Source organism: Pseudomonas sp. S5F11 (assembly GCF_019641515.1).
Taxonomy (GTDB): Bacteria; Pseudomonadota; Gammaproteobacteria; order Pseudomonadales; family Pseudomonadaceae; genus Aquipseudomonas; species Aquipseudomonas rhodesiae.
In genome coordinates this window covers 917,599-1,148,284 of sequence record NZ_JAIFJZ010000001.1, presented here as the reverse complement: position 1 = coordinate 1,148,284, position 230,686 = coordinate 917,599, and the positions used below count along the sequence as shown (strand labels likewise).

Sequence of the window (230,686 nt, the reverse complement as noted above, 5' to 3'; positions counted from 1 at the left end):
GCAAGCCTTCAGCGACGCGGATATCCAGCGCCTGGCTACGCACTTCAGCCATTTGCTGCTGGCCTTGGCAAACCCGGTACATACACGTTTGGCCGACTTGCCGTCGGTGACTGCCGCTGAGCGTCACACTACGGTGTATGCCTGGAACCAGACCGCACGCGACTACCCGCAAGACCAATGGGTGCATCACCTGATCGAAGCCCAGGCCAAACGCCAGCCGCAGGCCACGGCCCTGGTGTTTGCCGAGCAACGTATCGACTACGCCGAGCTCAACCGCCGCGCCAACCGCCTGGCCCATCGCTTGATCGAGGCCGGTGTCGGCCCGGATGTGCGGGTGGGGCTGGCAGTCGAGCGCTCCTTCGACATGGTCATCGGCCTGCTTGCGGTGCTCAAAGCCGGCGGCGCCTATGTGCCGCTGGACCCCGACTACCCACGCGAACGCCTGGCCTACATGCTCGACGACAGCGGCGTGCAACTGCTGCTGACCCAAGCGCCTTTGCTCAGTCAGTTGCCGATTCCGCATGGCTTGGAAACCCTGGTGCTGGGCGAGTCGAGTTACGAGCAATACAGCGAGCAAAACCCAGCTGTCGCGCTGGACGGCGAAAACCTCGCGTACGTGATCTACACCTCGGGCTCCACCGGCCAACCCAAGGGCGCGGGCAACCGTCATTCGGCCTTGCTCAACCGCCTGCAATGGATGCAGGAAGCCTATGGGTTAAGCGCGGCCGACAGCGTATTGCAAAAGACCCCGTTCAGTTTCGACGTGTCGGTGTGGGAGTTTTTCTGGCCGCTGATGACCGGCTCGCGGCTGGTGATTGCCGCCCCTGGCGATCACCGCGATCCAGCCAGATTGATCCAGGTGATCAACGCCGAACAGGTCACCACGCTGCACTTTGTGCCGTCGATGTTGCAGGCGTTCTTGCAGGATGCGGCGGTGTCCAGTTGCCGGAGCCTGCAACGCATCGTGTGCAGCGGCGAGGCGTTGCCGGTGGATGCGCAGCAGCAGGTGTTCGCCAAGCTGCCGCACGCTGGGCTGTACAACCTGTATGGCCCGACCGAGGCCGCCATCGACGTGACCCACTGGACCTGCGTCGACGAAGGCCGCGACACGGTGCCGATTGGCCGTCCGATTGCCAATCTGGGCTGCTACCTGCTTGACGACAATTTCGAACCGGTACCGGTCGGCGTGCTGGGCGAGCTGTACCTGGGCGGCGCGGGCCTGGCCCGTGGTTATCACCGCCGTCCTGCATTGACCGCCGAACGCTTTATCGCCCACCCGTTCGTCCACGGCGAGCGCCTATACCGCACCGGCGACCTGGCGCGCTACCGCGAAGACGGAGTGATCGAATACGCCGGGCGTATCGACCATCAGGTCAAGCTGCGCGGCCTGCGCATCGAGCTGGGCGAGATCGAAGCGCGGTTGCTGGAACACGAGCAGGTCCGTGAAGCGGCGGTGCTGGCGGTGGACGGCAAGTACTTGGTGGGTTACCTGGTGCTGCACCATGCCGGAGACGACTGGCGCGAGGTGCTCGGTGCGCACCTGGCCGAACACCTGCCGGATTACATGGTGCCGGCGCAGTGGGTACTGCTGGAGCAGATGCCGTTGAGTCCCAACGGCAAGTTGGATCGCAAGGCGCTGCCCAAGGCCGATGCGGGCCAGCCGTCCAGTGTTTATGAAGCGCCGCAAAGCGAGCTGGAGCAGCAGATTGCGGCGATCTGGGCGCAGGTGCTGGAAGTCGAGCGCGTGGGCCTTAATGACAACTTCTTTGAACTGGGCGGGCATTCCTTGCTGGTGATCAACGTTATTTCGCGTATGCAGCTTGAACTGGGCCTGCGACCTTCACCGCAGGATATTTTCCAGCACCCGGATGTACGGCGCCTGGCGGCGCACCTTGAAGGGCAGGGCGGTGCGGTGACGCAAGACAAACTCAGCCGTCTCGATGCGCTGTTTGATGATATGGAGCCGTTTTGATGGACACTCAGGTTGCACAACGCATCGTCAAACGGTTTATCGGCTTGCCGCTGGAACAGCGTCGGGTCTACCTGCAAAAGATGCTCGCCGAGGATGTCTCGCCCGCCAACTTACCGATTCCAGTGACCCGCGATGAGGCGCCGCAGTTGCTGCTGTCCTACGCTCAGGAGCGGCAGTGGTTTATCTGGCAGTTGGAGCCCGACAGCGCCGCTTATCACCTGCCCACGGCGCTGCGCTTGCGTGGGCCATTGGACGTCGCGGCATTGCAGCGCAGCTTCGATAGCCTGGTTGCCCGCCACGAAACCCTGCGTACCTGCCTGCGTCAGGACGGCGAGCGTCGGGTGCAGGTGGTCGACCCACAGGCCACAGTGCGGATCCAATCCATGGAGATTGACCAGGCCCAGGTGACCGACCGGTTGGACGCGCTGATCGCCCAGCCCTTCGATTTGCAGAACGGCCCGTTGCTGCGCGTCGCCTTGATGCGTCTTGACGCGCAAGAGCATGTGCTGGTGTTGGTTCAGCACCATGTCGTGTCGGATGGGCACTCGATGCAGATCATGGTCGAAGAACTGGTGCAGTTATATGCCGCGTACGCCCAGGGGTATGAGGCGCAATTACCCGCCTTACCGATCCAGTATGCCGATTACGCCTTGTGGCAGCGGGCGTGGATGGAGGCTGGCGAACAGGATCGCCAACTGGATTATTGGCGCGGTCGCCTGGGGGGCGAGCAGCCGGTATTGGCGCTGCCGTTCGATCGTGCCCGCCCGCTGCTGCAAAGTCACCGTGGCGCGAGCCTGGACATTGCGTTACCGGCGGGCCTGGTGGCTGCGCTGCGCGACCTGGCGCAGCGCGAAGGCGTGACGATGTTCATGCTGTTGCTGGCCTCGTTCCAAGTGCTGATGTATCGCTACAGCGGCCAGCCGGATATCCGCATCGGGGTGCCGACGGCCAACCGCAATCGTGTCGAAACTGAACGCTTGATCGGCTTTTTTGTGAACACCCAAGTGATCAGGGCGGATATCGACGGGCAGATGTCAGTGTCCACGTTATTGCAGCAAGTGCGGGCCCGTGCGCTGGAGGCTCAGGCGCATCAGGACCTGCCTTTCGAACAATTGGTGCTGGCCTTGCAGCCGGAACGCAACCTCAGCCATAACCCCTTGTTCCAAGTGATGTTCAACCACCAGGCCGATACTCGCAAAGCCGGCAGCGCCCAGTCGCCGGGGCTGCTACAGGTCGAAAGCCTGGAGTGGCAGAGCCGCACCGCGCAGTTCGACCTGAGCCTGGACACCCGCGAGTCCGCCGACGGTATCTGGGCCGCGCTGACTTACGCCACGGACCTGTTCGACGGGCCAACCGTGCAGCGCATGGCCATGCACTGGCAGCATCTATTGCAGGGTATGGCCCAGGATGCACGGCAACCGATTGGGCAACTGGAGATGCTCGACCGCGATGAGCGACACCGCATCGTCCACGGGTGGAACGCCACCGCCCAGGCTTACCCTCTGCACCGCTGCGTGCATCACTTGATCGAGACGCAGGTCGAGCGCACCCCCGAAGCGCCGGCGCTGTATTTTGCCGAGCAATCCTTGAGCTACGTCGAGCTTAATCGGCGTGCCAACCGCCTGGCACATCGCTTGATAGCGTTGGGAGTTGGCCCGGATGTGCTGGTCGGGCTGGCGGTAGAGCGCTGCGTCGAAATGGTGGTGGGACTGCTGGCCGTGCTCAAGGCCGGGGGCGCCTATGTGCCGCTGGACCCGGAGTACCCGCGCGAACGCCTGGCCTACATGCTGCAAGACAGTGCGGTGAAGTTGCTGTTGACCCAGACTCAGGTGCTGCAAGCACTGCCGATACCCGCAGGTCTTGAGGTGCTGCTGCTGGATGAGGAAAGGCTCGATGGGCTCAGTGATGCCAATCCTAATGTCGCTTTGGACGGCGAGCACCTGGCCTATGTGATCTATACGTCCGGCTCTACCGGCAAACCCAAGGGGGCCGGCAACCGTCATGGCGCGCTGACCAACCGCTTGTGCTGGATGCAGGATGCCTACTGCCTGGACGCCCGCGATGCGGTGTTGCAGAAGACGCCGTTCAGCTTCGACGTATCGGTGTGGGAGTTCTTCTGGCCATTGATGACCGGCGCACAGCTGGTGGTTGCCGCGCCAGGCGATCACCGCGATCCCGAGCGCTTGATCGGCCTGATCGATCGCCATCAGGTCACCACATTGCATTTTGTGCCGTCGATGCTGCAGGCGTTTGTACAAGACCCAGGCGTCATCCGCTGCCAAAGTCTGCGCCGCATCGTGTGCAGTGGCGAGGCGTTACCGGTGGACGTGCAGCAGCAGGTCTTCGCCAAACTGCCCTGGGCCGGGCTGTATAACCTGTATGGCCCGACCGAAGCGGCCATCGACGTGACCCACTGGACCTGTGTCGCCGAAGACTGCGACAGCGTGCCCATCGGCCGGCCGATTGCCAACCTGGCCACGTATGTGCTCGATGCGCAATTGATGCCGGTGCCGGCGGGCGTGTCGGGCGAGTTGTACCTGGGCGGCGTCGGACTGGCGCGCAGCTACCATCAACGACCGGCACTGACTGCCGAACGGTTTGTGCCGTGCCCGTTTCATGCCGGTGCGCGGCTGTACCGCAGTGGTGATCGGGTACGCCAGCGCTCTGACGGGGTGATTGAGTACCTGGGGCGCCTGGATCACCAGGTCAAGCTGCGTGGCTTGCGCATCGAACTGGGCGAAATCGAGGCGCGTGTGCTGGAGCACGAATGGGTGCGTGCGGCGAGTGTGCAAGTCGTGGAAGGTAAGCACCTGGTGGCCTACGTGGTGGTGCACGACGCGGTCGAGGGCTGGCGCGATGCGCTCAGTGCGCATCTGGCGCAGCATCTTCCGGACTTCATGGTGCCTGGGCAATGGGTGGTGCTCGACCGCATGCCGTTAAGCCCCAATGGCAAGTTGGACCGCAAGGCCCTGCCCACGCCCGATGCCCCACAACAGGCCGCCTACTTGGCGCCGCAGAGCGTGCACGAGCAACAACTGGCGGCTATCTGGTCCGATCTCTTGGGCGTGCCACGGGTGGGCCTGCGCGATAACTTCTTCGAACTGGGCGGTCACTCCCTGCTGGTGTTGTTGCTCAAGGAGCGCATCCGTGCCGTAACCGGGGTCAGCGTATCGGTGGCCCAGTTGATGCTCAACCCCACGGTGCAGGGGCAAGTCGACAGCCTGCACGGCAGCACCCGCAGCGATTTGCTCGTGCCACTTAACAGCGGCGCGCCGGGCACGCCATTGTTTGTTTTCCACCCCAGTTACGGTTCGGTGCATTGCTACAAAGCGATTGCCCTGGCACTGCGTGAACAACGACCGGTGATCGGGGTGATCTGCCGCGCGCTGGCGCAAGAGGGCGGCGAAGTCCCGTCCTGGACAAGCATGGTTGAGGATTACACCGCTCAACTGTTGGGGGCACAACCTCAGGGCGCTTTCCGTCTGGCAGGTTGGTCGCTGGGGGGGAATCTGGCGATGGAGGTGGCTTATCGTCTGGAACAGGCCGGTCGTGAAGTGGCTTGCGTGGGTTGGATCGATGCGCCGCCGCCGTACCGCGTCGCCGGGTTCTGGGATGCACAAACCGCCGCCGAAGAGCGCGTGGTGTCCGTCAGCGAGCAACGCGCCGAGATGCTCGGTGTGCTATTTCCGCACCATGCCGAACAGCTCCACGCCGTGTGGCTGGGCAGCAGAGACGAGGGTGACGATACGCAGCGGTGGGCGAGGGTGGATAGCTGGGCGCAACGCACCTTGGGCACTGCCTACGAAAGCTTGCGGCATGAGTTGCTGGAGGGCAGTGAAGCGCAGGTGTCCTGGGAGGTGAAACGCTTGCTGGACCTCAGGTTGCAGGACGCCGACTATGCGCCGATCAAAGCCCCCATCGCTTGCTGGTGGGCATCGCGCAGCAAGGGCGGGCAGCATCGTGAGCTGATTGAGTCCAGTATGCGGGCCGTCATCGGCGCGGCGGGGATCACCCAGTCGACGCTGATCGACACGACTCACGACCGGATTGTCGATAACCCTCAGTTTGTCGGCAGTTTTGCATCAGTCATGGGCTAATGCCCCAGGCAAACAAAAGCCCCTGGCCACATAAATGGCCAGGGGCTTTTTTATTACGGCCGAGTTAGAAGCTCCAGCGCGTGGTCAGCATGACGTTGCGTGGGTCACCGTAGTACGAGGAGTTATAGAAGCCGATGTTGGTGTAGTACTTCTTATCGAACAGGTTGTTGACGTTGAGGGTGGCGGACACATTGTCGGTCACTTGGTAGCGTGCCATTACGTCCACCAGCCAGTACGGGTCCTGCGAGAATTTGTCGGTGGTCCTTTTCGGGCGGTTGTTCAGGTACTGCCAACCCTCACCCTGCCAGCGCGCGCCACCGCCCAGGGTGAGTTTGTCCCAGGGGCCGGTAAGCTTGTAGGTGGTGTAGAAGTTGACCTGATCTTCCGGTTCCCACGTGGACACCTTCGTACCGCTCTGGTCGCGAATGATCTTATGGGTGTATCCGGCCTGCAATTGCCAGCCAGGTGCAAGTTCGCCGGAGATTTCCGCTTCATAGCCTTTGGTCTTGGCGGTGATGCCCTTGTAGGGGTTGTCGACCAGGGACTTATCGGCGGTGCTGTCGAATTCCGCGCGGTTTTCCTCATGCACTTCGAAGTAAGCCAGGCTGGCGTTCAGGCGGCCCTCGTAGAACTCGCCCTTGAGACCGATCTCGTAGTTGGTGCCTTCATCCGGCTCCAGCATTTTGTTGCTCGCGTCCCGATACGCCGTTTGCGGCAGGTAGATCTCGGTGTAGCTGGCGTAGAGGGAGTAGTTGTCGTCCAGATCATAGGTCAGGCCGGCATAGGGAATGACTTTGCCGGTGTCCTTGGTATCGCTGGTACCCGTGACCTGATAGTTGGCGATACGCGTGCCGAGCAACAGGTGCAAGTCATCGGTCAGGCTGAAACGGCCGGTCATGTACACGCCGGATTGGCGGGTGGTTTCGTCGTTTTTGAAACCGACATCGCCCCAGTTCGGCTCAATGCTGTCGCCATTCCAGTTGTAGAAGTCAATGACGTTATTGGTGTATGTCGCACTGTAGTAGTCCTTGCCAACCCAATGGGACGACGAGATGGACGAGCCGATCACCAGCTCGTGTTCGCGCCCGAGCATGCTGAATGGGCCGGTCAGGTACATATCACCGCTGTCGCTGACGGTTTCACCGGTGTACTTTTGGCCATAGACCGAAGACAGCCCGGTGGTCGGATTCGGTGAGGCCAGGGAGCCCAGGGGAGCGTTGTAGCCGTTGATCTGGTGGTTGTACTGCCCTTTGGCGACCCAGCCGTTGCTGAAGGTGTGTTCCAGCGTGGCGAACGCGGTGCGCGAGTATTGCTCCCACTTGCTCCATTTCGCGCCATTGTTGAAGGAGCGCGGCAAGGTGATCGGGTTGCCTGCCGAGTCATACACAGGACTGCTGCCGGACCAGCTGGAGCCTTGGGGGTCGTTGTCCTGGTAATCGGCGCCTACCGTGAGCAGGGTGTCTTCATCCAGGTCGACTTCAAGAATGCCGTAGAACACGCTGGTTTTACGCTGATAGTGGTCCATGAACGAGTGCTCGTCCTGGTACGCAGCCACGGCGCGACCTCGCACGTTACCGGTCTCGGTCAAGGGGCCGCTGACGTCGATTTCCGAGCGGTATTTGTCCCACGATCCCGCGCCCAGCTCCACATGCCCCTGGAACTGCGCAGTAGGTTTTTTGCGCACCAGGTTGATGGTGCCGCCGGGGCCGCCAGCGCCGGTGAGCAGGCCGGTTGCGCCTTTGAGCACTTCGACCCGGTCGTAGATGGACATATCGGTCAGGGTCTGCCCGGCCGAGTAGGGCGCGTTACGGGTCATTGGAATGCCATCGTACTGGAAGTTCTGGATGGCAAAACCGCGCGAATAATAGTTGGTGCGTTCACTGTCGTAAGTCGAGACGGTGATGCCCGGTGTATGGCGCATCACGTTGTCGATGCCGGTCAGCCCGAAGTCATCCATGGCCTGGCGGGTAACCACCGAGATCGATTGCGGCGTTTGTCGGGGGGTGAGGACCATGCGCGTGGCGGTCGCAATGGTGCCTGGGGTGTAGGAACCGGTGCCTTCGGTGACCGTACCCAACTGGTTCGCGTTGACCTGGGTCGCACCCAGCTCCAGGGTACTGGAGCTGCTGTTGGCGCTGATGGTTATGGCGTTGCCCTGCAAGCTGTAGTTTATCCCCGAACCTTTGAGCAGCGCGGCGATGGCCTGTTCCGGTGCGAGCTTACCCTTGACTGTGGCGCTGCTTTTGTTCTGGACGTCCGTCGGGCTGTACAACACTTGCATATTGGTCTGGCGACCAAATTCCTGCAGCGCCGTCCCCAACGGTTGTGCAGGAATATTGATCTCAAGCGCCTGGGCTTGAACATAACCGGCAAGAGGCAGCGACACCGCAAGCGCGAGCGCGCTGGGCTTGAGGTTGACATGCAGGGCCCTTCGCATGGATAGCGCTTTACTCAAGGGGCTCAGACCGAGTCGTGCAGACATGGGGCGTTCTCTTCTATGTTTTAGGTGGGCAGTTTGATTTTATTGAGGTTAGTTCTCATTAACAGTAGTGAGACGTTCCTACCTGCAGAAACCGGAAAAAAAATTCACGCCAGCTCCCGTTCATGCACCACCTGGCCCGCGCGCAGTCGCACCAACTGGTCGGCGATGTCGAAATACCGGTCGTCATGGCTGATCACGACGATGGTTTTGCCCAGGCGTTTGAGGTCCGGCAGCAGCTCGGTATAGAAGATGCGACGGAAGGCCGGGTCCTGGTCGGCGGCCCATTCGTCGAACACCAGCACTGGGCGTTCTTCCAGCCATGCGTTGACCAGTGCCAGGCGCTTGCGTTGGCCGGTGGAGAGGTCGGTGGTACTGAACGCACCGTCTTTGATCGTGACCTTATGCGCGATTTCCAGGCGCTCCAGGTATTGGGCTGCGCTATCCAGCGAGGTTTTCCCTCCGCCCTGAACGAGATCATCGAACAGGTAATAGTCCGCGAACACCGTGGTGAACAGTTGGCGGTAATCATCACGGCTCGTGGCGCTAACGGGTTGGCCATTGAGGTGGATTTCGCCGGATTGCGGGGTGTAAAGCCCCAGCAGCAATTTGATCAGCGTGGTCTTGCCGCAGCCGTTTTCGCCGACAATAAATACGATATCGCCTTGCTTGATGCTCAGGTCGATCGGGCCCAGATGGAACGGTTCGCTGCCGTCCACCGGCGGCGGGCTGTAGCTCACCCCACGCAGTTCCAGGCTGTGCACCACCGGTTTTGGCGCCTCGCTGTCTTCGAGCAGCAGATGGGGCTCAGGGGATGAGAACCGCTCGGACAGTTCAGCGATACGCGAGAACGCGATCTGCGCACGGCTGACGATCGGTAGTGCGGTCACTACGTGTTCCAGCGGGCCTTTCATGTACAGCAAAACCAGGACGAAACCGGTGATCACGGCCGGGTCAGGGCTGGGGTAATAGGCTTGGAACGCCAGCGCCAGACCGATGACCACGAAGAACAGCATCGAGCCGAACGTTTTGGCGACGATGAAGATGTTCACCGAGCGGATCTGGATATCACCGATGCGGTCGGCGGTCGCCTGGATGCGATGGGTATTCATCCGGTAGCGACGGGGGCGGTGGATGCGCAACTCCTTGGCGCCCGAAGCGATGGCGGTGTAATAACGCTGCAACTCGTCTTCCTGGTCACGGGCCGCTTCAAAACCCTGGATGCCCGCAGAACGCGCCGCGTACTGCACGGCGGTGCCGATCACAATCGCCACGATCATGATCAGGAACATGGGCACCGACAGGTACGCCAGGTAGCCCAGGCATCCGAGGGTCACCGTAGTAGCGATGGCCAGGGGCGTGAAAGAAAAGGAAAAATCGCTGATGGTATCGACGTCGTGAGTCAGCACTGGGATCAGCTTATGGGTGCGGTAGCGCTCGATTTGTTCGATAGGCGCCGACAGCACTTTCTCGCCCAACTCCTTGCGCAGCGCCGCAATAATGCGTTGACCGACAAAGTTGGTGCCGATATCCGACACGATCGAACTGACCAACGCCAACACGCATAACGCAGCAAAAGTCAGGATCACCCCCTGGGTCATGCCTTGGGGCGAGTGCAGGGCGTTATTGATCGTCGCCAGCAGCAACGTGATGGCCAGGCCGCCGGCCATGCCCAGGGCCACGGAGACCGTGACGATGGTGCGAAAGGGCCTGAGCAATGCGAGCAGACCGTTGAAGGCGCCGCGCTTGGGGTCGGTCATAAGTACTTCCCGGAAAGTGAAAAGAGGGGGCTGGGCACACAGACCCTTACCCATGACAAACGAAGCATTGCCGTGACGATTTAGCCTGGTGCGCCTGGCGGTGAAGGCGGCGGATAAATTGCCCGGGAGCTGGTTCGTTCTTGTTGTGTAGGCGCACGCGTAGCCGCGCGGTGCGTGATCCCTTCAGCGAGAGCGAAACAATGACGAAGAAGAATCTGGTGTACGTGTGGTCCCTGAGAAACGCCGCCGCCGATAAGGCCGGGCAGCCGGTGGCCTACAAGGATCACCAGCGCTATATGAAGTCGGTGCTGGAGTTTCTGGTGGGGTCGCTCAACGACACGCCATTGGGCGAGGCTTATCACCTGGTAGGCGTGGTGTATGACGACGATGAGCAGAACCCTCGGGATCAGCAACTGGTGGCCGATTATGGCTTTGCCTACCAGCCGGGTCGCCAGTGGCTGTACCCGGCTGACCTGCGGGTGCAGGGCACGCTGGTCAACGATTTGCTGCTGAGCGTGCCGTCCACCTACCGCCGCCTGCCACGGGGCAGTGCCGAACACATCGCCGGCAAGCAGGACTTCGAGCGTCGTTTGCATGACACGCTGGTGGAATTGAAGGCGGATATCGTGGTGCTCGACGGCCTGCTGGTGATCCTCGATGAACTGGTACGGCCGGGTGCGCCGTTTGCCCGTCGGATCATGAACATTCACCCTGGGATCACTCGCATCGACTCGCCCTACGAGCGCCGTGGCGCCTACGCCACCTGGAACGCGCTGTACGGCGCCCGTGGCCAAGCGGTGGTGGATTGGACGACCAAGGCAACCCAGCCATGCGAGCCGCTGTACCGCACCGGCGCTTCGTTCCACTACGTGGACAATGGCATCGACTCCGGCGAAGTGTTCCATGACGTGCTCAACACCGACATCGCAGCGGACGACACCATCCTCGAACTGCGCTGGAACAACTTCAACAACAGCCTGTTCCCGGCCTTGCATGAAGGGCTGGAGCGCCTGGCCAAACAAAGCCAACCCTAAAATTTGAGGCTTCTGTAGTGAGCGGGCTTGCCCCGCGCCTGGGCGCGAAGCGTCCCCCTGCCGACACTGCGGTGGGTCAGGCAAAAACAGTCGCCTGGTTTTAGGGCCGCTTCGCAGCCCAGCGCAGGACAAGCCTGCTCACTACAACGGGTCGTGGGCATGTACTGTCGTGGCTAAGCTTGCGAGTGTGTGGTTGTGGTGAGCGGGCTTGCCCCGCGCCGGGGCGCAAAGCGGCCCCAAAACCAGGCGCCTCGGTTTACCAGATAAATCACATTGTCTGGAGCGGGGCCGCTTCGCAGCCCAGCGCAGGACAAGCCTGCTCACTACAACGGATCGGGGGCATGCGCCGTCGTGGCTAAGCTTGCGAGAGTGCGGTTGTGGTGAGCGGGCTTGTCCTGCGCTGGGGCGCGAAGCGGCCCCAAACCCAGGCACCTCGGTTTACCAGATAAACCATATTGTCTGGAGCGGGACCGCTTCGCAGCCCAGCGCAGGACAAGCCCGCTCACCACCGCAAGCCCTTTCACCACAACCCAATCAGAGGTCGCGCACGACCCTGAACCCAATCCAATCCCCGCGTGTCTGCGGGTAGATATTGTTGCGGTTGCCCGAGCGTGAGAACACCGGTGCTTCGCCCCAGTCATTGCCACGGATCTGGTAAGACTCGCAGTTCGGTTCAACCCAGGCGCTGCCGTCGGTAGGTGCGCCGATGTAGTTGGGGTGTTCGCAATCGGCCACGCGTTCGTAGACATTGCCGTGCATGTCGTACAGGCCAAACGCATTCGGTGGGTAGCTGCCCACAGGCGAGGAATAGCTGTAGCCGTCCGCCGGGCCGTAGGTATTGGCGTGTTCGGCGATGCTGTAGTCCTTGCCCGCATCGAACGGGAAGGGGAATGGCCCGGTGGAGCCGGCGCGGGCGGCGTACTCGCGCTGGGCCTCGCTGACCATGTGGTACTGCTGGCCGGTCTTCTTCGACAGCCAGGCCACGTAGTTTTTTATATCGTCCATGTCCATGCACACCGCCGGCTGGCGTGGGCCCTGGGGATAGCGCGGCTTGCTGGCGATACATTCGCGGCCGGGGCGAGTGTCGCCGTCGGCGATCTTTACGCCGGTCTGGCGCACGTAGCTGTCCCATTCGCCGGCAGTGATCTGGAAGCGGCTCATGGCGAACGGCTTGGCAAAGGTCACTTCGTGCATCGGGCCTTCGTCCGGCTCGCGGCCGACTTCATCTGCCGGCGTGCCCATGGTGAAGGTGCCGGCGGGCAGCACCACCATTTCCGGGCAGTCCTTGCAGTCCTTGAACACTTTGCCGGCGGCTGGCGCGGCGGCGTGGGCCAGGCTCGGCAGGCAGGCGCCGCACACGGCGGTCAGGGCCAGGGCGGTCAAAGGTTTGAATCGGGATGCGCGCATAGGGGGGCTCGGGTTCAAAAGGTGAAAATAGGCATCACGCCCGTGCGCTGAGCAGGGTCATGAAGCGTTGGATCTCTTCGCTGGAATTGAGCAGGCCAGGGGCGGTGCGGATCACTGGGCCGACGTCGCGGTCCACCGCATCGATCACCACGCGCTGGCGCACCATGTGCGCCGCCACGGCCTCGCAGTCCTGGCCCTTGACCCGGAAAAACGTAAAGCCGGCCGACAGCTCGCTACTGTGCGGCGTAACCAGTTCGATGCGCGGATGGGCTTGCAACTGTTCCTTGAATTCACGGTTGAGCGCGTGGATGCGCGCCTGCACCGGCGCCTTGCCCAGTTGCAAGTGCAGCTTGAATGCCTCGTCCGCCGCCCACCGATGTTCGAAGGCATGGAAGCCACCCGGGGTCATGATGGTGGCGAAGTCCTTGTCTTCGGAAAACGTCGGCACCATGGGCGTGACGTATCTGTTTTCGGGGTCGCGGGCGCAGACCAGTCCGGTGCCGCGCGGGCCGAACATCCACTTATGGGTGCCGGCGATGAAAAAGTCGCAATGCATGTCCGGGAAATCGAGGTTCTCTACGCCCAAGCCGTGCACGCCATCCACCACATACAGAATGCGATCACGTTCGTCGCGCTGGCGGTTGTGGTCGGCCACCAGCGTGCCGATTTCGCCAATGGGCAGCTTCACACCGCTGCCGGACTGCACCCAGGTCATGCCCAGCACCCGGGTGTTGGGGCGGATGGCGCGCTGGATATTGCCCAGCACTTCATCGACCGATACCCGGCTGGGGTTTTCGAACAGGCTGATCCGCCGCACTTGGGTGCCTTGTTGTCGCGCCCGAAAATCCAGCACGTTCTGGGTCGCGTAATGCTCGTGAACGGTGGTGAGAATCTCCTGGTCTGCGCGCACCTGGAGGCCGCCGTAAATCATGGCCAAGCCTTCGGAGGTGCTGCCGGTGAGGGCGATCTGCGGCGGCGTGGCCTTGAGGTAACGCCCGGCCCATTCGCGCACCTGGCCTTCGCGCTTCCAGGTTTCCTGCAAGTCCCAGTCCATGGCCAGGCCGGGGTTGCGATCGATCTGCACGCGGTAGCGTTCGATGGCCTCGCGCACGGGCCTGGGGTGCGACGCCACCAGGAAGTTGGAAAAGTGCAGGTAGTCCGGGTCTTGGTTGAATAATTGCTTGAAACCCGTCCATGGGTTGTCCGTTGGGGCGGCGGCTGCGACCTGGGGTAGAAGGGCGGCGCCCAGAGGCAGGCTGGCGGCCAACACCCCAGCGTGCTTAAGAAATGTACGACGGTCGGTCATGGACTTACTTCATGGTTGATTAGCGTTGCGCCACAGGCTTGGCGGCGTGTTGAACCTGCTCCCACACGCGCAGGAAATTGCCGCCCCACAGCTTGGCGATATCCGCCTCGGAGTAGCCGCGCTGGATCAGTTCGGCGGTGACGTTGCGAATCTCGCCAACGTTGTTCCAGCCGTCGATACCGCCGCCGTCGTTGAAGTCCGACGACAGGCCCACATGGTCGATGCCGATCTTGCGCACGGTGTAATCGATGGCATCCCCCAGGTCCTTGAGGCTGGCCTTGGGTTCTTCGTCGAGGATGGCGTACAGCGCGCTGGCGTACTCGCCGAACTTCTGCTCCGGCCAGGCGGCGATAATCGCGTCGCCCGGCATCAGCGCCATGGCCAGGTTGGGCAGCGGCGGCAGGTCGAAGCGCGCGCGCAGCTGGTTGAGCTTGTCCTGGGTCGGTTGGCTGAGTGGGCGCAGGTAGGCCGAGAAGCCGACAATCTGCACCACGCCGCCACTCTGCTTGATCAGTTGCAGCTCTTTGTCGCTGAGGTTGCGCGGAATATCCACCGCCGCCCGCGGCGCCGAGTGCGACGCCACCATCGGCGTACGGCTCAGTTGCGCCACTTGCTCCAAGGCCTTGGTCGACATCTGCGACACATCGATGATCACCCCCAGGTCATTGAGGCGCTGCACGGCTTGCTTGCCGATGTCCGAAAGCCCATCCAGCGCATCCACCGAATCATTGAAAAACGGCAGTGGGCGCGACGAGTCGGACCAGGCGTTATTGCCCACGTAGCTGAAACCGAACATGCGCATGCCGCGCGCGGCCCACAGGTCAAGCTGGTTCAGGTCGTTGCCCAAGGGGTAGGCGTTGAGCATGCTGATGAAAATCGCAAACTTGCCTTCCCCGTGCAGGCGCCGAAAGTCATCCGGGGTGTAGGCGATGGCGACCTGGTTGGGGAAGTCGCGCACCATGGCGCTGATGATCTTGTAGCGCACCTCCTGCTCGTGGCGCGCCGCTTCGATGAAGCCTTCGGTCGGCTTGTGCGGCGCATTGGGGCCGTTCCAGATTTCCGGCCAGCCGAAGATCGTCAGCGCCGCGCCGGACAAGCGTCCGCGCGCGGCCTTGACCAGGTCGAACTGGCCTCCACCGTCCTTGTCCGCCTCGTTGCCGGCGGTGCCGAAATCGATGGGCACGGTGATATGGCTGTCGAACGACAGCACGCGATCCTGCAGCTCATTGGCCTGCTTGATCACCGCCAGCGGGTAACCGGCATTGCCTTTGAACCAGTGATCCCAGACCAGCCAGCCAGCCCCGGCACCGATGGCCAGCGCCAGTGGCAAGCCGATAAACAGCGCCTTGTTCGAACGTGGTTTTGTCATTGCCATCTCAGTCAGTTGAGGCCATCGCTATCAGGGAAGAACGAGCCATGGGCGGCGAAATTTAGGCGCCGGCGGCGCGCGGTAAATTTCCCCGGGCTGCGTACGTTCTAGCTCTGATAAAGGCGTTTCCTAAGGTAGACAATGACCCTCTCTCGACGTGGCTTCATCGCCGGCCTGGCGCTCACAGGTGCCGCGGTGCCGGCGGCTTTCTATGCCCATCGCGAGTTGACGCGCGAAGAAGCGTTGCCCATCACTCCCGGCGAAGCCACGGTGGACCTGGCCGACAGCGCCGGGCAGCACCTGGCCAACACCTTGCGTGGGGTGTGGAGCCTGCGCCTGGAAGGTCGCGATGCCGGCCTCAAGGGCCTGCCGTTGGAGGGCCTGCAATTGCTGCTGGACATCGCCCCCCGTGGCCGTGGCCTGCGCGGCTACCTGGACACCGCCGCCAATCTGCGTGCCGAGGGCGAGCCGCGCTACCGCGTGCTCGGCGATCTGGTAACGGGCGAGGGCGCTTTGCTCTACTGGCGCCTGATCGACCGCAACGCCACCGACGGCGTGCCGGCCTACGAATTCACAATGACCCTCGACGAAGTCTGGGCCGATTTCGCCAACGCCGGCAGCAGCACCCTCAGCGGGCAGATCCTCGACCTCGATCGCCCCCTGGCCATGACCGAGCGCGATAACCGTTTTATTGCCCACAAGCACAATTTCCCCGAAGCCCGCCAACGCATTGGCCTGGACCCGACCCTGCTGGCCTGGTTGATCGCCCCCGAACATCGCCTGTTCCATCAGCTGTGGCACGCCACCCGCGATCAGTGGCACAAGCTCCCCGACGACAAGCGCGATGCCTTGCGCGGTATCGGTTGGCAGCCTGGTCCGCGCGGCCAGGAGCGCGACGCGCGCGGTGACCGCAAGGACCGCAACGGCTCGGGTATCGACTTCTTTTTTATGCACCGACATATGCTCGGCAAGGCCCGCGCTATGCAGGACTTGCCTTCCTGGCCGCAATTCCCCGCGCCGCAACCGCCCCTGGAACGCGATCGCCTGGGCTTTCTGCGCTATTTCGATAACCATGACGGCTTCGCGCTGCCGCCCACTTGGTCGGCCCCGGACGACAGCGATTACACCCAATGGGTCAGCGATATCAAGGCCGCCGAGACCTACCACAGCAACTTCCAAGTGTGGGAATCCCAGTACCGCGACCCGCGCTACCTGGCCAAACTGACCCTGGGGCAACTGGGTTCTGAAATGGAATTGGGCCTGCACGACTGGCTGCACATGCGCTGGGCCTCGGTGCCGCGCGACCCTTCCAACGGCGCCCCGGTGCCATTTGCCCGCGACCCGGCGGACTTCGCGCCACGCTGGTATACGGCCGAGAACGACTTCCTCGGCGACCCGTTTTCCTCCCACGTCAACCCGGTGTTCTGGCACTTCCACGGCTGGATCGACGACCGCGTCGAAGACTGGTTTCGCGCCCACGAGCGCTTCCACCCCGGCGAGGTCAGCCGCCTGGAGGTCAACGGCGTGCCTTGGTTCGCCCAGGGGCGCTGGGTCGAAGTGGGCGACCCGTGGCTCGGTCCGGACACCCATGGGTGCAGCACCACCCCAGGGCTGCAGATGGGCAAGTCGATGGAAATGGACCCGGAGACCATGAAACTCGCGCTGCGGATCACCTTTGGCGCCGATGAGCAGGCATTGCAGGGCTTGTTCAAACGCGTGCCGCAACGGCCCTGGTATGCGCGGCATTTGAAGGTCAGGACGCGGGAGCAGTAAGGGGATAACAGGGCAACATTGGTCACCCATTCTTCGCCGTAATTGGCTGTTTCTCCCGCACGGGCCGGTGGCTAACCTAGCCACCACTTCCCACCGTTCTGGAGTTCCCCATGCAAAGCCGTATCGATTTCTACAACGCTTCCCCGGACGCCATGAAAGCCATGCTCGCGCTGGAAGCCGCCGTGGGTAAATTGTCCATCGAACTGCCGCTGCTCGAACTGATCCGCCTGCGCGTGTCGCAGATCAACGGCTGTGCATTCTGCCTCGATATGCACACCGCCGACGCCCGCAAGGGCGGTGAGACCGAACGGCGGCTGTACACGCTGTCGGCGTGGCGCGAGACGCCGTTTTTCACCCCACGCGAACGTGCCGCGCTGGCCTGGGCCGAAAGCCTGACCCTGATCAGCCAGACCCACGCGCCGGACGCTGACTACACGGCATTGGCTGCCGAATTCAGCGCCCAGGAACAGGTCGATCTGAGCCTGGCCATCGCCACCATCAACAGCTGGAACCGCCTCGCCGTGGGCTTTCGCAAGATGCCCAAGTAACGCTTTAGAAGTTCACCGTTGCACTCAGGCGCGCCGTCAGCGGTGCGCCCTGGAACAGGTAGTCGTCGCCCAGGTATTCGCCCGCGTCGCGCCAATAGCGCTTGTCGAACAGGTTGTCGACGCTCAGGCGCAACACGGTTTCGTAACCGTCGACGTGGGTGGTGTAGCGGCTGCCGACGTTGACCACCGCGTAATCGCCCACCTCCACATTACCGCTGCGGTTGGCGTACTTCTTGGCGCTGTATTGCACGCCACCCAGCAGCGCCAGGCCATTGACCCACGGCAGCGCATAGTCGGCGTAGAGGCTGGCGCGCAGTTTGGGCACGTTGATCGCCTGGTGCCCTTCATAGGCTGCTGTACCGCTGCCGCTCACCCGTGCACGAATCGCCGCCACGCTGGTGGCGATCTGCAAACGCTCGGTGGCCCAGCCATTGGCCGACACTTCCAACCCGGTGTTTTTCTGCTCGCCCTGTTGCACATAGGTAAAGCTGCCGGCGCCGTCGGGCCTGGCGTACTGGTAGGCCTGGCGGGTCTGGAACAGCGCCGCCGCGAAGCTGATGCGGCGCCAATCGTATTTGACTCCGGCTTCGATCTGCCGCGAGGTGGTCGGTGCCAGGGTCTCACTGGCATTGGTCGCGAACCACGGCGCGGTGCCTCCCAGAGACAAGCCTTTACTGTAGCTGGTGTACAGCGACACGCTGTCCACCGGCTTATAGATCAACGCCGCCTGGGGCAGGAACACATACTGCTGCGTGTGGCGGGACGGGCTGCCGTTGCTGTCGAATGCCTGTTCATCGAGACGCACTTCACGCCCACCGAGCACCGTTTGCCACTGCTCGTTAAAACGGATGCGGTCGGTGACGAACAGGCCGTACTGGCGGCTGTCGAGGCTGCGGTGGCTGTCGTTGAGGGGCACGTCGGTGGGGGCGAAGGTCGCGGCGTCCTGGTGGATATTGCCGCTGCCGATCCGTTCGTTGACCGCTGTGCGCTGGTCGATTACCCGGCGGAACGCGCTGGTGCCGAAGGTCAATTCGTGGCCCAGGCCTGCGGTGTCGAACATGCCGGTCATGGCGGCCTGCATTTCGTCGTCGCGCCGGGTGTCGTCGGGGCTGCGATAGTCGTAGATGTCGTAGTCGCCTTCGGGGCTGAAGGTGTTGGCATTGCAGCTGCCGATGTAATAACAACCCCAGGCGAACGAGCTGTAGTCATCGATCACCACTTTGCTGCGCGCGGCGCTGAGCTGGCCGGTCCATTGATCGCTGAAGCGGTATTCGAACTTGCCGTTGAGGTTCAGCGAGTCGATGTCCACCGGTTTGGCGCCGCTCTGGTGCCCCAGCAGTTTTTTCGGTGAGGCGCCGTGGGGCACTTCGCTGCCGCCCAGCAGTTGGTAGCCCGGCACCGAGCGCTGTTGTTTGTTCTGGTATTCGGCGTCCAGTTGCAGCACGGCGTCGGGGCTGATGTTCCAGTCAAAAGCCAGGGACACAAAATCGCGCTGGCCATTGGCGTGTTCCACGTAGGAATGCAGGTCTTCGTGGGCGACGTTGGCGCGCAGGCCGAATTGCTGCTCGCTGCCGAACCAGCCGCCGACGTCGGTGGCCAGGTAACCGCTGCCGCGATCATCGGTGGAGACTGTCACCGAGCGCACGTCTTCCGGGCGCTTGGTCACATAGTTGATCACGCCGCTGGGCTCGGCAACGCCGCTCTGCACGCCCGACAGGCCCTTGAGCACTTCCACTTGCTGCTTGTTTTCCAGGGCGACGTTCTGTTCGCCGGTGATGGTGCGCCCGTTGATCTTGTAGCTGCTGGCCGCATTCAGCGAGAAACCGCGCACTACGAAGTTTTCGTAATAACCGATGGGCGCATAGCTCTCGCCCACCGACGCATCGTTGCGCAGCACTTCGCTGAGCAGGCGCGCCTGCTGGTCCTTGAGCAGCGCGGCGTTGAACACGCTGACCGACGCGGGAGTGTCCAGCAGCGGCGCTTCATTGAAGCCGCCGACCGAGGCCGTCTCGGCGCGATAGCCGGACGTGTCCTGGCCCTGGACCTGCACCGCCGGCAGTTCGAGCTCGGCCGCCAGGCTATGGCCGATGCCGCCGCTGAGCAGCAGACCGAGGGCGACACGAGAAGAGGCGACAGGGCGGAAACGCAAAACCATGGGCAGGGCCTTAGAGCGCGGGGCAGGGGGCGCATAAGCTAGGCATTACGGCTCGGTTTTACAAGTGAGACGTCCCGTCTCAGCTCACTCGCCGCAGCCTTATGGCCTCGACAGCCGCCTGGTGTAGCTGCGATAGGCAAGGCTTCTCTCATTCGTGCAGGAGATCGTCATGGGTATCGCTGGAAAAGTTGCGCTGGTCACCGGCGCCGGGCAGGGCATCGGCCGGGCCATTGCCTTGCGCTTGGCTCAGGAGGGCGCCGATATCGCCCTGGTGGACATCAATGGCGCCAAACTCGCCGCCGTGGCCACCGAAATCACGGCCATCGGGCGCAAGGCGTCGGTGTTTATCGCCGATGTGTCCAAGCGCGAACAGGTGGTGGCGGCGGTGGAGCATGCGCACCAGACCCTGGGCGGCTTCGACATCATCGTCAATAACGCTGGGGTGGCGCAGATCGATGCACTGCTGGAGGTGACCCCGGAACAGGTCGAACGCACCTTGGGCATCAACGTGCAGGGCGTGTTGTGGGGCATCCAGGCCGCCGGCAAGAAATTCAAGGCGCTGGGGTGCAAGGGCAAGATTATCAACGCCTGCTCCATCGCCGGCCATGAAGGGTTTGCGCTGCTGGGCGTGTACTCGGCCACCAAGTTCGCCGTGCGTGCGTTGACCCAGGCGGCGGCCAAGGAACTGGCCAGCGCGGGGATCACCGTCAATGCCTACTGCCCGGGCGTCGTGGGCACCGATATGTGGGTGGAGATCGACAAGCGTATGGCCGAGATCACCGGGGCCGAGGTGGGCGCGACCTACAAGCAATACGTGGACGGCATCGCCCTGGGCCGCGCAGAAACCCCGGAGGATGTGGCGGGGCTGGTGGCGTTCCTGGCGGGGCCGGATGCGGACTACATGACGGGGCAGTCGCCCTTGATCGACGGTGGGCTGGTCTACCGCTGATCTCGCAAAGCGTGCGTTGGTGGTGGTTCAATTAGTATTTTTTTCGCTGACCCACCGCCATCGGGGGCAAGCCCCCTCCCACATTGACCTGCGACAGCGAGATCCCACTGTGGGAGGGGGCTTGCCCCCGATAGCTTTCGCTCAGGCAACATGTGTGTCACTGACACGCCGCTATGAGCGTCCTCACTGTGTCAGGGAAGCCTTGCCGGGCATGTCGATCCCCAGTTGGTTGACTCGGCGGTACAGGGTGGCTCGGGAAATGCCCAGCGCCTGGGCGGTCGGTGTTGGTTTCCAGCGATGCCGGATCAGTGCATCCAGTACCACTTGCCGTTCCGGGCTGGCGCTTTGTTCTGCCGGCGCCGCGACCTGTTCGCCGCGCACTTCCACCGGCAGGTCCGCCAATTGCAGGGTATCGCCGTCGCACACCGCGCAGGCGTACGCCAATACATGCCGCAGCTGGCGCACATTGCCCGGCCAGCCATAGCTCAGCAGCACCTCAAGCGCCGCCTGGCTGATGCCCAGCGAGACCGCGCCGCCATGGGATTCCTGGGCCAGCAGACGGTGGATCAGGGCCAGTTTGTCGGTGCGATCGCGCAAGGGCGGCAGGCTCACACGGGCACAGCCGAGACGAAAGTACAGGTCTTCGCGAAAACGCCCCTCGCTCACCAGTGCCGCCAGGTCGCGGTGACTGGCGCAGATCACCTGGATATCCACCGTACGGGTTTTGGCCGCCCCCAGGGGCGCCACTTCCCCCTCGGCCATCACCCGCAGCAAGCGGGTCTGCAATGCCAGCGGCATATCGCCGATCTCATCGAGAAACAACGTGCCGCCATCGGCCTGCACCAAAAGGCCTGGCATGCCCTTGCTGGAGGCGCCGGTAAACGCCCCGGCCACATAGCCGAACAGCTCGCTTTCAATCAGGTTTTCCGGAATCGCCGCGCAGTTCACCGCCACGAACGGGCCTTGGCGTCGCGCGCTGCGCTCATGCAGCTGGCGGGCGAAGACTTCCTTGCCGGCGCCGGTCTCGCCTTGCACCAGCACCGGCAGGTTGCGGTCCTTGACCCGCACGGCCAGGCGCAGATGCTCCTCCACCCGAGGGTCGAGCTGGGTGCTGGGGGCCGTGCGCGGGCGAGGGCGCTGGGGGGTGTTGACCCGCACATGCAGCGCGCCGGGTTCGCCTAGCCAGTTCAACTGCTGGGTGCGCTGGTCGGTCACCGCCCGCAAGGCATCCAGGTCGAACACCTCGCCGATATGCGCCGGCACCTGGCCGAAGCGCCGCCGCAACGCTTGGCGTGCCTTGCTGTTGAGGGCCAGCAGGCGCCCGTCCTGGTCCCAGGCCAGCAACAGGTCGGGCTGGCTGTCCACATAACCGGGGGTGCTGTGGGCTTGCAGCACCCAGTGCTGACGGGCGCTGTGCATGAAGAATGCATTCTCGATGGCCTGGGCGCTCTGGGCCACCATCTGGCGCACCAGGTGCTGACTGCGGCGGTCGTCCGGCGACTGGAGCGCCGAAGCATCCATCACCCCCAGCAGGTTGCCCTGGGGGTCGAAGATCGGCGCGGCGGAGCAGGTCAGGTCGATAAAGGCCGCGCGGAAGTGATCGCGTTTGTGCACGGTCACCGCTGCCTTGCTGGTCAATACCGTGGCTACGCCGCAGGTGCCTTCTTCGGCTTCCGACCAGCAGGTGCCCAGATACAGGCCGGCTTTGCGGCAATCGTTGCGAATGCGGCTGTCGACGCGATGGTCGAGGGTCTGGCCTTGGGCGTCGGTGAGCATCACGCAGTAGTCGGCATGGCGCACGCGGTGGTGCAGTTGCCCGACCTCTTCACTGGCGATGCGCATAAACAGCTCGGCGCGCTCGCGACATTCCTTGAGCAAGGGTTCGCTGAGGATGCGTGGCCCTTGCAGCGAGCCGGGGTCGAGGTGGTGTTGTTCCATGGAGCGGCGCCAGGAATCGAAAATCAGCGACGGCACCGGTGCCTGGGGCAGGCGATCGGCATTGCGGACCACGCGACTGACGCAGTCGACGTGCTCTCTGGAGTTCGCGGCGAGCATAAGGCCTCCGGTTCTCACGCGTTGTTGTTATGCCTGCCATTAAGCGCCTGCGCGCGCGGGCGGACAAGGCCGACCTGACCGATTGCCGGCGCTGAGACGCAGCGTCTCATTTGCCCTGAGACAGCGGCGGCGGGCTGCGCTGCAGCGTCTCATTCTGGGTGGGCAGGCCACCCACGTTCAAGGTCGCCGCACTGCTCTGGATCAAGGCTTTGCCAGGTTTTTGCCGGTTCTGGCACAGGCTGTGCTGAGTGGCCTGTAGCTGGCCGACGCCAGCCTTTCGTGTGTCGAGACAACCTGGAGAACAACAAGATGTCCACCCACCTGTCCACCGATCAATTGCTGCATGCCTACACCGTGATGCGCACCATCCGTGATTTCGAAGAGCGCCTGCATGTGGAATTCGCCACCGGCGAGATCCCCGGCTTCGTGCATTTGTATGCCGGCCAGGAAGCCAGTGCCGCTGGGGTCATGGCCCATCTCAACGATGACGACTGCATTGCTTCCAACCACCGTGGCCACGGCCATTGCATCGCCAAGGGCGTGGATGTGTTCGGCATGATGGCCGAGATCTACGGCAAAAAAACCGGCGTGTGCGGCGGCAAGGGCGGCTCCATGCACATCGCCGATCAGGAGAAAGGCATGCTCGGCGCCAATGGCATCGTCGGCGCCGGCGCACCGTTGGCTGCGGGGGCGGCGCTGGCCTCCAAGCTCAAGGGCAGCCAGGGCGTGGCCGTGGCGTTTTTTGGTGATGGCGGCTCCAACGAGGGCGCGGTGTTCGAAGCGATGAACCTGGCCTCGATCATGAAACTGCCCTGCCTGTTCGTTGCTGAAAACAACGGCTACGCCGAAGCCACCGGTTCCGGCTGGTCGGTAGCGTGCAAAGACATCGCCGAGCGTGCTGTAGGGTTCGGCATGCCGGGGGTGATCGTCGATGGCAATGATTTCTTCGCCGTTCATGCCGCACTGGGTGTTGCCGTCGAGCGCGCGCGCCGGGGCGAGGGGCCGACCCTGGTGGAGGTCAAGTTGAGCCGTTTCTACGGCCATTTCGAAGGCGATGCCCAGACCTATCGCGGCCCGGATGAAGTGAAAAACCTGCGCGAGACCCAGGATTGCCTGGCGCTGTTCCGCCAGCGTTGCCAGGTCGAAGGCTGGCTGGACGCGGCGCAGTTCGAGCGCATCGATGGCGAAGTCGCGCAGTTGATCGAAGACGCCGTGCGCCTGGCCAAGTCCGATCCCAAGCCCCAGGCGGCCGATCTGCTCAGCGATGTCTACGTCGCCTACCGCTAATAACAACAAGACCCGGAGAGAATTTCATGGCTCGCAAAATCAGCTATCAGCAGGCAATCAACGAAGCCCTGGCCCAGGAAATGCGCCGCGACCAGAGCGTGTTTATCATCGGCCAGGACGTGTCCGGCGGCACCGGTTCGCCCGGCGAGCAGGACGCCTGGGGCGGCGTGCTCGGCGTCACGAAGGGCCTGTACCCAGAGTTTCCCGAGCGCGTGCTGGATGCGCCGCTGTCCGAGGTCGGCTATGTGGGCATGGCCGTAGGCGCCGCCACCCGCGGCATGCGCCCGGTGTGCGAATTGATGTTCGTCGACTTTATCGGCTGTTGCCTTGACCAGTTGCTCAACCAGGCGGCCAAGTTCCGCTACATGTTCGGCGGCAAAACCACCACGCCCCTGGTGATCCGCGCCATGTACGGCGCCGGCCTGCGCGCCGCCGCCCAGCATTCGCAGATGCTCACCTCGATGTGGACCCACATTCCCGGCCTGAAAGTGGTGTGCCCGGCCACCCCCTATGACGCCAAGGGCATGCTGATCCAGGCGATCCGCGATAACGACCCGGTGATCTTCCTCGAACACAAAATGCTCTACAGCCTGCAAGGCGAAGTGCCCGAAGAGCTGTACACCGTGCCGTTCGGCGAGGCCAACTTTGTGCGCGAAGGCCGCGACGTGACCCTGGTGACCTACGGGCGCATGGTGCATATCGCCCTGGAAGCCGCCGCCAACCTGGCGCGCCAAGGCATCGATTGCGAAGTGCTGGACCTGCGCACCACCAGCCCTCTGGACGAAGACAGCATTCTGGAAAGCGTGGAGAAAACCGGGCGCCTGGTGGTGATCGACGAGTCCAACCCGCGTTGCTCGATTGCCACCGACATCAGCGCCCTGGTGGCGCAGCGGGCCTTCGCTGCGCTGCGCGCGCCCATCGAAATGGTCACCGCGCCGCACACGCCTGTGCCGTTTTCCGATGCGCTGGAAGACCTGTACATCCCCGACGCCGCCAAGATCGAAGCCGCCGTGCTGAAAATCGCCGACAAGAGGAACGCCGCATGATCCATACCTTGACCATGCCCAAGTGGGGGCTGTCGATGACCGAAGGGCGTATCGATATCTGGCTCAAGCAACCCGGAGACCGGGTGGAGAAGGGCGAGGCCGTATTGGATGTGGAGACCGACAAGATTTCCAGCAGTGTGGAAGCGCCGTTCAGCGGTGTGTTGCGTCGGGTCTTGGCGCTGAGCGATGAGACCTTGCCGGTGGGCGCCTTGCTCGGTGTGGTGGTGGAAGGCGAGGCCAGCGACGCCGAGATCGACGCGGTGATCGAAGGCTTCCAGGCAGGGTTCGTGTCCAATGCCGCCGAGGCCGAAACGTCCGGGCCGAGTGCGCAAAAAGTCGAGGTGGGCGGGCGCTTGCTGCGTTACCTGGACCTCGGCGAAGGCGGCACGCCGCTGGTGCTGGTGCATGGCTTTGGCGGCGACCTGAACAACTGGCTGTTCAACCAACCGGCCCTGGCCGCCGAGCGCCGGGTGATCGCCCTGGACCTGCCGGGGCATGGCGAGTCGGGCAAGACCCTGCGCAGCGGCGAGGCGGCTGAATTAAGCGAGGCGGTGCTGGGCTTGCTCGATCATCTACAGTTGGACCGCGTGCATCTGGCCGGCCATTCCATGGGCGGGCTGGTGGCCCTGACCGTTGCCGAGCAGGCACCCGCGCGCGTGGTCTCGCTGACCCTGATCGCCAGCGCCGGCCTGGGTGCCGACATCAATGGCGATTATCTGCAGGGGTTCGCCGACGCTAACAATCGCAACGCCCTCAAGCCGCAACTGGTGCAACTCTTCAGCGACCCGGCGCTGGTGACGCGGCAGATGCTGGAGGACATGCTCAAGTTCAAACGGTTGGAGGGCGTGGATCAGGCGCTGCGCCAGCTCAATGGGGCGCTGTTCGACGGCGGGCGGCAGAAGGTGGATGTGCGCCATGTTGTCGGTCGACAGCCGAGCCTGGTGATCTGGGGCAGCGACGACGGCATTATCCCGGCCAACCATGCCCAAGGCTTGGAGGCCCAGGTGGAAATCCTGCCGGGGCAGGGGCATATGGTGCAGTTGGAGGCGGCGGAGCAGGTTAACCAGTTGATGCTGGCGTTCCTCAAGCGCCATTGAGCTGAAACCTGTGGGCCCTGACCCACTGCAATCGGGGGCAAGCCCCCTTCCACAGTGCTGACTGTGTGGGAGGGGGCTTGCCCCCGATTGCGATGCGTCAGCCACACCCTTATCCGAGCATTCAGAATGGATGCAATGACGCGCCAGGCGTGGCAGTCTGGGCGACGTTTTCCATGACTTCTGGAGATTGACCGTGCCAACCGCATCCGCAGTAATTGAAATCCCTGTATCGGCCGATCAGGTCTGGCAATTGGTGGGCGGCTTCAACAGCCTGCCGGATTGGTTGCCGCTGATCGCCAAGAGCGAACCTGGCGAAGGTGGCCGCTTGCGCCATCTGACAACTGCCGACGGTGGCGTCATCGTCGAGCGTTTGCAGACCTTCGACAATGTGGCGCGCACTTACAGCTACACCATCGAGCAGTCGCCGTTTCCGGTGAGTGCGTACCTGGCGACTTTGCAGATCGAAGCCTTGACTGACACGTCGTCGAAGGTGACCTGGTCAGGGGTGTTCACCCCGTCGGCGGGCACCACGGACGAGGCGGTGGAGGAGCTGTTCGCCGGTGTCTACAAGGGTGGCGTTGAAGCGCTGCGCGCCAACTTCAAGGCCTGATTCGACTGGCAGGGTGGGGGAGGACGGCTCGCCCCCACCTCGGAGCTTACTGACTTATTCGGGCATCAGTTGCTGGCGACATTCCAGGATCAGCCGCGCGCCGCCACGGGCGCTGCTGCCCACTTCCAGCTTGAAGCCATGCAGGTTGATGATCGCCGCGACAATCGACAACCCCAGCCCGAACCCACCGGGCTGGTCGCTTTCCTCCACGCGATAAAAGCGCTGGAACACCGCCGCGCGTTCCGCCGCCGGGATGCCCGGCCCCGAATCGTGCACTTCGATGCGGGTGCTGCCCGCGTCGTTGAGCCCGCGCAAAATCACTTCGCCGCCCGGGGGGGTGAACTTGATCGAATTGCTCAACAAGTTCGCCACGGCTTCAAACAGCAGCGCGCGGTCGCCGGTGATCCACGGCAGGGACGCTGGGGCGTCCAGCACCAGTTGCAGTTCGCCTTCTTCGGCCAGCGGTAGATAGAAATCGTGCAATTCCCGCAGCAGCGGCAGCGGGTCCAGCACCAGGAAGCCTGAGCGGCGCTGGTGGTCTTCCAGCTCTGAAATACGCAACAGCCCGCGAAAACGCGCCATCAGGGTGTCGGTTTCGGCAATCGCGTCATCCAGCTTGACCGCGTAGCCCGAGTCTTGCTCGGCCTCCTGCCGGATGCGATAAAGCTGCGCGCGCAGGCGCGTCAGCGGCGTACGCAGGTCGTGGGCAATGTTGTCGCACACGCCCTTGACCTCGTTCATCAACTTCTCGATACGGTCGAGCATTGCGTTGACGATGGCCGCGAGCATGTCCAATTCGTCGCGTCGATTGGACAGCGGCAGGCGGTGGGTGAGGTCACCGGCGACGATGGCTTCGGCGCTGGCCTGGATCCCGCGAATGCGTCGCAGCGGGCGGCGGCGCAGCAAGTGCCAGCCGGCGGCACCGGGGATGATGGTCAGCGACAGCGCCCACAGCAGTGCGTGCCAGATGATTCGCGTCACGCCGAACAGCGAACCGTTGGCGCGCACCAGCACCAGCCAGCGGCCGTCTGCGGTGTGAGTGGCCACGGCATCGCAGCTGTCCTTGGGCAATTTCGGGTCGTCGGAATCGACGCAATTGGCCAGGGCGTAGATCTTGCCGTCCAGGGGCAGGTCGGACGGAATCGCGCGGATCGGTCCATTCAGGGGGCGGAACTGCTCGTCGAACAGGCCATAGGCATCCACGCCTTTCATGTCGAAGGTCATGCTGGTGGTCAACGCCTCCACCAGTTCCTCGCCGTCGAAGCGCTGGAACAGGTGCTGGCGCTGCAGCAGGGAATGGCGCGACAGGTCGCTCAGGTAACCCGATACTTCGTAATACAGCACCCCCATCAGGATGCAGCTCCAGGCCACGAACAGCGAGCTGTACAGCGCCAGCAGGCGGCTGCTGGATGAGCGCCAGCCCTTAGAGGGGTTCAGCAATGACATAACCGGAACCTCGTACCGTGCGGATCAGCGGCGTGAGGCCCGGTGGGTCGATTTTCTTGCGCAGGCGTCCGATGTGCACATCGATCAGGTTGGTGCCGGGGTCGAAGTGATAGCCCCAGACTTCCTCGAAGATCATCATCCGCGACAGGATCTGCCCGGTGTTGCGCATCAGGAATTCCAGCAGTTTGTATTCGGTAGGCAGCAGGGTCAGCGGCTGATCGGCGCGACTGGCTTCGCGGCTGATCAGGTTCAACTCCAGGTCGGCCACGCGCAACGCGGTCTCGAATTCCTTGACCGTGCTTTTGCGGCGCAGCAGTACTTCGACGCGGGCGGCCATTTCATCGGAAGCGAACGGCTTGGTCAGGTAGTCATCGCCCCCGGCGCGCAGGCCGCGCACGCGTTCATCGACGTCGGAGAGGGCGCTGATCATCAGGATCGGCGTCGATACTCCAATGGTGCGCAGGGTGGTGACGATGGCCAGGCCATCCAGTTCCGGCAGCATACGGTCCAGGGTGATCAGGTCGTAATCACCACTCACGGCGCGGACCAGGCCTTCGCGGCCGTTGTCCACCCAATCAACCTCCAGTCCATGGCTACTCAGCTCGGCGACAATCTCGCGGGCCGTTACGGCGTCATCCTCGATGGTCAAAATGCGGGTCATAGGCATACCTGGCGAGCGATTCACACTAGAAGTGAGGCATTTTGCCAAGAATTGGCTGAATGCTTCCTAAATAAAACTTCATGTAGGCAAACCGAGCTCCCTTCGATGACGGAATGCAATACGCCCGCCCTGAATGAGCATTTCTTGCAAGTTGCATGGTCTTAGGAAGTTCAACTTATCTAACTTGTTGAAAATGCTAGGTTTTTATTTTTGATGCGACTGGCACGGGGCCTGCACTGTCCCTTTTGAGACTTGTAACACTATTTTTCCTGCCGGGAGCAAAACAACAATGATCACACCTTCAACCACGCTGCAAGAATCGAGCGCGCGCTCCGGGGTTTCCTGGGGGGCGATTTTTGCCGGCGCCGCTGCGGCGGCTGCACTCTCATTGATTCTGGTGTTGCTGGGCTTTGGCCTGGGCTTCTCGGCCGTTTCGCCGTGGGCCAATAGCGGCGTCAGCGCCAAGGGGCTGGGCATTTCCACAATTGTCTGGCTGGCGTTTACCCAGATCGTCGCGGCAGGGTTGGGCGGTTATATCGCCGGCCGTCTGCGGGTGAAGTGGGCCAATATGCATGGCGATGAGGTGTACTTTCGCGACACCGCCCATGGCTTCCTGGCCTGGGCCGTGGCCACGTTGATCACCGCGACCCTGGTGGTCAGTTCGGTCAGCAGTGTGGTCGGTGGCGGCGTGCAAGCCAGCGCCAGTGTGGCCTCGGGTGCGGTGCAAGCCGCCGGCAGCGCAGCGCAGGGCGTCAAGGGTGATGACTTCGGTTATTACGTCGACAGCCTGTTCCGCGATGACCGCCCAGCCGCCGTCAGTGATGACGCCGCCCATGCCGTTGTAGCGCGCATTTTTGCCCGCACCCTGAGCAATGACGGCCAACTCGCCGCCGAAGACCGTGCCTATCTGGCCCAGTTGATCAGCCAGCGCACCAACCTCAGCCAGGCCGACGCCGAAGCGCGTATCGACAAGGTTTACGGCGACGCCCGTAAAGCCGTCGAAGACGCCAAGCTCAAAGCCAAGCAAGCCGCTGACACCGCCGCCAAAGTCGCTGCCTGGACTGCACTGTGGATGTTCGTCGCGCTGCTGATCGGGGCCTTCTTCGCCAGCTTCGCCGCGACCTTCGGCGGCCGCCGCCGCGATGCCGTGGTGTATGTCGAAACCGAACATTACGTCCGTTAATTCAAGGAGAAAACAATGCGCTCATTACTGCTGTGGTTCCTCGGCGTGCCTATCCCGGTCATCATCCTGATCGCGATCTTCATGCACTAAACCCGAGTTCGGCTCGGAACCTCGTGGGAGGGCGCTTGCGCCCTCCCACTTTGTTTTGGGTGGAGCGTCATCCAGGTCGCCACCAGCAAAATACTGGCGACGCCTGTCATGATCAGCAAGGGCTGCGAGGTGCCGTCCGATAACCAACCGGTGATCCCACTGCTTATGGCGGTGAGGAACATCTGGATGAAGAAGAATAGTCCCGAGGCGGTGCCGGCAATCGCGCCATAGGGCTGCAACACCGACAGTTGGCACGCCGGAATCACCAATCCCACCGACACCATGATCACCACCATCGGCAGTACAATCGCCAGCCATTGCTGCGCCCATGCGCTTGTGGTGACGGCGAGCAGAACGCTGCCTGCCACGTTCAATGCGATGGCTGCGCTGATCAATCGGTCCGCTTCAAAGCGCAGCACCAGTCGACGAAACAGATTCGCCCCCAGCATATAGCCGCTGATCGTTGCCGCGAACACCAGCGCATAGGCCGTGGCGGATAAGCCAAAGCCCCGTTGCAGCAGCGCAGATGACTCACTGATAAAGGGAAAATACGTGCTGTACACGCAGCCGATGGCCAGCGCGTAACGCAGGAAATAGCGGTCGCGCAGCAACTGCCCATACAGACCCAGCAGATTGCCCGGTGGCGTAGCGGCTACGTGCGCCGGGCGGGTTTCCGGCAGGCGGCGATACACCGCCCCATACAACAGCGCACCGATCGCGCCCAACAGCAGAAACAAGCCACGCCACCCAAACCACGGCAGCAACAGGCTGCCCACTACCGGCGCGGCCATCGGCGACACCGCCATCGCCATGGAGATCAGCCCCAGCAGGCGTGCCTGTTCGCTGCGGTCGAAGTGATCGCGCACGATCACGCGGCCAATCACCGTGGTGCAGCAGCCGCCCAGCGCCTGAAACAACCGCGCGATTATCAGCACGACCAGACTGTCGGCCAAGGCGCAGGCCAAGGTGGCCAGCCCATACAGCGCCAGTCCCGCCAGTAACACCGGGCGACGGCCGAAGCGGTCAGTCAGCGGGCCGCTGACCAGCAGGGAAATGGCCGAACCGAGGGTGTACAGCGTGAGGGTCAATTGCAGCTGACTGTCGCTGGCCTGGAAGTAATCAGCCATGGCTGGCAGTGCTGGCAGGTGCATGTCCAGGGTGATGCGCGGCAGGCCGATCAATACGGTCAGCAGCACCAGCCAGGAACCCAGGGAAAGAGCACGTTGAGTCATGGGCAAGCTCGTGGGAGTAAGTGGAGCCAGAACTCTATCGGCTTTGTGGTTTAATCCTGTGGGCCACTTATGCCAAAAAAGAATGGACCACTATGAGCCGAGGTAAAGCTGCATCCGCCCTTGATCTGCCACGCCCCGACGCGCTGGACGCGGGCAAACAGCAGGGCGCGTACGAGGCATTGCGCGCAGCGATCCTTAACCGGCAATTGCCGGCGGGCAGTCGTTTGCCGTCCACGCGCAGCCTGGCCGAGCGGTGGCGGGTGTCCCGCGGCACGTTGGAAACTGCGTATGAACGTTTGCAGGAGGAAGGGTATGTGCAGCGCATCGCGGGGTCCGGCACGCGCGTGTGTGCGGTGATCCCCGAACACTTTATCGCGGCGCCGAGGCCACACCACATGCCGCGTCGCTCGGTACAGCCGGACCGCCCGTACGCGGGCGTGCAAAGTCATGTGCCTTTCGTCGCAAGGCGTCCGGATGCCGGCCTGTTCGACATGAAAGCCTGGGCCCGCTGCCTGTCTCGTGGGTTGTTGGCGGCGGGGCCAGGCGCGCTGGAGGCGTCCCATCCAGCGGGCGTGCCGGAGCTGCGTACCCAGATCGCCGACTACCTGCGCCGGCATCGCGGGCTGCACTGCGAGGCTGATGAAGTGATTGTCACCACCGGTATTCGACATGCCCTCGATTTGATTGCGCGCACACTGCTCAACCCCGGCGACACGGCGTGTGTCGAAGACCCTGGCTACCCACCGGCACGACGCTTGTTTGAGCTGGCCGGCGCTGGCGTACAGGCGGTGCCGGTCAGCGCTGATGGCCTCGACACCACCCAGCTGCCCGACGTTGCGCGCCTGGTCTACGTGACACCGGCCCACCAGGCGCCGCTGGGCATGACCCTGTCGGTATCACGCCGTCTGGCCTTGCTGGACTGGGCCGCACGTGCGCAGGCATGGGTGGTCGAGGACGATTACGACAGCGAATACAATTACCAGAGCGCGCCGCTGGCCGCACTTAAAGCCCTGGATTCCGGCGACCGGGTGATCTACTGCGGTAGCTTCAACAAAAATCTGTTCCCTGGCTTGCGGGTGGGCTTCATGGTAGTGCCCAAGGCGCTGCGCCGGCCGCTGCTACGCACCCTGCACCTCACCGGGCATTCGGTCGGCGCCAGTGATCAGTTGGGCTTGGTGGAGCTACTTGGCAGTGGGGCGTTTGTGCGTCATCTGCGCGCTTCACGCCAGGCTTATCTGGCCCGTCGCGATACGCTGCTCGAATGCCTCGGCGGCCACGGCAGCGTCACTGGCCAGCAGGCTGGGCTGCACTTTGTGTTGTGGCTGCCGACAGGAGCTGAAGAAGCGGACTTCTGTGCCCGGGCGGCATCTGTCGGACTCACGCTGCAACCGCTGGGCGCGTTCTGTCATGAGGCGAGGTTGCCGCCGGCGGTGATCATTGGCTACACCGCGCTGACCTTGGCGCAGATTCGCTATCACGGCCGAGCATTGGCGGCGTTGTGCCTATGAGCAGGGGCGGGCCGCGAGTTCAGTCTTCGAACCCGACCTGCTCGTGAATCTCGTCCACTTTCAATTCCAGGCGGTACGCCACCGCAATGAACAGCGCCTGGCACAGGCACAGCGTGGCGCTCAGTGAGCGGAATGCGAACGAAGAACCCTCGTTTACCAGCAGCACCGCGTTGGCCCGCTTGGCCAGGGGCGAGAGGTTGCTGTCGGTGATGATCAGGGTCTTGGCCTGGTGGTGCTGGGCGATACGCAGGCAGTGCTGGGTTTCTTTGCCGTAGGGCGTGAAGCTGATGGCGATCACCAGGTCATTGGCGCGCACACTGCGCATCTGCTCGCGGTAGCTGCCGCCCAGGCCGGAGATCAGGTGGATGCGCTTGTTGGTGTGCTGCAGGTTGTAGACCAGGTAGTCGGCCACCGCGAAGGAGCGGCGCACGCCAACCACGTAGATGTTGTCGGCATTGACCACCAGGTCCACGGCTTTTTCGAACATTGCGTCGTCCAGCTCCAGCCCCAGACGCTCGATGCCGGACAGGGTGGCATTCACGCACTCGCGCGCCAGGTCGCCGCCGCTGGCCTTCTGCGACTTGTTGGCGATCATGCTGCGGATGCGCTGCTGGTAATTCTGCACCGGGGTGGTCTTGTGGGTGTAAGCCTCGCGGAACAGCGCCTGCATCTCACTGAACCCGCTGAACCCGAAACGCTGGGAAAAACGCACGATGGCCGAGGGGTGCACTTCGCATTCGCGGGCAATGTCGCTGATACGGTCGACCATGATGCGGTCGCTTTGCTGGCTCATGTAGCTGGCGATGCGTTTGAGCTGGCGCGGCAGGCTTTCGTATTCGTCGGTAATCAGCTGCAACAGGCGTTCGGCATTGATCGGAGGGCTGGCGATGGTGTCTTCCAGGGTGGTCTCGGGATCGGTGCGGGACATGGGCAATCCTTCTGGCGTGTTCGTCTGTTGCGCTGATGGGTGGCGTCAGTCTACAGGGTAGGCGCAAAAAAATACCCCGACATCACGGCCGGTGTGGCGTGCTGAAACGATGCACGCCGGCTAGGGGGACCATTATGTCGGGTTATTGGAAAAAATATTCCACTAAAAATAAATATGGAATAAATATTGATTGGTGCCGCTGAACGTTCTAGTCTGCTCCACCAAGAGCGTTTGCCGTCGCCACGGCGGCACAACGCAGGCTGATAAAAATAACAGGAGCCAGCATGGGCCAGACTCGTTTTGCCAGTGGGCGTCAATTGGATCTGATTTGCCTCGGGCGCCTGGGCGTCGACCTCTATGCACAGCAAGTCGGTGCACGGCTTGAGGACGTGTCCAGTTTCGCCAAGTACCTCGGCGGTTCCTCCGCCAATATCGCTTTCGGCACCGCGCGGCTGGGGCTCAAGTCGGCGATGCTCAGCCGCGTGGGCGACGACCATATGGGGCGTTTCCTGGTGGAATCCCTGGCCCGCGAAGGGTGCGATGTCAGTGGCATCAAGGTCGACCCGGAACGCCTCACCGCCTTGGTGTTGCTGGGCCTCAAGGACCGCGAAACCTTCCCCCTGGTGTTCTACCGCGAAAACTGCGCCGACATGGCCCTGCGCGCTGAAGACATCAATGAAGCCTTTATCGCTTCCAGCAAGGCGCTGTTGATCACCGGCACGCATTTCTCCACCGACGGTGTGTACAAGGCCAGCATCCAGGCCCTGGATTACGCGGCCAAACATAACGTCAAACGTGTGCTCGATATCGACTACCGCCCGGTGCTGTGGGGGCTGGCGGGCAAGGCCGACGGCGAAACCCGCTTTGTTGCCGACCGCAATGTCAGCCAGCATGTGCAGAACATCCTGCCGCGCTTCGATCTGATCGTCGGCACCGAAGAAGAGTTTTTGATCGCGGGCGGTAGCGAGGATTTGCTCACTGCCTTGCGCACGGTGCGTGAGCTGACCCCGGCGACGCTGGTGGTCAAACTTGGCCCGCAAGGGTGCACGGTGATCCATGGCGCGATCCCGGCGCGCTTGGAAGACGGTGCGATCTACCCCGGCGTGCGGGTGGAAGTGCTTAATGTATTGGGGGCCGGCGATGCCTTTATGTCGGGCTTTCTCAGCGGGTGGCTGAATGACGCCAGCGACGAGCGTTGCAGCCAGTTGGCCAATGCCTGCGGCGGTCTGGTTGTATCGCGCCATGCCTGCGCGCCGGCCATGCCCACGCCGGCGGAGTTGGATTACTTGTTCAGCAGCCCCGTGCCGATCACCCGGCCCGATCAGGACCAGACCCTGCAACGCCTGCACCGGGTGACGGTGCCGCGCAAACAGTGGAAGCAGCTGTTTATCTTCGCCTTCGACCATCGCTGGCAATTGGTGGACTTGGCCCAACGCGGTGGCCAGGACCCAGCGCGCATCAGCGACATCAAGCAGTTGTTTATCCAGGCCGTCGAACGGGTGGAGCGCAAGCTCGCCGAGCAGGGCGTGGAGGCCGATGTGGGCCTGCTCGCCGACCAGCGCTTCGGCCAGGACGCACTCAATGCGGCCAGCGGGCGCGGCTGGTGGATCGCGCGGCCGGTGGAAGTGCAGAACTCGCGGCCGCTGGCCTTCGAGCATGGCCGGTCCATTGGCAGCAACCTGATCGCCTGGCCCCAGGAGCAGATCATCAAGTGCCTGGTGCAGTTTCATCCCGACGATGAGCCCTTGCTGCGCCTGGAGCAGGAAGCGCAACTTAAGGCGGTGTACGACGCCTCCCTGGTCAGCGGCCATGAGCTGTTGCTGGAAGTCATCCCACCCAAGGATCACCCATCCACCTACCCGGATGTGCTCTACCGCAGCCTCAAGCGCCTGTACAACCTGGGTATCTACCCGGCGTGGTGGAAGATCGAGGCGCAGTCGGCCGAAGACTGGAAAAAACTCGATGAGCTGATCCAGGAACGCGACCCGTACTGCCGTGGTGTGGTGCTGCTGGGCTTGAATGCCTCGGCGGACTGTTTGGCGACCGGGTTCCAGCAGGCCGGTCAGAGCACGACGTGCCGAGGGTTTGCGGTGGGCCGCACGATCTTTCAGGAACCCAGCCGTTTGTGGATGGCGGGGGAGATCGATGATGAGACATTGATCCAGCAGGTCCAGGCGACCTTCGAACAGCTGATCAACGCCTGGCGCAGCGCGCGAACCTGACCACAGCTTTGAATGTGCGCTGCAATTCCAATGTGGGAGGGGGCCAGCTCCCTCCCACAAAAAGCAGAACTCAGTGATACCTGAAAATAATAAAGGTGCAGCCATGCCCGCAATCCGAATTGGCATCAACCCGATCTCCTGGAGCAACGACGACCTCCCGGCCCTGGGCGGTGAAACGCCGCTAAGCACCGCGCTGAGCGAAGGCAAGGACATCGGCTACGAAGGTTTCGAACTCAACGGCAAGTTCCCCAAGGACGCCAAAGGCGTCGGCGATGTGCTGCGGCCCTATGACCTGGCGCTGGTGTCGGGGTGGTATTCCAGTCGCCTGGCCCGGCGTTCGGTGGCCGAGGAGATCGAAGCCATCGCCGGCCATGTCGAGCTGCTCAAGCAGAACGGCGCCCATGTGCTGGTGTACGGCGAGGTGGCGGATTCGATCCAGGGCTCGCGCATTCGCCTGATCGAACGCCCGCGTTTCCACAGCGAACAGGCTTGGCAGGACTACGCCGACAAACTCACCGAACTGGCGCGCTTCACCCTGTCCCAGGGCGTGCGCCTGGCGTACCACCACCATATGGGCGCTTACGTCGAATCTCCTGAAGACATCGATCAACTGATGCAGCGCACCGGGCCGGAGGTCGGCCTGCTGTTCGATTCCGGCCATTGCTACATGGGCGGCGGCGAACCTATCGAAGTGCTGCGCAAACACATCGGGCGCATTTGCCATGTGCATTTCAAGGACGTGCGCAAGCCGGTGGTGCAGTTGGCGCGCAACCAGATGTGGAGCTTCCCCGACTGCATTGTCAACGGCACGTTCACCGTGCCCGGCGATGGCGATATCGACTTTGCCGAGCTGCTGGATGTGCTGCTGGCCGCTAAGTATCAAGGCTGGCTGGTGGTGGAGGCCGAGCAGGACCCGGCCGTGGCGCCCAGCTATATCTATGCGAAAAAGGGCTACGACACCTTGCGTGCGCTTCTCAACGAGAGGACTTGAGTGATGAGCTTGTTGGTCAAAAGCAGCAAACGCGGGCAAACCATGGTTGCCCTGGAAGCAGGGCGGCTGGAGTACGTGGGCTTCTCGGCCTACCGCCTGAGCCTGGGCGAAACCCTGCCGGTCAGCGCCGGTGATAAAGAGCTGTGCCTGGTGCTGCTCAGTGGCCGGGTGAATATTGAAGGCGAAGGCTTCAACTGGCAGAACCTCGGTGATCGCCAGTCGGTGTTCGAGGACAAGTCGCCGTTCGCCGCGTACCTTCCGCCGGGCACCGACGCCCAGGTCACGGCCTTGAGCGATGTGCAGATTGCCGTGTGCGCCGCTCCCGGCGCGCCGGGTTACGAACCACGCCTGATCCGTCCCGAGGACTGCAAGCGCAGCGTGCGCGGCAAAGGCGCCAACACCCGCTATGTGTGCGACATCCTGCCCGACAGCGCGCCGGCCCATTCGCTGCTGGTGGTGGAAGTGCGCACGCCGTCGGGGCATTCGTCGAGCTACCCGCCGCACAAACACGACACCGACGACCTGCCGCACCAGAGCTTTCTCGAAGAGACCTACTACCACCAGATCAACCCGCCCCAAGGCTTTGTGTTCCAGCGGGTGTACACCGACGACCGCAGCATCGACCAGGCCATGGCCGTGGAAAACAGCGACCTGGTGGTGGTGCCCAAGGGCTATCACCCGGTCAGCGTGCCGTACGGCTACGAGTCCTATTACCTGAACGTGATGGCCGGCCCCAAGCGTGCCTGGCATTTCCATAACGACCCGCAGCACAGTTGGCTGCTGGACCTTTGATCGAGCGGTTTGGACGGAGAACAATAACAATGTATTCGCCTTTACGTTTTGCCCTTAACCGCATGGTCGCTCCGCACCTGTCACTGGACGCGTTCATCCAGCTGGCGGCTTCGCTCAAGTGCGATGCCATTGAGATCCGTAACGATCTCGAAGGTCGCCAGATCGAATACGGCACCCCGGCCAGCCATGTACGTGAAGCGTGCGCGGCCCAGGGCATCACGGTGCTGTCGATCAACGCGCTGTACCCGTTCGATGTATGGAACGACGAACGTCGCGCCCAGGCCATCGCCATGGCCGACTATGCTCGTGAATGCGGCGCCCAGGGCCTGGTGATGTGCCCGTTCAACGAGCCCGGTGATACGCGCAACGAGGCCCAGCGTGCCGCCGGTTTGCGCACGGCTTTGAGCGAGTTGGCGCCGATCCTGCGCGAGTACGGCATCCTCGGCTTTATCGAGCCTCTGGGTTTTGAAGCGTGTGCAATGCGCCGCAAGCGCGTGGCGGTGGATGCGATCCAGGCCATCGGCGGCCTGGATGTGTTCCGTCTGGTGCATGACACCTTCCACCACTATTTGGCCGGCGAGCAGGAATTCTTCCCGCAATTGACCGGGCTGGTGCATATCTCCGGCGTGGAAGAGACCGACGCGCCACTCAACTCGATCCGCGACCGCCACCGCGTGCTGGTGGGCGAGGGCGACATCCTCGGCAATACCGCACAAATCGACACCCTGCTCAGCAGCGGCTACGGCGGTTACCTGTCGTTCGAACCGTTCGCCGCCAGCGTGCATGAAATGACGGATATCCAGCAGGCGCTAGGGGCAAGCATCGCCCATCTGCAGAAACGATAAGGGGCGCAACATGACCACCACCCGACTGACCATGGCCCAGGCCCTGGTGAAGTTTTTGGACAACCAGTACATCGAAGTCGATGGCGTGCAGAGCAAGTTCGTCGCCGGCGTGTTCACGATTTTCGGCCACGGCAATGTGCTCGGCCTGGGCCAGGCCCTGGAGCAGGACAGCGGTGACCTGGTGGTGCACCAGGGCCGTAACGAGCAGGGCATGGCCCACGCGGCCATCGGTTTTGCCAAACAGCACCTGCGGCGCAAAGTGTATGCATGCACTGCTTCGGTCGGGCCGGGTGCGGCGAACATGCTCACTGCGGCGGCCACCGCCACGGCCAACCGCATTCCGTTGTTGCTGTTGCCCGGCGATGTGTACGCCAGCCGCCAGCCCGACCCGGTGTTGCAACAGATCGAGCAGTTCCACGACCTGAGCATCAGCACCAACGATGCGTTTCGGTCCGTGAGCAAGTACTGGGACCGCATCAACCGTCCCGAACAACTGATGAGCGCCGCGATCCACGCCATGCGCGTGCTCACCGACCCGGCGGAAACCGGCGCGGTGACCCTGGCCTTGCCCCAGGATGTGCAGGCCGAAGCCTGGGACTATCCGGATTACTTCTTGCAAAAACGCGTGCACCGTATCGAGCGTCGCCCAGCCACCGCCGCGATGCTTGGCGATGCGCTGGCGGCCATCCGAGGCAAACGTAAACCGCTGATCATCTGCGGTGGCGGGGTCAAGTACTCCGGTGCGAATGCGGCGTTGCAAGCGTTCGCAGAGCGCTTCGATATTCCCTTCGCCGAGACGCAAGCGGGCAAGAGCGCGGTGGTGTCCAGCCATCCGCTTAATGTCGGCGGCATCGGCGAAACCGGGTGCCTGGCGGCCAACCTGCTGGCGCCCGAGGCCGATCTGATCATTGGCGTCGGTACGCGCTACACCGACTTCACCACCTCGTCCAAATCGCTGTTCAAGCACCCGGATGTGACGTTTCTCAACCTCAATATCAGCCCCGCCGATGCGTTGAAACTCGATGGCGTGCAGGTGCTGGCCGATGCGCAGGTTGCCCTTCAAGCATTGACCGACGCCCTCGGTGACTACCGCGCAGGTTGGGGCGAGCAGATTGCCGACGCCAAGGCGCAACTGGACGCCGAAGTCGACCGCGTGCATCAGGTGGAGTACCACGGCGATGACTTCGTGCCGGAAGTGGATGACCACCTGGACCGCGCAGTACTGCGGGAATTTATCGAGCTGACCGGTTCGTGCCTGACCCAGAGCCGGGTCCTGGGTGTGCTCAATGAGACGGTGGCCGACGATGCAATTATCGTCGCCGCCGCCGGCAGCTTGCCTGGCGATTTGCAGCGCGCCTGGCGCAGCAAGGGCGTCAACACCTACCACGTCGAATACGGCTACTCGTGCATGGGCTACGAGATCAACGCCGCCCTCGGCGTGAAGCTCGCCGAGCCGAGCAAGGAGGTCTATGCCCTGGTCGGCGACGGCTCCTACATGATGCTGCATTCCGAGCTGGCTACCTCGATTCAGGAGCGGCGCAAAATCAACGTGGTGCTGCTGGACAACATGGCCTTCGGTTGCATCAACAACCTGCAGATCGGCAACGGCATGGACAGCTTCGGCACCGAATTCCGCTACCGCAACCCCGAAACCGGCCAGCTCGACGGCGGCCTGGTGCCGGTGGACTTCGCCATGAATGCGGCGGCCTATGGCTGCAAGACCTACAAAGTCAGCAGCGTGGAGCAATTACAGGCCGCGCTGGCCGATGCGCGCACGCAAACCGTCTCAACCCTGATCGACATTAAAGTGCTGCCCAAAACCATGGTTCACGGCTACCTGTCCTGGTGGCGGGTGGGGGTGGCGCAGGTCTCCACCAGCGAACGCACGAACGCGGCGGCGAAGAAACTCAACGAGCACCTGGCCAAGGCCCGGCAGTACTAATAACAAGAGGAGTGTGTGTATGTCTTTGAAGCTAGGTGTTATCGGGACCGGCGCCATCGGCCGCGACCATATCCGTCGTTGCAGCCAGACCTTGCTCAATAGCCAGGTGGTGGCGGTGACCGACATCAATCTGGACCAGGCCGCCAAGGTAGTTGCCGACTTGCAGCTGGCCGCCGAGGTGTACCCAGACGGCCATGCGCTGATCAACTCGGCCGAGGTTGAAGCGGTTCTGGTGACCTCCTGGGGGCCGAGTCACGAAGAATTCGTGCTCGCCGCGATTGCCGCCGGCAAGCCGGTGTTCTGCGAAAAGCCGCTGGCGGTGACCGCCGAAGGCTGCCGCAAGATCGTCGACGCCGAAGTGGCCCATGGTAAGCGCCTGGTGCAGGTGGGCTTTATGCGCCCGTACGACGAGGGCTATCGCGCCCTTAAAGCCGTGATCGACAGCGGCCAGATCGGCGAGCCCTTGATGCTGCACTGCGCACACCGCAACCCGAGGGTGGGCGAAAACTACAAGACCGACATGGCAATCACCGACACCCTGATCCACGAACTGGATGTGCTGCGCTGGCTGCTCGACGACGACTACGTGTCGGTGCAAGTGGTGTTCCCACGCAAGACCAGCAAGGCCTTGGCCCATTTGCGTGATCCGCAGATCGTGCTGCTGGAAACCGCCAAGGGCACGCGCATCGACGTGGAAGTGTTCGTGAACTGCCAATACGGCTACGACATCCAGTGCGAAGTGGTGGGAGAGAGCGGCATCGCCAAATTGCCGGAACCGTCACAGGTGCAACTGCGTAGCGAGGCGAAGCTGTCCAACGCGATCCTGATGGATTGGAAGGACCGCTTTATCGGTGCCTATGACGTGGAGTTGCAAGCCTTTATTGATAGCGTACGCGCCGGCAAGGTGGGCGGGCCGTCGGCGTGGGACGGCTATGCGGCGGCGGTGGCGGCGGATGCGTGTATCGAGGCGCAGGGCAGTGGGCAGATCGTCAAGGTCAGCTTGCCGGAGCGCCCACGCTTCTACGGCTGACACTCGGTCAAGGTGGGGAGGGCTGGTTCCTTCCCCCCTTGGATTGGGTTTGCACTTCAATCAAGGAGTCAATCATGCGAATTGGACTAGTTGGCTATGGCCATGGAGGGCGCTTCTTTCATGCGCCGCTGATTGCAACCTTGCCCGGTGCCACGTTTGTCGGCGTGGTCACCCGTTCCCCCGAGCGGCGCCAGCAATTGAATGCCGACCACCCGGGTGTCCAGGCATTCAACAGCATCGGCCAGATCGTCGAAGCCGGTGTGGATGCCTTGGTGATTTCCACCACGCTTAAAGGTCGCCCGGCACTGGTGCTCGAAGCTATCGAACACGGCGTGACGGTAGTCAGCGACAAACCCTTTGCCGCCAACGCCGAGCAAGCCCAGGCGCTGATTACCGCGGCTGAACGCCAGGGGACGCTGCTCAGTGTTTATCAGAACCGCCGCTGGGACTCGGATTACCTGACCCTGCGCAAGCTTATCGATGCCGGCGCCCTGGGCACCATCAGCCGCTTTGAATCGCGGGTGGAACGCTACAGCCCGCAGGCGGTGGGCAACGCCAGCGGTGGCGGTTGGCTGCGGGATTTAGGCAGCCACCTGGTGGACCAGGCGTTGCAACTGTTCGGCCCGGTGGACAGGGTATTCGCGCAATTGCACTACAGCGCCGAACATCCCCATGTCGACCACGGTTTTTTTGTGTCTCTGACCCATGCCAACGGGGTGATTTCCCACCTGTGGGGCAATGCCTTGCAAAACAGCCAGGCGCCGCGCTTTCGCGTCAGTGGCAGCGCCGGCTGTTACACCGTCGAGGGTCTGGACGGCCAGGAAGAGGCACTGATGGCCGGCAAATCGCCGAAAACCGAGGGCGAGCACTGGGGCGCCGAAGAACACCGACGCTGGGGCTGGTTCGAGCAGAGCCCGGAACGTGAACGCGTGCCGTCGGAGAAGGGCTGCTGGACCCAGTTCTATCGTCAGTTGCAAGCCGCCGTACAAGGCCAGGGACCGCTGCCGGTCAACGCCTATGACGCGCTGGAAACCACCCGTATATTGGACGCCGCACGCCTGAGCGCCGAGCGCCAGCAGGTGGTTTCAACAAAAATAGAATAAAATTCTAAAACAAGTTGATATGGAAATTATTTTCCAATAAAGTCTTTTCCAGGTTGCAAAAAGTACGTCGCGGGCTCGATCCGCACGGCTCAACAAAAACAAGATCAAAAACAACCAGGTACCGTCAGATGAAAATCTTCAACGCTGTACTGCGAGTTTTACGCCCCATCTCCGCGCCGCGCGGTCTGCCCAGCACCCGCCCGTTCTACTTCTCCTTCCTTAATGTGCTGTGTGTCGAAAATAACGACGCGCTGGTGTGCTGCATTCCCGGTGCGCCAGTCGTACGACTGCCCACCTCGCTCTGAACAACGCAACGTCCAACAAAACCAACAAGAAAGTGGAGACAGACCGTTCATGAAGACCCCGATCCGTTTTACCGCGCTGGCCTTGTCCATGCTGCTGGCCAGTGGGTTTGCCAGCGCCGCCGATATCAAAGTGGGCGTGAGCATGTCCGCATTCGATGACACCTTTCTGACCTACCTGCGTGAAGACATGGACAAGCAAGCCAAGTCGTACCCCAAGGGTGATGGCGTGCAGCTGCAGTTCGAAGACGCCCGCGCCGATGTGGTCAAGCAACTGAGCCAGGTCGAGAACTTTATCAGCCAGAAAGTCGACGCCATCATCGTTAACCCAGTGGACACCGCATCGACCGCCAACATCATCAAGGCCGCCACCGCCGCGAAAATCCCACTGGTGTTCGTCAACCGCCGGCCAGATCAGAAGGACCTGCCCAAGGATGTCGTGGCCGTGACCTCCGACGACGTCGAAGCCGGCAAGCTGCAAATGCAGTACATCGCCGAAAAACTCGGCGGTAAGGGCAAGATCGTGATCCTGCTGGGTGACCTGGCGAACAACTCCACCACCAACCGCACCAAGGGCGTGAAAGAGGTGCTGGCCAAGTATCCGGACATCAAGATCGAGCAGGAACAAACCGGGATCTGGCTACGCGACAAGGGCATGACGCTGGTCAACGACTGGTTGACCCAGGGCCGCGAATTCGACGCGGTGCTGGCCAACAACGATGAGATGGCTATCGGTGCGTCCATGGCCTTGAAATCAGCCGGCAAGGAAAAGGGCAGTGTGTTGATCGCCGGTGTCGACGGCACACCGGACGGTTTGAACGCGATCGCCAAGGGGGACATGGCTGCGTCGGCATTCCAGGACGCCAAGGGCCAGGCCGTCGGCTCGGTGGAAGCGGCGCGCAAGATGGCAAAAAACGAGGCGACGGAGCAGAACGTGGTGATCCCGTTCAAGCTGATCACTCCGGACAACGTCAAAGACTTCAAGTAGCCCCGACCTCACAATAATAAGCCGGCAGGGCGGTCGTGCCCGCCCTGTCGATGGAGTACCTGTCTATGCTCGCTCAAGCCACAGCCTCGCAGCCTGCGGGTATCCAGCCCCGTGCGCTGGACGAACCCTACCTGCTGGAAATCCTCAACATCAGCAAAGGCTTCCCCGGTGTCGTGGCCCTGGACGATGTGCAGCTGCGCGTGCGCCCCGGTTCCGTGCTGGCGCTGATGGGCGAGAACGGTGCGGGCAAATCGACGTTGATGAAGATCATCGCCGGCATCTACCAGCCCGACAGCGGCGAAATCCGCCTGCGAGGCGAGCCGATCGTATTTGACACCCCGCTGGCCGCGCAGAAGGCCGGGATTGCGATGATCCATCAGGAACTCAACCTGATGCCGCACATGAGCATCGCCGAGAACATCTGGATCGGCCGCGAGCAGCTCAATGGCCTGCGCATGGTCAACCACCGCGAAATGCACCGCTGCACCGCCGACTTGCTGGCGCGCTTGCGCATCAACCTGGACCCCGAGGAACAGGTGGGCAACTTGAGCATCGCCGAGCGGCAGATGGTCGAGATTGCCAAAGCGGTGTCCTACGACTCCGACATCCTGATCATGGACGAACCGACATCGGCCATCACCGAGAAGGAAGTGGCCCATCTGTTTTCGATCATTGCCGACCTCAAGTCCCAGGGCAAAGGCATCGTCTATATCACACACAAGATGGACGAAGTGTTCGCCATCGCCGATGAAGTGGCGGTGTTTCGCGACGGTCAGTACATCGGCCTGCAACGGGCCGACAGTATGGACAGCGACAGCCTGATTTCGATGATGGTGGGCCGCGAGCTGAGCCAGTTGTTCCCGGTGCGCGAAACGCCCATCGGCGAGCGCTTGCTGTCGGTGCGCAACCTGCGCCTGGACGGGGTGTTCAAGGATGTGTCGTTCGACCTGCACGCCGGGGAGATTCTCGGAATTGCCGGGCTGATGGGCTCGGGCCGCACCAACGTGGCCGAAACCTTGTTCGGTATCACCCCCGCCGACGGCGGCCAGATCACCCTCGACGGCGAGCCGGTGCGCATCACCGACCCACATATGGCCATCGACAAAGGCTTTGCACTGCTGACCGAGGACCGCAAGCTCAGTGGCCTGTTCCCCTGTCTGTCGGTGCTGGAAAACATGGAAATGGCTGTATTGCACCACTATTCGGGCAACGGCTTTATCCAACAGAAAGCCCTGCGCGCACTGTGCGAAGACATGTGCAAGAAGCTGCGGGTGAAAACGCCGTCGCTGGAGCAGTGCATCGACACCTTGTCCGGCGGCAATCAGCAGAAGGCGCTACTGGCCCGCTGGCTGATGACCAACCCACGCCTGCTGATCCTCGACGAGCCGACCCGCGGCATCGACGTCGGCGCCAAGGCTGAGATCTATCGACTGATCTCGTTCCTCGCCAGCGAGGGCATGGCGGTGATCATGATTTCTTCGGAGTTGCCCGAGGTGCTGGGCATGAGCGATCGGGTGATGGTAATGCACGAAGGCGAACTGATGGGCACCCTGGACCGCAGCGAAGCGACCCAGGAAAAAGTCATGCATCTGGCCTCGGGTATGACCGCAGTCCACTGACGCACCGCCGCGCGGGCCGGCGGTTGGCCTGCGCTTCAGAATAAAAAAGGTGAATGGTTATGAACGCAATAACGGATAACAAGCCAGCCTCGGCGCCGGTCAAACATCGGCGTCGAATGCCCACCGAGCTGAGCATCTTCCTGGTGCTGATCGGCATCGGCCTGGTGTTTGAGGTGTTTGGCTGGATTGTGCGCGATCAGAGTTTCCTGATGAACTCCCAGCGCCTGGTACTGATGATCCTGCAAGTGTCGATCATTGGCCTGCTGGCCATCGGCGTGACCCAGGTGATCATTACCACGGGGATCGACTTGTCTTCGGGTTCGGTGCTGGCGCTGTCGGCGATGATCGCCGCCAGCCTGGCGCAGACGTCGGACTTCTCGCGGGCGGTGTTTCCCAGCCTGACCGACTTGCCGGTGTGGATTCCGGTCGCCATGGGCCTGGGAGTTGGGCTGCTGGCGGGAGCGATCAACGGCAGCATCATCGCCGTTACCGGGATCCCACCGTTTATCGCCACCCTGGGCATGATGGTCTCGGCCCGTGGCCTGGCCCGCTATTACACCGAAGGCCAGCCGGTGAGCATGCTGTCTGACTCCTACACCGCGATCGGCCACGGCGCGATGCCGGTGATCATCTTCCTGGTGGTGGCGGTGATCTTTCATATCGCCCTGCGTTACACCAAGTACGGCAAGTACACCTATGCCATCGGCGGCAATATGCAGGCGGCGCGGACGTCGGGGATCAACGTCAAGCGTCACCTGATCATCGTCTACAGCATCGCCGGTCTGTTGGCGGGGCTGGCCGGGGTGGTTGCCTCGGCGCGGGCCGCCACGGGTCAGGCCGGCATGGGCATGTCGTATGAGCTGGATGCGATTGCCGCCGCAGTGATCGGCGGGACCAGCCTGGCGGGCGGGGTAGGGCGCATCACCGGCACCGTGATCGGCGCGCTGATTCTGGGCGTGATGGCCAGCGGGTTTACCTTTGTAGGGGTGGATGCGTATATCCAAGACATCATCAAGGGCTTGATTATCGTGGTGGCGGTGGTGATCGACCAATATCGCAATAAGCGCAAGCTTAAACGCTGAGCTGTAAGGCACAAGGCACAAGCTGTAAGCTGCAAGTTGGAAGTCCGACGAGCTCTACAGCTTGTCGCTTGCAGCTTGCGGCTTATAGCTGCTCTACGAACTTTCCTGCTATAAACGCACTCCGATGACCATTCGCCAAGCCCGTCCTGGTGTCTTTGGGGGTTATATCGGAAAAAATGCCTGTCTTTTCAGTTGCTGCGCCCTCAAGTCGGCCTTAGACTGCCGCCCCTCGTAAATTGAGTGCCGGGTGGCGCTTGGAATGGATGGCGCCCTTCCGAGACCTGCACAGGTCGGCCGGAACGCTCCCTTATTCGCCTTAATGCACGTATTTTTTATAGAGAAATCAATGACAAAGGAAAAGTTGCTGGCCATGCCGGCGGATGACTACATGAATGCCGAACAGCACGCTTTTTTCGAGAAGTTGCTGCAAGACATGAAAGTGGAACACCACGAGCGCATTGAACAGAACCGTATCGCCATTGAAAGCCTGGACACCCCGGCTGACCCGGCCGACGCTGCTTCCGTGGAAGAAGAGCGCACCTGGCTGGTCAACGCCATCGACCGCGACCAGCGCATGCTGCCGCAGCTTGAGCGTGCACTGGAACGCATCAAGGAAGATTCCTTTGGCTGGTGCGACGACAGCGGCGAGCCTATCGGCCTCAAGCGCCTGCTGATCAGCCCGACCACCAAGTACTGCATCGAAGCGCAAGAGCGTCACGAGCAGATCGACAAGCATCAGCGCCAAGCCTGATGCGGTGAAGCCGGGGAGCCGTCCGCATGGTTCCCCGCAGGAATACCCGCCACACCCCGTCTACTATTGATCTACTGCACGGCACCCCACTAAAGGCCCATGGATAATGGCCGGATAGTGGCGTTTAATGCCGTGACAATAAAGACAATCAGTGGGGGTGACGAAATGGCTGGGGACGGATCTCTGATGGGCGCAGCAGTGCCGCCACACGCGGTGGCGCGCCGGTTGCCCGGCTGGCTGACGCCGCTGTTGCAGAGCACTGCTCTGGTGCTGATATTGTTAGGCCTGGCATTCGCCCAGCTGCCGATCTACCTGTGTCTGCCCATCGCCCTGTTGGTGATCTGGCTGCCTCGCTTGCGCAGCCGCCCGGTCGGCCCTGCGCCGGTAGCCGTCGATACGATTGGCGAACTGACCCGGGATCTGTCCTACACCACCAGCCATAACGCACTGTCCGCTGCCGGCGTGGCCTATTCGGTCAAGCAACTGGCCGCGCGCCTGCAGTCGCAATTGACGGCGGCCAAACAGATTGTCAGCAGTGCCGAAGTCATGATCAGCACCGAACAGGTCACTTCCCAGCTCAGCCGCCAGGCCTTGGGGGCCGCCAGCCAGGCCCATCAGCGCAGTACCGAAGGCCGGGAAGTGCTGGTGCACTCCATCACGCGCATGCGTCAGCTCAGCCAGCGCGCCAATGCCAGCCGCGAGCTGATCGAAGCCTTGAGCCAGCGCAGCGAGGAAATCCAGCGGGTCACCCTGGTGATCCAGTCCATCGCCAGCCAGACCAACCTGTTGGCGCTCAATGCCGCCATCGAGGCGGCACGGGCCGGTGAGCATGGGCGCGGGTTTGCGGTGGTGGCCGACGAAGTGCGCGGGCTGGCCGGGCGTACCGCCACGGCCACCGATGAAGTCGGGGTGATGGTGGCGGATATCCAGCAGCGCACGGCTCAGGTCGTGGAGCAGATTCGCCAGTTATCGGCGGATTTGCACACCGGCGTCGAGCAGGTGGAGCACGCCGGCGAACAGTTGGAAAGCATTGCCAGCCTCGCCGCCGATGTGGAAGGCCAAGTCAATGAAATCGCCCAGGGCACCGACACCAACCAGGCGCAGCTCGACAGCCTGTTCCATGCGGTGGAACAGATGCGCAGCGATTTGAGCATCAGCGACGAGCAAACCCGGCAGTTGGCCGACGCCGCGATCCAGATGGAAGGGCAGGCCGAAACCATCAGCGAGCGTCTGGCGGCGGTGGGGCTGGACGACTATCACCAACGGATCTACGACCTGGCCCGCGAGGGCGCCAGCCGCATCGCTGCGCAATTCGAAGCGGATATACAGCAAAACCGCATCAGCCTGGATGACCTGTTCGACCGTACTTATACCCCGATTCCCAACACCAGCCCGAGCAAGTACCACACCCGCTTCGACAGTTACACCGACAAGGTGCTACCGGCGATCCAAGAGGCGCTATTGCCGCGTCACGAAGGCTTGGTATTTGCCATCGCCTGCACGCCACAGGGCTACGTGCCGACCCACAATAATGCGTTTTCCCAGCCGTTGACCGGCGATGCCAAAGTGGATGCGGTGCAGAACCGCACCAAACGTAAGTTCGACGACCGCACAGGCATTCGCTGCGGCAGTCATCAGCAGGCGGTGTTACTGCAGACCTACACCCGCGATACCGGCGAGCTGATGCATGATCTGTCGGTACCGATCATGGTCAACGGCCGGCATTGGGGCGGGTTGCGCCTGGGTTATAAACCGGAAAGCGCCAAACGCTGAGGTCGGGCGTGGCGCTCGCGTTACGCCTTGGCGGGCTCATGCAACAGCGCGTTCAGGTCGTCCACCGCCGGCGCCCATTCGGCGTCGACGTGCAGTTGCTCTTTGAGAAAACTGGCCTGTTGCGCGCTCCAGAACGGGGCGTCGACCAATTTGACGTCGTCCGGCAGGCGGTGCTCGGCGGTGAACCGCTCAATACCTTCTTGGGATGAATCCAGGCCAAGTTGATCGAACAGGGTTTCCAGGGTAGGGGGGGTGGTGTCCATTGGTATCTCCATGCAAAGTGAGCAGCGTTATGCATGGGAGGGCCCTGACACGGCAGAGTTCGAATTTGTTCGTCAGCAGGTCAGTGCGCCGGCATCCACGGCCGTCTTGAGGGCCTGGGCCGACTCTTTGGCGGCGCTGGCAGCGGCCTCCACGGTCTTGAACCAACGGTCTTTTTCCACTTGGTGGGTGGTAGTAGTGGTCAGGGGCGGTTTGGCACGCATTACGATGACCGCTTGAAATTCACCGTCAACTTCCCTGGCTTCGCCACGGATAAAAAATTCGCCAATATCAAATTCCGTCACGTATCGCCTTCCCTTCGAGGTATTCAACTGCACTGATGAAACCTGACCCGCCGGCGGGGCAAACTTCAATGGACGGGTCAGTATGGCAGTTGTTGGAGGGCTGTGGCGCGGTAAAGTCAACCAGGTGACGAAACGATCCCATCGTGCAGACTGGCTTCCAGTTGTTTGGCCAGTTCACACGCCTTGATATGGTTGCTGCGGAAACCCCTGATTCGGCCACTGGTCACTTCCAGGATATGAAAGAAGTTCCTCCCGGCAGGTACCACTTGGTAAAGAACAGAATTGGAGTACCCTTCCAGGCCTGGCAAGCAGTAATATTGGCGCTCGTCTGGACATGATGAACGAGTGCCGGAAGACGTAGCCTGATAGTGACGTCGTTGCATGGTCAGCTCCTATCGATCTTGTGACTTACCGCAAACGGTTCGGGTGGTTTGAACCCTATCGCTGTTCTACCATTGTCGTCGCGGGTCGACACTCGGTTCCACGCCAAGTAATTTTTGTGTGAACTGTCGGAAACTACGTTTTTGATTGGGGTTATTCTCTGAAGCGGTGCGACCCGTATTCTCGGGTCGTTGAACCTGTGATTTCCTGTCAGTCCCGGTGACCTTGCATAAGGTCCATCGTGTGCGCCCGTACGAGGCGTGCAATACGGCAGGAAGTTTCTTCAGTTTTTTCAATAAGTGCATCAGGTGATCGTGCCGTATTGGCCGTTTTAGTGTGCTGCCTGTTTCTGCAGGCCGTACTTTTTTCGATGTGGGGGCTTTTCCTTGGCAGTCAGTAATCTGGATATGCACGCATTGTTCGTGCTGGGTGATTTGCGCGCAAAGTTGGTCAAACAGTTCCAATCCCGTTTTGTTTACATCACTGAGCAGACGCCGGAAGGCATCTACGTCGCCGAAATCGACACCGAAACGGCATTGGTGGTGGATGACAAACAGCGTCTTGAACTCAAAGTGGGCGACCATTTTCGCGCGGCGGTATTGCCCAGCCGCGAAGGCGGTAAGTTCGAATTGAAGTTCCGCGACATCAAGTTGACGGTATATGGCCTGGGTGATTACGCCTTTGTTTCTTCGGCCGAAGGCGAGGGCATCGTGTTCAAGGAAGGCCACAGTGTGATGCTGGTGTTCGCCGCCCATGAACAATTGCAGGAGGGTCTGACCAAAACCCTTAAAACCGTGACCGGCAAGGCCGCCAAGTGGCGCAAGGGCGAACTGGTCACCTTCAAGGCCAGCGAGTAAAGCGTCCACAGCACACGCGTGTGTCGTCTTCCGGAACCTCTACTACAGTTGAGTTGACTTAACTATTCAGAGGCTTCGCGCGTTCGCGGCAAAGCCATCCGCTATGGCTGCAGTACGCGAGGTAAGGCATGAAAGGTTTGAGAACCCTGTTGGTGGCGTCCCTGACGAGCCTGAGTCTATCGATGGCTTCGTTGCCCGCGGCGGCGCAAACGCCGGTGCATTTTGCCGACCTGAATTGGGAAAGCGGCAGCCTGATCACCGAAGTGCTGCGGTTTATCGTCGAGAAGGGCTATGACTTGCCCACCGACACGTTGCCCGGTACCACCATCACCCTGGAGACCGCCCTGGCCAAGAATGACATCCAGGTGATCGGCGAGGAGTGGGCTGGCCGTAGTCCCGTGTGGGTCAAGGCTGAGGCCGAAGGCAAAGTGGCCGGTCTGGGCGATACGGTCAAAGGCGCAACCGAGGGCTGGTGGGTGCCTGAATATGTGGTCAAGGGGGACCCCGCAAAGGGCATCAAACCGATGGCGCCGGACCTCAAGAGTGTAAAAGACCTGGCGCGCTACAAGGATGTATTCAAAGACCCGGAATCTCCCGACAAGGGGCGCTTTCTCAACAGCCCCATCGGCTGGACCTCGGAAGTGGTCAATCAGCAGAAGCTCAAAGCCTATGGCCTGGACGACAGCTACGTGAACTTCCGCAGCGGCTCGGGTGCGGCGCTGGATGCCGAAATCGCCTCCTCGATCCGGCGTGGCAAACCGGTGCTGTTCTACTACTGGTCGCCGACTCCTTTGATGGGGCGCTACAAACTGATCCAGCTCGAAGAGCCGCCATTCGATGCCGAGGCCTGGAAAACCCTGACCGACGCCGACAACCCCAATCCAAAGCCGACTCGTTCGCTGGCGTCCAAGTTGAGCATCGGTGTGTCTACGCCGTTTCAGAAGGCGTACCCACAGATCGCCGGGTTTTTCGAAAAAGTCGAGTTTCCCATTGAGCCGCTGAACAAGGCCTTGGCCACCATGAGTGAAAACCATACTCCGCCAAGGGAGGTGGCTCAGGCGTTTCTCAAGGCCCATCCCGAGGTCTGGAAGGCCTGGCTGACCGACGAGGTGGCGCAGAAGGTTGAGGCGAGCCTGAAGTAGCAGGCCGTTCGCTCCCCGACGAAATACCTGCAAAAAAACCTCGGACGACTATCCTTTCCCGGACCTTTTCAGGGAGAGCCCGTCATGAGTTTTGTGATCGCACGCTGGATCGTCGGCATATTCACCGGAATCAGTGTGATCCACCTGTACTGGGCCGCCGGCGGCAAGCTCGGCAGCCTGGCGGCCATCCCGCAGTTGCCCGGCGAATTTGCCAGCGGCCCGCGCCCAGCGTTCAAACCGTCGGCCCTGGGCACCTTTTTGGTGGCGATGGGGCTGGTGGGGATTGCGCTATTGGTCTGCCTGCGCGCCGGCCTGTATTTCCCTGCGGTATCCCACCATGCGTTGCAATGGGGTATCAGCGCCATCGCCGTGCTGATGTTCGCCAGGGCCATCGGCGACTCAGAACTGGTGGGTTTTTTCAAAAAAGTCGGAGGGTCGCGGTTTGCGCGTTGGGATACGTATTGCTATTCACCGTTGTGCCTGGCTCTGGGGGTAGGGTTGTTGGTAGTGGCTTGGGCCTGAGCCGCGCCTGGAAAGACCCGTGTGCTTGTTGGCAAGCAACTGTCAGCCAGCGCTGATTGATTCTCAAATAAAAACCCCTCGCATCCTTACCCGATTTTCCAAGCTGGCCGTCATGGTAGATAGAACCTCAATTACGCAGGATTTATCATGTCGCGTCTTGCTCGTCCCTTGCATCCGCTGGCTTTGTCGGTGGCGATGGCTTTTGCCGCTGTGCCGTTGTTGACCGTCCAGTCCTCCTTCGCCGAAGAAAGCAGCGCCCAGCGCGGCTTCCAGGTGCCGGCCGGTGATTTGAGCCAGGCGCTCAATAACCTGGCCGAGCAGGCGGGGCTGGTGCTGGCGTTCGATGCAGAGCTGACCCGAGGCAAGCGCAGCCCGGGCGTGAGCGGGCAGTACGATATCGATGGGGCGTTGAACCAATTGCTGGCCGGCACCGGTTTGCAGGCGCTGAAACTTTCCGGCGACCGTTATCGCTTGGAGGCGATCCCGGACAGCGGCGGGGCCATGCAACTGCAGGCCACCACCATCAACGCGGCTTACCAGGCCGAAAGCCCCACCGGTCCGGTGCCCGGTTATGTGGCCACGCGCAGCCTGTCGGCGACCAAGACCGATACCGCGCTGATCGAAACCCCGCAGTCGATCTCGGTGGTCACTAAAGACCAGATGCGTGCCCAGAACGCCGAAAGCCTCAATCAGATCCTGCGCTACAGCGCCGCCGTGGTGCCGGAAACCCGTGGCGCCACCGCCTCGCGCCTCGACCAGTTGACCATTCGTGGCTTCTTGCCCACCACTTACCTCGACGGCCTGCGCATGCCGTCCAGCCGCGATGCCTTGCCGCAGAAAGATGCGTTCGATTTGGAACGGGTCGAAGTGCTGCGTGGCCCCGCCTCGGTGCTATACGGCCAGGGTTCGCCCAGCGGTGTGATCAATATGGTTACCAAGCGGCCGCTGGATGTGCCGTTCCATGAAGTGGGCGTCGAATACGGCACCTTTGATAAAAAGCGCACCACCTTCGACCTCAGCGGCCCGCTTGACGATCAAGGGGTGTATTCCTACCGTGTCGCCGGTCTTTTCGACGATGCCGATGGCCAGGTCGAACACACCGAGACCCGTCGTCAGTCGTTGTCCAGCGCCTTTACCTGGCGCCCGGACGAGGACACATCGCTGACCTTGCTGGGGCACTTTCAGAAAGACCCCAAGGGCGCATCCTACGGCTCGGTACCGGCTTGGGGCTCGGTGCTGCACAGCCCCACCGGGCGCAAGATCGACGTGGACTACTACGACGGTGAAAAGAACTTCGAGAAAAGCGATCGTGAGTATTACTCCGTCGGCTACGCGTTCGAACACCATTTCAACGACGTGTGGACGCTGCGCCAGAATGCACGCTATCTGCGTGCCGAGGGCATCTATCGCAGCATCTACAACAGCTATCTGCAGGCCGATTACCGCACGTCTACTCGCTCGACCATTGCCACCGATGTGGACATGGATGCCTACAACCTCGACAACCAGGTGCAGGCCAAATTCGACACCGGGCCGTTGCAGCATACGCTGTTGATGGGCGCCGATTACCAGAACACCAGCACCGATACCAAGGCGGGTTATGGCTCGGGGCCTTCACTGGATATCTTCGATCCCGTATACGGCGCCCCGGTGACCACGCCGGCCTTCGCCACGGACGCCACTTCACGCAGCGAGCAAACCGGGGTTTACCTGCAAGAGCAGATGAAGTGGGACAACTGGGTGCTGCTGCTGGGCGGCCGGTATGACTGGGCCAGCACCGATGGCACTACCAAGACGCTGCGCACCGGTGCCAAGAGCAAGTCCTCCTTGGACAGTGAGGCGTTCACCGGGCGTGTAGGGCTGGTGTATCTGTTCGATAACGGCCTGGCGCCGTATGTGAGTTACGCGGAGTCGTTCAACCCGCAATCGGGGACCGGCTACGGCGGTTCGGTGTTCAAGCCGACCGAGGGCAAGCAATATGAACTGGGCATCAAGTATCAGCCGCCGGGCAGCAACAGTTTTATCACCGCGGCGATTTTCGACCTGCGCCAGAGCAACGTGCCGACCATGGACCCGGATCCGACCCACCTGTGTGGTAACGGTCGCTGCCAGATTCAGGATGGCGAACAGCAATCCCGCGGCTTTGAACTGGAGGGCAAGGCCAGCCTGAGCGATAACCTCGATATCACCGCTGCTTACGCTTACCTGGACAACCGCGCCTCCAAGTCAAACAGCACCGTGCGTTATGCGCCAATCAGCGATATTGGCGTCGGCCCGGCGGTCCCGGTGGAAGGCACCACCACCTACGGCGTGCCACGGCATACCGCTTCGGCATGGGCCGATTACACCTTCCGCGACGGCCACCTCAAAGGCTTCGGCGCGGGGGCGGGTGCTCGCTATGTCGGCTCTTCCTGGGGCGATACCGCCAACACGTTGAAAGTGCCCGGCTACACCTTGTTTGACGCTGCGGTGCATTACGACATCCCAAATATCGTCAACCTCAACGACAAGCTGCGCCTGGCATTGAACGCCACCAACCTGGCCAATAAAGAGTACGTCGCGTCGTGCTACTCGTATTCATGGTGCTGGTATGGCTCGCAGCGCACGGTACAGGCGAATGCCACGTACCAGTGGTAAAGACGTGACGTGTGCCAAGCTCGCGCCCCACAGGGAAGTGGGCGGGCCGAGGAGCCTGCGATAAGGCATTTTAATGGCCCCTTTGTAACAAAATCCTCGCCAAAATCGCTTTTATTTTCAGGTGGTTAGGTGGGGATGCAAATGCGCAATGTTGGAATCATGCTGATCGCCTGCTCCCTGGCAGGCGGCGCGACGGCCGTGCAGGCAAGGGAGTTGCGTGAGGGTGACAAGTACATGTGCAGTTGGGGCGCCGGCACCGCCGCCAGGGCCCAAGAGCTGAAACTGTCGGGTGTGTCGCTGTATGCCGCCCGTCAGAAAATCCAAACCCTTAAATTCAGCAAATCGTGGATGCGCATGATGGCCATGGGCATTACCGAGCAAACCTACGACAGCCGTTCGCGGCTCAAGCCTGAAGCCATTCGCCAGAGCTTTTATCAGGACTGCGTGCGTTACAAAGTGGCGCGTAAGTAAATACGCGCACCCGGATTACAAATCCACCACAAATCCAGTATGTCCGTTTGCATACAATTGCGTCGTGATTGCCACGAGAGCAGGGCGCAAACGGTCATGCAGCAGCCAGAACACTCCTCATCCAACAGCGTGCTCTACCTGGTCGCCGGCGTGGTCGGCGTGGCGCTGATGCTCGGCGCCTATTTCATGCAGATCAACGCCGAAGCGGACCGTCAGCGACAGAGCGCCGCCGAGCGTCTGACCCTGTGTCGGCAAGTGGCGCGGGTGGCTAGTGCGACGGCGTTCGGCGGGGCGGATGTGCGCGATACGTGCGAACAACTGAACGAAGAATCGAAGAAAGCGAGCGCGCCGTTATAAGTAATAACCCTTTTTTATAAGTGGACTAGTTGCACCAAAAGGTGGCACTTAATATCCGCTAAGACATAAAAAACATGTGGATATTGAAGCACTTACAGCGTTTTTAATCCGACGAAAGGACGTAAATAATGTTGTTACAGCTTTTTGCAATGGTTACCATAGCCGTGCGTTCACCTCCCACGGTTTATGCATTTTTAAATCCCAAGTTTCCATCAGCTACTTGGGATTTTTTTTGCCTGGGATTTGGCCGCAGGCCGGGTTCAATCGTCGGCAAACGCCGCACGCATGCGGCCATCATGCTTGGCCTGATACAGCAACTTGTCGACCTCCTCGACGAATTCCAGCGCTTCGCTACCCGCTGTGACCAGCCGCGTGCCGACACCCAGGCTCAACGTTAACAGGTGGGACACGGAGGAATGCGGATGTTCGATCTCCTGTTGGCAGATCAGGTGCAGGCAGCGTCGTGCCACTTGCCGGGCGGATGCAGCGTCGGTTTCCGGCAGCAACCACACGAACTCTTCGCCGCCGATCCGCGCGATAAAGTCCCTTGGCCGATTCGCGGCCAGTGCCAATGTGCGCGCTACTTGGCGTAGGCAGTCGTCGCCTTTGATGTGGCCGAAGTGGTCGTTGTACTGCTTGAAAAAATCGATATCCAAAATGATCAACGACAGCGGCAATTGGCTGCGCTGGGCGCTGGCCCATTCGCGTTCCAGCACGGTGTCGAACATGCGCCGGTTGGCGATGCCCGTCAGGCCATCCTGATAGGAGTATTCCTCAAGTTGCTTTTGCAGGCGGATCAAGTGCTCTTCGGTCTGCTTGCGCTCGCTGATATCGAACATAAAACCAATCAGTGCTTCGACTTCGCCGTCCTTGCGTATCACATGCACCACATCGCGAATCCACACGTAATCGCCATTCACCGTCAGGGCGCGGTAATCGGCCTCATGGTCGACGCCGGCACGGGACTGCGAGACGCAGAAGTTCACCACATACTCCCGGTCGTCCGGGTGCATGCGCTCGACCCAGTCGTCCACGCTGACCCAACTCTGCTGGCTCCAGCCCAGCACTGTTTCGATCTGCGGCCCGATGTAGCTGAAGGTCATGCTCTGCCACTCGATACGCCAAGGTATGGCTTTAGTGGACTCCAGCAGCGTTTTGTAGACATCACTGTCGGTTTGGCTCGAAGGAATATGGCTCATTACGGACTGCTCGAAATGATGGCTAAGTGCCAAGAGCCTCTTGTGATCCACGCCGGGAGTCAAGCGTTGCGCGAGGCAACGGACGGGAGGTCACGGGCGGTGCTGATCAGCGGTGGGCAGTGCGGAAGGAGAGATAGTGGTTTGGAACTGGATGTTTCGAAGGCGCCACGAAGACGGTACTCGAAGATGCCCGGCACCCCGTCGGTCAGAGTAGGAAGGAAAAAAATATGAACAGTGTTTCCCCAGTGGCCGCCTCGGCATACGACCAGGTTCAATCCAACTCGTTGGATGCGATTACCGATTTTGGCGGTGAGCAGGTGGACAGCCTCCCGGAGCACATCCGGGTAAAACGTGACGATCAAGCGTCAAGCGATACCGCGTCTGCACCTCAGATTACCTATTGAGACCTGCTGCACGGCTCATCTGACTGCTGCGGTGGGAGCTTCAGCCGGCGCCCACCGCAGCGCCCGTTACTAGAGGCGCCGCAGAAAGGATTTGACGATATGACGCGTGGCATCCGTAGTGTCCAGCTGGTCCATGGCGGTATAGGCATGCCACTGGCAATCGACGATCTCGTTGCATGGCCGCGCGTCTTCAATGTTCACCACCGAAGCTTCGAACACATGGTGCACGGTGTCGCGGGCCTTGAGTTCCTGAAGGTACAGCAAGCCATCCACATTCAACCCGGTTTCTTCTTCCAGTTCGCGTTCGGCGGCGCCCACCGGGCGTTCGTCGCGTTCAACCTTGCCGCCGGGCAAGGCCCATTTTGATCGGGCTTTGCGCACGAAGAGGATACGCCCCTCGTGTTCGCAAATGACCGTTGCCCGGATTTTCATGGTCTGTGCCTCGTAAGAATCAACTGTCACAAAAGTGTAATGCAATTGTCATGCTAAGTGGTTATGGCGCGTGGCCGTGGGTATGTGGATACTGCCCGATTGATCAGAACGCACGAGGTAAACCATGACGACCGTACGCTGGGGCATGATCGGCTGTGGCAGTGTCACTGAAGTAAAGAGTGGACCCGCCTTTTACAAAGCGCCAGGTTCGGCCCTGGTCGCGGTGATGGGGCGCCGTGAGGAGGCCGTGCGCGATTATGCGGCACGTCATCAGATTGACCGCTTCTACACCGATGCCCAGGCGCTGATCAACGACCCCGACGTGGACGCCGTGTACATTGCCACACCCCCCGACAGCCACTTGGAATACAGCCTGATGGTAGCCGCCGCCGGCAAGCATTGCTGCGTCGAAAAACCCATGGCCCTGAATGCCGAGCAAAGCGCGCTGATGCAGCGCACCTTCGAGCGCGCCGGGCTGCACCTGTTTGTGTCCTACTACCGGCGTTCCCTGCCGCGTTTCCAGCAGGTGCGGCAGTGGCTACAGGACGGGCGCATTGGTGAGCTGCGTCACCTCACCTGGACCCTATGCAAGCCACCGGGTGCCGAGGATGCCAGCGCCGCCAACTGGCGCACCGATCCGCTGATCGCCGGCGGTGGCTACTTTGCCGACCTGGCCAGCCATGGGTTTGATCTGTTTCAGTACCTGGCTGGGGATATCGTCGAAGTGTCCGGTTTTACCGCGCGTCAGGCCGGGCGCTATGCAGCGGAAGATGCTGTGACGGCCTGCTGGACTTTCGGCTCGGGCGCCCTGGGCATGGGCTGCTGGAACTTTGTCGCGGATCGCAAGGAAGACCGGGTCGAACTGATCGGCAGTCGTGGGCGCATTGTGTTCTCGGTGTTCGAGGAGCAGCCGCTGCGCCTGGAAGGCGAATTCAACGAAGTGCTAGACGTGCCGTGCCACGCGCATATCCAGTGGCACCATGTGCTGGCCATGAATGCCCATATTCGCGGCGAGGCCGAGCACCCTTCGTTGGCCATCGAGGCGCTGAAGACCGATCGAATCTTGGATAAGGTGTTGCAACGTAACCCCAATCACCCTGGCTGAACGCGGTACACCTGGTTTTTTTCAAGGAATCGGTAGATGAAATACTGGATGTTGATTTGGCTGGTGCTCTCCACGGGCGCATTGGCGGCACCGCGTGATCAAGGCACGCCGGGGCAGTTTGATTTTTATGTGCTGTCGTTGTCGTGGTCGCCGACGTTTTGCCTGACCCACCCGGACAACGAACAGTGCTCGGGCAAGGGCTATGGTTTTGTGCTGCACGGGCTGTGGCCGCAATACGCACGGGGCGGTTGGCCGGCGTCGTGTGCGCCGCAGTCGCAACTGAGCCGTGAGGCGCTGGACAAGGGTGCCACGTTGTTTCCGACCCGTGCGCTGCTCAGGCACGAATGGGCCAAGCATGGCACCTGCAGCGGCCTGGAACCGTTGGCGTATCTGGACAAAACCGACGCGGCATTAGGGGCAGTGGTGATCCCCGAGCAATTGCAGCCCTTCAACACGCCGCCGACGCTGCAGGCCCGCGATATCGAGGCGCTGTTTCGCGAAAGCAATCCACGCATGGGTAATCACGGGCTGGCAGTGATTTGCAAAGGTAAGGTGCTGTCGGAGGTGCGCGTGTGCCTGACCAAGGACCTGGCCTTCGCCGGCTGCCCACGCAGTGTGAAAAGCCAATGTCGCGGGGGCGATATCCGCATTCCGGCGCAACGCTAGAATGTCTAGGGTTCACTGGCTGGAAGTGATACAGGCGCTAAACTTTCAAAGACTGCCTTCAGGCAAAAGGAACATCGCTTGGACACTGACTTTGAAAGTAAGACAACCTTTCAGGGACTGACCTTCAAGTTGTATCGCGCAGAGGGTAGCGCACTACTGGCATTCGACTTGGCGCCAGACCTCGCTACCCGTGATTTTGTCGGCTTCAGCATCGAAGTGCGTTACCCCGGTGCCGACCACTGGGGTGCACTGCACAATCGCCTGCATTTCGACTACCCACCCACGCCGGAGCGGCCGCGCAGCTTTGCTTCAACCGAGGCGCCGTTCCAGAAATTCCGCTGGATTCACGTGCCCAGCCAGATCCTGCCGGGTGTGTATCGGTACCGGGTCACCGCCTGCTACATGGGCGCCGACGGCGCGTTGCGCAAGGGCGTGGCGGTGGAAAACCAGATTTGCCTTGAGGCCCAGACGATCAGTGGTTTCCTGAATGTCGGGTTTACCCGCGGTTTCGCCTCGTCCCAAGCCTACGGTGATCGGTTCGACAATGAGACCCGCATCCTGCCGCCGGCAGGGGCCGCCCCCAGGGCGTCTCTGGATCTGGATATGGCGCCCTTCGAAGCCCATTACCAATGGCTGGGTTTCGAGGCGCGACGATTGATTTTGCAAGTTCTGGATCAGGTCGCCAACGACCCGCAGTTAACCCTCGATGCGCTGATCTACGAAAGCAAAGAACCCGACATCCTGCGCCGCCTGGAGCAACTCGGCCCGCGCCTGCGCGCGATCATTGACGACCACGGCGAGCAGGGCGCCGCCGACAGCTGTGAAAGCCTCAGCGCTGCGCGCCTCGCCAGCGCGGGGGCCCAGGTCAAGCGCCTGCATTTTTCCAGCCAGCAACACCATAAGGTGTTGATCGTAAGGCGTGACGGGCGGGCGATACGGGTGCTCGGCGGCTCCACCAACTTTGCGCTGCGTGGCTTGTATATCCAGTCCAATAACGTGTTGCTGTTCGACGATGAGCGCGTGGCCGGCAAGTTCTCCGAGGTATTCGAAGCTTACTGGGCCGCGCCCATGGCCTTTCGCAAGAACCCGCTGTCGCAACGCTGGTGGGTGGTGCGCGACCGGCCGGGCTCCAAGGTCTCGCTGTGTTTTGCGCCCCACGCCGACAGTGGCTTGTCCCTGGACGCGATTGCCGCCAGCATTGAGCAGGCCAGCAGTTCGGTACTGTACTCGGTGGTGTTTCTCAACCTGATCAGCGGCAATGTGCGCCATTCGCTGGATGAGTTGATGCAGCGCGCGCTGTTCTCCTACGGTGTTGCCCAGCGTAAGGGCCAGTTGGCTGTGCGTAAGCCGGATGGCTCAGTGGGCCTGCTGCCGTTCGCTTATCTGGCCAGCAATGCCCCGGCACCGTTCAAGGCCGAGTGGTCAGGCAATGCCGGGAACATGGTGCACAGCAAGTTCGTGGTCACGGATTTCAATGGCGTAAATCCCACGGTGTACACCGGTTCTTCCAACCTCGCCGAGGGAGGGGAGAAAAACAACGGCGACCACCTGATCCGCATCGAAGACCGCAGGATCGCCGTGGTGTACGCGGTTGAAGCGTTGCGCCTGTTCGACCATTTCCACTTCCGAGTCAATGCCAGTCAACCTGGCGCGCTGGATACCTTGCGCCTGGCCAAACCACCGGCACCCGGGGACAAACCCTGGTTCGATGCCTATTACCGCACCGGTCATGTGAAGATGCGGGACCGTGAGTTATTCGCGAAATAGCGCTTTAGGGGGGCATTTTATTCAATACCAGATGCCGTCGTCCCTTTACCGTGACGTTATCTTCACTGTCACAGGGATTCGTCATGAGCTTGATTCTTTCCATGGCCGCTTTCGCGCTGGCCACCTCCATCACCCCCGGCCCGGTCAATGTGGTGGCGCTCAGTTCGGGCGCGCGCTTCGGTTTTGCCGCCAGCCAGAAACATGTATTCGGCGCCGCCGTGGGCTTTACCGTGCTGTTGGTGCTGATTGGCCTGGGCCTGCATGAGGTGCTGCTGCGCTGGCCGATCCTGACTCAGCTGATTCAGTGGGGCGGGGTGGCCTTCCTGCTGTACATGGCTTGGAAACTGGCGGTGGATGATGGGCGCTTGGACGCCCAAGGCCGTGCTACCGCGCCATCGATGCTCTACGGCGCAATCATGCAATGGCTCAACCCCAAAGCCTGGCTGGCTTGTGTTGCGGGGATGGGGTTGTTTGTGGCGGACAACGCCAGGGCGCAGGTCTGGGTGTTTGCCGGCCTCTATCTGGTGATCTGCTACCTGTCGGTGGCGTGCTGGGCCTACGCTGGCACCTTTTTGCGCCGCTACCTGAGCAACCCCCAGGGCGTGCGGGTGTTCAACCGTTCAATGGCCGCGTTGCTGGTGGCCAGTGTGGGTTATTTGCTGATGGCTTGAGGCGGTCGCGGTATTGCCCCGGCGTGGCGGCGAAGTGCTGCTTGAACGCGCGCTGGAAATGCGCCTGGTCGGCAAACCCGGCGGCCAGGGCCACATCGGCGATCAGCTCGCCCTGGCGCAATTGGGCGCGGGCAAATTGAATGCGTTGGTTAACCAAAAAGGCATGGGGCGTCAGCCCGTAATACTGCTTGAACGCACGGATCAAGTAAGAAGGCGACAGCTCGGCCGCCTGGCAAATATCTTCGAGCTTCAACGCTTGAGTGCAGTGTTCCCGGATGTATTCGGCTGCCCGTTCCAGCTTGCGGTTCACCTCACGCACCGGCGTCGGCGACGGGTTCAGGCGTTGCTGCACGTCGCTGAAGTAACTCACCAGCGCGCTCTGCTTTTGCAGGTGTTCGGCCTGCTCATCCACGACGATGCGGTACAGCTCCAGCAAGCCACGGTACAGCAGTGGGTCGCGGGTATACGGTGTGTCGAATGGCCGGTAGCCCTGATCGGTGCTGAAACCCAACTGATATTGCAGCTCGGTGAGCCAGGGCGTGTCGATATACAGCATCTGGTAGGACCACTGCTCGTTGGCGATGGGGTTGCAGGCATGGACATCGCCGGGGTTCATCAACACCACGGTGCCAGCGCTGATTTCAAACGTGTCGGCACCGTAGTGGTAATAGCTGCGTCCGGTGGTGATCGCACCGATGGAAAAGTGCTCGTGGGCGTGCCGTGCATAAGTGACTTTGCGCCCGTCGGCGATGGTGCGCGCTTCGATAAACGCCAGCGCTGGGTCGCGCCAGAAAACAGGGGCGGTCGCGGTGGTCATGGGCAGGGCTCCTGGCGCAGATCGAGTGAGCAACTTTATATCAAAGCGCCGACTGTTCAAGCGTCAGTCCGCCTTGAGCGCCATTTCCAGCAAAAAGTCGGCCCACGGGTCGGTGCCGCTTGCGGCTTCAAGCAGCGTCAGTGGGCGCTTGGCTTTTTCGCGCAAGGCCAGGCCATCGTGCAATGGGTGCTCCAGGATAACGTCGGCCACTGCATGGCTGCGCGGTGAGTCCAGCGTGCGTGGCACGCGTCTGCCCAGGCTATCCAGTGGCGGCACTTCGGGCGCCTGGGGCAGGTTATTGCCGAGCGGGGTGAGGAGCAAATCAGTGGTCGCTGTCGACGACCCTGGGTCTTGTGGCCACGCACCCTGTGCATAGGCTGCCCAGTCGAAGTGGCTGGCGGTGTCGACGCCCTGCGGCAATTGCCGGGCATCGAGGTCGAGGCGAGGGCGTATAAGCAGTTGCCTGGGGAAGCATTCGTAGACATACGTGGTGCTGACATAGGTGACGGCCATCAGCACACCGAATCGTCCCACTTGGGCGGCGGCACTGCTTGAGGCGCTGGGGCGGCTGAGCTGGAAAAATCGCACCTGACCGTATTCCAGCGCCTCTCGGCGCGGCAGGGTCAGTTGCGACAACCCAAAACAGATGGACTCGCGATAAGCCGCCTTGAGCTGTTGCAACTTGTGATCGAAGGCTTGGAAAAATACCTGGCTGACCGACCCCAGCAAATGAAAGCGCTTGGCCATCTGTCGATATTTGACGGCTGGCTGGGACGAGTGCCAATGCTGGGAGGTGGCGTCCAGGTCGCCGGCCATATGCAGATCGGTGAACGAATATTTAGGGCCGGTATGGATACCTTCGAAGCGCTTGTCTTCAGAAAATGGCGAGTCAAGCGGCAGCCACATCAGGATGCGCGCGTCCAGCCAGCCGTTGTCGGGATACACGCGGCGCAGGTCGTTCAGGGCGGTCTGGCGCAGCCATACCACGGGTTCGGCGAACGCTTCCAGGGTGCTGCGCAGGCGTGTCCGCTGGGCATTGATCGCATCGACCGCGTTTTTCACGGACTGTGTGCCATAGCGCCGTTGAGGCGCCAGCACGCCGTTGACCACGGCCCACTCCAGCACCGCCGTGGTGGCCTGAGGGCTGTCAAGAAAGGTCTGCCAGCGATCTTCGGGTGGCAGGTACGCGAGGGCCATGATCTGCGCGTGGGTGAATTGACGGGACGAGCCCGGCAGGCTTTTTTCCAGGTACATAACGTACTGACAGAACAGCGTCCAGGTATGTGAGCCCAGGTAGGGCTCGTCTTCGGGGATGTCGCGCACCAGCAACTGCGGGCCTTTTTCACTGAGGATCAAGTGCGCCGCCAGGGCCGCCGTGGGTCTGTCCAACACGCCCATAGCGGTTTCGATGTCCCGGCGCACGAACGGTATGGACTCGCCCCAATAGAAGTCGCCGTGCCAGTCCAGCACCTGGATACCCGTGGGATGTGCCTCGAACCTTGGGTCCAGGCTCAGGATCAGCGCGGCCAGTATCAGCGCGTTGCGGCTGCCGCTTTCGCCCCGTTCGCTGGCGTGGCTACCATGCCAGTGCAGGGTGTTGGACAGCACTTCGCCCAGTTGTTGGGCCAGGGGCGATGCGAGCAGGCACGGGATCAGGTAATCGGCTTCGGCTCTGACGTCAGCCACAGTCTTGCCGGTCAGCAGGGGCTGGCTCAGGTATTCGAACAGCGTGCCGGGCTGGCCCTGCATAAAGTCGAGGCTGAGCGCGACGAGCTGTTCACGCTCCTGCGGGGACAGGGTCCACGCCGAAGGGCGCGCGTCGCGCGGCTTGAGTGCACGCCAATACGATCCCTGGCTTGACCGTTGTGGCAGGCTGACTTCCAGGCGTTGCAGCACCCGCCGAGCATCCGCCAGGCTTTGCGGCACACGAAAACCGTACAACCGCAACGCCTGCTGCACGCTCACCGTGTCGTTGGTGCGCAACTGGCCACCCGTTCGGGCGGCCAGCGACCGCAATTGCGATACCCGCTCCAGCAGGTGGTCATGCTCGGCCACGGCATCGTTCAGGGACTTCCAGACGCCGTCCAAGTCGCGTGCCTCAATGTTGCCGGATTCGCTCAGCAGCACGTGGCTGGCGGGATCGATGCGCAGGCGGGTACGCAGGGCCAGAAAGGCCGGATCGTCGGTCACCAGGCGTAAGTGGCGGTAGGCACTCTTCACTGTGGCCCGTAGCGCGTCCGGGTCGCCACTGATCACCTGGTCCAGGCCGTCGGGCCCCGGTAACTGGCCGCTGCCTATCATTTGCGTCAGCACGGTACGCAGGCGGTGGCGGTCATTCATCATGCCCACATAATGGCGAAAGCGTCTGAGGGTTGCCGCGGTGCGCACAGCCTTGAGCACCACCGGTTGCGCGGGCGTCGGCCATTGGCGCAAGCGCTGGATCAACGCACCGATATGTGCGGGCCCTTGCACAGGTTCGAAGCCGTAGGCCGTCAGGGCGTCGGTGAGGTCGACGGAGTGATCGGGGTAGATGCGCACCCCCAGTTGCGAACCCAGCAGCACCAACCGTTCCCAATGTGGCGTCGGTGAGGGCAGCAGCGTGCGTTGTTCCTGGGCCGTATCGCGCTCGGTCACACAGATCAACTGGCGCGCGAAATCATAGTGGGCCTGGGCATCGACGAGGTGGTGCTCATCCAGGATCAAGTACAACAGCAGCGCGGCTTCCTTGACGCTTTTGGCCAGCGTCGAGTGGGAGGTCAGGTCGACGCGGGTGTGGCTGAGCTCGGAAGGTGTTCCGTCACATTGCTCCAGGGCAGTGGCCAATCGCTGAAAATCGAGCCGCTGTTGCGTCAGTTCCGCGTGGATGATCGATTTGCTGCGGCCGTTATCGTCAAACGCCGGGAAGGCTTGCAGCGCACGCAATTCCTCAATGATCGCCAGTGCCGCGAGGCGATTGGTTGGCATAGGGTAGCCATGGAACGCCAGTACGAGGTTCAGCGTCAGTGTGGTGATGCCGTCATTCGATTTGGTGCCGATGTATGGCATGCCCAGCGCGAGCGGGTCGAGCAGTTGGCTGATGAAAATGATGGGTTTGGCCAACGTCCACCATTTGGACGTGCCTGCCAGGGTAAACACCTTGGGCACGCCGTGTGCGGTGACGTGAAGGTTGCTGTCATGTACCCGCAGCGTGCTCAGCACCATGCCTTCTGTAGTGGCCCAGGCGATAAAGTCCTTGCTGTTGACGGCCTTGCTGAACGCCGCGCTCCACTGACCCAGCAGGGATGGTTCGGGGATGGGTACCGGCGTGGTTGCGGCGGGCAAGGCTGCGTCTGTCGTGCCGGAGAGCAGGCTGATCAACCGCGCGATCAAGGCGGCGTCGCCGCTGGGGTGTGTGTGGGGCTCAAGCGGCGTGGCGCTGGAGGGACCGACGGTGACTGACATCGCAATGCCATCGTGCGGGTCGGCCCCGCTCAGGGCCAGGCTGGGGAAATCGTCCATGAAGAGGGCTCCGGGTGGCTAAACCCGGATCATCCCTCCGTTGGCGGTCGCTTCAGTAGCAGGGCTTTCCGCACCGGTTGTGGTGTGGTTCCGCCAGGGCAGTCAGGGAGCGCTATGCGTCGGGCAGTCGTCGGGCGCTGCCAGAAACGCGGCTTTGAGCAATTGCTGGGTATAGGCATGTTGTGGATCGGCAAAGATCGCCTGCGCATCACCTTGCTCCACCACTTGGCCCTGCTTGATCACCATCAATTGGTGACTCAGCGCCTTGACTACCGCCAAGTCGTGGCTGATGAACAGGTAGGTGAGGTTGTACTTGGCTTGCAGGTTGCGCAGCAGCTCCACCACTTGGCGCTGCACCGTGCGGTCGAGGGCCGAGGTGGGCTCGTCGAGCAGGATCAAGCGCGGCTTGAGCACCAACGCGCGGGCAATGGCGATGCGCTGGCGCTGGCCACCGGAGAATTCGTGGGGGTAGCGATGGCGCGAGTCGGGGTCCAGGCCGACTTCCTTGAGCGCCGCGATAATCGCCGCTTCCTGCTCGGCCGGGGTGCCCATCTTATGGATGCGCAATCCTTCGCCGACGATCTCGCTGACGCACATTCGTGGGCTCAGGCTGCCGAACGGGTCCTGGAACACTACCTGCATTTCCCGGCGCAGCGGGCGCACCTGCTGCTGGTTGAGGGCGTCCATTTGCTGGCCTTCGAAACGAATGCCGCCGCGGCTGCCGATCAAGCGCAGAATCGCCAGGCCCAGGGTGGATTTGCCCGAGCCGCTTTCGCCGACGATGCCCAGGGTTTGGCCCTGGGGCAGGCTGAAGTGGATGCCGTCCACCGCTTTGACGTAATCGACGGTGCTGCGCAAAAAGCCCTTCTTGATGGGGAACCACACTTTGAGGTCATCCACCACCAGCAACGGCGGCCCGACGGCATTGGTCGCCGGCCCGCCGCTGGGCTCGGCGGCCAGCAGTTCCTGGGTATAGGGGTGCTGCGGGGCCTGGAACAGCGTCTGGCAATCGGCCTGCTCAACGATGCAACCTTGCTGCATCACGCACACGCGATGAGCGATGCGTCGCACCAGGTTCAGGTCGTGGCTGATCAGCAGCAAGGCCATGCCCAGGCGCGCCTGGAGTTCCTTGAGCAGTTCGAGGATTTTCAACTGCACGGTGACGTCCAGAGCGGTGGTGGGCTCGTCGGCGATCAGCAGTTCCGGCTCGTTGGCCAGGGCCATGGCGATCATCACGCGCTGCCGCTGGCCGCCGGACAATTCATGGGGCAGGGCCTTGAGGCGCTTGTGCGGTTCAGGGATGCCCACCAGCTCCAGCAGCTCCAGGGTGCGCTGAGTGGCGACCTTGCCGGTGAGGCCCTTGTGCAGGCCAAGGACTTCGTTGATCTGCTTTTCGATGCTGTGCAGTGGGTTCAGCGAGGTCATCGGCTCTTGGAAAATCATCGCGATGCGGTTACCGCGAATGTGCCGCAGGGGCTTTTCCTTGAGGGTCAACAGGTCCTGCCCCGCGTACTGGATGGTGCCGGACGGATGCCGCGCCAGCGGGTAGGGCAGCAGGCGCAGGATCGAGTGGGCGGTCACCGATTTGCCGGAACCGCTTTCGCCCACCAGCGCGAGGGTTTCGCCGCGTTTGATATCGAAGCTGACGTTGCTCACCACCCGGTGATGATGCTCGCCGGTCACAAACTCGACGCTGAGGTCGCGGATTTCGATCAGATTGTCCTGATTCATCTCATTTCCTCGGGTCGAAGGCATCGCGAGCGGACTCGCCGATAAACACCAGCAAACTCAACATGATCGCCAGCACGGCAAAGGCACTCATGCCCAGCCACGGCGCTTGCAGGTTGGATTTGCCCTGGGCCACCAGTTCGCCCAGGGACGGCGAGCCGGCGGGCAGGCCAAAGCCGAGGAAGTCCAGGGCGGTAAGGGTGCCGATGGCGCCGGTGAGAATGAACGGCATAAAGGTCATGGTCGAAACCATGGCATTGGGCAGGATGTGGCGGAACATGATTGCGCCGTTCTGCATACCCAAGGCCCGCGCCGCACGCACGTATTCCAGGTTGCGCCCGCGCAGGAACTCGGCGCGCACCACATCCACCAGGCTCATCCACGAAAACAGCAGCATGATCCCCAGCAGCCACCAGAAGTTAGGCTGCACGAAACTGGCGAGAATGATCAGCAGGTACAGCACCGGCAACCCCGACCAGATCTCCAGAAAGCGTTGCCCGGCCAGATCGACCCAGCCGCCGTAGAAGCCCTGCAACGCGCCAGCGATCACGCCGATGATCGAACTGAGCACGGTCAGCGTCAGCGCGAACAGCACCGACACGCGAAAGCCGTAGATCACCCGCGCCAGCACATCGCGCCCCTGGTCGTCAGTGCCCAGCAGGTTGACGCTTGAGGGCGGAGCCGGCGCCGGCACCTTGAGGTCGTAATTGATGCTCTGGTAGCTGAACGGAATCGGCGCCCACAACGTCCAGGCGTCCTTGGCCTTGAGCAGTTCCTGGATATACGGGCTCTTGTAGTTGGCCTCCAGAGGGAACTCGCCGCCGAACGTGGTCTCCGGGTAACGCTTGAGCGCAGGGAAATACCAGCCGCCGTCGTAATGCACGGCCAAGGGCTTGTCGTTGGCGATCAGCTCGGCGCCCAGGCTGAGCACAAATAGAATCAAGAACAGCCACAGCGACCACCAGCCACGCTTGTTGGCCTTGAAGCGTTCGAACCGACGGCGATTGAGGGGGGACAGGTTCATCTCAATGCTCCCGGCTGGCAAAGTCGATACGCGGATCGACCAGGGTATAGGTGAGGTCGCCGATCAGCTTCACGATCAACCCCAGCAGGGTGAAGATAAACAGCGTGCCGAACACCACCGGATAATCGCGGTTGATGGCGGCTTCGAAGCTCATCAGGCCCAGGCCGTCGAGGGAGAAAATCACTTCCACCAGCAACGAGCCGGTGAAGAAAATCCCGATAAACGCCGAGGGGAACCCAGCGATCACCAGCAGCATCGCGTTGCGGAATACGTGGCCGTAGAGCACGCGGTGATTGGTCAGCCCCTTGGCTTTGGCGGTGATCACATACTGCTTGTTGATCTCATCGAGGAAGCTGTTTTTGGTGAGCAGGGTCATGGTGGCGAAGTTGCCGATCACCAGCGCCGTGATCGGCAACGCCAGGTGCCAGAAATAATCGAGGATCTTGCCGCCCCAGCTCAGCTCGTCGAAGTTGTTGGACGTCAGCCCGCGCAACGGGAACCAGTCGAAATAGCTGCCGCCGGCGAACACCACGATCAGCAGGATCGCAAACAGAAACGCCGGGATCGCGTAGCCGACGATGATCGCCGAGCTGGTCCACACATCGAAATGGCTGCCGTGCCGCGTGGCTTTGGCGATCCCCAGCGGGATCGACACCAGGTACATGATCAGCGTGCTCCATAAACCGAGGGAGATGGACACCGGCAGTTTTTCCTTGATCAGGTCGATGACCTTGGCGTCGCGGAAAAAGCTGTCGCCGAAATCCAGGCGCGCGTAGTTCTTGACCATGATCCACAAGCGTTCCGGCGCCGATTTGTCGAAGCCGTACATCTTCTCGATTTCCTTGACCAGCGCCGGGTCCAGGCCCTGGGCGCCGCGGTAGCTGGAGCCGGCCACGGAGACTTCGGCACCGCCGCCGGCAATTCGGCTGGTGGCGCCTTCGAAGCCTTCGAGCTTGGCGATCATCTGCTCCACCGGGCCACCGGGAGCCGCCTGGATGATGACGAAGTTGATCAGCAGAATTCCGAACAGCGTCGGGATAATCAGCAACAGGCGGCGAACAATATAGGCCAGCATTCAATCGCCTCCGCTTGCCGAGTCGGCGCTGGGGGTGGTGTTGTCGGGGGTTACCGGTTGGACCTCGGGTTTGGCCCACCAGGTGGCGGTGCCGACGTCGTAGCGCGGGGGTGTTTTTGGATGGCCGAGGTGGTCCCAGTACGCCACGCGGAAGGTTTTGATGTGCCAGTTGGGGATCACGTAATAACCGAACTGCAGCACCCGATCCAGGGCCTTGGCATGGGCCACCAGGCTTTTGCGCGAATCGGCGTCGATCAACGCTTCCACCAGTTGGTCGATGGCCGGGTCCTTGAGGCCCATGTAGTTACGGCTGCCAGGCTTGTCCGCGCTGGATGACTTCCAGAACTCGCGTTGTTCGTTCCCCGGCGAGGTCGATTGCGGGAAGCTGCCCACCAACATGTCGAAGTCTCGCGAGCGCAGGCGGTTGATGTATTGCGACACATCGACGCGACGAATCACCAGGTCGATACCGAGGTCCGCCAGGTTGCGTTTGAATGGCAACAGCACGCGCTCGAACTCGGTCTGGGCCAGCAGGAACTCAATGGTCACCGGTTTGCCTTGGGCGTCGACCATCTTGTCGTCGACGATGCGCCAACCGGCCTCTTGCAATAGCTGATAGGCCTCGCGTTGCTGTGCGCGGATCATGCCGCTGCCGTCGGTCTTGGCCGGTTCGAAGGCCTGGGTAAAGACTTCGGGAGGAATTTTGTCCCGCAACGGCTCAAGGATGGCCAGTTCATCCGGGCCCGGCAGGCCGGTGGCGGCCATTTCCGAGTTTTCAAAATAACTACGGGTGCGGGTGTAGGCGCCGTTGAACAGCTGTTTGTTGCTCCATTCAAAATCCAGCAGCAGGCTGATGGCCTTGCGCACCCGCACATCTTGGAACATCGGTCTGCGCGTATTGAACACAAAGCCCTGCATGCCGGTTGGGTTGCCGTTGGGGATCTCTTCCTTGATCAGCCGGCCCTGGGTGACCGCCGGAATGTTGTAAGCGTTGGCCCAGTTCTTGGCACTCATCTCTTGCCAATAGTCGAACTGCCCGGCCTTCAGCGCTTCCAGTGCCACCGTGTTGTCGCGGTAATAGTCGGTGACACGGTAATCGAAGTTGTAAAAGCCCTTGGCCACCGGCAGGTCCTTGGCCCAATAGTCCTTGACCCGCTCGTAGCGAATCATGCGTCCGGCCTTGACCTCGGCGACCTTGTACGGTCCGCTGCCCAGGGGTATTTCCAGGTTGCCCCGGGAAAAGTCGCGAGTAGCCCACCAGTGCTTGGGCAATACCGGTAGTTGGCCGAGGATCAGCGGTAATTCGCGGTTATTGGTCCGTTTGAACTTGAACAGCACCCGCAGCGGGTCTTCGGCCACCACGTCGTCGACATCGGCGTAGTAGGTGCGGTAGATCGGTGCGCCGTCCTTGATCAGGGTCTGGAAGGTAAACACCACGTCTTCGGCACGGATAGGGTGGCCATCATGGAAGCGCGCTTCGGGGCGCAGGTAGAAGCGTACCCAGCTGTTGTCCGGGGCTTTTTCGATCTTGCCGGCCACCAGGCCGTACTCGGTGATCGGTTCGTCCAGGCTTTGCATGGCCAGGGTGTCGTAGATCAGGCTGATATTGTCGGCGGGCACGCCCTTGCTGATGTACGGGTTGAGACTGTCGAAGCCGCCCATGCTCGATTCGCGGAAAGTGCCGCCCTTGGGCGCATCCGGGTTCACGTAATCGAAGTGTTTGAAATCGTGGGGGTATTTCGGCGGTTCGTTATACAGCGTCAACGCATGTTGTGGCGCGGCGTGGGCCGCGGTGCACAGCAACAGGCTGACGAGTGCAGTACGCAAATACATCATTGGGCTTTCTCCGAAGCTTTCAGCCACCACGCGCTCAGACCCAGGCTATAGGGCGGCGTGGTGACAAAGGCGAACCGGTTGCGGTAGGCCAGGCGATGATAGTTGAGGTACCAGTTGGGAATGCTGTAGTGCTGCCACAGCAGCACCCGGTCCAGGGCGCGCCCCGCGGCCAGTTGTTCTTCGCGGGTTTGGGCCGCCAGCAGCTGTTCCAGCAGATGGTCGACCACCGGGTTGGCGATGCCCGCGTAGTTCTTGCTGCCCTTGATCGCGGCTTGGCTGGAGTGGAAGTACTGCCATTGCTCCAGGCCCGGGCTGAGGGTCTGGTTGAGGGTGATCAGGATCATGTCGAAGTCAAACTGATCCAGGCGTTGCTTGTATTGCGCACGGTCGACGGTACGCAGGCGCGCATCGACGCCGATGCTGATCAGGTTCTCGACGTAGGGCTGCAGAATCCGCTCCAGGTTCGGGTTGACCAGCAGGATCTCGAAGCGTAGCGGCTGCCCGTCCTTGTTCAGCAGACGCTGCCCCGACAATGTCCACCCAGCTTCACCGAGCAGGGCCAGGGCATGGCGCAAGGTCTCGCGCGGGATACCGCGTCCGTCGGTTTGGGGCAGGCTGAAGGCTTGGGTGAACAGGTTAGGCGGCAGTTGATCGCGATAGGGCGACAGCATCAGCCATTCATGCCCGACCGGCAGGCCGGTCGCGGCGAACTCGCTGTTAGGGTAGTAACTCAAGGTGCGTTTATAGGCGTTGCTGAACAGCGTGCGGTTGGTCCACTCGAAGTCGAACATCAGGCCCAGGGCTTCGCGCACTTTGATCTGGCTGAAGGTCGGGCGCCGCGTGTTCATGAACAGGCCTTGGCTCTGGGTCGGGATCTGGTGGGCAATCTGTGCCTTGATCACCTCACCACGGTTGACTGCCGGGAAGTTGTATCCATTGGCCCAGTTTTTGGCCTGGTGTTCGATATAAATGTCGAACTCGCCGGCCTTGAAGGCTTCGAAGGCCACGTCGCTGTCGCGGTAGAACTCTACGTCGACCTTGTCGTAGTTGTAGAACCCCCGGTTGACCGGCAGATCCTTGCCCCAGTAGTCCTTGACCCGTTCGAACACCAGTTGCCGGCCCGGCGTGACCTTGCTGATACGGTACGGGCCACTGCCCAGCGGCGGCTCGAAGGTGGTGGCCTTGAAATCGCGATTTTTCCAATAGTGCTGGGGCAGCACCGGTAACTCCCCCAGGCGCAGGATCAGCAACGGGTTGCCGGCGCGCTTGAACACAAAGCGGATTCGATGGGGGTTGAGCACATCCACACGCGCCACTTCCTGCAGATTGGTGCGGTATTGCGGGTGGCCTTCGGTCAGCAGGGTGCGATAGGAAAACGCCACATCGTCGGCGGTGATCGGCTTGCCGTCATGGAAGCGCGCTTGCGGACGCAGATTGAACACCACCCAACTGCGGTCCTCGCTGTATTCCACCGACTGCGCAATCAGGCCGTAGCTGGATGTGGGTTCATCGCCGGACGGCGCATATTCGCCAGTGCCGACCATCAGCGGCTCGTTCAGCTCATTGATGCCGTATTGCGAGAAGTTGGGCGTGGAAACCGGGCTTGAGCCCTTGAAAGTATAGGGGTTGAGAGTATCGAAGGTGCCAAACCCCATCACCCGCAAAGTGCCGCCTTTAGGCGCCGCAGGGTTTACCCAGTCGAAGTGGGTGAATTTGGCCGGGTACTTGAGCGTGCCGAACTGCGCATAACCGTGGCTTTCGGTAATCGTCGCGTTCGCAGCGAAGCTCAAGGCCAGACTTATTAGTAGAAGGAGGGGACGCTTCAAGTCAGAGATCCGATCCAGGCGGCTTGGGCTTTATGGTCGGTACAGTAACAGCTTGTTCCGGTTGGAAAAAGGCAGTCGCAAACACTGGAGAGCAATGTGGGAGGGGGCTTGCCCCCGATGACAGTGTGCCAGTCACCAGATTCACTGGCTGACACACCAATATCGGGGGCAAGCCCCCTCCCACATGGTTTCTGCGGCGTTCTTCAGGCGTTAGCGCGGCCCAGACACCACCAGCATTTGCCCTGGCTTCAGTGCCTGGCCGGTGCGCGGGTTCCAGCGCTTGAGATGCTGCATCTCGACGTTGAAGCGCTTGGCGACGATGTACAGCGAATCACCTTTCTTGACCTTGTACTGCACCGGTTTCTTGCTGTCGGCCTTGGCCACCACCTTGCGGGTGTCCTGCATCACCAGGGTCTGGCCGACTTTTAGGGCCTGGCCGTTGAGCTGGTTCCAGCGCTGCAGGTCGTGCACATCGACTTTATTGGCTTTGGCGATCAGCGTCAGGTTATCGCCACTGCGCACTTTATAGGTGCGGGTGCGGCCGGCCACCCGCGCGGTCTCGACTTCGTCGAATACCTGTTTTTTCGGACGCATCGCCAGCAATTCTTCAGGCTTCATCGTCGACAGGGTGCTGGTGAGCAGTTGCGCCTTGGAACTGGGCACCAGCAAATGCTGCGGCCCGTCCAGGGTGGTTCGTTGTTTCAACGCCGGGTTGAGCTGGAACAGCTCGTCTTCGTCGATTTCAGCCAGCGCGGCGACCCGGGACAGGTCCATGCTTTGCTTGACTTCAACCACTTCGAAGTACGGCGTGTTGGCAATCGGGTTCAGGTTGACGCCGTAGGCTTCGGGCGCCAGCACCACTTGGGACAGCGCCAGGAACTTGGGCACGTAGTCCTTGGTTTCCTGGGGCAGCGGCAGGTTCCAGTAATCGGTTGGCAGGCCGAGCTTTTCGTTGCGTTCGATGGCGCGGCTGACGGTGCCTTCGCCGGCGTTATACGCGGCAAGGGCCAGCAGCCAATCGCCGTTGAACATGTCGTGCAGACGGGTCAGGTAGTCCAAGGCGGCGGTGGTGGAGGCGGTGATGTCGCGACGGCCGTCGTAGGCGCGGGTTTGGCGCAGGTTGAAGTAGCGCCCGGTGGAGGGGATGAACTGCCACAGGCCGACCGCGTCACTGCGCGAATAGGCCATTGGGTTGTAGGCACTTTCGATCACTGGCAGCAGTGCCAGCTCCAGGGGCATGTTGCGTTCTTCAAGACGTTCGACAATGTAATGAATGTAGAGGCTGCCGCGCTCACCGGCGTTTTCGAGAAAGGAAGGGTTGCTCGCGAACCACAGACGCTGTTGCTCGATGCGCGGGTTGACGCCTACACCCTCCTGCAATTGGAAGCCTCGGCGCATGCGCTCCCAGACGTCCTGGGGTACTTCAGGGCTGGGCTTCTCGGAGAGCCAGATAGGTTTCTGTTTGATTTTGGCGGCAAGATTGGGTTTGGGTTGCACGGTGGATTGTGCGGCGAAATTCGTCGATTGGCAGCCCGCCAGTGTGGCGGACACGGCCACCGCCACAGCTTGAGCCAGGCGGGTCAATGCGTCTGAATGGTTGGATTTACGAATAGATGACGACATTGGCTGGAAGTAAGTTCCGGGCAAAAATGTCGGGCGATTCTAGAAAGCACTTAGGTTCCGGTCAACCATTCAGAAATTGCGTATCAGATTGCATCGACTTAGAACTTATCTTTCCATGCCCTCAAGCTGGCAAACACCTCGGCCCCAGAGCGGTTGTCGCGTCCGCTCCGTTCGTCCGCTTTTTGTTTAACGGATGTTTCAGCGGTGCGCAAAAAGGGGTTGGTGCGCTTTTCCAGGGCTAGATTGGAAGGCAGCGTCATTTCATCGCGAGACCGTAGCTGGCGCACATGCTCCACTCGTTCGGCAATATCGGTGTTATCCGGCTCCACCGCCGCGGCAAACTTGAGGTTGCTCTGGGTGTACTCATGAGTGCAGTACACCTGCGTGTCGTCGGGCAAGGCGGCCAGGCGTTGCAGCGAGGCGTGCATCTGCTCGGGGGTGCCTTCGAACAGGCGCCCGCAACCGGCGGCAAACAGGGTATCGCCACAGAACAGCACGCCCTCATGGTAGTAGGCGATATGGCCGAGGGTATGGCCGGGTACGGTATATACGTCGAAATCCCAGCCCAGCACGCTGACGCGGTCGTTGTCGCGCAAAGCCACATCCCGCGCCGGGATGTTTTCATCGGCCGGGCCGTAGACGGTGGCCTCTGTTGCACTTTTCAAACGCTCGACACCGCCGACATGGTCGTGGTGGTGGTGAGTGATGAGGATATCGGTGAGGGACCAACCTGGATGCTGCTGCAACCAAGCCAGTACCGGCGCGGCATCGCCGGGGTCGACCACCGCGCAGCGCTGGGTGCCGGGGTCTTGTAACAACCAGATGTAGTTATCGGTGAAGGCGGGCAGGGCACTGATCTGTATCATTCTTCGATTCGCCAAGCTGAACACATTGGTGCATCTTAGAACGTCTAGGCAAGTTGGAGAATGCAATGACTGATAAAGCGTTCGCCCAGGCCGATCCTGAGTGGCTGGCTCTGATCAGCGCGGCCCGTGAATGGTTGTCCGGACCGGTCGGGCAATTTTTGCTGGATGAAGAACGGCGCATGCTCGAAGACGAGTTGGGCCGGTTTTTCGGTGGTTATCTGGTGCATTACGGCCCCTCGGCCCAAACACCGCCCGCCGCGCCGCAGGTGCAGCGCAATGTGCGTCTTGGCGCGCCATTGCCGGGCGTGGAAATTGTCTGCGAGGAACAAGCCTGGCCGTTGAGCGAGCACGCCGCCGATGTGGTGGTGTTGCAGCATGGCCTGGATTTCTGCCTGTCACCCCATGGGTTGCTGCGCGAAGCGGCGAGCAGCGTCCGCCCTGGCGGGCATCTGCTGATTGTCGGCATCAACCCCTGGAGCAGTTGGGGCCTGCGCCATGTGTTCGCTCACGATGCCCTGCGCCAGGCGCGCTGCATCTCCCCCTCGCGGGTGGGGGACTGGCTCAACCTGCTGGGCTTCGCGCTGGAGAAACGCCGCTTCGGGTGCTATCGTCCGCCGCTTGCCTCGGCCAAGTGGCAGGCTCGCCTGGCGGGCTGGGAGCGCAGGGCGGGTGCCTGGCAGTTGTCGGGCGGCGGCTTCTATTTATTGGTGGCGCGCAAGATCGCGGTCGGGTTGCGACCGGTACGCCAGGCGCGACGCGAACCCCTAGGCAAGCTGGTGCCAATGCCGATGGCCAAGGTCAACCGCAAGCAAAGCCAATCGTAAAACTTCTTTTGATTTCAGACCGAGCAACCGATGACCGATAGCGTAGAACTCTTCACCGATGGCGCCTGCAAAGGCAATCCCGGCCCAGGCGGCTGGGGCGCCTTACTGGTTTGCAAGGGTGTCGAGAAGGAATTGTGGGGCGGCGAAGCCAACACCACCAACAACCGCATGGAACTGATGGGCGCCATTCGTGGCCTCGAAGAACTCAAGCGTCGCTGCAACGTGTTGCTGGTGACCGACTCGCAGTACGTGATGAAGGGCATCAACGAGTGGATGGTCAACTGGAAGAAGCGCGGTTGGAAAACCGCCGCTAAGGAGCCGGTAAAAAATGCCGACTTGTGGCAATTGCTCGATGAGCAATGCAATCGCCATGACATCACCTGGAAATGGGTGCGCGGGCACATCGGCCATCCCGGTAACGAACGCGCCGATCAACTGGCCAACCGGGGGGTCGATGAAGTGCGTGGCTACAAACAGGGCTGATGCCGGTCGACATGTTAATATCGCGCGCTTTGAACCACCCCACACCGTTGAGAGCTGAACCCTGATGGCCATTCGATCTGTTGTACTCGATACCGAAACCACCGGCATGCCGGTGACCGACGGCCACCGGATCATTGAAATCGGCTGCGTCGAACTGATGGGGCGCCGCCTTACCGGTCGTCATTTTCACGTCTACCTGCAACCGGATCGCGACAGCGACGAAGGCGCGATTGCCGTTCACGGCATCACCGACGAATTCCTCAAAGGCAAACCGCGTTTTGCCGAGGTGGCCGATGAATTTTTCGAATTCATCAACGGCGCCCAGTTGATCATCCATAACGCGGCGTTCGACGTAGGCTTCATCAATAACGAGTTCGCCCTGATGGGGCAGACCGACCGCGCTGACATCTCCCAGCACTGTTCGATCCTCGACACCCTGATGATGGCCCGTGAACGGCATCCGGGGCAGCGCAACAGCCTGGATGCCCTGTGCAAACGCTATGGCGTCGACAACTCCGGCCGTGAACTCCACGGCGCCTTGCTCGACTCGGAAATCCTCGCCGACGTTTACCTGACCATGACCGGCGGGCAGACCAGCCTGTCCCTTGCCGGTAACGCGTCCGATGGCGCCGGCTCGGCCGAAGGTTCAGGCAACCGCCCTTCGGAGATTCGCCGCCTGCCAGCCGACCGCAAGCCCACCACTATCATTCGCGCCAGCGAGCAGGACCTGGCAGAGCACGCGGCACGCCTGGAAGCCATTGCCAAGTCGGCCGGGGCGCCGGCGTTGTGGACCCAACTGACCCAACAGTAATGCGCAAGGGGGCCTCGCTCCCTTCCATCGCTGGCCGTCAAAATCTTCATTCGCCACATCCGCTCCCAGCTTCTACCCTTGAGTGCATAGCCCTCAGGACTACAAGCTCTCATGTACAAAGACCTGAAATTCCCCGTCCTTATCGTGCACCGCGACATCAAGGCCGACACCGTTGCCGGTGACCGGGTAAGGGGGATTGCCCAGGAGTTGGAACAAGAGGGCTTCAGTATCTTCTCCGCCGTGGACTACGCCGAAGGTCGGCTGGTGGCGTCTACCCATCACGGGCTGGCGTGCATGCTGATCGCCGCCGAAGGTGCCGGTGAAAACACCCATCTGCTGCAAAACATGGTGGAGCTGATCCGTCTGGCCAGGCTGCGTGCGCCGAACTTGCCGATCTTTGCCTTGGGTGAGCAGGTCACTCTGGAGAACGCCCCGGCCGATGCCATGAGCGAACTCAACCAATTGCGTGGCATTCTCTATCTGTTCGAAGACACCGTGCCGTTCCTGGCCCGGCAAGTGGCCCGTGCGGCGCGCACCTACCTGGATGGCTTGTTGCCGCCGTTTTTCAAGGCGCTGGTGCAGCACACCGCCGACTCCAATTATTCCTGGCACACCCCCGGCCACGGCGGCGGCGTGGCCTATCGCAAAAGCCCGGTGGGGCAGGCGTTCCATCAATTTTTCGGGGAAAACACCCTGCGCTCGGACTTGTCGGTCTCGGTGCCCGAACTCGGGTCGTTACTGGACCACACCGGCCCTCTGGCCGAAGCCGAGGCCCGTGCTGCGCGCAATTTCGGCGCCGACCATACCTTTTTCGTGATCAACGGCACCTCCACCGCCAACAAGATCGTCTGGCATTCCATGGTCGGTCGCGATGATCTGGTGCTGGTGGATCGCAATTGCCATAAATCGGTACTGCATTCGATCATCATGACCGGCGCCATTCCCCTGTACCTGTGCCCGGAGCGCAATGAGCTGGGGATCATCGGCCCCATCCCGCTCAGCGAGTTCAGCCCCGAGTCGATCCGCGCCAAGATCGATGCCAGCCCCTTGACCCGAGGTCGGCCACCCAAGGTGAAGTTGGCGGTGGTGACCAATTCCACTTACGACGGCCTGTGTTACAACGCCGAACTGATCAAGCAGCAACTGGGCAGCAGCGTCGAGGTGCTGCATTTCGATGAAGCCTGGTACGCCTATGCGGCGTTTCACGAGTTCTTCGCCGGACGTTACGGCATGGGCACCTCGCGCACCGTAGACAGCCCGCTGGTGTTCACCACCCATTCCACCCACAAGCTGCTGGCGGCCTTCAGCCAGGCGTTGATGATCCATGTGCAGGACGGCGGCGCGCGCCAGTTGGACCGCGATCGGTTCAACGAAGCGTTCATGATGCATATCTCCACCTCACCGCAATACAGCATCATCGCCTCGCTGGATGTCGCCTCGGCCATGATGGAAGGCCCGGCCGGCCGCTCGCTGTTGCAGGAGATGTTCGATGAGGCCCTGAGTTTCCGCCGCGCCCTGGCCAATCTGCGTCAGCATCTGCCGGCCGAGGATTGGTGGTTTTCCATCTGGCAACCGCCCTCGGTGGCCGGCATCGACCGTGTTGCCACGGCGGATTGGCTGTTGCATCCCGAAGATGACTGGCATGGCTTCGGCGACGTGGCCGAAGACTACGTATTGCTCGATCCGATCAAAGTCACCTTGGTCATGCCCGGTCTCACGGCCGGCGGTGCGTTGAGCGATTGCGGGATTCCCGCCGCAGTGGTCAGCAAATTCCTCTGGGAGCGTGGGCTGGTAGTGGAAAAGACCGGGCTGTATTCCTTCCTCGTGCTGTTTTCCATGGGCATCACCAAAGGCAAATGGAGTACCTTGCTCACCGAGTTGCTGGAGTTCAAACGCAACTACGACGCCAATGTCAGCCTGGCCAGTTGTCTGCCCTCGGTATTTGCCCAGGGGCCGGTGCGTTATCAGGGGCTGGGGTTGCGCGACCTCTGCAACCAATTGCACAGTTGCTACCGCAGCAACGCCACGGCCAAGCATCTCAAGCGCATGTACACGGTGTTGCCGGAGATCGCCATGAAACCAGCCGACGCCTACGACCAGTTGGTCCGGGGCGAAGTCGAGGCCGTTTCCATCGATGCCTTGCCAGGGCGCGTCGCAGCGGTGATGCTGGTGCCGTACCCGCCGGGCATCCCATTGATCATGCCGGGCGAACGCTTTACCGAGTCCACCCGGTCGATCATCGACTACCTGGCATTTGCCCGCACGTTCGATAGCAGTTTCCCTGGGTTTGTCGCGGATGTTCACGGGTTACAACACGAAGACGGCGGCAGTGGTCGTTGTTACACCGTCGATTGCATCAAAGGTTAAGGATGTCTATGCAAGCTGTAACGAACCCGAAGTATCCAGGGCTCAGTGTGCGGGTCGCCGATGCAGGCTTTGACGCTTATGTCTGGGGCAATGATTTCAGCTTCGAAGTCAGTGGCTATGGCGTGCCGCAGATGGGTAAGCGGGTCGATCAATGGCCGGTGGAGCGCATCCTGCCGTACCGCAAGTGCTATGGCATCGACCCGGAGGAGTTCGCCAGTTTCCGCGACGCCCCCGACAGCGCCATCTTTATGGCCTACCTGGATGACGAGCCGGTGGGGCACATCGTCGTCAGCACCAATTGGAACGGCTTTGCCCATGTCGACGAGCTGGCGGTGGCGCTGCAAGCACGCCGGCACGGGGTGGCCAAGGCGCTCCTGGATGTGGCGCAGTTCTGGAGCCGCAAGAAAAGCCTGCCGGGCATGGTGCTGGAAACCCAGAACAACAACCTCGGCGCGTGCCGCCTGTATGAGCGCTGCGGCTATGTGATGGGCGGGATCGACCACCTGCGCTATCGCGGCATCGACCCGCAGACCCGCGAAGTGGCGATTTTCTGGTATCGGCTGTTCAAAAGCGAAGTCGACAAGGCTTAGTCAGCCCAGCAGGGCTTGCGCCTTGTGCGTGACGATCTCCAGCAACGCATTCAAGGCCGGGGAGGGCGTGGCGTCCTTGAGCGTCAGCGCATACAGACTGACCATGATCGGCGGCGACACCGGGCAGGCATCCAGTCCGGCCTCCCGAGCGCCATATGCGGTGAATGGATCGACGATCGCCAAGCCTTCACCCGCCTCAACCATGCTGCGCATCATCTGATAGGTCTGGACCCGCGTCTGCACCACCGGCAACGGGCGCAGGGCTTGCAGCTTGGCGTCCAGCAGACGACTGAGCGGGTCTTGCCCTTCAAGGCCAATCATTGACTGGCCGGCCAGTTCCTGCAGTGCGATGTACTTCTGTTTGGGCTTGAGCCAGCCATGGGGCGCGAGCAGTTGCAGCTTGCCTTGGGCCAGCACATTGCATTGGATCTGCGGGTGCTCGGGGTCGTGCAGGCTCAGGCCGACTTCGGCCTCGCGCAGCAACAGGCTTTTGACGATCTCCCGCGTCGGCTGGCTGGACAGATTGCACGGCGTGTCCTGAAAACGCCGGCGCAATGCGGCAATGCTTTGCGGCAGTAGTTGATTGGCCAGGGGCGGAGTGCACAGGGCGCGCAGGGTGGGTGCGTGATGGAGTTTGAGGCGGCTGGCCAGGCGTTGCACCGGCTCCAGGGCTTCGTAGAGCAAGGCGATGTCGGCTTGCAACTCCAGGGTTTCGCGCGTGGCCTGTAGGCGCCCGCGCACGCTGGCAAACAACATGAAGCCCAGTTGATGCTCGGCATCCTTGAGCGTTGCGTCCACATCGCCCACGGGGAGTTGCAACCACTCGGCGGCCGTGCCGAGGTGTCCGGTCTGCAAAATGGCCTGAATCACTTCGATATGACGTAAACGCATCGCCGGAGTCTATGTGCAGCGCCGTGGGGTTTCAATGGCGCGGGCCTCGATGCGCAAAAAAGACTGCGCGGGTCGCTCACACCTATGGCTTTCGGCCATGACCCCACTAGAATGGCGCGTCCGAACATCGATGACCAAAGCCGCCAACGGCACTTACAACAAAAACAGGTCGGGTCTCACATGCCAATCCCCTCGCGCTTTTTTGGGGTAACGGCCAAGCAACTCCTGGTGCTTCTGACCGTGGGGTGCACGGCTGCTTATCTCTTGAGTAATCACGACGAACCCTTGCCGCAGAGTCTGGCGCTGGAAACCTTTATCCGTTCCCAGGAGCAGGTGAGCGAGCAGGTGGGGGCGGTGCTGGGCATTGCCCTGGTGCGTCAGGTGCAGGCGTATCCGGCTTATGGCGCGCCGGGTTACACGCGTTCACTGTATGCGGTCGAAGGGGAGCGAGGGCAATTGATGGTCACGCTCAAACAGGTCGAGGGTGAAGCTGATGCCGAAGTGACGGAGATCCGCCGACCGTGATCGCCCAGCCCAGTCAATGCCATCAATGGCCAGGACTGAGCAGGCAGAAACGGCGCGATCTTAAGAAGCGAGGGTGGTTTGCGACTCGCGGACCAGAATCGTCCCCGATTGAATCAGTTTGAATTCGTCGCCTTCCAGTTTTTCTACACGATCGCCAATGGCCAGCTTGTAGGTGGTGGTAGGCGCCGAGCCAGCCAGGTCGCCTTGGGCCGGGCTGGATTCCTGGAACTCATGCACCGAATACACGCGTCCTTCTGCATCTCTGGCATGGAACTGTCCGACAAGTACTGCTGCCATCTGTTTAGAACCTCTGGAGATAAACACTCGATTTACGGTTGTGTAGACCGTCAGGGAGCGGGGTAGTTTACCTATAAGAAAAAAATACTATTCGTAGGCTTTCTCAGAAGCTTCCTACGCTGTGTGGCGTCATACAAACCTATAAAAACGCTGCAAAACCTGCTGGTGAACGCGCGGCGAAGACTCTATAACTACAAGCTCCTTTAGTCAGACGTCGGGAAACCTCAATGAGCAAGGTCTACACGATTGCCGTCCTGGTTGGCAGCTTGAGAAAAGACTCCATCAACCGCAAAGTCGCGTTGGCGTTGGCCGAACTGGCCCCTGCCAATCTGAAGTTGAACATCGTGGAAATCGGCGATCTGCCGCTCTACAACGAGGACATCGATGGTGCTTCACCGCCGGCAGCCTACAGCACTTTCCGTCAGCAGGTGAGTTCATCCGACGCGGTGCTGTTCGTGACCCCCGAATACAACCGCTCAGTGCCGGCGCCGTTGAAGAACGCGATTGACGTGGGTTCGCGCCCTTACGGTAAAAGCGCCTGGAGCGGCAAGCCAGGGGCGATTATCAGTGTGTCGCCGGGGGCGATTGGCGGGTTTGGCGCCAACCACCATTTGCGCCAGTCGTTGGTGTTCCTGGATGTGTGGTGCATGCAGCAGCCGGAAGCCTACCTGGGCGGCGCGGGCAGCGTGTTTGACGACAGCGGCAAGGTGTCGGAAAAGACCAAGCCATTCTTGCAGGCGTTTATCGATGCCTACGGCCAGTGGGTAGAAAAACAGCGGGGCTGAATTACGCGCCTGAGGGGTGTGCGGGATTGCTCCCACACGCCCCTACAGATACGGCTTATCGTAGCCAGTTGGTGCGCGCCAACTCGATCACCTCATCGCCACGCCCGCTCATCACCGCCTTGAGCATGTACAGGCTGAACCCTTTGGCCTGTTCCAGCTTGATGCTGGGCGGCATCACCAGTTCCTGGGTCGCTGTGACCACATCCACCAGCACCGGGCCATCATGGGCCAGGGCACGGCGCAACGCCGGCTCCAGGTCTTCGGATTGCTCCACGCGAATACCGAGAATGCCCATGGCATTGGACATGGCGGCGAAATCCGGGTTTTTGAGATCGGTGCCGGCCTCCAGGTAACCGGCGGCCTTCATCTCCATGGCGACAAACCCCAGCGACGCGTTATCGAACACGATGACTTTGACCGGCAGCTTCAATTGCGCCAGTGAAATGAAATCCCCCATCAACATGGCAAAGCCACCGTCGCCGGACATTGAGATCACTTGGCGTCCAGGAAACGCTGCCTGTGCGCCGATGGCCTGGGGCATGGCATTGGCCATTGAGCCGTGGTTGAACGAGCCGATCAGGCGGCGCTTGCCGTTCATCTTCAGGTAACGCGCGGCCCACACGGTGGGCGAACCGACGTCAGCGGTGAAGATGGCATCGTCGTCCGCCAGTTCGCTGAGCAGGCGTGCGACGTATTGCGGGTGAATCGGCCGATTGGCTTTGGACGGCTGCGCCAGATCGTCCAGACCCTGGCGGGCTTTTGCATAGTGCTTCAACGACGTGTCGAGAAAGCTGCGGTCGGTTTTGCGGGTCAGGTGCGGCAGCAGGGCGTCCAGGGTTTCGCTAACGTCGGCGGCGATGCCCAGGTCCAGGGTGGCGCGTCGGCCGAGGGCCTGGGGGTCGCGGTCGATCTGGATGATCGTAGCGTCAGTGGGGTAGAACTGGCGATAGGGGAAGTCGGTGCCGAGCATGATCAGCGTGTCGCAGTCGAGCATGGCGTGGTAGCCGGAGCTGAAGCCGATCAGGCCGGTCATGCCCACGTCGAACGGGTTGTCCCACTCCACATGCTCCTTGCCGCGCAACGCATGCACCACCGGCGCACCGAGGGTGTCGGCCAGGGCGACGACTTGGTCATGGGCGCCGGCGCAGCCGCTGCCGCACAGCAGGGTGACTTTCTGGCTGCTTTGCAGGATCTCCACCAGGCGTTGCAGGTCCTGCTCCGCCGGCAAGGTGCGCGGCGCGTGCAGGGCGGGCCAGGGTTTGAGCTTGTCCTCGACTTCCAGCAGCGACACATCCCCCGGAATCACCACCACCGCCACGCCGCGATTGAGAATCGCCGAACGCATGGCGCGGTGTAGCACCTGGGGCATCTGCTCAGGGTTGCTGACCAGCTCGATAAAGTGGCTGCATTCCTTGAACAGCTCTTGGGGATGGGTTTCCTGGAAGTAATTCAGGCCGATCTCGGACGATGGGATCTGCGCGGCAATCGCCAGCACCGGTACGTGGTTGCGATGGCAGTCGAACAGACCGTTAATCAAATGCAGGTTGCCCGGCCCGCAACTGCCGGCGCATACGGTCAGCTCCCCGGTGGCGGCCGCTTCGGCGCCCGCAGCGAACGCGGCCACTTCTTCGTGACGTACGTGCATCCACTCAATGCTGTCCATGCTGCGCAAGGCGTCGGTCAGCCCATTGAGGCTGTCACCGGTCAAACCCCAGATGCGCTTGATGCCCGCCTGTTCCAGGGTGGTCGCCAATTGCTGGGCCAGGTTGATTTTCGCCATGAAGAACTCCAATCGTCAGTGAGGTTAAAAGCTGCTGATCAATAGGGGACAGTTCGATCACGGCGAATGCTCCGCCTTTAATGTGAAGATTGCGTCATGCTTGCGCGGTACTGCCGAGTGCGCCGAGCGATAAACCACTGATCACGCACCAGCGCCAGGCACGGTGCAACCTTGGGCTTGGGCTGGTGGCCGCGGCTCAGGCGGCGCATCTGGTCGCGTACCACGGCCAGGGTGGCGAGGGCGGCAAGCGGCTTGCGCTGCCACTGGATCGGTTTGAGTTGCGGGTTGGGGTCGCGGCCTTCGCGCCAGTGCTTGAGCAGCTGCGGCTCCAGGGTCAGCGCGGTGGCGATGCCCGCCATGGCGATGCCGCTGTCCAGCACTTGCTGCACGATGGGCAGGCGACGAATGCCGCCGGTCACCATCAACGGCATGGTGGCGATGCTTGCCAGTTCCTTGGCAAATTCCAGGAAGTACGCTTCGCGCGCCAGGGTACGCCCATCCCGCGCTTCGCCCTGCATGGCCGGCGCTTCATAGCTGCCGCCGGACAATTCGAGCAAGTCGATGGGCAAGGGGTTGAGCATCTCCACCACGGCGCGCGCATCCGCTGCATCGAAACCGCCGCGCTGGAAGTCCGCCGAGTTGAGCTTGACTGCCACGCAGAACGACGGGCTGACACTGGCGCGCACGGCGTGGATCACTTCCAGCAGCAGGCGTGCGCGGTTTTCCAGGGAGCCACCCCAGCGGTCGGTGCGGTGGTTGCTCAGAGGCGAGAGAAATTGGCTGATCAGGTAACCGTGTGCGCCGTGGATCTGCACGCCGCTGAACCCGGCTTTCTCAGCCAGGCGCGCGCTGGTGGCGAAGCGCTGGATCACATCCTGGATATCCTCCTCGGTCATGGCCCGAGGGGTGGCGAACATCTTCGAGAAACTGCCCAAGTCCATCGCGATGGCCGACGGCGCCAGGGCTTGCTGGCCGAGGTTGGCCATGGTCTGGCGCCCCGGGTGGCTGAGTTGAACCCAGAAATGCACGCCCTTGGCCCGTGCCACATCGGCCCACTCGCGGAAGCTGTCCAGGTGTTCTTCGTTTTCCAGCGCGACGCCGCCAGGGCCGGTCATGGCGCGGCGATCAATCATCACGTTGCCGGTCAGCAGCAGGCCCGGCTCGCCGTCCGCCCAGGCTTTGTACAGTTGCTTGAGTGCACGGGAGGGTGCTTGGTTGAGATCGGCCATGTTTTCTTCCATCGCAGCTTTGGCGATGCGGTTGGCGATGATTTGGCCGTTGGGCAGGTGCAAGGGTTCAAACGGTGACATGGGTTGACTCCTGAGCGGGGGAGGCCTCAGGCTAAGCTTAAAGTTAACTTTAATGTCAAGCAGGCATCGCAATGAATATCGGAGAACTGGCAAAACAGAGTGGATTAGCCGCGTCGCGCATTCGTTTTTACGAAGCCGAAGGACTGATCAGCCAGGTCGGGCGTCAGGCCAACGGCTATCGGCGCTATGCACCGGAAGCCTTACAGACCTTGCAGTTGATTCAGAGCGCGCAACAGGCCGGGTTTACCTTGCAGGAGCTCAAGGCACTGATGCCGGCGCCGGGGGAACACAAGCGCGAAGAGTTGATCGAGGCGCTGGAACGCAAGGTGCAACAGATCGAAGAGATGCAGGCCCATTTGGCCCACAGCAAGACGCAGTTGTTGGGGGTGATCGAAGCGGTACGGGCGCAGCCGGAAGGCGTGCCGTGTTCGATGGGGCAGAAGCAGGTGCTGGCGTCGATCAACCTCAACCGATAAAAAAAGCCCTGGCATGCCAGGGCTTTTTCATGTGCGCCAACTCAGCGGCGACGGAACAGCGGCAGCGGCTCGTCAGTGGCGGCCTGGTAGGTCACCGAGAAGTCCTTGAGGCTTTCCAGCGCTTCGTACGGGTCTTTGTCGGCGCGCAAGGCGAAGGCATCGAAGCCGCAACGGTGCAGGTAGAACAGCTGATCGCGCAGTACATCGCCAATCGCTCGCAGTTCGCCCTTGTAACCGTAGCGGTCACGCAGCAGGCGGGCGTTGGAGTAGTTGCGGCCATCGGTGAAGGCCGGGAAATTCAGGGCTATGACCTGGAAGTGTTGCACGTCCGCGCCGATCTCTTCGGCTTCTTCATCGGCGTCCAGCCACACGCCCAGGCCGCCGTCGCGAGCCTTGAGGGCGTGGCCGTGTTCGCGCCACAGCGCCAATGGCACGATCAGGTCGTCGCAGTTGGAAATGCCGTCGAAGCTCGCGTCCTTGGGCAGCAGGTGCCAGGTTTCGTCGACGACTTCGTTGTTCTTAATGATTCGCTGCATAGACGCGCTCCTTGAACAGGTCGATGCCGATACGCTGATAGGTGTCGATGAAACGCTCATCTTCGGTGCGCTGTTCGATGTATACGTCGATCAGTTTGCCGATCACGTCAGGCATGGCTTCCTGGGCGAAGGACGGGCCGAGGATCTTGCCCAGGCTCGCATCGCGGCTGGCGCTGCCACCCAGGGACACTTGGTAGAATTCTTCGCCTTTCTTGTCCACGCCCAGGATGCCGATATGGCCGACGTGGTGGTGACCACAGGCGTTCATACAGCCGGAGATGTTCAGGTCAAGCTCACCGATGTCGAACAGGTAGTCCAGGTCGTCGAAACGGCGCTGGATCGATTCGGCGATTGGGATCGACTTGGCGTTGGCCAGGGAGCAGAAATCCCCGCCCGGGCAGCAGATGATGTCAGTCAGCAGGCCGATGTTTGGCGTGGCGAAACCGCTCTCGCGTAGCTCGCCCCACAGGGTGAACAATTGGCTCTGCTCAACGTCCGCCAGGATGATGTTCTGCTCGTGGGAGGTGCGCAGTTGGCCGAAGCTGTAGCGCTCGGCCAGGTCGGCAACGGCGTCCAGCTGTTTGTCAGTGATGTCGCCTGGGGCCACGCCGGTTGGCTTGAGCGACAGGGTCACGGCTACATAGCCTGGCTTCTTGTGGGCCAGGGTGTTGCGGGTACGCCAGCGGGCGAAGCCAGGATGCTGCTGGTCGAGGGCGGCGAGTTCGGCGTCCTGATCGCTCAGGGCCTTGTACTCGGGGTCGACGAAATGTTTGGCGACGCGGTGCACTTCGGCGTCGGTCAAGGTGGTCTGGCCGCCGCGCAGGTGTTCCATCTCGGCGTCGACCTTTTGGGCGAACACCTCAGGGGTCAGCGCCTTGACCAGGATCTTGATCCGGGCCTTGTACTTGTTGTCGCGACGGCCGTAGCGGTTGTAGACGCGCAGGATGGCGTCCAGGTAGCTCAACAGGTCCCGCCACGGCAGGAACTCGTTGATAAACGCGCCGACGACCGGGGTACGGCCCAGTCCGCCACCCACCAGTACGCGGAAACCCAGCTCGCCAGCGGCGTTGTACACCGGCTCCAGGCCGATATCGTGAACTTCGATGGCGGCACGGTCCGAGGTCGAGCCATTGACGGCGATCTTGAACTTGCGCGGCAGGTAGGCGAATTCGGGGTGGAAGGTGGTCCACTGGCGAATGATTTCACACCAGGGGCGCGGGTCGATCAGCTCATCGGCGGCTACCCCGGCGAACTGGTCAGTGGTGACGTTGCGCAGGCAGTTACCGCTGGTCTGAATCGCGTGCATTTGCACGGTGGCCAGTTCCGCCAGGATGTCCGGCACATCTTCCAGGGCCGGCCAGTTGAACTGAACGTTCTGGCGGGTACTGATGTGGGCATAGCCTTTGTCATAGTCGCGGGCAATCTTGGCCATCATGCGGGTCTGGCGCGAGGTCAGTTGGCCGTAAGGCACGGCCACGCGGAGCATCGGCGCAAAGCGCTGAACATAAAGGCCATTTTGCAGGCGCAGAGGGCGGAACTCTTCTTCGCTCAGTTCACCTGCCAGATAGCGTCGGGTCTGATCACGGAACTGCTTGACGCGGTCCTCGATGATGCGCTGATCGTATTCGTCGTATACGTACATATAGGTCCTGTTCTCGGCAAATCTGCGCGCACGGCCGCGCACTCCCAACGGAGCCGGCGCACGATACCAGTTTGCGTTTATGCGCAAAAGTGATGTTTGAGTATATGCACATAACCAAAATGACTAATGAGACGGGTTATCACGATATCCATATTTGTCATGCGGGCAATCATCGACTTTACTGTCGTCGAGTCTTAATGCAATCACCTATAAAACCGACAAGAGGCGATGCGATGAGCAATCCTACAAAAGCCCGTAAACCCGACAGCACCGTGGATGCCTGGGCCATTCTGTTCCTGATCATCCTGGTGGTTGGCACTGCGGTATTCTGGGTCAGCCACCAATAAACCCTGTTGATTGAGCCTCGATTGTCGGGCGCATCGCCTTTATCCTAGGCGGCTTATTTTCAAGGCTCAAATCACCATGTTGAAGGTTTTGCTGGCGTGTGTGTACTTGCTGGGTTCTGCGTATGCGGCGACGGCTCAAGCCACATCCGTGGTGTTCCTCAACCCTGGCAAGTCGACGGAAACCTTCTGGGTCGATTACGCGCAATTCATGCAGGCCGCCGCCAAGGATCTGGGCCTGGAGTTGCGCGTGCGTTATGCCGAGCGCGAAATCCAGAACACCCTCGTGCAGGCCCGTGAGGCACTGCAAGGCGACAAGCGCCCGGATTATCTGGTGCTGGTCAACGAGCAGTACGTCGCCCCGCAGATCATGCGTATGGCCCAGGGCAGTGGGGTCAAGCTGCTGCTGGTGAATAACGCGCTGACCGCCAGTCAAGCACAATGGCTGGAGGCTCAGACCGATGTCGATGAGATCGGCACCCTGGTAGCCGAAGACGATACCGCCGGCTACTTGATGCTCATCGACTTGCTGCGCCAGCACGGCCCCGTCGCGCCGGGACATACCCTCGATCTGCTGGCCTTCTCCGGCGCCCAGCACACCCCGGCCGCACAGTTGCGCGAGCAAGGCCTGCACCGCGCGCTGGCCGAACATCCCGAAGTGCGCCTGCGTCAGCTGGTCTACGGGGAGTGGAGCCGCGAACGTGCGTTTGAGCAAGCTACGCAGTTGTTCAAGCGTTATCCGCGCACGGCCTTGGTGTGGTCGGCTAACGACGAGATGGCTTTGGGCGCCATGCGCGCCCTTCAGAACAGCGGACGAACACCAGGCAAGGATGTGCTGTTCAGCGCTGTCAATAGCTCACCGCAAATCCTTCGGGCGCGCCTGGACGGGCGACTGAGCACGCTGGTGGCCGGGCATTTCACCCTGGGTGGATGGGCGATGGTGCTGATCCATGACGATGCCAGCGGCGTCGACATCCGCGCCCACGGCGGGCTTGAGCGCCAGAAAGCACTGTTTCAGTTGATCGATGCGCAGCAGGCGCAACGCTTGCTGCGGCCTTTGCCTGCGGTGGATTTCCGTGCGCTGTCCGCCCAGGGCAAACCGGCGTCCTACCGTTACCCGTTCAGCCTGCAGTGGCTGCTGCGTTAAACACCGGCCAGGTGCAGCACCAGCTTGACGATACCGAACAGGGTCAACGCAAATACCACCGTGAACAGGATGCCCAGAACCACAAAGTGGCTGGGCTTGCCGTGGGTGAAGTCACGGGCGCGGTTCTTGCCGCTTTGTACGCCAAAAGCGGCGGCCACCACGCTGTGCAGCATTTGCCAGAAGGTCGGCGGTTTGTGCTCGTCCATAGGTCCCTCGACACTCAGTGTGTGAGGGACAGCATAGACAATCGGCCAAATTTGAAAGCACGCCAGGTTTAGCTGTCGTAGCCCAGGTTCGGCGCCAGCCAGCGTTCGGTCACGGTCAGATCCTGGCCCTTGCGTGCGGTATAGCTGGCGACTTGGTCTTTATCGATCTTGCCCACGGCAAAGTATTGCGCCTGGGGATGGGCGAAATACCAGCCGCTGACGGCCGCTGCCGGGAACATCGCATAGTGCTCGGTAAGGAACACACCGCTGCGCCCGGCGTGCATTTCGCGGGCTTCGGGGTCCAACAGTTGGAACAGTTGGGCTTTCTCGGTGTGGTCCGGGCACGCAGGGTAGCCGGGGGCAGGGCGGATGCCGCTGTACTGCTCTTTGATCAGCGCCTCGTTGTCCAGTTGTTCATCCTTGGCGTAACCCCAGTGCTCCTTGCGCACCTGCTGGTGCAGCCACTCGGCGCAGGCTTCGGCCAAGCGGTCGGCGAGGGCTTTGACCATGATTGAGTTGTAGTCGTCGCCGGCGTCCTGGTACGCCTTGGCCACTTCTTCGGCGCCGATGCCAGCGGTAGTAATAAAGCCACCGATGTAGTCGGTCACGCCGCTGTTCTTGGGGGCGACGAAGTCGGCCAGGGAGAAGTTCGGCTTGCCGTCGGTCTTGATGATCTGTTGGCGCAGGTGATGCAGCTTGGCGAGGGGCTGACCATCGTCGCCGTAGACCTCCAGGTCATCCTCGTCGACCTGGTTGGCCGGCCAGAAACCGAACACCGCACGGGCGCTGATGAGTTTTTCGTTGATCAACTTATCGAGCATGGCCTGGGCATCGGCGTACAGCGCGGTCGCCGCTTCGCCCACCACTTCATCGGTGAGGATGCGCGGGAATTTGCCCGCCAGGTCCCAGGAAATAAAGAACGGCGTCCAGTCGATGTATTCGGCCAGCACCCTCAGGTCGATATTGTCCAGGACCTTGGCGCCAGTGAAAGTCGGCGTCACTGGGGTGTAGTTGGCCCAGTCGAACTGCGGCTTCTTGGCGATGGCGGCCGCGTAGCTCAGGCGCTCGGTGCGCGCACTGCGGTTGGAGGTGCGTTCGCGCACTTCGATGTAGTCCTGGCGGGTTTTCTCGACAAAACCAGCCTTCAATTCCTTGGACAGCAGTTGCGTAGCCACGCCCACCGCGCGAGAGGCGTCGGTCACATAGATCACTGCATCGTTGCTGTACTTGGGTTCGATCTTCACCGCCGTGTGTGCCTTGGAGGTGGTGGCGCCGCCGATCATCAGCGGCAGGTGGAAGTCCTGGCGCTGCATTTCGCGCGCCACATGCACCATCTCGTCCAGGGACGGCGTGATCAGCCCCGACAGCCCGATGATGTCGCACTTCTGTTCCTTGGCCACTTGCAGGATTTTCTCCGCCGGCACCATCACACCCAGGTCGACGATGTCATAGCCGTTGCAACCCAATACCACACCGACAATGTTCTTGCCGATGTCGTGCACGTCGCCTTTGACGGTAGCCATCAGGATTTTGCCCTTGGCTTCTGGCTTATCGCCTTTTTCCAGCTCGATAAAGGGGATCAAGTGGGCCACGGCCTGTTTCATCACCCGGGCGGATTTCACCACCTGGGGCAGGAACATTTTGCCAGCGCCGAACAGGTCGCCGACGATGTTCATGCCGGACATCAGCGGGCCCTCGATCACTTCGATCGGGCGCGCGAACGACAGCCGCGATTCCTCGGTGTCTTCGACGATATGGGTGGTGATGCCCTTGACCAGCGCATGCTCCAGACGCTTGTTGACGTCCCAGCCGCGCCATTCTTCTGTCTCGGCTTCCTTGACGCTGCCATCGCCCTTGTATTTGTCGGCAATGGCAAGGAGGGCGTCGGTGCCGTCCGGGGTGCGGTTGAGGACCACGTCTTCCACCGCGTCGCGCAGCTCGGCGGGGATCTGATCGTAGATCTCCAACTGGCCGGCGTTGACGATGCCCATGGTCAAGCCATTGCGGATCGCATGCAGCAGGAACACCGAGTGGATCGCCTCGCGCACCGGGTTGTTGCCGCGGAACGAGAACGACACGTTGGACACACCGCCGGAACTCAGCGCATACGGCAGCTCATCGCGGATGTAGGCGCAGGCGTTGATAAAGTCGACCGCGTAGTTGTTGTGTTCCTCGATACCGGTGGCGACCGCGAAGATGTTCGGGTCGAAGATGATGTCTTCCGGCGGGAAACCCACTTCATTGACCAGAATGTCGTAGGAGCGTTTGCAGATTTCTTTCTTGCGCGCTTCGGTGTCGGCCTGGCCGGCCTCGTCGAACGCCATCACCACCACCGCCGCGCCGTAGCGCTTGCACAGTTTGGCGTGGTGGATGAACTGCTCGACGCCTTCCTTCATGCTGATGGAGTTGACGATGCCCTTGCCCTGGATGCACTTGAGGCCGGCCTCGATCACTTCCCACTTGGAGGAGTCGATCATGATCGGGACGCGGGAAATGTCCGGCTCGCCGGCAATCAGATTGAGGAAGGTCACCATGGCCTTCTTCGAATCGAGCATGCCCTCGTCCATGTTGATGTCGATCACCTGGGCGCCGGCTTCCACCTGCTGCAGGGCGACTTCCAGGGCTTCGGTGTAGTTGTCCTCACGGATCAGCCTGGCGAACTTGGCGGAACCGGTGATGTTGGTGCGTTCGCCGACGTTGACGAACAGCGAGTTGCGATCGATGGTGAACGGCTCCAGCCCCGACAGGCGGCATGCCTTGGGAATGTCCGGGATCACGCGCGGCGCATAACCGGCCACGGCCTTGGCGATGGCTTCGATATGGCCCGGCGTGGTGCCGCAGCAACCGCCGACGATATTGAGAAAGCCGCTCTGGGCGAATTCTTCGATGACCTTGGCGGTCTGCGCCGGCAACTCGTCGTACTCGCCGAATTCGTTGGGCAGGCCGGCGTTGGGGTGCGCGGACACATGGGTGTTGGCCTTGTTGGACAACTCTTCCAGGTACGGGCGCAGTTCGCTGGCCCCGAGGGCGCAGTTCAGGCCCACGGAAATCGGCTTGGCGTGGGCTACCGAGTTCCAGAACGCTTCGGTGGTCTGGCCCGACAGAGTCCGGCCGGAAGCGTCGGTGATGGTGCCGGATATCATGATCGGCAGCTCAAGGCCCAGTTCCTCGAACACCCCTTGCACGGCGAAGATCGCGGCTTTGGCGTTGAGGGTGTCGAAGATGGTTTCGATCAGAATCAGGTCGGCGCCGCCTTCGATCAAGCCCTTGGTGGCCTCGGTGTAGTTCTCCACCAGTTCATCGAAGGTTACGTTGCGGTAGCCGGGGTTGTTCACGTCGGGCGACAGCGAGCACGTGCGGCTGGTCGGGCCCAGTACACCGGCGACAAAACGCGGCTTGTCCGGGTTCTCGGCGGTCTTGGCATCGGCAATCTTGCGCGCCAGGCGTGCGCCTTCGACGTTCAGCTCATAGGCCAGTTCTTCCATGCCGTAGTCGGCCATGGAAATCCGCGTGGCATTGAAGGTGTTGGTTTCGAGGATGTCGGCGCCGGCATCCAGATAAGCCTTTTCGATCCCGCCGATCACGTCGGGGCGGGTGATCACCAGCAGGTCGTTGTTGCCCTTGACGTCGCTGGGCCAGTCGGCGAAACGTTTGCCACGGTAGTCGTGTTCTTCCAGTTTATAGCTCTGGATCATCGTGCCCATGCCGCCGTCGAGGATCAGGATGCGTTCCTTGAGGGCGTGGTGAAGAGCTTGCAGACGAGCGCTACGATCGGACATGGGACTACTCTGGTCAGGCATTACGGAGGGCGTGGATCATAGCAAACCTGTGCGGATTTGGAGCATGCCTGGGTTTTGCATGAATATCGTTCATGTTGCCAGCAGGCATGGCCCGGTAGAATCACCGGCAATTTTTCAGCGTACCCCTTGAATCGGGACCGATCCATGTTACTTCGTTCACTCGTCTGCGCCGCATTGGCCTTGCTCGCCAGCACCGTCCACGCCCAGAGTCCCGTTCCGGCAATCTCCTACACCCGCGATATCCAACCGATTTTCACCGAGAAGTGCGTGGCCTGCCATGCGTGCTACGACTCCGCCTGCCAGTTGAACCTGGGCAGTGGCGAAGGTGCGGCGCGGGGCGCGAGCAAAGTACCGGTCTACGATGGCGAACGCAGCCAGGCAACCAAGCCGACCCGTCTGTTCTATGACGCCTTCGGCAAGGCCGCCTGGCAGCGCGAGGGGTTCAGTTCGGTGCTGGATGCCCAGGGCAGTCAGGCTGCCTTGATGGCGCGCATGCTGGAGCTGGGACATCGTCGCACGCCCTTGCAGCCCAATGGCAAGCTGCCCGACGACATTGTGCTGGGCCTCAATCGTGAAAACATGTGCCCCTTGCCGGGGGAGTTCGACGCCTATGCCGGCGCCCATCCCAATGAAGGCATGCCGCTGGCGGTCACCGGGCTGACCGACCAGCAATACCAGACACTGCAACGCTGGCTGGCCTCCGGGGCGCCCATCGACGAGCAAGGCGTGGCACCCAGTGCCCGCGAAGCGGCGCAGGTGCTGCAATGGGAAAACCTGCTCAACGCCCCCGGCGCCCGCGAAAGCCTGGTGGCGCGCTGGCTGTTCGAGCACCTGTTTATCGCCCATCTGTACTTCGAGGGCGGTGAGCCGGGGCATTTCTTTCAGTGGGTGCGCTCGCGCACGCCCAGCGGCCAACCGATTGACCTGATCAACACCCGTCGCCCCAACGACGACCCGGGCACGCGGATTTACTACCGTTTGTGGCCGATCCAGGGCGTGATCGTGCATAAAACCCACATCACCTATCCGCTCAGTGCGCAGAAAATGGCGCGGATCAAAGCCTTGTTTTATGGCAGCGACTGGCAGGTCAGCGCGTTACCGGGCTACGGCCCAGGGCGGCGTGCCAACCCGTTCGAGACCTTTGAGGCGATCCCGGCCCAGGCGCGCTATCAGTTCATGTTGGATAACGCCGAATACTTCGTGCGTACCTTTATTCGCGGGCCGGTGTGCCGTGGGCAGATCGCCACGGACGTGATCCGCGATAACTTCTGGGCTTTGTTCCAGGCCCCGGACCATGACCTGTACATCACCGATGCGCGCTATCGCGGCCAAGCCACACCGTTGCTGGCGATGCCGGGGCAGAACGATGACGTGGGCAGCGTGCTTAGCCTGTGGCTCAAATACCGCGACAAACGCAACCAGTACGAAGCCCTGCGCCGCGACAGCTACGCAGACCTGCCGGCGCCCAGTTGGTCGACCCTGTGGGCCGGTAATGATAATGCGCTGTTGAGCATCTTCCGTCACTTCGACAGCGCGTCGGTCAATAAGGGCCTGATCGGCGAGGTGCCGCAGACGATGTGGCTGTTCGATTACCCGTTGCTGGAGCGCACCTATTACCAGTTGGTGGTCAATTTCGATGTGTTCGGCAATGTCTCGCACCAGGCCCAGACTCGCCTGTATTTCGACCTGATCCGCAATGGCGCCGAGCAGAACTTCCTGCGCTTGATGCCGGCGGACTCTCGCGAGGACTACCTCGACGACTGGTACCAGAACAGCGGCAAGCTCAAGCTTTGGCTGGACTACGAAGCCATCGACGATGATAAGCCCACTGGCCTGCACCTGGATAAGAAGGACCCGAAACGCGATTTCGCCCAGCAGTTGCTCGCCCGCTACGGCGACTTGAACGTCAGCCCTGACCCGATCAATCGTTGTACCGGCGCGTACTGCTCGCGTGAGGGCATCGATCCGGTGCTGCAGGACGTCGACCAGGCCCTGAGCCGCCTTGCATCGCGCCCGGCGGCTGGGCTCAAAGTGATCAATCAATTGCCCGAAGCCACGATGCTGCGCGTGGAAACCCCAAGCGGCAAACGTGAGGTCTACAGCCTGTTGCGCAACCGTGCCCACAGTAACGTAGCGTTCCTGCTAGGGGAGGCGTACCGCTACCAGCCGGGGCTGGACACGCTGACGGTCTACCCTGGGGTGATGAGCAGCTACCCGAACTTTATGTTCAATATTCCCGCCGGGGACGTGCCGGAGTTCGTCTCCCGCATGGAGCAGGCCCAGGACGCCGAGAGCTTTGAGAAGATCGTCGATCACTGGGGCGTGCGTCGCAGCCATCCGCAGTTCTGGGCGTATTTCCACGACCTGTCGCGCTACCTCCACGAGACCACTCCACTGGAAGAGGGCGTGTTGGACATGAATCGTTATCAAAACCTCTGACCTACGTGACCGGCTTTTCCGACAAAAATACTGGGACTTTGTAACTCTGTAATGATTTGGCGTAAACTGCCGGCAAGCCTGTGAGGAGTTTCCATGACTGCCATAACCATTACCGACGCCGCCCACGATTACCTGGCCGACCTGCTGTCCAAGCAGAACACCCCAGGCATCGGCATCCGCGTCTTTATCACCCAGCCCGGCACCCAATACGCCGAGACGTGCATTGCCTACTGCAAGCCCGGTGAAGAGAAACCTGAAGACACTGCCCTGGGGCTGAAAAGCTTCACCGCATACATCGATAGCTTCAGCGAAGCGTTTCTCGACGACGCGGTGGTGGACTACGCCACCGACCGTATGGGCGGCCAGTTGACCATCAAGGCGCCGAACGCCAAGGTGCCGAACGTCAACGCCGACAGCCCGGTGAACGAGCGCATCAACTACTACTTGCAAACCGAGATCAACCCAGGACTGGCCAGCCACGGCGGTCAGGTGAGCCTGATCGACGTGGTCGAAGATGGCATCGCTGTGTTGAAGTTCGGCGGCGGCTGCCAAGGCTGCGGCCAGGCCGACGTAACCTTGAAGGAAGGCATCGAGCGCACCTTGCTGGAGCGTATCCCGGAGCTCAAGGGTGTGCGTGACGTGACCGACCATACGCAGAAAGAAAACGCCTACTACTGAGTAAGGCGTTCGCTGCGAACAAAAAAACGGCGCCCCGTGAGCGCCGTTTTTTTTGGTTTAAATTCAGTTGGTTGAGATATTTATCTCATAAATCAGATTAAGTGATGAAAAGGCTTGCCTAAGATTGTAGTGAGTCAGCGTGGCCTTCAACTACTGGAAGTCCCTATCGGGGGCAAGCCCCCTCCCACAGTAGACCGCGTTCACTGGACGCTGCGAGGTTGCTTCATGTGGGAGGGGGCTTGCCCCCGATAGCGCCGGATCAGCAACTAAGCCGCCAACTGATACGCCTCTATAAAAATAAACTAAATCAAAAGCTTATATCTAATTGGTAAGGTTATTTATCAAGTTCGATAAAGGTGCACATGCCCCGCCCGATACAACGACGACTCACTGAAGCAGTCACTTGCCAACACCCGACCCACTAAAATCAACGCCGTGCGCCGAAACCCTTTGGCAACGACTTTCTCGGCAATATCCCCCAGCGTCCCTGTCACCCAATCCTGATCTGGCCAGGTTGCGCGATGCACCACGGCGATCGGGCAATCCGCACCGTAGTGTGGGAGCAGTTCGGCGACGATCTTTTCCAGATGGTTGACCCCCAGGTGAATCGCCATGGTGGTGCCATGTCGAGCCAAGCTGGCGAAGTCCTCGCCGGCGGGCATGGGGGTCTTGTCGGCGTAGCGCGTCAGGATCACGCTCTGGGCGATGTCCGGCAGGGTCAGTTCGGTTTCCAGCAAGGCCGCGCAAGCGGCAACGGCAGTCACGCCGGGGATGATCTGGAATGGGATGCCCAGTTCACGCAAGCAGCGAATCTGCTCGCCGATGGCTCCATACAGGCTCGGGTCGCCGGAGTGGACTCGCGCCACATCGAAGCCATTGGCGTGGGCGGTCTGGATCAATTCAATGATCTGTTCCAAGTGCAGCTCAGCGCTGTTGACCACCTGTAAGGCTTGATGGCCCTCCAGCACCGCCGCCGGGACCAGTGACCCCGCGTAGATAATCACCGGGCAACTGCGGATCAACCGCTGGCCTTTGACAGTGATCAATTCCGGGTCGCCGGGGCCGGCGCCGATAAAGTAGACGGTCATGGAGCGTTCCTGTGAAAAAACGGACGAGCATGAAGATTGTTCATGATCGGGGAGGGCGATTATCGGGTTTTTAACCCGTGCAGGCCAATGCCACGGTGGCACGGGCGTTTTTGCGGCGGGTGATCAGCAGTCTGGCAGGGGCTGCGTCGAGCTGTTCGGCCGCTGCCAGCGCGGCGCTTTCGGCAATGCCGTAACAGCCGGTATGGGCAAAAGCCACGGCAGATTTGTGGCTCAGCCGACCTTCATATGCCGCCAAGTGCTGGGCGTTAAAGCAGCACAAGGGCAGGTCCAAGGCTGTGGCCAATGCCAGCAGCCCTGGTTCAGCGTGTTTCAGATCGATACTCGCCAGTGCAGTGAGCTGCCGGCGCTCGACGCCTGCTTCGGCCAATGCCTCATCCAGCAGCGCCAACAGGCTGTGAACCTCACAACCTCGCTGGCAGCCCAGACCGGCGACGAGGCTCATGCCGCGTAATGACTGTCGCGGTTACGCCGGAACAACCACGCGCTGATCAGGCCCAACGCCAGCCAGAACGCCATGTTGGTCAGCTGTGAAGCAATTTTGAACTGCGCTTCCAGCGCCTCCGGCGCCAGCATCGAATGCACTGCCGGCTGTGGCGCGCCAATCACATGGGGCACTACCAGGATCGCCACGCCCAGGACCTTGAGCAGCGCGTTGCGACCGAACACCAGCAGGGCGATACCGGCCGCGGTGGACGCGGCGGTGCCGATCCACCAGGTCTGACGCAGCGCCAGGTCAGCCGCTGCGGTGCCCGGCAGTTCCGGCGGCAGGCCCAGGGTGGGTGCCAGCACGAAAGTCGCATAACCGGCCAAGCCCCACAGCAGGCCCTGAGCCGTGCGGGTCGGGGCGCGCAGGGTGTAGAGACCGGCCAGCATCAAGGCAAAACCGACGGCCACCACCAGGTTGCCGGCGGTGGTCGACAGCACGCGCTGCCAGCCATCTTCCGGCTCCCAGGCCTCTGCGTCGTGGGTATGCGCGGCCGTACCGGCGGCGTGTTCATGGGCTGCCGGTGCCTGCTCGAAGGTCTCGGCCTGCAAAATCAGCGGAGCCACCCAGAAGCTTTGCAGCAGTGTCAGCAGCAGGGCGGCCAGCAGGCCAGTGAATCCTGCGGTTTGCGCAATACGCTTAATCATCTCGGCAGGTCTCAGTGGCACGGGAACGCGGCGCTGTGGCGGGTATCGTGGGCGGCGTTATGCACCGCCTCGATGTGGGAAAAGCCGGCGAAGTACACCAGGCACGCGCCGAGGATCGACGCACCGATGGCGGCGGTCAGGCGTTGGCTCAGGGTAGTGGTGCCGCTGGTGGCGGGCGAAGTGCTGCTGATGATCGACATGGCGCGTCCCTTTCAGGTGTCTGGGGTGGGGACGTGCGCATAAAAACCCCGCGAGCCGGACCCGCAGGGTTTGAACAGCGCCCGCCCACCGCGGGTTTGTTATCTGATTTTTTCGGGCCGGTCTCCGGGCTTGCGAGGGGGCTCTGCCAAGAACCCTTAAAGCGTCGCCTTCCCATGCTCAAGCACAGTGGCCGTGACGCTTCGCTCGCTTACCGTTGCGGGGGCAGCACCGGACTGACCATCGCAAGATGGCGCACCGGTTTCCCGTTTCACCCTGTGAAGGGCACCCGAAACAAGGCCTGTAGGAAAGCATGCAGAGCAGCGGTAGTCAAATTCACCATCCCCCTGTAGCCTTGCACCTTCGAGGTTCTTCGGCCCAGGTCGAAGCTAAGAAGGGAACGCGGTCCAAGCCGCGGCTGCCCCCGCAACTGTGAAGGGTTCAGTTGACTGCCACGCCACTGCCATCAGGCGGGAAGGCGCAGTCAGCGCCGGTCTTGCGACCCGAACGCCCCAAGCCAGGAGACCTGCCTCGTCACCGATTTTTTAATTCAACCGGGCGGGGTGATCCGGTGACGAAATCCGCTGCTGCGCGCCTGCGCAGGGCCTATCGTCCCGTATGCCCGCCCCCAAGGGCATCCGATGAAAACACTGGCCAAACTTCCCGTCACCATCGTTACCGGCTTCCTCGGCTCGGGCAAAACCACGTTGCTGCGCCATATGCTCGACAACGCTCAGGGCCGTCGCATTGCGGTGATCGTCAACGAGTTCGGTGAGTTGGGCATCGACGGCGAGATCCTCAAACAGTGCTCCATCGGCTGCACCGAGGAAGAAGCCAACGGCCGCGTGTATGAGCTGGCCAACGGCTGCCTGTGCTGCACCGTGCAGGAAGAGTTCTTTCCGGTGATGCGCGAATTGGTGGCGCGCCGTGGCGACCTCGACCATATCCTGATCGAAACCTCGGGCCTGGCCCTGCCAAAACCCTTGGTCCAAGCCTTCCAGTGGCCGGAAATCCGCAGCGCCTGCACGGTTGACGCGGTAATCACCGTGGTCGACAGCCCAGCCGTGGCCGCCGGCACTTTTGCTGCGTTCCCGGATCAGGTCGACGCTCAGCGCAAGCTCGACCCGAACCTGGACCACGAATCGCCGCTGCACGAACTGTTCGCCGACCAACTGGCCAGCGCCGACCTGGTGATCCTCAACAAGTGCGACCTGATCAGCCCCGATGACCTGGCCCGTGTGCGCCTGGAAGTCGCCGAAGAACTGCCGCCGGCGGTGAAGATCGTCGAAGCCAGCAGCGGTCGCTTGCCCCTGGAGGTACTGATCGGCCTGGGCGCAGGCTCCGAGGAACACATCGACGCGCGTCACAGCCATCACGATCATCACCACGAAGGTGAAGACGATCACGACCACGACGCGTTCGACTCCATCTCCATTGATCTGCCACAGGCCGACGAAGCGCTGCTGCTCGACGCCCTGACGCAATTGGTGGTGCAGCACGGCATCCTGCGCGTCAAAGGTTTCGCCGCTATCCCCAACAAACCGATGCGCCTGCTGATTCAGGGCGTGGGCACCCGTTTCGACAAACACTTCGACCGCGCCTGGACGGCCGACGAGCCGCGCACCACGCGCCTGGTGCTGATCGGTCAGGACCTGGACGCCGCCGGCCTCGAAGCGCAACTGCGCGCCGCGCTCAGCGTTTAACCCATGCACCTGCTCAGGACTCAGCCCGGCGGTTTTGTCGCGGACGACAATATTGCCGACCTTGGCCAGACGCCCGCCGAACTGGTGGTCCTGTGCAGCGGCGATTCCAGCTTGGCGCTACTGGCCGAAGCAGCCCGGCAACTGCCCGACGACTACCCCAGCCTGCGCCTGGCCAACCCCATGCAGGTGCAGAACCATGCCTCGGTGGACCTGTACGTCGACGAGGTGCTGCGCCACGCGAAAGTCATTCTGATTTCGCTGCACGGCGGTATCGGTTACTGGCGCTATGGCGTCGAGCGCCTGGTGGAGCTGGCCGAGCGTGGGGTGACGTTGATTCTGGTGCCGGGGGATGATCGCCCGGACCCGGAACTCAGCGGCCTGAGCACGGTTGACCCCGAACAGCGCGACCGCCTGTGGCAGTTCTTGCGCCAGGGCGGGTTGGGTAATGCGCTGGATTTCTATCGCTGCCTGGCCAGCGCTCACCTGGGCCGTGACTATGCCTGGGCCGAGCCGCACACCTTGCCGCGCACGGCGATTTATCACCCGCGCCACGCCAACCCGCGCTTGAGCGATTGGCAGGCGGATTGGCGCGCCGAGTGGCCGGTGGCGGCGGTGCTGTTCTATCGCTCCCATCTGCAGGCGGCCAATACCTGCTTTATCGATGTGTTCTGCCAGCGTCTGCAGGCGGCGGGGCTTAACCCGTTGCCGATGGCGGTGGCGAGTTTGAAAGAGCCTGGCTGCCTGACGGTGGTCGAGGATCTGCTGGACGAGGTCGGCGCGGCGGTCATTCTCAACACCACCGGCTTTGCTCAATCCAGTCCGGAGGCGCCGCATTTACGCCCGTTTCGGCGCAATATCCCGGTGATCCAGGCGATCTGCGCCCAGGACAACCAGCCCGGCTGGGAGGCCAGCGAACAGGGCCTGGGGCCCCGTGACCTGGCCATGCACATTGCCTTGCCGGAGCTGGACGGGCGCATCATCAGCCGGCCGATCAGCTTCAAGGATTTGGCCTGGCGCAGCGAGCGCAGCCAGTCCGACGTGGTGTGCTATCGCGCCGCGCCCGAGCGCATGGATTTCGTCGCCGAACTGGCGCGGCGCTGGGTCGAGCTGGCGCGGGTGCCGAATGCGGAAAAACGCATCGCCCTGGTGCTGGCCAACTACCCGACCCGTGACGGTCGCATCGGCAACGGCGTCGGCCTGGACACTCCGGCGGCGGCGCTGAATATCCTGCGCGCGCTGCAAACCGAGGGCTATCCGCTGCCGGATCGACTGCCCGACAGCGGCACGGCGTTGATCCATGAACTGCTCGGTGGCGTGACCAACGACCTCGACACCCTGGACCTGCGCCCTTGCCACCAGAGCCTGGGCCTGGACGAGTACGAGGCGTTGTTCTTGCGCTTGCCCGAAGCCAACCGCCAAGCCGTGTTGCAGCGTTGGGGCGCGCCGCAGCAAGACCCGATGTGCCGCGATGGCCGCCTGATGATTGCCGGCTTGCGCCTGGGCCTGACCTTTGTCGGTATCCAGCCGGCGCGCGGCTATCAGGTGGACGCTAGCGCGGTGTACCACGACCCGGACCTGGTGCCGCCCCATGGCTACCTGGCGTTCTACTTCTGGTTGCGCCATACCTATGGCGCCCATGGCGTGATCCACGTCGGCAAGCACGGCAACCTGGAATGGCTGCCGGGCAAGGGCGTGGGCCTCTCGGAGCACTGCTGGCCGGATGCATTGCTGGGGCCGCTGCCGAACATCTATCCGTTTATCGTCAACGACCCGGGCGAGGGCGCCCAGGCCAAACGTCGTACCCAGGCGGTGATCATCGATCACCTGATGCCACCGCTGACCCGCGCCGAAACCTACGGTCCGCTGCGCGACCTGGAGCTGCTGGCGGACGAGTATTACGAAGCGCAACTGCTCGACCCACGCCGCGCCCGCGAGTTGCAGAAAGACATTCTCAAACTGGTGCGCGAAACCCGCATCGACCAGGAATTGCAGCTGGACGGCGATGCCGATGCCGCGATTTGGCTACCGCGCCTGGACACCTACTTGTGCGACCTCAAGGAATCTCAGATTCGCGACGGCTTGCACATCTTTGGCGAATCGCCCCAGGGCCGTTTGCGCATCGACACATTGCTGGCCTTGCTGCGCATTCCGCGCGGCGACGGGCGTGGCGCGCAATCGAGCCTGCTGCGCGTGTTGGCCAAGGCCTTCGCGCTGGGCTTCGACCCGCTGGACTGCGCCCTGGCCGAACTCTGGACCGGGCGGCGCCCCGAGGTGCTGCAAGGCATTGATAGTCAGCCGTGGCGCACCGCTGGCGATACCCGCGAGCGCCTGGAGCTGTATGCGGCGCAGTTGATTGAGCAAGCCTTGGACGGCCCGCTGGCGGTATTGCAGGCACCGGGCTGGGAAGAGGTGAGTGCAGTGATCGACAACCTGCGCAGTGTCGTCGCGCCGCGCCTGGACGCCTGCGGCCCGGCGGAAATGCGCGGCTTGCTGGATGCGCTGAGCGGTCGCTTCGTGCCGGCGGGGCCCAGCGGTGCGCCGAGTCGCGGGCGCCTGGATGTGCTGCCCACCGGGCGCAATTTCTTCAGCGTGGATGTGCGCAACCTGCCCACCACCACGGCCTGGCGTATCGGCTTCCAGTCGGCCAATCTGATTCTGGAGCGGCACTTGCAGGATCATGGCGATCACCTGCGTCAGCTCGGCCTGTCGGTATGGGGCACCGCCACGATGCGTACCGGCGGCGACGATATCGCGCAGGCCATGGCGCTCATGGGCGTGCGCCCGGTCTGGGCCACCGGCAGCCAGCGGGTGGACGACTTCGAGATCCTGCCGATCAGCCTGCTGGATCGCCCGCGCGTCGATGTGACCTTGCGCGTGTCGGGATTCTTCCGTGATGCCTTCGCCAACCTGATCCGCCTGTTCGACGCGGCGGTGCAGGCGGTGGCAGCGCTGGACGAACCGGACGATATGAACCCGCTTGCCGCCAAGGTGCGCAGCGAGCGCGAGGCATTGCGTCAATCCGGGCTGGACGACGACGCGGCAGCGAAACAGGCCGGTTGGCGCATCTTCGGTGCCAAGCCGGGGGCCTATGGCGCTGGGGTGCAGGGCGCGATTGATGGGCGTTTGTGGCAAAGCCGTGCGGACCTCGCCGAGGTCTACCTGAACTGGGGTGGCTACGCCTATGGCGGGTCCGACGAGGGCACCGCCGCCCGTGAGCAGTTTGCCCAGCGCCTGAGCCAGGTGCAGGCGGTGGTGCAGAATCAGGACAATCGCGAACACGACCTGCTTGATTCCAACGACTATTACCAGTTCCAGGGCGGCATGCTCGCCGCCGTGGAAACCCTGAGCGGCGACAAAGCCGCCAGCTACCACGGTGACCACAGCCAGCCGGACCTGCCGAAGATTCGCACCTTGAAGGAAGAGCTGAACCGGGTGATCCGCGCCCGCGCCGCCAACCCCAAGTGGATCGAAGGGGTGAAGCGTCATGGCTATAAAGGCGCGTTCGAGATGGCGGCCACCGTGGACAATCTGTTCGCCTTCGACGCCACCACGGCGCTGATTGACGATCATCAATATGCCTTGCTCGCCGATGCCTACCTGCTCGACCCCGACACCCGGGCGTTCGTGCAGCAACACAACCCCGACGCATTGCGCGACATGACCGAGCGCATGCTCGAAGCCCAGCAGCGCGGCCTCTGGCAGGCGCCAGGTGCTTACCGTGACGCCTTGGAAAACCTGTTGCTGGATATAGAAGAAGACAGTCAATGACCGATATTCCCCATTTCCCACTGTCCGCCGTGGTCGGCGCCGATGACCTGAAACTGGCGCTGTGCCTGGCGGCTATCGATCCCAAGATCGGCGGCGTGCTGATCGAAGGTCCGCGCGGCATGGCCAAGTCCACCCTGGCCCGTGGCCTGGCCGATCTGTTGGCCAGCGGTCAATTCGTGACGTTGCCGCTTGGGGCCACCGAAGAACGCTTGGTGGGCACCTTGGATCTGGACGCCGCGCTGGGCGAGGGGCGTGCGCAGTTTTCCCCGGGCGTGCTGGCCAAGGCCGATGGCGGTGTGCTGTATGTGGATGAAGTGAATTTGCTGCCGGATCATCTGGTGGATCTGCTGCTGGACGTGGCCGCCAGTGGCACCAACCTGATCGAGCGCGACGGCATTTCCCACCGCCATTCGGCGCGCTTTGTACTGGTTGGCACCATGAACCCGGAAGAGGGCGAGTTGCGCCCTCAACTGCTGGACCGCTTCGGCTTCAATGTGGCGTTAAGCGGGCAGACCTTGCCGGCCGAGCGCGGGCAGATCCTCCGGCGTCGCCTGGATTTCGACAGCGATCCCGCCGCCTTCTGCACCAAGTGGGCCGAACAGCAGGCAGCGTTGCGCGAGCGCTGCACTCAGGCGCGGGCGCGGCTGGACAGTATCGAGCTGGATGATCAGGCCCTGGCGCAGATTACCGAGCGCTGCTTTGCCGCCGGTGTCGATGGTTTGCGTGCTGACCTGGTCTGGCTGCGCGGCGCTCGGGCCCATGCGGCGTGGCGGGGCGCGGATGAGATTGCCGAAGAGGACATCGAAGCCGTCGCGGAACCTGCCTTGCGCCATCGTCGCCAGGAACCATCTCCACCGGCCAGCCCACCCAGCCAGGCACAGTCGCCGAAACCTTCGGACAGCTCGCCCGCTCAAGGCCAATGGGGCGATATGCCCGCGCCGGCCCTGCCTACCGGCACTCGTCGAGACGTGCCCACCTGGCCAAAAAAGCCCTAGGCATCCGCCCCCGACCTGACGCGGGGACGGATGCCCGCCCCAAGGTCGGGCGACTGGACAACGGCAGGCAAGGCAAGGCGCGCAGTGCCCGGCAGGGTTCGATCAACTGGCCCGGTACTTTGCTCGGCGGCCGGCCGCATTCCCGTGAAGACCTGTGCTACCACCTGCGCAGTCGCGCGGCCCACGAGTTGTGGCTGGTGATCGTCGATGCGTCGGCGTCCACCCGGCGGCATCGTGCATTAACCGACGCAAAGGGGTTGCTCGCCCAGCTGTTTGACGACGCCTACCGGCAACGCGCACGCATGGCCTTGTTGACCGCCAGCGGCCAGGCGCCGAAGTGGCAGGTTCAGGGGATGAAAGCAGCCAAAAACCTGGCCGGCTGGCTGGACCAGTTGGGCGCGGGCGGTGGTACGCCGTTGCTGGCGGCGCTGACCGAGGCGCAGCATTGGATGGTGGCGCGACGCAAGCGGTATCCGGCTGAGCAGCAGCGTGTGTTGGTGATTACGGATGGGCGGCTCAAGGACATCGGCGGGTTGCCGTTATTGGCGTGTGCGGGGTTGCTGGTGGATATCGAGCGCGGGCCGATCAGGCTGGGGCGGGCCCAGGAGTTGGCGGCTGGGTTGCAGTTGGATTACCGGCATATCGATGAGGTGTAGTGGCGGTACCACCGCCATCGGGGGCGAGCCCCCTCCCACATTTGATCGAGTACACCCTTTGGAATGCGGTCAGTGTGGGAGGGGGCTTGCTCCCGATGACGCACTCACATACACCACACCCGCCATCAACCAGCCCCCGGCACATTCGGCCAAAGATCGGCCACCAGAAACAAGCGCTCGGCTTCCTCCCAATCCCCGCCGTTCTGCACCATGCGCACGAGCAACTGCGCGGGCGCCATTGGATCAAGGTCGGCCAGCCAGGCCTGCATCTGTTCCTCGCTCCACACCTCGTCCGCCGGGTAGTGCGCCGGCGCCAGCCACGCATGGCGGGGCAGGGGTTGCCAGCGTCCGGGCGCGCTGACCGCGACAAAATCCCGCCAATCGCGCTGATGCAACCAACGCCCGCGCAGGTGCTGAGGGTGCGCGCCCGTCGGTGGTTCGGCCAGGCCGGGCCAGGGGTAGAGCAGATACCCGCCCAGCCACAAGTGCGCGTCGAACTGCTGAATATCCAACGCCGCCAAAGCTTCGCGGCTCTCGGCCCGCGCTGAAATCGGCAGTTGATGCTGGGCCAGGTGCGCCAGTTTGCGGTCGAGGCGGTCGTGACAGCCGGGGCCCAGCCATTGTGCGGTGTCCTGGCCGTTGCCGTGCTGCGGGCCGAGATAGAGCTTGATCGCCAATTCCAGGTGATGCACGCCGTCGCGGTCGCGCAGCAGCATGTCCAACTCACCGAGGGTATGCCCGGCGCGGCGGATCGGCAGGTTGGCGGCCAGCAGTTCCACGCCCGGCGCATGCTGCACGGCAAATTGCCACAAGCGCTCGTAGTACAGCCCCAAGCGCCGCGTGCGCGACAGGCTCAACCAGTGCTGCAAGGCCCGGCTGTCCTGGTCGAGACTGCGCAGCCAGTGGGCGAGCCGATCCGGCGCTTGCACCCAGTCACTGCCGGCCAGCGGGTGACGCTGCGGCCAGGGCGCGCGGGCTAGCATCGGCGGGGCGAGGATCACCCACGCCAAGTCGCGCACCTCCGGGTGGCGCAGTTGGCGGGGCAGGTTGAGTAGATCGGGGAACACAGTCATGGTCCGAGCATAGCCGTTTAACCGCGCAGAAGGGGGCTGAGAACCGTTGTCATCAAGGCTTCGCGGCGACAAAGGATTTTGCCTGGCGCGGCCTTTCGCCCATAATCGGGGTTTTTCGCCACACCCCAATCCCGCAGGAGCCCCATGGAGCAATTTCGCAATATCGGCATTATCGGTCGCCTGGGCAGTACCCAGGTGCTGGACACCGTCCGCCGGCTTAAGAAGTTTCTGCTCGAGCGCCACCTGCATGTGATCCTCGAAGACACCATCGCCGAAATCCTGCCGGGCCACGGCCTACAGACCTCATCGCGCAAGATGCTCGGCGAAGTATGTGACATGGTGATTGTGGTCGGCGGCGACGGTAGCCTGCTGGGCGCAGCCCGGGCGCTGGCGCGGCATAACGTGCCGGTGCTGGGGATCAACCGGGGCAGTCTGGGGTTTCTCACCGATATCCGCCCCGATGAGCTGGAAGTCGAAGTGGCCAAGGTGCTCGACGGCCAATACCTGGTGGAAAACCGTTTCCTGCTGCAAGCCGAAGTGCGTCGCCATGGCGAAGCCATCGGTCAGGGTGATGCGCTCAACGATGTGGTGCTGCACCCTGGCAAGTCCACCCGCATGATCGAATTCGAGTTGTATATCGACGGCCGGTTCGTGTGCAGCCAGAAAGCCGACGGCCTGATCGTCGCCACGCCCACCGGCTCCACCGCGTATGCGCTGTCCGCCGGCGGCCCGATCATGCACCCCAAGCTCGATGCCATTGTGATCGTGCCGATGTATCCCCATATGTTGTCCAGCCGACCGATTGTGGTCGATGGCAACAGTGAGCTGAAAATCGTGGTGTCCAAAGACATGCAGATCTACCCGCAAGTCTCCTGCGACGGGCAGAACCATTTCACCTGCGCCCCCGGTGACACCATCACCGTGAGCAAAAAGGCACAGAAGTTGCGCTTGATCCACCCGCTGGATCACAACTACTACGAAGTGTGCCGCACCAAGTTGGGCTGGGGCAGCCGCTTGGGGGGTGGAGGCGACTGATGCTCGATCCCGCGCGTAGCTACGACCTGATTGGAGACGTGCACGGATGCGCACATACCCTTGAGCACTTGCTCGACCAGATGGGTTATCACAAACAGGCCGGCACCTGGCGCCATCCGTCGCGCATGGCGGTGTTCCTCGGCGATATCATCGACCGTGGCCCACGCATCCGCGAAGCGCTGCATATCGTCCACGACATGGCCGAAGCCGGCCAGGCGCTGTGCATCATGGGCAATCACGAGTTCAATGCCCTGGGCTGGGCCACGCCGGCGCCGCCGGGCAGTGGCAAGCAGTACGTGCGCGAGCACACCCCACGGCATGAGCGCTTGATCCACGAAACCCTGACCCAGTTCGAGCAGCATCCGGCCGACTGGCACGACTTCCTCGGCTGGTTCTACGACATGCCGCTGTTTGTCGATGCCGGGCGTTTCCGCGTGGTGCATGCGTGCTGGGACGACAGCTTTATCCAGCCGCTGCGCGCCACATTCCCGGATGGTTGCATCGACCCGCACTTCCTGCAGGCCGCCGCCGTGCCTGGCAGTTTTGCCTGCAATGCCTTTGACCGCCTGTTGCGCGGCACCGATATGCGCCTGCCCGACGGCCTGACGCTGACCGGCGGCGACGGCCTGACGCGCTCGTTCTTCCGCACCAAGTTCTGGGAAGACGACCCCAAGACCTACGGCGACATCGTGTTCCAACCCGATGCGCTGCCCGAGCCGGTGGCGCGCACGCCGTTATCGCCCCATGAAAAGAACTCCCTGCTGCGCTATGGCGCCGACGAGCCGTTGCTGTTCGTCGGCCACTACTGGCGCAGTGGCAAACCGGCGCCGATTCGCCCCAACTTGGCCTGTCTGGATTACAGCGCGGTGCTGTATGGCAAGTTGGTGGCCTATCGATTGGACCAGGAAACTCGCTTGGACCCGCATAAGTTCGTGTGGGTCGATGTCGAGCGGCCGGAGGTGATCCTATGAGTACCGTGGCCGTATTACGCTTGCCGCTGAGCGTCGACCTGGGTGGTTTCGTCAAATTGCTGCAACGCATGCAAGTGCCCCATCGCGTCAGCGAAGAGGCCGGTGAGCAAGTGTTGTGGGTGCCGGAAAGCATCAGCGATGACGTACGTGTGTTGTATCAACGCTTCCCGGCCGGCGATCCAGACCAGCAGTTGGACATTCCCGAACAGGCTCCCGTGACCCGTCCCGGTTTCCTCCAGCAAGTGCGGCATAGCCCAGTGACCGCATTGGTGCTGCTGGCGAGCTTGGTGGTGGGCGCGTTGACCCTGCTGGGCGACAACCTGCAGGCCATGAGCTGGCTGAGCTTTCTGCCGTTCCGAGTACTGGGCGACTACATTCAGTTCACCCCTTTGGCCGACAGCCTGGCGTCGGGGCAGTGGTGGCGGTTGGTCACGCCGATGCTGTTGCACTTCGGCATTCTGCACCTGGCCATGAATGGCATGTGGTACTGGGAACTGGGCCGGCGCATCGAAGCGCGCCAGGGCAGTATCAACCTGCTTGGCCTGACTCTGCTGTTCAGCCTGGTTTCCAACTACGCGCAATACGCCTACGGCGGCCCGGGCCTGTTTGGCGGGTTGTCCGGCGTGTTGTATGGCCTGCTCGGGCATTGCTGGATCTATCAACTGTTGTCGCCCAACCCGGCCTATCGCCTGCCCCGTGGGGTGCTGGCGATGATGCTGGTGTGGCTGGTGCTGTGCCTGTCGGGGTTGGTCTCGATGATCGGCTTCGGCGAAATCGCCAACGCGGCCCATGTGGGCGGGCTTGTGATCGGTTGCTTCACCGGCCTGCTGGGCGGGCTCTACAGCCGCCGTAAAACGCCAATTAATTAAAGGAAGAGCCTCCATGTCCTCTTTTGCTGAAATGATCGAAAACATCACCCCGGACATCTACCAGAGCCTCAAGCTCGCCGTGGAAATCGGTAAATGGTCCGACGGCCGCAAACTCACCGCCGAGCAGCGCGAGTTGTCGTTGCAGGCGATGATCGCCTGGGAAATCCAGAACCTGCCGGAAGACCAGCGCACCGGCTACATGGGCCCGCAGGAATGCCAGTCGAAGTCGACCACCGTGCCGAATATCCTGTTCAAGTCGGACGCGATCCATTGATTGAAATCGGTCGCGGTGCAGTCAGCAAAATGTCGGCGAAACTCGGTGAGCCGACCGTTCAATATGCGTTTCGTCTGGGCGATACCGAAGTGCCGGTCAACCCGTTGATTGGCACCCACGTGCGCCTGGAATACCTCGGTGCCATTCATTGCAGCCATTGCGGGCGCAAGACCAAGACCAGTTTCAGCCAAGGTTATTGCTACCCGTGCATGACCAAACTGGCCCAGTGCGACCTGTGCATCATGAGCCCCGAGCGCTGCCATTACGACGCTGGCACTTGCCGCGATCCGAGCTGGGGCGAGCAGTTCTGCATGACCGACCACGTGGTGTACCTGGCCAATTCCTCCGGGATCAAGGTCGGCATCACCCGCGCCACCCAGCTGCCGACGCGTTGGCTCGATCAGGGCGCCAGTCAAGCGTTACCGATCATGCGCGTGGCCACGCGCCAGCAGTCCGGTTTTGTCGAAGACTTGTTTCGCAGCCAGGTGGCCGATAAGACCAATTGGCGGGCATTGCTCAAGGGCGACGCGGTCAGCGTGAACCTCAAGCAGGTGCGCGACGAGCTATTCGCCGCCTGTGCCGAGGGCTTGCAGGGGTTGCAGGAACGCTTTGGCCTACAGGCCATCCAAACCATTGCCGACATCGAACCGATTGAAATCCGCTACCCGGTCGAGCAGTATCCGGTCAAGATTGTCAGCTTCAACCTGGACAAGAACCCAATTGCCGAAGGCACGCTGCTGGGGATCAAAGGCCAATACCTGATCTTCGACACAGGCGTTATCAATATTCGCAAGTACACGGCCTACCAGCTCGCCGTGCATCAGTAGAAGGATGCCCACCATGCGCACCGAACAACCCAAGATGATCTACCTCAAGGACTATCAGGCGCCGGACTACCTGATCGACGAGACGCACCTGACCTTCGAGTTGTTCGAGGACCACAGCCTGGTCCACGCGCAGTTGGTGATGCGCCGCAATCCCGAGCGCGGCGCCGGCCTGCCGCCGCTGGTGTTGGATGGGCAGCAACTGGAGCTGCTGAGCGTCAACCTGGGCGACAAGGAACTGACCGAGGCTGACTACCAGTTGACCGACAGCCACCTGACCCTGCACCCGACCCACGACAGCTTCACGCTCGACACCAGCGTGCGCATCCACCCGGAAACCAATACCGCGTTGGAAGGCCTGTACAAATCCGGCGGCATGTTCTGCACCCAATGCGAAGCCGAGGGCTTTCGTAAGATCACCTATTACCTCGACCGCCCGGACGTGATGAGCCGGTTCACCACCACGGTGATCGCCGAACAGCACAGCTACCCGGTGCTGCTCTCCAACGGCAACCCGATCGCCAGCGGCCCCGGTGAAGACGGCCGTCACTGGGCGACCTGGGAAGACCCATTCAAGAAACCTGCGTACCTGTTCGCCCTGGTGGCCGGCGACCTGTGGTGCGTCGAAGACAGCTTCACCACCATGACCCAGCGTGAAGTGGCGCTGCGCATCTACGTCGAGCCGGAAAACATCGACAAGTGCCAGCACGCCATGACCAGCCTGAAAAAATCCATGCGCTGGGACGAAGAAACCTACGGCCGCGAGTACGACCTCGACATCTTTATGATCGTGGCGGTCAATGACTTCAACATGGGCGCCATGGAGAACAAGGGCCTCAATATCTTCAACTCCAGCGCCGTGCTGGCCCGCGCCGAGACCGCTACCGACGCCGCGCACCAGCGGGTCGAAGCGATTGTCGCCCACGAGTATTTCCACAACTGGTCGGGCAACCGCGTGACCTGCCGCGACTGGTTCCAGCTGTCGCTCAAGGAAGGTTTCACGGTGTTCCGTGACTCGGGCTTCTCCGCCGATATGAACTCGGCCACGGTCAAGCGCATCCAGGATGTGGCCTACCTGCGCACTCATCAGTTCGCCGAAGACGCCGGCCCCATGGCTCACGCCGTGCGCCCGGACAGCTTTATCGAGATCTCCAACTTCTACACCCTGACCGTGTATGAAAAGGGTTCGGAAGTAGTCGGCATGATCCACACCTTGCTCGGGGCCGAAGGCTTCCGCAAAGGCAGTGACCTGTACTTCGAACGCCACGACGGCCAGGCCGTGACCTGCGATGACTTCATCAAGGCCATGGAAGACGCCAACAACGTGGATCTCAGCCAGTTCAAACGCTGGTACAGCCAGGCCGGCACGCCGCGCCTGGCGGTGAGCGAGTCCTACGATGCTGCCGCCAACACCTATAGCCTGACGTTCCGCCAGAGCTGCCCGCCGACTCCGGACAAGATGGAAAAACTTCCCTTCGTGATCCCGGTGGCACTGGGCTTGCTGGACGGCGAGGGCGCCGACCTGCCGCTGCGCCTGGCAGGCGAGGCCGCAGCCGCTGGCACCTCCCGCGTGCTGTCGGTGACGCAAGCCGAGCAGACCTTCACCTTCGTCGATATCCCAGAGCAGCCATTGCCGTCGCTGCTGCGCGGCTTCTCGGCGCCGGTGAAGCTGAGCTTCCCCTACAGCCGTGATCAACTGATGTTCCTGATGCAGCACGACAGCGACGGCTTCAACCGTTGGGATGCCGGGCAGCAACTGTCGGTGCAGGTGTTGCAGGAGCTGATCGGCCAGCATCAGGCCGGTCAGCCGCTGCAGTTGGATCAGCGTCTGATTGACGCGCTGCGCACGGTGCTGACGGACGAAACCCTCGACCAGGCCATGGTCGCGGAAATGCTCTCGTTGCCGAGCGAAGCCTATCTCACCGAGATCAGCGACGTGGCGGACGTGGACGCCATCCATGCCGCCCGCGAATTTGCGCGCAAGCAGCTGGCCGACCACTTGTTCGACACCCTGTGGCTGCGTTATCAGGCCAATCGCGAATTGTCGCGCCAGACCCCTTATGTGGCCTCGGCCGAACACTTTGCGCGACGTGCCTTGCAGAACATTGCGCTGTCCTACCTGATGCTCAGCGCCAAGTCCGAAGTGCTGGCGGCGACCCTGGAACAGTTCGACGCCTGCGACAACATGACTGAGCGGCTGACGGCGTTGGCGGTGCTGGTCAACTCGCCGTTCGAGGCGGAAAAAGCCCAGGCGCTGGCGGTGTTCGCCGAGAACTTCAAGGACAACCCGCTGGTCATGGACCAGTGGTTCAGCGTGCAGGCGGGCAGCACACTGCCGGGCGGCCTGGCGCGGGTCAAGGCGTTGATGGAGCACCCGGCGTTCACGATCAAGAACCCGAACAAGGTGCGTGCGCTGATCGGCGCCTTTGCCGGGCAGAACCTGATCAACTTCCACGCCGCGGACGGTTCCGGTTACCGCTTCCTGGCGGACCTGGTGATCCAGTTGAACGTCCTCAACCCTCAAATCGCGTCGCGCCAATTGGCACCGCTGACCCGCTGGCGCAAGTACGACAGCGCGCGCCAGGCGCTGATGAAGGCCGAGCTGGAGCGCATCCTCGCGTCCGGCGAGTTGTCCAGCGATGTGTACGAAGTGGTCAGCAAGAGCCTGGCGTAAGGGACCGGTGCGTTGTCATCCCCGTTCGCTCACCCCTTACTGAGATGAGCAGGCTTTTTTTGTGGTGAGCGGGCTTGCCCCGCGCCGGGCTGCGAAGCAGCCCTATCAAAACACCGCAACACCTCAGCAAACCGCAGGCATTTGCTACTGACAAGTTCTGTCAGTAGCAGGTGCTAAACTGCGGCATCTTTTCCCCCTGAGCCATCAACGTGTCCCGCACCACTCGTTTACTGACCTTGCTGCAGGCCCTGCGTGGGCGCAAGCGCCCGGTCACGGCGGCCGCGCTGGCGGCGCAGCTGGAGGTGTCCGAGCGCACGCTGTACCGCGACATCGCTGAGTTGACCGCGCTGGGCGCGCCGATTTTCGGCGAGGCCGGGGTAGGGTACGTGTTGCGCAGCGGCCTGTTCTTGCCGCCCTTGATGCTCAACGCCGAGGAAACCGAGGCGATCGTGCTGGGTTTGCGCTATGTGGATCAGCGTGGCGATGACGTGCTCAGTCGTGCCGCCGCCAACGCCTTGGCGAAAATCGCCGATGTGCTGGACCCTGCCGCTCAAGAAGCCTTGCGCAACCCGACCCTGTTGCCGGGTCCGCCGGGGTTCGGCTATCCGGAAAACCGCGTGCCGCTCAATGTGTTTCGCGAGGCGATCAGCCAGCAGAGCAAGCTGCACATCGATTACGCGGACGCCAGTCAAACCCAAAGCCAGCGCCTGATCTGGCCGCTGGCCCTGGGCTTTCTGAATGAGGTGCGGGTGGTCGTCGCCTGGTGCGAGTTACGCGGCGCCTATCGCACTTTTCGCACCGACCGCGTGGCCAGCGCCGAGGCCCGTGGAGAACGCTATCCGGGCCGCCGCAGTGACTGGTTGCGGGCCTGGCGCAAGCTGATGGAACAGGATGACAGCGGCCGTTTCACTCCTGACAAAAACTGACACAACGCTGGCTTAGCATGGCCTTACAAAATCAACCGACAGGAGTTGTGCCATGCCCCTTAACGAACTGGCCCCGGCCATCGCCACCTATATCGAAGCGACCAATAGCCGCGACATCTCGGTGGTGGCCCAATGTTTTGCCGAAGACGCCAACGTGTTCGATGAAGGCCAGCATCAGGTCGGCACCGCCGCCATTGCGCGCTGGATGGAGGACACGGCCCAGCGCTACCAGCCGCGGGTCGAAGTGCTTAAGGTGCAGCATCGCACGGGTAAGGTGCTGGTCAGCAACGTGGTAACCGGTAATTTTCCGGGCAGCCCGCTGGAGTTGCGCTACACCTTTCGCTTGAATGAGCAGGGAAAGATTTCACGCCTGGATATTTCCGTGTAGGTCATACTGGCGGGCATGACTTTCGACTCGCCTCTAGCGGCCTACCAACACGCCATCACCCAGCAGGGCTTTGTGACCGACGCCGCCCAGCGCCGCGCGGTCGAGGCCCTGCAAGCCTGCCATCAGGCCCTGCATCAGGGCTGCGCGCCGATCAACGGGGTTTACTTATGGGGCCCGGTGGGGCGCGGTAAAACCTGGCTGATGGACCAGTTCTATCAAAGCCTGCGTGTCCCCGCGCGGCGCCAGCATTTTCATCACTTTATGGGCTGGGTGCATCAGCGTCTGTTCCAATTGAGTGGCACACCCGACCCATTGCAGGCTCTGGCGCATGAGCTGAGTCGTGAGGTGCGAGTGCTGTGCTTCGATGAATTGTTCGTCAACGATATCGGCGATGCGATCATCCTGGGCCGTTTGTTCCAGGTCATGTTCGAGGCGGGTGTGGTGATGGTCTGCACCTCCAACCAGCCGCCCGATCAGTTGTATGCCGAGGGTTTCAACCGCGAGCGCTTCCTGCCGGGCATCGCCGCACTCAAGCGGCATATGCAGGTGGTGGCGGTGGACGGTGAAGAGGATCACCGTCTGCACCCTGGCGTCGGCCTGCAGCGTTACTGGGTCAACCAGCCGGAGGCGTTGGCCGAAGTATTTGGACGTCTGGCCGCAGGGCAGGCGGTGGTCAGTGGGCTGATTGACGTCGGGCATCGCCGCATCGTTGCGGTGCGCGCCAGCGACCGTGTGCTGTGGTGCCGTTACGCCGATCTGTGCGAACAACCCTTGGCGGCGATGGACTTTATGCTGCTGTGCGATCGCTACAGCGCCATCCTGCTCGGCGAAGTCCCTGAGTTGAGTGCCCGCAAGCGGCCTGGCCGGATTGCCCGTGGCACCGAAGACGGTGCCCAGCGCGTGCTGGCCGGTGATCGCGAACTGCCGGCGTTGTCGGTGCACGATGACAGCGTGCGGCGTTTTATCGCCCTGGTGGATGAATGCTACGACCGCAAGGTGCCGCTGTTCATCGAAGCCCGCGTCCCGTTGGAGCGCCTTTACACCGAGGGCTACCTGGAATTTCCGTTCCGTCGAACCTTGAGCCGCTTACGGGAAATGCAGCTACAGCGTTTCGGCGCGACCCCGTAGGAAAAGCCACCGAAACCGTCCGGCAGACGCTTTTGATGGGTAAAACCTTCGCGCTTTCATGCGCGGATTTGTAGTTAATCTCCTTCATCTGCGGCTGACGCCGTGCGTACAATCGTGCCTCTCAAAGGGAGCTGATTCCCTTGTTGTTGCTATCGAGGACGGAAATGGACACCCCTGACATCCTGGTGCTGCAAGCCAGCTACACCAATCCCGTGCATGCCGAGGCGATCGCCACGTTACTCAACCATTACGCTGAAGACCCCATGGGTGGCGGCCATGGCCTGCCCGCTGACTTGCTGGAGCAACTGCCGGCGGAACTGGCCAAGCGGCCCCATGCATTCAGCGTGCTTGCATTTGTCGGCGGCGAGCCCGCAGGGTTGATCAACTGTTTTGAAGGGTTCTCCACGTTTGCCTGCCGACCGTTGGTCAATGTGCATGATGTGGCGGTGATGGAGCGTTTTCGCGGGTTGGGGTTGAGTCAGAAAATGCTGCAGAAGGTCGAGGAAATCGCCCGCCAGCGTGGCTGCTGCAAGATCACCCTGGAAGTACTTGAAGGCAATGCCGTGGCGCAGGCGGCTTATCGCAAGTTCGGCTTTGATGATGCGGTGTTTGATCCGGCCCATGGCCGCATGCTTTTTTGGAATAAACCGCTGTAATAAAAAAGGCGCCATTGAATGGCGCCAAGTTAACCATTGCCAAAGGAGCGAAATGACAAAGGGAGCTGCGGATTAACACCCGATTAAATTAACCCTTGGGTTGCTGTTCAATGCCAGATTGTTCGACAGGCGTGTTCTTCAAGTCTCTACCGTCAGCAGCTGCGGTTTGCTGTTGCAGAGGGCCGTGAGTCTGCTCCTGAATAAAGGCGAAGTTGTTGTAGAACTCCTTCGAGCGCTCTGAACCGCCCTCGGCAAAGGCTGCGGCGGAGGTCAACGTCATCAGGCTGGCGAGCATCAGGGTGGAAAGTTTCATGGTGGTGTTCCCATTAAGTGTGATCGGTATTCGCTCGCTCCCTGATCGAATGGATGGGGCAACTATGGGGGTGTGTCATTAAGTGGGAATTAACCTGAGGCACACCCGAAGTTAACTTTTTTTATTAACTTCGGGTGTCGAGATTAAAGCTTCCAGTCTAGGGCCAAGGTAACCGCGCGGGGGTCGCCCCAGTACACGCCGTTATAGAAACCGACGCGTTCGTAGTACTTCTGATCGAATAGATTGTTGATGTTCAACGATGCCGATAGATGCTCGTCGACTTGGTAGCGCGACATCAGGTTGACCACGGTGTAAGCCTGCTGCGTGATCTTGTCGCGGGTAGTGATCAGCTCGCCGTCGGCATTCCGTTCCCCCGTGGGCCGATTACCGAAATCGTAAATCTCGCTCTGCCAATTCACCGCGCCGCCCACGGTAAGCTTGCGCCATGCGCCTGGCAGGCGATAAGCGCTGGACACCTTCAGCAGGTTCAGGGGCTGGCCGGTGTTGTTGCGTGTGCCCGCGCCATTCACCGAGTGGGTGTAGGTGTAACCCGCCGTAAGGTTCCAGTCCGGCATGATCTCGCCGGCAACCTCCAGCTCGAAGCCGTTGACCTTGTTGCCTTTGCCGCCGGACTTATAGTACTCCTCGCCGGTGGCCGGGTTCGGCGCCACCGAGTAGTCGCGTTCCGCGACGTTATTCTGGGTACTCCAGAAGTACGCGGCGGCCAGGTTCACGCGCTCATTGAGCACGCTGCCCTTGAGGCCGACTTCATAGTTGCTGCCCACCACCGGCTCCAGGTATTTCTTGTTGGCATCCCGCAGGCTTTGCGGTTTGAAGATATCGGTGTAGCTCGCGTAGACGGTGTATTCCGGCGTCAAGTCATAGAGCAGCCCGGCGTAGGGCGTCCACATATCGTTGTGGGTCTGGCGGGTCTTGTCGTTGGCGGTCAGTTGGTTGTTGGCATCGTAGCTCGGGGCCGCGCTTTCCAGCTCCCAACTGCCGTAGCGACTGCCCAGTACGGCGTGCAGGCGCTCGGTCAGGCTCAGGCGGGTGGCCAGGTAACCGGCCTTTTGCTGTTTGCTGCTGTGTTCGCCCTTGAGGTCGGTGACCGTGTCGGTGAACTTGGGGATGCCGCCCATGTATTTCCAATCTTCAATGGTGTAGTAGCTGTCATCCAGGCGGCTGCGCATAAACGGCGAAACGTCGCGTTGGGCCGCTTCGCCGTAGCCCATCATCAGTGCATGTTCGCGCCCCAGCAGCGCATAACTGCCGGCCAGATTCAGGTCAACGGCTTCCATTCTCGAAGTGCCGCGCATATGGCTGGCCCAGGCGCTCATGCCGCTGCGGTCGTCGTTGGGGAAGCCCGCGCCGCCGTAGTACACCTTGCCGTCCGTGTCGCTTTGCCGATGGGTATAGGCGGCTTTCAGGTGCCAGTCGCCTGCCAGGCGATGATCCAGGGTCGCGAAAGTGGTTTTGTCGGTCAGCGGCCAGGAGCTCCAGTGCGCCGCCATATTGGTCGAGCGCGGCAGCCTGGCCTTTTCGCCCCGGCTGTTCCAGTAGGGTACGGTGCCCCAGGAGGTGCCTTGAACCTGCTTGTCCTGGTAATCGAACCCCACGGCCAGCACGGTATCGTCTGACAGGTCACCTTCAAGAATGCCGTAGCCGACCGAGCGCTGCAGCGCATAGTTATCTCGGAACGACTGGCTGTCGCGGTAAGCCAGCACCGTGCGCCCGCGTAGCCGACCGTCGAACGCCAGCGGACCGCCGACGTCCAGGTAGCTGTAGTAATTGTCATGGCTGGCACCGCTGACGCCGGTTTTTGCCTGCCATTGGGCGGTAGGGCGCTTGCGCACCATGTTCACGGTGGCCGAAGGATCGCCCGCACCGGTGGTCAAGCCCGTCGCACCGCGCACCACTTCGATACGGTCGTAGATGATGGTGTCGGCGTCGGACTTCATATAGCCGAACGTATTGAGCATCCCGTCGATCTGGAAATTGCTGATGCCATAGCCACGGGAAGAATAGGCCACGCGGTCGGAGTCGTTGTGCTGCACGTTGATGCCGGTGGTCTGGCGCAGCACGTCGGTCAAGGTATTGAGGTTGAAGTCGTCCATCTGCTGGCGAGTGATTACCGAGATCGACTGCGGAGTGTCCTTGACGGACAGGTTCAGGCGCGTGGCGGTGTTCATCGAACCGGTGGTGTAGGACCCGGTGTGCTCGGTGGTGGCGCCGAGGCCATCCGCGGTGATGCTGGTGGCTTGCAACTCCAGCGGTGTTGGGTCGCTATCGGTTTCAGCCAGCAAATCAGGACTCAGCAACACACCAAACACGCTGAGCGAAAAGGACATGGAACGGGTGAAGGGCGCGATCATCGCGGAAGACTCCTTGTCGTCTTTGCGGCCTTTTCGGTATGAAAAGGCCATGGCTCAAAGACGAAAGGAGCAGGGCAACTTTAGGCTTAAACGAGAATGATTGTTATCTTTCTGTTACAAGGCCGGTGTTTCCTGTAGCACCACTTCGGTGGTGGCGGCTTTCTTCGGCTTGATCAGGCTGAAGTCGATCAGCGGCTTTTGCTGGCGCTGATAGGGGTCGCCGATCAGCAGCGGGCGCGGTTTGAAGCTGTCACTCACCAGGCTTTTGCTACGATCCAACTCCTCGGAACTCAAACCGGCCAGGTCGGCCCAGGTGTGAATCAACTGTGAGCTGCTGTAGGGCCGCTGCAGGTCGCCGGCAAAATTCCAGCTGTGGCTTTCGCGCCATTTCGGCGAGGCGTAGGCCATGAACGGAATGGTGTACATCGGCGCCGTCGGCTTGCCTTCATTCCGGCCCAAAGTGCTGTGGCCGGCGGAGTCGAATACGTCTTCGCCATGGTCCGACAGGTACAGCAGGAAGCCGTTGGGATCGGTCTTGGCGTAGTCCTTGATCAGGCTCGACACCACGAAGTCGTTGTACAGCACCGCATTGTCGTAGCTGTTGTAGGTCGGCAACTGATCGTCGCTGATGCTCGCAGGCACACCTTCACGGTCGGTGAACTTGTCGAAGCTGGGCGGGTAACGGTACTGGTAGCTCATGTGCGTGCCCAGCAGGTGCACCACGATGAACTTGCGCTCGGCCGGATCGGCCAGGGCCTTGGAAAACGGTGCCAATACATCGCCGTCGTACTGACGGGCGTTCTGGTTGCGGTTGTTGTTCAGGTACACCTGCTCGTCGGCCTGTTCGGAAAAGGTCGTGAGCATGGTGTTGCGCTTGGTCATGGTCTGCTGGTTGGTAATCCAGTAAGTCTTGTAGCCGGCCTGTTTCATCATGCTGACGATGGATGGCGTCTTGAGGTACAGGTCGGGGTTTTCTTCGTCGGCGAAGGTCAGCACCTGCTGCAACGCCTCGATGGTGTAGGGGCGTGGGGTGATGACATTGTCGAACACGGCCAATTGGTCGCGCAGCTTGTCCAGCTCTGGTGTGGTTGCGCGTGGATAGCCGTAGAGGCTCATGCGCTGGCGGTTGGTCGATTCGCCGATGACGAGCACCAGTGTCGACGGCTGGCCGGCGGCGGCGTCCTTGAGGTTGGTCAGCGGCGGGATCTGGCTGGCGCTGTGCAGCATGCCCTGCATGTTGTCCAGTTGTTCGGTGTAACGGCGGTAGGCCACGATCATCTGCCAAGGCACGGCCGGCTCGATGCGGGTTTCGAAGCGATCGATGCCGTCGGCCAGGGTCTCGCTACGGGCAATCTGCTTGACCAGCGGGTAGCCGACAATGGCCACCAGGATCGCGGTTGCCGCCAGTAACGCCTGGCCGCGCGGCAGGTAGACCGGGCGCACGCGGGTCCATAGGAAGATGGCTAAGGCAGTGTGGGCAATGAACGCCAGTACGATCCACCAGGCGAAGTACTGGGTGAGGTATTCACCGGCTTCGGAGATGTTCGACTCGAACATGATAAAGATGACGCTCTGGGAAAATTCCTGCTGATAAACGAAGAAATATCCCAGACTGGCCATGGAACAGGCCCACAGCACCACGCCAATCACAGCGGCGAGTACACGGGTCTGGCGGGGAAAGACCAGCATCGGCGCGAGCCACAGGGCGCTCATGAAAAAGGCTTGGCGAAACCCGCTGAAACCCGAGGTGCCGCTGAGTTGGATCAGCAGTTGGGTAATACCCGAGAAGTACCAGAAAAACAGGAACAGCCAGCCAAGGCCAGCCCAATCAAAGCCTTTCGCAGACTTAGTGCTGCGTTTGAACATTGCCATCCGGCGCTCCAACCCAAGAGTTTTCCAGTTGACGCGCAGGGCTGCACGCAACACCGGCCACCCTGGTTTTAAGGGGCGGCCTTTGGGGGCGGGAGTATCGGGATGGGCGTGTGAAAACTTTGTGAGATTTTTGTAGGGGTTATCTTACAAAGCGGTGACAGGGCTCAGCAGAGTGCAGGTTGCGCGCCGGCCGGCTGATCCAGTTGAGCCTGGATGATGTACGAGCGCAGGCGCATGACTTCCTGCTGCAATTGTTCGCGCTCGTCTTTCAACTGACGCAACTCATCGCGACGGATATTGACGTAGAGAGTCTGGGGAGGGCGGGTCATCTGTGCTGTGCTCATTGCTTGCCTCGCAAATAGCCGGTGTGTCGCGGTGTGCCAGAACGCTTGAGTCGAGGTTCTCGGCATCAGTCGGAAGCAATTCTGAATTCTTTTTCACAGCAATGGAACTTTTTTATTTTTGGTGGTCGTGTGACTTTTGCCGCGGTGATGGTGAAACGATGGCATCTTTTTTGGCATGAAACTACACCGATCCGCTCTGGACTAACCCTCATTAGCCTCATTGCGCTATAAACTATGTCACACATTTTTTAGTAGTTAGGAGCATCAGCACATGCAACTGGGGATTATCGGACTAGGCCGCATGGGCGGGAATATTGCACGGCGCCTGATGCTCAATGGGCATACCACCGTTGTTTACGACCGTAACGAAGCATTTGTCAAAGGCTTGAGCGAAGAGGGCGCCACCGGCGTCGCCGACCTCAAAGCCCTGGTCGCCGGGCTGCAGCAGCCTCGCGCCGTGTGGGTCATGTTGCCGGCGGGCGACCCCACCGAGAACACCATTCAAGAACTCAGTGAACTGCTGGACAGCGGCGACGTAATCATCGATGGCGGCAACACCAACTACAAGGATGACGTACGCCGCGCCAAGGCCCTGGCGAAAAAAGGTCTGCACTATGTCGACGTCGGCACTTCCGGCGGTGTCTGGGGCCTGGAACGCGGCTATTGCATGATGATTGGCGGCGATACCGAAACCGTGCAGCGTCTGGACCCGATCTTCGCCAGCCTGGCGCCAGGCCTGGGCACCATTCCGCGCACCAAGGACCGTTCCGCCGCCGCCGACCCGCGCGCCGAACACGGTTATATCCACGCTGGGCCGGCCGGTTCCGGGCACTTCGTCAAGATGATCCATAACGGCATCGAATACGGAATGATGCAGGCGTTCGCCGAGGGTTTCGACATTCTCAAAACCAAGAACTCGGAGAACTTGCCCGAAGATCAGCGTTTCGACCTGAATGTGGCCGATATCGCCGAAGTGTGGCGCCGAGGCAGCGTGGTGTCGTCGTGGTTGCTGGACTTGACCGCCGATGCCCTGGCCACCGACCCGAAACTCGACGGCTATTCCGGCTCCGTGGCCGACAGTGGCGAAGGCCGCTGGACCATCGAAGCGGCCATGGAACAAGCCGTGCCGGTGCCGGTGCTGTCCACCTCGTTGTTCGCCCGTTTCCGCTCGCGCCAGCAGAGCACTTACGGTGACAAGATGCTGTCGGCGATGCGCTTCGGCTTCGGTGGTCACGTGGAGACTTCCAAAAAATGACGGCTAACGGCAAAAAACTGAAGGCCGAACCCGCTCCACCTACCACTTTGTTCCTGTTTGGTGCCCATGGCGACTTGGTCAAGCGCCTGCTGATGCCGGCGCTGTACAACCTCAGTCGCGACGGGTTGCTGGGCGACGGCTTGCGCATCGTCGGGGTGGATCACAACGCCATCAGCGATGCCGACTTCGCCAAGAAACTCGAAGATTTCATTCGCACCGAAGCCGCGAGCAAGGTCAAAGGCAATGCCGAGAACGCGCTGGACCCGCAGTTGTGGGCTCAGTTGGCCAAAGGCATCAGCTACGTCGAGGGCGACTTTCTCGATGACAGCACTTACACCGACATCGGCAAGAAAATCGCCGAGAGCGGCACCGGCAATGCGGTGTTCTATTTGGCCACCGCGCCGCGTTTTTTCAGCGAGGTGGTGCAGCGGTTGGGCAGCGCCGGCTTGTTGACGGAAACTGACCACGGTTTCCGTCGCGTGGTCATCGAAAAACCGTTCGGTTCCGATCTGGCCACCGCCGAAGCGTTGAACGCGTGCCTGCTCAAGGTGATGAGCGAGAAGCAGATCTACCGCATCGACCATTACCTGGGCAAAGAAACGGTACAGAACATCCTGATCAGCCGTTTCTCCAACGTGCTGTTCGAAGCGTTCTGGAACAATCACTACATCGATCACGTGCAAATCACCGCCGCCGAAACCGTCGGCGTGGAGACGCGGGGTAACTTCTTCGAAAAAACTGGCACGTTGCGGGATATGGTGCCCAACCACCTGTTCCAGCTGTTGGCCATGGTCGCCATGGAGCCGCCAGCGGCGTTCGGCGCCGACGCGGTGCGCGGGGAAAAGGCCAAGGTGATTGGCGCGGTGCGCCCCTGGTCCCTGGAAGATGCACGGGCCAACTCGGTACGTGGCCAGTACACCGCTGGCGAGATCGGCGGCAAGGTATTGCCGGGTTACCGCGAAGAGGCCAACGTCGCGCCGGACAGCAGCACCGAGACCTTCGTGGCGCTCAAGGTGATGATCGACAACTGGCGCTGGGTCGGCGTGCCGTTCTACCTGCGCACCGGCAAGCGCATGAGTGTGCGCGATACCGAAATCGTGATCTGCTTCAAGCCGGCCCCCTATGCGCAGTTCCGCGATACCGACGTGGATGAACTCAAGCCTACCTACCTGAAAATCCAGATCCAGCCGAATGAAGGCATGTGGTTCGACCTGTTGGCGAAAAAGCCTGGGCCGACCCTGGATATGGCCAATATCCAATTGGGTTTCGCCTACAAGGACTTTTTCCAGATGCAACCGTCGACGGGGTACGAAACCCTGATCTACGACTGCATGACCGGCGACCAGACCTTGTTTCAGCGCGCCGACAACATTGAGAACGGCTGGCGCGCGGTGCAGCCATTCCTCGATGCGTGGAAGGAAGATGATGGCATCCAGACTTACAAGGCAGGTGAAGATGGTCCGGCGGCGGCTGACACGCTGCTGGCCCGGGATGGTCGTACCTGGCACACACTCGGATGAGTGATGCCGCGATCCAACCCATCCGTTTTATCCTCAGCGACGTGGATGGCACGTTGCTGCATCCCGACCACAGCCTCAGCCAACGCACGGCCGATGCGGTTCGTGCCTTGCGTGACGCCGGTGTGCTGTTCAGCCTGGCCAGCGGGCGACCGCCCAAGGCCATGTTGCACCTGATTGAAACGTTCGGTATCGATGTTCCGGTGGCGGGCTTCAATGGCGGTACGTTGATCCATCCGGACGGCAGGGTTTTGATGGCTCACCACCTGCCTGCTGAAGCCGCGCTGATCGCCTTGGCGCTGTTTTCGGCCGAGTCGGAGGTGGAAGTCTGGATGTTTGCCGATGGCGATTGGCTGCGCCGTGGTTCGCCCGGCCCGATGGAACCGCGGGAAACCGCTGGGCTGGGTTATGGGCCGCAGGTGGTGGAGAGTTTTGAGCCCTATCTGGATCGGGTCGACAAGATTGTCGCTGCCAGCCTTAACACGCAACTGCTGGTTGAACTGGAGGCGCGTTTGCACCCCAAGGTCGAGGGGCTGGCGCAGGTTTCGCGGTCGCAGCCGGTTTATCTGGATGTGACGGCCATGCTGGCCAATAAAGGCGAGGCGTTAAAAACGTTGGCCGAGCATCTGGGCGTGGCGCTTGAGCACACTGCGGCCATCGGTGATGGCGGCAATGACCCGGCGATGTTTGAGGTGGCCGGGCTGGCGATTGCCATGGGCCAGGCGGAAGAAACCGTCAAACGTCGCGCCAATGTAGTGACGGGCACTAATATTGACGACGGTGCCGCAGAAGCTTTCGAGCGGTTTATTCTGCCGTCACACTCAATACGCTAAGTTCAACGGCACAACTTACGATCACGCTTTGTATGGATCGAAAGTTGTGCCGTCGATTTATTTACTTAGGCATTGCCCAGGATTGCAACTGATAGCCGCTTTTATCCAGTTCGGCACGCGCCTGCAACAGCAGGTTTTCCAATTGCGCGGGATCGGTGTAGGCACTCGACGAGAGTTGCTTGCGGCCGATGCGGTTGTTGGTGCGGTCGACGACGCTGAGGCTGAGGGCGCCATTGCCATCGTGCCAGGCCACGCACTGAAAGGGCTGGAAGGCACGGTCTGCGATCAAAAGAGCTTCGTTGATGCGGAGCGGGGCGTTCATTGGGGTCTCTCTCTAAATGCCCAATCAAATGAGTGCCGTCGGTTGGGCGAGCCAGGCGGCGAGTTACTTGTACTGATGCGCGATGGCGGGGTGCGGGTCACATGTTAGAGCAACAAATTTCAACTTTCCGTGATTGAGGTCATGTAAGCGCCTGTTTTGAAAGCTGATTGAAAGTTTCCACAGTCGGCAACTTCTTAATCGCTGAAGCAAGAAGATGGCTTTTTGCCCCGACTTATAGCGAAACGGTACAAGGCGCGCGTCAATATCTTGCTAGGGTTGGCACCAGTCGTTACAACTGGTTGTTTCTAAATAACTTTAACGATTTTTGACGCCAAGGATCAGTCATGGGTGTGCCTCTCGTCCAACGCCGTTTGCTTGTGGTCGATCCGTGCGATGACTGCCATGGGCTGTTGCCCGGGCTGCGTACGGCGGGGTGGGAAGTGGACAGCTGTGCGCTGGAGGACGTGGGGGATCGCTCCTGCGATGTCGGCCTGCTGCGCTTGCAGCCCGAACACCTGAAGAGGCCCGAAGCGGTCAAGGAGCTGATCGGCCGCAGCGGCACTGAATGGATTGCCGTGCTCAGCCAGGATGTACTGCGCTTGCAGAATGTCGGCGACTTCGTTTGCGAGTGGTTTTTCGACTTCCATACGTTGCCGTTCGACGTCTCGCGGGTGCAGGTCACTCTGGGACGCGCATTCGGCATGGCGCGCTTGCGCGGTAAAGGCCACACACCGGTGGATGAGGGGCATGAACTGCTGGGCGATAGCCGGCCCATTCGTGAACTGCGCAAACTCTTATCCAAGCTGGCGCCCACGGAGTCCCCCGTCTTGATTCGCGGTGACAGCGGCACTGGCAAGGAGCTAGTGGCCAAAACCCTGCATCGTCAGTCCCAGCGCCATGCCAAGCCTTTCGTGGCGATCAACTGCGGTGCCATCCCTGAACACCTGATCCAGTCCGAACTGTTCGGCCATGAGAAAGGTGCGTTTACCGGCGCGCACCAGCGCAAGATCGGGCGTATCGAAGCGGCAAACGGCGGCACGCTGTTTCTCGATGAAATCGGCGACCTGCCGATGGAGCTGCAGGCCAACCTGCTGCGGTTTTTGCAGGAGAAGCACATCGAGCGCGTCGGCGGCAGCGAGCCGATAACGGTGGATGTAGGTGTGCTGGCGGCGACCCACGTCAATCTTGAAGCGGCGGTGGCCAAGGGCGCCTTCCGCGAGGATTTGTACTACCGCCTCAATGTGCTGCAGGTGGTCACCGCGCCGTTGCGCGAGCGCCATGGTGACGTGGCGATGCTGGCCAACCACTTTGCGCGTTTCTACAGCCAGGAAACCGGACGCCGCCCGCGCAGCTTCAGCGAAGATGCCCTGGCGGCTATGGCGCAGCATCCGTGGCCCGGCAATGTGCGTGAGTTGGCCAACCGGGTGCGCCGTGGCCTGGTGCTCGCCGAAGGGCGGCAGATCGAAGCCGTTGATCTGGGATTGCAGAGCGAGCAGGCAATCGCGCCACCCTTGGCTACACTCGAAGACTACAAGCACCGCGCCGAACGTCAGGCGCTGTGCGATGTGCTCAACCGTCATAGCGACAACTTGAGTGTCGCTGCCCGTGTGCTCGGCGTGTCCCGGCCTACGTTCTATCGGTTGCTGCACAAACACCAGATCCGCTAGGGCGGGTAAACCGAAAAGCCCCGCAACGACCCTTATCGTTGCGGGGCTTTTCCTTGTGCGTCTGGTTAGAAGTAGTACGGGAATTTCAGGCTGAAGGTGAAGTCCGGCGCATCGTCGGTCATACCGATCGCCAGGTTCGGCACGATCGTCAGGTTATCCGAGGCGGCAATGGTCATGCCCACGTTGAAGTAGCCGGCGTTGGCATCGCTGGAGACCACCGATTGCCAGTCCCCGCCATTGGGTTTGAGGCGACTTTTACGCTGGACCAGGTCAGACACCGAAAACGACATGCTCATTTTCTCATTCAGCGCGAACGCTACGCCCATGCCGACCTGGAAGCTGTCACCCAGGCTGACCTTGCCGCCGACCTTCTGGTTGACGTCGCTGCTGATGTCGTCGAACGAATCTTCGAAGTTGTGGGTGTAGGACAACGAGCCAAACAGCACGGCCGGATCGAAGGTCTTGACCAGGGAGATGCCCGGCGTGATCGACCAGACCCCGTTGCCGGTGGGCAGGCTTTCAGGTACGAACAAGTTGTCGTTGCCGGGTTGGTTGATGAGCTTGATGCCGAACGGTTCCTTGCCCGTCGGCGCCTTGACCCGTACCGACACCACCGCATCCGGCAGGGTGGGGGTCTCGTCGAGGAACTTGTAGGCCACACCGAAGTTGACGTCGCCGATGGTCGGGTCGCGGGTCACCGATGCTTCCGATGTTGCCGTGCCGTTGTTGCCTGCACCGGCCGATTGGTACGTCGATTCGCGGTACACCACCGGCACGTTAACGTCGAACTGCCAGCGGTTGTCGAGGTTGTAGCGGCCGGTGAGGTCCAGGGTCCAGTTGTCCGACTTGATGCGGTCGAGGTTGATATTGCCGAGGAAAATCGAGTCCAGGGCCAGGAACCCATTTAGGGTCAGTTGGCGCGCGTCGTAGCGAGCGTAGGTCACGCCGGTTTCGAAGCTGAACTTGCCATTGCCGAAGAAGCCACTAGCTTCGTTATAAAGGTTGCTGACACTTTGCGCAGGCGCCGAGTCGTCCTTGAGGGACTGCCCATAGGAACTGCCGCCGCCCGCGCCACCGGAGGCCGCAGCGGCGCCAGTGCCGGCCACGGTGGTGCCGCCTTTCTGGAAGTCGGCGGGGGATTTGGCCAGGCGTTTGGGCGCCGGCGTCGCCGGTTGGTCTTCGACCTGACGCACTCGCTGTTCCAGCACCGCCAGGGCCTTTTGCTGCACTTCGTAACGTTGCTTGAGTTCCAGGAGTTCTTGCTTGAGTGTTTCGATATCGGCATCTGGCGCGGCATACAACACGGATGCGGGCAAGAGCGTACTTAAACAGACCACCGCACGAAGCGATAACGATCGATGCATGAAATAAGCCGTCCTTTTTTAATGCGTAAGTGTCGAGGGTCAGCGTAGTTCAATAACCGAGCGTACGTAGGCCTTTGAGTTGGTCCAGGTTGCAATTCAACGCCGGGTTGTTCAGCCCGTTATTGCCCATCACGACGTTAAGTTGAGTCATGTTGTTGACGAAGTTGGTATTGCCGGTCAAGACAGTACCTTGCAGCACCGTGCCGCCGCCAATCTGCTGCAGGCTGTTGCCTTGGTTATGGTTGGCCTGGATCGCCATTTGCAGTCCGCCGTTATTGGCCGACACGCTCACTTTGCCGGCCGCGCTGTCACCGGTCACGGTGCCGCCGGCCACCAGCACTTGCCCCGATTGCGCGAGATTGGCCGGCGCCAGGCCGTCCTGACTCACGGTGATCCCGACATTGTTGTTCGCGGTGTTGCCATCGCCGGCTGCGCGCACGCTTTGCGTCACACCCTGGCCGCTGCCCAGACCGGCGCCGCCGACGACATTGCCGGTACCGGTGCTCTGGCCGGTGCCGCTGCCCGCCGAGCCGGTGGTCTGCACATAAAATTGCGGGGTGATCGTGGTTTTATCGACCTGCATGCTGGCCTTGCCGGTGATGCTGTCGCCCGTGGCGTTGGTCCAGGTGCTGCTCATCACGATACCGAAGCTGATGATGCGCCCCGGCATTACATAACGACCGCGCAGGTCGGCCATTTCCGAGTCTTTCAATTCGATCGGTTTGAAACCCGATGACGCATAAGCGGGCATTGCGGCTGCCAGCCACACAACTGTCAGCCAACGGGAAGTGTTCATCTTCTGCTCCTGGAGCATCCTGGTCCCTTATGGCGCTTCTTATTAAAAGAAGTCGCTCTGGATAAAACCGAAATCCATCAATTCGGCGTCGCCCACGGGCCTGAACTCATTCAACTGGTTCTTGGCGGTCAGGGGGGTAGGGGGCGCGAGCAAGGCGTTGGTCTTGTCGTAACCTTCACCCAGTACGGCGAATACGATGCCATTCCAGCCTTTGACGAAGTCGTCGCGGGTGTAGCGCTTATGGCCCAGCACCGGGTCGCCGATGTAGACCCAGTCTTTGTCGGCACGCTGCATCACCACGAAGTGCTTGTAACCACGGATTTCCAGCAGCACCACGACCGGAATCTTCACGGTCAGCAGGGATTCCGGCGAGATCTTGTAGCCCCGCGCCCGCATGCCGATGCTTTCCAGGTAGCGCTTCATGTCCAGCATGGAAAAGCCCTGGGTGCGCACCAGGTCCTGATCGGCGTTGATCAGCATGCCTTTGATCACATGGTCTTCGTCGACGTCCAGCCAATAGCCCTGACGCAGGATGGTGGCGAGGGCGGCGGCGCCGCAGCTGAAATCGGTTTTCTGTTCCACCAGGTTGGCGAACCGGCGCTCGCGGATACTCTCGACCTTCTTGTAGATCACTGCACCGCCAGGCATGGCGGAGATCGCCATGGTGCCTGCCCAGGTCGGGCCGGTGAGGAGCATCAGCAGGGTGAGGGTCGCGAGGCGCATGATCGAAGGCCGGATGGACACTGGAATAGGAAAGGGCCTTGTTGCCAAGGCCCCATTGGATCAGAAGCGCACGCCGCTGGCGCAGACGGTGCAACCTTGACCGATTGCCAGGCTGTTGCTGCCCTGGTTGCCGGAGCCGGATTGCAGGTTCACGCCCATGTTGCCGGAGTTGCGGTTGACCGAGTTGTCCAGACTGGCGTTGTTGGACACATACTGAGGCTTGCCGCCATAGCCATAACCGTGGCTGGTGGCCGCAGCGTTGAGGTAGCTGTTACCGAGGGAGTTTTGCTCGGTATTGGCGGCAGCTGCGATGTTTTTGCCGTCGGCAGTGACGATCGCCAGGTTGTTTTTACCCTGGTTGCCTTGGCCGGCCTGACCGTTGTAACCCACGTTGCCGGAGTTACCGTTGATGGAGTTATCCAGAGACGCGTTGTTCTGGGTGCCTTTGTTGACGTAGGTGTTCAGCACGCTGTTCTGATTCACGTCGACCAGACCGAATACAGTGGCCGCATCGCTTTTGGCGCTGGAGATAGCGGCAGAGTTGTCAGCCTGGTTAGCGCTGCCAGCTTGCGCGTTGACACCCGCGTTACCGCTGTTGCTGTTGACCGAATTATCGGCAGAGGCGTTATTTTCGGTCTTGGTGTCGTCAAACTTGTTGCCGGCGCTGTTTTGAACGTCAGTGACCACAGCGGCAATAGTGCCGGTAGGTTGAGGCGCAGGGTGCCAGCCACCTGCTTGAGCAGCAGCAGCCATGAGCGCGGCGAGAGCGAAAACCAGAGGTTTCAGAGCCATTTGAGGTTTCATGGTGTTTCTCCTTGCTTCTATTAGTTGGTTAAGTGTTGGTACGGTCTTGCGAGTACTACCAAGTCGTTACTTGATAGTGATGCCCAGGGTGTTAGCCATTCGGTTCCCCACCCCGGCACTCTGGTTCACCTGAATCACTCCTCGGCTGCCTGTGAAGGCCTGGTCGCTGGTAACGACCAGGCGGCTGCCAGTGGTGGGGGTGAGCCCTGAGTCGGTTAATTGCGTCGTGTTCTGTTGCAACAAGACGCTGTCGTCGATGCTTTGCGGGCCAGGGTTGACGCTGATCCGCACGGCGTTGACGGTTTGGTTGTTGGCCCCGGCCGCCTGGTTGACGCCCAACATGCCGTTGCCATTGATAAAAGAAGCGCCCTGAATCGCAGCCTTGGCGTTCAGAGACGGATCGACCTGACCGTCGAGCCGTTGGATATTCACGGTGGTGGCCTGGCCGCCGAGCGTGACGGCACGGTTATTGGCCTGTTGCTGCTGATTGCCCGCCGCTTGGTTGATCGAAAAGTTACCGCGGTAGTCTTTGCCGCTGTTGTTGATCACAGCGTTGTTGTCGGCCATGGCCGAGGCACTGCCCAGCAGGGCGAGCAAGAGCAAGGTACGGTTCATTATTTGCCCCCCATCATGTTGCCGAGGTTATTCAGAGGGGCCATGCCGCGTTGGATCGAGTCACTGATCTGTCCGCCCATGCTGCTGCCGCTGCCATGCCCGGCGGTGGCGCCGGTGCCGAGGGTCGACATGCTGTTCTGCGTGGCATGCACGCCGGTCAACGTGCTATCGATCTGGCTGGCGCGGGCGAAACTTGAACCGCTGCTGACACCGCTGATAGCCAGGTCACTGAGCTCGCCGGTGGCGCCAAGAACCTCTTGGGTGGGATTGGCATTGGCGGTGGTGGGGTAGGGGTCTTTACCGAAAGCGGCGCGACCGTACATGTGTGCCTGTACGTTGCGGCCCGTCACGATCACACCATCACCGGCAAAGGCTGGTGCACTGATGCCGAGGCTGAGTACACAGCTGGTCAGCAGTACCTTCATCGAGTGTTGTGTGAGTGTGTTCACGGCGGCATGTCCTTATTCTCAGCACTGACCCTAAACAGTGCTATGAGGAATAGAGCAGATGCCGTGCCGCTTTTTGAATTGTCTTGATATTCAATGGTTTGTGAATAACTAGAGGCGCGTCGACGTTGCCGGTGTCTCAGTGCTGAAACACCTGCCCTTCAAGCGCGTGCAGCCCGCTGTGCCACAAACGATTCACCCCTGTGTATCAGCGGCGTAACACCGCACATGACAAAAGCATGAACCCACGCTGTACACGGGCTTCAGGGCAGGCAGGTGTTTCAAAAATGGACACTGCGGGCGCGAACAGGCCCGCACGAATCGGCCGGGCTCAGCCTTTAGGGCTTTTACGCGGGATGGAATTGAGAACGGGGTTGCCGTCCTGGTTCTGCGTCAGATAGACCGGCAGTACCTTTGGCAGCGAGGGGATGAGGTTGTTGACCTCGGTGAGGTTGTAGATGCCGCCTATTCGAATCGCCCCGGTGCTGGCGTCGGCCAGCATCACCGGTTTGCTCAAGTAGCGGTTGATCAGCGGTAACGCGTCGACCAAGGCCAGGTTATCGAGGATCAGCTTGCCCTGGCGCCAGGCCAGTGCGCTGTCATTCGGGCTGAACGGCCTCACGCGCGGAGTGGCATCGCCCGCTTGGTAGCTGGCCTGCATGCCCGGAGTCAGGGGCACGCTACCATGCGTGGCATCGCTGGCGATCTGCACCGAGCCTTCGAGCAGCATCACGCGGACCTGATCGCCATATTTCCATACATTGAATTGGGTGCCTGTCACGCGCACCTGGCCTTCACCGGCGCGCACCACAAACGGATGGGTGCTGTCGTGGCTGACATTGAAAAACGCCTCGCCTTTCTTCAGCGTGACCCGGCGCTGATCCTTGTAGTTGCTATAGACCAGTTCGGTGCCCAGGTTCAGCTCTACCTGGCTGCCATCGCTCAAGGTCACCTGACGCAAGCCCTGGGTCGCCTCGAAACGTTCATAGGAATTGGGCAGCCACCCGGCCTGCCACCCGGTGAACGCCGCCAGCGGCAGGGCCGCCAGGCATAGCGCCGCCGCCACGGCATAACGACGTACGCGGCTGCGCGATTTGAACGCCAATACCGGTGCGGTGGGCGCGGTGCGCGGCAAGTGATCGGCGACGTCCCAGATTTCCAGCATCGCGGCGTATTCAAAGGCATGCAGGGGATGGGCGTCATGCCATTGTTGAAAAGCCTGACGTTCAGCCGGTGTGCAATCACCTGCATGCATGCGCATGCACCAGTGCGCTGCGGCATCGGTGATGGTGTCGTATTCGGCTTCTGAAACAGACTTTTCGGTCATTTACGCATCCTGATTTCCCACATTCTAACCTCCGCGGGCCGATGGGGAGAACAGCCATCATGGCGATTGCACATCAATTGGAACTTATTCTTATTTGCCAGTACCTAAAAATTTCAGGACACGCGTCCGTTATTCCCACTATGGAGTTCCGTTATGTTGAAGAAAACCTTAGTCGGCCTGTGTGCAACCTCCGCGCTGCTCAGTGCCGGTGCCGCCCTGGCCGATAAGCCGGGCGCAGGCTGGATCACTATCGAAAAGGCCATCGAAGTGGCCAAGACCAAGGCCGGCTACGTTGAAGTCTATGCCGCCGAAGCCGACGATAACGGCTACTGGGAAGTCAAAGGGCGCAAGTCTGACGGCACCGTGTATGAAGCGCGCATCGACGGCGCCTCGGGCAATATCCTGCGTGACCAGAAAGACTGACGTCTCGCGCCGGGAGCCGGTTCAGGCTCCCGCATCCAATTCCCTGCCGAGCTGGCTGATCAGGTAAGTCACCGAATCGGCGTTGGCCAAAATCGTATCGATTCGCTTGTTGGCGTCACTCATAAACACCGCCCGCGCATCGTCCAGGGTTCGCGTCCCGGTAGTACTCAACACCTTGTCCTTTTGCGGCGAAGTCCCACGACTGGCTCCAAAGTCTTCCCATTGCTGGGTGAACTCGTCCCACGTTCTGAACAGCATGGTGGCCGGGGTGAGTGTGGAGAGCGCGGTATCGCGCAAGTCGGCCAGATCCGTGTGCATTCGCCTGGCGCCACTGACGTTGAGGTTAATCAGGTCGTGGAACGGCCGCATGCTGTCGAGGTACGCCAGGTCTTCGGTCAAGGACTTGAGGTGGGTGATCTCGTGAATCAACGTGGTGGCGCGGGCATGGGCAGAGATGTTGAAGGGTGTCGTGAGGCGATTCTGATAGATGTCCAGCGGCGGATCGAAAAAGCGGTCCACCAGGTAGATTTTCTGTTCCCGGTCCTCGGGTAGCACAAAAGCGAAAGTGTTTTGCGGGCTGTAGCGATGGGTGCCGCAGACAAAGCGCTGGGAGTCCGGGCCGACCAGGGTATGGTTGATCAGCTCATCGAGCACTTCGTCGACGCGTCGCTCAATTCGTTGCACCTGCTCGCCGGTCAGCGTAACCACGCCGAACAACTCACTGAAGAACCGTCCCAGCCGGCTGCCGGGTTCGCGCAGCGGTGCAAAGTGCAGCAGGTTGCGTTTGCACGTCACCGCGTAATAGGTCGCGACGTTGAGCGCTTCGTCGATGCACTGGGCCTTCCAGCTCGACAGGGCGGCAATTTCGCGTATGCCCACCGCCTCGATATTGATAGCGTCGCGCTCCGCCGCCCAGGTTTGCATTTTGCCCGCGTAGCGGCTCAGGGTTTTGCCGTAGCGCGGATGATGGCGGTCCAGGTCCAGGGTCCATTCGCCCTGGGCGTTGGCTCGCACATAAGGGCCGTGCTGCTCGTCGCGGCTCAGGCGCCAGCGTTCCCCGGCTTTTCTCACCGAATACACCTTTCCCGCCAATGGCACGAAATGTGTGCGCGTGTCGTTGTCGGTGTACACGAAGGGTGGCGCGCTGCGCTCCAGGTCGCTCAGGGCAACCTGGTGATTTTCGAAGGCTTGCAGGGCGGTTCGCCCAGGTGCGGTCAGGTCCAGCTCGTCCAGGCTGGCGGCCACGGGGGCAGGGGCATCTAGCCAGTCGTCAAAGGGCAGCGGCTGTTCGCTGGGTGGAGTTGGCGGCAGCCACTGGTCCAGCGCTTTGCGTAAAGAGGCAAGCTCGGCCACGCCCGCGACAAAGGTTTTGAGCGAGTGCTGCCAACGGTGCTCCTGTAAGTCTTCGGCCGATGTTTTGAACAGTTGGTAGCTGCGCCACACCGTCAGCGGGTAGGTCAGTTTGCCCGCCATAAATTGCAGGCTCTTGGGAATGCCCTTGCTCAACAGGCTGGTCACCGCGTCCCAATGGGTCTTGCCTGACGCGCAAAACTGGCCGGCCAGCATCTGCAGCAGCAGCTGGGTATTGTCGTCGAACAGTCGGTTGAGCAGATTGCCGGCGATGGGCGAGTCACCCAAGCGGATGTCCGAGAGATCCGGGCGCCAGCGCTCACTCAGCAGATTGCGGTAAGTGGCTTGATGGGGCGCTTGCAACTGCCCGATCACCCATTCCTGTAGCGCCCCGGGGCTGGTGAATTCGTGCAGGAGCGCCGCCTCGCTGGGGAACTCTTTCAACAAATGTTTAGGGCTGTACGGTGCATACAGCACCAACGGCCCGGACGCGCCGGGCTTGGGGCCGATCAGGTAACAGCCCAATGCCTTGGCCTGACTGGCGCCGGCGGTGGCGATCAGCTCCAGCGGGCGGATCATCGCCGTGACCCCATGCACCGCCGCGCGGGCCACTGCGTCGGGCATGTCGAAGACTTGCCGGATAAAGCCCCAGGCCGTGGCGGACAGCCGTTCAGTGAGGGTTTGTTCATGGGCGTACTGCAACAATTGCCACGGCAGCTGCCGGCAGAATAGGCGGCGCCGCTCACGCGCGTCGTCGCTCTGCCCCTGGAGCAGGCCGCTCAACACTTGGCGGTACAGCGTTTTCAAATCCAGTTGTCGCACCAATTGCACGATGGCCGCGCCGTCGAGTGTCTCCGGCAGTGGGATGCTGGTGCGCGAGCGCGGGCGGATCGTCTCGGCGCGCAGATCGGGCAGGTGCCGCAACGCGAAGTCCGTCAGGGTCTGGGTGTGGCCTTCGAGGTCGATACGTCCGGGAATCAGCACGTGATCCGGGTTGTACACCTGGCCTGGGAACCGCGCGCCGAGCAGGGTTGAGAGGGTACTGAAGATGTGTTCGCGCATCGGCACGATGCTGTGCAGATAGTCCCGTTCGTCAGGCGCACTGACGCGATATTGCTCAAGCAGCTCGGCCTGCAGGATCTGTTCGTGAGGCCGCGCCATCCCCAGCCAGACTGGCAGCGCTTGTTGGTGGATCAGGGCGCGCGCCAGGGTGATCGACCTGGGCAGATTGGACGGGGTTTGACGCCGGATCAGGCGGTCCATGCAGTCCTGGAAGCGCGTGGCGCTGAGCCCCATCACCAGCACCTGGTCGATTTCGTCGCGGGTGAAGTCGCTGTAGCTCTGCTGACGGTTGTGCAGCAGGTGTTCGTCGATTCGCTGCAAGGGCCCCAGGCGACAGGCCTGGTGAGGGATGCGCCGCGACACCGGCAGGTTCTCCAGCAGGGGCAGACGCTGCACGGGGTTTTGCAAGCGCTGTTCGAGCCTGTCGCGCAGGGCCTGGATCGACGTAAACGCCTCATAGCCACCCCGTGGGGTCCACAGCAGGGCGGTGCCCGAGTGGATGGGGTCGATGCCACCGCGCTCGGTCAGCACAAAGGCATTGGCCAGGGGCTGAGGCTCGGTAGCGGTGCCCAGGAACAGGCTCAGGCTGAACGCATCCGGGATAAACCCATTCAGGCCATGGCGGGTCAGCCGGCTCATGCCGTCGGCATTGAGGGCGCTATCGAGTAACGCCAGGGCAGGGGGCGGCAGGCTATGGTCCAGGCGCCTCAATTCGGTTTCGCCGCGCAGCCCCTGCAACATGCCCTGGCTCAGGTGCGCCCGGTTATTCTCCAGCAGCAACTGGGGCAGGGTACGCAGGTCCCGTTGCGCGAACGTGCTGAGCACCTCTTCGATGACGGCGTTGAAACTGTCGATGGTCAGGTTGTGCAACTGGTAGGCCACGCCGGCGCTCTGTTCTGTGTAGAACCAGGTCAGGGCCGACTCGGTGAGCCGATCGGCTTGCCCGGCCAGACGCGCGATAAAGTACTCGACCATGCTCAATGACGTATGGGGCGCCCGCTCTTCACGCTCTGCAGCGGGGGTGACATAGGTGTTGAGATAGACGTGCTCGGCCTTGAGATCGAGCAGACGCTTGGCCAATTCGGTGTCCAGTGCATGGGCGACCAGGCTGCGCAAGGTCGGCTGCCGGTTACGTTCCAGCGCCATGGCCGCGTCCACCGCCTGCAAACGTTCCAGGTGCACCTTGGCCTTCTCCGATTGCACGGTAGTAGGGCGGCCATTGCCGCTGGTGATGGGGTGAAGGGTCCAGCGCCCATCGGCCTCCTGCTCCAGCAGCCGCGTGTCGAGCATGCTGCGCACGTCCAGGGCAGTGTCGAGCAGCGCGGCCAGGTCGATCACGCCGTTGCTGCGCCGATAGAGCCCCAAGGCATAGTCCAGATTGTCGGACTGCTTGGTGACAATGTCCTCGATCATTGCCTGGAACACATCGCCCGCGATGGGCTTGCCGGTCACTTGGATATGTTCCATGCCCACGAACGCACTGCGTTCATCCACCGACAGAAAGTGCAGCAGTTCGTCCTCGTGGCCCGCCGTTCTGAGCATCTGCAACAAGGCATCTTTGAGGTCGCTCAGGTTTTTGAGTACCTGCAACCCCCGCGATTGGGTGTAGAGGTAGGCCTGGCTGTCGCTGATCATCAGCGTGCTGGCCAGCTCCACATAGTGTTGGAACGGGGCATGCACACGGACCTTTTCTATTCTCAGATGGCTGGCATAGGCGCTACGCGCCGCCTGGTCGGGAAGGAACAGCGCACGCAGGTCCAGGCTTTCCTGGCTGGACAGGACCAGGCCCTGCTGCTTGAACAGCAGATCGGCGCGAAACTTGTCGCTCATGACCCGGGCAAAAAAACGCAGGCGCGACTGACCGCGGTTGAAATCTTCATTCCAGTAGGTTTGCAGCAGGCTGTTCAACAGCTTCGAGAGGATGCCGCTGGTCTGTTCGACCACACTGTCCCAGCGCTGGTGGTCTTGGGCCCTCTGTTGCGCGGTGTGTGCGCTGTCGTCATGGCCCACATTGAAATACGTGTGAGTCTGGTTCGCCGGCCAGGCTTGCTTGACGTAAAAATGCAGCAGCGCATCGCGCAATGACTCGGAGGCCACCCAGCGACTCTCCTCCACAGGCGTGGGCTGGGTAAAAAAATTCACCCGCGTGTCGCGCTGGTCCAGCCCCGGAAAGTACGAGCGGGCCATGATGCCCAGCAGAGTGTCGAGCATGCCGCGCAGGTCGGGGAGCTTGCGCAGTTCCTCCAGCATCGTGGTGACGTTGTGTTGCTGGCCGGCCAGGATGGTTTGTTCCTGGTCTTGCATCACCGCGCCTGGAATCACCGCGCCCGTTGTCTTCAGCGGTTCTGTGCTGGGCAAGCCGTCGCGTTCGACAATCGCCAGAAATTGCAGGAGTTCGGCGCGCCGGCTTGGCTGCGTCAGGCGTTCATCCACCTCATGGAGCAGCGCGGCGCGGCTGTCGAACAGTTCCAGGCCGCCGTAGGGGGTAAACAGCACGGCTTTGTGGTCATCGGGTGTCGGACTCATCATGAACACACCCGCCAGGGGCACGGGGGCGTGGTCGGGCCGGTTGACCGACAAGCGTTCGACGTGCATCGGGTAACGCTGCACGCTGGGGTCGATACGCGCGGTGTGGGTGGCGTAGTACAGCGTGTGCAGCCAATCGAGGTCCCTGACCGAGAACCCGAGCGCGCGCTCGCGGGGCGTGGGGGTCTTGCGTTTGACGTTTTGCAGGAACTCATCGAAGAAATACGGGGGCGTGAGGTTCGCCATGGTGCGCTCTCCAGCAAGGCGGCGGGATAAGGCTTCACGGTAGGCGGCGCGGTGGCGCGGATGGCGGTAGATAACTGGGGGCGCCCGTTGACAGCAGGCACATGGGGCGTTGTTTAATCGGAGGGCTGGATTCTTGTTGTCTCTTCCAATTATAAAATCGGAGCTACAGATGTCTGCCCAGTCCCCGATCTTCGACAGTCCCCATACCCTTATCGGCTTCACCGAACTGGTGGCGTTGCTGCACAGGGTGTTCGTCCAGCACGGCACGTCGCCGGAAGTGGCCGCGATCCTTGCGCACAATTGCGCCAGTGCCGAACGCGACGGCGCCCATAGCCACGGCATCTTCCGTATCCCCGGTTACCTCAGCACCCTGGCCAGCGGCTGGGTCGACGGCAAGGCCATTCCGGTGGTCACGGACGTGGCGTCCGGGTTTGTGCGGGTGGATGCCGGCAATGGGTTCGCCCAGCCGGCACTGGCGGCGGCCCGGCCACTGCTGGTGAGCAAGGCGCGCAGTGCCGGCATCGCCTTGCTGGCGATTCACAATTCCCATCACTTCGCGGCGCTGTGGCCGGACGTTGAGCCGTTCGCCGAAGAGGGGTTGGTGGCGCTGAGCGTGGTCAACAGCATGACCTGCGTGGTGCCCCACGGCGCCGATCGCCCGTTGTTCGGCACCAACCCTATTGCGTTCGCGGCGCCGCGCGCCGACGGCCCGCCGATTGTCTTCGACCTGGCCACCAGCGCCATCGCCCATGGCGACGTGCAGATCGCTGCGCGCAAGGGCGAACGTTTGCCGCCTGGCATGGGGGTGGACAGCCTCGGTCAGCCCACCACCGATCCCAAGGCCGTGCTGGAGGGCGGTGCGCTGTTGCCGTTCGGCGGGCACAAGGGCTCGGCCCTGTCGATGATGGTCGAGCTGCTGGCGGCTGCCCTGACCGGCGGGCACTTTTCCTTCGAATTCAACTGGGCCGATCACCCTGGCGCGCGTACGCCGTGGACCGGGCAACTGTTGATTGTTATCGACCCGAGCAAAACCGCCGGGCAAAGCTTTGCCGAGCGCAGCCAGGAACTGGTGCGGCAGATGCATGCCGTAGGGTTGCGGCGGTTACCGGGGGATAGGCGCCATCGCACACGGGCGAAGTCGCTGGGGCAGGGGGTTGAAGTGGAACTTCAGGCGTTGAATCAGTTGCGTGACTGGGCCAACTGACATTGAAACGCCGCTGCGTGGCAGCGGCGCGACGGGCGACGTTTAGTTGCGACGACCCAGCAACAGGCCAACCACCAGGCCAAAGCCGGCCGAGATAGCGACGGTCTGCCACGGGTGGCCACCAATATAGGTTTCGGTCGCGTCGACCATCGGTTGGGTGCGCTCACGTACGTTGGTCACGGAGTCCATGGCTTGTTTGAGCTTCAGGGCGACCTGCTCACGCAGGGTCTCTCCTTCTTCGCCCACCAGGTTGGCGCTGCTCTTGAGCAACTTGTCGGACTCTTCGATCAGCGCGGCGAGCTCACTGAAAGCTTGGTCCTTGATTTGGTCGGCGGCGGTTTGCGCGGCGGTTTTGCGGGCCATGGGGTGACTCCTTGCAAGTGAATGTAACAGTGAACAATGGAGTACCCGGCGCCCTTAAAAGTTGCTTTTTTTTTGCTGGGGCGCAGTGCCGGGCAAAATCCGAATCAGGAAATTTCGACCTACAGTGTAAGATGCCACCTATTTGTGCAGCAGGTAATTCAACATGAGCTTCAATCTCGCCAACAAGACCCTCGCCGAACGCGCCGAGCTGGAAGATGAAAAGTCGCGCCTCTACGACCTGTGGCAAACCAATCTGGGCAAGGCCAAGGGCGAAGCCGCGCGGTTGTTCGGCGAGCGCGCCAAGCGCAAGGGCAAATGGGCCGAGTGGGTCCGTGCGGAACTGGACGGCATGTCGCCGCCGGAGTTTTCCAACATGGTGCGCAGCGAAGTCAACAAACTGATGGCAGCAGCTAAGTAAAGCTCGCCACAATCGCTTCGCGGACTTTCAGCAACATCGGATCGAGCTGAGCCTGGGTGCGCCATCCCAGTTCCACCGGGTAGCGCGGCAGCGCCAACGGGCAGGCCAGTACGCGCAGGCCGGTCATCTCGGCGATGGCCTGCGCCGCATGCCCGGGGATGGTGGCAACGGCCTGACTGCCCTTGAGCAAAAACGGCAGCGCGGCGAAGTGGCTGGTGGAGGCGCACACATGGCGGCTCAGCCCCTGTGCTGCCAGCCCCTCGTCGGTGATCCCGATAAACCCGCCGGACGACACCAGCACATGGGCGCGGCGCACAAACTCGTCCAGGTCGATGCCTTGCTGTCCGGGCGCCAGGCTGTCCGGGTCCACCAGGCAGCGGTAATCCCCTTCGCCCAACACCTGTCGGCTTAACCGGCCCTGGGCAAAACCGCCGGCGGTGATCGCCAGGTCCAGTGTGCGGTCGAGCAGCGCGCCGGCGACAATCTGGCTATGGGTCTGGCGAAAGATCACGCGCAATTGCGGCAGGCGTTGTGCGATTTGCGTCATCAACCGACGGCCGTAGGCGATTTCAAAGTCATCGGATAAACCCACCACCACCGAACGCCCCAGGTACTGCTGATTGACCGGGTCGACCATGGCGAGGCTCTGGCGGCAACGGTCCAGCGCTTCACTGATCACCGGTTTGAGTTGGTTGGCCCGCAACGTCGGCGCCAGGCCGCGGCCGGTGCGCACGAACAACGGGTCGCCGTACACCTGGCGCAAGCGCCGCAGCCCAGCGCTGATGGCCGATTGGGTCACGCCCAGGCGCAAGGCGGCGCGGCTGGCGCTGGACTCGTCATGGAGTGCTTCGAAGGTTTTGAGCAGGTTCAGATCGACCTGGGCGATATTCATTTGGCTCATATCATTCAGTACTGAAGTGGGCTTTATTCATGATCCGGGGTGGCGGGAGAATGGGCAACCCCCAGCCAATCATCGGAGTGAACGTTATGCCTATTTCTACCGTCGCGGCCTTGCAAATCGGCTCCCTACCGGGCGGCAAGGCCGACACCCTGGAACAGATCCTCGGTTATGAAGACCAGATCCGCCGCAGCGGCGCGCAATTGGTGGTGATGCCCGAGGCGCTCCTCGGTGGCTACCCCAAAGGCGAAGGGTTCGGCACGCAACTGGGTTATCGCCTGCCCGAAGGGCGTGAAGCCTTTGCCCGTTATTTTGCCAATGCCATCGATGTACCTGGCGCGGAAACCGACGCCCTGGCCGGGTTGTCGGCGCGCACGGGCGCCAGCCTGGTGCTGGGCGTGATCGAGCGCAGCGGCAATACCTTGTACTGCACGGTGCTGTATTTCGAACCCGCCGGCGGCCTGGTGGCCAAGCACCGCAAACTGATGCCTACCGGCACCGAGCGGCTGATCTGGGGCAAGGGCGATGGCTCCACCTTGCCGGTGATCGATGCCGCGGTGGGCCGTATCGGCGGCGCGGTGTGCTGGGAAAACATGATGCCGCTGCTGCGCACCGCGATGTACGCCAAGGGCGTGGAAGTCTGGTGCGCGCCCACCGTGGACGAGCGCGAGATGTGGCAGGTGAGCATGCGCCATGTAGCCCATGAAGGCCGCTGCTTCGTGGTCAGCGCCTGCCAGGTGCAGGCGTCGCCCGAAGCCCTCGGCGTGGAGATTGCCAACTGGCCTTCGGACCGCCCGTTGATCGCAGGCGGCAGCGTGATTGTCGGCCCCATGGGCGACATCCTGGCCGGGCCGCTGGTGGGCGAAGCGGGGCTGCTGACGGCGCAGATCGATACCGACGACCTGGTGCGCGCGCGGTATGACTACGACGTAGTGGGGCATTACGCACGGCCGGATGTGTTCGAGCTGGTGGTGGATGAACGCGCCAAACCCGGCGTGCGCTATATCACGGACTGAAGCAGTGGCGGGAAGGCTGGGGGGCTCGTCCCGATGGCGCAGAGCCAGCCAGTCGATATGTTGACTGCGCCACTGCCATCGGGAGCAAGCCCCCTCTCACAGGGGGGGCTGTGTGCGTCCAAACTTGCCCATGGGCCAACATGTGGGAGGGGGCTTGCCCCCGATGGCGGGGTATCGGTCGGTTGCGCAGGCTTTACCACGTCGCGCCGTTAGGCATGTCCAACGTACCCCGGTCAACGAAGCGCATGGTGCCGAACAGCCCCCCGGCCAGTTTGCCCCGCAGCACATAGGGCAGGTTGTTCAAACTCTGGGTCTGGCTCAGGCCCAGGGTTTGACGCAACACCGAAAATGCCGAGACGCTGACCGGCACCGTCAGAACGGTCTCGGAGAAGCGTGGGATGCTGCCGGCCTGGTCGCTCACACCTGAGGCCAACGGTCGGCCGTTGACTTCCAGATCGAGAGCCACACCGTTGTAGTCAATCGCCGTTTCGTTGGGGTTCTGCACCCGCAGTTTGACGGCGAAGCGCACTTCCAGGTCCTGGCTTTGCAGCGGTTCGATGCCCACCACGTTGATGTTCACCGGGTCGCGGTTCGGAAACAGCGCGCAGGCGCTCAGGGTCAGTAGCAGCAGCGATAGCACCATGAGCTTGCGCATGTGAGGTCTCCTAGTTCGTGACGTCCGGGTCTTGCATCACCTTGAGGGTAGAGGACTCCGGATCGAATTCATCTTCTTCCAGCTCTATGAACTCTTCGGGCAGGAAAATGTTCAGCAGGATGGCACAGAACGCTCCTACGGTGATCGGCGACTCGAAGATGTTATGCAGCGCCTTGGGCAACTCGCGCAGCACTTCCGGCACGGCGGCGACGCCCAGGCCCATGCCCAGGGAAATCGCCACGATCAGTACGTTGCGCCGGTGCAGGCCGGCTTCGGCGAGGATCTTGATACCGGCCACCGCCACAGTGCCGAACATGATCAGAGTGGCGCCGCCCAGCACCGGTTTGGGCATCAGTTGCAGCACCGCGCCGATCATGGGGAACAGCCCCAGCAGCACCAGCAGGCCGGCGATGAAGTACGCCACATAGCGGCTGGCCACGCCGGTCAGTTGGATCACCCCATTGTTCTGGGCAAAGGTCACCATCGGCAGGCTGTTGAACGTGGCGGCCATCGCCGAGTTGAGGCCGTCGGCCAGCAGGCCGGACTTGATGCGTTTGATATACAGCGGGCCCTTTACCGGCTGCTGGGAAATCATCGAGTTGGCGGTCAGGTCGCCGGCGGCTTCCAACGGCGAAATCAGGAAGATCACCGCCACTGGAATAAACGCCACCCAGTCGAACGAAAACCCGTACTTGAACGGCACCGGTACGCTGATCAACGGCACCTGGGGCAGCGCCGCCATATCGACGCGGCCCAGCCACCAGGCCACCACAAAGCCCAGGGTCAGGCCGATCACGATCGAACCCAGGCGCAGGAACGGGTTATTGAAGCGGTTGAGCACCACGATGGTCAGCAACACCAGGGCCGCCAGGCCCATATTGCCGGCCGCGCCGAGGTCGCTGGCGCCGAAGCCGCCGGCCATGTCGGTGACGGCCACCTTGATCAAGGACAGGCCCATCAAGGTGATGATGGTGCCGGTCACCACCGGGGTGATGAGTTTGCGCAGTTTGCCGATGAACTGGCTGAGCACCACTTCGATAAACGCTGCAAAGAAGCAGATGCCGAAGATCGTCGAGAGAATTTCATCGGTGCCGCCGCCGCGGGCCTTGACCATAAAACCGGCGCTGAGAATCACGCTGATAAACGAAAAACTGGTGCCTTGCAGGCACAGCAAGCCCGAGCCGATGGGGCCGAACGTACGCGCCTGGACAAAGGTGCCCAGGCCCGAGACGAACAGCGCCATGCTCACCAAGTACGGCACTTCGCTTTCCAGGCCGAGTACGCCGCCGACGATCAGGGTCGGGGTGATGATGCCGACAAAACTGGCCAGCACATGCTGCAGCGCAGCGAAGATCGCCGCGCTGAAGTGCGGACGGTCTTCCAGGCCGTAGATCAGGTCGGATTTATAGCGGGGGCGGGGGGCTTGAGCGTCAGACAAAATATGGGCTCGGGTCGGAAAAGGGAGGCGCAGGATGCCAGAAAGCGCCGATGCTCAGAAGTGTAAAAAAATATTTATAAGCGCCCTGCATAAAATCCCAATCCTTGCCGATACTGCTTACAGGCCCACCTATTAAAAACAACAGTGGCGTCCAAGGTCAGGCAGCGCGTTGCCGCTGATTGATCGTTTCGCGGCAGGGATTGCGCGCAGGCACTCACTTCGGGAACACGTCTATGTCGCTTCGTCATTTGAATATCGCCCCTCGCGCTTCGCTGGGTTTCGCCTTTATCGCGTTGTTAGTGGTGCTGTTGGGTGGGTTCGCGGCCAACCGTATGACCTTGATTCGTCAAGCATCGGTGGACATGAACACCAATCAACTGCCCAGTGTGACGTTCCTGGGGCAGGTGACCGAGAACGTGTTGCGCATGCGCATTCTGTCGTTTCGCGTATTGGTCAACCGCGAACCTGCGGCGCTCAAGGAAGCCGAAACCCGCATTGGAGTGTTGGTCGACAAGGCCAAAACGGCCCAGGCCGCCTACGCGGCTTTGCCTGCAGGGCCGGATGAAGCGGCGCTGTTCAAGACGTTCTCCAGCACGCTGGACACCTATCTGAAAGCCCAGGCCGATATGCTCAGCCTGTCCCGGGACGGCAAGGTCGAAGAAATGCGCACCCTGATCAACACCCGGATCAAGGACGGCACCGACCAGATGGGCGAGCAACTGAACAAACTGATTGCGATGAACGGCGCGGCGGCCAAGCAAGCCAATGATGTAGCGGGCCAGAGCTATAACAGCGCCATCACCGGCATCGTGGTGGTGTCGGTCGCCGCCGCGTTGTTGACGGTGCTGCTGGCCTGGCTGCTGACCCGCAGCATCGTCACGCCGCTGCGCAAAGCCGTGCAGGTAGCCGAGACCATCGCCGGCGGCAACCTCAGCAGCGTGATTGAGGACGACGGCAGGGACGAGCCGGCACGCCTGCTCGGCGCGTTGTCCACCATGCAGACCAACCTGCGCCAGACCATCCGCCATATCGCCGGTTCGGCCACTCAACTGGCCTCGGCGGCTGAAGAGTTGAGCGCGGTCACCGAAGAAGCCTCTCGCGGCCTGCAGCAACAGAACGACGAAATCGACCAGGCCGCCACGGCGGTCAATGAGATGACCGCCGCGGTGGAAGAAGTGGCGCGCAACGCGGTTTCTACTTCCGAAGCCTCGCGCCAGTCCAACCAGGCTGCGCGCGAAGGCCGCGATCGCGTGGTGCAAACCGTCGACGCGATCCAGACCATGACCCACGACGTGCAAAGCACCGCTGTGATGATCGAAGGTCTGGCCACCCAGGGGCGTGACATCGGTAAGGTGCTCGACGTGATCCGCGCGATTGCCGAGCAGACCAACCTGCTGGCCCTTAACGCCGCGATCGAAGCGGCCCGCGCCGGTGAGGCCGGGCGCGGTTTTGCGGTGGTGGCTGACGAAGTTCGGGCCTTGGCCCATCGCACCGCGCAGTCGACCCAGGAGATCGAGAAAATGGTCGCCGGCATCCAGAATGGCACCGGCGAGGCCGTGCAATCGATGCAGCAGAGCAATCAACGCACCCAGGACACCCTGGAAATGGCCCGCGCCGCCGGTGTTGCGCTGGAGCAGATCACCCAGTCCATCAGCCTGATCAACGAGCGCAATCTGGTAATCGCCAGCGCCTCGGAAGAACAGGCCCAGGTGTCCCGCGAAGTGGACCGCAACCTGGTCAATATCCGCGACCTGGCGTCGCAGTCCACCTCCGGCGCCAACCAGACCAGCGCCGCCAGCCATGAACTGTCGCGCCTGGCCGTGGACTTGAACGCGATGGTGGCCAAGTTCGTGATCTGACGCCGCTCTGTGGGAGGTGGCAAGCCCCCTCTCACAGGTGATCTGTGTTTGCCTTCGGTGTGGCTATTGCTTCCAGGCGGTCGGGTTGACCAGGTTTTTCGGCTTCTCGCCCGCCAGAGCGGCCAACAGATTATCCACCGCACAGGTTGCCATGGCCTCGCGCGTTTCGTGGGTCGCCGAGCCGATGTGGGGCGTGGCTACTACGTTGTTCAGCCGCAGCAGCGGCGAGCTGTGATCCAGCGGTTCCTTCTCGAACACATCCAGCCCCGCCGCGCGGATCGTGCGTTGCTGCAACGCCTCGATCAGCGCCGCTTCGTCCACCACTTTGCCGCGGGAAATATTGATAAAGATCGTGTCCGGGCCCATCAACGCGAACTGCTCGGCGCCGATCAGCTTTTCGGTCTCGGCGGTCAGCGGCAGGGTCAGGCAGACAAAATCGGCCTGTTGCAGCAAGTCTTCAAGGCTGCGGTACTGCGCGCCGAAGCGCTCCTCGACCCGTGGCTTGGGCGAGTGGCTGTGGTAGAGCACCGGCATGCCGAAGCCGAAATGCCCGCGCTGGGCCAGGGCTTCGCCGATGCGGCCCATGCCGATGATGCCCAGGGTCTTGCCGTGCACATCGCTGCCGAAATGCGCCGGGCCAATGTTCTTATGCCATTGCCCGGCGCGGACCATATCGGCCAGTTCCACCACGCGGCGGGCACTGGCCAGAATCAGTGCGAAGCCGGTGTCGGCGGTGGTTTCGGTGAGTACGTCCGGGGTGTTGCTGAGCAGGATGCCGCGTCGGGTGAGGTAGTCGATGTCGTAGTTGTCGACCCCCACCGAAACGCTGGCCACCGCTTCCAGTTGCGGCGCCAGGTCCAGCAACTGCGCGTCCAGGCGCAGGCTGGCACCGAGCAGGCCATTGGCGTTCGGCAGGGCGTCGCGCAGCTTGGCCAGGCCGGTGTCATCCAGAGCTTCGATCAGTGTGACGTCCACCTGCTCGTGCAGGCGCGCCATCAGCGGCGCGGAGAGTTTTTTGTACAGCACCACAGACTTTTTCATTGGGCTTTTACCTTCAATTCAAGGGGTGGCAATGGCGCGCGTTGACGGTCGCTGGCGCCGGGCTTGAGGAAAATCGTCAGCACCACCGACAGCATCAGCGCGCCGCTCATCAACAGGTACGAGGCGCCGGGCGAGCCAGTGCTGCTGTTGAGGTAACCCACCAGGTACGAGCCGCCGAACGAGCCGAGGGCGCCCATGCTGTTGATCAGCGCCATGGCGCCGCCGGCGACGTTGGCCGGCAGGATTTCCGGCACGATGGCGAAAAACGGGCCGTAAGGCGCATACATGCACGCCCCGGCAATCACCAGCAGGGTGTAGGACCACCAGAAATGTTCGGCACCGAGCACGTAGGAGGCATAGAACGCAATGGAGGCGATCAGCAGCGGTGGCCACACAAAGCGTTTACGTTTTTGCAGCTTGTCCGAGCCCCAGCTCACCAGCAGCATGCCGATCACCGCCGCCAGGTAAGGCAATGCCGACAGCCAGCCGGCCTCGACCATATCCATCTGCAAACCTTTTTTGAGGATCGACGGCAGCCACAGCACAAACCCGTACACCCCGATGCTCCAGCAAAAGAACTGCAAGGCCAGGATGATCACCTTGGGCGAGCGGAAGGCTTCGGCGTAGTTCTTCACTGCCTTGATGCCGACCTGTTCGGCGGCCAGGGCAGTTTCCAGTTTCTGCTTTTGCCCGTCGCTCAGCCAGGTGGCGTCCTTGGGACGTTCATCGGCCAGCTTCCACCAGATAAACGCCCACAGCACCGCCGGCAGGCCCTCGATGATAAACATCCAGCGCCAGCTGAAATGTTGAACCAGGTAGCCCGACACCACCGACATCCACAACATGGTCACCGGGTTGCCGAGGATCAGAAAGGTATTGGCCCGCGAGCGTTCGGCGCGGGTGAACCAGTGGCACAGGTACACCAGCATTGCCGGCATCACCGCCGCTTCCACCACGCCGAGCAGAAAGCGGATGGCGATCAGCATATAGGCGTTGGACACCACGCCGGTGAGGGTGGCAAGGCCGCCCCACAGGATCAGGCTGACAAAAATCAGTTTCTTGACGCTGCGCTTTTGCGCATAGATCGCCCCCGGCACCTGGAAGAAAAAGTAGCCGAGGAAGAACAGCGCTCCCAGCAGTGACGACATGCCGGGGGTGATCATCAGGTCTTCGGCCATCCCGGAGGCGGCGGCGAAGCCGTAGTTGGCGCGGTCCAGGTACGCCAGGCTGTAGGTGATAAACACGATAGGCATGATGTACCACCAGCGGCGGGTGGCGAGTTTCACGGTTTCCATGGGCTTGCTCCTGAGCTTGTTGTAGTTGTGGCAACAGGTCGTTGGGGGTCAGGCGACGGATCGACCGAGCAGTTCGGCGCGGGTGGGCAGGCCTTCCATGTCGCCGCGACTTTGCACGGCGCGGCTGCCGACCCAATTGCCGCGACGCACGGCTTCGGGGAAGCTGAGCTTTTCCAGCAGGGCACTGATCATGCCCACGGCAAAACCGTCGCCGGCACCCACGGTGTCGACGACTTTTTCCACCGGCACGGCGGCGATAAAGCCCTGGTCCAGCTGGGTGCGGTAGTAGGCACCGTCCGCACCGAGCTTGATCGCCACGGCTTCGGCACCCTGGTCGAGGTAGAACGCGGCAATGTCGGCCGGGTCATCGAAACCGGTGAGCAGACGACCTTCGCCCAGGCCCGGCAAAACCCAGTCGGCCAGGCCGGCGAGGGCGTTGATCTCGGCAATCATCTGCGCCTGGCTGGCCCACAGCGACGGGCGCAGGTTGGGATCGAACGACACGCTGTGCCCGGCTTGGCGCATTTGCGTCATTAGCGCGCGGGACAGCTCGCCGGTGGCTGCGGATAACGCTGGCGGGATCCCGGTGGCATGCAGATGGCGGGCCTGTAGCAGCGCGGGGCTGATGTCGGCGACGGACAGATGGCTGGCGGCGGAGCCCTTGCGGAAATATTCCACCTGGGGATCGGCACCGGCTTCTTCGCGGGATTTGAATTGAAACCCGGTGGGGTGCAGCGGGTCGACGGCCACGTGCCGGCAGTCCAAGCCTTCGCGGCTGAGGGTCTCCACCACAAAGCGGCCCAGGGAATCATCGCCCACCCGGCTCAGCCAGGCCACGTTGAAGCCCAGCCGCGACAGGCCGATGGCGACGTTGCTGTCGGCCCCGGCGATGCGTTTATGAAACTGGCTGACCTGGGCCAGGTCGCCGGTCTGTTCGGCGACGAACATCGCCATGGTTTCCCCAAACGACAACACATCGATCTCAGACATGGGCGTTCTCCGCGAGAGGTTGGCCAAGCACGGCGAGGCTGGCGACCTGGCGTGCGGTGACATCGAGCAGGTCGTCGCCGTGCAGCGGAAATTCCACTGCCCGTGTAATGCCTTGAGTCATGTGGGAGAGCAGTTGTTCCCACTGATGCAAATCGGTGGCGCCAGGCGGCAGCGCCACCAGCTTGCCGTCCGCGCGACGGCTCACGGCCTTGCAGTGCAGGTAGTCCACATGCCGGCCCAGCAGGCGCGCGGCGGTGAGGGCGGACTGGTCCTGCCATTGCCAGTTGCCGATATCGAAGGTCATTTTGATTGGCAGACCCAAGCGTTCGACTTCGCTGAAAAAGCGTTGCATGGGTTCGATACGGCCGCCGTGCAAGGTCTGGTCGTTTTCCACCAGCAAGCGCACCGGATGACGCCGCAGCAGTGCGTGCAGGCTTTCCAGGTCGTTAGTGTCGGTGAAGTAGCCCAAGGAGACTTTCAGCCAGCGCGCGCCGAAGGCCTGGGCGCGATCCAGCGTCGCGCTCAGTTCAGCATTCGGCTGGGCGCGACCGGCGACCCACAGTTCCAGCGGTGATGAAAACACCGCTTCCAGGCCCTGTGCCGCGACGGTCTGGGCCAGCTCGGCGGGTTGCTCGACGGTCAGCAGTTCTTCACGCCACTCGATGCGCTGGGCACCGGCCTGGGCCAGTAATTGGACGAAACTCAACTGGCCTTGCTGGCGCACCAGCTCAGCGCCGTAGCTGGAGAGGCTGATGGAAACGGGGTATGTGTGCATTGTTTTTGTCCCTCTGAAACCGGTTTCATTTTTGTTCAAAAAAACACTCATCCCTGCCGGCGCGTGGTGGAGCCGCGGATGATGAGTTGGGGCAGGAAATCCAGGGTGCGGGTCGGCTCGGTGTCGCCGCGCAAGCGCTTGAGCAGGCAGTCGAACGCGCTGGCGCCGATGGCCTCGGTGGGTTGGGCGAGGGCGGTGATGCCGTTGCCTACCAGCGGGTACCAGTCCAGGTCATCCAGGGCGATCAGGCCGATGTCGTCAAATAGGTGGCAGCGCAAATTCTTGAGCGCGCGGGTGCAGGCCAGCGCGGCAACGCCGTTGGCGCAGAACAACGCCTTGGGGCCCGGCGTGGCGAGAAAATTGCGCAGGTGAGTTTCAAGGGCGTCGTCCAGCTCCAGCACGGCGCCGCTCAACGCCGGGCGGCGAGCGATCTCGGCTTTGAAACTGGCCAGGCGCTCCAGGCGCGAGCTGGTGCCATCGGTGGCTTCGCTGACCAGCAGCAAGTCGCGGTAGCCCTGTTGTTCCAGGTGTTCCACCGCCATGCGCACCGCCGCCGGGTTGTCCAGCCCCACCAGGTCGCTGTGCAGCGGCTCGACCTTGCGGTCCACCAGCACCAGGGGCATTTCCCGTTGCAATTCCAGCAGTTGGTCGAGGTGATGGCCGAGGGTGTTCACGATCAGGCCTTCGATGTTGTACGAGCGTAGGGCCGCCAGGTGCTGGCGTTCCTGTTCATCGTCGCGGTCGGTGTTGCACACCACCAGGCTGTAGCCGTGCTGGCGGCAGGCGGTTTCGACGCCGTGCATCACCGCAATGGAATAGGGGTTACGGATATCCGCCACCAGCATACCGATCAGGCGCGTGCGGCCACGTTTAAGGCCGCGGGCCATCTGGTTGGGACGGTAACCGAGTTGTTCGATGGCTTGCTCGATGCGCAGGGCGATCGCATCGGAGAGCAGGGCGCGGTCTTCGCCGATAAAACGCGAGACGCTGGCTTTGGACACGCCGGCGTGCCGGGCAACATCAAGCATGGTCACGCGACTGCGTTGGGCGGCGGAAAAAGTGTTCACGGTCATCGACCTTCTATTTTTATTGGAATGACTGAAACCGGTTTCAGGAAACCACTAAAGTACGAAAGTCGTCAAGAAGTTGTAGGACACCGTCGGATGGCCGGCGTGCTCATACCCACACTCAGCCAAGTCGCACTCAACAATAACAACGCCATGCCACGGTTGAGCCGCTGCATCGCCAGCCCCGAACCGAGCACCCGCGCAGAACCAGCGCCCAGCAAGGCCCAGACACCGAGGCAGGGTATCGAGATCAGAAAAAACACCAGAGACAGGTAGATCACCTGGCTCTGGCGCTCAACGCCATTACCGGCGAACACGCTGACCACCGCCAGGGCCATCATCCAGGTTTTGGGGTTGACCACTTGCAGGCCGGCGGCGCCCATCAGGCCCAAGGGTTTCTGGCTGGCGTCCACTTCGACCCCTTGGGGCGGGGCGCGGTAAATCTTCCAGGCCAGGTAGCTCAGCCACGCCACCCCGGCCCATTGCATGACGGCTTGCAGCTTGGGGGCCTGTGTCAGCGACTGGCCGACCCCCGAACCCACCACCAGCACAAGCCCCGCCGCGCCGGCGCATGCGCCGAGAATGATCGGCAGCGCGGCTTTGATGCCGTAACGGGCGCTGTTGCTCAGCACCAGGATATTGGTGGGCCCTGGGGTGATTGACGCGACAAAGGCAAACAGCATGAACGGCAGCAAGGTGGACAACATGGCGAGTGACTCCGATAAACCCGATAAAGGCATCGATGTTCACCAGTTGGGGCGTTATCTGTCTGGAAGAATTGTGCAGCGCTTGCGGTACGCCGCCGGTGTCAGGCCATAGGCGCGCACAAACCAGCGGCCCAGGTGGCTTTGGTCGGCAAAGCCCAGGGTAATCGCCACATCGGCTGGCAGTTCACCCTTGGCCAACAAGTGCCGCGCACGCGCCAGGCGCAGTTGAACCAGATAAGCATGGGGCGGCAGGCCGAACGCGCTTTTGAAGGCGCGGCTCAAGCGAAAGCGGTCAACGCCACAGGCCAGTGCCAGCTCGTCCATGCCCACGTCGTGGTGCAGATGGGCATGCAGGTATTCCCGGGCCTTGTGCGCCACCCATGGCAGGCGCGGGTCCTCTCCATAGCGTCGGCGCCAGTGCAATTGGCCGGTGAGGCGTTCGAGCAATTGATCCATAGCGCGCTGACGCACGATACGCAGTTCGCCGCTATGCAGGGTGCGGAAGGCCTGGCTGGTGGCGAGGGCCAGGCGCGGATCGTCGGCCAAGGTGCTGGCAAACCCCAGCTGGCTGTTGATCGGTGCTTCTTCGAACACCGCGCTGACTTCCCGTGTCAGCCATTGCGGGTCGAGGTAGAGCATGTGGTAGGTGAACCCGTCCGCCGTAGGCGCGTCGCCGTCATGCAGCTCGCCGGGCTCCACCAGGAACACCTGGCCCGGCACGCTGTTGTGACGGGCGCGGCGGCAATTGAATTGCTGCACGCCTTGCTCGGTGACGCCGATCAAGTAGCTGTCATGCCAGTGGGGGTCATAGGCGTGGCCCTCGAAATGCGCGCGCAGCGTTTCGATGCCGGTGTCGGCGTCCTGGGCCAGGTCGATCCAATTGTGCGCGGCCATATCCCCCTCGGCGACGGTAAAACCCCATTAGCGCCCCTCGCGGTGTGAGCGTCTAGAAGGTTTGTGCAGCCTAGCCGAAGAGGCCGGCGGCGATGTTGATCGAAAACCCCAGGATCGCCGTGTTGAACAAGAAACCGATCAGCGATTGCCCCAACACCACTTTGCGCATGCCTCGGGTCGCCACGCCCACGTCGGAGGTTTGTACGGCCACGCCGATGGTGAAGGAGAAGTACAGAAAGTCCCAGTAGTTGGGCGTTAGCAAGCCCTCGGCAAAGCGCAACGCCGGCTCCTTGCCGGTCCAGGTGTAATACAGGCGGGCGTAATGCACGCTGAAAATCACCCCGATCAGCAACCACGAGCCGATCACCGTCAACCCGGTAAAGCCGTAGTGCATCAAGCGCTCGGAGGTGGCCAGGTCTTTGCTGCCCACCAGCTCGAACGTGATGGTGGCCAGACTGGCGATGGCGGCGATGCACACCGTGAACAGCACCAGCCCGGCGTTCTCGTCCTCTACCTCGGCGATACGCTTGACATCCTCGGCCTTGGCTCGGCTGGTCAACCACAGCATCAGCAGCAGGTAGGTCCACACCCCGGCGTTCCAGCCAATCAGGATTTTGCTGACCAGGCTGTCGGCTGGCGCCAGGATGCCTACGGCAAGGCCAAGGACGGCGGCGGCGGAGAGACGCGGATGGGTGCGGGCAAGGAAGGGCATGGCGCTCACGATTCGGGGGAATAGTGAGCAACATAGGTTGAGCAGCTGCAGGCTGCAAGCTTCAAGCGGCAAGCTGAAGCAAGGGTGCTCTGGCTGGCCGCTTGAAGCTGACAGTCAGCGACTGCGCTTGCGCACCAGCTTCATCACCACCACAAAGAACACCGGCACAAACACCACCGCCAATGTCGCAGTGATCATGCCGCCGATCACCCCTGTACCAATCGCCTGCTGGCTCGCCGAGCTGGCCCCGGTGGCAATCGCCAGCGGCACCACGCCGAGGATGAAGGCCAGCGAGGTCATGATGATCGGCCGCAACCGCAGGCGCGCGGCCTTGAGGGTGGCGTCGATCAGGTCTTCGCCCTGGTCATACAGGTCCTTGGCGAATTCGATGATCAGGATCGCGTTCTTCGCCGACAGGCCGATGATGGTGATCAGGCCCACCTTGAAAAACACATCGTTGGGCATGCCGCGCAAGCTCACCGCCAGTACCGCGCCGAGCACGCCCAGCGGCACGACCAGCAATACCGAGGTCGGGATCGACCAGCTTTCATACAGCGCCGCCAGGCACAGGAACACGATCAGCAGCGACAGCCCCAGCAGTATCGGCGCCTGTGAGCCGGACAAGCGTTCCTGCAGCGACAGGCCGGTCCATTCCTGGCCCAGGCCCGCCGGGAGTTGGCCGACCAGGCGCTGGATCTCGGTCATCGCTTCACCGGTGCTGTAGCCTGGCGCTGCCTCGCCGGAAATCGCAATGGCCGGGTAGCCGTTGTAGCGCGTCAACTGCGCCGGGCCTTGGGTCCATTTGGCCTGCACGAAGGCGGACAGTGGCACCATCTTGCCGGCGTCGTTGCGTACGTGGATCTTCAGCAGGTCCTCGACCTGGCTGCGCCGGTCGCCTTCGGCTTGCACCACTACGCGCTGCATGCGGCCTTGGTTGGGGAAGTCGTTGACATAGGCCGAGCCAATCGCCGACGACAGCACATTGCCCACCTCGGCGAAGGACACCCCCAGCGCGTTGGCTTGTTTGCGGTCGACTTCCAACTGCACCTGGGGCGCCTCGGCCAGGGCGCTTTCGCGCACATTGGCCAGGATCGGGCTTTTCTCCGCCAGGGCCAGCAGTTCGGTGCGCGCCGCCATCAATGCCGCATGGCCGACGCCGCCGCGATCCTGCAGGCGGAACTCGAAACCGCTGGAGGTGCCCAGGCCATCCACGGGCGGCGGCAGGACCGAGTAGGCAATCGCATCTTTAAGCTCGCTGAACGCGCCATTGGCACGCTCGGCAATCGCGGCGGCGGCATCCTCGCTGCTGCGCTCCGACCAGTCCTTGAGCGTGGTAAACGCCAGCGCTGCGTTCTGCCCGGAGCCGGAGAAACTGAAGCCCATAATCATGGTGGTGTCGCCCACCCCCGGCTCGCCGGCGTTGTGCGCTTCGATCTGCTCGGCCACCTGCACCGTGCGGTTCTTGCTGGCGCCCGGCGGCAGTTGGATATCGGTGATGGTGTAACCCTGGTCTTCCACCGGTAGGAACGAGGAGGGCAGCCGCGTGAACAACAGCCCCAGGCCCACCAGCAGCACCAGATAGATCAGCAGGTAACGGCCGCTACGCTTGAGGGCGTAGGCCACCCAGCCGGTATAGCGCTCGGTGAGCCGCTCGAAACGCTGGTTGAACCAACCGAAGAAGCCGCCTTTGGCATGGTGCTCGCCCTTGGCGATCGGCTTGAGCAAGGTGGCGCACAGGGCCGGGGTCAAGGTCAGGGCGAGAAACGCCGAGAACAGAATCGAGGTGGCCATCGACAGTGAAAACTGCTGGTAGATCACCCCCACGGACCCGGCCATGAACGCCATCGGCAGGAACACCGCCACCAGCACCAGGGTAATGCCGATGATCGCGCCGGTGATCTGCCCCATGGCCTTGCGCGTCGCTTCCTTGGGCGGCAGGCCCTCGGTGACCATGATCCGTTCGACGTTCTCCACCACCACGATGGCGTCGTCCACCAGGATACCGATGGCCAACACCATGCCGAACATGGTCAGCACGTTGATGGAGAAACCCAGCAGCAGCATGGTGGCGAAGGTGCCCATCAGCGCGATCGGCACCACCAGGGTCGGGATCAGCGTGTAGCGCACGTTCTGCAGGAACAGGAACATCACCGCGAACACCAGCGCCATGGCCTCCAGCAGGGTGTAGACCACCTTGGTGATCGAGACTTTGACGAAAGGCGAGGTGTCGTACGGGATCTTGTATTCCACATTGGCCGGGAAATAGCGCGACAACTCGTCCATCTTCGCCCGCACCAGGGTCGCGGTATTCAGCGCATTGGCGCCCGGTGACAGTTGCACACTGACGGCGGTGGAGGGCTTGCCGTTCAGGCGCGTGGAGAACTGGTATTCCTGGCTGCCGATTTCCACCCGCGCCACATCGCCGATGCGCACGGTGGAACCGTCCGGGTTGGCCTTGAGCACGATGTCGGCGAATTCCGCCGGGGTCGACAACTGACCTTTGACCAGGATCGCGGCGGTGATTTCCTGGGTATTGGTGCCCGGCAAGTCACCGATGCTGCCGGCCGAGACCTGGGCGTTCTGCGCAGCAATGGCGGCATTCACGTCGGCAGGGGTGAGGTTGAAACCGTTCAGCTTCTGCGGGTCGATCCAGATGCGCATGGCGCGCTCGGCCCCGTACAGCTGGGCCTTGCCCACCCCGTCCAGGCGCTTGAGTTCGTTCATCACGTTGCGCGCCAGGTAATCGCTGAGCGCAACGTCATCGAGCTTGCCGTCGTTGGAGGTGAGGGTCACCAGCAGCAGGAAGCCCGCGGAGACTTTTTCCACCTGCAGACCCTGCTGAGTCACGGCCTGGGGCAAGCGCGGCTCCACGGCTTTGAGGCGGTTCTGCACATCCACCTGGGCCATCTCCGGGTTGGTGCCGGGTTGGAAGGTGGCCGTGATCGTCGCCGACCCCAGGCTGCTCTGGGACTCGAAATACAACAGGTGATCGGCGCCGTTGAGTTCCTGCTCGATCAGGCTTACGACGCTCTCATCCAGGGTCTGCGCCGAGGCACCGGGGTACACCGCGTAAATTTCGACTTTCGGCGGCGCAACGTTCGGGTATTGCGCCACCGGCAGCTGGGGGATGGCCAACAGGCCGGCCAACAGAATGAACAGCGCTACCACCCAGGCGAAGATCGGGCGGTCGATAAAGAACTGCGGCATGCTCAGGAATCCTTGTTGGTCAGCTTGGCTGGGCTGTCGTCCACCTGGACTTTCTCACCGGGCCGCGCGTGTTGCAGGCCCTCCACGATGATGCGGTCACCGGGTTTGAGGCCATGGCTGACCACCCAGCGATCACCGATCACCGCGCCCAGCTCCACCGGTTGCTGGCTGACGGTCTGTTCGGCGTCCAGCAGTAGCACCATGGGGACGCCGGCGCTGTCGCGGGTGATGGCGCGCTGCGGCACGCTCAGGCCCTGGGTATCGACTGCCTGCTCCAGGCGTACGCGCACGAAGCTGCCGGGCAGCAGGTCGAGGTCCGGGTTGGGGAACTCGCTGCGCAGAACGATTTGCCCGGTGCCTGGGTCGACGCTGATTTCAGCGAACAGTAATTTGCCTGGCAGCGGGTAGAGGCTGCCGTCGTCCTGGATCAACGTGGCCTTGGCCTGGTCCTGACCGATCTGCTTCAGGCTGCCGGCGCGGAAGGCGCGGCGCAGGTCGTTCAGCTCGCGGGTGGATTGGGTGAGGTCGGCGTGGATCGGGTCCAGTTGCTGGATGATCGCCAGCGGTGTGGCCTCGTTCTGGCCGACCAGGGCGCCTTCGGTGACCAGCGCCCGGCCGATGCGCCCGGAAATCGGCGCGGTGACGGTGGCGTAGCCGAGGTTGAGCTTGGCGCGTTCAACGGCGGCTTTATTGGCGGCGACTTCGGCGTTGGTCTGGCGCACGGCGGCGCGGGCGTTGTCGTAGTCCTGGCCGCTGATGGCGTTGCCTTCCACCAACTGGCTGTAGCGCTGCTCTTGCAGGCGCGCCTGGAACGCGTTGGCCTCGGCCTTGCTCAGGTTGGCCTTGGCGCTGTCCAGATCGGCCTTGAAGGGGGCCGGGTCGATGCGAAACAACACGTCGCCCTGTTTGACGTCATGGCCCTCCTTGAACACCCGCTGCAGCACCACGCCGGCTACCCGCGCGCGCACTTCGGCAATGCGTGGCGCGGCGATGCGCCCGCTCAATTCGCTGCTGATGGACAGGGGCTTGGCTTGCAAGGTCTCGATGCGAACCTTGGCCAGGGGCATTTCCGGCGCTTCGGCGGCCGACTGGTCACAGGCACTCAGTGCCAGCGTCAGGGCCAGCAGGCAAAACGGCGCAAACAGATTCTTCGACATGCTCTTATCCCAATAATGACTGGCGCATCCTAAAGTCACCGGCGCCTCGGTGCTGTGAAGCTGTGTAGCAGGTGTGTGAAGAAATGTAAGGTGCGGCGCGCGAGGCACCGAGGGCGTATATCCTTGCACAATCTTGCAACCACTAAGTATCCAATGCAGGAGGGCGTTTGCACCCTCCGGCATTGGGTGTGTGTACGACACATCACTGTATTTTCTGGAAACACCTTCATGCCCAACATCCTCCTGGTCGAAGACGACGCCGCGCTCTCCGAGCTGATTGCCAGCTACCTGGAGCGCAACGGCTACCACGTCAACGTGCTCAGCCGTGGCGATCTGGTGCAGGAACGCGCGCGCCGTGATCCCCCGGACCTGGTAATCCTCGACCTGATGCTGCCCGGGCTTGATGGCCTGCAGGTGTGCCGCCTGCTGCGCGCCGACTCGGCCTGTCTGCCGATCCTGATGCTCACCGCCCGCGACGACAGCCACGATCAGGTACTTGGCCTGGAAATGGGCGCCGATGACTATGTCACCAAACCCTGCGAACCCCGCGTGCTGTTGGCACGTGTGCGCACCTTGTTGCGCCGCAGCAGTTTGTCCGAACCCCAGGTGGCCAACGATCAGATCCTGATGGGCAACCTATGCATCGACCTGTCGGAGCGCACCGTGACCTGGCGCGACCAGGCCGTGGAGCTGTCCAGCGGCGAATACAACCTGCTGGTGGTGCTGGCGCGGCACGCCGGCGAGGTGCTCAGTCGCGACCAGATCCTGCAGCGCCTGCGCGGTATCGAGTTCAACGGCACCGATCGCTCGGTGGACGTGGCCATCTCCAAGCTGCGGCGCAAGTTCGACGACCATGCTGGCGAAGCGCGCAAGATCAAAACGGTATGGGGCAAGGGTTACTTGTTCAGCCGTTCCGAGTGGGAATGCTGACCCATGTTGCGCGTGCTGATTCGCCTCTTTTTGATCACTATCGTTACCTATAGCGCCGCGATCTACCTGATTCCCAAGCTGGTGATCCAACTGTTTGAACACCGCTACCTGAATTACAACATCGAGCAGACCCGCGGCCAGCAACACCTGATCGTCAAGCAATACCAGCGCGCGCCGGTGGAGCGTTGGTCTCAGGTAACCGAGCAACTGGGGCGGGAGTTTGCGCCGCTGCATGTGCAACTGCTGCTGCGTCAGGACGCCAGTTATACCCTCGAAGAAGCGCGCTTGCTGGAGCAGGGCAAACCGGTGGTGCGCCTGGGCGAGTGGGGCTGGATGGAAGAGATCAGCTCGCCGATCAACGATCAGTTTGTGGTCAAGCTGACCATCCCGCCGGACCCGCTGGACATGAACTTGCTGTACTGGGCCATCAACGTGTTGATTGTCGCCGCGCTGCTGGTGTGCCTGCTGACCTGGCTGCGCCCGCACTGGCGCGACCTTGAGCGCTTGAAAAGCACCGCCGCGCAGTTGGGCCAGGGCAATCTGACAGAGCGCACGGGAATCTCAGCCCGTTCCAGTATCGGCAGCCTGGCCGCGGTGTTCGACACCATGGCCGACGACATCGAGCACCTGCTCAACCAGCAGCGCGACCTGCTCAACGCGGTCTCCCATGAACTGCGCACGCCCCTCACGCGTCTGGACTTCGGCCTGGCCCTGGCGCTGTCCGAAGACCTGCCCCAGGCCAGCCGCGAACGTCTGCAAGGCCTGGTGGCGCATATCCGCGAGCTGGACGAGTTGGTGCTGGAATTGTTGTCCTACAGCCGTTTGCAGAACCCGTCGCAACTGCCGGAGCGGGTGGACGTGGTGCTCGATGAATTTATCGACAGCGTGCTAGGCAGCGTCGATGACGAACTGGAAAACCCCGAGATCGTCATCGATGTGGCGCTCGATTGTGCCGTCGAGCGCTTCAGTCTCGACCCACGCCTCACCGCCCGCGCGTTGCAGAACCTGCTGCGCAACGCCACGCGCTACTGCGAAAAACGCATCCAGGTGGGCGTCAAGGTATGCCCCAAGGGCTGTGAGATCTGGGTAGACGATGACGGCATCGGCATTCCGCTGGAGCAGCGCGAGCGCATCTTCGAACCCTTCTACCGTCTCGACCGCAGCCGCGACCGTGCCACTGGCGGCTTTGGTCTGGGCCTGGCGATCAGCCGGCGTGCGCTGGAGGCTCAGGGCGGGACGTTGACCGCCCAGGCTTCACCGCTGGGCGGCGCGCGGTTTCGGGTGTGGTTGCCCAGCAGCGCGAGCTGATCGGCCTGCAAGCAGGCGGGCAAAAGAGCATACTGTGGCCCCGTTTTACCCGAGGAGAGATTGACCATGACCGCCGTTCACGCGTCTGCTCAACTAGGTTTCTCAACCCAGGCCGCCACTTACGCCCAGGGGCGACCGGATTACCCCCGCCAGCTCACGGGCTGGCTCAGCGAGACGCTGGGGGTTACCGGCCAGTCGACGGTGGTCGACCTAGGCGCCGGCACCGGCAAGTTCACCCGCTTGCTCAGTAGCCTGGCGCCGACGCTTATCGCCGTGGAACCCGTGGCGCAGATGGGCGAGCAACTGCTCAAGGCATTGCCCGGTGTACGTCTGGTTTCCGGTACCGCCGACGCCATGCCCCTGGACACTGCAAGTGCCGACGTCGTCGTGTGCGCGCAGGCCTTCCACTGGTTCGCCACACAGGCGGCATTGGCGCAAATTCACCGTGTTCTCAAGCCCGATGGGCGCCTGGGCCTGGTGTGGAATGTGCGCGACGAGTCGGTGGACTGGGTGGCGGCGATCACCGAGATCATCACGCCTTATGAAGGCGACACACCACGGTTCCATACCGGCCGTTGGCGTGATGCCTTTCGCGGCGAGTATTTCTCCATGCCCGAACTGACCTGTTTTGCCTACCAGCACGTAGGCAGCCCCCAGGAAGTGATCATTGATCGCTTCCTCTCGGTGAGTTTCATTGCGGCGCTGCCGGACCCGCAAAAGGCCAGCGTCACCGCGCAACTGCGCACCCTGATCGACACCCATCCCGACCTGCGCGGGCGTGAGACCGTAGCGTTTCCTTACCAGACGCAGGCTTACGTGTGTCACCGGCTGGCGTAAAAGGCATAAAGTCAGATCATATTGGTATAAGTGGTTATAAGAAAAATCGCTATCCTGCGGCCAGTAATTTATATGGCCGCAGGTAGCTGTTAATGGAAGTGGGTAACTTTGGTTTTGTCATTGCCGGCCTGATCGTGGGTTTTATCGTCGGTATGACCGGCGTCGGCGGCGGTTCGTTGATGACGCCGATCCTGTTGTGGTTCGGTATCAACCCGGCCACGGCCGTAGGCACCGACCTGCTGTACGCCGCTATCACCAAGTCCGGCGGCGTGCTGGTGCACAGCAAGAACAAGAACATCGACTGGACCATCACCGGCTGGCTCACCCTCGGCAGTGTGCCCGCCGTGCTCCTGACCCTGTGGTTCCTGGCCACTTTGCACACCGACCCCAGCGCAATGAACGCGGTGATCAAGCAGGCCCTCGGCGTGGTGCTGCTGCTGACCGCTTTGGCGATTCTGTTCAAGAAAACCCTGTTGGCTTTCGCCCAGCGTCATGCCGGCGACAGCTACCACATGAACCCGCGCAACCTGAATGCCTTGACCGTGCTTACCGGCGCGATCCTCGGCACCATGGTCGCCCTGACCTCCATTGGCGCCGGCGCCCTGGGCACCGTGGCGCTGTTTATCCTCTATCCGTTCCTGGCCACGCGCCGGCTGGTGGGCACCGAAATCGCCCACGCCGTGCCGCTTACCCTGGTGGCGGGCCTGGGCCATGCCGGTATGGGCAATATGGACTGGCACCTGCTGGGCTTTCTGCTGATGGGCTCGCTGCCGGGGATTTATATCGGCAGCCACATGACCGGCAAGATCCCGGACGGTGTATTGCGCCCGTGCCTGGCGGTTATGTTGATGGCCGTCGGTTACAAATTGGCGTTCTGAGGTGGGAGGGGCAAGCGCCTCCCACAGGGTTCGCCCCATTCTGTTTTAGTCTTTCGCCGGGCCATTGCCGATCTGCCAAACGAACGGCGGTTCGGTGCCATTGATCACCCAATCCCCCACGATCCGCGCCTTGTAGATCACCGGGTTGTGCGAGGACACGGTCCGCGCGTTGCGCCAATGCCGGTCCAAACCCTTGCCTTGGCGCACATCCGAAGCCCCCAGCGCATTGAACAGTTCGCTGGTGGCCCGCTGAATCAATTCCGACACCACCACCTGCGCCGTGGCCGATTCGATTTCGGCCGCCACATTGGCCTCGCGCTCGGCCACTTCATCCCCGCCGAACCGCGCCAGGTACGCTCGTTGCGCCGGCTCCGCAGCCTTCAACGCGCTGGCTTCGGCGGCATACACCAGGGCGGCGACTTCGCCCACCACCTGCTGAATCTGCGCGTCCTGGCTGACATGGGCGGCATTGCCGTGGCTGTAGATGCGCTTGCGGCTGCGTACGTGCTGCGCCACGTCCTTGAGCGCGGCGCGGCCGATCCCGGCGAGACTGGCCAGCAACACCAGTTGATAAAACGCCGTCTGGTATTTGAAGCGGGTGGCAAAGTCGATGAGGTTTTCCGTCTCCACCACGGCATTGGTAAAGCGCGACGTGCCGCTGCCGGTGGTGCGTTGGCCAAAGCCGTCCCAGTCATCGCTGTGCACCACCCCAGGCTGGCGCGCGCGGGTGGCGGCAATCACGTCGCCGCCGGTGTCGCTGCGTTGGGCGTACACATCAATCCAGTCGGCGAAAATGCTGCCGGTGCTGTAGAACTTTTCGCCGTTGAGCGCCCACTGATCAGCGTTCGGTGTGACTTGGGTGATCACCTCGCCGATAGCCACTGCGCCGATTTCGGTCCAGGCGCAGCCGACGATGTCGCCGTCGACGAAGCGCTTGAACCACAGGTCACGGCCGGCGCCGGGCGCGGCATTCAGGCGGTCTTCGGCAAAGGCGAAGTGCCCGCGCAGGGCCTGGGGCACGTTGGAGTCGGCTTCGGCCAGTTCGATCAGCAGCGCGAACAACTGCGGCAGCGAGGCGCCGCCACCCCCGTATTCCACCGGCACGCGTACGGCGCCAAAACCGGCCTCTTTGAGCCATTGGATCGGCGCGTGGGGCAGGGTGCGGGTGTTTTCCCGTTCCAGCGCGCCCTCGGCGATGCGTTGGAAAATCGGGCGAAAGCGCGCCGCCAGGGCGGCATAGTCGGCTCCGGTCGCCAGCGGATTGATGATGTGGTGTTCGGTCATGGGACGGTCCTGGGCAGTGATCGGTGCAAGGGCAATTGCACACTCCGTGCCGGGCGCCGAGCCCAGTGTTTACGGGGTTTGGAGGGTTAGAACTGTTGCCCTGGCAACAGCGATCCGACAAAACGGCGCGAAGCCCGACACTGGCCGCCAAGGGGGCCCCGCCCGTAATATCCCGCGCAACCGCCCTGGCTCGGGGGCTTTGCCCAGGCTGGCACGCTTGCTGCTCAACCCTTAGGTACATCCCTTTTGTGCGAGGTACCGTTCGATGAGTCAGCAAGCCGTGAAATTTGCCTATTGGGTGCCCAACGTCAGCGGTGGGCTGGTGGTCAGCAAGATCGAGCAACGCACCCACTGGGGCATCGACTACAACCGCAAACTGGCGCAACTGGCCGAGGCGGCCGGCTTCGAGTACGGCCTGACCCAGATCCGCTTCACCGCCGGTTACGGCGCCGAGAACCAACATGAGTCCGTGGCGTTCAGCCATGCCCTGCTGGCCGCCACCACCCGACTCAAGGTTATCGCCGCGATCCTGCCCGGGCCCTGGCAGCCGGCGCTGGCGGCCAAGCAACTGGCGACCATCGACCAGCTCACCAACGGCCGCATCGCGGTGAATATCGTCAGCGGCTGGTTCAAGGGCGAGTTTCAGGCCATCGGCGAGCCTTGGTTGGAGCACGACGAACGCTATCGTCGTTCCGAAGAATTCATCCGCGCGCTCAAAGGCATCTGGACCCAGGACGATTTCACCTTCAAGGGCGACTTCTACCGCTTCAACAACTACACCCTCAAACCCAAGCCGCTCGGCCGGCCGGAAGTGTTCCAGGGCGGCAGCTCGCGGGCCGCGCGGGATATGGCCGCGCGGGTGTCGGATTGGTATTTCACCAATGGCAACACCCCGGAAGGTATCAAGGCCCAGGTCGATGACATCCGCGCCAAGGCTGCGGCGAACAACCATTCGGTCAAGATCGGCGTGAATGCCTTTGTGATTGCCCGCGATACAGAGGAAGAAGCCCGCGCCGTGCTGGCCGAAATCATCGACAAAGCCGACCCGCAAGCGGTGAACGCCTTTGGTGACGCCGCCAAACAAGCCGGCAAGGCCTCGCCCGAAGGCGAGGGCAACTGGGCCAAGTCCAGTTTTGAAGACCTGGTGCAGTATAACGACGGCTTCAAGACCAACCTGATCGGCACGCCGCAACAAATCGCCGAACGCATCGTCGCCCTCAAGGCCGTGGGCGTGGACCTGGTGCTGGCGGGCTTTCTGCACTTCCAGGAAGAAGTGGAGTACTTCGGCAAGCGGGTATTGCCGCTGGTGCGCGAATTGGAGGCCAAGGCAGGGATCAGGCAGGTGGCATGAGGACCAATGGGGCCGCTTCGCAGCCCAGCGCGGGGCAAGCCCGCTCACCACATGGCTGGGTGTCAGCCTCTGAGAGTTGTGTAGGCATCGCCGATGAGCATCGGTATCTACATATCTCCGGTAGAAACATCACCTGAGCACATGAGCGTTTTGTGGTGAGCGGGCTTGCCCCGCGCCGGGACGCGCAGCGGCCCTTTCTCCAGTCGCTGCGGTGTGCCTGGAATAAACGGTCGTCAGGTTTGGGGCCGCTTCGCAGCCCAGCGCAGGGCAAGCCTGCTCAACACAGGGTGGGTGTCAGCCTCTGAGAGTTGTGTAGGCATCCCCAATGAGCATCGGTATCTACATATCTCCGGTAGAAACATAACCTGAGCATATGAGCTTTTTGTGGTGAGCGGGCTGGCCCCGCGCCGGGCCGCGCAGCGGCCCTTTCTCCAGACGCTGCGGTGTGCCTGGCATAAACGGTTGTCAGGTCTTGGGGCCGCTTCGCAGCCCAGCGCAGGGCAAGCCCGCTCACCACATGGCTGGGTGTCAGCCTCTGAGAGTTGTGTAGGCATCGCCGATGAGCATCGGTATCTACACATCTCCGGTAGAAACATCACCTGAGCACATGAGCTTTTTGTGGTGAGCGGGCTTGCCCCGCGCCGGGGCGCGCAGCGGCCCTTTCTCCAGTCACTGCGGTGTGCCTGGCATGAACGGTCGTCAGGTTTGGGGCCGCTTCGCAGCCCAGCGCGGGGCAAGCCTGCTCAACACTGGTTGGGTTTCAGCCTCTGAGAGTGGGCGGTCGCTGGAGGGTCAGGACTTCGTAGCCGTCGGCCGTCACCGCCACGGTGTGTTCCCATTGCGCCGACAGGCTGTTGTCTTTGGTGACGACCGTCCAGCCGTCCTTGAGGCTGCGCACTTTGGCGCTGCCCTGGTTGAGCATCGGTTCGACGGTAAACACCATACCTTCGCGTAGCTCCAGCCCGGTGCCGGGGCGGCCGAAGTGCAGAATCTGTGGTTCTTCGTGCATCTGCCGGCCGATGCCATGGCCGCAGTATTCGCGCACCACACTGTAGCCATTGGCTTGGGCGTGGCTTTGGATGGCATGGCCGATATCGCCCAGGCGCGCCCCAGGTTTGACCTGGCGGATACCGGCCCACATTGCCTCGAAGGTCATCTCCACTAGGCGCTGGGCTTTGGGCGCGACAGTGCCGATCATATACATCTTGCTGGCGTCGGCGATAAAGCCGCCTTTTTCCAGGGTGATGTCGATATTGACGATGTCGCCGTCCTTGAGCACGTCCTTGGCGCTGGGCATGCCGTGGCACACCACTTCGTTGATTGAGGTGTTGATGCTGAACGGGTAGTCGTACTGGCCGAGGCTGGCGGGGCGGGCCTGCAAGTCGTTGCGGATAAACGCTTCGACGGCGGCGTCCAGCTCCAGGGTCGAGCGACCGGCGGCGACGAAGCCGTCGAGCATGTCGAACACTTGGGCCAGTAGGCGACCGGATTCGCGCATCACAGCCAGTTGGGCGGCGGTCTTGATCATCATTCACGCCCTCGGATCAATTCGGGTTTGTCCAGCAACAGTTTGTTGATTAAGTCGTTGTAGGTCAGGGTGGGGTTCAGTTCGGCGAGCAGGCCGACTTTGATCCAGAATTCGGCCTGAGCGTTGATGGAGCGGTCCATCCTCGCGCTGGCTAGGCGTAATTGTTCGTGCAGTTGGTCGGTGATCTTGACGATGCCCATGGTGTTCACTGTGTAGGGTGGATATACAAAGCGTATATGTTTCGTATATTCGGCGTAAACCCCAGTTGCAAAATCCCACAAGCCGATTGACGGGTCACACGGTAGGCGGTTAGTTTCGTTTCATGACATTTCATACCTGCCTTCGCCAGCCAAGCATTATTACCGCCATTCCTCAGTTGGCGGGATAGCGCACGGCTGTACCCAAACCCGCCCTAGAGGCGGGTTTTGTTTTTCCGTCTCCCGGGCCCAGCACACACCGCCAGGAGACACCGATGAGTACCCCCACAGCCCCCGCGACGTCCGATACACGTTTGCTTGAGCACTATGTAAAAAAGATCCTCGCCGCGCCGGTCTATGACTTGGCCGTGCGCACGCCGTTACAAGCGGCCCCGGCGCTGTCGGCGTTGCTCGGCAACCAGGTGCTGCTCAAGCGCGAAGACCTGCAGCCGACCTTTTCCTTCAAGGTGCGCGGTGCCTACAACAAATTGGTACAACTTTGCGACGCGCAACGCGCTCAAGGGGTGATCACCGCTTCAGCGGGCAACCACGCCCAGGGCGTAGCACTGGCGGCGCGGGAACTGGGGATCAAGGCGCGGATCGTGATGCCTTGCAGCACGCCGGATTTAAAGGTGCAGGGCGTGCGCTCCCGAGGCGCCGAGGCGGTGCTGCATGGGCCGAGTTTTCCGTTTGCCCTGGCCCATGCGCTGGCCTTGGCCGAGGCCAGCGGTGGCACCTTTGTCTCGCCCTTCGACGACCCGGATGTGATCGCCGGTCAAGGCACGGTAGGGATGGAGATCCTGCGCCAGCAACAGGGCCCGCTACACGCGATCTTCGTGCCGGTGGGTGGCGGCGGGCTGATCGCGGGCATCGCGGCGTATGTCAAATACCTGCGGCCCGAGGTGCGCATCATCGGGGTCGAAGCCGAAGGCTCCAGTTGTTTGCTGGCGGCGTTACGTGCCGGCGAACGGGTGGTATTGCCCAGCGTCGATGGGTTTGCCGACGGCACCGCGGTGGCGCAGATCGGCGCCTACGGTTTTGAAATATGCCGCGACTGGGTGGACGACGTCATCACCGTGAGCAACGACGAACTGTGCAGCGCCATCAAACTGATCTACGACGATACCCGCTCCATCACCGAGCCATCCGGTGCGTTGGCGGTGGCGGGAATGCGCAGGTTTGTCGGCCAACGCCGAGTGCAGGGGCAGACTCTGGTAGCGGTCAATTCCGGGGCGAATATCAACTTTGATAGTTTGCGATATGTTGCTGACAGAGTCGGTGCCCAGTTAGCCGTTCAAGCTTAAACCGCCGGTTAAACGTTTAATCCATGCTATTCGCCGATATTTTAAACAGCGGCGAAAAGTTCAAGTTTTAGTTATATAAAACCCAGGGTCGCTTATGAGGAAAGGTTACAACGCAACTCGATTTTGCCGGGTACGCTTGCTCAGTGAAGGCGTCTTCCAAGGCTGGTAAGGCGTCACAGGCGTATGCCTGGCATAAACACAACAATCTGTTGGCAGTCTATAAAAAGGAGAGGTTGACCATGCTTTCGGAACTTGAATTACGCAGCATTATTGAAGGAAGTTTCCTGCCTAAACGGTGCGAATGCACCAAAGCCGAAGATGCTTCGCTGACGATCAAGGTGTATGACGACCGCGACCGTGACCGGGTGGACTTGGAAGTCAAAGGCATCAATGCAGACAAGCTCGACAGCAGTCGCGCCATTTGCAATCTGATCACCGGGTTGCGTGAAGACCTCAAGCACACCCATGCACCTGTACTGCAACGCGCCGGGTCGCGCGGCTACTACTAAGCCGTCGTCTGCGGTTGAACCACCGAAGACCTCTGGGCCTGGATTAACGCCAGGCCCAAAACGGTGGTATGTCCTTGCGCAATTCCCCCTATGCCTTCAACCCAATTGCTGGCGATACGGTAGATCCGGACCGGTCTTGGTGCAGGTTAATGCCGCTGCGCGAATGGCAAAGCCGAGCATCGCGTTAATCTGCTCGCGGCTGAGCTGTTGCAGACCCGCCACCGAATCCAATTGATGCTCCGTCAGCCAAGCAATCAATGCTGCCTGGAAGGTATCGCCGGCGCCAACTGTGTCGGCCATCACAACGTCCACCGCCGGTTGCGACCAGTTGCCATGCTGGCGACTGAATACACTGGCGCCATCGCCGCCGCGGGTGAGGAACACCAACTGGCAACGGTGCTGCAACCAGCCCTGCAGAACGCTTTCTGGTGATTGGCCGGGGTAGAGCAGGTGCAGGTCTTCGTCGCTGACCTTGATCAAGTCGGCATGCTTGACCAGTTCCGCTACGCGGTCGCGCCACAGTTGGATATCCGGCTGCGGGTTGAGGCGCACGTTGGGGTCGAGGCTGATCAGGCGCTTGCCGCTTTCACGCTGGACCAGGCTCAGCAGGGTGTCGCCAATCGGTTGCACCACCAGCGAGAACGAACCCACATGCAGCCCGCGCACGTTATCGCCCAGCTGCGGCAGGTGACTCACCTGCAATTGGCGGTCGGCGCAGCCTTCGCCGCGAAAGCTGTACTGCGGTGAGCCGTTGGCGCCCACGGCGACCATCGCCAGGGTGGTCGGCGCGGCGAATTCCACCAGGTAATCCTCGCTGACGCCTTCATCCCGCAGCACTTGCAGCAGGCGCCGGCCAAGAAAATCGCTGGACAGCCCCCCGAACAGGCCGGCCTCGATGCCCAGGCGACGCAGGCCCACGGCTACGTTGAACGGCGAACCGCCGGCAATCGCCGTGTAGTTGACCTTCGACGCCTTGCCGCTGGCGTCTTCCTCGCTGAAGAAATCGAACAGCGCTTCACCACACACCAGATACATAATTGCTCGCTCTTAAAGGGTTGCCACGAGCTGCTGATAGCGCTCGTAAGCCTGTTGATAGGCGCTGACATGGGCTGCCACCGGCACGGTACGGCTGGCCGGGTCGACGCTCACGCATCTGTCGCAGAGGCTGGCCAGGGATTCGCCGGTCTGGCTCCACGCCGCCTGGATCGCCGCGCCCAGGGCGGCGGCTTCGCTTTGTTCGGTGCAGACCACTTCGGTGTGCATGATATCCGCGACCATCTGCCGCCACACCGGGCTTTTCGAACCGCCGCCGATCAAGCGGATGCTCTGGCTTTGTAGGCCGGTCTGGCGCAGCAGGTCGAGGCCGTAGCGCAGGCCGAAGGTCGTGCCCTCGACCACCGCGCGGCACAGGTTGGCGCGGGTCAGGTTGGTCATGGTCAGCCCATGCAGGCTGCCGGTGGCGTGGGGCAGGGCGGGTACGCGTTCGCCGTTGAGAAACGGCAGCATGCTCACGCCGTCGGCGCCGATGGGCGCGCGTTCGACCAAGGCATTGAAGGCAGGCAGGTCCAGCTCGAACAGCTCGCGGATCACCCCGGTGGCGTTGGTCAGGTTCATGGTGCAGATCAACGGCAACCAGCCGCCGCTGGACGAGCAGAACGTCGCCACCGAGGCCTGGGGGCTGACGTTGGGCTGGTCGGCAAAGGCATACACGGTGCCGGACGAGCCCAGGCTCATGGTTATCACCCCCGGCGCGATATTGCCGGTGCCGATGGCGCCCATCATATTGTCGCCGCCGCCGCTGGAGACCACGGCGTTGGGGTTGATGCCCAGACGTTCGGCGATGGCCGGCAGGATAGTGCCCACGCTTTGATCGGCCTCGATCAGCGGCGGCAGGGCCCGCTCCAGGCGGCCGCTCGGGTCGATGTGCCGCAGCAGGGCCGTATCCCATTCACGATTACGCACATTGAAGTAACCGGTGCCCGACGCATCGCCATACTCGGCGACGGCGCGGCCGGTGAGCCAGTAGTTGAGGTAATCGTGGGGCAGCAGGATATGGGCGATGCGGGCGAAGAGGTCCGGGTGTTGTTCGCGGGTCCACAGCAGTTTGGAGACGGTGTAGCCGGGTGCAATGGCCACGCCCAGGCGTTCCAGGGAGCCACGCTCGCCGCCGAGGTGGGCCAACAAGCGGTCGTTCTCGGCGGCGGTTTCGGTATCGCACCATAGCTTGGCCGGGCGCAGCACCTGGCCGTGCTCATCCAGCAGCACCAGCCCATGCTGCTGGCCGGATACGCCAATGCCGAGGATGTCCTGGCCGTCGACGCCGGCCTGTTGCAGGGCACGATGGGTGGCTTCGGCGAAAGCGTCCAGCCATTCCTGGGTGTGCTGTTCGCGGCGGCCATTGGCAGCGCTGATCAGGGTGTGGGCCGCCGCGCCGAGGCCCAGTACCTTGCCGCTGCTCGCGTCGAGGACGATAGCCTTGGTGCCCTGGGTGCCGCAGTCGATGCCGAGGAACAGGTTTTGCTGGGTCATGAGGGGGTGCTCAGCATTATTGTTGGACGTTAAATGCTATCCCAATGTGGGAGGTGGCTTGCCCCCGATAAGGGGAGGTCAGTTGATGAATCAGTTGACTGACCCAGCGCCATCGGGGGCAAGCTCCCTTCCACATTTCAAGCCGGTTTTTTCAGCAACTGCTGCAGGGTTTTGGTCACACCGTTATCCCGCAAGCTGACAAAACACCGTTCGAACGCTGCCACAAACGCAGGCGAATTGGGAATAGCCGTGCCGAAAATCTCTTCCACCCCCAGCAGGCGCACGCTGATCAGCGCATCGTCAGTTACCAGGCTCTGACAGAACGCTGCGCGCGGGTCGGGAATGTTGTAGCGTGCGCCGTTCTCATCCACACCTTTGAGATACAGGGCCCAGGCGGCCACTACCAGCGCCGCGCGCTCGGTCTCGCGGCCATCGGCAATCAGACGGTTGACGGTCGGCACAGTGAACTTGGGAAACTTCGACGAGCCATCCGAACAGACCCGTTCCAACTGGTCGGCGATGGCCTGGTTGGAGAAGCGATCCACCAGGGTCTGCTTGTATTCGGTCAGGTCGATGCCCGGCACCGGCGCCAGGTTCGGTGTGACGTCCAGGTCCATATAGGCGCGCATATAGGCCACGAACAACGGGTCGTTCATGGTTTCGTGGACAAACCGGTAGCCCTTGAGAAAGCCCAGGTAGGTCAGGGCCAGGTGGCTGCCGTTGAGCAGGCCGATTTTCATTTCTTCGTAAGGGGTAACGTCATCGGTGAACTGCACGCCGACCTTTTCCCAGGCCGGTCGGCCGTTGACGAACTTGTCCTCCAGCACCCACTGCACAAACGGCTCGCACACCACCGGCCAGGCATCGTCGATGCCGTGTTCGTCATGCAGTTGCAGACGGTGCGTGGTGCTGGTCATGGGGGTGATGCGGTCGACCATGGCATTGGGGAAGCTCACATTGGCGGCGATCCAGTCATGCAGCTCGGCATCGCGCAGGGCGGCGAAGGCCAGCAGCGCCTTGCGTGTGACCGCGCCGTTGTGCGGCAGGTTATCGCAGGACATCACCGTGAAAGCCGGCGTGCCGGCGGCGCGGCGCTGGGTCAGCGCAGCGCAGATAAAGCCGAACACGGTTGTCGGCGCTTGCGGGTGTGCCAGGTCATGCTGGATCTGCGGCAGGTGCGCCATGAATTCGCCGGTGCTGTCGTCGATGCAATAGCCGCCTTCGGTGATGGTCAGCGAAACGATGCGAATCGCGGGCTCGGCCAATTTGTCGATCAGCGCCTGGGCGCCGTCTTCGGCCAGCAGCATATCGCTGATCGAACCGATCACGCGCACTTCGGTGTCATCGGTGTCGCCCAGTTCGTACAGGGTGAATAGAAAGTCCTGGCCGGCCAGGTCGTCGCGGGCCTTGCGGTCTTCGGCGCGCAGGCCGACGCCGCAGATGCTCCAGTCCAGGCCCTCGCCGGTGTTCATCAGCGCATCGGTGTAATACGCCTGGTGTGCGCGATGAAAGCCGCCGACGCCGATATGGGCAATACCCTGGGAGGTGCTGGCAATGGCGTAGGCCGGCACTTGGATCTCACGCGGCAGTTGGGTGAGGTTCTGTTTATTCAGCTTCATAGCGTAATACTCGCGAAATCAGGCGGCGGCGCGCAGTGGGCGGGCCACGGCGTTGCCATCGGTGTCGAACAGGTGGCAGTGCGTCGGGTCCAGGTGCAGTTGCAGCGTCTCGCCGTACTGGCTGGCCATATCGCCACGGATACGCATGGTCAACGGCTCGCCGTTGGCGGTGATGACGTGGCAGAACGTGTCGCTGCCCAGGCGCTCGCCAACATCGGCGGTCACCGTCAGGCTGGTTTGCCCCGGCGTGGCGATTTCCAGGTGCTCCGGGCGAATGCCCAGGGTCACCGCGCTGCCGACGCTCAGGCTGGCGCCGCTCAACGGCAACGTGACCAATGTCCCGGCGTCCAGCTGCACGTCGCAGTCCTGGCCGCTGACCCGGCTGACCTGGCCTTTGAGGAAGCCCATCTTCGGCGTACCCAAAAAGCCCGCCACGAACAGGTTGGCCGGCTGGTGATACAGCTCCAGGGGCGAGCCGACCTGTTCGATGCGGCCGCTGTTGAGCACTACGACTTTGTCGGCCAGGGTCATTGCTTCGACCTGGTCGTGGGTCACGTAGATCATGGTCGCTTGCAGCTCTTTATGCAGGCGCGCCAGTTCCAGGCGCATCTGCACGCGCAGGGCGGCGTCGAGGTTGGACAGCGGTTCGTCGAACAGGAAGATCTTGGGGTTGCGCACAATGGCCCGGCCGATGGCCACACGCTGGCGCTGGCCGCCGGAGAGTTGCTTGGGCTTGCGCTCCAGCAGCGGGCCCAGTTCGAGGATGCGCGCCGCTTCGCTGACTTTGCTCTCCACCAGTTTCTTATCGACACCGGCCAGGTCGAGGGCGAACGACATGTTCTTGCGCACGCTCATGTGCGGGTACAAAGCATAGGTCTGGAACACCATCGCCAGGTCGCGCTTGGCCGGGGTCACTTCGGTGATGTCGCGCCCGTCCAGCTCGATGGTGCCGTCGCTCACCTCTTCCAGGCCGGCGATCAGGCGCAGCAGGGTGGATTTACCGCAGCCTGACGGGCCGACGAAGACTACGAACTCTTTGTCATTCACTTCCAGGTCGATGCCTTTGATGATCGAGAAACCTTCGAAGCCTTTTTGCAGATTCTTGATTTTCAGGTTGGCCATGACGGGCCTCCGCTAGGAATTATTATTTAACTGCGCCGAAGGACAGACCGCGCACCAACTGTTTCTGGCTGATCCAACCAAAGATCAGGATCGGCGCGCAGGCCAGGGTCGAAACGGCGGACAATTTGGCCCAGAACAAGCCTTCGGGGCTGGAGTAAGAGGCGATCAGCGCGGTCAATGGCGCGGCGCTGGACGAGGTCAGGTTCAGCGACCAGAACGCTTCGTTCCAGCACAGGATCAGCGACAGCAGCACGGTGGACGCCAGGCCGCCCTTGGCAATCGGCAGCAGCACGCGGACCATTTCCTGCCACAGGCTGGCACCGTCCAAGCGCGCGGCTTCGAGGATGTCCTTGGGGATGTCTTTGAAGTAGGTGTAGACCATCCACACCACGATCGGCAGGTTGATCAGGGTGTAGATAATGATCAGCGCGATGCGCGTATCCAGCAGGCCGAAGCTTTTGGCCAGCAGGTAGATAGGCATCAGTACGCCCACCGGCGGCAGCATCTTGGTCGACAGCATCCACAGCAGCGTGCGTTTGGTGCGCTGGGTTTCGTAGAACGCCATGGAGTAGGCCGCGGGCACCGAGATCAGCAGGCACAGCGCGGTGGCGCTGAAGGAAATCAGCACCGAGTTCCATGCATAGCTGAAGTAGTTGCTGCGCTCGTTGATGTGCAGGTAGTTCTCCAGGGTCGGCGTGAAGATGAACTGCGGTGGCGTGGCGAACGCGTCGATTTCGGTCTTGAAGCTGGTGAGCACCATCCAGAAGATCGGGAAGAAAATCAGGATCGCGATGGCCCAGGCCAGGGTGCCGAGCAGCAGGCTTTGCAGGCGACGGGATTGTTGAAGCGTCATGGCGCGGCCCTCAAGGCTTGTCAGTCAGGTTTTTGCCGATCATCCGCACCAGGATGATCGCCGCGATATTGGCGATGACCACGGCGATCAAGCCGCCGGCCGAGGCCATGCCCACGTCGAACTGCACCAGTGCCTGGTTGTAGATCAGGTACGCGAGGTTGGTCGAGGCGTAGCCCGGGCCACCGTTGGTGGTGGTGAAGATTTCCGCGAACACCGAGAGCAAAAAGATGGTTTCGATCATCACCACTACGGCAATCGGCCGCGCCAGGTGCGGCAGGGTCAGGTGCCAGAAGATCGCGATGGCGCCGGCACCGTCCAGGCGCGCGGCTTCCTTTTGTTCCTGGTCGAGGGACTGCATGGCGGTCATCAGCAACAGGATCGCGAAGGGCAGCCATTGCCACGACACAATGATGATGATCGACAGCAACGGGTAGTGCGCCAGCCAGTCCACCGGCTCGGCGCCGAACAGTTTCCACACGGCGGCGAGCACCCCTGACACCGGGTGGAAAATCAGGTTTTTCCAGATCAGCGCGCCGACGGTGGGCATGATGAAAAACGGTGAAATCAGCAGCACCCGCACCAGGCCGCGACCGAAGAACTCACTGGCCTCCAGCAGCGCACTGATCAACACGCCGAACACCACGCTGATCAACAGCACACTGCCGACCAGCAGGAGTGTATTGGTGGCGCCGGGCAGGAAGCCGGAGTCGGTGATGAAGTAGGTGAAATTCTCCAGCCCCACGAATTCATTCTCGCCGGGGTAGAGCAGGTTGTAGCGAATCAGCGAAAAGTACAGGGTCATGCCCAGCGGCACGATCATCCATAGCAACAGTAGGACAACCGAGGGGCTGACGAGAAACCAGCCGGGGTTGGCCAGGCGGTTTTTGGCAGGTGTATTCATGGTAATTAACGCCAGTGCGGAGCAAGGATCGGAGTGCGGTCACTGTGGGAGGGGGCTTGCTCCCGACAGCGGAGTGTCAGTCGATTAATCAGTTGGCTGATCCACTGCTATCGGGGGCAAGCCCTCTCCCACCTTGACGGTGGTGAGGCTCAGGTTACTTGGGGTAACCGGCCCGCTTCATTTCCCGCTCGGTGGTGGTCTGCGCCGCAGTCAATGCTGCATCAACCGTCTGCTGACCGGTCAGCGCACCGGAGAAGAACTTACCGACCTGGGTACCAATCGCCTGGAACTCAGGAATGGTCACCAGCTGGATCCCGATATACGGCACCGGTTTGAGCGTCGGCTTGGTCGGATCGGCAACTTTCAACGATTCCAGCGTGACCTTGGCGAACGGCGCAGCCTTCATGTACTCATCGCTGTAGGTCGATGTGCGCGTACCTGGCGGTACGTTGGCGATGCCATCGGTTTTGGCTACCAACTGGCTGTATTCCTTGGACGTGGCCCAACTGGTGAATACTTTGGCGGCGTCCTTGGCCTTGGAACTGGTCGGGATCGCCAGGGACCAGGAGTACAGCCACGACGTGCCTTTGTCCGTGGTTTCATGGGGCGCGAAGGTGAAACCGACGTGGTCGGCCACTTTGCTTTGGGTTTTGTCGGTGACGAACGAGCCGGCGACGCTGGCGTCGACCCAGATCGCGCACTTGCCGCTGTTGAACAGCGCCAGGTTTTCGTTGAAGCCGTTGCTGGAAGCCCCCGGCGGACCGGATTTCTTCATGTTGTCGACGTAGAAATTCAGCGCGTTCTTCCATTCCGGGCCATTGAATTCAGGCTGCCATTTTTCATCGAACCAGCGCGCACCGTAGCCGTTGGCCAGGGTGGTGATCAGCGCCATATTCTCGCCCCAACCGGCTTTGCCGCGCAGGCACAGGCCGTATTGCTCTTTGCTCTTGTCGGTGAGTTTGCTGGCGAATTCGCCGATCTGGCTCCAGGTCGGGTGCTCAGGCATGGTCAGCCCGGCATCCTTGAACAGGTCGGTGCGGTAGTAGGTGATCGAGCTTTCGGCATAGAACGGCAGGGCGTACAGCGAACCCTTGACGGACAAACCGTCACGCACCGAAGGGAACACATCGTCCAGGTCGTAGGACGCCGGCAAGTCCTTCATCGGCTCCAGCCAACCCTTGGCGCCCCAGAGTGCGGCTTCGTACATGCCGATGGTCAAGACATCGAACTGCCCACCCTGGGTGGCGATGTCGGTGGTCAGGCGTTGGCGCAGCACGTTTTCTTCGAGCACCACCCAGTTCAGCTTGATTTCCGGATGCTCGGCCTCGAAGGTCTTCGAGAGCTTCTGCATACGGATCATGTCGCTGTTGTTGACGGTGGCAATGGTCAGGGTCTGCGCGCCAAGGCTGACGGCGCTGAGGGTCATACATGCAGTCATACACGTAGAGGCAAGCAGAGCTTTTGCTGGGAACTTCATCGCGCACTCCATTTCCGCGCCCAGGGGCTACGGAAGGACAGTTATTGTTGTTGTGTCTTCCTACAGGGAGTCAGGAAGAGTGTGCGTTGATTACAGCCTTCAATTGGCGGTGTGACAAATCCTTGGGAACACTGGGACTGATACTTTTTTGCACTCAGCAAGATCGTTCCACGCCCCGCGTGGGAACGATCAGTGCAGTACTTAACCTCTATATCAGCCAGTGAAAAATCACTCTCAGGCCAGGTTCTGCTCGGTCAAGCGTTGTACCGCCAGTCGCCGGTAATGGGACGGGGTCATGCCCTTGAGCTGTTGAAAGCGTCGATTGAAGTTGGAGATGTTATTGAAGCCCGACTCAAAGCACACATCCGTCACGGCCTTATCGCCATCGGCCAGCAGCTCGCAGGACTTGCTGATGCGCAACCGATTGACGAATTCGATAAACGTGCGCCCGGTGGCCTGTTTGAACACGCGGGAAAAGTAAGTGGGTTTCATGCCCAGGTGTTCGGCCACTTCTTCCAGCGGCAACTCCCGTGCGTAGTGGGCGAAGATGTAGTCCACCGCGCGGTTGGTGCGGTCGATGCTGTGCTCGTCGGCCGTTTGCGGTGCTGTCACCCCCGACAGCAGTTGGTAGTCGTCACACGCGCTCAACACGTCCAGCAGGATAAAGAAATGCCCCAGGCGCGCCATGCCCTGGGCGTCCTCGATGCGCTGCATCAAGGTCACGGCCTGGGCGATGGTGTGCTTGCAGCGAAACTCGATACCCGACTGCGCACGCTCCAGCAGCGGCGCGAGGTTTTTGAGTTCGGCGAAAATGTGGCTGCCCTGTTCAAGCAGTTCATCGGTGAAGTTCACCAGCATGTCGCGCTTAGGCACCACCTCGTCTTCCTCCACCTGGCTGATCCAGTTGTGGGGCAAATTGGGGCCGGTGAGGAACAGGCTTTCCGGGTAGAAGTTGCCGATGTAGTCGCCGATAAACACCTTGCCGGAGCTGGCGACGATCAGGTGCAGTTCGTATTCCTTGTGGAAATGCCAGCGCACCAGCGGGCAGGGGAAGCCATGCTGGCGATAGATGATGGACAGACCGTTGTGATCGTCCATCAGCTCGTAGGAAGGGTCGGTGATGCGCGTTGCTCGGGTCATGCTGCCGTCGCTTTATTGTGGTTGCTGCGTAGGATAATGCCCCCTGGCGCACCCCCTCGCCAACGTCTGTGTTTACCCGTTGCGGTTTTTCGCCTCGATCCACTGCGCCATGTACTGGGTACTCTTGTGGGCGTGGTGGCGCAACATGCTGCCGGTGAAGTTATCTCGGCGATGGGCCGTGAGGCGGCTGCGGCACTGTTGCAGGCACTCGATCAGCGCCGGGCCGTGGATCTGTTGGGCGTAACGCCGAGCCAGCAGGTGGCGCCCGTGTTCCTGTGCCTTCGTCCAACGGTCGCGGTCCTGATACAAAGCCACGGCGGCAGCGGCCAGAGCCTCGGCATCGGCCGCGATGGCTCCCGGCCAGGGCTGTTCATCGCCCATGGCTTCGGCGCCGATCGGTGTGGTGACATTCGGCGTGCCGCACAGCATGGCATCGGCCAGCTTGCCCTTGATTCCGGCGCCAAAGCGCAACGGCGCCAAGCAGATACGCGCGGCGCTCATCACGCGCAGGGCATCCTCGGCCCAGTTCATGACATGAAAGCCCTGGGCCGGGTTGTGCAGGGCGGTGGCCTTGGGCGGCGTATAAGCCCCGTAGATATGCAGCTGGGCCCCTGGCAGTTGCTGGCGGATGCGTGGCCACAGGCTGTTCTTCATCCACAGCACCGCATCCCAGTTGGGCGCATGGCGGAAGTTGCCGATGCTGAGGAAGTGTGCACGCTCTTCAAACGACGCAAACGCCTCGCTCGGCGGCGTCAGCATCAGCGGGCACCAGTGGAGCAGGGCGGCCGGCACCTTGAATTGTTCGGTGAGCAGGCGGATTTCCACATCGGAAATCATCAGGCTGATATCACAACGGTAAATTGCTGCGATCTCGCGCTTGGCCAGGTCGGTGTTGGCCATGTGCTGGAATTCTTCGGTCAAGGCCGGGGCGAACAGCGCGGTGAAGTCATCGCTATCGGGCTCGATTTTGAGGTGTTCCTTTAGGCGCTGATGGCGGGCGTCGCGCAGGCTTTGCAGGTCGGAGGTTTCCAGCACGCGCAGGGCATTCGGGCAGTGTTTTTCGACGCGCCAACCGAACTGTTCTTCCATCATGAAACGGTCGAACAGCACGATATCCGGGGCCAGTTCGCGGACAAAGTCATCGAAACTGCTGTTATTCAGCTCGATGGCGCACTCGGCGATACCCAGCGCCGCCAGGTCGGCCTTATGTTCGCCGAGCGCGGCGGGGCTGCTGAAGGTGATGTCCCAACCTTGTGTCAGAAAAGTTTCGAGAATCTGCATCATATGCCCGCCCGCGGCCGAGGAGCGCGGCTCCGGCCAGACGTAACCAATGACCAGGACTCGGGTAGCAGGCGGCTTCATCGACAACGGTTTCCTTGCAGGGCAGGGCGAAAGGCGCGCAATTAAACCACAACCGGCGACATGACAATTTGTGTCTGGCGGTAGGTGGTCATCGTACTTTGTGGTTAACTTCCGCCTCTCGCATTCGTTTAAACCAAACCCAGCATAAGGATTCCGTTCATGGCTCAAGTCACCCTCAAAGGCAACCCTGTCCAGGTTGAAGGCGAACTGCCGAAAGTTGGCGCCAAGGCCCACGACTTCACCCTGACCGCCGGCGATCTGTCGGACGCAACCCTGGCGACCTACGCCGGCAAGCGCAAAGTGCTGAATATCTTCCCAAGCGTCGACACCCCAACCTGCGCCACTTCGGTGCGTAAGTTCAACGCTCAGGCCAGCTCGCTGAACAACGCCGTGGTGCTGTGCATCTCCACCGACCTGCCATTCGCCCAGGCGCGCTTCTGCGGTGCCGAAGGCTTGGAAAACGTGAAAAGCCTGTCGGACTTCCGTGATTCGGATTTCGCGGTTGATTACGGTGTTTCCATCGCCGACGGCCCGCTCAAAGGCTTGACCGCCCGCGCGGTGGTCGTGCTGGACGAGAACGACACCGTGCTGCACAGCGAGCTGGTATCGGAAATCGGCCAGGAACCGAACTACGAAGCTGCCCTGGCAGTATTGAAGTAACTGTTTCGGCGCATTGCTGTCGTTTTGCAGTAACACGCTTGATACATGATTGCGGCCTGGCCTAGTCCAGGCCGTTTTCATTTGTGCTTCAAATGCTTAGCTGGAATAGGCCGATGGACTAAGATCCTCAAGTCACATGTTGTAAGCCCAAGGTAAATAGCCGGTAAAGGCGCTTTTCTAAATGCGCCCCAGTGCTTATCTTTCAGCCTCCCAAAGAAGAAGCTCTCGCGCCCAATGGTTGATCACTCCATGCAATCCTCCCCCCGTCACTCCCGTCGCTGGCTGTTTGGCCTGCTTGTGCTGCTGGTTATCGCCGGCCTGTGCTGGAAATTCTGGCCAAGCAGCGCGGCCCATAAAGACGCACCGGCCGGGCACACCGGCAAAACCGGTATGGCGCGCCCGGGCTTCGGCGGCTCCACCGGCCCGGTGCCGGTGCGTGTGGCGCCGGTGGTGCAGGGGGAATTCCCGGTCTACTACAAGGCGCTGGGCACGGTTACCGCGCTCAATACCATCAATGTGCGCAGCCGAGTGGGCGGGGAGCTGGTGAAAATAGCCTTTGAAGAAGGGCAAATGGTCAAGGCCGGCGATCTGCTCGCCGAGATCGACCCGCGCAGCTACCAGAACGCCTTGCTCCAAGCCCAGGGCACCTTGCTGCAGAACCAGGCCCAGTTGAAGAACGCCCAGGTCGATGTGCAGCGCTACCGTGACCTGTATGCCCAGGACAGCATCGCCAAACAGACCCTGGACACCGCCGAAGCGCTGGTCCTGCAATACCAGGGCACGGTCAAGACCAACCAGGGCGCGGTGGATGACGCCAAGCTCAACCTCGAATTCACCAAGATCCGCGCGCCCATCAGTGGCCGTGTGGGCTTGCGCCAGCTCGATGTGGGTAACCTGGTGGCGGCCAACGACACCACCGCCCTGGCTGTGATCACCCAGACCCAGCCGATCAGCGTGGCCTTCACCTTGCCGGAAAATACCCTGGACACGGTCCTGACCCGTTACCACGCCGGCAATAAATTGCCCGTGGAAGCCTGGGACCGTGGCGATGCGAAGATTCAGGCCACCGGCGTACTGCAAAGCCTGGATAACCAGATCGACGTCACCACCGGCACCCTGAAATTCAAGGCGCGCTTCGATAACAAGGACCAGGCGCTGTTCCCCAACCAGTTCGTCAATGTGCACCTGCTGGCCGACACTTTGCACAACGTGGTGCTCGCGCCCTCGGCGGCCATTCAGTTCGGCAACAACGGCACCTTCGTCTACAAGCTCGATGGCGACAAGAAGGTCAAGGTCCAGCCGTTGGTGGTGGGCGACTCCGACGGCGACAACACTGTGATCAAGCAGGGCCTGGTCGCCGGCGACCGGGTGGTGCTGGAAGGCACCGACCGCCTCAAGGACGGCAGTGAAGTGGACGTGGTCAACGACAGCAGCGAAGTGCCGACCACGCCGACCGAACACCTGCAAGGCAAGCCTGCGGCCAAAGGGGAGACCGGCAGCACCGCCGGCAAGGCGCAAAAGGTCGGTTCATGAACCTGTCGCGGCTGTTTATTCTTCGCCCGGTCGCTACCACCCTGAGCATGCTGGCCATTGTCCTGGCCGGCATCATTGCGTACCGCTTGCTGCCGGTGTCGGCCTTGCCCCAGGTGGACTACCCGACCATCCGCGTAATGACCCTGTACCCCGGCGCCAGCCCGGATGTGATGACCAGCGCGGTCACCGCGCCCCTGGAGCGCCAGTTCGGGCAAATGCCCGGCCTGACCCAGATGGCCTCCACCAGCTCCGGCGGCGCCTCGGTGCTGACCCTGCGCTTCAACCTCGACATCAATATGGACGTGGCCGAGCAACAGGTGCAGGCCGCGATCAACGCCGCCACCAACCTGCTGCCCAAGGACCTGCCGGCGCCGCCGGTGTACAACAAGGTCAACCCGGCGGACACCCCGGTACTGACCCTGGCCATCACCTCCAAGACCATGCTGTTGCCCAAGCTCAATGACCTGGTCGATACGCGCATGGCGCAGAAAATCGCGCAGATCAGCGGCGTCGGCATGGTCAGCATCGCCGGCGGTCAGCGCCAGGCCGTGCGCATCAAGGTCAACCCCGAGGCCCTGGCGGCCAATGGCTTGAACCTCTCGGACGTGCGCACCTTGATCGCCGCGTCCAACGTCAACCAGCCCAAGGGCAACTTCGACGGCCCCACGCGGGTTTCGATGCTCGATGCCAACGACCAGTTGGTCTCGCCCCAGCAATACGCCGAACTGATCCTGGCCTACAACAATGGCGCGCCGCTGCGTCTCAAGGACGTCGCGCAGATCGTCGACGGCGCCGAGAACGAGCGCCTGGCCGCCTGGGCCAACCAGAACCAGGCCGTGCTGCTCAATATCCAGCGCCAGCCGGGTGCCAACGTGATCGAGGTGGTCGACCGCATCAAGGCGCTGCTGCCGAGTATCACCGATAACCTACCGGCCGGCCTCGACGTCACCGTGCTCACCGACCGCACCCAGACCATCCGCGCGTCGGTCAAGGACGTGCAGCACGAACTGCTGATCGCCATTGCCCTGGTGGTGATGGTGACATTCCTGTTCCTGCGGCGTGTCAGTGCCACGATCATCCCGTCCATCGCCGTGCCGCTGTCCCTGGTGGGCACCTTCGGCGTGATGTACCTGGCGGGCTTCTCCATCAACAACCTGACGCTGATGGCCCTGACCATTGCCACCGGCTTCGTGGTGGACGATGCCATCGTGATGCTGGAGAACATTTCCCGCTATATCGAGGAGGGCGAAACGCCCCTGGCCGCCGCGCTCAAGGGCGCCAAGCAGATCGGTTTCACTCTGATTTCCCTGACGCTGTCGCTGATCGCGGTGCTGATCCCGCTGCTGTTCATGGCCGATGTGGTCGGGCGCTTGTTCCGCGAGTTCGCCATCACCCTGGCGGTGGCGATCCTGATTTCCCTGGTGGTGTCCCTGACTCTCACGCCGATGATGTGCGCGCGCCTGCTCAAGCGTGAGCCCAAGGAAGAAGAACAGGGCCGTTTCTATAAGGCCAGCGGCGCCTGGCTCGACTGGTTGATCGAAGGCTACGGGCGCAAGTTGCAATGGGTGCTCAAGCACCAACCGCTGACTCTGCTGGTGGCCATCGCCACCCTCGGCCTGACCGTGGTGCTGTACCTGGTGGTGCCCAAGGGGTTTTTCCCGGTGCAGGACACCGGCGTGATCCAGGGCATTTCCGAAGCGCCGCAGTCGATTTCCTTTGCGGCGATGAGCCAGCGTCAGCAGGAGTTGGCCAAGATCATCCTCGCCGACCCGGCGGTGGAAAGCCTGTCGTCCTATATCGGCGTGGATGGCGACAACGCCACACTCAACAGCGGCCGCTTGCTGATCAACCTCAAGCCCCACGGCCTGCGCGACCTGAGCGCGGCCCAAGTGATTACGCGCCTGCAACCGCAAATCGACAAGCTGGTGGGCATTCGCTTGTTTATGCAGCCGGTGCAGGACCTGACCATCGAAGACCGCGTCAGTCGCACCCAGTATCAGTTCAGCATGTCATCGCCGGACGCCGAGTTGCTGGCGTTGTGGAGCGACAAACTGGTACACGCCCTCAGCCAGTTGCCGGAACTCACCGATGTGGCCAGCGACCTGCAGGACAAGGGCCTGCAGGTATACCTGGTGATCGACCGCGATGCCGCCTCGCGCCTGGGCGTCAGCGTCTCGAACATCACCGACGCGCTGTATGACGCCTTCGGCCAGCGGCAGATCTCGACCATCTACACCCAGGCCAGCCAGTACCGCGTGGTGTTGCAGGCCCAATCCGGCGAAACCCTCGGGCCGGACGCGCTGAACCAGATCTACGTCAAAACCACCGACGGCGGCCAAGTGCGCTTGTCGAGCCTGGCCAAGGTGGAACAGCGCCAGGCCCAGCTGGCCGTGGCGCATATCGGTCAGTTCCCAGCGGTGATGATGTCGTTCAACCTCGCACCCGGCGTGGCGCTGGGCAAGGGCGTGGAACTGATCAACCAGACGCAGAAAGACATCGGCATGCCGGTGGGCGTGCAGACCCAGTTCCAGGGCGCGGCCCAGGCGTTTGAAGCCTCGTTGTCGAGTACCTTGCTGCTGATCCTGGCGGCGGTGGTCACCATGTACATCGTGCTGGGCGTGCTCTACGAGAGCTACATCCACCCGATCACCATTCTGTCCACCTTGCCCTCGGCGGCGGTGGGGGCTTTGTTGGCGTTGCTGCTCAGCGGCAATGACCTGGGCATGATCGCGATCATCGGCATCATTTTGTTGATCGGTATCGTCAAAAAGAACGCGATCATGATGATCGACTTCGCCCTCGACGCCGAACGCAATCAGGGCCTGGACCCGCAGACCGCGATCTATCAGGCGGCGCTGCTGCGTTTCCGGCCGATCCTGATGACCACCCTGGCCGCGCTGTTCGGCGCCGTGCCGTTGATGCTGGCCAGCGGTTCCGGCGCGGAGCTGCGCCAACCCTTGGGCTTGGTGATGGTCGGCGGGCTGCTGGTCAGCCAGGTGCTGACGCTGTTCACCACCCCGGTGATCTACCTGTATTTCGATCGCCTCGGCCGACGCTGGCGCAAAGAACCCCAGAGCCTGGAGCCGGTTGAGTCATGAACCTGTCCGGACCATTCATTCGCCGGCCGGTAGCCACCATGCTGCTGAGCCTGGCGATCATGTTGCTCGGCGGAGTGAGCTTCAACCTGCTGCCGGTATCGCCGTTGCCGCAGATCGACTTCCCGGTGATCGTGGTGTCGGCCAGCCTGCCTGGCGCGAGCCCCGAGGTGATGGCGTCCACCGTGGCCACGCCCTTGGAGCGTTCGTTCGGCTCGATTGCCGGCATCACCACCATGAGCAGCAGTTCCAGTCAGGGCTCGACCCGGGTGATTCTGGCCTTCGACTCCGACCGCGATATCAACGGCGCGGCGCGTGAAGTGCAGGCGGCCATCAACGCCTCGCGTAATCTGCTGCCCAGCGGCATGCGCAGCATGCCCACCTACAAGAAGATCAACCCGTCCCAAGCGCCGATCATGGTGCTGTCGCTGACCTCGGACGTGTTGCAGAAGGGCCAGCTCTACGATCTGGCCTCCACCATCCTGTCCCAGAGCCTGTCCCAGGTGCCGGGCGTGGGTGAAGTGCAGATCGGCGGCAGCTCCTTGCCGGCGGTGCGCATTGAACTCGAACCCAAGGCTCTCGATCAGTACGGCGTGGCCCTGGACGATGTGCGCAACACCATCGCCAATGCCAACCAGCGCCGGCCCAAGGGCTCGCTGGAAGACAGCGAGCGCAACTGGCAGATCCAAGCCAACGACCAATTGGAAAAGGCCAAGGACTACGAGCCGCTGCTGATTCGCTACCAGAACGGCGCAGCCTTGCGCCTGGGGGATGTGGCCAAGATCAGCGACGGCGTGGAAGACCGCTACAACAGCGGTTTCTTCAACAACGATGCGGCGGTGTTGCTGGTGATCAACCGCCAGTCCGGCGCCAACATTATCGAGACCGTGCGCCAGATCAAGGCGCAATTGCCGGCGTTGCAGGCGGTGCTGCCGTCCAGCGTCAAGCTCAGCCTGGCCATGGACCGCTCGCCGGTGATCACCGCCACCCTGCACGAAGCGGAGATGACCCTGCTGATCGCGGTGGGGCTGGTGATCCTGGTGGTGTACCTGTTCCTCGGCAATTTCCGCGCCTCGCTGATCCCGACCCTGGCGGTGCCGGTGTCGCTGGTGGGCACCTTTGCGGTGATGTACCTGTACGGGTTCTCGTTGAACAACTTCTCGTTGATGGCGTTGATCCTGGCCACTGGCCTGGTGGTGGACGATGCCATCGTGGTGCTGGAGAACATCTCCCGGCACATCGATGAAGGCGTGCCGCCGATGAAGGCGGCGTACCTGGGGGCCCAGGAAGTCGGGTTTACCTTGTTGTCGATGAACGTGTCGCTGGTGGCGGTGTTCCTGTCGATCCTGTTTATGGGTGGGATCGTCACCAACCTGTTCCGCGAGTTTTCCATCACCTTGTCGGCGGCGATCATCGTCTCGCTGGTGGTGTCGTTGACCCTGACGCCGATGCTCTGCGCCCGTTGGCTCAAGCCCCATGTCAAAGGCCATATGACCGGTTTGCAACGCTGGAGCCACAGGATCAACGAGCGCATGGTCGCCGGCTACGCCCGCAGCTTGGACTGGGTGCTGCGCCACCGGCGCCTGACCTTGCTCAGCCTGTTGCTGACCATCGGCGTCAACGTGGCTTTGTATATCGTGGTGCCGAAAACCTTTATGCCGCAGCAGGACACCGGGCAGTTGATCGGCTTTGTGCGCGGCGATGACGGCCTGTCGTTCAGCGTGATGCAGCCGAAGATGGAAATTTTCCGTCAGGCGGTGCTCAAGGACCCGGCGGTGCTCAGCGTCGCCGGCTTTATCGGTGGCAACAACGGCACCAACAACGCGGTGATGCTGGTTCGGCTCAAACCCATCAAAGAGCGCAAAGTCTCGGCCCAGGCGGTGATCGAGCGTCTGCGCAAGAACGTGCCACCGGTGCCGGGCGGGCGCCTGTTCCTGATGGCCGACCAGGACCTGCAATTCGGCGGCAGCCGCGACCAGACCAGCGCACAGTATTCCTACATCCTGCAAAGCGGCGACCTGGCCGCGTTGCGTCTGTGGTACCCGAAAGTGGTTGCCGCATTGCGTGAATTACCGGAGCTGACCGCCATCGACGCGCGCGAAGGCCGTGGTGCGGCGCAAGTGACACTGATCGTCGACCGTGATCAGGCCAAGCGCCTGGGCATCGACATGAACATGGTCACAGGGGTGCTGAACAACGCCTACAGTCAGCGGCAGATTTCCACGATCTACGACAGCCTCAACCAGTACCAGGTGGTGATGGAGGTCAACCCCAAATATGCCCAAGATCCGATCACCCTGAACCAGATGCAGGTGATTACGGCCGACGGTGCGCGGGTGCCGTTGTCCACCATCGCCCATTACGAAAACAGCCTGGCGGACGACCGCGTCAGTCATGAGGGCCAGTTCGCCTCGGAAAACATTGCTTTCGACATCGCCCCCGGGTTCACGGTGGAGCAGGGCACGGCCGCCATTGAACGGGCGATCGCCAAGGTGGGGCTGCCGGAAGATGTGATTGCCAAAATGGCCGGCACCGCCGATGCCTTTGCGGCGACGCAGAAGGGTCAACCCTTCATGATTCTTGGCGCGCTGGTGGCGGTGTACCTGGTGCTGGGGATTTTGTACGAAAGCTATATTCACCCGTTGACCATCCTGTCGACCTTGCCCTCGGCTGGCGTCGGCGCGCTGCTGTCGATCTACCTGCTGGGCGGCGAATTCAGCCTCATCTCGTTATTGGGGCTGTTTCTGCTGATTGGGGTGGTGAAGAAAAACGCGATCCTGATGATCGACCTGGCGCTGCAACTGGAACGCCATGACGGCATGAGCCCGCTGGAATCGATCCGCAGCGCCTGCCTGTTGCGCCTGCGGCCGATCCTGATGACCACCCTGGCGGCGATTCTCGGTGCTTTGCCGTTGCTGCTCGGCGCCGGCGACGGTGCGGAAATGCGCCAACCGTTGGGCCTTACCATCATTGGCGGCCTGGTGTTCAGCCAGATCCTGACTCTTTACACCACCCCGGTGGTTTACCTTTACCTCGACCGCGCGCGCCATCGCTTCAATGCCTGGCGCGGCGTGCGGACCGATGCCGCCCTGGACACTGCGCTATGACCGATTCAATCCACGCCCCCCAAAAACTGTTGGCAGCGGCACTATGCGGTCTGATGCTCAGCGCTTGCGCCATTGGCCCGGATTACCAGCGCCCGGAGGTCATCGAGCCCGCGCAGTTCAAGCAAGCCCAAGGCTGGCGTCAGGCCACGCCGAGCGACGCGCTGGCCCGCGGCGCCTGGTGGGAATTGTATGGCGACCGTCAGCTCAACGACTTGGTCGCGCGGCTCAATAATGCCAACCAGACCGTGGCTCAGGCCGAGGCACGTTTTCGCCAGGCCCAGGCGTTGGTGCGCAGCTCGCGCGGTGCGTTCTACCCCAGCGTCGACCTCAGCGTGGGCAAGACCCGCGCCAGCCAGGGCACCGGCAGCAGCAGTGCCAGCCTCAGCAGTTCCAGCAGCGGCATCCGCGACACCCTCAACGCGCAATTGGGCGTGAGCTGGGAGGCGGATGTCTGGGGCAAGTTGCGCCGTGGCCTGGAGGCCAACGAGGCCAGCGCCGAAGCCAGCTCGGCGGACCTGGCCGCGATGCGCCTGAGCCAGCAATCGGAACTGGTACAAAGCTACCTGCAACTGCGGGTGATGGATGAACAGACGCGGCTGTTGCAAGCCACCCTGGACACCTATCAACGCTCCCTGCAAATGACCGAAAACCAGTATCGCGCTGGCGTGTCCGGCAAGGACGCGGTGGCCCAGGCGCAAACCCAGCTCAAGACCACCCAGGCCAGCCTGATCGACCTGATCTGGCAGCGCGCCCAACTGGAAAACGCCATTGCGGTGCTGATCGGCGAGGCGCCGGCCAACTTCAGCCTGGCGGTGAGCAAGGACATTCCGCAGCTGCCACAGATCCCGGTAGGCCTGCCGTCGCAGCTGTTGGAGCGCCGCCCGGACATTGCTTCGGCCGAGCGCGCGGTGATCGCCGCCAATGCCAATATCGGCGTGGCCAAGGCCGCGTACTACCCGGACCTGACCCTGAGCCTGGCCGGTGGCTATTCCAGCAGCACTTATGCCGACTGGATCAGCCTGCCCAACCGCTTCTGGTCAGTGGGGCCGAAACTGGCCATGACCCTGTTCGACGGTGGCCAGCGCTCGGCGGAGGTCGACCGCACCGTGGCGTCCTACGACGAAACCGTGGCCAAGTACCGCCAGACCGTACTGGACGGTTTCCGCGAAGTGGAAAACTACATGGTGCAACTCAAGGTGCTGGAGGACGAAGCGGCGGTCAGCAACGAAGCATTGGCGGCGGCGCGCGAGTCGCTGCGCCTGACCGAGAACCAGTACAAAGCGGGGCTGATAGCCTACCTGGACGTGGTCACCGTACAGGCCACCGCCCTGAGCAACGAACGCAGCGTGTTGACCTTGCTGCAATCGCGCCTGGTCGCCAGTGTGCAACTGATCGCCGCCTTGGGCGGGGGCTGGGACGGGCAAACCCAAATCAGCGCCAACGACTAGAAGAGTGCGGGCGTGCAAGCGCTCGATGGCGATGTTGAGCCGGTGGATTGACGTCAAAAAGCCCATGATGGCCTTGTGATAATTATTCAACTGCCGCCGAATATTTATCGCTACAATCCGCCGCTTTGCCACTCGGTACGGGCGTTCCAGCTCGTAGCTCGCGAGACTCAGCATGCTTATCGGTAGCTATACCCCTTCGTTGGTCGTGATCTCGCTGTTCGTTGCGATTCTGGCTTCCTACACCGCACTCGACCTGGCCGGCCGCATCGCGACCGCCCAGGGACGGGCCGTCTACCTGTGGATAGTCGGCGGCGCGTTGGCGATGGGGGTGGGGGTGTGGTCGATGCACTTTATCGGCATGCTCGCGTTGCGCTTGCCGTTTGCCCTGGGGTTCGACGTGGGCATCACTGCGTTGTCGCTGTTGATCGCTGTATTGTCCAGTGGCTTTGCCTTGTGGCTGGTCAGCCAGGCCCGCTTGCCCGCCTGGCAACTGCTGTTCGGCGCGCTGGTGATGGGGGCCGGTATCAGCTGCATGCACTACACCGGCATGGCCGCCATGCGCATGACCCCCCGGCATCGACTACGACCCGACGTTGTTTGGCGCGTCGTTGATGATCGCCGTGGCGGCGTCGGGCGCGGCCTTGCTGATTGCGTTCAACCTGCGGCGCAACACCCCGCGTGTACGCCTGCTCCGAGGTGGTGCTGCGGTGGTGATGGGCGTTGCCATTGTCGGCATGCACTACACCGCAATGGCGGCCGCCAGCTTTGCCGATGACAGCTACTGCGGCGCCGCCCTGGACGGGTTGAGCGGCAATGGCCTGGATAACCTGGTGCTGGTCACCACCCTGGCAGTGCTGGCCATCGCCTTGCTGACTTCGTTGCTCGACGCGCGCCTGGAAGCCCGCACCGCGGTGCTCGCCGATTCGCTCACCCAGGCCAACCAGGAACTGTCCCACCTGGCCTTGCATGACATGCTCACCGGTCTGCCCAATCGCAGCCTGCTCGCCGACCGCATTCAGCAGGCCATGCAGGCGGTGCAGGAGCAGGGCGGTTGCTTTGCGCTGATGTTTATCGACCTGGATGGCTTCAAGCCGGTCAACGATGCCTTTGGTCATCATCTGGGCGACCAATTGCTGCGCGAAGTGGGCTTGCGCCTGCGCGAGGATCTGCGCAGCCACGACACCCTGGCGCGTATCGGTGGTGACGAGTTTGTACTGTTGGTGCAACTGAACCAGCCGGACGATGCCCTCGGCCTGGCCGAGCGCCAGGTACAACTGACCAACAGGGCGTTCCTAGTGGCCGAGCATGAGCTGAAAATCTCCGCCAGCGTCGGTATCGCACTGTTCCCCGGCAACGGCGCCACGCCCCAGGAATTGTTGATGAACGCCGACGCCGCCATGTACCACGCCAAGGGCTTGGGCAAGAACGGCTACAGCTTTTTCGATGTGTCGATGAACACCAACGCGCGCAAGCAACTGCAACTGTTGCAGGACTTGCGCAATGCCGTGGAGCAACAGCAGTTTCGCTTGTACTACCAGCCTAAGTTCGATGCGGCCAGCGGCATTGCGGTGGGCGCCGAGGCGCTATTGCGCTGGGAGCATCCGCAGCAGGGCCTGTTGATGCCGGCGACGTTTATTGAACTGGCGGAGAAAACCGGGCTGATCATCCCCATCGGTGAATGGGTGCTCAATGAAGCTTGCCGCCAGATGCGCCTGTGGTACGTGCAGGGGTATGAAGAATGGCGCATCGCCGTGAATCTTTCTGCGTTGCAGTTCTGCCATGCCGGGCTGGTCAACAGCGTCGCCGCCGCGCTTGAACGCCACCAGTTGCCGGCTAACAGCCTGACCCTGGAAATCACCGAAACCACGGCCATGCGCGATGCCGACGCGAGCATGAAGGTGTTGCAGCAGCTATCGGACATGGGCGTGGACCTGTCCATCGATGATTTCGGCACCGGTTACTCCAGCTTGATGTACCTCAAGCGCTTGCCGGCCAACGAACTTAAAATCGACCGTGGCTTCGTGCGCGATCTGGAGCACGATGGCGACGACGCCGCCATCGTGTCGGCCATCGTTGCCCTCGGCCAGGCCCTTGGGCTGCGCATTGTGGCCGAAGGCGTGGAAACCGATAAACAGCAGGATTTTCTAACGCGCCTGGGTTGTAACTCGCTGCAAGGTTATCTGTTGGGTCATCCACTGCCGGCCGAGGGTTTTATGGCTAATATCCGCCGCGCCGAAGAGGCGGCCGCCCCTGACAAGGTCAGTGAGTGACGGTTATTCTTGACGCGACCCATTAAACCTACAGGTAGAAACAGGAGAGAGCAGGCATGGACAAAGTCGTCATCATCACCGGGGGCAGTCGCGGGATTGGCGCCGAGACGGCCTTGCTGGCTGCGCGTCAGGGCTACCGTATTTGCATCAATTATCAGGCCGACGACGAGGCCGCCCACCGCGTGCTGGAACAGGTACGCGCCCTCGGCGCCCAGGCGATTGCGGTGCGCGCGGACGTGAGTATCGAAGACGAAGTGATCGCGCTATTCCACCGCGTCGACACTGAGTTGGGCCGGGTCACTGCCTTGGTCAACAATGCCGGCACCGTAGGCCATAAATCCCGGGTCGATGAGATGTCGGAGTTTCGCATCCTGAAAATGCTCAAGACCAACGTGCTCGGCCCGATTCTGTGTGCCAAGCATGCGCTGTTGCGCATGTCGCCCCGGCATGGCGGGCAGGGCGGCAGTATCGTCAATGTGTCATCGGTGGCGGCACGCCTGGGTTCGCCGGGTGAGTATGTCGACTATGCCGCCTCCAAGGGCGCGCTCGACACCTTCACCATTGGCCTGTCGAAAGAGGTTGCCGGCGAAGGTATCCGCGTCAATGCGGTGCGCCCGGGTTATATCTACACCGACTTTCATGCCCTGAGCGGCGATCCGGACCGGGTCAGCAAACTGGAGTCTGGCATCCCCATGGCCCGTGGCGGCCGCCCGGATGAAGTGGCCGAAGCGATTATCTGGTTGCTGTCGGACAAGGCGTCCTATGCCACCGGCACGTTTCTGGATTTGGGCGGCGGACGCTAGGGATGCAGTGCCCGCACCGACGTCATCGGGGGCGAGCCCCCTCCCACACTTGAGAGTACTTACTGCTCAAAATGTGGGAGGGGGCTTGCCCCCGATGGCGTCAGAAAGCGCAACACCATCACTTAGAACGACCGCACAATCCGCCCCAACGTTTCCATAGCTTTCTCGGACGCCTCGGTCCACGGGCTGCCGTAGTTCAGGCGAATACAATTTCTGAAACGTTGAGTCGCCGAGAAAATCGGCCCCGGCGCAATGCTGATGCCTTGGGCCAGGGCCATCTGGAATAGCTTCAGCGAATCGGTCTGCTCGGGCAGTTCCAGCCACAGGAAATACCCGCCGGCCGGTTGGCTGACGCGGGTTTGTGCGGGGAAGTAGCGGCCAATGGCGGCCAGCATGGCGCTTTGCTGTTCTTCCAACGCATAACGCAATTTACGCAGGTGCCGGTCGTAGCCGCCGTGTTGCAGGTAGTCGGCAATTGCCGCTTGGGCCGGCATCGACGGGCACAACGAGGTCATCAGCTTCAAACGTTCGACTTTCTGCGCATAGCGCCCGGCCGCGACCCAGCCTACGCGATAACCCGGTGCAAGGCTCTTGGCGAACGAGCCGCAGTGCATCACCAGGCCCTCGGTGTCGAACGCCTTGGCCGGTTTGGGCGCGTGCTGCCCGTAGTACAACTCGGCGTACACATCGTCTTCGATCAAGGGCACCTGATGGCCGCGCAACAGTTCCACCAGCGCTTGTTTCTTGGCTTCAGGCAGGGTGGCGCCCATGGGGTTCTGGAAGCTGGTCATGGTCCAACAGGCCTTGATCGGGTAGCGCTCCAGGCTTTGCGCCAGGGCATTGAGATCGATGCCGTCGCGTGGGTGCACCGGGATCTCCACCGCCTTGAGTTTTAAACGTTCCAAGACCTGCAAGCAGGCATAAAACGCCGGAGCCTCGATGGCCACCAAATCGCCTGGCTCGGTCACGGCCTGCAGGCACAGGTTCAGCGCTTCCAGGGCGCCGTTGGTGATCAGCAACTCTTCCATAGGCAGCATCAGGCCGCCGACCATATAGCGCAGGGCAATTTGCCGGCGCAGTTGTGGGTTGCCCGGCGACATGTCGGTGACCACCATGCGCGGGTCCATCTCACGGCTGGCGCTGGCCAGGGAACGGGCCAGACGCGGCAACGGGAACAGCATCGGGCTGGGGAACGCCGAACCGAAGGGCACGGTGGTGGGGTCCTTAATCGAGTCGAGCACCGAAAACACCAGCTCGCTCACATCCACCTCGGTGGATTCGTGTACCTGTTCGCTCACCACCGGTTCGGAAAACGGGCTCGGCGCATGGGTGTTGACGAAGTAACCGGAGCGCGGCCGCGCGCGGATCAGCCCTCGGCGCTCCAGCAGGTAATACGCCTGGAACACCGTGGAGGGGCTGACGCCGTAGGTCTGGCTCGCGTAGCGCACCGACGGCACGCGTTGGCCGGGGCCGAGGACGCCGGAGCGGATCAGTTCAGCGATGTCGTCGGCGAATTTTTCGTAGCGTTTCATGGCGGCCTTAAACACAGGTTTTTGTATGAGAGATACCATCGGGGGCAAGCCCCCTCACACATTGGGCTTTCATCGTTTTCGATAGCCAGGTATCAGCGGTTGAGCGGTGCGACGAAGCGGCTCTCGGCCTCGCTGTACACCCCCGGCTCGTCCACATCCGTCACTTTGAAGCGCAGTGTCTGCGAACTGCTCGCCGGTTTATCCGCCAGCAGTGCCACCGACACCGGTACATCCACGATTTCCCCTGGTGCCAGGCTGATCCCGGTCTTGCCTTGCAATTGGAAACCTTCGGCCTCTACCAGCTCCAGCCGATAATCCTGGCGCTGCTGGGTCTTGTTGATGACCTTGAGACTGTAGATGTTTTCAATCAAGCCCTGGCTGTTTTCGCGAAACATGCCCCGGTCCTTGGTCACGTCCAGCGACACCATCGGCCGTTGCACCAAGGCCACCACCAGCGCGGCGATCATCACCAGCAGCACGGCACTGTAGCCGATCAGTCGCGGCCTTAGCAGGTGAGTCTTGCCGCCTTGCAGTTGATGTTCGCTGGTGTAGCGCACCAAACCGCGCGCGTAGCCCATCTTGTCCATGATCGAATCGCAGGCATCGACGCACGCCGCGCAGCCGATGCACTCCATTTGCAGGCCGTCGCGGATGTCGATGCCGGTCGGGCACACCTGCACGCACAGCTGGCAATCGATGCAATCGCCCAGGCCGACGTCGGCGGGTTTGACCTCGCGTTTGCGCGGGCCACGATGTTCGCCACGGGCGGCGTCGTAAGAGATGGTGAGGGTGTCTTTATCGAACATCACACTCTGGAACCGTGCGTAAGGGCACATGTGCATGCACACCGCTTCGCGCAACCAACCGGCATTGAGGTAGGTGGCGGCGGTGAAAAACAGCACCCAGAACAGGCTGACGCCGCCCATTTGCCAGGTCAGCAGTTCCGCCGCGAGGGGGCGAATGGGGGTGAAGTAACCGACAAATGTCAGCCCGGTCAGCACGCTGATGCCCAGCCACAGCGTGTGCTTGGCCGAGCGCCGCGCCAGCTTGTTGAGGCTCCATGGCGCCGCTTGCAGCTTGATGCGTTGGTTGCGTTCGCCCTCGGTGACCTTTTCACACCACATAAACAGCCAGGTGAACGAGCTTTGCGGGCAGGTGTAGCCGCACCAGACGCGGCCGGCGAAGACCGTAATGGCAAACAGGCCGAAGGCACAGATGATCAACAGCGCCGACAACAGGATGAAGTCCTGGGGCCAGAACGTCGCGCCAAAGATGTGGAACTTGCTTTCAGCCAAGTCCCACAGCACGGCTTGCCGACCGCCCCAGTTCAGCCACACGGTGCCGAAAAAGGCCAGGAACAGAAAGCCTGCGCCCAGCACACGCAAGGTGCGGAACAAGCCGGTGAAACTGCGGGTATGGATCAGGGTGTCGCTGGATTTGGCCTTCACCTTCTTTGGGTGCACGGGCTCAAAGATTTCCACGGTGGGGATTCGTTCGCTCATGGTCGTTCGCTCATCAGCCTCCATCAGGCCAATGGACTATGCGCGGCGAGCTGTTTGCATAACAGACTCAGCTATGACGATAAAAACCGGATCAGATTGCTTGCAGCCGTGGCCCTGCGACATTGTGCTGCACCCCGTCGCCTTCGGGGTGCAGGCTTGTGCTGTGTCAATAGATACAGATCAGTCAAATCGCCGAATCCGGCGTGGTGACCTTCTTGTGCTGACGCCCATCGATGGCGCCGGCCACGGTGAGGGCATCGGCTTCCCGCTCGGTGATGTAGACACGCTCGGCGCCCACGTCCACATAGGACATGGCTCTGGGGACGTCAGTGCTGACGGTGACTTCAGCGGCGGGCAGGCTGTATTCCCGGCCCTCATCGTTGACCTTGAAGAAACAGGTGCGGTTTTCGATACGGATTGGCATGGCGCTCTCCTTTTTATCAGGCTGATAAACGTTAGGGCGCATGCACAGGCGCGTTGTTCCAGGCAACTGACTGACGGTCGCCGTTGTCAACCCATTATCCATCTCAACAAAGGACAGGGTTTATGGACGCTTGGTGGCACGAAGTATGGGTGACCCTGCAGGCCGAATTCGCCGATCTCGGCGATGCCAGACAGCTCACGCAGATCACCGTGCGACTGCTGATCGCTGCGCTGCTGGGCGGGATCCTCGGTTTTGAACGGGAGCACAAGGGCAAGGCCGCCGGGGTGCGCACCCATATGCTGGTGGCGATGGGCGCGGCGCTGTTTGTATTGGTGCCGCAGATGTCCGGCAACCAGGCCGATGCCATGAGCCGGGTAGTGCAGGGGGTGATTGCCGGGATTGGTTTCCTCGGCGCCGGCACTATTCTTAAAGGTAAGGAAGACGAAGAGGGTCAGCACGTCAAAGGCTTGACCACCGCCGCCGGGCTATGGATGACCGCCGCCATCGGTGTGGCGGCGGGCATGGGGCGTGAATCCACGGCGGTGTTGAGTACGTTGCTGGCGCTGGTGGTGTTCAGCGTAATGCCTAGGATCATCAAGTGGTTGGATAAGGATGCCTGACCCTATGCGGCGTCTCAGGACACGATATCGCTGTACCGCACCTGACCGAAAACCTTAAGCACAAACGGCGGCTCGCCCGGGTTGCCGGAAACGGCGATCACGCTGGTGCCGGTGCTGGGCAGGTAGTGGATCTGCATTTCGGCGCTGGCCCCGGAGAAACGTTCGACCCTTTGCAGCGGTTTGTTCAATTGGTTGCGAATACCCGACAGGTCCAGTTTGTCGCCGGCCATGAATCCTGAGATCTCGCGAGGCGCATCAAGTCGCGAATCACTGAGCGCATTGAAGCGATAGGTGTTGCGCTGGCGAGTGAGACGCTCGGCTACCTGCGCAGTGGCGGACGCAGGTTCGGGGGTGCGCAACGCGGAGAGCTTTTCTTTGCTCAGAGAGCCGCCGATATCGTACAGCGTGCGGACGCTGGCTTCCCTGGCGGACTGGTCGCGTTTCATGGCGTCTATGTGCTTGCGCGACATGTTGTAGTCCTTGAGGATTTCGTCAGTCCCGAGGCCGCCTTCGTAGATTTTTCCAAGGTTTTCCAGATGATGCAGCTTCATTTGATCGATCAATGCCTGTTCCGCATCGCTGCTGGCTGACTGCTGGGTCTCGGTGAGGACTTGTTTGCCGAGGCGTTGCCTGAGGCCTTCAAGGGTGGCGGCGTTCGTTGAGGCATTAGGGCCGCCCAACATCGTGCGCATATTGGCCGGTGTCAACAGCGCGCGGGCGCGCGCGATGAGGGCGCGGGAGGACTCTGCATCGGGATCGCGCACCATCTGGTTGATGTTGTCTTGGGTCAACGCGGTGTTGAGGTCACTGAGGTCTTCAGTGAGCTTTGCCTCCGGCGCCGAGGGCAATGCAGGGCCGGGTGCGGTCGCCGCCGGGGAGGGGCGTGTTGGTTCCGGTGGCTTGGCCGAGGCGGACCACCTCGGGCCTGACCTGAGTAACGCATTCAGGCGCTCGGGCGTGAGCTGGGCGGGCGAGGCGCTGGCGTGCGCGGGTTGGGAGGCAGTAGGGCGGTTAGCCCATTGTGGGGGGATGGTCAACATAAGGTGTCCTCGCGTGAGAGGTTTAAGGGCCCTATTCCAAGGAACTGGATTGGGCGCCTGCGCGCGAACGAGTTTAGGTATGAACCCCGCAGTCGGTTTTAGGCTTTTTTTCTAGGATATGTAGGACGTATCAGAGATATGTGTGGTCCGCTCAAGGGGCTGGGCGCCTCTTGAGCGAACCTCAAAACCTGCTCGTGGTTTAGACGATGACCGGTGGCATGGTCTTCGGCGGTTCTTCGACCGCGGGTGGCTCGTTATCCGGCGGCTCCTGCTCCGGAACCGTTGGCGGTTCCGTAGGGGGCAGGGTCGGCTGGTCGATATTCGGGTCCGGGGTTTCCGCCGGGATCGGGATATTCATCGGTGTGGCCTCCTTTGTGCTTTGCTCTAGCGGTGGACATTCCCACGGGGCATTTGATTCCCGCTCAATGGCGGCATATCCACCTGAACTTTTAACCCAGGCACAGGCTCGGACCTTATGCGTCGACGCTCAGGGAGAGTGCTGGCGTATTGGATTCGGATCTAGCAAAGGGCGTCCACTGGGCGTAAGGGGAAGATGCTCGATGACTGCTGAAACACAGGTTCCAGACACTGCCGTACTGCCGCTGTCCCAGGCACTGCTATTGCCCCGGATCGCGATCGAAAGCACCAGCCCCGTGATTGACGGCGGCGAATTCGCGGTCAAGGCGGTGATAGGCCAGCGCATTAATGTCACCAGCAAAGTGTTTGCCGATGGCCATGACAAATTGGCCGTATTGATCCGCTGGCGCCCGCTGCGCGACGAAAGCTGGCACAGCGTGGTCATGACCGATGTTGGCAACAACGGTTGGGAAGGCGCGTTCACGGTGGCCCATCAGGGGCCTCATGAATACTGCATCGAAGCCTGGATCGATACCTTCGCCAGCTTCTGCTACGAATTGCGCAAAAAACACGAAGCCGGCGTTCCGGTCAGCCTGGAGTTGCAGGAAGGTCGCAGCCTGGTGCTGCAAGCCGCCGAGCGTAGCGACAACGAGCTGCGCGACCGCCTGATGCTGTTGCACCACGAACTGTCCGGCCTGCTGGAAACCGAGCAGGTGGCGTTGTTTCTGCACGAAGACAGTGCGCATCTGATGACCCAGGCCGACCACCGCGCCTACCTGAGCATCAGCACGGTGTACCCGATTGACGTCGAGCGCGAACGTGCGCAGTTCGCCAGCTGGTACGAGTTGTTTCCCCGTTCGATCACCGATGATCCGGCACGCCACGGCACCTTTAACGATGTACACGCGCGGCTGTCGATGATCCACGACATGGGCTTCGATGTGCTGTACTTCCCGCCGATCCACCCCATCGGCCGTAGCCATCGCAAAGGCCGGAACAACTCGCTCACCGCCGGCCCGGACGACCCCGGCAGCCCGTACGCCATCGGCAGCGAGGAGGGCGGTCACGAAGCCATTCACCCGCAGTTGGGCAGCCGCGATGACTTCCGCCGCCTGGTCAAGGCCGCCGCCGACCATGGCTTGGAGATCGCGCTGGACTTTGCCATTCAATGTTCCCAGGACCATCCGTGGCTCAAGGAGCATCCGGGCTGGTTCAACTGGCGCCCGGACGGCACGATCAAATACGCGGAAAACCCGCCGAAGAAATATCAGGACATCGTCAACGTCGACTTTTATGCCGCCGATGCGATCCCTGGCCTCTGGACCGAGCTGCGCGACATCGTGGTGGGCTGGGTGGAAGAGGGCGTGAAGACCTTTCGCGTCGACAACCCCCACACCAAACCGCTGCCTTTCTGGCAATGGCTGATCAGCGATGTGCGTTCCAAGTACCCTGAGGTGATCTTCCTCGCCGAAGCCTTTACCACTCCGGCAATGATGGCGCGCCTGGGCAAGGTCGGCTATTCCCAGAGCTACACCTACTTCACCTGGCGCAATACCAAGGCTGAGTTGAGCGAGTATTTCACCCAGCTCAACCAGTCACCGTGGCGCGAGTGCTACCGCCCGAACTTTTTCGTCAACACGCCGGACATCAACCCCGCGTTCCTGCATCAATCCGGGCGCCCGGGCTTTTTGATCCGTGCCGCGCTGGCGACCATGGGCTCGGGCCTGTGGGGTATGTATTCCGGGTTTGAACTGTGCGAAGCCGCGCCGGTGCCGGGCAAAGAGGAATACCTGGACTCGGAGAAATACGAGATCCGCCCCCGCGACTTCACTGCGCCCGGCAACATCATTGCCGAGATCGCCCAGCTCAACCGCATCCGCCGCCAGAACCCGGCGCTGCATACGCACTTGGGCTTGAAGATCTACAACGCGTGGAACGACAACATCCTCTACTTCGGCAAGCGCAGCGAGGACGGCAGCAACTTCATTCTGGTGGCGGTCAACCTGGACCCTTTTAACGCCCAGGAAGCTCATTTCGAACTGCCCTTGTGGGAGATGGGCCTGCCGGACGATGCCCAAACCCAGGGCGAAGACCTGATGAACGGCCATCGTTGGACCTGGTACGGCAAGACCCAGTGGACGCGCCTGGAACCGCAGATGCCGTTCGGGATCTGGCGCATTACCACCTGATGGGGAAGAGGGGGCTAACCCCCCCCTCCGACATTGAGTCTGCACGATTTATCGAGTGTTTCAGGAGTGTCCAATGGCGAAGAAACCCAAGGCTGCCATCTTTATCAAAGACCCGCTCTGGTACAAGGACGCGGTGATCTATCAGGTTCACGTCAAATCCTTTTTCGACTCCAATAATGACGGTATCGGCGATTTTCCTGGGTTGATCGCCAAGCTCGACTACATCGCCGACCTGGGCGTGAACACCATCTGGCTGCTGCCGTTCTACCCGTCACCACGCCGCGACGACGGCTATGACATCGCCGACTATCGCGGCGTCCACAGCGACTACGGCACCATGGCCGACGCCAAGCGCTTTATCGCCGAAGCACACAAACGTGGCCTGCGAGTGATCACCGAACTGGTGATCAACCATACATCCGACCAGCACCCCTGGTTCCAGCGCGCACGCAAGGCCAAGCCCGGTTCGGCGGCGCGGGATTTCTATGTGTGGTCCGATGACGACCAGAAGTACGACGGCACCCGCATCATTTTCCTCGACACCGAAAAATCCAACTGGACCTGGGACCCGGTCGCCGGCCAATACTTCTGGCATCGCTTCTATTCCCACCAGCCCGATCTCAACTTCGACAACCCGCAAGTCATGAAAGCGGTGCTGGAAGTCATGCGCTACTGGCTGGACATGGGCATCGACGGCCTGCGCCTGGACGCCATCCCGTACCTGATCGAGCGCGACGGCACCAACAACGAGAACCTTGAAGAAACCCACGGGGTGCTCAAGCAAATTCGTGCCGAGATTGACGCCAATTACCCCGACCGCATGCTGCTGGCCGAAGCCAACCAGTGGCCGGAAGACACCCAACTGTATTTCGGTGACAAGAAGGGCGATGACGGCGACGAATGCCATATGGCCTTTCACTTCCCGTTGATGCCGCGCATGTACATGGCCCTGGCCCAGGAAGATCGCTTTCCCATCACCGATATCTTGCGCCAGACCCCGGAGATCCCCGCCAATTGCCAATGGGCGATCTTCCTGCGCAACCACGATGAATTGACCTTGGAAATGGTTACCGACAAAGAGCGCGACTACCTGTGGAATTACTACGCCGCCGACCGTCGCGCGCGGATCAACCTGGGCATCCGCCGCCGTCTGGCGCCGCTGTTGGAGCGTGACCGTCGCCGCGTAGAGTTGCTTAACAGCCTGCTGCTGTCGATGCCGGGCACGCCCACCTTGTACTACGGCGATGAAATCGGCATGGGCGACAACATCTACCTGGGCGACCGCGATGGCGTGCGCACACCGATGCAGTGGTCCATCGACCGCAACGGCGGTTTCTCCCGCGCCGATCCGGCCAGCCTGGTGCTGCCGCCGATCATGGACCCACTCTACGGCTACCAGTCGGTGAATGTGGAAACCCAGACCCAGGACCCGCACTCACTGCTCAACTGGACCCGGCGCATGCTCGCAGTGCGCAAGCAGTCCAAGGCGTTCGGTCGCGGCAGCCTGAAAATGCTCTCGCCGGCCAATCGGCGCATTCTGGCGTATACCCGCGAATACACCGGTGCCGATGGCCGCACGGAGATCATTTTGTGCGTGGCCAACGTGTCGCGTAGCGCCCAGGCGGCCGAGCTGGACCTTTCGTCCTTTGCCGGCATGGTTCCCGTGGAGATGCTCGGCGGTAACGCCTTCCCGCCTATTGGTCAGCTGAATTTCCTGCTGACCCTGGCGCCTTACGGCTTCTATTGGTTTGTACTGGCGGCGGAAAACCAGATGCCCAGCTGGCATGTGGAACCGGCACAAAGCATGCCCGACTTCACCACATTGGTATTGAAAAAACGCATGGAAGAACTGCTCGAAGCACCTTGCCGCACCACCCTGGAACAGACCTCACTGCCGGCCTGGCTGCCCAAGCGGCGCTGGTTCGCCGGCAAGGACACAGCCATCGACAGCGTGCGGATTGCTTATGGCGTGCGGTTCGGCGACGCCGAGCATCCAGTGTTGCTCAGCGAACTGGAAGTGAGTGCCGGTGGGCAGGTCAGTCGTTATCAGTTGCCGTTCGGCTTCCTCGGCGAAGACCAGTTCACCAGCGCCTTGCCCCAGCAACTGGCCATGGCCCGCGTACGCCGAGCGCGCCAGGTGGGTTTGGTGACTGACGCGTTCAGCCTTGAGCCTTTTATTCGCGCGGTGATCCAGGGCTTGCAAGCCGGCACGCGTTTGGCCAGCAGCGACGGCGAGTTGCGCTTCGACGCCACCGAACACTTGGCTGCGTTGCAACTGAACGACGAGTCCCCGGTGCGTTATCTGTCCGCCGAGCAGTCCAACAGCTCGGTGGTGGTGGGTGAGAGCCTGGTGCTCAAGTTGATCCGTAAAGTCAGCGCCGGTGTGCATCCGGAACTGGAGATGAGCGCGTACCTCACCGCAGCCGGTTACGCCAATATCTCGCCGTTGATGGGCGCAGTGGTGCGTCATGACAGCGAGGGCCAGGACAATCTGCTGATGATAGCCCAGGGCTACCTGAGCAATCAGGGCGATGCCTGGACGTGGACCCAGAACAATCTGGAACGGGCAATCCGCGACGAACTGGCCGAAGCCCTGTCCGAACAGGAACAGCACTACAACGCCTTGGGTGAGCTGGCCGATTTCGCCGCGCTGCTCGGCCAGCGCCTGGGGGAAATGCACCAAGTGCTGGGTGCCACCACCGCCAATAAAGACTTCAAGCCCGAAGTCACCGGTGTCAAAGACACCCAGGCATGGGCCAAGGATGTGGGCGCGCAGATCACCCGCGCGCTGCAACTGCTGGAACTGCATCAAACCCAATTGAACCCTGCCGATCAGGCGCTGGTCAGTGAATTGCTGGCGCAGAAAAAAGCCATTGCCGCCCATGTGAACGGCCTGGCGAAGGCCACCTTGGGCGGCTTGCGCATTCGCGTCCATGGCGATCTGCACCTTGGGCAGGTTCTGGTGGTCAAGGGCGATGCCTATTTGATCGACTTCGAAGGCGAGCCGGCGCGACCGCTGCATGAGCGACGGGGCAAGCACAGCCCGTACAAAGATGTCAGCGGGGTGCTGCGTTCTTTCGACTATGCAGCGGCCATGGCCTTGAATCTGCAAGGCGTGGATCAGTCGCCGCAAGCCGAGCAGGCACGCCGACGGGTTACCGAGCGCTATGTGAAGGAGGCGCGCCAGGCATTTATCCAGGCTTATCAGCAAGCTACGTCTACACTGGCGCATGACTGGCAGGACGCCAACGGCCAGGACGCCGCGCTGACGTTGTTCAGCCTGGAGAAGGCTGCGTATGAAGTGGCCTACGAAGCGGAAAACCGCCCGACCTGGTTGCCGGTGCCCCTGCAAGGGCTGCACGGCCTGTTGAGCGGGCTTACACCTATATCCAAAACTGCACGCGGTGGGGAGACGTCATGAGCTATACACATAAAGAACCGCTGCAGCCTAAGTTGACTGCAATGCCGGCGTCCAAGGACGTCGAAGCGCTGGTGCGCGCCGAGCACCACGACCCGTTTTCGATTCTCGGTCCCCATGACGACGAGCAGGGCGGCCAATTCATTCGCGCGTTCCTGCCCGAGGCGTTGAGCGTGCAGGTGTTGAGCCGCGATGGCGGCGAAACCCTCGGTAGCCTCGACGCGACCCAAGTGCCGGGTTTGTTTGTCGGGCACTTTGCGACGCGCCAGCCTTACTTATTGAAGATCCAGTGGGCCGGCGGTGAGCAGATCACCGAAGATCCCTACAGCTTTAGCCAATTGCTGCTGGGCGAGATGGATCTGTACCTGTTCGCCGAGGGCAATCACCGCGACCTGGGCAGTTGCCTGGGCGCTCAGGTCACCAGCGTCGACGGCGTGCAGGGCGTGCGTTTTGCCGTGTGGGCGCCAAACGCACGGCGTGTGTCGGTGGTGGGCGACTTCAATATTTGGGACGGCCGTCGGCATCCGATGCGCCTGCGCCATCCTTCCGGTGTGTGGGAGATCTTTATCCCACGCCTGCAACCGGGTGCCGCTTACAAATACGAGATTCTCGGCGCCCACGGCATTTTGCCGCTCAAGGCCGACCCTATGGCGCTGGCCACCCAACTGCCACCGGACACCGCCTCGAAAGTCGCTGCGCCGTTGCAAGTTGACTGGCAGGACCACGATTGGATGCAGGCTCGCGCCGACAAGCAGAAGTCCACCGCGCCGTTGTCGATCTATGAGCTGCACGTCGGCTCCTGGCAATGCGAGCTGGACGAGGCGGGTGAAGTGGCCCGCCAGTACGGTTGGCGCGAATTGGCCGAGCGCTTGATTCCCTATGTGCAGCAACTGGGCTTCACTCATATCGAGCTGATGCCGATCATGGAACACCCATTTGGAGGGTCCTGGGGGTATCAGGCCCTGTCGCAGTTCGCCCCAAGTGCGCGCTTCGGCTCGCCCGAAGACTTTGCCTACTTCGTCAACGCCTGCCATCAGGCCGATATCGGTGTGATCCTCGACTGGGTGCCGGCGCACTTTCCCACGGATACTCACGGCCTGGCTCAGTTCGACGGCACCGCGCTGTACGAATACGCCAACCCGCTGGAAGGCTTCCATCAGGACTGGGATACGCTGATCTACAACCTGGGCCGCACCGAGGTGCACGGCTTTATGCTGGCCTCAGCACTGCACTGGCTCAAGCACTTCCATGTCGATGGCCTGCGGGTGGATGCGGTGGCATCGATGCTCTACCGCGACTATTCGCGCAAAGCCGGCGAATGGGTGCCTAACCGCCATGGCGGTCGCGAGAACTTGGAAGCCATCGATTTTCTGCGCCATTTGAACGATGTGGTGGCGCTGGAGGCGCCGGGCGCCCTGGTGATCGCTGAAGAATCCACCGCCTGGCCCGGTGTCAGCCAGCCAACCCAGCAAGGCGGCCTGGGCTTCAACTACAAATGGAACATGGGCTGGATGCACGATTCGCTGCATTACATCCAGCAGGACCCGGTGTACCGCGCCCATCACCACAACGAGCTGAGTTTCGGCCTGGTGTATGCCTGGTCCGAGCGGTTTATCCTGCCGATCTCCCACGATGAAGTGGTGCACGGCAAACATTCGTTGATCGACAAAATGCCCGGCGACCGTTGGCAGAAGTTCGCCAACCTGCGCGCCTACCTGGCGTTTATGTGGATGCACCCCGGTAAGAAATTGCTGTTTATGGGCTGCGAATTCGGCCAGTGGCGCGAGTGGAACCACGACCAGCAATTGGATTGGTACCTGCTGCAATACCAGGAACACCAAGGTGTGCAAAAACTGGTGGGCGACCTGAACCGCCTGTACCGCGAAGAGCCGGCCCTGCATGAACAGGACGACGCGCCCCAGGGCTTCCAGTGGCTGATCGGTGACGATGCGATCAACAGCGTCTACGCCTGGCTGCGCTGGAGCAAGGACGGCAAACCGGTGCTGGTGGTGGCCAACTTTACCCCGGTGCCTCGCGAACAATACGCCGTGGGTGTGCCGTTTGCCGGGCGCTGGAGCGAGGTGATCAACACTGACGCCGACACTTACGCCGGCTCCAACTTCGGCAACGGTGGTGAAGTGTTCACCCAGGAGGAGCCGCGTCACGGGCAGCCGGTGTCGCTGTCGTTGAATCTGCCGCCGCTGGGCGTGCTGATTCTGCGCCCGGACTGAGCATAAGCTGCTGGCGAGTGGGGGGCGATCTGCAATGATCGCCCTTTGCCGTTATGTCTGGCGTGGTTTGGCATCGCCCCTCAAACAACCGCTCTAACTAGGCCGATTCAGTTGTTCAGATTGCTGGCAGGATGCCACAATGGCGCCTTTGTCGCGGCAGTCGGATCAGGCGAATTTCATGAATGGCCTTGGGCGTGGGCAGGACCGGGATGACACTATCGAAGAGCAGGTGCGCACGGATCGTCTGCACCAGCTGTTCCGGCAGTCATTCGCGGCGATTTTGGGCAGTTACCTGGCCGCCGCCATGCTCTGCTGGCTGTGCTGGGACCGTCTTGATCAGCGCATCATGCTGGTCTGGCTGGTGACGCTGGGCGTTTCGTCACTGCTGCGCATCAAGATGTTCATGGAATGGTTCCGTTGCCCCTACAGCGAGCGCACGCCGGAGCGCTGGGAACGGCGTTACTGGATTACGCTGGTGCTCTCGGCCAGCATCTGGGGAGGCGGCGCATTTGCGCTGATTCCCACCGATGACCGGCTGTCGCAGGTGTTGGTCATGCTGTTTACGGTGGGCATGTCAGTCAGCGCGGTGTCGTGTTATTCGGCTTATCGCGCCATGACCGTGGCGTCCATCAGCCTGGTGCTGATGCCGTGCACCCTCTGGCTGTTGTGGCAGCCCTCGTCAATGCAAGTAGGGATTGCTATCGCGGTCCTGGTGTTTTCCACCTTTGTGTTCAGCGCCACGCGCAAATTGTCCGGGGCCCTGGAGAAGGCCTTTCGCCTGACCCGGCAAATGGAGCGTGCCCACTCCATCTCTACCCGCGCCGCACAAACCGATGAATTGACCGGACTGATGAACCGCCGTGCATTTTTCGAGCGTGCCCAGGTGCTGTACGCGCAATGCCGACACAACCAGCAACCGTTGTGTGCGCTGATGATGGACATGGATCACTTCAAACAGATCAACGACACCTACGGCCACCAGGCCGGCGATCAGGTGTTGCGCCAGATCGGCGGGGTGATCAGTGCCTCGTTCCGTCAGGCCGACGTGTATGGCCGGCTGGGCGGCGAAGAATTTGCGGTGTTGCTGCCCAATACGTCCTTGGAAACCGCGCGTGCGATTGCCGAACAACTGATCAAGGCGATTTCCGGGTTGGCCGCCGAGCCGGTCAAGGGCTTGTCGGCCAGTCTCGGTGTAGCCTCCACCCATGATCACGACCAAGACCTGCACGGCCTGATGAACATGGCGGATAAAGCGCTGTATCGGGCCAAGGCCCAGGGTCGTAACCAGGTGGCGCTGGCGGAGTAAGGTGCCGCTCAGTCCCGGAGTATCGCCTTGATCAGCACCCGCGAGACCTGATCGGCCGAGTAGGGCTTGGGCAGGAATTCAAAGCCTTCGTAGCCACTGTCAGCCAGCTCCTCGCTGTAGCCGGAGGTCAATACCACCGGCAGGTCGGCGCGACGTTGGCGCAGCTCCTTGGCCATGGCCACGCCGGTCATGCCAGGCATCACCACGTCCGAAAAAACCGCATCGAAGGCCAACGCCTTCGGACCCGCCAGGCGCAGGGCGTGTTCGGCATCGGTAGCCCACGTGGTCTGGTAGCCCAGATCCTGCAGGATCTGGCTGGCAAAGCGCCCCACCTCCAGATTGTCTTCCACGATCAGCACATGGCACTGCGTGGTGTCATGGACAGGCGTCGGTTCGTCCTGTGGGCGGTGTTGTGTCGAGTCCTGGGCCGCGACCTGCGGCAGGTACAGGGTAAACACCGAGCCCTGGCCCAGGGTGCTGGCTACATCGATATTGCCTCCCGACTGCTTGGCGAAGCCGAATACTTGGGACAGCCCCAGCCCCGTGCCTTTGCCCACGGCCTTGGTGGTAAAAAACGGTTCGAAAATGCGCTCGACGGTGTCGCCGGGAATGCCGGGGCCGGTGTCGGCCAGGGCAATGGCGATATGCGGCTGGCGCGAACCGGCCTCGCCGCGTATGCGCGGCAGGGGCTGTTGACCGGTCAGGCGCAAGGTGAGGGTGCCGTGACCGTCCATGGCGTCCCGCGCATTGAGGGCGATGTTGATCAGTGCGGTTTCGAACTGGCTTGAATCTATCCGCGCAAAACACGGCTGCGTCGGTAACTCCACCCGTACCTGGATGCGCGCACCGGTGACGCTTTCGAGCATTTCGCCGATATTTTGCACGCGCTGGCCGACGTCGAAGACTTCCGGGTTCAGCGGCTGGCGCCGGGCGAAGGCGAGCAACTGGCTGGTCAACTTGCTGGCGCGCTCGACGGTGTCCGAGACCGCGCTCATGTAACGCTGGCGGCGTTCTTCAGAGAGCCCTGGCTGGCGCAGAAAATCCACCGAGGAACGGATGATGGTCAGCAGGTTATTGAAGTCGTGGGCCACGCCCCCGGTTAATTGGCCGATGGCTTCCAGCTTCTGCGATTGGCGCAGGGCGGCTTCGGTCTGGGCCAGCGCCAGGGTGCGCTCTTCGACGCGCTGCTCCAGGGTGGTGTTGAGTTCGGCGTAGGCGGCCAGGCCGGCGCGCACATCGGCGTCGGCACGCACGCGCTCGATATAGGCCCAGGAGCGCTCGGTGACTTCCCGCAGCACCGCCAGGTCGTAATGCGACCACGGCCGCGCAACTTTGTCATGCACCGCCATCAGGGCGGTAAGACGGCCGTTGCGGATCAGCGGCATGCAGATGGTGGCGGTCACCCCCAGCGTCTGGAATTGCTCGGCCTCGTGGGGCGGCAGTTCGCGCAAGTTGTTGTGAATCACCAGCGGCTCACCGGCGCGCAGGCACTTGACCGCGCGTTCGCCAAACGCCGCAAGGCTATAACGACCGATAATGCTCGGCGAGCCGGGGGCGGTCCAGTTGTCGCGGATGGTGAAGCCGTCTTCATCGGCATCCATATCGGCGTAGGCGCAATTGCTCACCTGCAAGTGCTCGGCCAGCAGGCGGGTGGTGTCAGTCATGATCGCCTGGGCGTCGTTGGCGTTGGCCACCGCGTTGCCGATGGCGTCCAGCAACGCCAGGCGGCGCGCGTGAAACACCGTGGCGGTGGTTTCGGTGACGGTATCGAGCATGCCGACCACTTTGCCTCGCGGATCGCGGATCGGGCTGTAGCAGAACGTGAAGTACGCCTGTTCCGGTGCGGGCCCGCGTTCGATTACCAGCGGGAAATTCTCGATATAGGTGGCGTGCCCTTCGAAGGCCGCGCTGGCGATGGGACGCACTTCGTCCCACACCTCGCTCCAGATTTCGCTGAACGGACGGCCCAGAGCGTAGGGCTTGTTGCCCAGGATCGGAATAAACGCATCATTGTAGAGCGTGATCAGTTGCGGCCCCCAGACGATTGCCTGAGGGAAACTCGACGCGAAACACAGCGCAACGGTGGTCTTCAAGACATCTGGCCACTGCTCCAATGGCCCCAGGGGCGTACTTGCCCAATCATGCTGACGAACCTGTTCGGCCATGTCGCTGCTGCTTTGCAGCCAATTCATCATTGGGGTCACACCTTGTTTGCCACAGTCTGTCGTCGCCTGGAGTGCCCAGGCTGCCAAGCTACAGACCGGAATGCCCGCCGCCAGTTCAGCGGATTATCCACGAGATGGCATTTTGATGCTCTATTCGTTTGAGGGGCGACGAGGGCGGTCAACCACCCTCTATTGCTGCGGAGTGCCGAACATGGCGGTCCAATAGATGCCCGCATCGCTCTTGGGGTCCATGGCATAGGCCGCGCCCAGTTCGCGAAACTGCGGGTTCATCAGGTTGGCGCAATGGCCGGGGCTGGCGAGCCAGCCGTCCACCACCTTGCGCGGAGTATCCAGGCCGGCGGCGATGTTTTCCCCAATGGATTTGGCGGTATAGCCGGCCAGTTCCGCACGGTCACCTGGGGTTCTGCCCTCATGGTCCAGATGATCGAAGAAGTTGCCGTTGGCCATGTTGCGCGTGTGGCCGTTGGCTGCGGCGGCCAGGGTGTCGTTCCAGGCCAGCGGGGTGGTGGCGGTAAACGCTTGGGTGCCGCACTGGTGCGCTTGAGCGCGGGCGGCATTGACCAGACTGAGCAATTGCTTGCCTTCGGTCTGCCAGTCGCCCCGGCCGCTGGACAGCAGCGGGCGCGCCAGCACGATGCGCCAGTCCTGGCCCGTGTTGCTCACGCCGATGTCGACGTATTGCGGGTCCAGCACCACCCGGCAGAAGCTCTCGCTTACTGCCTTCATGGCCGCAGCGGCATCCTTGGGCCCGGACAGGCTGATGGCCTGCACATTCACCATCGGGTACGCCGCCCGCGCCAGCGCCTGCTGCAGGTCGCCGGCGTTATTGGCTGGCAGCACCAGGCGCGCGTCGCTGGTCAGCGGCGGCAACTCCTGGGAACCCTGATCGCCGCAGCGTTGCACCTGGCTGCGGTAGGCATTGATCTGTTGTACCAACTGACTTTCTTCATTCGCCATCGCGCTGGCGCAGAACACCGTACTGGCGGCCAGCGTCGTAAGACCCATCATCAATGACAGAACGCGCATGGACGTTACCCTTGAGCTTGAAAGTGCCCATGATGCGCGAAGTAACCCGGTCCGGCGCAACGCCTTTTTTGTTTTTTTGCCTCAACGGGTGTTCAGCGGCGGCGTAACGCTGGCAATGCGGCAAACTGCCATCGCAGCGGCCAGAACGATCAGCCCCACCGCGACGCGGAACGTGACGTGCAGTCCATGGGTGACAGATTCAGGCGTGGCGTGGATGACATCCGGACTGGCCCAGGTGAATACCGCGCCCAATGCTGAGGTGCCGAGGATCAGGCCCAGGTTGCGTGACAGGTTGAGCAGGCCCGAGACCGTGCCGCGGCGGGAGGCGTCCACGTCGCTCATCACCGCGGTGTTGTTGGCGGCTTGGAACAGGCTGTAGCCGCAGGTCAGAATCACCAGCGCGCCCAGATAAGCCATCAGCCCCGACGCCAGGGACAGCAGCAGCGCGCCGCCCAGCAATGTGCTTAGCCCGACCAATGTGACGCGGCGGCTGCCCAGGCGGTCGGTCAGGCGTCCGGCCGGCACGCCGGTGAGCGCGGCGACACCCGGCCCTACAGCCATTGCCAGGCCCATCCATTCAGGCGCGAGGCCCAGGCCGCGAGACAGGTAAAACGGCCCGACCACAAAGGTGGTCATGATCACCGCCGACACCAGCGCGCTCATGGCCAGGCCGGCGCGTAATGGCGCGGCTTTCAAGGGCGACCACAGGCTGCCGGGTACGCGTGCGTGCGGCAGATCCACCGGCAGATAGCGCCAGGCCAGGGCGGCGGCCAATACCCCCAGGGGCGTGCCCACCATAAACAACGCGTGCCAACCCCATAGGCTGAGCAACACGCCGCCGACACTGGGGCCCATCGCCGTACCGAGTGCCGACATGGTGCCCAGCAGGCCCATGACTCGGCCGATACGCTCCTTGGATACGGTATCGCCCACCAGACCCATGGCCATGGCCATCATGCTTGCCGCGCCGAGGCCTTGCAGCACACGCGCGGCGATCAAGCCATTCAATGAGGGGGCAACGCCGCACACGGTGCTCGCCACCGCGAACAGCAACAGCCCAGCAATCAACACCCGACGGCGCCCCAGGCGATCACCCAAACGACCCGCACTGACGATCACCGCCGTGATGCCCAGCAGGTACGCCAGCACCACCCACTGCACCGCCGGGAACGCTGCATTGAAGGTCTGTGCCAGCGTCGGCAGGCCGACGTTGGCGATGCTGGTGCCCAGCGAGGCCAGCAGCATGGACAAGCACAGGCTGACTAGAGCACCGCGCGAAGAGATGGGCATGGGGAACTCCTTGACTGAAGGTGACTGACAGAACTCTACGGCCTGGCCTAACATGGCGGAAGACACATGGATTGCATTAAATACCTGCATAAAACGCCTGCTTGGGAGCGCTGATGCCTGATCTGAACCTGTTGATCACCCTGGATGTGCTGCTCGCCGAGGGTAGCGTGGAACGTGCGGCCAAGCGCCTGCACTTGAGCCCTTCGGCCATGAGCCGGGCCTTGGCGCGTCTGCGGCACACCACGGGCGATCCGTTGTTGGTGCGTGCCGGTCGTGGCTTGGTGCCGACGCCTCATGCGTTGGCGTTGCGCGAGCAGGTCAGCCGCTTGGTGCAGGAGGCCCAGGCGGCCCTGCGCCCGGCGCAAGCGGTGGACATGGCCCAGGTCGAGCGCACCTTTACGTTGCGCACCAGCGAAGAGTTCATCGAGTGTTTCGGCGCCGCGTTGCTCCGGCGTATCGCTCAAGAAGCGCCGGACGTGCGTCTGCGTCTGCTGAGTAAAACCGACAAGGACACCGCACCGCTGCGCGACGCCCGTGTGGATCTGGACATCGGCGTGGTCGACCCCAGCGCCGGCCCCGAGGTGCTGACCCAGGCGCTGTTCCGCGATCGCTTGGTGGGCGTGGTGCGCAACGGCCATCCCCTCAGTCGCGGCACGGTCAGCCTGCAACGCTACGCCGAAGGCCAACACCTCTATGTGTCGCGGCGAGGCCAGGACCGTGGCCAGATCGACGATGCCCTGCAAGCCCTGGGCGTTACGCGGCAGATCCACACCATAGTCGCCGGGTTCGCCACTGCCATCGCCCTGGCACGGGACACCGACCTGATAGCCAGCGTCCCCGAACGCTATATTGCCCAGCGCAACGAGCTGTTCTGCTTTGAACTGCCGCTGAGCCTGCCCACCTTCAGCGTAGCCATGCTTTGGCACCCGCGACTGGACGCGGACCCGGCCCACCGCTGGCTGCGCGGCTGCCTGCGTGAGGTGTGCGGGCCATGAACCGGGTGTAACAGGTACAATCGCCGCTGCCTTGAAGCCCAACCCCCAGGAATGTGCATGTTCAGCCTTACCCGTTACACCACGCCGTGCCCCGAGCCTATCAATGGTCAGATCCTGCAGATGGTGGTGGACAACCTCACCGATATCAGCAGCGTCGCGCTGCCCCCCAGCAACCTGCTGTACAACATCTACCAATACGCCATCGGCTTCGAGGTGCACTTGTATCTGGAGGCGCTGAACGGTGAGAAGGGCATTGCGGTCGAGCTGGTGGTGGCGACGGATGCCCAGGACCCGGAACAGGTCATTGGGTTTCTGTTGTGTTTACCGGTCAAGGATGACCCCGAGGCCTGCGGCATTCCCTTTATGGCCGTGCAGGCCGGTTCGCGGCGCCACGGGGTAGGGCGCGCCATGATGCAGGACGTGCTGGCTCGCTACCCCCATGCGGAGCTGGCTTGCTCGGTGGAAAAGGTGCCGGCCTTCGAGGCCATGGGGTTCCAGGTGCGCGGCGCACGCGATACCCAGGTGCTGATGAACACGCGTAACTACGGCACCGACGGGCTGATGGGCGTGCTGGACGTGGCCGCGATCTACCGCTCCCTTGAGGTGCAGCAGATCCATACCTACCTGCTGCAACGGCACGGCAAACGCGCGATGGTCGACGCCGAGCGCCAGCGCGACCGCCACTTGGATCAGCTGGCGCGCAAGGTGCAGGCGTTCGTCACGGGCGAGCGCGGTTAATCATCGCTGCAATGATCGCCTGCAATTCCTGCTGTGCTTCTTCACGGCTGACCTCGCCATTGGCCGCTGCGTGGGACAACGCTTCGGCCGCCCCGAGCATGGCCCTCAAGCCGGCTTGAGGCACTGTGCCGGAGGGGGCGAAGGGCGCCAGAGCATCGCGGCATTTGTCGAGGAAGATCGCTTCGTACTTGCGCTTGAGGGTTTCCAGTTCCGGGGAACTGTTCAAGGCCGCGATCACGCCTGGGATTTCCCGCCCCTGCAATAGCACACAATCGATGTAGCACGCGGCAATCACCCCAGCGCGGCCTTCCAGGGTGGCGTCGCTGGTGTCGAGTGCGTCGACAAACGCCTGGTTCTGGCGCGCGTCGAAATCTTCGTACAGCGCCGCCAGTAACCCCGCACGGGTGACAAAATGGTCGTAGACCACCGGCTTGGTGACGCCGGCCAGTTCTGCCACACGGCCCAGGGTCAGGGCATCGGTGCCTTCATCGCGCACCAGCTGCCAGGCCACCTCCAATAATTGTTGCAGGCGATCTTCACGGGACAGACGACGGCGGGGTGCAGGAGATTCGTGGCTTGACATGCTTATATACCAAAAGTAACTTACTGTTCGTAACTTAAGCCCAGAGCCTAAACCGAACCGGAGTGAATGTCATGCACGCACTGATCGTTGTCGCCCATCACGACCCACAATCCCTGACCCACAGCATTGCCGCCCAGGTTGCCCATGGCCTGCGCCTATCGGATCACACCTCTGAAATCGCCGACCTCGCCGCCGAGGGCTTCGACCCGCGTTACAGCGCTGCCGACCATCGGGTGCATCGCGAACGCGCCGCACCACCGGCCGATGTGCTGGCCGAACAGGCCCGCATCGACCGCGCCGATGCGTTGGTTCTGGTGTTTCCCATTTATTGGTGGTCGATGCCCGGCCTGCTCAAGGGTTGGATTGACCGTGTATTCGTCAACGGTTGGGCCATCGACTACGGCCCGGACACCCCGGTGGTGAAAAAACTCGGGCATTTACACGTGCACCTGCTGGCGCTTGGCGCGGCGGACTTCAGCGCGTACGAACGGCATGGTTATGCCCAATCGATGCACACGCAGATTGACTACGGCATCTTTGATTACTGTGGCGCGAAGGTGCTCACGTCCGACCTGCTACTGGACTCGGAAAGCGGCAGCGCAGAGGCCCATTTGAGCACCGCGAGAACCGTGGGCCAGGGGCTGTTCAAGGCCGAAACGGTGGCGGGCTGACTTACCCGTCGCGAAACAGGTCGTGGGCGTCCAGCAGGCGGTAGGCGATCTCCGGGCGTTTTTCCATGCCCCGGCGAATCGCCGCCGGAATCGCTTGGCGGGTTTTGCGACATAGCCCGGGCAGGTCGTCGATGACGATCTGAATGCCGCGCATGCTTTTGACTTCGGTGTGGCCCGGCGCGATGTGTACGCGGATGCCCAGCAGTTCGTACATGCGTTGTTGCATGCGTTCCAGGTCTTGCAGGTTTTGCAGGTTTTCCAGGCGTTCGAGCAGGCGTTTTTCTTCCTGGCGGGTGAGGCCGAGGATGCGCAGGTCCGCGTCGGGCGCTTGCAGCAATTGTTCGCGCTCGCATACGCAGGCGCCGGGTGGGCAGGGTTGGCGAATGTTCATGTTCAGTCCTCCCCATTCCGGCGCGCCGGGCTCAATAGGTCAGCGCGACACCCAGGCTGCTCAAAGCCTTCCAGTAGTCGGGATAGGTTTTGGCCACGCAGTCCGGGTCCTGGATGCGAATGCCCGCCACCTTCAACCCGGCCAGGGCAAAGCACATGGCGATGCGATGGTCGGCGTGGGTGTCGATCAGCGCGGTGCAGGCGGTGCCGGCCAACGCCGGGTCGCTGGCCACCAGCAGGTCGTCGCCTTCGATGGTCGCCAGGCCGGGGTGGATTTCATTCAGGCCGTCATGCAGCGCCTGCACCCGGTCACATTCCTTGACGCGTAGGTTGGCCAGTTCGGTAAAGCGTACCGGGGTGTTGTTGAACGCCGCCAGCACTGCCAGGGTGGGGATCGCGTCCTGCATCTGCGAGCCCACCACGATGGCCTGCATGTCAGGGAACTGGGCGATCACCGCCTGCGCCTTAGCGTCCGGCTGGGTGAAATCCTGGGCCGCTACACCGATGTCGATACGCCCGCCAGTCAACACTTCGGCGGCCCACAGGTAGGTGGCGGCGGAGGCATCGGGTTCGATCAGGTAGTCATGGGCGGTGTAGCCAGTGGGGGCGACGCGCCAAGTGGTATCGTCGACGGCATCGACCTGCGCTCCGAAGGCGCGCATGCAGTCCAGGGTCAGGTCCACATAGCCACGGGCGCCGATGTCCTTGCCGGTCAGCGCCACTTCAATCGGCGCTTCACCGCAGGCGGCAAGCATCAGCAGGGCCGATACGTATTGGCTGGACAACCCGCCGTCGATCTCGAAGCGCTTGGCCTGCACCTTGCCCGTGCCTTGCACGGTGACTGGCGGGCAGCCGCTCGGGCTGTCGACCTGGATGCCGTTCTGCCCGAGGGTGGCCAGCAGCGGGCCAATGGGGCGCTTGCGCATGTAGTCGTCGCCATCGAGCACCACGGTGCCTTGCACGGTGGCCACGGCGGCGGTGAGAAAGCGCATGGCGGTGCCGGCGTTGCCGAGGAACAGCGGTTGCGCCGGCAACTGCAACTTGGCCTGACCGGTGACCACGAACGTGGTGTCGTCCGGCTCCTCAATGGTCACGCCCATCTGGCGCAGGGCCACCGACATGTGGCGGGTATCGTCGCTTTTCAGTGCACCACTCAAACGGCTGGTGCCCTTGGCCAGGGCCGCCAGCAGCAATGCACGGTTGGTAATGGATTTGGAGCCGGGGGGCGCGACCTTGCCGATGAGCGGGGCGTTGGGCGGGGTAACGGTCACGGTTTTCTGCGAACTCAAGGTACAAGGCTCCTGATTCAAGGCAAGGTGGCACGGAGTGGCCGACGGGGCGGACCCGAATAATCGGGCATTGATGCCGTGCTGTCGAGGCTTAGCGCTGGCTCGACCAGTAATCATGCAACGCCCGCGCCGCCGGTTCGATCTGGCCGGCGCGCTGCTGGTGGGCCTGGATATCCAGGTCGGCGGGCAATTCAAAGTTGTCCTGTTCGGCGCACCAGGAGATTTTCTCCAGGTTCGCTGCCTGTTCCGTCGGCAGCGGCGGCCAGTTACCGATGGCAGCACCACGGATGTAGCCGAAGCACCATTCTTCAGCCAGGGTTACCGTCTGTGCCCGATGCTCGGTTTCGTCGAAGCGCGGCGTGAAGCCCGGGGCGTCGCCGGCCAGTTGCGCCGCCAGGGTGTTGAGGTGGCGCACGCACAGGTCCAGAAACTGCTGCGCCTCGTCGGCGCTTTCCCACTCGGGGTTCTGGCCGCCCCAGATCGCCGGAAACCACTCGGCGATGTCTACCGGCGCCGGGCCGGAGACCAGCGCGGTGAAGTAGCCGTCGAGTTCGGCCACGTTCAACACGGAGTGGTCATCGCCGTACTTGAGCAGGGTGTCTTCCAGGGCGGCGAAATCGGCGGGGGCGAGGGGCTGGGCGTGCATGGGCATATCCTTTAAACGTCGAACGCCGCGCACTGCGCGGCTCAAAGCACGAAGGATGGCGTGTGCGCGGGGTTTTATCCAGCCTCTTTTCCATCCCGCTGGCCAGTCCCGCTTTTGGCCGATGCGCCGTCGCGCACCCTTGTTATAGTCTGGGCCTTCTCCTTCGCCAGTCAGGGATCATGGCCATGTCCGAATACCAAGCCTTTGTCGTCGAACTCAACGGCAACGTTGCCCATGTGCAGATCAACCGCCCGGAAAAAATCAACGCGATGAATGCCGCGTTCTGGACCGAGATCATCGACATTTTCCAATGGATCGACGACACCGATGCCGTGCGCGCCGTGGTGCTCAGCGGTGCCGGCAAGCATTTTTCCTCCGGTATCGACCTGATGATGCTGGCCTCGGTGGCCAATGACCTGGGCAAAGACGTGGGCCGCAACGCGCGCTTGCTGCGGCGCAAGATTCTCGAACTGCAAGCTTCATTCAATGCCGTGGACAATTGCCGCAAGCCAGTGCTGGCGGCGATCCAGGGCTATTGCATCGGTGGCGCCATCGACCTGATCAGTGCCTGTGACATGCGCTATGCCGCCGAAGATGCGCAGTTCTCTATCAAGGAAATCGATATCGGCATGGCCGCCGACGTCGGCACGCTGCAACGCCTGCCGCGCATCATCGGCGACGGTATGCTGCGCGAACTGGCTTACACCGGGCGCATGTTCGGCGCAGAAGAGGCGCGAAGCATCGGCCTGGTCAACCGTGTGTATGCCGATCACGACAGCCTGTTGGCCGGCGTGCTGGAGATCGCTCGGGACATCGCGGCCAAATCGCCGATTGCCGTGACCGGCACCAAGGCAATGATCAGCTATATGCGTGACCATACGGTCAATGACGGGCTGGAATACGTTGCCACCTGGAACTCGGCTATGTTGCAATCCAACGACCTGCGTGTGGCCATCGCGGCCCATATGAGCAAGCAGACACCCGAATTCGTGGATTGATAGACATGACCCCAGGCTGGATTACCACAACGCTTCTGGACAACGACACCCCTGGCGGCTGGGCTGTCGCCCGCAGCCGCGAAGGCTTTTTACATGACGCCAATGGCCCGCTGTTTCCGCGGGAGTGGCTCAAGCGTCAGGACCTTTCGGTGTTCGCCGAACACGGTATCGGCCACCTCGACGGCGAGCCGGTGTACCTGCTGGAGCTAAACGCCCCCAGCGATGTGCTCGGCTGCAGTTGGCAGGGCTTGCGCGGTTTTATGCTGCAAGGCGATCACACCCTGTACAAAGTGCTGGGTTACGCCGCGCAGATCGGCACCTGGGCCCGCGAGCACCGCTTTTGCGGCAGCTGCGGCCTGGCCATGGTGCAAGTGCCACGCGAACGCGCAATGTATTGCCAGGCGTGCGACCTACGCAGTTACCCGCGCATCTCGCCGAGCATGATCGTGCTGGTGACCCGTGGCGACGAAATCCTGCTGGCCCGTTCGCCGCGCTTTGTGACCGGGGTCTACAGCACGTTGGCCGGGTTTGCCGAGCCGGGGGAGTCGGCCGAAGACTGCCTGATTCGCGAGGTGCGCGAGGAAGTGCAGGTGGAGGTACAGAATATCCAGTACATGGGCAGCCAGTGCTGGCCGTTCCCCCATTCGATGATGCTCGGCTTCCATGCCGAGTACGCCGGTGGCGACATCGTGCCCCAGGCCGACGAGATCGAGGACGCGCAGTGGTTCAACATCCATGACCTGCCGCCGTTGCCGGCGTCGCGTTCGATTGCGCGCTACCTGATCGACCTCTATGTGGCGCGCCGCTTAGGCCACGCTGAACCAGTGCTGCCAGGCTAAGCGCACGGTCAGGCCGAGGACCACGGTGATAAACACCGGACGAATGAATTTGGCGCCGCCGCTGATCGCGCTGCGAGCGCCAAAGAAGGCCCCGCCCATCACGGAAATCCCCATCGCCAGGCCGACTATCCAGTCCACCGAACCGTTGAAGATAAACACCGACAGCGCTGCCGCGTTGCTGACGAAGTTCATGCTGCGCGCCACACCGCTGGCCTTGACCAGGTCGATGGGGTGCAGCAGCAGGGTGCTGACGGTCCAGAACGCCCCGGTGCCCGGGCCTGCTACGCCATCGTAGAAGCCCAGGCCGAAGCCTTGGGTGGCCTGCCACTTTTTCTTGATCGGCGCGTCGACGTCCAGCGGCGCCTTGGGCGTGCCGCCGAACAGCAGGTAAAGGCCGCAGGCGAATACGATCACCGGCAGCATTTTGTTCAGGGCCTCGGCTGGCAGGTAGTGGGCGACCACCGCACCGGCCAGCGCGCCCACCAGCGTGCCGACGATGGCGTGCATCCATTGACGCGGGTGAAACAGCTTGCGGCGGTAAAACGTGAAACTGGCGGTGGCCGAGCCGAACGTGGAACTGAGCTTGTTGGTGCCCAGCACCAAGTGCGGCGGCATGCCGGCGGTGAGCAGCGCGGGGGTGGTCAACAGCCCGCCACCGCCGGCGATGGCATCGATAAAACCGGCAATAAAGGCCACGATGGCGAGGATGGCGAGGGTGGTGAGGTCAACGCTGAGTTCGAAGGGCATGGGCAGGGCTTATGGTTGGCAGGGCGCTATGCGGAAGGTCGCCATCTTACCTGCCGAATGTATGCTGAACCAACTGTGGGAGGGTGCCTACCCCCCGATTGCGGTGTATCAGTGACAGATAAGCTGACTGACACATCGCCATCGGGGGCAGCCCCATCCCACCTATTTGGCTATTTGTGGGTGCCCAGCCACTCCAGCGCGGTGCGCCAGATGCAAATCCCCAGAAAGTACGCCGACATCAGCGACCACAAGCCGAATGTCCACGGATTGGTGTTGGGATAATCCACGACCATCAAAAAGCTGCACAGCAACCAGATGGTGGTCACCGCGATATTGATCGGCATAAAGCGCTTGACCCGAAACGGGTGCAGAAACTTCATCGGCGTGACGGTCAGCAGGGCCAAACCGATGACCGTCAGCAAGGTGACCCACGCGTCCGGCTGGATGATGTACACGCACAGGGCTACCACGTTCCAGGCGGCGGGGAAGCCGACGAAGTAGTTGTCCTTGCTTTTCATATTGACGTTGCAGAAGCAGAACAAGGACGACACCAGGATCACCGACACGGTAAACAGATGGGTGAACTCCGGCAGGTCGATGTAGCGGTAGATAAACAGCGCGGGGATAAACACGTAGGTGAGGTAATCGATCACCAAATCCAGCACCGAACCGTCGAAGCTCGGCAGCACCGTGCTGACATTGACGCGCCGCGCCAGGGAGCCGTCGAGGCCATCCACCACCAGCGCCAGGCCCAGCCACAGCAGGCAAGCCTTAGGCGAGTTTTCCAGCAGGGCCAGGGTGGCCAGGAAGGCCAGGACCACACCGGTGGCGGTAAAGCCGTGGGCGCCCCAGGCTTTGATTCTGGCTACATGCAGGGTCGATATCACGGGCGGTTCTCCAAAGGTGGAACGGGGCAGCCGACAACGTGACGCGGTCGAGTCTGGCCGGGGAATGCAGGTATCGACCGGGAAGGGGGGGATAAGGTTCACCGCCCGGCGTCTTGCTTAGGGTAGCAAGCGTAGGACGTTTCGGCATCAGCTCTGGCGAAACACCAGGGCTTTGAGGCCACTTTGTGGGTCGACGTCGGGAAATTCCGGCGGGTTCGCCAGGCGCTGTACGAAATGCAGCCCCGGCGCTTCGCGGGTCACGCCATCGATCAGGAAGTCTTCGCCGAAGGCCGGATCGTTCATGCACGCCAGCACCGTGCCCTGAGCGGTCAGCAGTTCCGGCAGGCGTCGCAGCACGCGCTGATAGTCCTTGGTCAGCAGAAAACTGCCTTTCTGGAACGATGGCGGGTCGATGATCACCAGATCATAGGGGCCGTTGTTGATCACTTTTGCCCAGGATTTGAACAGGTCATGGCCAAGAAACGTGACGCCGCTCAGGTCATGGCCGTTGAGCCGATGATTATCGCGGCCACGGCTCAGGGCGCCGCGCGCCATGTCCAGATTCACCACATGCTCGGCACCGCCTTCGATGGCCGCCACGGAAAAGCCGCAGGTGTAGGCAAACAGATTGAGCACGCGCTGGCCCTTGGCCTGTTCGCGCACCCATTGGCGCCCGTAGCGCATATCGAGGAACAACCCGGTGTTCTGCTTTTTACCCAGGTCGATCAGGTAACGCAGGCCGCCCTCGGTGATGATCCGCTCGTCGATCGCTTGCCCCACCAGCCATTCGGTGGTGCTTTGTGGCAAGTAACGGTGTTGCAGGGCAACCGTGTGCGCGCTGAACTCGCTTTGCAGCAGCTGTTTCAGGGCTTCCAGCTGTGCCGCCTGCGGCTCCTTGAATAACGAGACCAGCAGCACGCCTTGCAACCAATCCACCGTCAGTTGCTCCAGGCCCGGCCAGCAACGGCCACGGCCGTGGAACAGGCGTCGGGTTTCACTGGGCGGGTTGGCCAGGGCCGTCAGCAGGTGAGCGTGGAGGGTAGCGAGTGCGTCTGGGGTCATCGTTGAGCATCGGGTTGTTGAGCGGGCGGCATTTTAACCACACGCGAGGATTGGAGCGGTATGAAGTGACACACAACGGCCTGAATTTGAGCGCTACAAGGCGGCAATCAGAGCAGGCCCAAAGGCGTCCTTGAGGAAATTCGGCGCGATATATCGCTGGTAATGCGCCTCGGACAACAGGAAAAACTCCCGATCAATGGCATCGCGCAAATCCGCCAGATGGCGTTCGCGAAACTCCGGCAACAGCGCCAGACCGTAAGCATCCAGGCGGGAGATCACCCGCGCACCGCGCGCGATCAACTGATACGCCCAGCAATATGGCGACTGCTGGGGCATAAAACGGATCTGGCGGTCCTGCAACTGCTGACGCAAGCGTTCGGGGTCGAACACTTCCAACTTGCTGGCCATCACCTGCACCAGCAACTGCTCCAGACGCTGCCACACCGCGCGCTTTTCCTCGGCGTTGTAGCCATTCCACTGGATCACTTCATGGTGATAACGCTTGCAACCCCGGCAGACCAGGTCACCGTACACGGTGGAGCACAGGCCGACGCAGGGGGTCTTGATGGTTTGGTTAGGCATAAAAGGCTATTAGCAAAGTCTGTAGCGCCCCGCGGCGCCCATGTTGGGGCGGGCAAGCCCGCTCCCACATTGATGCGTGTTCGTGGATCAGTCCCAGCTCAGCGCACCGCCGGTCTGGTACTCGATCACGCGGGTTTCGAAGAAGTTTTTCTCTTTCTTCAAGTCCATGATCTCGCTCATCCATGGGAACGGGTTGGTGGTCCCTGGATACTCTTCCTTCAAGCCAATCTGCGACAGGCGACGGTTAGCGATGAACTTGAGGTAATCCTCCATCATCGCCGCGTTCATGCCCAATACACCGCGCGGCATGGTGTCGCGCGCGTATTCGATCTCCAGTTGGGTCCCTTGCAGGATCATCTGGGTCGCTTCTTCCTTCATCTCGGCATCCCACAGGTGTGGGTTTTCGATTTTGATCTGGTTGATCACGTCGATACCGAAGTTCAGGTGCATCGATTCGTCGCGCAGGATGTATTGGAACTGCTCGGCCACGCCGGTCATTTTGTTGCGGCGGCCCATTGAGAGGATCTGGGTGAAGCCGCAATAGAAGAAGATGCCTTCCAGTACGCAGTAGTAGGCGACCAGGTTGCGCAGCAGTTCTTTGTCGGTGTCGACGGTGCCGGTTTCGAACTTCGGGTCGGAGATCGAACGGGTGTACTTCAGGCCCCAGGCGGCTTTCTTCGCCACCGATGGGATCTCGTGGTACATGTTGAAGATCTCGCCTTCATCCATGGCCAACGATTCGATGCAGTACTGGTAGGCGTGGGTGTGGATCGCCTCTTCGAAGGCCTGGCGCAGGATGTACTGGCGGCACTCCGGGTTGGTGATCAGGCGGTACACGGCCAGCACCAGGTTGTTGGCGACCAACGAATCGGCAGTGGAGAAGAAGCCCAGGTTACGCATGACGATACGGCGTTCGTCGTCGGTAAGGCCTTCAGGGTTTTTCCACAGCGCGATGTCGGCGGTCATGTTGACCTCTTGCGGCATCCAGTGGTTGGCGCAGCCGTCGAGGTATTTCTGCCAGGCCCAGTCGTACTTGAAGGGCACCAGCTGGTTGAGGTCGGCGCGGCAGTTGATCATGCGCTTTTCGTCGACGGCGACGCGGGCGGAGGCGCCTTCGAGTTCGGCGAGGCCTTCGGCGATGTCCAGTTTGTCCAGGGCGGCCTTGGCGCGCACGATGGCGGCGGAGTCATTGGCGGTGACGGCGCGGGCTTCAATGGCGGCGGCGGCGCCGGCACCGTCGAGGCGGTCCATGTTGGCTTCGGTGGCGTGGCCGGCGTTGGCGCCTTTGATCACCGCTGGGCCGGTGTCTTCGTTGTCGACTTCATCCCAACTCAGCATCGAAATATTCCTTCCTGGTCTGTTCTGACGGGGGGTGGGCCCGTCCAAAAATTAGATGATTTGCAGGCTTCAAGGCATTGAAATACTGCGCAGAGTGTGGTCGGTTAACACCGATGTCGCACACTATGTAGTGGTCTGTTTTGTTTGTGGGCACACTATATGGTGTGTAACAGGCTTGGTCAAACCCGCCAAGCAGGATACGTCGTCGCATGCTTGTAAAGGGCTGGGCGCATCGCCTGACGGCTGCACGAGGACACGACGAAGCAAAAAATCGACGTATAGCCTAGGCCGCATCAGTCGCCAGACTTGCCGGCACCCTCACGCAGCAGGGCTTCGAAGACACGCTGCACGCGCGCGTCGTCGCTGTGGGCCACATTAAAGCGCATCGAATCGCGATGGATCGGGTCGTAGCCGAATAACGCCCCCGGCGCCAGCACCATGCTGCGTTTCAACGCCTCCTGGGCCAGTAGTTCGCCGTTTACCCCCGGCGGTAGGCGCGCCCAGATAAACATGCCGCCTTCGTAGGCCATCGGCAGTTCACAACCACAACGCCTGAGCCATTGCTCCACGCGACCACCGGCCTCCATCAGCCGTTGCACCATGCGTTTGCGGTGCTTGGCGTAGCTGCCTTCGCTGAGCATGCGGTAGACGATCTGCTCGAACAGCTCCGAGGTCACGCCGCCGCTCATCAACTTCATATTGGTCAGGTTGGCCGCCAATTGCGGCGCGGCCACCACGTAGCTGACGCGGGTGTTGGCGCTGAGGATCTTGGAAAACCCCGACAGGTAAGTCACCTGCTCAAGACCGGCGAGGCTGGCCAGGCGTGGCGGTGGGTTGGGGTGCAAGTCACCGTAGAGGTCGTCTTCGACAATATGGCAGTGGTAATGCTGGGTCAGCTGCAGCAGGCGGAACGCTTGGCTCGGGCTGAACGAATGGCCGGTGGGGTTATGCAGCACGCTGGTGGTCAGGTACAGGTTGGGACGGTGTTCGGCCAGCAGCTGTTCCAGAGCGGTAAAGTCGAAACCGTCCGGGCGACGCTGGATGGTCACCACCTTGACCCCATGCAGCGCCAAATTGGCGTGGAAGTTGAAATAACACGGGGCATCCAGCAACACCGTATCGCCGGGGCGCGCCAGCAGGCGCATAAGCATGTCCAAGCCTTGCACGGTGTTAGGGGTGGTGATGATTTGCTCCACCGGCACCGACAATCCGTCACCGTGCAACTTGTGTTGCAGGGCCTGGCGCAGCGGTAGTAGACCGGCTGGCGTACCCAGCCCGGCGATGCGCAGCGACGGCGCGCGCACCACGCTGCGCATGGCCTGGCGGAGCGCGTCGCTGTTCAACCACGCTTCGGGCAAATGGCCGCCGCCGGGGCGCAGGTCGCCGTCGGTGGTCACCAGCGGGCGACGCAAGACGCTGAGCAGGTCCTGGGGCAGTAGGTCGACCCAGGTCGACGACGCTGGCCGCGTGCTGCCCATCGCCACAAAGTAGCCGCGGCCCTGGCTGGAGGTCAGCAGGTTGCGGCCGCGCAGACGGTCGAGGGCTTCGTTGAGGGTGAATTTGCTGACGCTCAGGGTCTGGGTCAACTCGCGCACCGATGGCAATTTGCTACCCGGTGCCCATTCGCCGTTTTCAATAGCCTGGCTGAACGCTTCGACGATCTGCTGCACCTTCGGCGTGCCGTCCACAAAGGCGATGGCGGATACAAACATAAACCTTCCTTGTCTTTGCTGGTGCTTTTACCGGTGAAGTGAGGCCGGATTAGGCATCACTTTACCTGCCTGGTGCAACGTAGCTCCTCTAGACTGCCGGCCACCTCGCTTGGATACGGCGATTTTCCCTGCAAGTGAGCAATGGATTCCGCGTTTCTTATGACGACTTATATGTGCGCATCCAGAAACCGCTGAGAGTCGAAGAGGGGGCTCAAGGCCAAGACAGTCGACTCTCCTACCCAAGGACCAGGATCATGACAACCTCATTAACGCTGTCCTCGTTTCTCTACTTTCTGTTGTTTTGCGCCACCATGACCTTCAGCCCTGGCCCCATGACCCTGCTCTTGCTGAGCCTGGGCTTGAAGGACGGACTGCGCAGTTCGATCCCGGCGCAGATCGGCGCCAGTGTGTCGTACCTGATTTCGATCCTGATCTTTGCCGTGGGCTTCTCGGAACTGATCAAGGGCAATCTGGCCATTACTCAGACCATCCAGTTTGTCGGCGTCGCCTACATCCTGTACCTGGCCTACAAACAGTGGACCAGCAACGGCGTGTCGATCGACAGGGCAGGAGCCGTGGAAGGTTCGCGCAGCCTGTTTGGCAAAGGCTTGCTGACTGGGTTTTCCAACCCCAAGACCATCATTATGTTCAGCGCGGTGTTGCCGCAGTTCGCCGGGGCCGGGGAGCACAGCTCGGCGGCGGACATCGCCATCCTCGGGCTGACCTTTCTGCTGCTGCAATTCGCCAGCGGCTGCTTGTATTGCTACTTCGGTCAGCGCATCAAGCATGTGCTGGAAAACCCCCAGCGCCGCGTGTTGTTGCAGCGCGCCACGGCGGTGCTGCTGTTGGGGGTCGCATTAATGCTTGCGCGGGGTTTCTCCCACTGAGCAACGCCTTTATCGGTCGTGGTGGCAATTTGCCGCCGCCCTGATAGACTCGAGGCATTCCTCCAGGATTGACCCCCGCCATGCCCAGCGTCGGAGGAAAAGGACTTCCGCTCGCCATACGCCTCTACAAAACCCGTGCCTTGGGATTGGCCTTGGGCGTGGTGTGCGTGGTTTTTGCCATGTCCCCCCTGGAGCCTCCGCCGTGGATATGGGCCTGGATGCTGATCAACGCGTTTGTCTGGCCCCATGTATCGTTTCAACTGACCAAACGCGCCAGCCAGACCCTTCACAGCGAGCGCCGCCATCTGCTGTTCGACTCGTTCTGCGGAGGCTTCTGGGTCGCCGCCATGCATTTCAATCCGCTGCCCAGTGTCACCGTGCTGTCGATGATGTCCATGAACAACGTATCCATTGGCGGGCCGCGCTTTGTGTTGGCCGGCTGGCTGGCGCAGGCGCTGGGTGTCGCCATCGGGTGGTGGTGGGTGGCGCCGGGTTTTATCGCCATGACCAGCCAGACCCAGCTATATGCCTGCCTGCCGATCCTGATGCTGTATCCATTGGCGCTCGGTTGGATCTGCTATCGCCAGGCCCAGAACCTGTCCCGCCACAAGCGCGAACTGTTGGCCCTGAGCCGTACTGACAGCTTGTCCGGGCTGCTCAACCACGGCGCGTGGAAAGATCAGTTGGAGAACGAGTTCCAGCGCTGTCGCGATGGACAGCAGGGCGCGGTGATTGCCTTGATCGACATCGATCACTTCAAACTCATCAATGACACCTACGGCCACGTGACCGGCGACATCGTGTTACGTCAGCTCAGCAAGGTACTGCGCCAGAACCTGCGCAGCACCGACCAAGCGGGGCGATATGGCGGCGATGAATTCTGCGTGATCTTGTCGGACATGCCGCTCAACCGCGCCACGCAAGCTATGGATACGCTGCGTGATCGCTTCAATGCGCTGACCTACGACCAAAACCCCACTCTGCGCGCCAGCCTGAGCATTGGCCTGGCGCCTTACCAACCGGGGCATGCCGATTCCATCAGTTGGCTCAACGACGCCGACCTGGCGTTGTACCAGGCCAAAAGCGGCGGGCGTAACCGCGTCAGCGCAGCGCAGGGGAGTTGGTTGCGGTCGGTTTAGTGGGGGTGAGAGTGGGGTGAAAAAGCAGCGCTACGCTGGCGCTCATTCCCTACGAATGAGCGCCGTAGGTTAACTCGAAACTTGAGCCTGTCGTTGTGGTGAGCAGGCTTGCCCTGCGTTGCGCTGCGTAGCAGCCCCAAACACAGACAGCACCGACACACCTGAAATACCCAACCGTCCGGGCCGGCCGCTGCGCGGCCCAGCGCGGGCAAGCTCGCTGACCACAGGGGCGGGGTAGTCGGCGAGGTGGTGGGTGTTCTTACCCTGTTGATGGGTCTTCTCGGCTGGCTTTTTGGAGGTCGCCTTTCCAAACGGCCCTGAGCGAGAACGTAAACGTCACGTAGAAAATCTCTGGAAATATCTAAGTTGTACCATTCCGCTCTCGGCCAAGAAGCTTCACGAAACAAACCATATGCAATCCCTCGCATTGTGTGATCAGGCGAGGGACTTTGCAGCGGTTTGCAGGGCGGGGGAGTAGAGCTTATCCGGCGGTTATGTGGGACGTTTCGACAATCTGGCACTGACCATAATCGGCATGCTCCATGCGATCTAAGTGGCGCCGATGGGCGGTGGGCCGTTGATCAAGGGGCTGGGCTGGTCGTCGGCTCCACCTATACCTGACGCAACAGCATGCGCCTGCGCCCGCAGCGCATTGTGTCCAGAGGCGTGACGCTGATGGCGCTGCGCGAGGTGTGGGCGCTGGTGATATATCAAGTATTTGGCTGGTCGGAGTTGGCGGTGCGCGCGCCTGCCTGTTGAACTGTCCTATACATAGGACAATCCAGGCCAGGTTTGCCGTCTAGTGCTTACGCTTCGCCGGTCTTATGGTGTACCCACTTTGGAGGTACATCATGAAAAAGTTAATCGGCATCTATACCAGTCCTCGCGGTCATTGGGTGGGGGATGGTTTTCCAGTGCGCACGCTGTTTTCCT

At 61.8% G+C, this 230,686-nt stretch carries 190 protein-coding genes, 1 pseudogene and 2 riboswitches (2 of these 193 running past the window's edge); of the genes and pseudogenes, 97 read left to right on the top strand and 94 right to left on the bottom strand.

What is annotated here, in order from left to right:
* Both K1567_RS04985 and K1567_RS04980 read left to right on the top strand, forming a co-directional pair.
* Nucleotides 1-1,972 carry the 3' end of a non-ribosomal peptide synthase/polyketide synthase gene (locus K1567_RS04985; protein ID WP_310794491.1) on the top strand. 12,164 nt of this gene lie to the left of the window's left edge, so only the last 1,972 of its 14,136 coding nucleotides appear in the window; its start codon lies beyond the left edge, outside the window; the stop codon is at nt 1,970-1,972.
* Nucleotides 1,972-6,069: an amino acid adenylation domain-containing protein gene (locus tag K1567_RS04980; protein ID WP_220698205.1), complete on the top strand. Its 4,098-nt coding sequence runs from the start codon at nt 1,972-1,974 to the stop codon at nt 6,067-6,069. The genes K1567_RS04985 and K1567_RS04980 overlap by 1 nt, the downstream gene beginning before the upstream one ends.
* Before the next feature lie 64 nt (nt 6,070-6,133).
* Here the strand turns inward: K1567_RS04980 and K1567_RS04975 are convergent, their stop codons facing one another.
* Nucleotides 6,134-8,551 carry a TonB-dependent siderophore receptor gene (locus tag K1567_RS04975; protein ID WP_034096973.1) on the bottom strand — a complete coding sequence of 806 codons (2,418 nt, stop codon included), beginning with the start codon at nt 8,549-8,551 and terminating at the stop codon, nt 6,134-6,136.
* Nucleotides 8,552-8,655: 104 nt separating this feature from the next.
* Nucleotides 8,656-10,308: a cyclic peptide export ABC transporter gene (locus K1567_RS04970; RefSeq protein WP_169868060.1), complete on the bottom strand. Its 1,653-nt coding sequence runs from the start codon at nt 10,306-10,308 to the stop codon at nt 8,656-8,658.
* A gap of 200 nt (nt 10,309-10,508) precedes the next feature.
* On the opposite strand from K1567_RS04970, the gene K1567_RS04965 reads away from it, so the two are divergent.
* A complete protein-coding gene (locus K1567_RS04965) occupies nt 10,509-11,342 on the top strand; it encodes a N(5)-hydroxyornithine transformylase PvdF (protein WP_034096975.1) in 834 nt (277 codons plus the stop codon).
* Between the two features lie 534 nt (nt 11,343-11,876).
* Here the strand turns inward: K1567_RS04965 and K1567_RS04960 are convergent.
* Genes K1567_RS04960 through pvdM form a run of 3 tightly spaced genes read right to left on the bottom strand, consistent with a single transcriptional unit; the run spans nt 11,877 to nt 15,424 of the window.
* On the bottom strand, nt 11,877-12,749 hold the full coding sequence (locus K1567_RS04960; RefSeq protein ID WP_047881889.1) for a formylglycine-generating enzyme family protein: 873 nt from the start codon (nt 12,747-12,749) through the stop codon (nt 11,877-11,879).
* Between the two features lie 34 nt (nt 12,750-12,783).
* On the bottom strand, nt 12,784-14,055 hold the full coding sequence (locus K1567_RS04955) for an aminotransferase class V-fold PLP-dependent enzyme (RefSeq protein WP_220698204.1): 1,272 nt from the start codon (nt 14,053-14,055) through the stop codon (nt 12,784-12,786).
* Nucleotides 14,056-14,074: 19 nt separating this feature from the next.
* Nucleotides 14,075-15,424 (bottom strand): pyoverdine-tailoring dipeptidase-like protein PvdM, encoded by a 1,350-nt coding sequence (gene pvdM / locus K1567_RS04950; RefSeq protein ID WP_184336636.1) that lies wholly within the window; start codon nt 15,422-15,424, stop codon nt 14,075-14,077.
* Nucleotides 15,425-15,565: 141 nt separating this feature from the next.
* Between pvdM and K1567_RS04945 the strand changes: the two genes are divergently transcribed.
* Both K1567_RS04945 and K1567_RS04940 read left to right on the top strand, forming a co-directional pair.
* Complete coding sequence (locus tag K1567_RS04945) at nt 15,566-17,197, top strand: PvdJ/PvdD/PvdP-like protein (protein ID WP_220698203.1); 1,632 nt, start codon at nt 15,566-15,568, stop codon at nt 17,195-17,197.
* Between the two features lie 110 nt (nt 17,198-17,307).
* Nucleotides 17,308-17,745 (top strand): carboxymuconolactone decarboxylase family protein, encoded by a 438-nt coding sequence (locus K1567_RS04940; RefSeq protein ID WP_034096981.1) that lies wholly within the window; start codon nt 17,308-17,310, stop codon nt 17,743-17,745.
* 4 nt (nt 17,746-17,749) lie between these two features.
* Here K1567_RS04940 and K1567_RS04935 read toward each other — a convergent pair whose 3' ends face one another.
* Nucleotides 17,750-19,900, bottom strand: a complete 2,151-nt coding sequence (locus K1567_RS04935) for a TonB-dependent siderophore receptor (RefSeq protein ID WP_220698202.1) — start codon at nt 19,898-19,900, stop codon at nt 17,750-17,752.
* Nucleotides 19,901-20,069: 169 nt separating this feature from the next.
* On the opposite strand from K1567_RS04935, the gene K1567_RS04930 reads away from it, so the two are divergent.
* Entirely contained in the window at nt 20,070-20,849 is a 780-nt protein-coding gene (locus K1567_RS04930) for an acetoin reductase (protein WP_034113110.1), read from the top strand.
* Between the two features lie 183 nt (nt 20,850-21,032).
* Here K1567_RS04930 and K1567_RS04925 read toward each other — a convergent pair whose 3' ends face one another.
* A complete protein-coding gene (locus K1567_RS04925) occupies nt 21,033-22,904 on the bottom strand; it encodes a sigma-54-dependent Fis family transcriptional regulator (protein WP_040268022.1) in 1,872 nt (623 codons plus the stop codon).
* Nucleotides 22,905-23,213: 309 nt separating this feature from the next.
* On the opposite strand from K1567_RS04925, the gene K1567_RS04920 reads away from it, so the two are divergent.
* The 4 genes from K1567_RS04920 (at nt 23,214) to K1567_RS04905 (ending at nt 26,944) form a co-directional block, all read left to right on the top strand.
* Entirely contained in the window at nt 23,214-24,191 is a 978-nt protein-coding gene (locus tag K1567_RS04920) for a thiamine pyrophosphate-dependent dehydrogenase E1 component subunit alpha (protein ID WP_034096985.1), read from the top strand.
* 26 nt (nt 24,192-24,217) lie between these two features.
* Nucleotides 24,218-25,237, top strand: coding sequence for an alpha-ketoacid dehydrogenase subunit beta (locus K1567_RS04915; RefSeq protein ID WP_034096986.1), 1,020 nt, complete (start codon nt 24,218-24,220; stop codon nt 25,235-25,237).
* On the top strand, nt 25,234-26,334 hold the full coding sequence (locus K1567_RS04910; RefSeq protein WP_220698201.1) for an acetoin dehydrogenase dihydrolipoyllysine-residue acetyltransferase subunit: 1,101 nt from the start codon (nt 25,234-25,236) through the stop codon (nt 26,332-26,334). The genes K1567_RS04915 and K1567_RS04910 overlap by 4 nt, the downstream gene beginning before the upstream one ends.
* Nucleotides 26,335-26,527: 193 nt before the next feature.
* A complete protein-coding gene (locus K1567_RS04905; protein WP_034096988.1) occupies nt 26,528-26,944 on the top strand; it encodes an SRPBCC family protein in 417 nt (138 codons plus the stop codon).
* Nucleotides 26,945-26,998: 54 nt separating this feature from the next.
* On the opposite strand, the gene K1567_RS04900 is transcribed toward K1567_RS04905, so the two are convergent.
* Nucleotides 26,999-28,390, bottom strand: a complete 1,392-nt coding sequence (locus K1567_RS04900; RefSeq protein WP_034096989.1) for a HAMP domain-containing sensor histidine kinase — start codon at nt 28,388-28,390, stop codon at nt 26,999-27,001.
* Entirely contained in the window at nt 28,368-29,051 is a 684-nt protein-coding gene (locus tag K1567_RS04895; RefSeq protein ID WP_034096990.1) for a response regulator transcription factor, read from the bottom strand. The genes K1567_RS04900 and K1567_RS04895 overlap by 23 nt, the downstream gene beginning before the upstream one ends.
* Before the next feature lie 289 nt (nt 29,052-29,340).
* Here K1567_RS04895 and K1567_RS04890 point away from each other — a divergent pair, with 289 nt between their 5' ends.
* A complete protein-coding gene (locus K1567_RS04890) occupies nt 29,341-30,234 on the top strand; it encodes a hypothetical protein (RefSeq protein ID WP_034096991.1) in 894 nt (297 codons plus the stop codon).
* Nucleotides 30,235-30,320: 86 nt separating this feature from the next.
* On the opposite strand, the gene K1567_RS04885 is transcribed toward K1567_RS04890, so the two are convergent.
* Nucleotides 30,321-31,556: a multidrug effflux MFS transporter gene (locus tag K1567_RS04885; RefSeq protein WP_034113115.1), complete on the bottom strand. Its 1,236-nt coding sequence runs from the start codon at nt 31,554-31,556 to the stop codon at nt 30,321-30,323.
* 92 nt (nt 31,557-31,648) lie between these two features.
* Here K1567_RS04885 and K1567_RS04880 point away from each other — a divergent pair, with 92 nt between their 5' ends.
* Nucleotides 31,649-33,064, top strand: coding sequence for a PLP-dependent aminotransferase family protein (locus K1567_RS04880; protein WP_220698200.1), 1,416 nt, complete (start codon nt 31,649-31,651; stop codon nt 33,062-33,064).
* A 19-nt stretch (nt 33,065-33,083) separates the two neighbouring features.
* Here K1567_RS04880 and K1567_RS04875 read toward each other — a convergent pair whose 3' ends face one another.
* On the bottom strand, nt 33,084-33,992 hold the full coding sequence (locus tag K1567_RS04875; protein ID WP_034096994.1) for a MurR/RpiR family transcriptional regulator: 909 nt from the start codon (nt 33,990-33,992) through the stop codon (nt 33,084-33,086).
* Between the two features lie 284 nt (nt 33,993-34,276).
* On the opposite strand from K1567_RS04875, the gene iolC reads away from it, so the two are divergent.
* The 13 genes from iolC to K1567_RS04810 all read left to right on the top strand — a co-directional run bounded on the left by iolC (nt 34,277) and on the right by K1567_RS04810 (nt 49,432).
* Nucleotides 34,277-36,214 carry a 5-dehydro-2-deoxygluconokinase gene (gene iolC, locus K1567_RS04870; protein WP_220698199.1) on the top strand — a complete coding sequence of 646 codons (1,938 nt, stop codon included), beginning with the start codon at nt 34,277-34,279 and terminating at the stop codon, nt 36,212-36,214.
* 103 nt (nt 36,215-36,317) lie between these two features.
* Entirely contained in the window at nt 36,318-37,205 is an 888-nt protein-coding gene (gene iolE, locus K1567_RS04865; protein ID WP_034113121.1) for a myo-inosose-2 dehydratase, read from the top strand.
* Between the two features lie 3 nt (nt 37,206-37,208).
* The gene (gene iolB / locus K1567_RS04860) at nt 37,209-37,997 is read left to right on the top strand and encodes a 5-deoxy-glucuronate isomerase (RefSeq protein WP_034096997.1); all 789 of its coding nucleotides are present in this window, start codon (nt 37,209-37,211) and stop codon (nt 37,995-37,997) included.
* Nucleotides 37,998-38,026: 29 nt separating this feature from the next.
* Nucleotides 38,027-38,842, top strand: coding sequence for a TIM barrel protein (locus tag K1567_RS04855; RefSeq protein ID WP_034096998.1), 816 nt, complete (start codon nt 38,027-38,029; stop codon nt 38,840-38,842).
* A 10-nt stretch (nt 38,843-38,852) separates the two neighbouring features.
* Nucleotides 38,853-40,784, top strand: coding sequence for a 3D-(3,5/4)-trihydroxycyclohexane-1,2-dione acylhydrolase (decyclizing) (gene iolD, locus K1567_RS04850; RefSeq protein ID WP_169903187.1), 1,932 nt, complete (start codon nt 38,853-38,855; stop codon nt 40,782-40,784).
* Nucleotides 40,785-40,803: 19 nt separating this feature from the next.
* On the top strand, nt 40,804-41,814 hold the full coding sequence (locus K1567_RS04845) for a Gfo/Idh/MocA family protein (protein WP_169868076.1): 1,011 nt from the start codon (nt 40,804-40,806) through the stop codon (nt 41,812-41,814).
* A gap of 74 nt (nt 41,815-41,888) precedes the next feature.
* Nucleotides 41,889-42,917 (top strand): Gfo/Idh/MocA family oxidoreductase, encoded by a 1,029-nt coding sequence (locus K1567_RS04840; protein WP_220698198.1) that lies wholly within the window; start codon nt 41,889-41,891, stop codon nt 42,915-42,917.
* Nucleotides 42,918-43,045: 128 nt separating this feature from the next.
* Nucleotides 43,046-43,222: a hypothetical protein gene (locus K1567_RS04835; RefSeq protein WP_167389885.1), complete on the top strand. Its 177-nt coding sequence runs from the start codon at nt 43,046-43,048 to the stop codon at nt 43,220-43,222.
* 49 nt (nt 43,223-43,271) lie between these two features.
* The gene (locus tag K1567_RS04830; RefSeq protein ID WP_034097002.1) at nt 43,272-44,207 is read left to right on the top strand and encodes a sugar ABC transporter substrate-binding protein; all 936 of its coding nucleotides are present in this window, start codon (nt 43,272-43,274) and stop codon (nt 44,205-44,207) included.
* A gap of 65 nt (nt 44,208-44,272) precedes the next feature.
* Complete coding sequence (locus tag K1567_RS04825; RefSeq protein ID WP_034113130.1) at nt 44,273-45,826, top strand: sugar ABC transporter ATP-binding protein; 1,554 nt, start codon at nt 44,273-44,275, stop codon at nt 45,824-45,826.
* Between the two features lie 59 nt (nt 45,827-45,885).
* Nucleotides 45,886-46,908 carry an ABC transporter permease gene (locus tag K1567_RS04820; protein ID WP_034097004.1) on the top strand — a complete coding sequence of 341 codons (1,023 nt, stop codon included), beginning with the start codon at nt 45,886-45,888 and terminating at the stop codon, nt 46,906-46,908.
* 346 nt (nt 46,909-47,254) lie between these two features.
* Nucleotides 47,255-47,659: a TraR/DksA C4-type zinc finger protein gene (locus tag K1567_RS04815; RefSeq protein WP_003191666.1), complete on the top strand. Its 405-nt coding sequence runs from the start codon at nt 47,255-47,257 to the stop codon at nt 47,657-47,659.
* A gap of 99 nt (nt 47,660-47,758) precedes the next feature.
* Nucleotides 47,759-49,432 carry a methyl-accepting chemotaxis protein gene (locus K1567_RS04810; RefSeq protein ID WP_405045955.1) on the top strand — a complete coding sequence of 558 codons (1,674 nt, stop codon included), beginning with the start codon at nt 47,759-47,761 and terminating at the stop codon, nt 49,430-49,432.
* 20 nt (nt 49,433-49,452) lie between these two features.
* Here K1567_RS04810 and K1567_RS04805 read toward each other — a convergent pair whose 3' ends face one another.
* Together K1567_RS04805 and K1567_RS04800 are read right to left on the bottom strand one after the other, a co-directional pair.
* On the bottom strand, nt 49,453-49,695 hold the full coding sequence (locus K1567_RS04805) for a DUF2789 domain-containing protein (RefSeq protein WP_034097006.1): 243 nt from the start codon (nt 49,693-49,695) through the stop codon (nt 49,453-49,455).
* Nucleotides 49,696-49,767: 72 nt separating this feature from the next.
* Nucleotides 49,768-49,998 carry a hypothetical protein gene (locus tag K1567_RS04800; protein WP_034097007.1) on the bottom strand — a complete coding sequence of 77 codons (231 nt, stop codon included), beginning with the start codon at nt 49,996-49,998 and terminating at the stop codon, nt 49,768-49,770.
* Between the two features lie 788 nt (nt 49,999-50,786).
* On the opposite strand from K1567_RS04800, the gene K1567_RS04795 reads away from it, so the two are divergent.
* The 6 genes from K1567_RS04795 (at nt 50,787) to K1567_RS04770 (ending at nt 56,365) form a co-directional block, all read left to right on the top strand.
* Nucleotides 50,787-51,236: a hypothetical protein gene (locus K1567_RS04795; protein ID WP_034113139.1), complete on the top strand. Its 450-nt coding sequence runs from the start codon at nt 50,787-50,789 to the stop codon at nt 51,234-51,236.
* A 128-nt stretch (nt 51,237-51,364) separates the two neighbouring features.
* The gene (locus K1567_RS04790; protein WP_220698196.1) at nt 51,365-52,378 is read left to right on the top strand and encodes an ABC transporter substrate-binding protein; all 1,014 of its coding nucleotides are present in this window, start codon (nt 51,365-51,367) and stop codon (nt 52,376-52,378) included.
* Nucleotides 52,379-52,462: 84 nt separating this feature from the next.
* Entirely contained in the window at nt 52,463-52,900 is a 438-nt protein-coding gene (locus K1567_RS04785) for a DUF3995 domain-containing protein (protein WP_034097010.1), read from the top strand.
* A 147-nt stretch (nt 52,901-53,047) separates the two neighbouring features.
* Nucleotides 53,048-55,537 carry a TonB-dependent siderophore receptor gene (locus tag K1567_RS04780; RefSeq protein WP_220698195.1) on the top strand — a complete coding sequence of 830 codons (2,490 nt, stop codon included), beginning with the start codon at nt 53,048-53,050 and terminating at the stop codon, nt 55,535-55,537.
* Nucleotides 55,538-55,678: 141 nt separating this feature from the next.
* On the top strand, nt 55,679-56,008 hold the full coding sequence (locus tag K1567_RS04775; RefSeq protein ID WP_034097359.1) for a hypothetical protein: 330 nt from the start codon (nt 55,679-55,681) through the stop codon (nt 56,006-56,008).
* Between the two features lie 96 nt (nt 56,009-56,104).
* Nucleotides 56,105-56,365 (top strand): hypothetical protein, encoded by a 261-nt coding sequence (locus K1567_RS04770; RefSeq protein WP_034097012.1) that lies wholly within the window; start codon nt 56,105-56,107, stop codon nt 56,363-56,365.
* Nucleotides 56,366-56,625: 260 nt separating this feature from the next.
* Here K1567_RS04770 and K1567_RS04765 read toward each other — a convergent pair whose 3' ends face one another.
* Nucleotides 56,626-57,564 carry a sensor domain-containing diguanylate cyclase gene (locus K1567_RS04765; protein WP_034097013.1) on the bottom strand — a complete coding sequence of 313 codons (939 nt, stop codon included), beginning with the start codon at nt 57,562-57,564 and terminating at the stop codon, nt 56,626-56,628.
* 227 nt (nt 57,565-57,791) lie between these two features.
* On the opposite strand from K1567_RS04765, the gene K1567_RS04760 reads away from it, so the two are divergent.
* Nucleotides 57,792-57,968, top strand: a complete 177-nt coding sequence (locus K1567_RS04760) for a hypothetical protein (protein ID WP_158231154.1) — start codon at nt 57,792-57,794, stop codon at nt 57,966-57,968.
* A 69-nt stretch (nt 57,969-58,037) separates the two neighbouring features.
* Here K1567_RS04760 and K1567_RS04755 read toward each other — a convergent pair whose 3' ends face one another.
* The gene (locus tag K1567_RS04755; RefSeq protein ID WP_169903190.1) at nt 58,038-58,400 is read right to left on the bottom strand and encodes an NUDIX hydrolase; all 363 of its coding nucleotides are present in this window, start codon (nt 58,398-58,400) and stop codon (nt 58,038-58,040) included.
* A 124-nt stretch (nt 58,401-58,524) separates the two neighbouring features.
* Between K1567_RS04755 and K1567_RS04750 the strand changes: the two genes are divergently transcribed.
* From K1567_RS04750 to K1567_RS04735, 4 genes are all read left to right on the top strand, one after another.
* A complete protein-coding gene (locus K1567_RS04750) occupies nt 58,525-59,505 on the top strand; it encodes a Gfo/Idh/MocA family protein (protein WP_220698194.1) in 981 nt (326 codons plus the stop codon).
* Between the two features lie 36 nt (nt 59,506-59,541).
* Nucleotides 59,542-60,171: a ribonuclease T2 family protein gene (locus tag K1567_RS04745; protein WP_034097017.1), complete on the top strand. Its 630-nt coding sequence runs from the start codon at nt 59,542-59,544 to the stop codon at nt 60,169-60,171.
* Nucleotides 60,172-60,249: 78 nt separating this feature from the next.
* On the top strand, nt 60,250-61,938 hold the full coding sequence (locus K1567_RS04740) for a phospholipase D-like domain-containing protein (RefSeq protein WP_034097018.1): 1,689 nt from the start codon (nt 60,250-60,252) through the stop codon (nt 61,936-61,938).
* Between the two features lie 83 nt (nt 61,939-62,021).
* Entirely contained in the window at nt 62,022-62,609 is a 588-nt protein-coding gene (locus tag K1567_RS04735) for a LysE family translocator (RefSeq protein ID WP_034097019.1), read from the top strand.
* Here the strand turns inward: K1567_RS04735 and K1567_RS04730 are convergent.
* The 9 genes from K1567_RS04730 to gloB form a co-directional block, all read right to left on the bottom strand.
* Nucleotides 62,551-63,426 (bottom strand): AraC family transcriptional regulator, encoded by an 876-nt coding sequence (locus K1567_RS04730; RefSeq protein WP_220698193.1) that lies wholly within the window; start codon nt 63,424-63,426, stop codon nt 62,551-62,553. The two genes, K1567_RS04735 and K1567_RS04730, sit on opposite strands and share 59 nt — an antisense overlap.
* Before the next feature lie 63 nt (nt 63,427-63,489).
* The gene (locus K1567_RS04725; RefSeq protein ID WP_220698192.1) at nt 63,490-66,924 is read right to left on the bottom strand and encodes a hypothetical protein; all 3,435 of its coding nucleotides are present in this window, start codon (nt 66,922-66,924) and stop codon (nt 63,490-63,492) included.
* Between the two features lie 102 nt (nt 66,925-67,026).
* Complete coding sequence (locus K1567_RS04720) at nt 67,027-68,655, bottom strand: ABC transporter ATP-binding protein (protein ID WP_047881909.1); 1,629 nt, start codon at nt 68,653-68,655, stop codon at nt 67,027-67,029.
* A 1-nt stretch (nt 68,656) separates the two neighbouring features.
* Nucleotides 68,657-69,676, bottom strand: coding sequence for an ABC transporter permease (locus K1567_RS04715; protein WP_012723835.1), 1,020 nt, complete (start codon nt 69,674-69,676; stop codon nt 68,657-68,659).
* Between the two features lies 1 nt (nt 69,677).
* Entirely contained in the window at nt 69,678-70,751 is a 1,074-nt protein-coding gene (locus K1567_RS04710; protein WP_034097024.1) for a microcin C ABC transporter permease YejB, read from the bottom strand.
* Nucleotides 70,752-72,587, bottom strand: coding sequence for an extracellular solute-binding protein (locus K1567_RS04705; protein ID WP_198712573.1), 1,836 nt, complete (start codon nt 72,585-72,587; stop codon nt 70,752-70,754).
* A complete protein-coding gene (locus K1567_RS04700; RefSeq protein ID WP_034097026.1) occupies nt 72,584-74,413 on the bottom strand; it encodes an extracellular solute-binding protein in 1,830 nt (609 codons plus the stop codon). Before K1567_RS04700 ends, K1567_RS04705 begins: the two co-directional genes overlap by 4 nt.
* A 210-nt stretch (nt 74,414-74,623) precedes the next feature.
* A complete protein-coding gene (locus tag K1567_RS04695) occupies nt 74,624-76,036 on the bottom strand; it encodes a lytic transglycosylase domain-containing protein (RefSeq protein ID WP_034097027.1) in 1,413 nt (470 codons plus the stop codon).
* Between the two features lie 98 nt (nt 76,037-76,134).
* Complete coding sequence (gloB, locus tag K1567_RS04690) at nt 76,135-76,902, bottom strand: hydroxyacylglutathione hydrolase (RefSeq protein ID WP_220698191.1); 768 nt, start codon at nt 76,900-76,902, stop codon at nt 76,135-76,137.
* A gap of 65 nt (nt 76,903-76,967) precedes the next feature.
* Between gloB and K1567_RS04685 the strand changes: the two genes are divergently transcribed.
* The 5 genes from K1567_RS04685 (at nt 76,968) to K1567_RS04665 (ending at nt 81,977) form a co-directional block, all read left to right on the top strand.
* Nucleotides 76,968-77,726 (top strand): methyltransferase domain-containing protein, encoded by a 759-nt coding sequence (locus K1567_RS04685; protein WP_034097029.1) that lies wholly within the window; start codon nt 76,968-76,970, stop codon nt 77,724-77,726.
* 30 nt (nt 77,727-77,756) lie between these two features.
* Complete coding sequence (gene rnhA / locus K1567_RS04680; protein WP_034097030.1) at nt 77,757-78,209, top strand: ribonuclease HI; 453 nt, start codon at nt 77,757-77,759, stop codon at nt 78,207-78,209.
* Nucleotides 78,210-78,279: 70 nt separating this feature from the next.
* Nucleotides 78,280-79,020, top strand: coding sequence for a DNA polymerase III subunit epsilon (gene dnaQ, locus K1567_RS04675; protein ID WP_167389906.1), 741 nt, complete (start codon nt 78,280-78,282; stop codon nt 79,018-79,020).
* Nucleotides 79,021-79,131: 111 nt separating this feature from the next.
* A complete protein-coding gene (locus K1567_RS04670) occupies nt 79,132-81,387 on the top strand; it encodes an arginine/lysine/ornithine decarboxylase (RefSeq protein WP_220698190.1) in 2,256 nt (751 codons plus the stop codon).
* Between the two features lie 8 nt (nt 81,388-81,395).
* The gene (locus tag K1567_RS04665; protein WP_034097033.1) at nt 81,396-81,977 is read left to right on the top strand and encodes a GNAT family N-acetyltransferase; all 582 of its coding nucleotides are present in this window, start codon (nt 81,396-81,398) and stop codon (nt 81,975-81,977) included.
* On the opposite strand, the gene K1567_RS04660 is transcribed toward K1567_RS04665, so the two are convergent.
* The gene (locus K1567_RS04660) at nt 81,978-82,868 is read right to left on the bottom strand and encodes a LysR substrate-binding domain-containing protein (RefSeq protein WP_034113162.1); all 891 of its coding nucleotides are present in this window, start codon (nt 82,866-82,868) and stop codon (nt 81,978-81,980) included.
* 180 nt (nt 82,869-83,048) lie between these two features.
* Between K1567_RS04660 and K1567_RS04655 the strand changes: the two genes are divergently transcribed.
* Entirely contained in the window at nt 83,049-83,393 is a 345-nt protein-coding gene (locus K1567_RS04655) for a hypothetical protein (protein WP_220698189.1), read from the top strand.
* Nucleotides 83,394-83,453: 60 nt separating this feature from the next.
* Here K1567_RS04655 and K1567_RS04650 read toward each other — a convergent pair whose 3' ends face one another.
* Nucleotides 83,454-83,690 carry a hypothetical protein gene (locus K1567_RS04650; RefSeq protein ID WP_220698188.1) on the bottom strand — a complete coding sequence of 79 codons (237 nt, stop codon included), beginning with the start codon at nt 83,688-83,690 and terminating at the stop codon, nt 83,454-83,456.
* A 227-nt stretch (nt 83,691-83,917) separates the two neighbouring features.
* Here K1567_RS04650 and K1567_RS04645 point away from each other — a divergent pair, with 227 nt between their 5' ends.
* On the top strand, nt 83,918-84,475 hold the full coding sequence (locus K1567_RS04645; protein ID WP_034097035.1) for an NADPH-dependent FMN reductase: 558 nt from the start codon (nt 83,918-83,920) through the stop codon (nt 84,473-84,475).
* Between the two features lie 55 nt (nt 84,476-84,530).
* On the opposite strand, the gene poxB is transcribed toward K1567_RS04645, so the two are convergent.
* Both poxB and K1567_RS04635 read right to left on the bottom strand, forming a co-directional pair.
* The gene (gene poxB, locus K1567_RS04640) at nt 84,531-86,255 is read right to left on the bottom strand and encodes a ubiquinone-dependent pyruvate dehydrogenase (RefSeq protein ID WP_034113166.1); all 1,725 of its coding nucleotides are present in this window, start codon (nt 86,253-86,255) and stop codon (nt 84,531-84,533) included.
* Between the two features lie 77 nt (nt 86,256-86,332).
* Nucleotides 86,333-87,565 (bottom strand): NADH:flavin oxidoreductase/NADH oxidase family protein, encoded by a 1,233-nt coding sequence (locus K1567_RS04635; protein WP_047881916.1) that lies wholly within the window; start codon nt 87,563-87,565, stop codon nt 86,333-86,335.
* Between the two features lie 71 nt (nt 87,566-87,636).
* Here K1567_RS04635 and K1567_RS04630 point away from each other — a divergent pair, with 71 nt between their 5' ends.
* Nucleotides 87,637-88,041 (top strand): MerR family transcriptional regulator, encoded by a 405-nt coding sequence (locus K1567_RS04630; RefSeq protein WP_034097038.1) that lies wholly within the window; start codon nt 87,637-87,639, stop codon nt 88,039-88,041.
* Between the two features lie 41 nt (nt 88,042-88,082).
* Here K1567_RS04630 and K1567_RS04625 read toward each other — a convergent pair whose 3' ends face one another.
* Both K1567_RS04625 and K1567_RS04620 read right to left on the bottom strand, forming a co-directional pair.
* On the bottom strand, nt 88,083-88,577 hold the full coding sequence (locus K1567_RS04625) for a DUF934 domain-containing protein (RefSeq protein ID WP_034097039.1): 495 nt from the start codon (nt 88,575-88,577) through the stop codon (nt 88,083-88,085).
* The gene (locus tag K1567_RS04620) at nt 88,561-90,219 is read right to left on the bottom strand and encodes a nitrite/sulfite reductase (RefSeq protein WP_034113171.1); all 1,659 of its coding nucleotides are present in this window, start codon (nt 90,217-90,219) and stop codon (nt 88,561-88,563) included. Before K1567_RS04620 ends, K1567_RS04625 begins: the two co-directional genes overlap by 17 nt.
* Nucleotides 90,220-90,642: 423 nt before the next feature.
* On the opposite strand from K1567_RS04620, the gene K1567_RS04615 reads away from it, so the two are divergent.
* A complete protein-coding gene (locus K1567_RS04615) occupies nt 90,643-91,710 on the top strand; it encodes an ABC transporter substrate-binding protein (protein WP_169903198.1) in 1,068 nt (355 codons plus the stop codon).
* Here the strand turns inward: K1567_RS04615 and K1567_RS04610 are convergent.
* Nucleotides 91,707-91,916, bottom strand: a complete 210-nt coding sequence (locus K1567_RS04610) for a DUF2970 domain-containing protein (protein ID WP_034097042.1) — start codon at nt 91,914-91,916, stop codon at nt 91,707-91,709. The two genes, K1567_RS04615 and K1567_RS04610, sit on opposite strands and share 4 nt — an antisense overlap.
* Before the next feature lie 68 nt (nt 91,917-91,984).
* Nucleotides 91,985-95,695, bottom strand: a complete 3,711-nt coding sequence (gene metH / locus K1567_RS04605; protein WP_034097043.1) for a methionine synthase — start codon at nt 95,693-95,695, stop codon at nt 91,985-91,987.
* 165 nt (nt 95,696-95,860) lie between these two features.
* Here metH and K1567_RS04600 point away from each other — a divergent pair, with 165 nt between their 5' ends.
* Both K1567_RS04600 and nfuA read left to right on the top strand, forming a co-directional pair.
* The gene (locus K1567_RS04600) at nt 95,861-98,155 is read left to right on the top strand and encodes a fatty acid cis/trans isomerase (protein WP_220698187.1); all 2,295 of its coding nucleotides are present in this window, start codon (nt 95,861-95,863) and stop codon (nt 98,153-98,155) included.
* Nucleotides 98,156-98,248: 93 nt separating this feature from the next.
* On the top strand, nt 98,249-98,833 hold the full coding sequence (gene nfuA, locus K1567_RS04595; RefSeq protein ID WP_034097045.1) for a Fe-S biogenesis protein NfuA: 585 nt from the start codon (nt 98,249-98,251) through the stop codon (nt 98,831-98,833).
* Between the two features lie 341 nt (nt 98,834-99,174).
* On the opposite strand, the gene cobM is transcribed toward nfuA, so the two are convergent.
* The 4 genes from cobM to K1567_RS04575 all read right to left on the bottom strand — a co-directional run bounded on the left by cobM (nt 99,175) and on the right by K1567_RS04575 (nt 101,273).
* On the bottom strand, nt 99,175-99,921 hold the full coding sequence (gene cobM, locus K1567_RS04590) for a precorrin-4 C(11)-methyltransferase (RefSeq protein ID WP_220698186.1): 747 nt from the start codon (nt 99,919-99,921) through the stop codon (nt 99,175-99,177).
* Between the two features lie 70 nt (nt 99,922-99,991).
* Nucleotides 99,992-100,384, bottom strand: coding sequence for a cobalamin biosynthesis protein (locus K1567_RS04585; protein WP_034097047.1), 393 nt, complete (start codon nt 100,382-100,384; stop codon nt 99,992-99,994).
* Nucleotides 100,381-101,073, bottom strand: coding sequence for a CbtA family protein (locus K1567_RS04580; RefSeq protein ID WP_034137919.1), 693 nt, complete (start codon nt 101,071-101,073; stop codon nt 100,381-100,383). The genes K1567_RS04585 and K1567_RS04580 overlap by 4 nt, the downstream gene beginning before the upstream one ends.
* A gap of 11 nt (nt 101,074-101,084) precedes the next feature.
* Entirely contained in the window at nt 101,085-101,273 is a 189-nt protein-coding gene (locus K1567_RS04575; protein ID WP_034097049.1) for a CbtB domain-containing protein, read from the bottom strand.
* Nucleotides 101,274-101,370: 97 nt separating this feature from the next.
* Nucleotides 101,371-101,579: riboswitch (cobalamin riboswitch) on the bottom strand.
* 41 nt (nt 101,580-101,620) lie between these two features.
* Nucleotides 101,621-101,820, top strand: a riboswitch (cobalamin riboswitch).
* Between the two features lie 92 nt (nt 101,821-101,912).
* Between K1567_RS04575 and cobW the strand changes: the two genes are divergently transcribed.
* The 4 genes from cobW to K1567_RS04555 are packed head-to-tail and all read left to right on the top strand — an operon-like array spanning nt 101,913 to nt 108,393.
* The gene (gene cobW / locus K1567_RS04570; RefSeq protein WP_034097050.1) at nt 101,913-102,974 is read left to right on the top strand and encodes a cobalamin biosynthesis protein CobW; all 1,062 of its coding nucleotides are present in this window, start codon (nt 101,913-101,915) and stop codon (nt 102,972-102,974) included.
* A gap of 3 nt (nt 102,975-102,977) precedes the next feature.
* Nucleotides 102,978-106,742, top strand: coding sequence for a cobaltochelatase subunit CobN (gene cobN, locus K1567_RS04565; protein ID WP_220698185.1), 3,765 nt, complete (start codon nt 102,978-102,980; stop codon nt 106,740-106,742).
* Nucleotides 106,739-107,737, top strand: coding sequence for an ATP-binding protein (locus K1567_RS04560; protein ID WP_220698184.1), 999 nt, complete (start codon nt 106,739-106,741; stop codon nt 107,735-107,737). Before cobN ends, K1567_RS04560 begins: the two co-directional genes overlap by 4 nt.
* 53 nt (nt 107,738-107,790) lie before the next feature.
* Complete coding sequence (locus K1567_RS04555) at nt 107,791-108,393, top strand: VWA domain-containing protein (RefSeq protein ID WP_259445047.1); 603 nt, start codon at nt 107,791-107,793, stop codon at nt 108,391-108,393.
* Between the two features lie 125 nt (nt 108,394-108,518).
* Here K1567_RS04555 and K1567_RS04550 read toward each other — a convergent pair whose 3' ends face one another.
* Complete coding sequence (locus K1567_RS04550; protein ID WP_220698182.1) at nt 108,519-109,466, bottom strand: DUF1853 family protein; 948 nt, start codon at nt 109,464-109,466, stop codon at nt 108,519-108,521.
* A gap of 144 nt (nt 109,467-109,610) precedes the next feature.
* Between K1567_RS04550 and K1567_RS04545 the strand changes: the two genes are divergently transcribed.
* The 10 genes from K1567_RS04545 to K1567_RS04500 all read left to right on the top strand — a co-directional run bounded on the left by K1567_RS04545 (nt 109,611) and on the right by K1567_RS04500 (nt 119,211).
* Nucleotides 109,611-110,501, top strand: a complete 891-nt coding sequence (locus K1567_RS04545; RefSeq protein WP_220698181.1) for an NAD(+) kinase — start codon at nt 109,611-109,613, stop codon at nt 110,499-110,501.
* Nucleotides 110,498-111,472: a metallophosphoesterase gene (locus K1567_RS04540; RefSeq protein ID WP_162276718.1), complete on the top strand. Its 975-nt coding sequence runs from the start codon at nt 110,498-110,500 to the stop codon at nt 111,470-111,472. The genes K1567_RS04545 and K1567_RS04540 overlap by 4 nt, the downstream gene beginning before the upstream one ends.
* The gene (locus K1567_RS04535) at nt 111,469-112,341 is read left to right on the top strand and encodes a rhomboid family intramembrane serine protease (RefSeq protein WP_034113188.1); all 873 of its coding nucleotides are present in this window, start codon (nt 111,469-111,471) and stop codon (nt 112,339-112,341) included. Before K1567_RS04540 ends, K1567_RS04535 begins: the two co-directional genes overlap by 4 nt.
* Before the next feature lie 13 nt (nt 112,342-112,354).
* Entirely contained in the window at nt 112,355-112,615 is a 261-nt protein-coding gene (locus tag K1567_RS04530) for a YeaC family protein (RefSeq protein WP_034097057.1), read from the top strand.
* A complete protein-coding gene (locus tag K1567_RS04525) occupies nt 112,612-113,442 on the top strand; it encodes a DUF2797 domain-containing protein (protein ID WP_220698180.1) in 831 nt (276 codons plus the stop codon). Before K1567_RS04530 ends, K1567_RS04525 begins: the two co-directional genes overlap by 4 nt.
* A gap of 13 nt (nt 113,443-113,455) precedes the next feature.
* The gene (gene pepN / locus K1567_RS04520) at nt 113,456-116,113 is read left to right on the top strand and encodes an aminopeptidase N (protein WP_220698179.1); all 2,658 of its coding nucleotides are present in this window, start codon (nt 113,456-113,458) and stop codon (nt 116,111-116,113) included.
* 209 nt (nt 116,114-116,322) lie between these two features.
* Nucleotides 116,323-117,039, top strand: a complete 717-nt coding sequence (locus K1567_RS04515; protein ID WP_034097060.1) for a YafY family protein — start codon at nt 116,323-116,325, stop codon at nt 117,037-117,039.
* 52 nt (nt 117,040-117,091) lie between these two features.
* The gene (locus tag K1567_RS04510) at nt 117,092-117,427 is read left to right on the top strand and encodes a nuclear transport factor 2 family protein (RefSeq protein ID WP_034097061.1); all 336 of its coding nucleotides are present in this window, start codon (nt 117,092-117,094) and stop codon (nt 117,425-117,427) included.
* Between the two features lie 15 nt (nt 117,428-117,442).
* A complete protein-coding gene (gene zapE, locus K1567_RS04505; RefSeq protein ID WP_034097062.1) occupies nt 117,443-118,555 on the top strand; it encodes a cell division protein ZapE in 1,113 nt (370 codons plus the stop codon).
* A 164-nt stretch (nt 118,556-118,719) separates the two neighbouring features.
* On the top strand, nt 118,720-119,211 hold the full coding sequence (locus K1567_RS04500; protein ID WP_034097063.1) for a GNAT family N-acetyltransferase: 492 nt from the start codon (nt 118,720-118,722) through the stop codon (nt 119,209-119,211).
* Between the two features lie 88 nt (nt 119,212-119,299).
* Here K1567_RS04500 and K1567_RS04495 read toward each other — a convergent pair whose 3' ends face one another.
* The 4 genes from K1567_RS04495 to K1567_RS04480 form a co-directional block, all read right to left on the bottom strand.
* Nucleotides 119,300-119,524: a hypothetical protein gene (locus K1567_RS04495; protein ID WP_034137928.1), complete on the bottom strand. Its 225-nt coding sequence runs from the start codon at nt 119,522-119,524 to the stop codon at nt 119,300-119,302.
* A 143-nt stretch (nt 119,525-119,667) separates the two neighbouring features.
* Complete coding sequence (locus tag K1567_RS04490) at nt 119,668-121,896, bottom strand: TonB-dependent siderophore receptor (protein WP_169868122.1); 2,229 nt, start codon at nt 121,894-121,896, stop codon at nt 119,668-119,670.
* Between the two features lie 114 nt (nt 121,897-122,010).
* Nucleotides 122,011-123,768, bottom strand: a complete 1,758-nt coding sequence (locus K1567_RS04485; protein WP_169868124.1) for a phosphoethanolamine transferase CptA — start codon at nt 123,766-123,768, stop codon at nt 122,011-122,013.
* A gap of 164 nt (nt 123,769-123,932) precedes the next feature.
* Nucleotides 123,933-124,112 (bottom strand): DUF6026 family protein, encoded by a 180-nt coding sequence (locus K1567_RS04480; protein ID WP_256203854.1) that lies wholly within the window; start codon nt 124,110-124,112, stop codon nt 123,933-123,935.
* 271 nt (nt 124,113-124,383) lie between these two features.
* Here K1567_RS04480 and gnd point away from each other — a divergent pair, with 271 nt between their 5' ends.
* From gnd to K1567_RS04465, 3 genes are read left to right on the top strand one after another with little or no spacing between them, the layout of a single operon-like run.
* Nucleotides 124,384-125,367, top strand: coding sequence for a phosphogluconate dehydrogenase (NAD(+)-dependent, decarboxylating) (gnd, locus tag K1567_RS04475; protein ID WP_047881926.1), 984 nt, complete (start codon nt 124,384-124,386; stop codon nt 125,365-125,367).
* Nucleotides 125,364-126,887, top strand: coding sequence for a glucose-6-phosphate dehydrogenase (gene zwf, locus K1567_RS04470; RefSeq protein ID WP_034113201.1), 1,524 nt, complete (start codon nt 125,364-125,366; stop codon nt 126,885-126,887). Before gnd ends, zwf begins: the two co-directional genes overlap by 4 nt.
* Nucleotides 126,884-127,717 (top strand): Cof-type HAD-IIB family hydrolase, encoded by an 834-nt coding sequence (locus K1567_RS04465; protein WP_034097069.1) that lies wholly within the window; start codon nt 126,884-126,886, stop codon nt 127,715-127,717. The genes zwf and K1567_RS04465 overlap by 4 nt, the downstream gene beginning before the upstream one ends.
* A 61-nt stretch (nt 127,718-127,778) precedes the next feature.
* On the opposite strand, the gene K1567_RS04460 is transcribed toward K1567_RS04465, so the two are convergent.
* The gene (locus K1567_RS04460) at nt 127,779-128,039 is read right to left on the bottom strand and encodes a hypothetical protein (protein ID WP_034097070.1); all 261 of its coding nucleotides are present in this window, start codon (nt 128,037-128,039) and stop codon (nt 127,779-127,781) included.
* Between the two features lie 344 nt (nt 128,040-128,383).
* Between K1567_RS04460 and K1567_RS04455 the strand changes: the two genes are divergently transcribed.
* On the top strand, nt 128,384-129,706 hold the full coding sequence (locus K1567_RS04455) for a sigma-54 dependent transcriptional regulator (RefSeq protein WP_220698178.1): 1,323 nt from the start codon (nt 128,384-128,386) through the stop codon (nt 129,704-129,706).
* Between the two features lie 65 nt (nt 129,707-129,771).
* Here K1567_RS04455 and K1567_RS04450 read toward each other — a convergent pair whose 3' ends face one another.
* The 7 genes from K1567_RS04450 to K1567_RS04420 all read right to left on the bottom strand — a co-directional run bounded on the left by K1567_RS04450 (nt 129,772) and on the right by K1567_RS04420 (nt 135,781).
* The gene (locus K1567_RS04450; protein ID WP_034097072.1) at nt 129,772-131,070 is read right to left on the bottom strand and encodes a hypothetical protein; all 1,299 of its coding nucleotides are present in this window, start codon (nt 131,068-131,070) and stop codon (nt 129,772-129,774) included.
* Between the two features lie 49 nt (nt 131,071-131,119).
* The gene (locus tag K1567_RS04445) at nt 131,120-131,866 is read right to left on the bottom strand and encodes a hypothetical protein (RefSeq protein ID WP_047881927.1); all 747 of its coding nucleotides are present in this window, start codon (nt 131,864-131,866) and stop codon (nt 131,120-131,122) included.
* A gap of 42 nt (nt 131,867-131,908) precedes the next feature.
* Nucleotides 131,909-132,589 carry a C39 family peptidase gene (locus K1567_RS04440; protein ID WP_034097074.1) on the bottom strand — a complete coding sequence of 227 codons (681 nt, stop codon included), beginning with the start codon at nt 132,587-132,589 and terminating at the stop codon, nt 131,909-131,911.
* A gap of 60 nt (nt 132,590-132,649) precedes the next feature.
* Nucleotides 132,650-133,393 carry a hypothetical protein gene (locus tag K1567_RS04435; protein ID WP_220698177.1) on the bottom strand — a complete coding sequence of 248 codons (744 nt, stop codon included), beginning with the start codon at nt 133,391-133,393 and terminating at the stop codon, nt 132,650-132,652.
* A 66-nt stretch (nt 133,394-133,459) separates the two neighbouring features.
* A complete protein-coding gene (locus K1567_RS04430) occupies nt 133,460-134,008 on the bottom strand; it encodes an adhesin (protein ID WP_220698176.1) in 549 nt (182 codons plus the stop codon).
* Nucleotides 134,008-134,457, bottom strand: a complete 450-nt coding sequence (locus K1567_RS04425; RefSeq protein WP_034097078.1) for a hypothetical protein — start codon at nt 134,455-134,457, stop codon at nt 134,008-134,010. Before K1567_RS04425 ends, K1567_RS04430 begins: the two co-directional genes overlap by 1 nt.
* A gap of 328 nt (nt 134,458-134,785) precedes the next feature.
* Nucleotides 134,786-135,781, bottom strand: a complete 996-nt coding sequence (locus K1567_RS04420) for a FecR family protein (protein WP_169868130.1) — start codon at nt 135,779-135,781, stop codon at nt 134,786-134,788.
* 153 nt (nt 135,782-135,934) lie between these two features.
* Here K1567_RS04420 and K1567_RS04415 point away from each other — a divergent pair, with 153 nt between their 5' ends.
* Nucleotides 135,935-136,204: a PepSY domain-containing protein gene (locus tag K1567_RS04415; RefSeq protein ID WP_220698175.1), complete on the top strand. Its 270-nt coding sequence runs from the start codon at nt 135,935-135,937 to the stop codon at nt 136,202-136,204.
* A gap of 21 nt (nt 136,205-136,225) precedes the next feature.
* Here the strand turns inward: K1567_RS04415 and K1567_RS04410 are convergent, their stop codons facing one another.
* On the bottom strand, nt 136,226-141,388 hold the full coding sequence (locus K1567_RS04410) for a dermonecrotic toxin domain-containing protein (protein ID WP_169868131.1): 5,163 nt from the start codon (nt 141,386-141,388) through the stop codon (nt 136,226-136,228).
* Between the two features lie 169 nt (nt 141,389-141,557).
* Here K1567_RS04410 and K1567_RS04405 point away from each other — a divergent pair, with 169 nt between their 5' ends.
* Nucleotides 141,558-142,592, top strand: coding sequence for an Ldh family oxidoreductase (locus tag K1567_RS04405; RefSeq protein WP_169868133.1), 1,035 nt, complete (start codon nt 141,558-141,560; stop codon nt 142,590-142,592).
* Between the two features lie 42 nt (nt 142,593-142,634).
* Here the strand turns inward: K1567_RS04405 and K1567_RS04400 are convergent, their stop codons facing one another.
* Nucleotides 142,635-142,955 carry a YqjD family protein gene (locus K1567_RS04400; protein WP_034097086.1) on the bottom strand — a complete coding sequence of 107 codons (321 nt, stop codon included), beginning with the start codon at nt 142,953-142,955 and terminating at the stop codon, nt 142,635-142,637.
* 163 nt (nt 142,956-143,118) lie between these two features.
* Here K1567_RS04400 and K1567_RS04395 point away from each other — a divergent pair, with 163 nt between their 5' ends.
* On the top strand, nt 143,119-143,373 hold the full coding sequence (locus K1567_RS04395; RefSeq protein WP_003190904.1) for a hypothetical protein: 255 nt from the start codon (nt 143,119-143,121) through the stop codon (nt 143,371-143,373).
* Here K1567_RS04395 and K1567_RS04390 read toward each other — a convergent pair.
* Nucleotides 143,366-144,274, bottom strand: coding sequence for a LysR family transcriptional regulator (locus tag K1567_RS04390; RefSeq protein WP_169868134.1), 909 nt, complete (start codon nt 144,272-144,274; stop codon nt 143,366-143,368). The two genes, K1567_RS04395 and K1567_RS04390, sit on opposite strands and share 8 nt — an antisense overlap.
* 86 nt (nt 144,275-144,360) lie before the next feature.
* Here K1567_RS04390 and K1567_RS04385 point away from each other — a divergent pair, with 86 nt between their 5' ends.
* A complete protein-coding gene (locus tag K1567_RS04385; RefSeq protein WP_034097090.1) occupies nt 144,361-145,287 on the top strand; it encodes a carbon-nitrogen hydrolase family protein in 927 nt (308 codons plus the stop codon).
* Nucleotides 145,288-145,480: 193 nt separating this feature from the next.
* Here K1567_RS04385 and K1567_RS04380 read toward each other — a convergent pair whose 3' ends face one another.
* Nucleotides 145,481-145,942, bottom strand: a complete 462-nt coding sequence (locus tag K1567_RS04380; protein WP_034137945.1) for an LEA type 2 family protein — start codon at nt 145,940-145,942, stop codon at nt 145,481-145,483.
* A 10-nt stretch (nt 145,943-145,952) separates the two neighbouring features.
* The gene (locus K1567_RS04375) at nt 145,953-147,380 is read right to left on the bottom strand and encodes a nucleobase:cation symporter-2 family protein (RefSeq protein ID WP_034097093.1); all 1,428 of its coding nucleotides are present in this window, start codon (nt 147,378-147,380) and stop codon (nt 145,953-145,955) included.
* Nucleotides 147,381-147,613: 233 nt separating this feature from the next.
* On the opposite strand from K1567_RS04375, the gene K1567_RS04370 reads away from it, so the two are divergent.
* On the top strand, nt 147,614-149,239 hold the full coding sequence (locus K1567_RS04370; RefSeq protein WP_034113216.1) for a methyl-accepting chemotaxis protein: 1,626 nt from the start codon (nt 147,614-147,616) through the stop codon (nt 149,237-149,239).
* A 63-nt stretch (nt 149,240-149,302) separates the two neighbouring features.
* On the opposite strand, the gene K1567_RS04365 is transcribed toward K1567_RS04370, so the two are convergent.
* From K1567_RS04365 to K1567_RS04320, 10 genes are all read right to left on the bottom strand, one after another.
* The gene (locus K1567_RS04365) at nt 149,303-150,280 is read right to left on the bottom strand and encodes a D-glycerate dehydrogenase (protein WP_047881932.1); all 978 of its coding nucleotides are present in this window, start codon (nt 150,278-150,280) and stop codon (nt 149,303-149,305) included.
* The gene (locus K1567_RS04360; RefSeq protein WP_220698174.1) at nt 150,277-151,575 is read right to left on the bottom strand and encodes an MFS transporter; all 1,299 of its coding nucleotides are present in this window, start codon (nt 151,573-151,575) and stop codon (nt 150,277-150,279) included. Before K1567_RS04360 ends, K1567_RS04365 begins: the two co-directional genes overlap by 4 nt.
* A 48-nt stretch (nt 151,576-151,623) precedes the next feature.
* Nucleotides 151,624-152,565 carry a sugar kinase gene (locus K1567_RS04355; RefSeq protein ID WP_034113219.1) on the bottom strand — a complete coding sequence of 314 codons (942 nt, stop codon included), beginning with the start codon at nt 152,563-152,565 and terminating at the stop codon, nt 151,624-151,626.
* Nucleotides 152,558-153,340 carry a sugar phosphate isomerase/epimerase gene (locus K1567_RS04350; RefSeq protein WP_220698173.1) on the bottom strand — a complete coding sequence of 261 codons (783 nt, stop codon included), beginning with the start codon at nt 153,338-153,340 and terminating at the stop codon, nt 152,558-152,560. The genes K1567_RS04355 and K1567_RS04350 overlap by 8 nt, the downstream gene beginning before the upstream one ends.
* Before the next feature lie 47 nt (nt 153,341-153,387).
* Complete coding sequence (locus K1567_RS04345; protein WP_099313246.1) at nt 153,388-154,407, bottom strand: LacI family DNA-binding transcriptional regulator; 1,020 nt, start codon at nt 154,405-154,407, stop codon at nt 153,388-153,390.
* Nucleotides 154,408-154,478: 71 nt separating this feature from the next.
* Nucleotides 154,479-155,114 carry a LysE family translocator gene (locus K1567_RS04340; RefSeq protein WP_220698172.1) on the bottom strand — a complete coding sequence of 212 codons (636 nt, stop codon included), beginning with the start codon at nt 155,112-155,114 and terminating at the stop codon, nt 154,479-154,481.
* 54 nt (nt 155,115-155,168) lie between these two features.
* Nucleotides 155,169-156,008 (bottom strand): AraC family transcriptional regulator, encoded by an 840-nt coding sequence (locus tag K1567_RS04335; RefSeq protein ID WP_034097104.1) that lies wholly within the window; start codon nt 156,006-156,008, stop codon nt 155,169-155,171.
* Nucleotides 156,009-156,078: 70 nt separating this feature from the next.
* Nucleotides 156,079-156,720: a DUF1345 domain-containing protein gene (locus tag K1567_RS04330; RefSeq protein WP_169868138.1), complete on the bottom strand. Its 642-nt coding sequence runs from the start codon at nt 156,718-156,720 to the stop codon at nt 156,079-156,081.
* A gap of 114 nt (nt 156,721-156,834) precedes the next feature.
* Nucleotides 156,835-159,927, bottom strand: a complete 3,093-nt coding sequence (locus K1567_RS04325; RefSeq protein WP_220698171.1) for an efflux RND transporter permease subunit — start codon at nt 159,925-159,927, stop codon at nt 156,835-156,837.
* Nucleotides 159,928-159,929: 2 nt separating this feature from the next.
* Nucleotides 159,930-161,084, bottom strand: a complete 1,155-nt coding sequence (locus K1567_RS04320) for an efflux RND transporter periplasmic adaptor subunit (RefSeq protein WP_220698170.1) — start codon at nt 161,082-161,084, stop codon at nt 159,930-159,932.
* 228 nt (nt 161,085-161,312) lie between these two features.
* Here K1567_RS04320 and K1567_RS04315 point away from each other — a divergent pair, with 228 nt between their 5' ends.
* The 4 genes from K1567_RS04315 (at nt 161,313) to K1567_RS04300 (ending at nt 165,037) form a co-directional block, all read left to right on the top strand.
* A complete protein-coding gene (locus K1567_RS04315) occupies nt 161,313-162,014 on the top strand; it encodes a response regulator transcription factor (RefSeq protein WP_034097114.1) in 702 nt (233 codons plus the stop codon).
* A 3-nt stretch (nt 162,015-162,017) separates the two neighbouring features.
* On the top strand, nt 162,018-163,322 hold the full coding sequence (locus tag K1567_RS04310; RefSeq protein WP_034097115.1) for an ATP-binding protein: 1,305 nt from the start codon (nt 162,018-162,020) through the stop codon (nt 163,320-163,322).
* 66 nt (nt 163,323-163,388) lie between these two features.
* Nucleotides 163,389-164,159 (top strand): class I SAM-dependent methyltransferase, encoded by a 771-nt coding sequence (locus tag K1567_RS04305; RefSeq protein WP_034097117.1) that lies wholly within the window; start codon nt 163,389-163,391, stop codon nt 164,157-164,159.
* Between the two features lie 92 nt (nt 164,160-164,251).
* Nucleotides 164,252-165,037: a sulfite exporter TauE/SafE family protein gene (locus K1567_RS04300; protein ID WP_034097119.1), complete on the top strand. Its 786-nt coding sequence runs from the start codon at nt 164,252-164,254 to the stop codon at nt 165,035-165,037.
* A 45-nt stretch (nt 165,038-165,082) separates the two neighbouring features.
* Here the strand turns inward: K1567_RS04300 and K1567_RS04295 are convergent, their stop codons facing one another.
* Nucleotides 165,083-166,321 carry an acyl-CoA dehydrogenase family protein gene (locus K1567_RS04295; RefSeq protein ID WP_169868144.1) on the bottom strand — a complete coding sequence of 413 codons (1,239 nt, stop codon included), beginning with the start codon at nt 166,319-166,321 and terminating at the stop codon, nt 165,083-165,085.
* 265 nt (nt 166,322-166,586) lie between these two features.
* Here K1567_RS04295 and sfnG point away from each other — a divergent pair, with 265 nt between their 5' ends.
* Nucleotides 166,587-167,672 (top strand): dimethylsulfone monooxygenase SfnG, encoded by a 1,086-nt coding sequence (gene sfnG, locus K1567_RS04290; protein ID WP_169903216.1) that lies wholly within the window; start codon nt 166,587-166,589, stop codon nt 167,670-167,672.
* Nucleotides 167,673-168,432: 760 nt separating this feature from the next.
* Here sfnG and map read toward each other — a convergent pair.
* Together map and K1567_RS04280 are read right to left on the bottom strand one after the other, a co-directional pair.
* Nucleotides 168,433-169,200, bottom strand: coding sequence for a type I methionyl aminopeptidase (map, locus tag K1567_RS04285; protein ID WP_034097365.1), 768 nt, complete (start codon nt 169,198-169,200; stop codon nt 168,433-168,435).
* Nucleotides 169,200-169,400, bottom strand: a complete 201-nt coding sequence (locus K1567_RS04280) for a ParD-like family protein (protein WP_034097124.1) — start codon at nt 169,398-169,400, stop codon at nt 169,200-169,202. Before K1567_RS04280 ends, map begins: the two co-directional genes overlap by 1 nt.
* A gap of 272 nt (nt 169,401-169,672) precedes the next feature.
* Between K1567_RS04280 and ilvA the strand changes: the two genes are divergently transcribed.
* Nucleotides 169,673-170,701: a threonine ammonia-lyase, biosynthetic gene (gene ilvA, locus K1567_RS04275; protein ID WP_080758722.1), complete on the top strand. Its 1,029-nt coding sequence runs from the start codon at nt 169,673-169,675 to the stop codon at nt 170,699-170,701.
* Between the two features lie 239 nt (nt 170,702-170,940).
* The gene (locus tag K1567_RS04270; RefSeq protein WP_034097126.1) at nt 170,941-171,210 is read left to right on the top strand and encodes a DUF1652 domain-containing protein; all 270 of its coding nucleotides are present in this window, start codon (nt 170,941-170,943) and stop codon (nt 171,208-171,210) included.
* A 96-nt stretch (nt 171,211-171,306) separates the two neighbouring features.
* Here the strand turns inward: K1567_RS04270 and K1567_RS04265 are convergent, their stop codons facing one another.
* From K1567_RS04265 to K1567_RS04225, 9 genes are all read right to left on the bottom strand, one after another.
* Complete coding sequence (locus K1567_RS04265) at nt 171,307-172,245, bottom strand: carbohydrate kinase (RefSeq protein WP_220698169.1); 939 nt, start codon at nt 172,243-172,245, stop codon at nt 171,307-171,309.
* A gap of 12 nt (nt 172,246-172,257) precedes the next feature.
* A complete protein-coding gene (gene xylB, locus K1567_RS04260; RefSeq protein ID WP_169868148.1) occupies nt 172,258-173,739 on the bottom strand; it encodes a xylulokinase in 1,482 nt (493 codons plus the stop codon).
* A gap of 137 nt (nt 173,740-173,876) precedes the next feature.
* Nucleotides 173,877-175,358 carry a mannitol dehydrogenase family protein gene (locus K1567_RS04255; RefSeq protein WP_169868150.1) on the bottom strand — a complete coding sequence of 494 codons (1,482 nt, stop codon included), beginning with the start codon at nt 175,356-175,358 and terminating at the stop codon, nt 173,877-173,879.
* An 18-nt stretch (nt 175,359-175,376) separates the two neighbouring features.
* A complete protein-coding gene (locus K1567_RS04250) occupies nt 175,377-176,480 on the bottom strand; it encodes an ABC transporter ATP-binding protein (protein ID WP_034097132.1) in 1,104 nt (367 codons plus the stop codon).
* Nucleotides 176,481-176,502: 22 nt separating this feature from the next.
* Complete coding sequence (locus tag K1567_RS04245; protein WP_034137967.1) at nt 176,503-177,333, bottom strand: carbohydrate ABC transporter permease; 831 nt, start codon at nt 177,331-177,333, stop codon at nt 176,503-176,505.
* Between the two features lie 10 nt (nt 177,334-177,343).
* Nucleotides 177,344-178,234 carry a carbohydrate ABC transporter permease gene (locus tag K1567_RS04240; RefSeq protein WP_034113238.1) on the bottom strand — a complete coding sequence of 297 codons (891 nt, stop codon included), beginning with the start codon at nt 178,232-178,234 and terminating at the stop codon, nt 177,344-177,346.
* 154 nt (nt 178,235-178,388) lie between these two features.
* Nucleotides 178,389-179,711, bottom strand: coding sequence for a sugar ABC transporter substrate-binding protein (locus tag K1567_RS04235; RefSeq protein WP_034097138.1), 1,323 nt, complete (start codon nt 179,709-179,711; stop codon nt 178,389-178,391).
* 234 nt (nt 179,712-179,945) lie between these two features.
* The gene (locus tag K1567_RS04230) at nt 179,946-180,851 is read right to left on the bottom strand and encodes an AraC family transcriptional regulator (protein ID WP_034097140.1); all 906 of its coding nucleotides are present in this window, start codon (nt 180,849-180,851) and stop codon (nt 179,946-179,948) included.
* Nucleotides 180,852-180,923: 72 nt separating this feature from the next.
* Entirely contained in the window at nt 180,924-182,213 is a 1,290-nt protein-coding gene (locus tag K1567_RS04225; protein WP_034113241.1) for a glycosyltransferase, read from the bottom strand.
* 159 nt (nt 182,214-182,372) lie between these two features.
* Here K1567_RS04225 and tpx point away from each other — a divergent pair, with 159 nt between their 5' ends.
* The 7 genes and pseudogenes from tpx (at nt 182,373) to K1567_RS04190 (ending at nt 195,129) form a co-directional block, all read left to right on the top strand.
* Nucleotides 182,373-182,873: a thiol peroxidase gene (gene tpx, locus K1567_RS04220; RefSeq protein WP_034097142.1), complete on the top strand. Its 501-nt coding sequence runs from the start codon at nt 182,373-182,375 to the stop codon at nt 182,871-182,873.
* Nucleotides 182,874-183,107: 234 nt separating this feature from the next.
* Entirely contained in the window at nt 183,108-184,406 is a 1,299-nt protein-coding gene (locus K1567_RS04215) for an MdtA/MuxA family multidrug efflux RND transporter periplasmic adaptor subunit (RefSeq protein WP_167418323.1), read from the top strand.
* Nucleotides 184,403-187,504 (top strand): MdtB/MuxB family multidrug efflux RND transporter permease subunit, encoded by a 3,102-nt coding sequence (locus K1567_RS04210; RefSeq protein WP_034097146.1) that lies wholly within the window; start codon nt 184,403-184,405, stop codon nt 187,502-187,504. Before K1567_RS04215 ends, K1567_RS04210 begins: the two co-directional genes overlap by 4 nt.
* Nucleotides 187,501-190,608, top strand: a complete 3,108-nt coding sequence (locus K1567_RS04205) for an efflux RND transporter permease subunit (protein WP_034113247.1) — start codon at nt 187,501-187,503, stop codon at nt 190,606-190,608. Before K1567_RS04210 ends, K1567_RS04205 begins: the two co-directional genes overlap by 4 nt.
* The gene (locus K1567_RS04200) at nt 190,605-192,056 is read left to right on the top strand and encodes an efflux transporter outer membrane subunit (RefSeq protein WP_047881948.1); all 1,452 of its coding nucleotides are present in this window, start codon (nt 190,605-190,607) and stop codon (nt 192,054-192,056) included. The genes K1567_RS04205 and K1567_RS04200 overlap by 4 nt, the downstream gene beginning before the upstream one ends.
* A gap of 172 nt (nt 192,057-192,228) precedes the next feature.
* A pseudogene (locus K1567_RS04195) lies at nt 192,229-194,326 on the top strand (putative bifunctional diguanylate cyclase/phosphodiesterase).
* A gap of 56 nt (nt 194,327-194,382) precedes the next feature.
* Nucleotides 194,383-195,129, top strand: a complete 747-nt coding sequence (locus K1567_RS04190; protein WP_034097153.1) for an SDR family oxidoreductase — start codon at nt 194,383-194,385, stop codon at nt 195,127-195,129.
* Nucleotides 195,130-195,251: 122 nt separating this feature from the next.
* Here the strand turns inward: K1567_RS04190 and mapR are convergent, their stop codons facing one another.
* The 3 genes from mapR to K1567_RS04175 all read right to left on the bottom strand — a co-directional run bounded on the left by mapR (nt 195,252) and on the right by K1567_RS04175 (nt 198,587).
* Nucleotides 195,252-196,661 (bottom strand): GntR family transcriptional regulator MpaR, encoded by a 1,410-nt coding sequence (mapR, locus tag K1567_RS04185; RefSeq protein ID WP_034097154.1) that lies wholly within the window; start codon nt 196,659-196,661, stop codon nt 195,252-195,254.
* Nucleotides 196,662-196,753: 92 nt separating this feature from the next.
* The gene (ccoG, locus tag K1567_RS04180) at nt 196,754-198,163 is read right to left on the bottom strand and encodes a cytochrome c oxidase accessory protein CcoG (RefSeq protein WP_220698168.1); all 1,410 of its coding nucleotides are present in this window, start codon (nt 198,161-198,163) and stop codon (nt 196,754-196,756) included.
* Nucleotides 198,164-198,347: 184 nt separating this feature from the next.
* Nucleotides 198,348-198,587, bottom strand: coding sequence for a DUF3203 family protein (locus K1567_RS04175; protein WP_220698167.1), 240 nt, complete (start codon nt 198,585-198,587; stop codon nt 198,348-198,350).
* A gap of 122 nt (nt 198,588-198,709) precedes the next feature.
* Between K1567_RS04175 and K1567_RS04170 the strand changes: the two genes are divergently transcribed.
* On the top strand, nt 198,710-199,207 hold the full coding sequence (locus tag K1567_RS04170; protein ID WP_034097158.1) for an MgtC/SapB family protein: 498 nt from the start codon (nt 198,710-198,712) through the stop codon (nt 199,205-199,207).
* A 14-nt stretch (nt 199,208-199,221) separates the two neighbouring features.
* Here the strand turns inward: K1567_RS04170 and K1567_RS04165 are convergent, their stop codons facing one another.
* Both K1567_RS04165 and K1567_RS04160 read right to left on the bottom strand, forming a co-directional pair.
* On the bottom strand, nt 199,222-200,247 hold the full coding sequence (locus K1567_RS04165; protein WP_220698166.1) for a M10 family metallopeptidase C-terminal domain-containing protein: 1,026 nt from the start codon (nt 200,245-200,247) through the stop codon (nt 199,222-199,224).
* Between the two features lie 199 nt (nt 200,248-200,446).
* Nucleotides 200,447-200,605, bottom strand: coding sequence for a hypothetical protein (locus K1567_RS04160; RefSeq protein ID WP_167389888.1), 159 nt, complete (start codon nt 200,603-200,605; stop codon nt 200,447-200,449).
* A gap of 202 nt (nt 200,606-200,807) precedes the next feature.
* On the opposite strand from K1567_RS04160, the gene K1567_RS04155 reads away from it, so the two are divergent.
* From K1567_RS04155 to K1567_RS04140, 4 genes are all read left to right on the top strand, one after another.
* A complete protein-coding gene (locus tag K1567_RS04155; RefSeq protein ID WP_034097159.1) occupies nt 200,808-202,793 on the top strand; it encodes an alpha-1,4-glucan--maltose-1-phosphate maltosyltransferase in 1,986 nt (661 codons plus the stop codon).
* A 73-nt stretch (nt 202,794-202,866) separates the two neighbouring features.
* Entirely contained in the window at nt 202,867-206,214 is a 3,348-nt protein-coding gene (gene treS, locus K1567_RS04150) for a maltose alpha-D-glucosyltransferase (RefSeq protein ID WP_184316653.1), read from the top strand.
* Entirely contained in the window at nt 206,211-208,442 is a 2,232-nt protein-coding gene (gene glgB, locus K1567_RS04145; protein ID WP_034097162.1) for a 1,4-alpha-glucan branching protein GlgB, read from the top strand. The genes treS and glgB overlap by 4 nt, the downstream gene beginning before the upstream one ends.
* A 139-nt stretch (nt 208,443-208,581) precedes the next feature.
* Nucleotides 208,582-209,748 carry a diguanylate cyclase gene (locus K1567_RS04140; RefSeq protein ID WP_034097164.1) on the top strand — a complete coding sequence of 389 codons (1,167 nt, stop codon included), beginning with the start codon at nt 208,582-208,584 and terminating at the stop codon, nt 209,746-209,748.
* 8 nt (nt 209,749-209,756) lie between these two features.
* Here K1567_RS04140 and K1567_RS04135 read toward each other — a convergent pair whose 3' ends face one another.
* The 3 genes from K1567_RS04135 to K1567_RS04125 form a co-directional block, all read right to left on the bottom strand.
* The gene (locus K1567_RS04135) at nt 209,757-211,943 is read right to left on the bottom strand and encodes a GAF domain-containing protein (RefSeq protein WP_220698165.1); all 2,187 of its coding nucleotides are present in this window, start codon (nt 211,941-211,943) and stop codon (nt 209,757-209,759) included.
* 159 nt (nt 211,944-212,102) lie between these two features.
* Nucleotides 212,103-212,960 carry a CAP domain-containing protein gene (locus tag K1567_RS04130; RefSeq protein WP_034097167.1) on the bottom strand — a complete coding sequence of 286 codons (858 nt, stop codon included), beginning with the start codon at nt 212,958-212,960 and terminating at the stop codon, nt 212,103-212,105.
* Between the two features lie 81 nt (nt 212,961-213,041).
* A complete protein-coding gene (locus K1567_RS04125; protein WP_220698164.1) occupies nt 213,042-214,250 on the bottom strand; it encodes an MFS transporter in 1,209 nt (402 codons plus the stop codon).
* 113 nt (nt 214,251-214,363) lie between these two features.
* Here K1567_RS04125 and K1567_RS04120 point away from each other — a divergent pair, with 113 nt between their 5' ends.
* On the top strand, nt 214,364-215,245 hold the full coding sequence (locus K1567_RS04120) for a LysR family transcriptional regulator (RefSeq protein WP_169903227.1): 882 nt from the start codon (nt 214,364-214,366) through the stop codon (nt 215,243-215,245).
* A 57-nt stretch (nt 215,246-215,302) separates the two neighbouring features.
* Nucleotides 215,303-215,983 (top strand): GNAT family N-acetyltransferase, encoded by a 681-nt coding sequence (locus K1567_RS04115; RefSeq protein ID WP_034097172.1) that lies wholly within the window; start codon nt 215,303-215,305, stop codon nt 215,981-215,983.
* Here the strand turns inward: K1567_RS04115 and K1567_RS04110 are convergent.
* Nucleotides 215,964-216,566 carry a TetR/AcrR family transcriptional regulator gene (locus K1567_RS04110; protein ID WP_213549485.1) on the bottom strand — a complete coding sequence of 201 codons (603 nt, stop codon included), beginning with the start codon at nt 216,564-216,566 and terminating at the stop codon, nt 215,964-215,966. The two genes, K1567_RS04115 and K1567_RS04110, sit on opposite strands and share 20 nt — an antisense overlap.
* Nucleotides 216,567-216,637: 71 nt before the next feature.
* On the opposite strand from K1567_RS04110, the gene K1567_RS04105 reads away from it, so the two are divergent.
* Complete coding sequence (locus tag K1567_RS04105; RefSeq protein WP_047881958.1) at nt 216,638-217,237, top strand: NAD(P)H-dependent oxidoreductase; 600 nt, start codon at nt 216,638-216,640, stop codon at nt 217,235-217,237.
* A gap of 1 nt (nt 217,238) precedes the next feature.
* Here the strand turns inward: K1567_RS04105 and K1567_RS04100 are convergent, their stop codons facing one another.
* From K1567_RS04100 to K1567_RS04090, 3 genes are all read right to left on the bottom strand, one after another.
* A complete protein-coding gene (locus tag K1567_RS04100) occupies nt 217,239-217,628 on the bottom strand; it encodes a hypothetical protein (RefSeq protein ID WP_034113272.1) in 390 nt (129 codons plus the stop codon).
* Between the two features lie 31 nt (nt 217,629-217,659).
* Entirely contained in the window at nt 217,660-218,916 is a 1,257-nt protein-coding gene (gene aroA, locus K1567_RS04095) for a 3-phosphoshikimate 1-carboxyvinyltransferase (RefSeq protein WP_220698163.1), read from the bottom strand.
* Nucleotides 218,917-219,007: 91 nt separating this feature from the next.
* Entirely contained in the window at nt 219,008-219,562 is a 555-nt protein-coding gene (locus K1567_RS04090; protein WP_034137994.1) for a UPF0149 family protein, read from the bottom strand.
* 185 nt (nt 219,563-219,747) lie between these two features.
* On the opposite strand from K1567_RS04090, the gene K1567_RS04085 reads away from it, so the two are divergent.
* Both K1567_RS04085 and nudC read left to right on the top strand, forming a co-directional pair.
* Nucleotides 219,748-220,560 carry a crotonase/enoyl-CoA hydratase family protein gene (locus K1567_RS04085; protein WP_034097182.1) on the top strand — a complete coding sequence of 271 codons (813 nt, stop codon included), beginning with the start codon at nt 219,748-219,750 and terminating at the stop codon, nt 220,558-220,560.
* Nucleotides 220,561-220,565: 5 nt separating this feature from the next.
* Nucleotides 220,566-221,399: an NAD(+) diphosphatase gene (gene nudC, locus K1567_RS04080; protein WP_034097183.1), complete on the top strand. Its 834-nt coding sequence runs from the start codon at nt 220,566-220,568 to the stop codon at nt 221,397-221,399.
* Here the strand turns inward: nudC and K1567_RS04075 are convergent.
* The 6 genes from K1567_RS04075 to K1567_RS04050 form a co-directional block, all read right to left on the bottom strand.
* Complete coding sequence (locus K1567_RS04075) at nt 221,367-222,146, bottom strand: TSUP family transporter (protein ID WP_034097184.1); 780 nt, start codon at nt 222,144-222,146, stop codon at nt 221,367-221,369. The genes nudC and K1567_RS04075 overlap by 33 nt on opposite strands.
* Before the next feature lie 170 nt (nt 222,147-222,316).
* Nucleotides 222,317-223,033: a phosphatidylcholine synthase gene (gene pcsA / locus K1567_RS04070; RefSeq protein WP_034097185.1), complete on the bottom strand. Its 717-nt coding sequence runs from the start codon at nt 223,031-223,033 to the stop codon at nt 222,317-222,319.
* A 147-nt stretch (nt 223,034-223,180) separates the two neighbouring features.
* Complete coding sequence (locus K1567_RS04065) at nt 223,181-224,095, bottom strand: class I SAM-dependent methyltransferase (RefSeq protein ID WP_169903230.1); 915 nt, start codon at nt 224,093-224,095, stop codon at nt 223,181-223,183.
* A gap of 93 nt (nt 224,096-224,188) precedes the next feature.
* Entirely contained in the window at nt 224,189-224,677 is a 489-nt protein-coding gene (locus K1567_RS04060; RefSeq protein ID WP_034097187.1) for a DUF1289 domain-containing protein, read from the bottom strand.
* Nucleotides 224,678-224,764: 87 nt separating this feature from the next.
* Nucleotides 224,765-226,015, bottom strand: coding sequence for a ribonucleotide-diphosphate reductase subunit beta (locus K1567_RS04055; RefSeq protein ID WP_034114938.1), 1,251 nt, complete (start codon nt 226,013-226,015; stop codon nt 224,765-224,767).
* A gap of 293 nt (nt 226,016-226,308) precedes the next feature.
* On the bottom strand, nt 226,309-227,727 hold the full coding sequence (locus tag K1567_RS04050) for a PLP-dependent aminotransferase family protein (RefSeq protein WP_220698162.1): 1,419 nt from the start codon (nt 227,725-227,727) through the stop codon (nt 226,309-226,311).
* A 254-nt stretch (nt 227,728-227,981) separates the two neighbouring features.
* Between K1567_RS04050 and K1567_RS04045 the strand changes: the two genes are divergently transcribed.
* From K1567_RS04045 to K1567_RS04035, 3 genes are all read left to right on the top strand, one after another.
* Nucleotides 227,982-228,614: a LysE family translocator gene (locus tag K1567_RS04045; RefSeq protein WP_220698161.1), complete on the top strand. Its 633-nt coding sequence runs from the start codon at nt 227,982-227,984 to the stop codon at nt 228,612-228,614.
* Nucleotides 228,615-228,694: 80 nt separating this feature from the next.
* Complete coding sequence (locus K1567_RS04040) at nt 228,695-229,753, top strand: diguanylate cyclase (RefSeq protein WP_220698160.1); 1,059 nt, start codon at nt 228,695-228,697, stop codon at nt 229,751-229,753.
* 851 nt (nt 229,754-230,604) lie between these two features.
* A protein-coding gene (locus tag K1567_RS04035; RefSeq protein ID WP_034097405.1) for a pirin family protein crosses the window boundary here: on the top strand, nt 230,605-230,686 show its beginning. The gene runs 779 nt beyond the window's last position; the window shows 82 of its 861 coding nt (coding positions 1-82); its start codon is at nt 230,605-230,607; the stop codon falls past the right edge of the window.

Bases quoted from the DNA above. Each gene is read 5' to 3' on its own strand.
- K1567_RS04980 (WP_220698205.1), top strand. From the start codon at position 1,972: ATGGACACTCAGGTTGCACAACGCATCGTCAAACGGTTTATCGGCTTG.
- K1567_RS04975 (WP_034096973.1), bottom strand. From the start codon at position 8,551: ATGTCTGCACGACTCGGTCTGAGCCCCTTGAGTAAAGCGCTATCCATG.
- K1567_RS04970 (WP_169868060.1), bottom strand. From the start codon at position 10,308: ATGACCGACCCCAAGCGCGGCGCCTTCAACGGTCTGCTCGCATTGCTC.
- K1567_RS04965 (WP_034096975.1), top strand. From the start codon at position 10,509: ATGACGAAGAAGAATCTGGTGTACGTGTGGTCCCTGAGAAACGCCGCC.
- K1567_RS04960 (WP_047881889.1), bottom strand. From the start codon at position 12,749: ATGCGCGCATCCCGATTCAAACCTTTGACCGCCCTGGCCCTGACCGCC.
- K1567_RS04955 (WP_220698204.1), bottom strand. From the start codon at position 14,055: ATGACCGACCGTCGTACATTTCTTAAGCACGCTGGGGTGTTGGCCGCC.
- pvdM (WP_184336636.1), bottom strand. From the start codon at position 15,424: ATGACAAAACCACGTTCGAACAAGGCGCTGTTTATCGGCTTGCCACTG.
- K1567_RS04945 (WP_220698203.1), top strand. From the start codon at position 15,566: ATGACCCTCTCTCGACGTGGCTTCATCGCCGGCCTGGCGCTCACAGGT.
- K1567_RS04940 (WP_034096981.1), top strand. From the start codon at position 17,308: ATGCAAAGCCGTATCGATTTCTACAACGCTTCCCCGGACGCCATGAAA.
- K1567_RS04935 (WP_220698202.1), bottom strand. From the start codon at position 19,900: ATGGTTTTGCGTTTCCGCCCTGTCGCCTCTTCTCGTGTCGCCCTCGGT.
- K1567_RS04930 (WP_034113110.1), top strand. From the start codon at position 20,070: ATGGGTATCGCTGGAAAAGTTGCGCTGGTCACCGGCGCCGGGCAGGGC.
- K1567_RS04925 (WP_040268022.1), bottom strand. From the start codon at position 22,904: ATGCTCGCCGCGAACTCCAGAGAGCACGTCGACTGCGTCAGTCGCGTG.
- K1567_RS04920 (WP_034096985.1), top strand. From the start codon at position 23,214: ATGTCCACCCACCTGTCCACCGATCAATTGCTGCATGCCTACACCGTG.
- K1567_RS04915 (WP_034096986.1), top strand. From the start codon at position 24,218: ATGGCTCGCAAAATCAGCTATCAGCAGGCAATCAACGAAGCCCTGGCC.
- K1567_RS04910 (WP_220698201.1), top strand. From the start codon at position 25,234: ATGATCCATACCTTGACCATGCCCAAGTGGGGGCTGTCGATGACCGAA.
- K1567_RS04900 (WP_034096989.1), bottom strand. From the start codon at position 28,390: ATGTCATTGCTGAACCCCTCTAAGGGCTGGCGCTCATCCAGCAGCCGC.
- K1567_RS04895 (WP_034096990.1), bottom strand. From the start codon at position 29,051: ATGACCCGCATTTTGACCATCGAGGATGACGCCGTAACGGCCCGCGAG.
- K1567_RS04890 (WP_034096991.1), top strand. From the start codon at position 29,341: ATGATCACACCTTCAACCACGCTGCAAGAATCGAGCGCGCGCTCCGGG.
- K1567_RS04885 (WP_034113115.1), bottom strand. From the start codon at position 31,556: ATGACTCAACGTGCTCTTTCCCTGGGTTCCTGGCTGGTGCTGCTGACC.
- K1567_RS04880 (WP_220698200.1), top strand. From the start codon at position 31,649: ATGAGCCGAGGTAAAGCTGCATCCGCCCTTGATCTGCCACGCCCCGAC.
- K1567_RS04875 (WP_034096994.1), bottom strand. From the start codon at position 33,992: ATGTCCCGCACCGATCCCGAGACCACCCTGGAAGACACCATCGCCAGC.
- iolC (WP_220698199.1), top strand. From the start codon at position 34,277: ATGGGCCAGACTCGTTTTGCCAGTGGGCGTCAATTGGATCTGATTTGC.
- iolE (WP_034113121.1), top strand. From the start codon at position 36,318: ATGCCCGCAATCCGAATTGGCATCAACCCGATCTCCTGGAGCAACGAC.
- iolB (WP_034096997.1), top strand. From the start codon at position 37,209: ATGAGCTTGTTGGTCAAAAGCAGCAAACGCGGGCAAACCATGGTTGCC.
- K1567_RS04855 (WP_034096998.1), top strand. From the start codon at position 38,027: ATGTATTCGCCTTTACGTTTTGCCCTTAACCGCATGGTCGCTCCGCAC.
- iolD (WP_169903187.1), top strand. From the start codon at position 38,853: ATGACCACCACCCGACTGACCATGGCCCAGGCCCTGGTGAAGTTTTTG.
- K1567_RS04845 (WP_169868076.1), top strand. From the start codon at position 40,804: ATGTCTTTGAAGCTAGGTGTTATCGGGACCGGCGCCATCGGCCGCGAC.
- K1567_RS04840 (WP_220698198.1), top strand. From the start codon at position 41,889: ATGCGAATTGGACTAGTTGGCTATGGCCATGGAGGGCGCTTCTTTCAT.
- K1567_RS04835 (WP_167389885.1), top strand. From the start codon at position 43,046: ATGAAAATCTTCAACGCTGTACTGCGAGTTTTACGCCCCATCTCCGCG.
- K1567_RS04830 (WP_034097002.1), top strand. From the start codon at position 43,272: ATGAAGACCCCGATCCGTTTTACCGCGCTGGCCTTGTCCATGCTGCTG.
- K1567_RS04825 (WP_034113130.1), top strand. From the start codon at position 44,273: ATGCTCGCTCAAGCCACAGCCTCGCAGCCTGCGGGTATCCAGCCCCGT.
- K1567_RS04820 (WP_034097004.1), top strand. From the start codon at position 45,886: ATGAACGCAATAACGGATAACAAGCCAGCCTCGGCGCCGGTCAAACAT.
- K1567_RS04815 (WP_003191666.1), top strand. From the start codon at position 47,255: ATGACAAAGGAAAAGTTGCTGGCCATGCCGGCGGATGACTACATGAAT.
- K1567_RS04810 (WP_405045955.1), top strand. From the start codon at position 47,759: ATGGATAATGGCCGGATAGTGGCGTTTAATGCCGTGACAATAAAGACA.
- K1567_RS04805 (WP_034097006.1), bottom strand. From the start codon at position 49,695: ATGGACACCACCCCCCCTACCCTGGAAACCCTGTTCGATCAACTTGGC.
- K1567_RS04795 (WP_034113139.1), top strand. From the start codon at position 50,787: ATGCACGCATTGTTCGTGCTGGGTGATTTGCGCGCAAAGTTGGTCAAA.
- K1567_RS04790 (WP_220698196.1), top strand. From the start codon at position 51,365: ATGAAAGGTTTGAGAACCCTGTTGGTGGCGTCCCTGACGAGCCTGAGT.
- K1567_RS04785 (WP_034097010.1), top strand. From the start codon at position 52,463: ATGAGTTTTGTGATCGCACGCTGGATCGTCGGCATATTCACCGGAATC.
- K1567_RS04780 (WP_220698195.1), top strand. From the start codon at position 53,048: ATGTCGCGTCTTGCTCGTCCCTTGCATCCGCTGGCTTTGTCGGTGGCG.
- K1567_RS04775 (WP_034097359.1), top strand. From the start codon at position 55,679: ATGCGCAATGTTGGAATCATGCTGATCGCCTGCTCCCTGGCAGGCGGC.
- K1567_RS04770 (WP_034097012.1), top strand. From the start codon at position 56,105: ATGCAGCAGCCAGAACACTCCTCATCCAACAGCGTGCTCTACCTGGTC.
- K1567_RS04765 (WP_034097013.1), bottom strand. From the start codon at position 57,564: ATGAGCCATATTCCTTCGAGCCAAACCGACAGTGATGTCTACAAAACG.
- K1567_RS04760 (WP_158231154.1), top strand. From the start codon at position 57,792: ATGAACAGTGTTTCCCCAGTGGCCGCCTCGGCATACGACCAGGTTCAA.
- K1567_RS04755 (WP_169903190.1), bottom strand. From the start codon at position 58,400: ATGAAAATCCGGGCAACGGTCATTTGCGAACACGAGGGGCGTATCCTC.
- K1567_RS04750 (WP_220698194.1), top strand. From the start codon at position 58,525: ATGACGACCGTACGCTGGGGCATGATCGGCTGTGGCAGTGTCACTGAA.
- K1567_RS04745 (WP_034097017.1), top strand. From the start codon at position 59,542: ATGAAATACTGGATGTTGATTTGGCTGGTGCTCTCCACGGGCGCATTG.
- K1567_RS04735 (WP_034097019.1), top strand. From the start codon at position 62,022: ATGAGCTTGATTCTTTCCATGGCCGCTTTCGCGCTGGCCACCTCCATC.
- K1567_RS04730 (WP_220698193.1), bottom strand. From the start codon at position 63,426: ATGACCACCGCGACCGCCCCTGTTTTCTGGCGCGACCCAGCGCTGGCG.
- K1567_RS04725 (WP_220698192.1), bottom strand. From the start codon at position 66,924: ATGGACGATTTCCCCAGCCTGGCCCTGAGCGGGGCCGACCCGCACGAT.
- K1567_RS04720 (WP_047881909.1), bottom strand. From the start codon at position 68,655: ATGAATCAGGACAATCTGATCGAAATCCGCGACCTCAGCGTCGAGTTT.
- K1567_RS04715 (WP_012723835.1), bottom strand. From the start codon at position 69,676: ATGAACCTGTCCCCCCTCAATCGCCGTCGGTTCGAACGCTTCAAGGCC.
- K1567_RS04710 (WP_034097024.1), bottom strand. From the start codon at position 70,751: ATGCTGGCCTATATTGTTCGCCGCCTGTTGCTGATTATCCCGACGCTG.
- K1567_RS04705 (WP_198712573.1), bottom strand. From the start codon at position 72,587: ATGATGTATTTGCGTACTGCACTCGTCAGCCTGTTGCTGTGCACCGCG.
- K1567_RS04695 (WP_034097027.1), bottom strand. From the start codon at position 76,036: ATGTCGTCATCTATTCGTAAATCCAACCATTCAGACGCATTGACCCGC.
- gloB (WP_220698191.1), bottom strand. From the start codon at position 76,902: ATGATACAGATCAGTGCCCTGCCCGCCTTCACCGATAACTACATCTGG.
- K1567_RS04685 (WP_034097029.1), top strand. From the start codon at position 76,968: ATGACTGATAAAGCGTTCGCCCAGGCCGATCCTGAGTGGCTGGCTCTG.
- rnhA (WP_034097030.1), top strand. From the start codon at position 77,757: ATGACCGATAGCGTAGAACTCTTCACCGATGGCGCCTGCAAAGGCAAT.
- K1567_RS04670 (WP_220698190.1), top strand. From the start codon at position 79,132: ATGTACAAAGACCTGAAATTCCCCGTCCTTATCGTGCACCGCGACATC.
- K1567_RS04665 (WP_034097033.1), top strand. From the start codon at position 81,396: ATGCAAGCTGTAACGAACCCGAAGTATCCAGGGCTCAGTGTGCGGGTC.
- K1567_RS04660 (WP_034113162.1), bottom strand. From the start codon at position 82,868: ATGCGTTTACGTCATATCGAAGTGATTCAGGCCATTTTGCAGACCGGA.
- K1567_RS04655 (WP_220698189.1), top strand. From the start codon at position 83,049: ATGCCAATCCCCTCGCGCTTTTTTGGGGTAACGGCCAAGCAACTCCTG.
- K1567_RS04650 (WP_220698188.1), bottom strand. From the start codon at position 83,690: ATGGCAGCAGTACTTGTCGGACAGTTCCATGCCAGAGATGCAGAAGGA.
- K1567_RS04645 (WP_034097035.1), top strand. From the start codon at position 83,918: ATGAGCAAGGTCTACACGATTGCCGTCCTGGTTGGCAGCTTGAGAAAA.
- poxB (WP_034113166.1), bottom strand. From the start codon at position 86,255: ATGGCGAAAATCAACCTGGCCCAGCAATTGGCGACCACCCTGGAACAG.
- K1567_RS04635 (WP_047881916.1), bottom strand. From the start codon at position 87,565: ATGTCACCGTTTGAACCCTTGCACCTGCCCAACGGCCAAATCATCGCC.
- K1567_RS04630 (WP_034097038.1), top strand. From the start codon at position 87,637: ATGAATATCGGAGAACTGGCAAAACAGAGTGGATTAGCCGCGTCGCGC.
- K1567_RS04625 (WP_034097039.1), bottom strand. From the start codon at position 88,577: ATGCAGCGAATCATTAAGAACAACGAAGTCGTCGACGAAACCTGGCAC.
- K1567_RS04620 (WP_034113171.1), bottom strand. From the start codon at position 90,219: ATGTACGTATACGACGAATACGATCAGCGCATCATCGAGGACCGCGTC.
- K1567_RS04615 (WP_169903198.1), top strand. From the start codon at position 90,643: ATGTTGAAGGTTTTGCTGGCGTGTGTGTACTTGCTGGGTTCTGCGTAT.
- K1567_RS04610 (WP_034097042.1), bottom strand. From the start codon at position 91,916: ATGGACGAGCACAAACCGCCGACCTTCTGGCAAATGCTGCACAGCGTG.
- metH (WP_034097043.1), bottom strand. From the start codon at position 95,695: ATGTCCGATCGTAGCGCTCGTCTGCAAGCTCTTCACCACGCCCTCAAG.
- K1567_RS04600 (WP_220698187.1), top strand. From the start codon at position 95,861: ATGTTACTTCGTTCACTCGTCTGCGCCGCATTGGCCTTGCTCGCCAGC.
- nfuA (WP_034097045.1), top strand. From the start codon at position 98,249: ATGACTGCCATAACCATTACCGACGCCGCCCACGATTACCTGGCCGAC.
- cobM (WP_220698186.1), bottom strand. From the start codon at position 99,921: ATGACCGTCTACTTTATCGGCGCCGGCCCCGGCGACCCGGAATTGATC.
- K1567_RS04585 (WP_034097047.1), bottom strand. From the start codon at position 100,384: ATGAGCCTCGTCGCCGGTCTGGGCTGCCAGCGAGGTTGTGAGGTTCAC.
- K1567_RS04580 (WP_034137919.1), bottom strand. From the start codon at position 101,073: ATGATTAAGCGTATTGCGCAAACCGCAGGATTCACTGGCCTGCTGGCC.
- K1567_RS04575 (WP_034097049.1), bottom strand. From the start codon at position 101,273: ATGTCGATCATCAGCAGCACTTCGCCCGCCACCAGCGGCACCACTACC.
- cobW (WP_034097050.1), top strand. From the start codon at position 101,913: ATGAAAACACTGGCCAAACTTCCCGTCACCATCGTTACCGGCTTCCTC.
- cobN (WP_220698185.1), top strand. From the start codon at position 102,978: ATGCACCTGCTCAGGACTCAGCCCGGCGGTTTTGTCGCGGACGACAAT.
- K1567_RS04560 (WP_220698184.1), top strand. From the start codon at position 106,739: ATGACCGATATTCCCCATTTCCCACTGTCCGCCGTGGTCGGCGCCGAT.
- K1567_RS04550 (WP_220698182.1), bottom strand. From the start codon at position 109,466: ATGACTGTGTTCCCCGATCTACTCAACCTGCCCCGCCAACTGCGCCAC.
- K1567_RS04545 (WP_220698181.1), top strand. From the start codon at position 109,611: ATGGAGCAATTTCGCAATATCGGCATTATCGGTCGCCTGGGCAGTACC.
- K1567_RS04535 (WP_034113188.1), top strand. From the start codon at position 111,469: ATGAGTACCGTGGCCGTATTACGCTTGCCGCTGAGCGTCGACCTGGGT.
- K1567_RS04530 (WP_034097057.1), top strand. From the start codon at position 112,355: ATGTCCTCTTTTGCTGAAATGATCGAAAACATCACCCCGGACATCTAC.
- pepN (WP_220698179.1), top strand. From the start codon at position 113,456: ATGCGCACCGAACAACCCAAGATGATCTACCTCAAGGACTATCAGGCG.
- K1567_RS04510 (WP_034097061.1), top strand. From the start codon at position 117,092: ATGCCCCTTAACGAACTGGCCCCGGCCATCGCCACCTATATCGAAGCG.
- zapE (WP_034097062.1), top strand. From the start codon at position 117,443: ATGACTTTCGACTCGCCTCTAGCGGCCTACCAACACGCCATCACCCAG.
- K1567_RS04500 (WP_034097063.1), top strand. From the start codon at position 118,720: ATGGACACCCCTGACATCCTGGTGCTGCAAGCCAGCTACACCAATCCC.
- K1567_RS04495 (WP_034137928.1), bottom strand. From the start codon at position 119,524: ATGAAACTTTCCACCCTGATGCTCGCCAGCCTGATGACGTTGACCTCC.
- K1567_RS04490 (WP_169868122.1), bottom strand. From the start codon at position 121,896: ATGATCGCGCCCTTCACCCGTTCCATGTCCTTTTCGCTCAGCGTGTTT.
- K1567_RS04485 (WP_169868124.1), bottom strand. From the start codon at position 123,768: ATGGCAATGTTCAAACGCAGCACTAAGTCTGCGAAAGGCTTTGATTGG.
- K1567_RS04480 (WP_256203854.1), bottom strand. From the start codon at position 124,112: ATGAGCACAGCACAGATGACCCGCCCTCCCCAGACTCTCTACGTCAAT.
- gnd (WP_047881926.1), top strand. From the start codon at position 124,384: ATGCAACTGGGGATTATCGGACTAGGCCGCATGGGCGGGAATATTGCA.
- zwf (WP_034113201.1), top strand. From the start codon at position 125,364: ATGACGGCTAACGGCAAAAAACTGAAGGCCGAACCCGCTCCACCTACC.
- K1567_RS04465 (WP_034097069.1), top strand. From the start codon at position 126,884: ATGAGTGATGCCGCGATCCAACCCATCCGTTTTATCCTCAGCGACGTG.
- K1567_RS04460 (WP_034097070.1), bottom strand. From the start codon at position 128,039: ATGAACGCCCCGCTCCGCATCAACGAAGCTCTTTTGATCGCAGACCGT.
- K1567_RS04455 (WP_220698178.1), top strand. From the start codon at position 128,384: ATGGGTGTGCCTCTCGTCCAACGCCGTTTGCTTGTGGTCGATCCGTGC.
- K1567_RS04450 (WP_034097072.1), bottom strand. From the start codon at position 131,070: ATGCATCGATCGTTATCGCTTCGTGCGGTGGTCTGTTTAAGTACGCTC.
- K1567_RS04445 (WP_047881927.1), bottom strand. From the start codon at position 131,866: ATGAACACTTCCCGTTGGCTGACAGTTGTGTGGCTGGCAGCCGCAATG.
- K1567_RS04440 (WP_034097074.1), bottom strand. From the start codon at position 132,589: ATGCGCCTCGCGACCCTCACCCTGCTGATGCTCCTCACCGGCCCGACC.
- K1567_RS04435 (WP_220698177.1), bottom strand. From the start codon at position 133,393: ATGAAACCTCAAATGGCTCTGAAACCTCTGGTTTTCGCTCTCGCCGCG.
- K1567_RS04430 (WP_220698176.1), bottom strand. From the start codon at position 134,008: ATGAACCGTACCTTGCTCTTGCTCGCCCTGCTGGGCAGTGCCTCGGCC.
- K1567_RS04420 (WP_169868130.1), bottom strand. From the start codon at position 135,781: ATGACCGAAAAGTCTGTTTCAGAAGCCGAATACGACACCATCACCGAT.
- K1567_RS04415 (WP_220698175.1), top strand. From the start codon at position 135,935: ATGTTGAAGAAAACCTTAGTCGGCCTGTGTGCAACCTCCGCGCTGCTC.
- K1567_RS04410 (WP_169868131.1), bottom strand. From the start codon at position 141,388: ATGGCGAACCTCACGCCCCCGTATTTCTTCGATGAGTTCCTGCAAAAC.
- K1567_RS04405 (WP_169868133.1), top strand. From the start codon at position 141,558: ATGTCTGCCCAGTCCCCGATCTTCGACAGTCCCCATACCCTTATCGGC.
- K1567_RS04400 (WP_034097086.1), bottom strand. From the start codon at position 142,955: ATGGCCCGCAAAACCGCCGCGCAAACCGCCGCCGACCAAATCAAGGAC.
- K1567_RS04395 (WP_003190904.1), top strand. From the start codon at position 143,119: ATGAGCTTCAATCTCGCCAACAAGACCCTCGCCGAACGCGCCGAGCTG.
- K1567_RS04390 (WP_169868134.1), bottom strand. From the start codon at position 144,274: ATGAGCCAAATGAATATCGCCCAGGTCGATCTGAACCTGCTCAAAACC.
- K1567_RS04385 (WP_034097090.1), top strand. From the start codon at position 144,361: ATGCCTATTTCTACCGTCGCGGCCTTGCAAATCGGCTCCCTACCGGGC.
- K1567_RS04380 (WP_034137945.1), bottom strand. From the start codon at position 145,942: ATGCGCAAGCTCATGGTGCTATCGCTGCTGCTACTGACCCTGAGCGCC.
- K1567_RS04370 (WP_034113216.1), top strand. From the start codon at position 147,614: ATGTCGCTTCGTCATTTGAATATCGCCCCTCGCGCTTCGCTGGGTTTC.
- K1567_RS04365 (WP_047881932.1), bottom strand. From the start codon at position 150,280: ATGAAAAAGTCTGTGGTGCTGTACAAAAAACTCTCCGCGCCGCTGATG.
- K1567_RS04360 (WP_220698174.1), bottom strand. From the start codon at position 151,575: ATGGAAACCGTGAAACTCGCCACCCGCCGCTGGTGGTACATCATGCCT.
- K1567_RS04355 (WP_034113219.1), bottom strand. From the start codon at position 152,565: ATGTCTGAGATCGATGTGTTGTCGTTTGGGGAAACCATGGCGATGTTC.
- K1567_RS04350 (WP_220698173.1), bottom strand. From the start codon at position 153,340: ATGCACACATACCCCGTTTCCATCAGCCTCTCCAGCTACGGCGCTGAG.
- K1567_RS04340 (WP_220698172.1), bottom strand. From the start codon at position 155,114: ATGTTGTCCACCTTGCTGCCGTTCATGCTGTTTGCCTTTGTCGCGTCA.
- K1567_RS04335 (WP_034097104.1), bottom strand. From the start codon at position 156,008: ATGGCCGCGCACAATTGGATCGACCTGGCCCAGGACGCCGACACCGGC.
- K1567_RS04330 (WP_169868138.1), bottom strand. From the start codon at position 156,720: ATGCCCTTCCTTGCCCGCACCCATCCGCGTCTCTCCGCCGCCGCCGTC.
- K1567_RS04325 (WP_220698171.1), bottom strand. From the start codon at position 159,927: ATGCCGCAGTTCTTTATCGACCGCCCGATCTTCGCCTGGGTGGTAGCG.
- K1567_RS04320 (WP_220698170.1), bottom strand. From the start codon at position 161,084: ATGTCGAAGAATCTGTTTGCGCCGTTTTGCCTGCTGGCCCTGACGCTG.
- K1567_RS04315 (WP_034097114.1), top strand. From the start codon at position 161,313: ATGCCCAACATCCTCCTGGTCGAAGACGACGCCGCGCTCTCCGAGCTG.
- K1567_RS04310 (WP_034097115.1), top strand. From the start codon at position 162,018: ATGTTGCGCGTGCTGATTCGCCTCTTTTTGATCACTATCGTTACCTAT.
- K1567_RS04305 (WP_034097117.1), top strand. From the start codon at position 163,389: ATGACCGCCGTTCACGCGTCTGCTCAACTAGGTTTCTCAACCCAGGCC.
- K1567_RS04300 (WP_034097119.1), top strand. From the start codon at position 164,252: ATGGAAGTGGGTAACTTTGGTTTTGTCATTGCCGGCCTGATCGTGGGT.
- K1567_RS04295 (WP_169868144.1), bottom strand. From the start codon at position 166,321: ATGACCGAACACCACATCATCAATCCGCTGGCGACCGGAGCCGACTAT.
- sfnG (WP_169903216.1), top strand. From the start codon at position 166,587: ATGAGTCAGCAAGCCGTGAAATTTGCCTATTGGGTGCCCAACGTCAGC.
- map (WP_034097365.1), bottom strand. From the start codon at position 169,200: ATGATCAAGACCGCCGCCCAACTGGCTGTGATGCGCGAATCCGGTCGC.
- K1567_RS04280 (WP_034097124.1), bottom strand. From the start codon at position 169,400: ATGGGCATCGTCAAGATCACCGACCAACTGCACGAACAATTACGCCTA.
- ilvA (WP_080758722.1), top strand. From the start codon at position 169,673: ATGAGTACCCCCACAGCCCCCGCGACGTCCGATACACGTTTGCTTGAG.
- K1567_RS04270 (WP_034097126.1), top strand. From the start codon at position 170,941: ATGCTTTCGGAACTTGAATTACGCAGCATTATTGAAGGAAGTTTCCTG.
- K1567_RS04265 (WP_220698169.1), bottom strand. From the start codon at position 172,245: ATGTATCTGGTGTGTGGTGAAGCGCTGTTCGATTTCTTCAGCGAGGAA.
- xylB (WP_169868148.1), bottom strand. From the start codon at position 173,739: ATGACCCAGCAAAACCTGTTCCTCGGCATCGACTGCGGCACCCAGGGC.
- K1567_RS04255 (WP_169868150.1), bottom strand. From the start codon at position 175,358: ATGAAGCTGAATAAACAGAACCTCACCCAACTGCCGCGTGAGATCCAA.
- K1567_RS04250 (WP_034097132.1), bottom strand. From the start codon at position 176,480: ATGGCCAACCTGAAAATCAAGAATCTGCAAAAAGGCTTCGAAGGTTTC.
- K1567_RS04245 (WP_034137967.1), bottom strand. From the start codon at position 177,333: ATGACGCTTCAACAATCCCGTCGCCTGCAAAGCCTGCTGCTCGGCACC.
- K1567_RS04240 (WP_034113238.1), bottom strand. From the start codon at position 178,234: ATGAATACACCTGCCAAAAACCGCCTGGCCAACCCCGGCTGGTTTCTC.
- K1567_RS04235 (WP_034097138.1), bottom strand. From the start codon at position 179,711: ATGAAGTTCCCAGCAAAAGCTCTGCTTGCCTCTACGTGTATGACTGCA.
- K1567_RS04230 (WP_034097140.1), bottom strand. From the start codon at position 180,851: ATGACCCGAGCAACGCGCATCACCGACCCTTCCTACGAGCTGATGGAC.
- K1567_RS04225 (WP_034113241.1), bottom strand. From the start codon at position 182,213: ATGAAGCCGCCTGCTACCCGAGTCCTGGTCATTGGTTACGTCTGGCCG.
- tpx (WP_034097142.1), top strand. From the start codon at position 182,373: ATGGCTCAAGTCACCCTCAAAGGCAACCCTGTCCAGGTTGAAGGCGAA.
- K1567_RS04215 (WP_167418323.1), top strand. From the start codon at position 183,108: ATGGTTGATCACTCCATGCAATCCTCCCCCCGTCACTCCCGTCGCTGG.
- K1567_RS04210 (WP_034097146.1), top strand. From the start codon at position 184,403: ATGAACCTGTCGCGGCTGTTTATTCTTCGCCCGGTCGCTACCACCCTG.
- K1567_RS04205 (WP_034113247.1), top strand. From the start codon at position 187,501: ATGAACCTGTCCGGACCATTCATTCGCCGGCCGGTAGCCACCATGCTG.
- K1567_RS04200 (WP_047881948.1), top strand. From the start codon at position 190,605: ATGACCGATTCAATCCACGCCCCCCAAAAACTGTTGGCAGCGGCACTA.
- K1567_RS04190 (WP_034097153.1), top strand. From the start codon at position 194,383: ATGGACAAAGTCGTCATCATCACCGGGGGCAGTCGCGGGATTGGCGCC.
- mapR (WP_034097154.1), bottom strand. From the start codon at position 196,661: ATGAAACGCTACGAAAAATTCGCCGACGACATCGCTGAACTGATCCGC.
- ccoG (WP_220698168.1), bottom strand. From the start codon at position 198,163: ATGAGCGAACGAATCCCCACCGTGGAAATCTTTGAGCCCGTGCACCCA.
- K1567_RS04175 (WP_220698167.1), bottom strand. From the start codon at position 198,587: ATGCCAATCCGTATCGAAAACCGCACCTGTTTCTTCAAGGTCAACGAT.
- K1567_RS04170 (WP_034097158.1), top strand. From the start codon at position 198,710: ATGGACGCTTGGTGGCACGAAGTATGGGTGACCCTGCAGGCCGAATTC.
- K1567_RS04165 (WP_220698166.1), bottom strand. From the start codon at position 200,247: ATGTTGACCATCCCCCCACAATGGGCTAACCGCCCTACTGCCTCCCAA.
- K1567_RS04160 (WP_167389888.1), bottom strand. From the start codon at position 200,605: ATGAATATCCCGATCCCGGCGGAAACCCCGGACCCGAATATCGACCAG.
- K1567_RS04155 (WP_034097159.1), top strand. From the start codon at position 200,808: ATGACTGCTGAAACACAGGTTCCAGACACTGCCGTACTGCCGCTGTCC.
- treS (WP_184316653.1), top strand. From the start codon at position 202,867: ATGGCGAAGAAACCCAAGGCTGCCATCTTTATCAAAGACCCGCTCTGG.
- glgB (WP_034097162.1), top strand. From the start codon at position 206,211: ATGAGCTATACACATAAAGAACCGCTGCAGCCTAAGTTGACTGCAATG.
- K1567_RS04140 (WP_034097164.1), top strand. From the start codon at position 208,582: ATGGCGCCTTTGTCGCGGCAGTCGGATCAGGCGAATTTCATGAATGGC.
- K1567_RS04135 (WP_220698165.1), bottom strand. From the start codon at position 211,943: ATGATGAATTGGCTGCAAAGCAGCAGCGACATGGCCGAACAGGTTCGT.
- K1567_RS04130 (WP_034097167.1), bottom strand. From the start codon at position 212,960: ATGCGCGTTCTGTCATTGATGATGGGTCTTACGACGCTGGCCGCCAGT.
- K1567_RS04125 (WP_220698164.1), bottom strand. From the start codon at position 214,250: ATGCCCATCTCTTCGCGCGGTGCTCTAGTCAGCCTGTGCTTGTCCATG.
- K1567_RS04120 (WP_169903227.1), top strand. From the start codon at position 214,364: ATGCCTGATCTGAACCTGTTGATCACCCTGGATGTGCTGCTCGCCGAG.
- K1567_RS04115 (WP_034097172.1), top strand. From the start codon at position 215,303: ATGTTCAGCCTTACCCGTTACACCACGCCGTGCCCCGAGCCTATCAAT.
- K1567_RS04110 (WP_213549485.1), bottom strand. From the start codon at position 216,566: ATGTCAAGCCACGAATCTCCTGCACCCCGCCGTCGTCTGTCCCGTGAA.
- K1567_RS04105 (WP_047881958.1), top strand. From the start codon at position 216,638: ATGCACGCACTGATCGTTGTCGCCCATCACGACCCACAATCCCTGACC.
- K1567_RS04100 (WP_034113272.1), bottom strand. From the start codon at position 217,628: ATGAACATTCGCCAACCCTGCCCACCCGGCGCCTGCGTATGCGAGCGC.
- K1567_RS04090 (WP_034137994.1), bottom strand. From the start codon at position 219,562: ATGCACGCCCAGCCCCTCGCCCCCGCCGATTTCGCCGCCCTGGAAGAC.
- K1567_RS04085 (WP_034097182.1), top strand. From the start codon at position 219,748: ATGTCCGAATACCAAGCCTTTGTCGTCGAACTCAACGGCAACGTTGCC.
- nudC (WP_034097183.1), top strand. From the start codon at position 220,566: ATGACCCCAGGCTGGATTACCACAACGCTTCTGGACAACGACACCCCT.
- K1567_RS04075 (WP_034097184.1), bottom strand. From the start codon at position 222,146: ATGCCCTTCGAACTCAGCGTTGACCTCACCACCCTCGCCATCCTCGCC.
- K1567_RS04065 (WP_169903230.1), bottom strand. From the start codon at position 224,095: ATGACCCCAGACGCACTCGCTACCCTCCACGCTCACCTGCTGACGGCC.
- K1567_RS04060 (WP_034097187.1), bottom strand. From the start codon at position 224,677: ATGCCTAACCAAACCATCAAGACCCCCTGCGTCGGCCTGTGCTCCACC.
- K1567_RS04055 (WP_034114938.1), bottom strand. From the start codon at position 226,015: ATGCTGAGTTGGGATGAAGTCGACAACGAAGACACCGGCCCAGCGGTG.
- K1567_RS04050 (WP_220698162.1), bottom strand. From the start codon at position 227,727: ATGTTTGTATCCGCCATCGCCTTTGTGGACGGCACGCCGAAGGTGCAG.
- K1567_RS04045 (WP_220698161.1), top strand. From the start codon at position 227,982: ATGACAACCTCATTAACGCTGTCCTCGTTTCTCTACTTTCTGTTGTTT.
- K1567_RS04040 (WP_220698160.1), top strand. From the start codon at position 228,695: ATGCCCAGCGTCGGAGGAAAAGGACTTCCGCTCGCCATACGCCTCTAC.